Source organism: Yinghuangia seranimata (assembly GCF_029953285.1).
GTDB classification, from domain to species: Bacteria; Actinomycetota; Actinomycetes; order Streptomycetales; family Streptomycetaceae; genus Yinghuangia; species Yinghuangia seranimata.
In genome coordinates, this window is sequence record NZ_JASAOI010000019.1 from 1 (window position 1) to 230,686 (window position 230,686).

171 protein-coding genes, 1 tRNA gene and 5 pseudogenes (1 of these 177 cut by a window edge) are annotated in these 230,686 nt (G+C 71.9%); 83 read left to right on the plus strand and 94 right to left on the minus strand.

Features of this window, described 5'->3' with window-relative positions; translation table 11 throughout:
• Positions 1-82: 82 nt before the first annotated feature.
• From QI554_RS12990 to QI554_RS13000, 3 genes are all read right to left on the minus strand, one after another.
• The gene (locus tag QI554_RS12990) at positions 83-907 is read right to left on the minus strand and encodes a glutamate ABC transporter substrate-binding protein (protein ID WP_281469468.1); all 825 of its coding nucleotides are present in this window, start codon (positions 905-907) and stop codon (positions 83-85) included.
• A gap of 32 nt (positions 908-939) precedes the next feature.
• Positions 940-1,704: an amino acid ABC transporter ATP-binding protein gene (locus tag QI554_RS12995; protein WP_281469470.1), complete on the minus strand. Its 765-nt coding sequence runs from the start codon at positions 1,702-1,704 to the stop codon at positions 940-942.
• 70 nt (positions 1,705-1,774) lie between these two features.
• Positions 1,775-2,899, minus strand: coding sequence for a serine hydrolase domain-containing protein (locus QI554_RS13000; RefSeq protein ID WP_281469472.1), 1,125 nt, complete (start codon positions 2,897-2,899; stop codon positions 1,775-1,777).
• Positions 2,900-3,051: 152 nt separating this feature from the next.
• Between QI554_RS13000 and ddaH the strand changes: the two genes are divergently transcribed.
• Complete coding sequence (ddaH, locus tag QI554_RS13005; RefSeq protein WP_343230783.1) at positions 3,052-3,870, plus strand: dimethylargininase; 819 nt, start codon at positions 3,052-3,054, stop codon at positions 3,868-3,870.
• Positions 3,871-3,949: 79 nt separating this feature from the next.
• Here the strand turns inward: ddaH and QI554_RS13010 are convergent, their stop codons facing one another.
• The 6 genes from QI554_RS13010 to QI554_RS13035 all read right to left on the minus strand — a co-directional run bounded on the left by QI554_RS13010 (position 3,950) and on the right by QI554_RS13035 (position 8,514).
• A complete protein-coding gene (locus QI554_RS13010; RefSeq protein WP_281469476.1) occupies positions 3,950-5,083 on the minus strand; it encodes a zinc-binding alcohol dehydrogenase family protein in 1,134 nt (377 codons plus the stop codon).
• Positions 5,084-5,153: 70 nt separating this feature from the next.
• Positions 5,154-6,092, minus strand: a complete 939-nt coding sequence (locus tag QI554_RS13015; protein WP_281469478.1) for a ketoacyl-ACP synthase III — start codon at positions 6,090-6,092, stop codon at positions 5,154-5,156.
• Positions 6,089-6,337 carry a phosphopantetheine-binding protein gene (locus tag QI554_RS13020; RefSeq protein WP_281469480.1) on the minus strand — a complete coding sequence of 83 codons (249 nt, stop codon included), beginning with the start codon at positions 6,335-6,337 and terminating at the stop codon, positions 6,089-6,091. Before QI554_RS13020 ends, QI554_RS13015 begins: the two co-directional genes overlap by 4 nt.
• Positions 6,338-6,389: 52 nt before the next feature.
• Complete coding sequence (locus QI554_RS13025) at positions 6,390-6,617, minus strand: biotin/lipoyl-containing protein (protein WP_281469481.1); 228 nt, start codon at positions 6,615-6,617, stop codon at positions 6,390-6,392.
• Positions 6,618-6,628: 11 nt separating this feature from the next.
• Positions 6,629-7,612, minus strand: a complete 984-nt coding sequence (locus QI554_RS13030) for an alpha-ketoacid dehydrogenase subunit beta (protein ID WP_281469483.1) — start codon at positions 7,610-7,612, stop codon at positions 6,629-6,631.
• Entirely contained in the window at positions 7,609-8,514 is a 906-nt protein-coding gene (locus QI554_RS13035; protein WP_281469485.1) for a thiamine pyrophosphate-dependent dehydrogenase E1 component subunit alpha, read from the minus strand. The genes QI554_RS13030 and QI554_RS13035 overlap by 4 nt, the downstream gene beginning before the upstream one ends.
• 315 nt (positions 8,515-8,829) lie before the next feature.
• On the opposite strand from QI554_RS13035, the gene QI554_RS13040 reads away from it, so the two are divergent.
• The 12 genes from QI554_RS13040 to QI554_RS13095 all read left to right on the plus strand — a co-directional run bounded on the left by QI554_RS13040 (position 8,830) and on the right by QI554_RS13095 (position 37,145).
• A complete protein-coding gene (locus tag QI554_RS13040) occupies positions 8,830-9,045 on the plus strand; it encodes an MbtH family protein (RefSeq protein WP_281469487.1) in 216 nt (71 codons plus the stop codon).
• 30 nt (positions 9,046-9,075) lie between these two features.
• Entirely contained in the window at positions 9,076-10,647 is a 1,572-nt protein-coding gene (locus tag QI554_RS13045) for an amino acid adenylation domain-containing protein (protein ID WP_281469489.1), read from the plus strand.
• Entirely contained in the window at positions 10,644-10,865 is a 222-nt protein-coding gene (locus QI554_RS13050; RefSeq protein ID WP_281469492.1) for an acyl carrier protein, read from the plus strand. Before QI554_RS13045 ends, QI554_RS13050 begins: the two co-directional genes overlap by 4 nt.
• A gap of 10 nt (positions 10,866-10,875) precedes the next feature.
• On the plus strand, positions 10,876-12,063 hold the full coding sequence (locus tag QI554_RS13055; RefSeq protein ID WP_281469494.1) for an NAD(P)/FAD-dependent oxidoreductase: 1,188 nt from the start codon (positions 10,876-10,878) through the stop codon (positions 12,061-12,063).
• 43 nt (positions 12,064-12,106) lie between these two features.
• A complete protein-coding gene (locus tag QI554_RS13060) occupies positions 12,107-19,891 on the plus strand; it encodes a non-ribosomal peptide synthetase (RefSeq protein WP_281469496.1) in 7,785 nt (2,594 codons plus the stop codon).
• A complete protein-coding gene (locus QI554_RS13065; RefSeq protein WP_281469499.1) occupies positions 19,888-28,881 on the plus strand; it encodes a non-ribosomal peptide synthetase in 8,994 nt (2,997 codons plus the stop codon). Before QI554_RS13060 ends, QI554_RS13065 begins: the two co-directional genes overlap by 4 nt.
• Positions 28,882-28,886: 5 nt before the next feature.
• A complete protein-coding gene (locus QI554_RS13070; protein ID WP_281469501.1) occupies positions 28,887-32,699 on the plus strand; it encodes a non-ribosomal peptide synthetase in 3,813 nt (1,270 codons plus the stop codon).
• A 77-nt stretch (positions 32,700-32,776) separates the two neighbouring features.
• The gene (locus tag QI554_RS13075) at positions 32,777-33,496 is read left to right on the plus strand and encodes a thioesterase II family protein (protein WP_281469502.1); all 720 of its coding nucleotides are present in this window, start codon (positions 32,777-32,779) and stop codon (positions 33,494-33,496) included.
• Complete coding sequence (locus QI554_RS13080) at positions 33,493-34,506, plus strand: threonine ammonia-lyase (RefSeq protein WP_281469504.1); 1,014 nt, start codon at positions 33,493-33,495, stop codon at positions 34,504-34,506. Before QI554_RS13075 ends, QI554_RS13080 begins: the two co-directional genes overlap by 4 nt.
• 66 nt (positions 34,507-34,572) lie before the next feature.
• Entirely contained in the window at positions 34,573-35,346 is a 774-nt protein-coding gene (locus QI554_RS13085; RefSeq protein WP_281469506.1) for a thioesterase II family protein, read from the plus strand.
• A 36-nt stretch (positions 35,347-35,382) separates the two neighbouring features.
• Positions 35,383-36,381 carry an ATP-binding cassette domain-containing protein gene (locus QI554_RS13090; RefSeq protein ID WP_281469507.1) on the plus strand — a complete coding sequence of 333 codons (999 nt, stop codon included), beginning with the start codon at positions 35,383-35,385 and terminating at the stop codon, positions 36,379-36,381.
• Complete coding sequence (locus tag QI554_RS13095) at positions 36,378-37,145, plus strand: ABC transporter permease (protein WP_281469510.1); 768 nt, start codon at positions 36,378-36,380, stop codon at positions 37,143-37,145. Before QI554_RS13090 ends, QI554_RS13095 begins: the two co-directional genes overlap by 4 nt.
• Here QI554_RS13095 and QI554_RS13100 read toward each other — a convergent pair.
• On the minus strand, positions 37,129-40,281 hold the full coding sequence (locus QI554_RS13100) for an ATP-binding protein (RefSeq protein WP_281469512.1): 3,153 nt from the start codon (positions 40,279-40,281) through the stop codon (positions 37,129-37,131). The genes QI554_RS13095 and QI554_RS13100 overlap by 17 nt on opposite strands.
• Before the next feature lie 212 nt (positions 40,282-40,493).
• Here QI554_RS13100 and QI554_RS13105 point away from each other — a divergent pair, with 212 nt between their 5' ends.
• The 11 genes and pseudogenes from QI554_RS13105 (at position 40,494) to QI554_RS13155 (ending at position 66,182) form a co-directional block, all read left to right on the plus strand.
• Positions 40,494-40,781, plus strand: coding sequence for a phosphopantetheine-binding protein (locus QI554_RS13105; protein ID WP_281469514.1), 288 nt, complete (start codon positions 40,494-40,496; stop codon positions 40,779-40,781).
• On the plus strand, positions 40,778-42,028 hold the full coding sequence (locus QI554_RS13110) for a cytochrome P450 (protein ID WP_281469517.1): 1,251 nt from the start codon (positions 40,778-40,780) through the stop codon (positions 42,026-42,028). The genes QI554_RS13105 and QI554_RS13110 overlap by 4 nt, the downstream gene beginning before the upstream one ends.
• Positions 42,025-42,762, plus strand: a complete 738-nt coding sequence (locus tag QI554_RS13115; protein ID WP_281469519.1) for a thioesterase II family protein — start codon at positions 42,025-42,027, stop codon at positions 42,760-42,762. The genes QI554_RS13110 and QI554_RS13115 overlap by 4 nt, the downstream gene beginning before the upstream one ends.
• A gap of 47 nt (positions 42,763-42,809) precedes the next feature.
• Positions 42,810-45,851: a type I polyketide synthase gene (locus QI554_RS13120; RefSeq protein ID WP_281469521.1), complete on the plus strand. Its 3,042-nt coding sequence runs from the start codon at positions 42,810-42,812 to the stop codon at positions 45,849-45,851.
• A gap of 24 nt (positions 45,852-45,875) precedes the next feature.
• Positions 45,876-50,468, plus strand: a pseudogene (locus QI554_RS13125) (type I polyketide synthase); the annotation flags it as partial.
• A gap of 20 nt (positions 50,469-50,488) precedes the next feature.
• Complete coding sequence (locus QI554_RS13130) at positions 50,489-56,932, plus strand: type I polyketide synthase (protein ID WP_425527970.1); 6,444 nt, start codon at positions 50,489-50,491, stop codon at positions 56,930-56,932.
• Position 56,933: 1 nt separating this feature from the next.
• Complete coding sequence (locus tag QI554_RS13135; protein ID WP_281469525.1) at positions 56,934-60,056, plus strand: type I polyketide synthase; 3,123 nt, start codon at positions 56,934-56,936, stop codon at positions 60,054-60,056.
• Between the two features lie 11 nt (positions 60,057-60,067).
• Entirely contained in the window at positions 60,068-63,145 is a 3,078-nt protein-coding gene (locus QI554_RS13140) for a condensation domain-containing protein (protein ID WP_281469526.1), read from the plus strand.
• 50 nt (positions 63,146-63,195) lie between these two features.
• Complete coding sequence (locus QI554_RS13145) at positions 63,196-64,536, plus strand: lysine N(6)-hydroxylase/L-ornithine N(5)-oxygenase family protein (protein WP_281469528.1); 1,341 nt, start codon at positions 63,196-63,198, stop codon at positions 64,534-64,536.
• 62 nt (positions 64,537-64,598) lie between these two features.
• Positions 64,599-65,369, plus strand: coding sequence for a thioesterase II family protein (locus tag QI554_RS13150; protein ID WP_281469530.1), 771 nt, complete (start codon positions 64,599-64,601; stop codon positions 65,367-65,369).
• A gap of 132 nt (positions 65,370-65,501) precedes the next feature.
• Positions 65,502-66,182 carry a DUF4097 family beta strand repeat-containing protein gene (locus QI554_RS13155; RefSeq protein WP_281469533.1) on the plus strand — a complete coding sequence of 227 codons (681 nt, stop codon included), beginning with the start codon at positions 65,502-65,504 and terminating at the stop codon, positions 66,180-66,182.
• 11 nt (positions 66,183-66,193) lie between these two features.
• Here QI554_RS13155 and QI554_RS13160 read toward each other — a convergent pair whose 3' ends face one another.
• A complete protein-coding gene (locus QI554_RS13160) occupies positions 66,194-67,375 on the minus strand; it encodes an IS701 family transposase (RefSeq protein ID WP_281469535.1) in 1,182 nt (393 codons plus the stop codon).
• A gap of 582 nt (positions 67,376-67,957) precedes the next feature.
• Between QI554_RS13160 and QI554_RS13165 the strand changes: the two genes are divergently transcribed.
• Entirely contained in the window at positions 67,958-68,632 is a 675-nt protein-coding gene (locus QI554_RS13165; protein ID WP_281469537.1) for an LmbU family transcriptional regulator, read from the plus strand.
• A gap of 73 nt (positions 68,633-68,705) precedes the next feature.
• Here the strand turns inward: QI554_RS13165 and QI554_RS13170 are convergent, their stop codons facing one another.
• The gene (locus QI554_RS13170) at positions 68,706-69,350 is read right to left on the minus strand and encodes an FMN-binding negative transcriptional regulator (protein WP_281469540.1); all 645 of its coding nucleotides are present in this window, start codon (positions 69,348-69,350) and stop codon (positions 68,706-68,708) included.
• A gap of 311 nt (positions 69,351-69,661) precedes the next feature.
• Between QI554_RS13170 and QI554_RS13175 the strand changes: the two genes are divergently transcribed.
• Positions 69,662-71,170, plus strand: a complete 1,509-nt coding sequence (locus QI554_RS13175) for an FAD-dependent monooxygenase (RefSeq protein ID WP_281469541.1) — start codon at positions 69,662-69,664, stop codon at positions 71,168-71,170.
• Positions 71,171-71,256: 86 nt separating this feature from the next.
• A complete protein-coding gene (locus QI554_RS13180) occupies positions 71,257-73,053 on the plus strand; it encodes an ankyrin repeat domain-containing protein (protein WP_281469543.1) in 1,797 nt (598 codons plus the stop codon).
• A gap of 15 nt (positions 73,054-73,068) precedes the next feature.
• Here the strand turns inward: QI554_RS13180 and QI554_RS13185 are convergent, their stop codons facing one another.
• Entirely contained in the window at positions 73,069-73,554 is a 486-nt protein-coding gene (locus QI554_RS13185) for a winged helix-turn-helix transcriptional regulator (RefSeq protein WP_281469545.1), read from the minus strand.
• Between the two features lie 157 nt (positions 73,555-73,711).
• On the opposite strand from QI554_RS13185, the gene QI554_RS13190 reads away from it, so the two are divergent.
• Positions 73,712-74,857, plus strand: a complete 1,146-nt coding sequence (locus QI554_RS13190; RefSeq protein ID WP_281469547.1) for an acetyl-CoA C-acetyltransferase — start codon at positions 73,712-73,714, stop codon at positions 74,855-74,857.
• 79 nt (positions 74,858-74,936) lie between these two features.
• On the opposite strand, the gene QI554_RS13195 is transcribed toward QI554_RS13190, so the two are convergent.
• Entirely contained in the window at positions 74,937-75,320 is a 384-nt protein-coding gene (locus QI554_RS13195) for a nuclear transport factor 2 family protein (RefSeq protein ID WP_281469549.1), read from the minus strand.
• An 87-nt stretch (positions 75,321-75,407) separates the two neighbouring features.
• On the opposite strand from QI554_RS13195, the gene QI554_RS13200 reads away from it, so the two are divergent.
• Complete coding sequence (locus tag QI554_RS13200) at positions 75,408-76,187, plus strand: helix-turn-helix domain-containing protein (RefSeq protein WP_281469551.1); 780 nt, start codon at positions 75,408-75,410, stop codon at positions 76,185-76,187.
• Here QI554_RS13200 and QI554_RS13205 read toward each other — a convergent pair.
• Positions 76,184-76,564 carry a MerR family transcriptional regulator gene (locus tag QI554_RS13205; RefSeq protein ID WP_281469554.1) on the minus strand — a complete coding sequence of 127 codons (381 nt, stop codon included), beginning with the start codon at positions 76,562-76,564 and terminating at the stop codon, positions 76,184-76,186. The two genes, QI554_RS13200 and QI554_RS13205, sit on opposite strands and share 4 nt — an antisense overlap.
• A gap of 91 nt (positions 76,565-76,655) precedes the next feature.
• Here QI554_RS13205 and QI554_RS13210 point away from each other — a divergent pair, with 91 nt between their 5' ends.
• Complete coding sequence (locus QI554_RS13210; protein ID WP_281469556.1) at positions 76,656-77,396, plus strand: SDR family NAD(P)-dependent oxidoreductase; 741 nt, start codon at positions 76,656-76,658, stop codon at positions 77,394-77,396.
• A gap of 1,040 nt (positions 77,397-78,436) precedes the next feature.
• Here the strand turns inward: QI554_RS13210 and QI554_RS13215 are convergent.
• Entirely contained in the window at positions 78,437-79,069 is a 633-nt protein-coding gene (locus tag QI554_RS13215) for a TetR-type transcription factor C-terminal domain-containing protein (protein ID WP_281469558.1), read from the minus strand.
• 90 nt (positions 79,070-79,159) lie between these two features.
• Between QI554_RS13215 and QI554_RS13220 the strand changes: the two genes are divergently transcribed.
• Genes QI554_RS13220 through QI554_RS13230 form a run of 3 tightly spaced genes read left to right on the plus strand, consistent with a single transcriptional unit; the run spans position 79,160 to position 83,393 of the window.
• Entirely contained in the window at positions 79,160-80,602 is a 1,443-nt protein-coding gene (locus tag QI554_RS13220) for a purine-cytosine permease family protein (RefSeq protein ID WP_281469560.1), read from the plus strand.
• Positions 80,603-80,649: 47 nt separating this feature from the next.
• Positions 80,650-82,302, plus strand: a complete 1,653-nt coding sequence (locus QI554_RS13225; protein ID WP_281469562.1) for an amidohydrolase — start codon at positions 80,650-80,652, stop codon at positions 82,300-82,302.
• Entirely contained in the window at positions 82,299-83,393 is a 1,095-nt protein-coding gene (locus QI554_RS13230) for a C45 family autoproteolytic acyltransferase/hydrolase (protein ID WP_281469564.1), read from the plus strand. Before QI554_RS13225 ends, QI554_RS13230 begins: the two co-directional genes overlap by 4 nt.
• A gap of 9 nt (positions 83,394-83,402) precedes the next feature.
• Here the strand turns inward: QI554_RS13230 and QI554_RS13235 are convergent.
• Together QI554_RS13235 and QI554_RS13240 are read right to left on the minus strand one after the other, a co-directional pair.
• A pseudogene (locus tag QI554_RS13235) lies at positions 83,403-84,488 on the minus strand (SCO2583/SCO2584 N-terminal domain-containing protein); the annotation flags it as partial.
• 178 nt (positions 84,489-84,666) lie between these two features.
• Positions 84,667-85,065 (minus strand): SPDY domain-containing protein, encoded by a 399-nt coding sequence (locus tag QI554_RS13240; protein WP_281469568.1) that lies wholly within the window; start codon positions 85,063-85,065, stop codon positions 84,667-84,669.
• A gap of 971 nt (positions 85,066-86,036) precedes the next feature.
• On the opposite strand from QI554_RS13240, the gene QI554_RS13245 reads away from it, so the two are divergent.
• The gene (locus tag QI554_RS13245; RefSeq protein ID WP_425527965.1) at positions 86,037-87,227 is read left to right on the plus strand and encodes an IS110 family RNA-guided transposase; all 1,191 of its coding nucleotides are present in this window, start codon (positions 86,037-86,039) and stop codon (positions 87,225-87,227) included.
• Positions 87,228-87,304: 77 nt separating this feature from the next.
• Here the strand turns inward: QI554_RS13245 and QI554_RS13250 are convergent, their stop codons facing one another.
• Positions 87,305-87,742 carry a glutaredoxin domain-containing protein gene (locus QI554_RS13250; protein WP_281469572.1) on the minus strand — a complete coding sequence of 146 codons (438 nt, stop codon included), beginning with the start codon at positions 87,740-87,742 and terminating at the stop codon, positions 87,305-87,307.
• A 92-nt stretch (positions 87,743-87,834) separates the two neighbouring features.
• Between QI554_RS13250 and QI554_RS13255 the strand changes: the two are divergent.
• Positions 87,835-88,642: pseudogene (locus tag QI554_RS13255) on the plus strand (transposase).
• A 115-nt stretch (positions 88,643-88,757) separates the two neighbouring features.
• On the opposite strand, the gene QI554_RS13260 reads toward QI554_RS13255, so the two are convergent.
• From QI554_RS13260 to QI554_RS13270, 3 genes and pseudogenes are all read right to left on the minus strand, one after another.
• On the minus strand, positions 88,758-89,534 hold the full coding sequence (locus tag QI554_RS13260; RefSeq protein WP_281469574.1) for a hypothetical protein: 777 nt from the start codon (positions 89,532-89,534) through the stop codon (positions 88,758-88,760).
• 720 nt (positions 89,535-90,254) lie between these two features.
• Positions 90,255-90,797, minus strand: a complete 543-nt coding sequence (locus QI554_RS13265) for a YfbM family protein (protein WP_343230780.1) — start codon at positions 90,795-90,797, stop codon at positions 90,255-90,257.
• 17 nt (positions 90,798-90,814) lie between these two features.
• Positions 90,815-90,925 (minus strand): annotated as a pseudogene (locus QI554_RS13270) (IS21-like element helper ATPase IstB); the annotation flags it as partial.
• 157 nt (positions 90,926-91,082) lie between these two features.
• On the opposite strand from QI554_RS13270, the gene QI554_RS13275 reads away from it, so the two are divergent.
• Both QI554_RS13275 and QI554_RS13280 read left to right on the plus strand, forming a co-directional pair.
• Positions 91,083-91,433, plus strand: coding sequence for a hypothetical protein (locus QI554_RS13275; RefSeq protein WP_281469578.1), 351 nt, complete (start codon positions 91,083-91,085; stop codon positions 91,431-91,433).
• 331 nt (positions 91,434-91,764) lie between these two features.
• Positions 91,765-92,271: a response regulator transcription factor gene (locus QI554_RS13280; RefSeq protein ID WP_281469580.1), complete on the plus strand. Its 507-nt coding sequence runs from the start codon at positions 91,765-91,767 to the stop codon at positions 92,269-92,271.
• 272 nt (positions 92,272-92,543) lie between these two features.
• On the opposite strand, the gene QI554_RS13285 is transcribed toward QI554_RS13280, so the two are convergent.
• From QI554_RS13285 to QI554_RS13305, 5 genes are all read right to left on the minus strand, one after another.
• Positions 92,544-92,921: a hypothetical protein gene (locus tag QI554_RS13285; protein ID WP_281469582.1), complete on the minus strand. Its 378-nt coding sequence runs from the start codon at positions 92,919-92,921 to the stop codon at positions 92,544-92,546.
• A 391-nt stretch (positions 92,922-93,312) separates the two neighbouring features.
• Positions 93,313-95,151: a hypothetical protein gene (locus QI554_RS13290; RefSeq protein WP_281469584.1), complete on the minus strand. Its 1,839-nt coding sequence runs from the start codon at positions 95,149-95,151 to the stop codon at positions 93,313-93,315.
• A 93-nt stretch (positions 95,152-95,244) separates the two neighbouring features.
• Positions 95,245-96,309: an AAA family ATPase gene (locus QI554_RS13295; protein ID WP_425527971.1), complete on the minus strand. Its 1,065-nt coding sequence runs from the start codon at positions 96,307-96,309 to the stop codon at positions 95,245-95,247.
• A 296-nt stretch (positions 96,310-96,605) separates the two neighbouring features.
• Complete coding sequence (locus QI554_RS13300) at positions 96,606-97,043, minus strand: hypothetical protein (protein WP_281469603.1); 438 nt, start codon at positions 97,041-97,043, stop codon at positions 96,606-96,608.
• Between the two features lie 64 nt (positions 97,044-97,107).
• On the minus strand, positions 97,108-97,308 hold the full coding sequence (locus QI554_RS13305) for a hypothetical protein (RefSeq protein WP_281469605.1): 201 nt from the start codon (positions 97,306-97,308) through the stop codon (positions 97,108-97,110).
• Between the two features lie 1,118 nt (positions 97,309-98,426).
• Here QI554_RS13305 and QI554_RS13310 point away from each other — a divergent pair.
• Together QI554_RS13310 and QI554_RS13315 are read left to right on the plus strand one after the other, a co-directional pair.
• Positions 98,427-98,636, plus strand: a complete 210-nt coding sequence (locus QI554_RS13310) for a hypothetical protein (protein ID WP_281469607.1) — start codon at positions 98,427-98,429, stop codon at positions 98,634-98,636.
• A 23-nt stretch (positions 98,637-98,659) separates the two neighbouring features.
• Positions 98,660-98,884, plus strand: coding sequence for a hypothetical protein (locus QI554_RS13315; RefSeq protein ID WP_281469610.1), 225 nt, complete (start codon positions 98,660-98,662; stop codon positions 98,882-98,884).
• 7 nt (positions 98,885-98,891) lie between these two features.
• On the opposite strand, the gene QI554_RS43550 is transcribed toward QI554_RS13315, so the two are convergent.
• Entirely contained in the window at positions 98,892-99,224 is a 333-nt protein-coding gene (locus tag QI554_RS43550) for a hypothetical protein (RefSeq protein WP_425527972.1), read from the minus strand.
• Between the two features lie 53 nt (positions 99,225-99,277).
• On the opposite strand from QI554_RS43550, the gene QI554_RS13325 reads away from it, so the two are divergent.
• Together QI554_RS13325 and QI554_RS43555 are read left to right on the plus strand one after the other, a co-directional pair.
• The gene (locus QI554_RS13325) at positions 99,278-101,296 is read left to right on the plus strand and encodes a protein kinase domain-containing protein (RefSeq protein WP_281469612.1); all 2,019 of its coding nucleotides are present in this window, start codon (positions 99,278-99,280) and stop codon (positions 101,294-101,296) included.
• A 664-nt stretch (positions 101,297-101,960) separates the two neighbouring features.
• Positions 101,961-103,241, plus strand: a complete 1,281-nt coding sequence (locus QI554_RS43555) for a transposase (RefSeq protein WP_425527966.1) — start codon at positions 101,961-101,963, stop codon at positions 103,239-103,241.
• Positions 103,242-103,264: 23 nt separating this feature from the next.
• Here the strand turns inward: QI554_RS43555 and QI554_RS13340 are convergent, their stop codons facing one another.
• The 5 genes from QI554_RS13340 to QI554_RS13360 all read right to left on the minus strand — a co-directional run bounded on the left by QI554_RS13340 (position 103,265) and on the right by QI554_RS13360 (position 109,654).
• Complete coding sequence (locus QI554_RS13340) at positions 103,265-103,495, minus strand: DUF2283 domain-containing protein (protein WP_281469614.1); 231 nt, start codon at positions 103,493-103,495, stop codon at positions 103,265-103,267.
• Positions 103,496-104,146: 651 nt separating this feature from the next.
• Positions 104,147-104,890: an SDR family oxidoreductase gene (locus tag QI554_RS13345; protein WP_281469616.1), complete on the minus strand. Its 744-nt coding sequence runs from the start codon at positions 104,888-104,890 to the stop codon at positions 104,147-104,149.
• Positions 104,891-105,124: 234 nt separating this feature from the next.
• Positions 105,125-105,685: a hypothetical protein gene (locus QI554_RS13350; protein WP_281469618.1), complete on the minus strand. Its 561-nt coding sequence runs from the start codon at positions 105,683-105,685 to the stop codon at positions 105,125-105,127.
• A 274-nt stretch (positions 105,686-105,959) separates the two neighbouring features.
• A complete protein-coding gene (locus tag QI554_RS13355) occupies positions 105,960-109,193 on the minus strand; it encodes a BTAD domain-containing putative transcriptional regulator (RefSeq protein ID WP_281469621.1) in 3,234 nt (1,077 codons plus the stop codon).
• A complete protein-coding gene (locus tag QI554_RS13360; protein WP_281469623.1) occupies positions 109,190-109,654 on the minus strand; it encodes a pilus assembly protein TadG-related protein in 465 nt (154 codons plus the stop codon). The genes QI554_RS13355 and QI554_RS13360 overlap by 4 nt, the downstream gene beginning before the upstream one ends.
• Positions 109,655-109,881: 227 nt before the next feature.
• Here QI554_RS13360 and QI554_RS13365 point away from each other — a divergent pair, with 227 nt between their 5' ends.
• From QI554_RS13365 to QI554_RS13375, 3 genes are read left to right on the plus strand one after another with little or no spacing between them, the layout of a single operon-like run.
• Complete coding sequence (locus QI554_RS13365; protein WP_281469625.1) at positions 109,882-110,964, plus strand: tyrosine-type recombinase/integrase; 1,083 nt, start codon at positions 109,882-109,884, stop codon at positions 110,962-110,964.
• 4 nt (positions 110,965-110,968) lie between these two features.
• A complete protein-coding gene (locus QI554_RS13370) occupies positions 110,969-111,304 on the plus strand; it encodes a helix-turn-helix domain-containing protein (protein ID WP_281469627.1) in 336 nt (111 codons plus the stop codon).
• A 50-nt stretch (positions 111,305-111,354) separates the two neighbouring features.
• On the plus strand, positions 111,355-113,016 hold the full coding sequence (locus QI554_RS13375; RefSeq protein ID WP_281469629.1) for a hypothetical protein: 1,662 nt from the start codon (positions 111,355-111,357) through the stop codon (positions 113,014-113,016).
• Between the two features lie 31 nt (positions 113,017-113,047).
• Here the strand turns inward: QI554_RS13375 and QI554_RS13380 are convergent, their stop codons facing one another.
• Positions 113,048-113,497 carry a TadE/TadG family type IV pilus assembly protein gene (locus QI554_RS13380; protein WP_281469631.1) on the minus strand — a complete coding sequence of 150 codons (450 nt, stop codon included), beginning with the start codon at positions 113,495-113,497 and terminating at the stop codon, positions 113,048-113,050.
• Between the two features lie 120 nt (positions 113,498-113,617).
• Between QI554_RS13380 and QI554_RS13385 the strand changes: the two genes are divergently transcribed.
• On the plus strand, positions 113,618-114,148 hold the full coding sequence (locus QI554_RS13385) for a DUF4262 domain-containing protein (protein WP_281469633.1): 531 nt from the start codon (positions 113,618-113,620) through the stop codon (positions 114,146-114,148).
• 65 nt (positions 114,149-114,213) lie between these two features.
• On the opposite strand, the gene QI554_RS13390 is transcribed toward QI554_RS13385, so the two are convergent.
• The 9 genes from QI554_RS13390 to QI554_RS13430 all read right to left on the minus strand — a co-directional run bounded on the left by QI554_RS13390 (position 114,214) and on the right by QI554_RS13430 (position 120,965).
• Complete coding sequence (locus QI554_RS13390; RefSeq protein WP_281469635.1) at positions 114,214-114,600, minus strand: TadE/TadG family type IV pilus assembly protein; 387 nt, start codon at positions 114,598-114,600, stop codon at positions 114,214-114,216.
• Positions 114,601-114,647: 47 nt separating this feature from the next.
• Entirely contained in the window at positions 114,648-114,845 is a 198-nt protein-coding gene (locus QI554_RS13395; protein ID WP_281469637.1) for a hypothetical protein, read from the minus strand.
• Positions 114,846-114,880: 35 nt separating this feature from the next.
• Positions 114,881-115,786 (minus strand): type II secretion protein F, encoded by a 906-nt coding sequence (locus tag QI554_RS13400; protein ID WP_281469640.1) that lies wholly within the window; start codon positions 115,784-115,786, stop codon positions 114,881-114,883.
• Entirely contained in the window at positions 115,783-116,751 is a 969-nt protein-coding gene (locus QI554_RS13405; RefSeq protein ID WP_281469642.1) for a type II secretion system F family protein, read from the minus strand. Before QI554_RS13405 ends, QI554_RS13400 begins: the two co-directional genes overlap by 4 nt.
• Positions 116,748-118,076: a TadA family conjugal transfer-associated ATPase gene (locus tag QI554_RS13410; RefSeq protein ID WP_281469644.1), complete on the minus strand. Its 1,329-nt coding sequence runs from the start codon at positions 118,074-118,076 to the stop codon at positions 116,748-116,750. The genes QI554_RS13405 and QI554_RS13410 overlap by 4 nt, the downstream gene beginning before the upstream one ends.
• Positions 118,073-118,807 (minus strand): hypothetical protein, encoded by a 735-nt coding sequence (locus QI554_RS13415; protein WP_281469646.1) that lies wholly within the window; start codon positions 118,805-118,807, stop codon positions 118,073-118,075. Before QI554_RS13415 ends, QI554_RS13410 begins: the two co-directional genes overlap by 4 nt.
• 110 nt (positions 118,808-118,917) lie before the next feature.
• Complete coding sequence (locus QI554_RS13420; protein WP_281469648.1) at positions 118,918-119,490, minus strand: SAF domain-containing protein; 573 nt, start codon at positions 119,488-119,490, stop codon at positions 118,918-118,920.
• 225 nt (positions 119,491-119,715) lie between these two features.
• Positions 119,716-120,387, minus strand: a complete 672-nt coding sequence (locus QI554_RS13425; RefSeq protein ID WP_281469650.1) for an ATP/GTP-binding protein — start codon at positions 120,385-120,387, stop codon at positions 119,716-119,718.
• Positions 120,388-120,590: 203 nt separating this feature from the next.
• Positions 120,591-120,965 carry a hypothetical protein gene (locus QI554_RS13430; RefSeq protein WP_281469652.1) on the minus strand — a complete coding sequence of 125 codons (375 nt, stop codon included), beginning with the start codon at positions 120,963-120,965 and terminating at the stop codon, positions 120,591-120,593.
• A 620-nt stretch (positions 120,966-121,585) separates the two neighbouring features.
• Here QI554_RS13430 and QI554_RS13435 point away from each other — a divergent pair.
• Together QI554_RS13435 and QI554_RS43560 are read left to right on the plus strand one after the other, a co-directional pair.
• Positions 121,586-122,383, plus strand: a complete 798-nt coding sequence (locus QI554_RS13435; protein ID WP_281469654.1) for a helix-turn-helix transcriptional regulator — start codon at positions 121,586-121,588, stop codon at positions 122,381-122,383.
• A 122-nt stretch (positions 122,384-122,505) separates the two neighbouring features.
• Positions 122,506-122,988 carry a prepilin peptidase gene (locus QI554_RS43560; protein ID WP_425527967.1) on the plus strand — a complete coding sequence of 161 codons (483 nt, stop codon included), beginning with the start codon at positions 122,506-122,508 and terminating at the stop codon, positions 122,986-122,988.
• A gap of 66 nt (positions 122,989-123,054) precedes the next feature.
• On the opposite strand, the gene QI554_RS13440 is transcribed toward QI554_RS43560, so the two are convergent.
• The 7 genes from QI554_RS13440 to QI554_RS13470 form a co-directional block, all read right to left on the minus strand.
• Positions 123,055-124,098, minus strand: a complete 1,044-nt coding sequence (locus QI554_RS13440) for a serine hydrolase domain-containing protein (RefSeq protein WP_281469656.1) — start codon at positions 124,096-124,098, stop codon at positions 123,055-123,057.
• A 48-nt stretch (positions 124,099-124,146) separates the two neighbouring features.
• Entirely contained in the window at positions 124,147-125,265 is a 1,119-nt protein-coding gene (locus tag QI554_RS13445) for a glycosyltransferase family 4 protein (protein WP_281469658.1), read from the minus strand.
• Positions 125,262-125,810, minus strand: a complete 549-nt coding sequence (locus QI554_RS13450; RefSeq protein WP_281469660.1) for a dCTP deaminase — start codon at positions 125,808-125,810, stop codon at positions 125,262-125,264. The genes QI554_RS13445 and QI554_RS13450 overlap by 4 nt, the downstream gene beginning before the upstream one ends.
• On the minus strand, positions 125,807-126,349 hold the full coding sequence (gene dcd, locus QI554_RS13455) for a dCTP deaminase (RefSeq protein WP_281469662.1): 543 nt from the start codon (positions 126,347-126,349) through the stop codon (positions 125,807-125,809). Before dcd ends, QI554_RS13450 begins: the two co-directional genes overlap by 4 nt.
• Positions 126,346-127,569, minus strand: coding sequence for a metallophosphoesterase (locus QI554_RS13460; protein ID WP_281469664.1), 1,224 nt, complete (start codon positions 127,567-127,569; stop codon positions 126,346-126,348). Before QI554_RS13460 ends, dcd begins: the two co-directional genes overlap by 4 nt.
• Positions 127,566-128,897 (minus strand): UDP-N-acetylglucosamine 1-carboxyvinyltransferase, encoded by a 1,332-nt coding sequence (locus QI554_RS13465; RefSeq protein ID WP_281469666.1) that lies wholly within the window; start codon positions 128,895-128,897, stop codon positions 127,566-127,568. The genes QI554_RS13460 and QI554_RS13465 overlap by 4 nt, the downstream gene beginning before the upstream one ends.
• Positions 128,898-129,090: 193 nt before the next feature.
• On the minus strand, positions 129,091-129,546 hold the full coding sequence (locus tag QI554_RS13470) for an ATP-binding protein (RefSeq protein WP_281469669.1): 456 nt from the start codon (positions 129,544-129,546) through the stop codon (positions 129,091-129,093).
• Between the two features lie 168 nt (positions 129,547-129,714).
• Between QI554_RS13470 and QI554_RS13475 the strand changes: the two genes are divergently transcribed.
• Positions 129,715-130,569, plus strand: a complete 855-nt coding sequence (locus QI554_RS13475) for a helix-turn-helix domain-containing protein (RefSeq protein ID WP_281469671.1) — start codon at positions 129,715-129,717, stop codon at positions 130,567-130,569.
• 12 nt (positions 130,570-130,581) lie between these two features.
• Positions 130,582-130,788 (plus strand): DUF397 domain-containing protein, encoded by a 207-nt coding sequence (locus QI554_RS13480; protein WP_281469673.1) that lies wholly within the window; start codon positions 130,582-130,584, stop codon positions 130,786-130,788.
• A 281-nt stretch (positions 130,789-131,069) separates the two neighbouring features.
• Here the strand turns inward: QI554_RS13480 and QI554_RS13485 are convergent, their stop codons facing one another.
• From QI554_RS13485 to QI554_RS13500, 4 genes are all read right to left on the minus strand, one after another.
• Entirely contained in the window at positions 131,070-131,675 is a 606-nt protein-coding gene (locus QI554_RS13485; RefSeq protein WP_281469675.1) for a Scr1 family TA system antitoxin-like transcriptional regulator, read from the minus strand.
• Positions 131,676-131,963: 288 nt separating this feature from the next.
• The gene (locus QI554_RS13490; protein WP_281469677.1) at positions 131,964-132,818 is read right to left on the minus strand and encodes a helix-turn-helix domain-containing protein; all 855 of its coding nucleotides are present in this window, start codon (positions 132,816-132,818) and stop codon (positions 131,964-131,966) included.
• A gap of 19 nt (positions 132,819-132,837) precedes the next feature.
• Positions 132,838-133,341, minus strand: coding sequence for a DUF6879 family protein (locus tag QI554_RS13495; protein ID WP_343230784.1), 504 nt, complete (start codon positions 133,339-133,341; stop codon positions 132,838-132,840).
• Positions 133,325-133,597: a hypothetical protein gene (locus tag QI554_RS13500; protein ID WP_281469681.1), complete on the minus strand. Its 273-nt coding sequence runs from the start codon at positions 133,595-133,597 to the stop codon at positions 133,325-133,327. Before QI554_RS13500 ends, QI554_RS13495 begins: the two co-directional genes overlap by 17 nt.
• Positions 133,598-133,978: 381 nt before the next feature.
• Here QI554_RS13500 and QI554_RS13505 point away from each other — a divergent pair, with 381 nt between their 5' ends.
• The gene (locus QI554_RS13505; RefSeq protein WP_281469683.1) at positions 133,979-137,062 is read left to right on the plus strand and encodes a DEAD/DEAH box helicase; all 3,084 of its coding nucleotides are present in this window, start codon (positions 133,979-133,981) and stop codon (positions 137,060-137,062) included.
• Between the two features lie 86 nt (positions 137,063-137,148).
• Here the strand turns inward: QI554_RS13505 and QI554_RS13510 are convergent, their stop codons facing one another.
• The 6 genes and pseudogenes from QI554_RS13510 to QI554_RS13535 all read right to left on the minus strand — a co-directional run bounded on the left by QI554_RS13510 (position 137,149) and on the right by QI554_RS13535 (position 144,716).
• Positions 137,149-137,685: a hypothetical protein gene (locus QI554_RS13510; RefSeq protein WP_281469685.1), complete on the minus strand. Its 537-nt coding sequence runs from the start codon at positions 137,683-137,685 to the stop codon at positions 137,149-137,151.
• Between the two features lie 158 nt (positions 137,686-137,843).
• Positions 137,844-138,941: pseudogene (locus tag QI554_RS13515) on the minus strand (integrase core domain-containing protein).
• A 626-nt stretch (positions 138,942-139,567) separates the two neighbouring features.
• Entirely contained in the window at positions 139,568-140,359 is a 792-nt protein-coding gene (locus tag QI554_RS13520; protein ID WP_281469687.1) for a restriction endonuclease subunit S, read from the minus strand.
• Positions 140,349-141,791: a type I restriction-modification system subunit M gene (locus QI554_RS13525; RefSeq protein ID WP_281469689.1), complete on the minus strand. Its 1,443-nt coding sequence runs from the start codon at positions 141,789-141,791 to the stop codon at positions 140,349-140,351. Before QI554_RS13525 ends, QI554_RS13520 begins: the two co-directional genes overlap by 11 nt.
• Positions 141,788-144,241, minus strand: a complete 2,454-nt coding sequence (gene hsdR, locus QI554_RS13530) for an EcoAI/FtnUII family type I restriction enzme subunit R (RefSeq protein WP_281469690.1) — start codon at positions 144,239-144,241, stop codon at positions 141,788-141,790. The genes QI554_RS13525 and hsdR overlap by 4 nt, the downstream gene beginning before the upstream one ends.
• A gap of 115 nt (positions 144,242-144,356) precedes the next feature.
• Positions 144,357-144,716: an integrase core domain-containing protein gene (locus QI554_RS13535; RefSeq protein ID WP_281469692.1), complete on the minus strand. Its 360-nt coding sequence runs from the start codon at positions 144,714-144,716 to the stop codon at positions 144,357-144,359.
• A gap of 1,011 nt (positions 144,717-145,727) precedes the next feature.
• Between QI554_RS13535 and QI554_RS13540 the strand changes: the two genes are divergently transcribed.
• Positions 145,728-147,212, plus strand: a complete 1,485-nt coding sequence (locus tag QI554_RS13540) for a tyrosine-type recombinase/integrase (protein WP_281469694.1) — start codon at positions 145,728-145,730, stop codon at positions 147,210-147,212.
• Between the two features lie 100 nt (positions 147,213-147,312).
• Here the strand turns inward: QI554_RS13540 and QI554_RS13545 are convergent.
• From QI554_RS13545 to QI554_RS13600, 12 genes are all read right to left on the minus strand, one after another.
• A tRNA-Pro gene (locus QI554_RS13545) sits at positions 147,313-147,386 on the minus strand.
• 98 nt (positions 147,387-147,484) lie between these two features.
• Positions 147,485-149,407 (minus strand): ABC transporter ATP-binding protein, encoded by a 1,923-nt coding sequence (locus tag QI554_RS13550; protein ID WP_425527968.1) that lies wholly within the window; start codon positions 149,405-149,407, stop codon positions 147,485-147,487.
• Positions 149,404-151,137: an ABC transporter ATP-binding protein gene (locus QI554_RS13555; RefSeq protein WP_281469695.1), complete on the minus strand. Its 1,734-nt coding sequence runs from the start codon at positions 151,135-151,137 to the stop codon at positions 149,404-149,406. Before QI554_RS13555 ends, QI554_RS13550 begins: the two co-directional genes overlap by 4 nt.
• Positions 151,138-151,359: 222 nt before the next feature.
• Positions 151,360-152,460 carry an alcohol dehydrogenase catalytic domain-containing protein gene (locus QI554_RS13560; protein WP_281469697.1) on the minus strand — a complete coding sequence of 367 codons (1,101 nt, stop codon included), beginning with the start codon at positions 152,458-152,460 and terminating at the stop codon, positions 151,360-151,362.
• Positions 152,460-154,991 carry an acetate--CoA ligase family protein gene (locus tag QI554_RS13565; protein ID WP_281469895.1) on the minus strand — a complete coding sequence of 844 codons (2,532 nt, stop codon included), beginning with the start codon at positions 154,989-154,991 and terminating at the stop codon, positions 152,460-152,462. Before QI554_RS13565 ends, QI554_RS13560 begins: the two co-directional genes overlap by 1 nt.
• A 47-nt stretch (positions 154,992-155,038) precedes the next feature.
• On the minus strand, positions 155,039-155,617 hold the full coding sequence (locus QI554_RS13570) for a DUF7700 domain-containing protein (protein WP_281469699.1): 579 nt from the start codon (positions 155,615-155,617) through the stop codon (positions 155,039-155,041).
• A gap of 9 nt (positions 155,618-155,626) precedes the next feature.
• Complete coding sequence (locus QI554_RS13575; RefSeq protein ID WP_281469701.1) at positions 155,627-156,529, minus strand: amidohydrolase family protein; 903 nt, start codon at positions 156,527-156,529, stop codon at positions 155,627-155,629.
• A complete protein-coding gene (locus QI554_RS13580) occupies positions 156,516-157,898 on the minus strand; it encodes a phenylacetate--CoA ligase family protein (RefSeq protein ID WP_281469703.1) in 1,383 nt (460 codons plus the stop codon). The genes QI554_RS13575 and QI554_RS13580 overlap by 14 nt, the downstream gene beginning before the upstream one ends.
• A gap of 2 nt (positions 157,899-157,900) precedes the next feature.
• Positions 157,901-159,019, minus strand: a complete 1,119-nt coding sequence (locus tag QI554_RS13585) for an amidohydrolase family protein (RefSeq protein ID WP_281469705.1) — start codon at positions 159,017-159,019, stop codon at positions 157,901-157,903.
• Positions 159,016-160,194, minus strand: coding sequence for an amidohydrolase family protein (locus tag QI554_RS13590; RefSeq protein WP_281469707.1), 1,179 nt, complete (start codon positions 160,192-160,194; stop codon positions 159,016-159,018). The genes QI554_RS13585 and QI554_RS13590 overlap by 4 nt, the downstream gene beginning before the upstream one ends.
• Before the next feature lie 68 nt (positions 160,195-160,262).
• Positions 160,263-160,685 (minus strand): Zn-ribbon domain-containing OB-fold protein, encoded by a 423-nt coding sequence (locus tag QI554_RS13595; protein ID WP_281469709.1) that lies wholly within the window; start codon positions 160,683-160,685, stop codon positions 160,263-160,265.
• Positions 160,682-161,860 carry a thiolase C-terminal domain-containing protein gene (locus QI554_RS13600; RefSeq protein ID WP_281469711.1) on the minus strand — a complete coding sequence of 393 codons (1,179 nt, stop codon included), beginning with the start codon at positions 161,858-161,860 and terminating at the stop codon, positions 160,682-160,684. Before QI554_RS13600 ends, QI554_RS13595 begins: the two co-directional genes overlap by 4 nt.
• Positions 161,861-162,070: 210 nt before the next feature.
• On the opposite strand from QI554_RS13600, the gene QI554_RS13605 reads away from it, so the two are divergent.
• On the plus strand, positions 162,071-162,757 hold the full coding sequence (locus tag QI554_RS13605; RefSeq protein ID WP_281469713.1) for an NADPH-dependent FMN reductase: 687 nt from the start codon (positions 162,071-162,073) through the stop codon (positions 162,755-162,757).
• Between the two features lies 1 nt (position 162,758).
• Here the strand turns inward: QI554_RS13605 and QI554_RS13610 are convergent, their stop codons facing one another.
• Complete coding sequence (locus QI554_RS13610) at positions 162,759-164,231, minus strand: aldehyde dehydrogenase family protein (protein WP_281469715.1); 1,473 nt, start codon at positions 164,229-164,231, stop codon at positions 162,759-162,761.
• A gap of 169 nt (positions 164,232-164,400) precedes the next feature.
• Here QI554_RS13610 and QI554_RS13615 point away from each other — a divergent pair, with 169 nt between their 5' ends.
• From QI554_RS13615 to QI554_RS13625, 3 genes are read left to right on the plus strand one after another with little or no spacing between them, the layout of a single operon-like run.
• Positions 164,401-164,883, plus strand: coding sequence for a MarR family winged helix-turn-helix transcriptional regulator (locus tag QI554_RS13615; protein ID WP_281469717.1), 483 nt, complete (start codon positions 164,401-164,403; stop codon positions 164,881-164,883).
• Between the two features lie 56 nt (positions 164,884-164,939).
• A complete protein-coding gene (locus tag QI554_RS13620; RefSeq protein ID WP_281469719.1) occupies positions 164,940-166,139 on the plus strand; it encodes an acyl-CoA dehydrogenase family protein in 1,200 nt (399 codons plus the stop codon).
• A gap of 31 nt (positions 166,140-166,170) precedes the next feature.
• Complete coding sequence (locus tag QI554_RS13625; RefSeq protein WP_281469721.1) at positions 166,171-166,995, plus strand: crotonase/enoyl-CoA hydratase family protein; 825 nt, start codon at positions 166,171-166,173, stop codon at positions 166,993-166,995.
• Positions 166,996-167,094: 99 nt separating this feature from the next.
• On the opposite strand, the gene QI554_RS13630 is transcribed toward QI554_RS13625, so the two are convergent.
• The gene (locus QI554_RS13630; RefSeq protein WP_281469723.1) at positions 167,095-168,237 is read right to left on the minus strand and encodes a hypothetical protein; all 1,143 of its coding nucleotides are present in this window, start codon (positions 168,235-168,237) and stop codon (positions 167,095-167,097) included.
• 196 nt (positions 168,238-168,433) lie between these two features.
• Positions 168,434-168,928, minus strand: coding sequence for a hypothetical protein (locus tag QI554_RS13635; protein ID WP_281469725.1), 495 nt, complete (start codon positions 168,926-168,928; stop codon positions 168,434-168,436).
• Between the two features lie 465 nt (positions 168,929-169,393).
• On the opposite strand from QI554_RS13635, the gene QI554_RS13640 reads away from it, so the two are divergent.
• On the plus strand, positions 169,394-169,957 hold the full coding sequence (locus QI554_RS13640) for a hypothetical protein (protein ID WP_281469727.1): 564 nt from the start codon (positions 169,394-169,396) through the stop codon (positions 169,955-169,957).
• 1 nt (position 169,958) lies between these two features.
• Here the strand turns inward: QI554_RS13640 and QI554_RS13645 are convergent, their stop codons facing one another.
• From QI554_RS13645 to QI554_RS13665, 5 genes are all read right to left on the minus strand, one after another.
• On the minus strand, positions 169,959-170,393 hold the full coding sequence (locus QI554_RS13645) for a VOC family protein (RefSeq protein WP_281469729.1): 435 nt from the start codon (positions 170,391-170,393) through the stop codon (positions 169,959-169,961).
• A 43-nt stretch (positions 170,394-170,436) separates the two neighbouring features.
• Positions 170,437-171,195 (minus strand): class I SAM-dependent methyltransferase, encoded by a 759-nt coding sequence (locus QI554_RS13650; RefSeq protein WP_281469730.1) that lies wholly within the window; start codon positions 171,193-171,195, stop codon positions 170,437-170,439.
• Between the two features lie 19 nt (positions 171,196-171,214).
• Entirely contained in the window at positions 171,215-171,601 is a 387-nt protein-coding gene (locus tag QI554_RS13655) for a hypothetical protein (RefSeq protein ID WP_281469733.1), read from the minus strand.
• Between the two features lie 89 nt (positions 171,602-171,690).
• Complete coding sequence (locus QI554_RS13660) at positions 171,691-172,734, minus strand: FecCD family ABC transporter permease (protein ID WP_281469735.1); 1,044 nt, start codon at positions 172,732-172,734, stop codon at positions 171,691-171,693.
• 53 nt (positions 172,735-172,787) lie between these two features.
• Positions 172,788-173,810 (minus strand): FecCD family ABC transporter permease, encoded by a 1,023-nt coding sequence (locus QI554_RS13665; RefSeq protein WP_281469737.1) that lies wholly within the window; start codon positions 173,808-173,810, stop codon positions 172,788-172,790.
• A gap of 171 nt (positions 173,811-173,981) precedes the next feature.
• On the opposite strand from QI554_RS13665, the gene QI554_RS13670 reads away from it, so the two are divergent.
• The 9 genes from QI554_RS13670 (at position 173,982) to QI554_RS13710 (ending at position 190,487) form a co-directional block, all read left to right on the plus strand.
• A complete protein-coding gene (locus QI554_RS13670; RefSeq protein WP_281469739.1) occupies positions 173,982-175,010 on the plus strand; it encodes an ABC transporter substrate-binding protein in 1,029 nt (342 codons plus the stop codon).
• 152 nt (positions 175,011-175,162) lie between these two features.
• A complete protein-coding gene (locus tag QI554_RS13675; protein ID WP_281469741.1) occupies positions 175,163-176,377 on the plus strand; it encodes an ATP-grasp domain-containing protein in 1,215 nt (404 codons plus the stop codon).
• The gene (locus QI554_RS13680) at positions 176,374-178,158 is read left to right on the plus strand and encodes an IucA/IucC family protein (protein WP_281469743.1); all 1,785 of its coding nucleotides are present in this window, start codon (positions 176,374-176,376) and stop codon (positions 178,156-178,158) included. The genes QI554_RS13675 and QI554_RS13680 overlap by 4 nt, the downstream gene beginning before the upstream one ends.
• Positions 178,148-179,470 carry an MFS transporter gene (locus QI554_RS13685; protein WP_281469745.1) on the plus strand — a complete coding sequence of 441 codons (1,323 nt, stop codon included), beginning with the start codon at positions 178,148-178,150 and terminating at the stop codon, positions 179,468-179,470. The genes QI554_RS13680 and QI554_RS13685 overlap by 11 nt, the downstream gene beginning before the upstream one ends.
• A complete protein-coding gene (locus tag QI554_RS13690; RefSeq protein WP_281469747.1) occupies positions 179,430-181,265 on the plus strand; it encodes an IucA/IucC family protein in 1,836 nt (611 codons plus the stop codon). Before QI554_RS13685 ends, QI554_RS13690 begins: the two co-directional genes overlap by 41 nt.
• Positions 181,262-182,554, plus strand: coding sequence for a type III PLP-dependent enzyme (locus tag QI554_RS13695; protein WP_281469749.1), 1,293 nt, complete (start codon positions 181,262-181,264; stop codon positions 182,552-182,554). The genes QI554_RS13690 and QI554_RS13695 overlap by 4 nt, the downstream gene beginning before the upstream one ends.
• A gap of 48 nt (positions 182,555-182,602) precedes the next feature.
• On the plus strand, positions 182,603-184,114 hold the full coding sequence (locus tag QI554_RS13700; protein ID WP_281469751.1) for an SDR family NAD(P)-dependent oxidoreductase: 1,512 nt from the start codon (positions 182,603-182,605) through the stop codon (positions 184,112-184,114).
• A 253-nt stretch (positions 184,115-184,367) separates the two neighbouring features.
• On the plus strand, positions 184,368-188,462 hold the full coding sequence (locus QI554_RS13705; RefSeq protein ID WP_281469753.1) for an AAA domain-containing protein: 4,095 nt from the start codon (positions 184,368-184,370) through the stop codon (positions 188,460-188,462).
• Between the two features lie 90 nt (positions 188,463-188,552).
• Positions 188,553-190,487, plus strand: a complete 1,935-nt coding sequence (locus QI554_RS13710) for a flavin-containing monooxygenase (protein WP_281469754.1) — start codon at positions 188,553-188,555, stop codon at positions 190,485-190,487.
• Here QI554_RS13710 and QI554_RS13715 read toward each other — a convergent pair.
• From QI554_RS13715 to QI554_RS13725, 3 genes are read right to left on the minus strand one after another with little or no spacing between them, the layout of a single operon-like run.
• Entirely contained in the window at positions 190,477-193,461 is a 2,985-nt protein-coding gene (locus tag QI554_RS13715) for an NACHT domain-containing protein (RefSeq protein ID WP_281469756.1), read from the minus strand. The two genes, QI554_RS13710 and QI554_RS13715, sit on opposite strands and share 11 nt — an antisense overlap.
• A complete protein-coding gene (locus QI554_RS13720; RefSeq protein WP_281469757.1) occupies positions 193,451-193,789 on the minus strand; it encodes a trypco2 family protein in 339 nt (112 codons plus the stop codon). The genes QI554_RS13715 and QI554_RS13720 overlap by 11 nt, the downstream gene beginning before the upstream one ends.
• Positions 193,790-193,822: 33 nt before the next feature.
• A complete protein-coding gene (locus QI554_RS13725) occupies positions 193,823-194,347 on the minus strand; it encodes a GNAT family N-acetyltransferase (protein WP_281469759.1) in 525 nt (174 codons plus the stop codon).
• 47 nt (positions 194,348-194,394) lie between these two features.
• Here QI554_RS13725 and QI554_RS13730 point away from each other — a divergent pair, with 47 nt between their 5' ends.
• The 3 genes from QI554_RS13730 (at position 194,395) to QI554_RS13740 (ending at position 196,748) form a co-directional block, all read left to right on the plus strand.
• On the plus strand, positions 194,395-194,955 hold the full coding sequence (locus QI554_RS13730; protein WP_281469761.1) for a TetR/AcrR family transcriptional regulator: 561 nt from the start codon (positions 194,395-194,397) through the stop codon (positions 194,953-194,955).
• A 61-nt stretch (positions 194,956-195,016) separates the two neighbouring features.
• Positions 195,017-195,958 (plus strand): hypothetical protein, encoded by a 942-nt coding sequence (locus QI554_RS13735; protein WP_281469763.1) that lies wholly within the window; start codon positions 195,017-195,019, stop codon positions 195,956-195,958.
• A 76-nt stretch (positions 195,959-196,034) separates the two neighbouring features.
• A complete protein-coding gene (locus QI554_RS13740) occupies positions 196,035-196,748 on the plus strand; it encodes a VIT1/CCC1 transporter family protein (protein ID WP_281469765.1) in 714 nt (237 codons plus the stop codon).
• Positions 196,749-196,791: 43 nt separating this feature from the next.
• On the opposite strand, the gene QI554_RS13745 is transcribed toward QI554_RS13740, so the two are convergent.
• Both QI554_RS13745 and QI554_RS13750 read right to left on the minus strand, forming a co-directional pair.
• Entirely contained in the window at positions 196,792-197,547 is a 756-nt protein-coding gene (locus tag QI554_RS13745; RefSeq protein WP_281469896.1) for a bestrophin-like domain, read from the minus strand.
• Positions 197,547-198,260, minus strand: coding sequence for a hypothetical protein (locus tag QI554_RS13750; RefSeq protein ID WP_281469768.1), 714 nt, complete (start codon positions 198,258-198,260; stop codon positions 197,547-197,549). Before QI554_RS13750 ends, QI554_RS13745 begins: the two co-directional genes overlap by 1 nt.
• 269 nt (positions 198,261-198,529) lie before the next feature.
• Here QI554_RS13750 and QI554_RS13755 point away from each other — a divergent pair, with 269 nt between their 5' ends.
• The 6 genes from QI554_RS13755 (at position 198,530) to QI554_RS13780 (ending at position 206,298) form a co-directional block, all read left to right on the plus strand.
• Entirely contained in the window at positions 198,530-199,945 is a 1,416-nt protein-coding gene (locus QI554_RS13755) for a family 2B encapsulin nanocompartment shell protein (RefSeq protein WP_281469770.1), read from the plus strand.
• 114 nt (positions 199,946-200,059) lie between these two features.
• Positions 200,060-200,827, plus strand: coding sequence for a bestrophin-like domain (locus QI554_RS13760; protein ID WP_281469772.1), 768 nt, complete (start codon positions 200,060-200,062; stop codon positions 200,825-200,827).
• Between the two features lie 108 nt (positions 200,828-200,935).
• Positions 200,936-201,433: a carboxymuconolactone decarboxylase family protein gene (locus tag QI554_RS13765; protein ID WP_281469774.1), complete on the plus strand. Its 498-nt coding sequence runs from the start codon at positions 200,936-200,938 to the stop codon at positions 201,431-201,433.
• A 59-nt stretch (positions 201,434-201,492) separates the two neighbouring features.
• The gene (locus QI554_RS13770) at positions 201,493-202,203 is read left to right on the plus strand and encodes a TetR/AcrR family transcriptional regulator (RefSeq protein WP_281469776.1); all 711 of its coding nucleotides are present in this window, start codon (positions 201,493-201,495) and stop codon (positions 202,201-202,203) included.
• Between the two features lie 113 nt (positions 202,204-202,316).
• Positions 202,317-204,926, plus strand: a complete 2,610-nt coding sequence (locus QI554_RS13775) for a phosphatidylglycerol lysyltransferase domain-containing protein (protein WP_281469778.1) — start codon at positions 202,317-202,319, stop codon at positions 204,924-204,926.
• A 64-nt stretch (positions 204,927-204,990) separates the two neighbouring features.
• On the plus strand, positions 204,991-206,298 hold the full coding sequence (locus QI554_RS13780) for an alpha/beta hydrolase (protein ID WP_281469780.1): 1,308 nt from the start codon (positions 204,991-204,993) through the stop codon (positions 206,296-206,298).
• A 21-nt stretch (positions 206,299-206,319) separates the two neighbouring features.
• On the opposite strand, the gene QI554_RS13785 is transcribed toward QI554_RS13780, so the two are convergent.
• Positions 206,320-207,279 (minus strand): terpene synthase family protein, encoded by a 960-nt coding sequence (locus QI554_RS13785; protein ID WP_281469783.1) that lies wholly within the window; start codon positions 207,277-207,279, stop codon positions 206,320-206,322.
• A gap of 100 nt (positions 207,280-207,379) precedes the next feature.
• Positions 207,380-207,772, minus strand: a complete 393-nt coding sequence (locus tag QI554_RS13790; protein WP_281469785.1) for a DUF952 domain-containing protein — start codon at positions 207,770-207,772, stop codon at positions 207,380-207,382.
• 29 nt (positions 207,773-207,801) lie between these two features.
• Here QI554_RS13790 and QI554_RS13795 point away from each other — a divergent pair, with 29 nt between their 5' ends.
• Entirely contained in the window at positions 207,802-208,209 is a 408-nt protein-coding gene (locus tag QI554_RS13795) for a PPOX class F420-dependent oxidoreductase (protein ID WP_281469787.1), read from the plus strand.
• A gap of 135 nt (positions 208,210-208,344) precedes the next feature.
• Here QI554_RS13795 and QI554_RS13800 read toward each other — a convergent pair whose 3' ends face one another.
• The 4 genes from QI554_RS13800 to QI554_RS13815 all read right to left on the minus strand — a co-directional run bounded on the left by QI554_RS13800 (position 208,345) and on the right by QI554_RS13815 (position 212,577).
• Positions 208,345-209,433 carry a threonine aldolase family protein gene (locus QI554_RS13800; protein WP_281469789.1) on the minus strand — a complete coding sequence of 363 codons (1,089 nt, stop codon included), beginning with the start codon at positions 209,431-209,433 and terminating at the stop codon, positions 208,345-208,347.
• Positions 209,418-210,194 carry an SDR family NAD(P)-dependent oxidoreductase gene (locus QI554_RS13805; protein WP_281469791.1) on the minus strand — a complete coding sequence of 259 codons (777 nt, stop codon included), beginning with the start codon at positions 210,192-210,194 and terminating at the stop codon, positions 209,418-209,420. The genes QI554_RS13800 and QI554_RS13805 overlap by 16 nt, the downstream gene beginning before the upstream one ends.
• Positions 210,191-211,549 carry a DUF6421 family protein gene (locus QI554_RS13810; RefSeq protein WP_281469793.1) on the minus strand — a complete coding sequence of 453 codons (1,359 nt, stop codon included), beginning with the start codon at positions 211,547-211,549 and terminating at the stop codon, positions 210,191-210,193. The genes QI554_RS13805 and QI554_RS13810 overlap by 4 nt, the downstream gene beginning before the upstream one ends.
• Positions 211,550-211,782: 233 nt before the next feature.
• The gene (locus tag QI554_RS13815; RefSeq protein ID WP_281469796.1) at positions 211,783-212,577 is read right to left on the minus strand and encodes a polysaccharide deacetylase family protein; all 795 of its coding nucleotides are present in this window, start codon (positions 212,575-212,577) and stop codon (positions 211,783-211,785) included.
• 95 nt (positions 212,578-212,672) lie between these two features.
• On the opposite strand from QI554_RS13815, the gene QI554_RS13820 reads away from it, so the two are divergent.
• Positions 212,673-213,017: a transcriptional regulator gene (locus QI554_RS13820; RefSeq protein ID WP_281469798.1), complete on the plus strand. Its 345-nt coding sequence runs from the start codon at positions 212,673-212,675 to the stop codon at positions 213,015-213,017.
• Positions 213,014-213,685, plus strand: coding sequence for a nucleotidyl transferase AbiEii/AbiGii toxin family protein (locus QI554_RS13825; RefSeq protein ID WP_281469800.1), 672 nt, complete (start codon positions 213,014-213,016; stop codon positions 213,683-213,685). Before QI554_RS13820 ends, QI554_RS13825 begins: the two co-directional genes overlap by 4 nt.
• A 42-nt stretch (positions 213,686-213,727) precedes the next feature.
• Here the strand turns inward: QI554_RS13825 and QI554_RS13830 are convergent, their stop codons facing one another.
• The gene (locus QI554_RS13830; protein WP_281469802.1) at positions 213,728-214,618 is read right to left on the minus strand and encodes an SCO6745 family protein; all 891 of its coding nucleotides are present in this window, start codon (positions 214,616-214,618) and stop codon (positions 213,728-213,730) included.
• Between the two features lie 155 nt (positions 214,619-214,773).
• On the opposite strand from QI554_RS13830, the gene QI554_RS13835 reads away from it, so the two are divergent.
• Entirely contained in the window at positions 214,774-215,604 is an 831-nt protein-coding gene (locus QI554_RS13835; protein WP_281469803.1) for an NAD(P)H-binding protein, read from the plus strand.
• A gap of 13 nt (positions 215,605-215,617) precedes the next feature.
• On the opposite strand, the gene QI554_RS13840 is transcribed toward QI554_RS13835, so the two are convergent.
• Complete coding sequence (locus tag QI554_RS13840; RefSeq protein ID WP_281469805.1) at positions 215,618-216,760, minus strand: acyl-CoA dehydrogenase family protein; 1,143 nt, start codon at positions 216,758-216,760, stop codon at positions 215,618-215,620.
• 179 nt (positions 216,761-216,939) lie between these two features.
• Here QI554_RS13840 and QI554_RS13845 point away from each other — a divergent pair, with 179 nt between their 5' ends.
• From QI554_RS13845 to QI554_RS13855, 3 genes are all read left to right on the plus strand, one after another.
• Positions 216,940-217,608, plus strand: a complete 669-nt coding sequence (locus tag QI554_RS13845; protein WP_281469808.1) for a TetR/AcrR family transcriptional regulator — start codon at positions 216,940-216,942, stop codon at positions 217,606-217,608.
• Positions 217,609-217,724: 116 nt separating this feature from the next.
• Positions 217,725-219,017 carry a VWA domain-containing protein gene (locus QI554_RS13850; RefSeq protein WP_281469809.1) on the plus strand — a complete coding sequence of 431 codons (1,293 nt, stop codon included), beginning with the start codon at positions 217,725-217,727 and terminating at the stop codon, positions 219,015-219,017.
• Positions 219,017-219,856: a peptidase gene (locus QI554_RS13855; RefSeq protein ID WP_281469811.1), complete on the plus strand. Its 840-nt coding sequence runs from the start codon at positions 219,017-219,019 to the stop codon at positions 219,854-219,856. The genes QI554_RS13850 and QI554_RS13855 overlap by 1 nt, the downstream gene beginning before the upstream one ends.
• A 93-nt stretch (positions 219,857-219,949) precedes the next feature.
• On the opposite strand, the gene QI554_RS13860 is transcribed toward QI554_RS13855, so the two are convergent.
• Positions 219,950-220,837 (minus strand): LysR family transcriptional regulator, encoded by an 888-nt coding sequence (locus QI554_RS13860; protein ID WP_281469813.1) that lies wholly within the window; start codon positions 220,835-220,837, stop codon positions 219,950-219,952.
• Positions 220,838-221,477: 640 nt separating this feature from the next.
• Between QI554_RS13860 and QI554_RS13865 the strand changes: the two genes are divergently transcribed.
• Both QI554_RS13865 and QI554_RS13870 read left to right on the plus strand, forming a co-directional pair.
• Positions 221,478-228,818 carry a type I polyketide synthase gene (locus QI554_RS13865; protein ID WP_281469815.1) on the plus strand — a complete coding sequence of 2,447 codons (7,341 nt, stop codon included), beginning with the start codon at positions 221,478-221,480 and terminating at the stop codon, positions 228,816-228,818.
• A protein-coding gene (locus QI554_RS13870; protein ID WP_281469817.1) for a type I polyketide synthase crosses the window boundary here: on the plus strand, positions 228,815-230,686 show its start. 3,315 nt of this gene lie beyond the right edge of the window; 1,872 of the gene's 5,187 nt are visible here — the first part of the coding sequence; it begins with the start codon at positions 228,815-228,817; its stop codon lies off the right edge, out of view. Before QI554_RS13865 ends, QI554_RS13870 begins: the two co-directional genes overlap by 4 nt.

Consider the following 230,686-nt stretch of genomic DNA (forward strand, 5'->3'; position numbering starts at 1 on the left):
CCAACCGGGCCCCCCCGCCGCCGGGGCGGGGGAGGGGGCGGCGGCGCCCCCCCGGGGGGCGGCGCCCCACGGAGCCGCCGGGTCAGCTGACGATGACGCCGATCTGCGGCGCGGGCTCGGCGTGGTAGTTCGCCGGGCCGAAGTTCTTCTGGACGTACTTGTCCCAGGAGCCGTCCTTGACCATCTTCTCCAGGGCGGCGTTGATCTTCGGCGTGAGGTCGCTGCCCTTCGGGACGCCGATGCCGTAGTTCTCGTTGCTCATCTTGAAGCCGCCGAGCTTGAACCTGCCCTTGAACTCGGGCTGCGCGGCGTAGCCGGCGAGGATCGCGTCGTCGGTGGTCAGGGCGTCGACGGCCTTGTTCTCCAGGCCGGTCAGGCACTCCGAATAGCCGCCGTACTCCTGCAGCTGGGCGTCGGGCGCGATCTTCGTCTTGACGTTCTGCGCCGAGGTCGAGCCGGTGACCGAGCACAGCTTCTTGTTGTTCAGGTCCTGCGGCGTCCGGATGGAGTTGTCGTCCGAACGGATCAGCACGTCCTGGTGGGCCAGCAGGTAGGGGCCGGCGAAGTCGACCTTCTGCGCGCGTGCGGGGGTGATCGAGTACGAGGCGGCGATGAACGCGACGTCGCCGCGCTGCAGCATCGTCTCGCGGTCGGCGCTCTTGGCCTCCTTCCACACGATGTCGCCGGGCTTGTAGCCGAGCTCCTTGGCGATGTACGTGGCGACGTCGACGTCGAAGCCGGTGTACTTGCCGTCCGGGGTCTTCAGGCCGACGCCGGGCTGGTCGAACTTGATGCCGACGGCCACCTTCTTGCCGCCTCCGCTGTTGCTGTCGCTGCACCCGGCTGCCGCCAGGGACAGGGCCGCCAGGGCGGCCGCCGCCGCGGCCGTCGCCTTGCGAGGCCTCATCGCGCTCACCTCTTGGTGCTGGGCGGTCCCGGTCAGTGGTGCAGGATCTTCGACAGGAAGTCCCGGGCCCGCGCGGTGCCCGGGCTGCTGAAGAACCGGTCGGGCGTGGTCTCTTCCATGATCCGGCCGTCCGCCATGAACACCACCTTGTTGGCGGCCGAACGGGCGAAGCCCATCTCGTGGGTGACGACCACCATGGTCATGCCGTCCCGGGCGAGCTGCCGCATCACCTCGAGCACCTCGTTGATCATCTCGGGGTCGAGGGCGGAGGTCGGCTCGTCGAAGAGCATGACCTTCGGGTCCATGGCCAGCGCCCTGGCGATCGCGACGCGCTGCTGCTGGCCGCCGGAGAGCTGCGCCGGGTACTTGTCCGCCTGCGACGCCACGCCCACCCGGTCGAGCAGCTTGTGCGCCCGGTCCGCCGCCGCCTTCCGGTCCTTCTTGCGGACCTTGACCTGGCCGAGCGTGACGTTGTCCAGCACGGTCTTGTGCGCGAAGAGGTTGAAGGACTGGAACACCATGCCCACGTCGGCCCGCAGCGCGGCCAGCTCGCGGCCCTCGGCGGGCAGCGGCTTCCCGTCGATCACGATCTCGCCCGAGTCGATGGTCTCCAGGCGGTTGATCGCGCGGCACAGCGTGGACTTCCCGCCCCCGGACGGCCCGATGACCACGACGACCTCGCCCCGGGCGACGGTCAGGTCGATGTCCCGCAGGACGTGGAGGGTGCCGAAGTGCTTGTTGACCTTGCTCAGCACGACAAGGTCGTCCGGGGGCGGGGTGGAGGTGTCCTCGGTCATCGTCGCTCCGCTCGTCGGCTTCATCGTCCGTCGTCCGGCGGGAAGCCGCACGTCAGGCGGAGCATCGGGGTCAGGGCGAAGGCGGCGCGCAGAACTCGGCGTTCAGGAGCGGGAAGAGGGTCTCGGCGCCCCAGCTGCCGTTGTAGTTGAAGGCGAGCCGGTGTCGGCCGTCGTCGGTGGTGGCGGCCACGGTGATCGAGCCCTGCACGCCGCCGTCGTGGTACCAGAGCGCGGCGCCGCAGGGCATCGTGAAGTGCTCGATGCCGAGCCCGTAGGAGGCGCCCGGGAAGTCGGGGTTGGCGACGGTCGTCTTCATCTCCGCCAGCTGGCGCGGGGGCAGCAGCTGCCCGCGCATCAGGGCCCCGTAGAAGCGGTTCAGGTCCTCGGCGCTGGAGACGATGTCGCCGTTGCCCCAGCCCTGCGACGCGTTCATCTCGGTGACGTCGTCGATCCGGTCGGGCGCCGACGGGAACAGCTTGGCGTAGCCGCGGCCGCTCGGGTGCGGCAGGCGGACGCGGTCCTTGGGGGTGGACGTGGCCTTCAGCCCCAACGGCTTGAGGATCCGGTCGCGCACCTCGGCCTCGTACGACCGTCCGGAGACCTTCTCGACGACCATCGCGGCCAGCACGTCGTTGGTGTTGGAGAACGAGTGCCGGGCCCCGGGCGCGAACAGCGGCGCGTGCGAGAGGGCCACCTGCACGCGCGCCTCGGGCGTGAGGGTGTCGTAGCGGTGCTCGAGGAAGCCGTCGCCCGTCACGTACGTCTCGGCGTACCCCGGGTCGGCGAGGTAGTCGAACAGGCCGCTGGTGTGGTTCAGCAACTGCCGTACGGTGACCGCGCGGCCGTCGTTGCCGCTGCCCCGCACCACGCCGGGCAGGCGGCGCTCGACGGTGTCGTCGAGGCTGAGCCGCCGCTCCGCCTCCATCTGGAGCAGGACGGTGGCCACGAAGGTGTCGGTGAGGTTGCCGACCCGGAACCTGTCGTCCGTGCCGCGCGGCGCGCCCGTCCGCAGGTCGCCCACGCCCGAGGCCGCCTTCCAGACCCCGTCGGCGTCCCGCGCCTCGGCGGTGACGCCGGGGACCCCGGCCTGGACGGCCGCGTCCATCGCCTGCCGCGTCGCCTGGTGGCCGCCCGCCGCGCGGGCGGGACCCGTCAGGGCGGCGGCCGTTATCGCGGCCGCCGTGAAAACGACCACGCAGGCCCTGGACCTCTTTCTCGTTTTCAATTCCCGCTCCTGGGAGTTCGTCTGTCCCGTCGCCAGGACGGACCCGTCCGGATTTAATGGAGCCATTGTCCACAACAGCGCGGGGAAAGGGGATCCGAGTGCGGGAGAACAGCGGTACCGGAATCGGAGGGAAACGGAGTTCCCGGCCACGGCACTACCTCATGTGCGAGCCGACGTTCTTCGAGGTCACATATTCGATAAATCCGTGGATGGACCCCTCGCGCCCCACCTCCAACGCGCGCGGACTGTCCCAGTGGAAGACGCTGCACGACCTCCTGGTCGAACTGGGGCACACGGTCGACCTGGTCGAGCCCGTCGCCGGACTTCCGGACATGGTGTACTCGGCCAACGGCGCGACGGTCGTGGACGGCCGTGCGCTGGTCGCCCGCTTCCGCCATGAGCAGCGCGAAGGCGAGTCACCGGCGTACCTGGACTGGTTCCGGGTGCACGGCTGGGAGACGCGCCAGGCCGAGCGCGTCAACGAGGGCGAGGGCGACTTCCTGTACACCGGCGACGTCGTCCTGGCCGGCACGGGGTTCCGCAGCGCGCCGGAGGCGCACGACGAAATACGGGAGTTCTTCGGCGTGCCGGTGGTGGCCCTGACCCTCGTGGACCCCAGGTACTACCACCTCGACACGGCCCTTGCCGTGCTCGACGACAATGAGGTCATGTACCACCCCGAGGCGTTCTCGCCGGAAAGCCGGGAGGTACTCGCGGAACGATTCCCGGACGCGATTGTGGCGGATGCGGAAGACGCCGCGGTATTCGGCCTGAACGCGGTGTCCGACGGCCTCCACGTCATTGTTCCGGAACAGGCGAAGCGCCTGCCGGGGCAACTGCGGGAACGTGGATTCGTGCCCGTCGGGATCGATATGACGGAGCTGCTCAAGGGCGGCGGCGGCGCCAAGTGCTGCACCTTGGAGCTCCGCCCGGCGCGCTGACCGGAAGAGGGGACGGCCCCGGTGTCCGCACGGACACCGGAGCCGCCCCGTTTTCCCGCTTTCCCCGTGTGCGAGCCGGTCAGAGCGGGTTCACCCGGTACGTCGGGAAGTAGGAGCCGATGCGGCCGGCCGCGTAGTCGTCGGCCAGCTCGGGCACCTGGTCGAAGTCGTAGACCACGTCCGACCCCTTCGGCGCCATCCAGCCGTCGGCTTCCATGAAGTCCCGGATGCCCGGTGAGTCGGGCAGCCGCCATACGTGCGTGTTCACGTGGAGGTGCCGCGCGATGGACTCGGCCCCGCGCAGATGCGACAGGCGCATCCCCGCCTTCCATCCGCACGTGGTGACGACCCCTTCGCGGGCCAGGGCCGTCAGGGTGACGTCGTAGAGCGGCTCGCCGATGTTGTCGACGAAGAGCGCGACGCCGTGGCCGTCGCTGAGCTCGTCGACGAGGCCCAGGAACGCGCGCACCGACGTCCGGCGCCGCTGCTGCCGGTCCCGGTCGGCCCGCTCCCGCCGGCCGGGCAGCGACAGGTCGGGGTACCGGCGACGGTCCACCGGGGTGATGCCGTGCTCGCGCAGGAAGGCGACGCGCTCGTCCGAGCCCGCCGTCATCGCCACCCGGAAGCCGGCGCGCTTGGCCAGCATCAGCTCGGCGAACGCCACGCCGCCGCCCCAGCCGAACACCAGGTGGTCCGCCGGATCGCTGTCGGGCACCTGCGTCCGCCAGCACCCGTAGGCCTTCTGCCAGTTGTCCCAGGCGGTGAAGTACCGCCCGTACGCGGCCCACTGGGACAGCGAGTACGGCGTGCCGTCCGGGAGGGGCAGGAGCAGCCGGGCGTCCATCTTCGACCGCTCGGCCAGGAGACCGATGGTGCCGGGGCAGTCGTACGCGTAGGCGAGTTCGGCGTAACCGAAGCGGTCGAGCCTGCCGAACGGCATGAGCAGGCACAGGTCGCCTTCCCGGGCCCGGACACCGGGGCCGCCCCCGTTCACCGCGAGCACGCGGACCACCCCCAGGTTGCCGAGGACCACCGAGTCCTCGCCGCGGGAGCTGCATACGTCGATCGGCGAACGGGTCAGCGCGTGGTCCATGTTGGCCTCCCACGAGCCGAGGATCGGCTCGACCAGCGCCTCTCCGTCCTCGAGCGGGCCGAAGGCGAAGCGGTCCCGCAGCAGCGCGCCGCCGGGTCCGCCGGTGTGCCGGCCGGTCACCGCACCGGAGCGCAGGATCCAGGCTTCTGGTGCGTAGATGACAACCTCCGGTGATCGAGTACGTGCCGGGTCACGAGGCGGTGGAGGCCGGCACCCGGTAGTCCACCGAGACGCCGCCCCACGCCTCTCCGGCGCCGTAGGCCACCGCCCCGAGTCGTCCCGAGGCGGGAAGGAGACCGGCGTCCAACTCCTCGGCGAACGCCAGCGGGATCGTGGCGGACGACGTGTTCCCGGAGTGCTCGATCCGGTTCACGAAGGGCACGCCGAGATGACTGGTGAAGGCGCGGACCTGTTCCAGGATGCGGCCGTTCGCCTGGTGTCCGACCAGGACGGTCGGCGCGGGGCCGTGGTCGAAGAGGTACTGCGCCGATTCCGACATGCGCCGCACCGCGCGGTCGTAGACCTGCGCCCCGTCGAGGTGGATGCCGCCCGCGTCGGTCTCCCGCATCAGCGCCTCCTGGGCGCCGTCGCAGCCGGCGACGTGGCGGAAGCCCGCGAACTCCGCGCGCTCCTCGACCAGGACGGCCGCGGCGCCGTCTCCGAACAGGCAGGCCGTCTGCCGGTCCGTGCGGTCCACCATCCGGGACATGGCCTCCACCGAGCACACCAGGACGGACCGGGCCCGCCCCGCGTCACAGAGGGACAGCCCGGTGACCAGCCCGTAGACGAAGCCGCAGCACGCCGCGTTCATGTCGAAGGCGAGCACCGAAGGCCCCAGGCCCGCGAGGTGCGCCACCTTCTGCGCGATCCCCGGGACGCGCTGCCGCGACGACGTGCTGACGACGACGAGGGCGCCGATCGAGGCGGGGTCGGCCGACCGGGTCACGACCGGCGCGCAGGCCTCCGCCGCCACCTCCGCGAGCGGGGTCTCGTCGGGCAGCCAGGAGCGGGACGCGATGCCGCTGCGGCGCCGGATCCACGCGTCCGTGAGGCCGATCGCGGTGAAGTGCTCGTTGTCGACCCTCCGGCCCGGCTTCGCGGTGGCGATGTCGACGATGCCCGCGCTCATCCCTGGTTCGCCAGCTTCACGAAGTAGGCGCTGAAGTCGCTCAGGAAGGCGAAGCCTGCGGTGTCCGTCAGGTCGCCCCTGACCTGGAGTTCGCGCTCCAACTGCTGGTGCAGCTCGACCAGGTCGAGGGAGTCGAGGTCGAGGTCGGCGACGGGCCGGGTGAGGTCGTCGGAGGTCAACGCCGGGTCGCGTTCCCGCAGTTTGGCGAGCATGGTGTCCGCGATGCGGCGTTCGATGTCGCTCATGAGCCTTCTCCGTTCACGTGGCGGGACGGTGGGAACTGCGGGCGTGGGGCGATCAGTCGGTCGCCAGCCGGTACAGCACGTCGCCGGAGGCGAGGATCGTGCCGGCCGCCGCGGCGTGGGCGGTGAGCCGTCCGCCGCGCTCCGCCACGACCTCCACACTGGCCTTGTCGGTCTCGACGACCGCGACGACGTCCCCGCGCTCGACCCGGTCGCCGACGCCGGCGACCCACTCGACCAGCAGGGCCTCGGCGAGGCCGTGTCCGAACTCGGGAACACGCATGTCCTCCGCGCTCACTTCGTCATCACCAGAACCTCGTCCCTGATCTCGCGCACGCCGATCATGTAGTCCTTCTCGAAGTCCCCGGGGGGATACGCGCGGCGGTCGGGCGCCAGCCTGCGGACCGGGCCGCGGAGCGCGTCGTGGCCGTACTCGGCCACCGACGCGGCGATCTCGGCCCCGATGCCGACGTCCTTGGTCGCCTCGTGCACGACGAGCAGCCGTCCGGTGCGGCCCACGGACTCCAGGACCGTGTCCATGTCGAGCGGGGCCACCCAGCGCAGGTCCACCACCTCGACGTCGACGTCGGGGGCGAGGTCGTGCGCCGCCTCCAGCACCTCGTCGGTGATCGCGCCGTACGTGGCGACCGTCAGGTCGGTGCCGCGCCGCACCACCCGGGCCGCGGTCGGCGACCGCGCGGGCTCGGCGGAACGCGGAGGCGAACTCCGGCGCCAGTACAGGCGGATCGGCTCGTACACGACGACGGGCGAGCCGAGCGCCACCGCGTACCGCAGGATCTGGTCGGCGTCCTCGCCGGTGGAGGGACACGCCACCGAAATGCCCGGGACGCGGGCGAAGAGCGCCTCGTTGGAGTCGTTGTGGTGCTCGACGCCCCGGAACCCCCCGGCCGTCGGGATCCGCACCACCAGGCTCGGACTGATCCGCCCGTTCCACCGGCCGCCGACCCGCGCCGCCTGCGTCACCAGCTGGTTGACCGCGGGGTAGGTGAATCCGTCGAACTGGATCTCGCAGACCGGCACCAGCCCGCTCATCGCCATGCCGACCGCCTGGCCCACGATGGTGGACTCGGCCAGCAGGGCGTCGCGCACCCGGTCCGCGCCGAAGCGCTCCCGGAGTCCGCGGGTCACCCGGAACACGCCGCCCAGGCGCCCGATGTCCTCGCCGATCAGCACCAGCCTCGGATCCTGGTCGAGCAGGTCGGCGAGGGCCGTGTTGATCGACTCCGCCAGACAGGGGGAACGCACGGTGCCCGTCACGCGTACTCCTTCGTCAACCGTTCACGTATCTCCCGCACTTCGGTCTCGACGGCGGCGAACCACGCGGCGTCCACCAGGCCTTGGCCGCGCAGCCGGTCGGCATAGCCCGTCACCGGGTCCGCGGCCTTGGTCCGCGCGATGTCGTCGGAGCTGCGGTACACCTCCTGGGCGTCCGCCGTGGTGTGGCCGTTGATGCGCCCCACGCGGATCTCGACCAGAAACGGGGCCCGTTCGCCGCGGATGTGGGCCGCGGCCCGGGAGCAGGCGGCGAACACGGTCTCCGGGTCCCGGCCCGGGACCGCGGCGGACGCGATCCCGAAACCGCGGGCGCGCTCGGCCACCGACGTGCGCATCTGCTCCTCGGCCGGCTTCGAGATGGCCCAGCCGTTGTTCTGGACGACGAAGAGCACGGACGCCGACTCGACGGCGGCGAGGTTCATCGCCTCCGACATGTCGCCCTCGCTGGTGGCGCCGTCGCCGACGTACACGACGACGAAGTCCTCGAGCCCCTGCATCCGTCGCCCGATCGCATAGCCGACCGCGTGCAGCGTCTGTGCGGCGAGGACCATCGTGTACGGGAAGAACCGCACCCGGTGCGGGTCCCACCCGCAGAAGGTGCGGCCGGTCCACTGCGCGAGCAGTTCCTCCGGCGTCACACCGCGCAGGAGCGCGACCGCGTGCTCGCGGTAACTGGGAACGACGGTCGCGGCCGGCCCCGCGGCGAGCGCGGAGCCCACCTGGGCGGCCTCGTGCCCCTCGCAGGACGGCCACAGGTCGAGCACGCCCTGCTTCTGGAGCCGCCGGGCCTCCTCGTCGACGCCGCGCGCCACCAGCATGTGGCGGAGCAGCGTTCGGCGTGTGTCGTCGTCCGGCGCTGTTTCGTTCTCGGATAAAGACTTCACGGCCATTGACCACCAGTCGCAGGTTCGTCGAGGGGATTTCTTTCGTCGGACGAGGATTTCCGGCGCTTCTGAACCCGAATTCGAGCAGGCCCTTCCAGGGGCCGATGAGCGGTCATGGTGGCACAGAACCCGAGGAGGGGTACAGGTCCGGGCGGACGGCCCGGAGTGCGATCCGACCGCGCTTGTGGGGTTAGCGGCCGGGTCCTACGGTGTGGCGTCAGCATTACCGCGTCGGCGGATGCCGGGTGTCCTGTCGACAGGACGAAGCCGATTTCCCGTAGCGCGTCACCTCTTGACGAATTAAGGACGGTGCCCGTGAGCACGAATCCCTTCGACGACGAGGACGGCCGATTCCTCGTGGTGGTCAACGACGAGGAGCAGCACTCCCTGTGGCCGGTGTTCGCCGATGTGCCCGCCGGCTGGCGGGTGGTCTTCGGCGAGGCGTCCAGGGCCGAGTGCCTGGAGTACGTCGAGCGGAACTGGACCGACATGCGGCCGCGGAGTCTGCGGGAGGCGATGGCGGCGGACTGAACGCGACAGGGGAGTCACGGGAGCCAGTCGATGATCCTTCAGGGAAAGCGGGTCGCCTTACCCTCGGCGCCCGTCGTCCACAAGCGGTTCGAAGCCCACGCCGAAGCCACCCCCGACGCCGTCGCCGTGGTCTGCGCCGGGCGGCGGACGACGTACGCGGAACTGAACGCGCGGGCCAACCGGTTCGCCCACCACCTCATCGCGCGCGGGCACGGCCGAGGCGCCAAGGTCGGCGTCTGCCTCGACTACTCGACCGACATGGTCGTCGCGATCCTCGGCACGCTGAAGGCGGGCGCGGCCTACGTGCCGTTCGATCCGTCCTATCCGGCGGCCCGCCTGCGGCTGCTGCTCGGCCAGGTGCCCGGCCTCGCCCTGATCGTGGCGTCCCCCGCGACGGCCGGACTGGTCGCGTCCGCGGCCGTCGAGGTCGTCGACATCGAGGGGCTGTCCGACCACCTCGCGACCCTTCCGGCGACCGCACCCGACGTCCGGATCACCGGGGACGACGTCTGCTACGCGGTCTTCACCTCCGGGTCGACGGGCACGCCGAAGACGGCCGCGGTGCGGCACGAGGGCTGGTTCAACCTGCTGAACTGGCTGACGCTCGAGTACGGGCTGCACGCGGGGTCGCACAACCTGGTCGTCAGCGCGTTCGGCTTCGACCTGTCCCAACGCAGCCTGATGGCGCCGCTGTTCTGCGGCGCCACGCAGTACCTGATGGCCAGCCGGAACTTCGACGCCGCGATGGCGTACCGCATGCTCGACCAGCACGACATCCGCGTCGTGCACTGCGCTTCCAGCACGCTGTACCTGCTGGTGGACTGGGAGACCGCGCGCGGCGGAGACGCCCTCACCCGGCTCGACTACATGCTGTTCGGCGGCGAGCCGCTGCACGCCGAGCGGCTCACGGACTGGGCCCGGCGCGCCGGGAACACGTGCACCCTGCTGCACCAGTACGGCGTCGCCGAGTGCACGGACGTCGCCACGTCGTTCGACCTCGCCGGCTACCGGCCCGGCGTACACGACATCGCACCCGTCGGCACGCCGGCCTACAACACCGACATCCACGTCCTCGACGACCGGATGCGCCAAGTCGCGCCGGGGGAGTACGGCGAGATCTGCATCTCCGGGCCCAGCGTGGGCGCGGGCTACCTCAACGGCGCGGGCCCCGAATCCGACCGGTTCACCACGGTCGTGGCCGACGGCGAGCCGCTGCGGCTGTACCGCACGGGCGACCGCGGCCACGTGAACGAGGCCGGGGACCTCGTGATCGCCGGGCGGATGGACGCGCAGGTCAAGGTGCGGGGCATGCGCATCGACCCCGCCGACGTCGAACGCGCGCTCGGCAGACTGGCCGGAGTCCGGCAGGCCGCCGTGGTGGTCGACCGCACGGACGCCGGCGACGCCGAGCTGATCGCGTTCCTCGTCCCGGAGGACGGCGACCTCGACGACAACGACGTGCGCGCCCGCCTCCTCGAGGCGCTGCCGCGGAACATGGTCCCGACCAGGTTCCGCAACGTGCCGCGGATTCCGCTGAGCCCGCACGGGAAAGTGGACCGCGCCGCGTTGGCCGAGGAATTGCGGCAGGCGGGGATCTCATGATTACCGACCGGGTGCTCACCATCTGGCGCCGGGAACTTCAGCGCGACGACATCGCGGTCGACGACAACTTCTTCGCCGTCGGCGGCCAGTCCGTGATCATGGCGAAAATCCAGTGGGCCTTCATCGAGGAACTGGACGTCGAGATTCCGGTGGACCAGATGTTCCGCAATCCGACGGTGGCGTCGATTGCCGCGTACATCGAATCCCTGCACACATAAAGGAGGCGCCATGTACGACGTCATTGTCATCGGTGCCCGTTGTGCGGGTTCTCCGACGGCCATGTTGTTCGCGCGGCAGGGGTATCGCGTCCTGCTCCTGGAAAGGGCGCGGTTCCCGCAGGACACGTTGTCCTCGCACTACATCCACCAGCCGGGCGTGGCGCTGCTCGACCGGTGGGGCCTGCTCGGCCGGCTCCGCGACGCGGGCTGCCGGCCGATCGACCACCAGAGCTACGAGGCGCCCGGTGTCCGGCTGGACGGCTTCTCCCTGCCGGTCGACGGCCACCGGACCACGTACGCCCCGCGGCGGTTCGTGCTCGACCCGGTCCTCGCCGCGGGCGCCGTGGAGTCCGGTGTGGAGTTCCGGGAGTCCTGCGCGGTCACCGACCTCGTCTTCGAGGACGACAGGGTCGTCGGCGTGCGGTACACCACGCCCGGCGGCGCCGAGACGACGGACCGGGCGCGGCTCGTCGTCGGCGCGGACGGCATGCGCTCGCTGGTGGCGCGCAGGACCGGCGCGCCGAACGTCGTCGAGCATCCGCGGATGACGTCCACCTACTACAGCTACTGGGCCGGGGTTCCCTCGCACTTCGAGCTGTACGAGCGGCCGGGCCGGTGGATCGGGGTCATCCCCACCAACGACGACCTCACGCTGATCATGACCTACTTCCCGCAGAGCGAGTTCTCCGACGTCCGCGCCGCGGTGGAGCCCGCGTACCTCGAAGCCGTCCGCACGACCGCGCCCGAGCTGTACGAGCGGATGTCGGCGGGCCGCCGGGTGGAACGGCTCTACGGCACGGGCCACCAGGAGAACTACTTCCGCAAGGCCTTCGGGCCCGGCTGGGTGCTGATCGGCGACGCGGTGCACCACAAGGACTCCATCACCGCCCGCGGTATCACCGACGCCTTCATGCAGGCCGCGTCGCTCACCGGGCACATCGGCGAGCGGTTGCACGACGACACCGGGCTCGAGGCGGCGCTGGAGCGCTACGAGGCCGACCTGGACGACGAGTTCTCCGGTTTCTACCAGAGCGCGCTCAACGTGGCCGAACTCAAGCCCGGTGGGCGGGTGGAGATGCTGCGGAAGCTGGTCGGCCACCAGGACCTGGTCGACCGGTACTTCTCGACGGTGTCGGGCGCGTGCTCCATCGACGACTTCTACAACACCGAACTTCTGACGGTGCTCAACCAGAGCTGACCGGTGGCGTGCGCCCAGGTACTCCTGCCGATTTGGAGACACAATGATCCCGTTGTCGTTCGCCCAGCGCCGGCTGTGGTTCGTGGACCGGTTCGAAGGCCCGTCGCCGACCTACAACGGCGCCTTCGCCCTGCGGCTGACCGGCGAACTGAACGTCGCCGCAATGGAGTCGGCGCTTCGCGACGTCGTCGACAGGCACGAGGTCCTGCGCACGGTGATCGTCGAGGACGACAACGGCGTCCCCCATCAGCAGGTGCTGCCGTCCGACCGCGCGCCGCTCGGCCTGCCGGCCGTCGAGGTCGCGGAGGCGGACCGGGCGGCCGCAGTCGACGAGGTGGCGACCGCCGTCTTCGACCTGGCCGCCGACCCGCCGATCCGCGCCAGGCTGGTGCGCTGCGGGCCCCGCGACCACACCCTGGTGCTGGTGGCGCACCACATCGCCGTGGACGGGGAGTCGTTCGGCCCGCTGTTCGGCGACCTCACGACGGCCTACGCGGCCCGCCGGGAGGGCCGCGCCCCGATGTGGGAGCCGCTCCCGGTGCAGTACGCGGACTACACGCTGTGGCAGCGGGACGTGCTCGGCGACGAGTCCGACCCGCGGAGCCTGGCGTCCCGGCAACTGGACTACTGGCGCGAGGCGTTGGCCGACCTGGCGCAGCCACTGGCGCTGCCCACGGACCGCCCGCGCCCGAAGGCGGCGAGCCGCCGCGGCGACATGGTCACGTTCTCCGTCGACCCCGACCTGCTCCGGTCCGTGGAGAAGCTGGCCGGGCAGGCGGACGCCACGGTCTCCATGGTCATGCACTCCGCGCTCGCGGTCCTGCTGCAGCACCTCGGCTGCGGCGACGACGTGCCCGTCGGTGCCCCGATCGCGGGTCGTACCGACGAGGAACTCCGCGACCTCGTCGGGTTCTTCGTCAACACGTGGGTGCTGCGTGTCGACCTCTCGGGGCAGCCGACCTTCCTCGAGCTGCTGCGGCGGGTACGGGACCGGTCCCTCGCCGCGTACGACAACCAGGACATGCCGTTCGAGCGGCTGGTGGAGCTGCTGAACCCGGACCGGTCCACCGCCTACCACCCGTTCTTCCAGGTGATGCTCTCCTGGCAGCCGCCCGTTCCGGACCTGGCGCTCCCCGGCCTCGAGGTGCGCGCCGAGCGATTGGAGACCGGGACCGCCAAGTTCGACCTGTTCTTCGACATGCTGCCGAACGCCTCGGGCGGGGCCGAGTGCCGGCTGGAGTACGTCGCCGACCTCTTCGACGAGGACACGGCCCAGGACATCGCGGACCGGTTCGTCCGCGTCCTGGGCCGGCTCGTCGCCGACCCCGGGGGCCGGGTCGGCGGCCTCGACGTCCTCGACGCCGAGGAACGCGACCGGCTGCTCATCCGGTTCAACGACACCGCGGCGGACCTGACGGAACCGACCGTCCCCCGGCTGTTCGAACGCCAGGCGGCCGCGACGCCGGACGCCGCGGCGGTCGTGTGCGACGACCGCACGCTCACCTACCGCGAGCTCGACGACCGGGCGAACGCCGTCGCGTGGGAGCTGATCCGGCGCGGTGCGGGCCCCGAGGACCTGGTGGTGCTGGCGCTGCCGCGTACCGAGGACCTCGTCGTCGGCCTGCTCGGCATCCTCAAGTCCGGTGCCGCGTACCTGCCGATGGATCCGCGGTACCTGGGCGGACGCGCGGCCGTCGTGCTGTCCGAGGCGGCCCCGCGGTTCGCGGTCACCGACACCGCGACGTGGCGGGAACTGCCGGAGAACACCGTCCCGGTCGTCAACCTCGACCACCGCGGGCGGTGGGACACACCGCGGGGCACGCCCGACGACGCCGCCCGGCGCGCGCCCTTGGCGCCCGACAACCTCGCGTACGTGATGTACACGTCCGGGTCCACGGGCACCCCGAAGGGCGCGGCGATCACCCACCGCAACGTCGTCAACGGCGTACAGGAGCTCGTGCGCGTGCTGGACACGCCGCCGGGGTGGCGGATGCTGGCCGGCACCTCGGTGAACTTCGACGTCTCGGTCTTCGAACTGCTGTCCGCCCTCTCCACCGGCGGCACGGCCGAGGTGGTGCCGAACGCGCTGGCCCTCGGCGAGCGCGACGGCTGGGACGGGCACGTGGTCAGCGCGGTCCCCTCGGTGCTCCAGGAACTGGTCGGGCACTTGGCCGAGGCGCCCGACGTGCGCACCGTCGTCTTCGCGGGCGATGTCCTCCCGGCCCGGCTGGTGCGCCAGGTGCGTGCGGCCCTGCCCGCGGCGCGGATCGTGAACTCCTACGGGCAGAGCGAGAGTTTCTACGCCACCACGTTCTCCCTGGGGGCGGCCGAGGAGTGGGTGGACGGCGACGTGGCGCCGATCGGCACCCCGCTCGGGAACATGCGCGCCTATGTGTTGGGCCCGGGACTCGCCCCGGTGCCGCAGGGCGTGATCGGCGAGCTCTACGTCGTCGGGACCTGCCTGGGCCGCGGCTACCACGGCCGCCCGGGTATGACCGCCGAGCGCTACGTGGCGAACCCGTTCGGACCTGCGGGCGAACGCATGTACCGCACGGGCGACCTGGCCCGCTGGAACGCGAACGGGCGGCTGGAATGCCTCGGCCGGAGCGACGGCCAGGTGAAGGTGCGCGGCTTCCGCATCGAAACCGCCGAGGTCGAGGCGGCGTTGGCGGCGCACCCCGGGATCAGCGAGGCGGTGGTGGTCGGCCGGGAGGTCCCCTCGGGCGGTCGGCGCCTCGTCGCGTACGTGGTGCACACCGGCGAAGGAGCGGTCGGCGACGACGGCGCCGGCGGTATCGGCGACGTGGACGTGCAGTCCGGTGCCTCGGCCGCCGAACTGCGCAGGTTCGCCGCGGCCCGGCTGCCCGACTACATGGTGCCGTCGGCCTTCGTGGTCCTCGGCCGGATGCCGCTCGGGCCGACCGGCAAGCTGGACCGCGCGGCGCTGCCCGAACCGGAGTTCACGGGCGAGGCCTACCGGGAGCCGCGCACCGAGGCCGAGGCGGTCGTCGCCGCGGCGTACGCGGACGTGCTCGGTGTCGACCGGGTCGGCGTCGACGACGACTTCTTCGCGGTGGGCGGGGACAGTCTGCGGTCCATCCAGGTGGTGGCGCGGGCCCGCGCACGGGGCCTGAGCGTCACCACGCGGGAGATCTTCGAGTGCCGCACGGCGGCCCGGCTCGCCGAGGTCGCGTCCGCCCGCCGGGACCGGGTGCCCGCGCTGGTGGAGGACGAGGGCGGCGGCGTCGGGCCGATGCCGCTCCAGCCGGTGGCCCGGCAGGTGTTCGAACACGGCGGCGGAACGGACCGGTTCGCCATGGCGATGACGCTGGAGCTGCCGCACGGCGTCGACGAGGCCGGGCTCGCCGCGACGCTGGACGCCGTGCTCGACCGGCACGACCTCCTGCGCGCGCGGCTGGTGCGCGGCACCGAGCCCTCCCTCGTCGTGCGTCCGCCGGGCACCGTGCGGGCGGCGGAGCTGATCCGCCGCGTTCCGTGCGACGGCCGGTGGGACGAACAGGCCCTGCTGGACCTCGCGAAGACGGAGCTGGACGACGCGGCCGGACGCCTCGACCCAGAGGCCGGAACCATGGCGGCCTTCGTCTGGTTCGCGGCCGACTCGGGCGCGGGCCGGCTGCTCGTGGTGCTGCACCACCTGGTGGTCGACGGCGTCTCGTGGCGCATCCTGATGGCCGATCTCGCCGAGGCCTGGCGGAGCGTCCGGTCCGGCCGGACACCCGAACTGCCCGCGGTCGGGACGTCGGCGCGCCGCTGGGCGAACGCGCTCCGGACCGAGGCGCTCACCCCCGAACGGGAAGCGGAACTGGCGTACTGGCGGGACCTGCTCGCCGCGCCGGAACCCCTCCTGGGGGCACGGGCGTTCGACCCGGCGGTGGACGTGATGGCCACGGTCGACAGCGTGCGCGTGCAGCTGCCGGCCGATGTCACCGAGGCCGTGCTCACCACACTTCCCGCGGCCTTCCGGGGCACCGGCACGGACGTGCTGCTCGCCGCGCTCTCCGTCGCGCTGGACCGGTGGCACGGTGCGGACCGCCCGACCCTGGTCAGGCTGGAGGGCCACGGCCGCGAGGAGGACGTCGTCCCCGGCGCCGATCTCTCCCGCACCGTCGGGTGGTTCACCGGCATGTACCCGGCCCGGGTCGACGTGACCGGGGTCGACTTCGCCGACGTGGCGGCCGGCGGGCGCGGCGCGGGGAAAGCGGTCAAGCTGGTCAAGGAGCGGCTGCGCGCGGTCCCGGACAAGGGGCTGGGGTACGGCATGCTGCGCTACCTGAACCCCGGCACCGCCGCCCGGCTCGCCGACCGCCCCGTGCCGCAGATCGGCTTCAACTACCTCGGCCGGATCTCCGACGCCGACGTCCCCGAACACCTGCGCGCGGACGGATGGGGGCCGGCCTCGTCCTGGTCCGCCGAACTCGTTCCCGCGCCCGACCCTGACCTGCCCGCGCTGTCCGCGCTGGAGGTCAACGCGGTCGCCACGGAGACCGCCGAAGGCCCGTGCCTGCAGGCCGCCTTCATGTTCCCCACCGGGTTGCTCACCCGCGAGCGGACCGCCGAACTCGCGCGGCTGTGGGTCGAGGCGCTGCACGGCATGGCCGCGTACGCCGCACGCCCGGAGACCGGCGGGCTGACGCCCTCGGACGCGCCGCTCGTCCCGGTGCGGCAGGACGAGATCGAGGCGTGGGAGGCGCGCTACGGCCGGTTGGCCGAGGTGTGGCCGCAGGCCCCGGGGCAGTCCGGGATCCTGTTCCAGGCCGCCCTCGCCGACGGGTCCTTCGACGTCTACCACATGCAGTTCGTCCTGCACCTGTCCGGGCCCGTGGACCCGGCGCGGATGCGGTCGGCCGGCCAGGCGCTGCTCGACCGGTACCCGAACCTGCGCTCGGCGTTCCTCGCCGGAGCCGGCGGCGACCCGGTGCAGGTCGTGCCCGAGCGCGTCGCCCTGCCCTGGCGGCACCTCGACCTGACCGGTCGGGACGAGGCCGAACAGGACGCGGCACTGGACGCGTTCCTCGCCGAGGACCGGACCGACCAACTCGACCCCACCCGGCCGCCGCTGCTCCGCCTGGCCCTGCTCACCTGCGGTCCGCGGCGGGCGAAACTCGTCATCACCGCGCACCACGCCCTGTTCGACGGCTGGTCCTCGCCGGTGGTGATCACCGACCTGATCCGGCTGTACGCGGGGACCGACGAGCTGCCTCCGGTCCGGGGCTACGGCGACTACCTGGCCTGGCTGTCCACGCGGGACCGGGAGGCGTCGGCCGCCCGATGGGCCGCCGAGCTCGCCGGATTCGACCAGCCGACCCTGGTCGCCCCGAACACCCCCGTCCGGGACGAGCCGTCCGCCCTCGGCCGGGTCGAGGTACCGCTGACCATCGACCAGGGGCGCGAACTCGCCCGGCGCGCCGCGGAGCTCGGGGTCACGCTGAACACGCTTCTCCAGGGCGCGTGGGCGATCCTCCTGGCGAAGCTGACCGGGCAGCGGGACGTGGTGTTCGGAGCCGCCGTCAACGGCCGCCCGGCGGACGTGCCCGGTTCGGACGAGATGGTCGGCCTGTTCATCAACACCCTGCCGATCAGGGTGTTCTGCGGGCCGGAGGACCGCGCGGCCGACGTCGTCACCGCGTTGCAGAGGCGGCAGACCGCGCTGCTCGACCACAACCACTACGGACTGGCCGACATCCAGCGCGGCATCGGGCTGCCCGCCCTGTTCGACACGATCGTCGTGTTCCAGTCCTACCCGATCGACCGCGCGGGCATCGTCGACGCGAACACCTCGGCGGGCTTCACGATCGACGCCATCCGTCCGTTTGCGGGCTCGCACTACCCGCTCACCCTCAACGCCTCCGACCCCTACCTGCGGCTCTCCCTCGACTACCAGAACAACCTCTACGACCGCGAGGCGGCGCAGGTGGTCGCCGGCCGGCTCGTCAGGGTGCTGGAGCAACTCGCCGCCGACCCGGCCGTCCCGGTGGGCGCGGTCGACGTGTTGACGGCGGAGGAGCGCGACCGCTTCGTGCGCGAGGTCAACGACACGGCGCGTCCGGTGCCGGCGGACACCCTGCCGGACGCGTTCGAGGCCCAGGTGGAGCGCGACCCCGAGCGCGTCGCGGTGATCGGCGAGCGGGAGACCCTGACCTACCGGGAGTTCAACCGGCGTGCCAACCGGCTGGCGCACTGGCTGGTCGAACGGGGGGCGGGCCCCGAACGGCTCGTGGCGGTGCGGATTCCGCGCTCGGTGGACCTGATGGTGGCGCTGTACGCCGTGGTCAAGGCGGGTGCGGCGTACCTGCCGCTGGACACCGACCTGCCCGAGGACCGGGTGCGGCACGTGCTGGACGGCGCGCGGCCGCTGCTGGTGCTCGACGAGGCGCTGCCGGACGTCTCCGGGTACCCGGAGACCGACCCCGAGCGGGTGCTGTCGCCGGACAACGCCGCCTACGTCATCTACACCTCCGGGTCCACCGGCGGCCCGAAGGGCGTGCAGGTCTCGCACCGGTCGATCACGAACCGGTTGACGTGGGGGCTGGCGCACTTCGACGTCGGTCCCGAGGACCGGGTGCTGCTGAGCACGTCGGCGAGCTTCGACGTCTCGGTGCCGGAGCTGTTCGCCCCCCTGCGGGTCGGCGCGGCCGTGGTCGTCGCCCGCCCGGACGGGCGCCGGGACCCGGCGTACCTCGCCGACCTGGTCCGCCGGGAGCGGGTGACCGGCGCGGACTTCGTGCCCTCCCTGCTGGAGGCGTTCGTCGCCGAGCCCTCGGCCGGGGAGTGCACGAGCCTGCGGTGGATCGAGGTCGCGGGCGAGGCGTTCCCCGCCACGCTGGCGAACAGGTTCGTCGACCTGCTGCCGGGCTGCGGCGCGCACAACCTCTACGGGCCCACCGAGGCGGCGGTCGAGGTCACGGCATGGCAGCACGTGCCGGGCGCGGACCGGGTGCCGATCGGCACACCGATCTGGAACACCCAGGTGTACGTGCTGGACGCGGCGCTCCGTCCGGTGGCACCCGGCGTCGCCGGCGAGCTCTACCTCGCCGGTGCCGGGCTCGCCCGCGGCTACCTCGGACAGCCGGGCCTGACCGCGAACCGGTTCGTCGCCTGCCCGTACGGCGCCCCGGGGGCCCGGATGTACCGCACCGGCGACCTGGTGCGGTGGAACCGGGACGGCCAGGTCGAGTACCTCGGCCGCACCGACTTCCAGGTCAAGGTCCGCGGCTTCCGCATCGAGCTGGGCGAGGTCGAGTCGGTGCTCACCGCGCACCCGGACGTCGAGAACGCGGTGGTCGTGGTGCGCGAGGAACAGGCGGGCGACCAGCGGCTGGTCGCGTACGTCGTGCCGGCCAGGGGCCGGACGGAGGCGGCCGACCTGGACGCCGCGGCGCTGACGGCGCTGGTCCGGGAGCGGCTGCCGGAGTACATGGTCCCCTCGGCGGTCGTGCCGCTCGCCGCGTTCCCCACGACCTCGAGCGGCAAGCTCGACCGCGCCGCGCTCCCGGCACCCGACCACGCCGGACCCGGGTCCGGACGGAGGCCGCGCGACGCCAGGGAGGAAGTCCTCTGCCGGCTGTTCGCCGAGCTGCTCGGCGTGGAGGAGATCGACATCGACGCCGACTTCTTCGACCAGGGCGGGCATTCGCTGCTGGCCACCCGGCTGATCGGCCGCATCCGCAGCGAGCTCGACGTCGACGTGAAGGTCACGACGGTGTTCCGCAATCCGACCGTCGCCCAGCTCGCGGAGCAGATCGGGAAGTCGGCCGTGTCGAAACGTCCCCAGCTGCGTCAGATGACCGTACAGGAGAAGCGTCGATGATCCCGTTGTCCTTCGCCCAGCTCCGGATGTGGTTCCTCCACCGGCTGGAAGGTCCGTCCGCCACCTACAACGTCCCGTTCGTGCTGCGCCTGGAAGGGCGGCTGGACACGGCCGTCCTGGCCGCGGCGGTGACGGACGTCGCGACGCGGCACGAGAGCCTGCGCACCCTGGTCGTCGAGAACGCGGACGGCACGCCGGAGCAGCGGATCCTGCCTCCGGAGGAGGCCGACCACCCCTTCCGGGTGGTCGACGTGGCCACGGACGCGGTGGACGCCGCGGTGCACGAAGCCGCGCGCGAGGCGTTCCGCCTGGACGCGGAGCTTCCCCTGCGGACGACCGTGCTCCGGGTCGCCCCCCAGGAGCACGTCCTGGTGTTCGTGTTCCACCACATCGCCGCGGACGGCGCGTCGATGGGGCCGTTCCTGCGGGACCTGATGACGGCGTACGCGGCCCGCCACCAGGGACGGCCGCCGGCGTGGGCGCCGCTCGCGGTGCAGTACAAGGACTACACGCTCTGGCAGCGGCAGGTCCTGGGCGACGAGGCCGATCCGGAGAGCGTCGCCGCGGCGCAGGTCGCGTACTGGCAGGAGGAGTTGGCCGCGGTTCCGCAGCCGCTGCAGCTGCCCTTGGACAGGCCGCGGCCGACGGCGGCCAGCTTCCGCGGCGGTGAGGTCCCGTTCGAACTGGCACCCGAGCTGATGTCCCGGCTGCAGAAGCTGGCCGTGGACCGCGGCGCCACGGCGCCGATGGTGGCCCAGGCCGCGCTGGCGGTCCTGTTGTGCAAGCTGGGCGCCGGGGAGGACGTGACGATCGGCTGCCCGATGGAGGGCCGCGCCGACGAGCAGCTCGACGACCTGATCGGGTTCTTCGTCAACACCTGGGTGCTCCGCGCCGACCTGTCGGGGAACCCGACGTTCGGCGGTCTGCTGGAGCAGGTGCGGGACCGGGCGCTCGCCGCGTACGACAACCAGGACGTCCCGTTCGAACGGCTGGTGGAGCTGCTCAACCCGGACCGCTCCACCGCGTACCAGCCGTTGTTCCAGACGGCTCTGGGCTGGCAGTTCGTGTGGCCGGAGATCGAGATGCCGGAGCTGCGGGCCACCCTCGTCCCGGCGAGCACCGGCACCGCGAAGTTCGACCTCTTCTTCAACGTCGTCCCGAACGCGTCCGGTGGCGCCTACGGGGTGTTGGAGTACGCGACGGACCTGTTCGACCACGCCACCGCGGTCCAGGCCGTCGACCGGTTCGTGCGGGTGCTGGAGCAGGTGGTCGACGATCCGGAGACGCCGGTCGGCGCCGTCGAGGTGCTGTCGGCCCCCGAGCGGGACCGGTTGCTGCGGGAGGTCAACGACACGGCCGTGCCGGTGCCCGAGCGGACCGTCGACGCGCTCTTCGCCGAGCGGGCCGCCGCGACCCCCGACGCGGTGGCGGTGGTGTGCGGCGACGCGTCGTTCACCTACCGGGAGGTGGAGGAGCGCGCGAACCGGCTGGCCCGGGTGCTCGTCGAGCGCGGCGTCGGGCCGGAGTCGCTGGTGGCGGTGGCCGTGTCCCGCTCGGTGGAGTGGGTGGCGGCGATCCTGGCGGTACTGAAGGCGGGCGGCGCCTACCTGCCGGTCGATCCCGCCTATCCGGCGGACCGCGTCACGTTCATGGTGGCGGACTCCGGGGCGCTGCTGGTGGTCGGCGACGCGGCCTCGGCGACGCGACTGCCCGAGCTGTCGGCGCCCGTGATGCGCCTGGACGACCCGGACGTGGCCGCGGCGCTGGCCGCAGCCGACCCGGGCCCCGTGACCGACGCCGAGCGCCGCGGCCCGGTGGCGGTGGCGAACACGGCGTACGTGATCTACACCTCGGGTTCGACCGGGACCCCGAAGGGCGTGGCGGTCACCCACGCCGGCGTGGCCAGCATGGTCGCGTCGCAGGTGGAACGGCTCGCGGTGACGCCGGCCAGCCGGGTGCTGCAGTTCGCCTCACCGAGCTTCGACGCCTCGGTGTGGGAGACGTGCATGGCGCTGCTGACCGGCGCACGGCTGGTGCTGGCCGACACGGACGACCTGGCCCCGGGCGAACCGCTGGTCCGCACGATCGCCGCGCACGGGGTGACCCACGCGACGTTGCCGCCCGCGGTGCTGGCGGCGGTGCCGGCGGGGGCGTTGCCGAGTGTCGAGTCGCTGGTGGTCGCGGGTGAGGCGACCTCGCCCGAGCTGGTGGCGCTGTGGTCGGCCGGTCGGCGGATGATCAACGCGTACGGCCCGACGGAGACCACGGTGTGCGGCACCATGAGCACCGCTCTGCCGGGCGACGGCCGTACCCCGCCGATCGGGAAGCCGATCGCCAACGCCCAGGTGTACGTGCTGGACGCGGCGCTGCGCCCGGTCGCGCCCGGGGTCGCCGGCGAGCTGTACCTGGCCGGGGCCGGGCTGGCGCGCGGCTACCTCGGACGCCCTGACCTGACCGCGGGCCGGTTCGTCGCCTGCCCCTACGGCGCGCCGGGGACCCGGATGTACCGCACCGGGGACCTCGTGCGGTGGAACCAGGACGGCGAGCTCGAGTACCTCGGCCGCACCGACTTCCAGATCAAGATCCGGGGCTTCCGGATCGAACTGGGGGAGGTCGAGCACGCGCTGGCGAAGCACCCCGGCGTGGCGCAGGCGGCGGTCGTCGTGCGCGAGAACGGGCAGGGCGACAAACGGCTCGTGGGCTATGTGGTGCCCGAGCCGGACGCCGCGGTGGCCGACGCCGACGCCCAGGTGGACGACTGGCGCCACCTCTACGACGACAGCTACGCCGAGTCCGACGACGACGTGCTGGGCGAGGACTTCCGGGGCTGGAACTCCAGCTACACCGGTGAGCCGATCCCGCGTGAGCAGATGCTCGAGTGGCGGGACGAGGCGGTCGCCCAGGTCCTGCGGTTCGCGCCGCGGCGGGTGCTGGAGATCGGTGTGGGCTCCGGTCTGCTGCTGGCGAAGATCGTCGGGGAGGTCGAGGAGTACTGGGGCACCGACATCTCGGCGACGGTCGTCGACCGGGTCACGGCGCAGGCCGAACGCGCCGGCTACGGCGACCGGGTCCGGCTGAGCGCCCGACCGGCCGACGACGTGTCCGGGCTGCCGCACGGCCGGTTCGACACCGTCGTGCTCAACTCGGTGGCGCAGTACTTCCCGAACGTCGGGTACCTGGACCAGGTGCTGCGCCAGGTGATGGAACTCCTCGCGCCGGACGGCCGCGTCATCGTCGGCGACGTCCGCAACGCCGCGACGTGCCGCCTCATGCAGACCGCGGTGCAGCGCGCCGCGCACCCGCGCGCCTCGCACGACGAACTGCGGAGCCTGGTGACGCGCGAGTTGCTGGCCGAACGGGAACTGGTCGTCGCCCCGGAGTGGTTCGCCCGGTGGGCGGAAGGCGCGTCCGTCGCGGCCGACATCCGGTTGAAGCCGGGCCGGGCGCACAACGAGCTGACCCGGCACCGCTACGAGGTGGTCCTGCACAAGCGGCCCGCCGACGCACTCGACCTGGCCGGCATGGTGTCGGTGCCATGGGGCGGGCGGACGGCCGACCCGGCGGAGCTCGCCGACCTGGTCCGTCAGGCGGACCGGGTGGGCGGTCCGGTGCGGCTGACCGGGATACCGAACGCGCGCCTGGCCGGGGAAGCCGACATGACCGTCGCGGCGGGCCTGCTCGACGCGGCGTCCCCGGCCGGCGACCCGGTCGACCCGCAGGAACTGCTCCGGTGGATACGCGGGCAGGGCCGGGACGCGGTCGTCACGTGGTCCGGAGAGGACGCGCGGCGCTTCGACGCCGTGCTGCTGCCCGAGGGGCGGACCGGGGAAGGGAAGGTCTCGGGTTCGTTCGTCCCCGGCGGCGCGGGCGGGCGGGACCTGGCGAACACGCCCGCACTGGCCAGGTCGGTCGGCGTGCTGCTCGGCGAACTGCCCGGGTACCTGCGCGGGCGGCTCCCCGACTACATGGTGCCCACCGCGTTCGTGCCGCTCGCGGAGCTGCCGCTGACGTCGAACGGGAAACTGAACCACCGTGCGCTGCCGCCGCCGGACGACGCGCAGGCGTCGACCGGCCGGGCACCGGGCAACCGGCACGAAGAGGCCTTCAGCGCGCTGTTCGCCGAAGTGCTCGGCGTGGAACGGGTCGGCGTCGACCACGACTTCTTCGCCAGCGGCGGGGACAGCATCCGCTCCATCCAGATCGTCGCGCGCGCCCGGGCGCGCGGCATCACGGTCAGCACGCGGGAGATCTTCGAGCACCGCACGGTCGCCCGGCTCGCCGAACTGGTCGAAGGACGCCAGGAGGGGCGGACCACCCTCGCGGAACTGCCCGGCGGCGGCCTGGGCTGGACCCCGCTGCTGCCGACGGCGGAGCACGTGCTCGCGCTCGGCGGCGGCCTCGGCCGGCTCTCCATGTCCGGGATGGTGGTCCTGCCCGAAGGCATCGACCGCGCCGGGCTCGTGGCGACGCTGCAGGCCGTGCTGGACCGGCACGACGTGCTGCGCTCCCGGCTCGACCGGTCGCGACCGGGCCTGTGGATCGAACCGCCGGGCAGCGTGGCCGCCGACGCGCTCCTGAGGGAGGTCGCCGGGGACGACACCGGTGCGGGCACCGGTGCGGACACGGCCGCGGACCCGGTGCTCGCCGAACTGGACGCGGCGGCGGGCCGGTTGGACCCCGACGCCGGTGTGATGGCGCAGTTCGTGTGGTTCACGTCCGCGACGGGCGCGAGCCGCCTGCTGATCGTGCTGCACCACCTCGTCGTCGACGGGGTGTCGTGGCGGATCCTCCTTCCGGACCTGGTCGCGGCCTGGCAGCGGGTCCGCGACGGCCGTCCCGCGGAACCGGCGGAGACCGGCACCTCGGTGCGCCGGTGGGCGCACGCCCTGGCCGACGAGGCGGCGACCCCGGAGCGGGTGGCGGAACTGCCCGTGTGGCAGCGGATCCTGCACGGCGACGAGCCCGTCCTCGGCGCACGTCCGCTGGACCCGGCGCGCGACGTCGCCGCCACCGTGGACACGGTGCGGGTCGAGGTACCGGCGGACGTCACCAAGGCCGTGCTGGACACGGTGCCCGCACTCTTCCGGGGCGGTGCCGACGACGGGCTGCTGGCCGCGCTGGCGCTGGCGCTGGCCCGCTGGCGCGGGACGCGGGGCGTGGCCGACTCCTCGACGCTCGTCCGGTTGGAAGGGCACGGCAGGGAAGAGCAGGTGGTGCCCGGCGCGGACCTGTCGCGCACGATCGGGTGGTTCACCGCGATGTACCCGGTGCGCCTCGACCTGGCCGGCGTCGACGTGGCGGACGCGTTCGCCGGCGGCCCGGCCGCCGGCCGGGCGGTCAAGGCGGTCAAGGAGCAGGTGCGGGCCGTTCCGGACGACGGCATGGGCTACGGCCTGCTGCGCCGGCTCAACCCGGAGACCGCCGCGGTGCTGGCCGCCGCCCGCGAACCGCAGATCGGGTTCAACTACCTCGGCCGCACATCCGGCGCCGACGTCCCCGAGGAACTGCGCGGCCTGGGCTGGGCACCCGACACCACGCCCCGGGACCTGATCGCGGCGCCGGACGCGGACATGCCGGTGCTGTCGGCACTGGAGATCAACGCGGTGGCCAACCGCGCCGCCGACGGCGACCGGCTGACCGCCTACTTCGGCTTCCCGACCGGTGTGCTCTCCCGCGAGGACGTGACCGAGCTGGCCGGACTGTGGGTGGAGGCACTGACCGCCCTGGCCCGGCACGCTGCGGCGCCCGGGGCCGGCGGACTGACCCCCACGGACGCGCCCCTCGTCGACGTGGGCCAGGAGGAGATCGACGCCTGGGAGGCCCGGTTCGGCCGCTTGGCCGACGTGTGGCCGGTGACGCCGGCGCAGTCCGGGATCCTGTTCCATTCGATGCTGGCCGCCGGGTCCTCGTTCGACGCCTACCACGTGCAGCTGGCGTTCCAGTTGGCCGGCGACGTCGACCCCGAGCGGATGCGCCGGGCCGGGCAGGCGCTGTTGGCGAGGCACGCCAACCTCCGGGCCGCGTTCGTGAACCGGGCCGACGGCGACGTCGTCCAGGTGGTGCCCGCGGCAGGGGTGACCCTGCCGTGGCGGCACCTCGACCTGACCGGGCTCGGTGAAGCCGAACGGACCGCGGAACTCGAGCGGTTCCTCGCCGAGGACCGCGCCGCCCACTTCGACGCGGCCGTTCCCCCGCTGATGCGGCTGGCGCTCGTCGTCCTCGAACCCGGCCGTGCCGAACTCGTGATGACCGCCCACCACGCGCTCTACGACGGCTGGTCCACGCCCCTGCTGATGCGGGAGCTGCTGCTGCTCTACGCGTCCCACGGCGACGGCGCCGGACTGCCGGGCACCCGGAGCTACGGCGAGTTCCTCGCCTGGTACGCACGGCAGGACCAGGGCGAGGCGGCACGGGCGTGGGCGGCCGAGCTCGCCGGGGTCGACGAGCCGACCCTCCTCGTTCCGGGGGCCGCGGCCGACGACGGCCTCGACCAGGTCGCGTTCGCCCTTCCGCCCGACGTGTCCGGGGAACTCCACCGGCGCGCGACCGGGTTGGGCGTCACGGTCAACACCCTGGTCCAGGCCGCCTGGGGGCTGCTGCTCGGCCAGCTCACCGGCCGCCGGGACCTGGTGTTCGGCGCGACCGTCTCCGGGCGCCCTGCCGAGGTGGCCGGCGTCGAGTCGATGGTCGGGATGTTCATCAACACGCTGCCCGTACGCGTGGAGTACGCGCCCGGCGACACCCTCGCCGACGTCGTCACCCGGCTCCAGCACCGGCAGGCCGGCCTCCTGGAGCACCACCACCACAGCCTCACGCAGATCCAGCAGGCCACCGGCCTGAAGACGCTGTTCGACACGCTGGTCGTCTTCGAGTCCTACCCGGTCGACCGCGAGGGCATCGGCGAGGCCGCCGAGGCCGCGGACGGGATCGCCTTCACCGGGCTGCGCCCGTCCAACGGCACCCACTACCCGCTGGCCCTGATGGCGGCCGCCGAGCCCGATCTGGAGTTCCTCCTCCAGTACGCGCGCGGGGCCTTCGACCGCGACACGGTCGAGGCGTACGCGACCCGGTTCGTGCGCGTCCTGGAACAGCTCGCGGCGTCCCCCGACCTGAAGGTCGCGCGGCTCGACGTCCTGGAGCCGGCCGAACGCGACCGACTCCTGGTCGCGTTCAACGACACGGCCGTCCCGACCCCGGACGTCGCGATCACCGGCCTGGTCGAGGCGCAGGCGGCGCGGACCCCCGACGAGGTCGCCGTGGTCGCCGAGGGGGAGTCGCTCACCTACCGCGAACTGAACGCCCGGGCCGACCGCCTGGCGCGGGAACTGGCCGGCCGGGGCGTGGGCCCGGAGTCGCTGGTCGCGGTGTCGCTGCCGCGGTCCGCGGACCTGGTGGCCGCCCTGCTCGCGGTCCTGAAGGCCGGCGCCGCGTATCTGCCCGTCGACCCCAGGTACCCCGGACACCGGCTCGCCGCCGTCTTCGAGGAGGCGCGGCCGTGCCTCGTCCTCACGGACTCCGCGACCGTCGCGGTGCTGCCGGAGCACGACGCCCCGGACGTCCTCCTCGACGAGCTCGACCTGTCCCGAGCCGTGCCGCCCCTCGAACTCACGGTCCACCCCGGGCAGTTGGCGTACGTGATGTACACCTCCGGCTCCACGGGCAAGCCCAAGGGCGTCGCCATCACCCACGCGAACGTGGTCAACGGTGTGCTGCGGCTCGCCTCCGAGGTGGGCATGGAGCCGGGCAAGCGGCTCCTCGCGGGCGCGTCGGTCAACTTCGACGTCTCGGTGTTCGAGGTCTTCACGACCCTCGCCCGCGGCGGCGTCGTCGACGTCGTCCAGGACGTCCTGGCCCTGGCCGACCGGAAGGGCTGGAGCGGCGGCGTCATCTCCACGGTGCCGTCGGTCTTCGCCGAACTCGTCGACGGGATCGCCGGGCACACCAGCGTGGAGACGGTCGTCTTCGCCGGCGAGGCACTGCCCGCGTCGCTCGTCACGAAGACGCGGGACGCCTTCCCGGGGGTCCGGGTCGTCAACGCCTACGGGCAGAGCGAGTCGTTCTACGCCACCGCCTGCACCGTCGACGGCGACACGCGGGGCCGGACGCGCAGCGCGCCCGTCGGCACGCCGCTCGGCAACATGCGGGCCTACGTCCTCGGCCCCGGGCTGGCCCCGGTGCCGCCGGGCGCGGTCGGCGAGCTGTACGTCGGCGGGAACGTGGGCCGCGGCTACCACGCCCGCGGCGCACTGACCGCCGAACGCTTCGTCGCCGACCCGTTCGGTCCGTCGGGCGCGCGCATCTACCGCACCGGCGACCTGGCCCGTCTCGACGCCGAGGGCCGGCTGGAGTACATGGGCCGCGCGGACGCGCAGGTCAAGGTGCGCGGCTTCCGCATCGAGCCCGCCGAGGTCGAGGCCGCGCTCACCGCGCACCCCGGTGTCGCGCAGGCCGCCGTCGTCGCCCGCGACGGACGCGGAGGCACCGGCAAGCGGCTGGTCGCGTACGTCGTGCCCGTCGTCGCCGGCGACGACCGGTCGAACGGCGACGCCCCTCCGGCCCCCGGGGCGAAGGAGGTGCACGCCTTCGTGTCGGCGCGGCTCCCCGACTTCATGGTGCCCTCCGCGTTCGTGGTCCTCGAGCGGCTGCCGCTCGCCCCGAACGGCAAGCTGGACCGGGCCGCGCTGCCCGAGCCGGAGTACACCGGCGCCGTCTACCGGGCGCCCCGCACCGCCCGTGAGGAGACCCTGGCCGCGCTGTTCGCCGAGGTGCTGGGCCTGCCCCGGGTCGGCGTCGACGACGGCTTCTTCGAACTCGGCGGGCACTCCCTGCTCGCCACCCGGCTGATCAGCCGCGCCCGCGCCGAACTGGGGATCGAGATACCCATCCGCAAGGTCTTCGACCTGCCGACCGTGGCCGCGCTCGCCGCCTGGTCGGAGGAATCGGCCGCGCCCCGCCGCCCCGGCCTGCGCAAGATGTTCACAGAGGAGTAGAAGCGATGATTCCGGTGTCATTCGCGCAACGCCGCATGTGGGTTCTCCACCAGCTGGAAGGCGGCTCGGAGAACTGGAACATGCCGGCGGCCTTCCGCCTGACCGGGCCGCTGGACCGCACCGCCCTCGCCGAGGCGCTCCGCGACGTGGTCGACCGGCACGAGATCCTGCGCACCTTCTACGTGACGGACGACGACGGCGAGCTGTACCAGGAGATCCTTCCGACCGCGGAGGCCGCGCCGGAGGTGCCGGTCGTCGACGTGGCGCCCGAGGAGGTGGGCACCGCGATCGAGGAGGCGATCGCGTACCGGTTCGACCTGGCCGCCGAACTCCCGGTGCGGGTGAGTCTGTTCCGCTGCGCACCCGAGGAGCACGTCCTCGTCCTGGTCATCCACCACATCGCCTCGGACGGCAGCTCGGGCGCCCCGCTGGCACGGGACCTGGCCGCGGCGTACACCGCGCGCCGGGACGGCCGGGCCCCGCGGTGGGAGCCGCTTCCCGTGCAGTACAAGGACTACACGATGTGGCAGCGCGAGGTGCTCGGCGACGCCTCGGACCCGCGCAGTCTCGCCGCGACGCAGACCGCGTACTGGCGCGGGGAACTGACCGGGGTGCCGCAGCCGCTGAACCTGCCGTTGGACCGCCCGCGGCCCGTGGAGTCGAGCCGGCGCGGCGCCGTGGTCGACCTCATGGTCGAGCCGGAGGTCGGGACCGGGCTGCGGAAGCTGGCCGACGAGCGCGGGGCGACCATGTCGATGGTCCTGCACGCCGCGCTGGCGGTGCTGCTGCGCAAGCTCGGCGGCGGGGACGACGTGACGATCGGCAGCTCGATCGCCGGGCGCACCGACGAGGCGCTGGCCGATCTCATCGGGTTCTTCGTCAACACCCAGGTGCTGCGGGTGGACCTCTCCGGCGACCCGTCCTTCGGCGAGCTGCTCGCGCAGGTCCGGAACAAGGCGCTGGCGGCCTACGAGCACCAGGACGTCCCGTTCGACATGCTGGTCGAGGCGATCAACCCGGAGCGCTCGCCGGCGTACCAGCCGCTGTTCCAGGTGATGCTCGGCCTCCAGAACTACGAGCGGCCGCAGCTCGAACTCGCCGGGCTCACCCTGGAGGTCGAGCAGGCGCTCCCGACGACCGCCAAGGTCGACCTGTTCTTCAACGTGGTCGCGGACGACACGGGGGCCCTGCGGGGCAACATCCTGTACGCGACCGACCTGTTCGACCGGGAGACGGTCGAGGCCGTCGCGGCCAGGTTCGTGCGCGTCCTGGAGCAGGTGGTCGCCGACCCGGGCATGTGCGTCGGGGACGTCGACGTGCTGGGCGCGGCGGAGCGGCGGCGGCTCGTGGTGGAGGTGAACGACACCGCCGAGCCCACCCTGGAGGGCGGGCTGGTCGCGGCCGTGCACCGGCAGGCGGTGGCGACACCGGACGCGGTCGCCGTCATCGGCGAGGAAGAGACGCTCACCTACCGGGAGTTGGACGCGCGGTCGAGCAGGATGGCGCACTGGCTCGTGGACCGCGGCGTGCGGGCGGAGTCGCTGGTCGCCGTGTGCCTGCCCCGCACGGCGAACCTCGTGGTGGCGCTGCTCGCGGTCCTCAAGTCCGGCGGCGCGTACGTCCCGATCGACCCGGACCACCCGCGTTCCCGGATCGACTACATCCTGGAGCACGCGGATCCGGTGCTGGTGCTCGACGCCGACACGCTGGCCGGTGCGGACTGGTCGGGGTACCCCGACGCGGCGCCGGAAGCGGCCGTCCGGCCGGACAACGCCCAGTACGTGATCTACACGTCGGGGTCGACGGGCCGGCCGAAGGGGGTGGCGATCCCGCGCCGCGCCGTGGCGAACTACCTTGCCACGACGCAGCGGAGGTTCCCGCTGTCGCCTGCCGACCGGATGCTGTTCAGCACGACGGTGGCGTTCGACATGGCGAACACCGAGCTGTACCTCCCGTTCACCGTCGGCGCGGCCATGGTGGTGGCCGGGAAGGACACCGTCACCGATCCGTCGGCAGTGCTGGCCCTGATGCGCCGTCACCGGGTCACCGTGGTGCAGGCCACGCCGGCGTTCTGGCAGATGCTGCTGATGCACGACCCGGACGCCGCGCAGGGGCTGCGGATCATCATCGGCGCGGAAGCCGTGCCGGTACGGCTGGCGGAGACGTTGGCGGCCCAGGCCGCCGAGGTGTTCAACATGTACGGCCCCACCGAGACGACGACGTGGTGCACCGAGGCGCGCATCGAGCCGGGGGCGGGGGTGCCGATCGGACTGCCGGTCGGGAACACCCAGGTGTACGTGCTCGATTCGCGGCTGTGCCCGGTTCCGCGCGGGGTGCCGGGCGAGCTGTACATCGCCGGTGACGGGATGGCCCGCGGCTACCAGGGCCGGCCGGAGCTGACCGCGGAGCGGTTCGTGGCCTGCCCGTTCGGCCCCGCCGGCGCGCGGATGTACCGCACCGGGGACCTGGTGCGCTGGGACGCGAACGAGCTGCTGGACTACCTGGAGCGGACCGACTTCCAGGTGAAGATCCGGGGGTTCCGGATCGAGCTGGCCGAGATCGAGCACGTGCTGACCGGACATCCCGGTGTGGCCCAGGCGGCGGCCGTGGTGCGCGAGAACCGGGACGGCGACAAGCGCATCGTGGGCTTCGTGGTGCCCGAGCCCGGTGTCGCGGCGACCGACGCGGGCGTTCCGGCGCTGCTCGCCGAACTGCCCGGACACCTCCGCGAGCGGCTCCCCGACTACATGGTGCCCTCCGTGCTGGTCCCGCTCACGGAGGTCCCGCTGACCCCGAACGGGAAGCTCGACCGCGCCGCGCTGCCGTCCGAGGACACCGACGCCGCGGCCGGCCGGGAGCCGCGCAACGCCCACGAGGAGCGCATGTGCGCCCTCTTCGGCGAGTTGCTCGGCGTCGAGAAGGTCGGCATCGACGACGACTTCTTCGCGCTGGGCGGGCACTCGCTGCTGGCCACCAGGCTCAGCGTCCGTATCCGCGAGCGGTTCGGCGTCGAGATGCCCCTCCGGACCATCGTGAAGTACCCCACCGTGGCCGAGCTGGCGTCGTTGGCGCTCATCGGCGGCATCCCCGTGGACCACGCCGACCCGTTCGCCGTCGTGCTCCCGCTGAACAGCGACCCCGGCACGGGCGAGCCGCCCCTGTGGTTCTTCCACGGCGGCGGCGGGCTGGGCTGGGCGTTCTTCGGCTTCGCGCCGTACGTGCGGGACCGGGCCGCGTACGCCTTGCAGTCCCGCGGCTCCGACGGCGTGGACACGCTCGCCGCGTCCGTGGAGGAGATGGTCGAGGACTACATCACCGAAATGCTGAAGATCCAGCCGGAGGGGCCCTTCCACCTCGTCGGCTGGTCGTACGGCGGCACCCTCGTGCAGGCCGTCGCGGAAGCGCTCGACCGGCGCGGGCACGAGGTCGCCCTCACGGCCATCCTGGACTCCCAGCCCGGCGGGCACGGATTCACGGAGATACACGCCGGAAAGCGGTTGTCCGACTATCGGGCGGAACTCGAAGAATACTTCGGCCAGTACATCGTCACCGACAACCAGCAGCCTTTCGTGGACGCCATGTCGAAGGTGCTGGCCAACAACACGGACCTCATGATGCGTTTCGAATCGCCGGTCTACCGCGGCGACGTGCTGTTCTTCAGCGCGACGCTCCAGGACGACTCGTACGCGCGCCTGTGGCGGCCGTACGTGCTCGGTTCCATCGAGGTGCACGACGTACGCGCGACACACCACGAAATGAACATGCCCGCGCCCGTGGCCGAAATCATGGACGTCATCGTCCGCAGGCTGGCGGAATGACCGGGCGTCGCCGCCCGGAACCCGGGCAACGGACCGTCGAGACGGGATTGGGGTTGGTCGGGGTGGAGGAACCCCGCATGTCCGCGGAACACGGCGACCGGGCCACGCTGCTGTGCGTGCCGTTCGCCGGAGCGGGACCGTCGTTCTTCCACCCGTGGCGGGCGCTGTCCGCCGGCCGGTGGACCGTGGTCTCGGTCGAACTGCCCGGCAGGGAGCGGCGGATCCTGGAGACGCCGTACCGCAACGTCGTCGAGGCGGCCAAGAACGAGGCCGACGGAATCGCCGCCGACCTCGGGGCGGGAGCGCGGACGGTGCTGTTCGGGCACAGCCTCGGCGCGGTGCTCGCGTACGAGCTGGCGCACCTGCTGATGGCGCGCGACGTCCGCGTCGAGCGGCTGGTCGTCAGCGGTTCGCCGGGGCCGTGGACCCAGCGCGAGCGGCGCGCGACCGGGCTCCCGGACGACGAGTTCCTCGCCCGCGTCGAGGAGTTCGCGGGATTCCGGCACGAGGCCCTCGACCACCCGGAGATGCGCGAGCTGATCCTCCCCGTGCTGCAGGCCGACTGCGAGATGCACGAGAACTACGTCCCGAGCACCGACGAACCGCTGTCGGTGCCGATCTGCTCGCTGCGCGGCGCCTCCGACGGCCTGGTCACCGCGGACGAGGCCCGGCAGTGGAAGGACGCGACCACGGGCGGGTTCCGCTATGCGGAGTTCCCGGGCGACCACATGTACCTGGTCGACCTGGGCCGCGAGGTGCTGGACGTGATAGCGGCGCAGGGGGACGGGGACGCATGACGCCGACCGGCCCGAACGCCGTGGCCGTCGCCGACCAGCCGCCGCTCCTGAGCTGTGCCGGGGTGCACGACGCCCGGCACCGCATCGCCGGCCGCGTCGTGCAGACGCCCGTGATACGCAGCGACGACCTGGAGCGGATGGCCGGCGCCCGGCTGTGGCTGAAGGCGGAGAACCTCCAGCGCGGCGGCTCCTTCAAGATCCGCGGCGCGCTCCTCGCCGTCGACCGGCTGGTGGCGGCCGGCAGCCGCGGCGTGGTCGCGCAGTCCACCGGCAACCACGCCCTGGCCGTGGCGCTCGCCGCCGCCCAGCACCGGCTCCCCGCCGTGCTGGTGCTGCCCACCGACGCCGCCCCGACCAAGGTGCGGCGGATCCGGGAGACCGGCGCCGAGGTGCTCCAGGCCGGAACCACGTTGGCCGAGCGCGTCGCGGTGGTCGAGGAGGTGGGGGAGACCTGCGGCTACGACGCGGTCGACCCCTACCAGAACCCGGACGTGGTGGCCGGCCAGGGAACCGCCACCGCGGAGCTGCTGCACCAGGTGGACGCGGCCGACGGCCGACTGGACGCGGTGGTGCTGCCCGTCGGCGGCGGCAGCGCGGTGGCCGGCGCCGTCCTCGCCACCGCGGGCCAGGGCGTCGACGTCTACGCCGCGGAGCCCGGCGCCGTCCCGGCCCTCACCGCGGCGCTGCGCGCCGGAGGGCCGGTCACCGTGGACGCGAAGCCGACGATCGCCGACGGGTTGCGCCCCGACCGCATCGGCCGACTGCCCTACGACCTGGTCCACGACGCGGTCGCCGAGGTCTTCACGATCGACGAGGACGCCATCGCCGAGGCGCTGCGCCTGGCGCTCGTCCACGCCCGGCTGCTCGTCGAACCGGCCGCGGCCACCGCGCTCGCCGGCGCCCTGCGGCTCGCCGCCGCCGGCCGGGCCCGGGACATCGGCGTCCTCGTCTCCGGCGGCAACGTCGAGACGGGCCTCGTGGCGTCCGTGCTGGGCCGGCAGACCTCCTGAACCCCGCGCCGCAGGCCGACGACGGAGACACACGGAGAAATACGTAGACACACAGAAGGGCTGGGCATGACAGGACCGGCGACCTCCGAGGGCCAGTGGATCCACCGCTTCCATCCCTCGGACGAGAGCGAGTTCCGCATCGTCTGCTTCCCGCACGCGGGGGGTTCGGCGAGCTACTACTACGGGCTGTCGGAAACCCTCGCACCGGAACTGGACGTGCTCGCCGTCCAGTACCCGGGGCGGCAGGACCGCCGCGCCGAGGGCTGTGTCGAGGACTTCACCGAGCTCGCCGACCGCAGCTACGCGGCACTGCGCCGCGCCGAGGACGGCCGGCCCTGCGTCTTCTTCGGCCACAGCATGGGCTCGATCCTCGCCTTCGAGGTGGCCCGCCGCTACCAGGACGACACCGGCGCCCCGCCCGCCTGGCTGTTCGCGTCCGGGTACCCCGCACCGTCCCGGCTGCGCGGCGGCACGGTCCACCGCCGCGACGACGCCGGCGTCGTCGACGAACTGCGCGCCGTCGGGGGCACCGACCCCGTCTATCTGGAGAACAAGCACCTGGCGGCGGCCATCCTCTTCGCCGTCCGGGGCGACTACACGGCCATCGAGAACCACCCCAGGACCACCGGTGTCCGGCTCGACTGCCCGATCACCATGATGGTCGGCGACGACGACCCGCACACCACGGTCGCCGAGGCCGAGGCCTGGGGGGAGCACACCGCCGGCGCGTTCGCGCTGCACGTGTTCCGGGGCGGCCACTTCTACCTCGACACGCACCACCGGGAGGTCACCGGCATCATCTCCGGGACCGTACGCGAAGTGTCGGTGTCAGGGGTGTGACAGACCCGTGTCAGGGCCGCCGTCGACGGTGAGCGCATGAAGAGTTCGGCGATCGCGGTCACAGGACTGCGCAAGGCATACGGCGACAAGGTCGTGCTCGACGGCATCGACTTCGAGGTCGAGGCGGGGTCCGTCTACTCCATGCTCGGCCCGAACGGGGCCGGCAAGACCACGACGGTGAACATCCTGACCACGCTGCTCAAGGCCGACGCGGGGACGGCGTCGGTCGGCGGGCACGACGTGGCGGCCGCGACCAAGGCGGTGCGCTCCGTCATCGGTGTCACCGGCCAGTTCGCCGCCGTGGACGAACTCCTGTCGGGCCGGGAGAACCTCCAGCTGATGGCGGACCTCAAGCGGGTGCGCGACCGCGAGGTGGTCACCGGACTGCTGGAGCGCTTCGACCTGGGGGAGTCGGCGGACAAGCTCGTGTCCGCCTACTCCGGCGGCATGCGCCGGAAACTCGACCTGGCCATGACCCTGGTCGGCCGACCGCGGATCATCTTCCTGGACGAGCCGACGACCGGCCTCGACCCGCGCAGCCGGCGCACGATGTGGGCCATCGTCCGCGACCTGGTGGCCGAGGGCACGACCGTCTTCCTCACCACCCAGTACCTCGACGAGGCCGACCAACTCGCCGACCGGGTCGCGGTGCTCGACCACGGCCGCCTCGTCGCCGAGGGCACGCCGGAGGAGCTCAAGCGCCTGATCCCCGGCACCCACGTCCGGCTCCGGTTCGCCGAGCACTCCGCCCTGGAGACGGCGGCGCGCGTCCTGCCAGGCGCCGCGCGGGACGACCAGGAACTGACCCTGCGGGTGCCCGGCGACGGCACGTCGCGGTCCCTGCGCGCGCTCCTCGACCGGCTCGACGAGCACATGCTCGACGCCCAGGAGTTCTCCGTGCACACGCCCGACCTCGACGACGTCTTCCTCGCCCTCACCGGGCGCCCGACCGCCGACGGCACGGCCGGCACCGACACGACGGACAGCACCCGCAGCACGGGCACCGCGACGAGCACGGAGGCGATCGCACGATGAGCAGCATCTCCACACCGCTGGCCGACTCGGCGATCATGCTGCGCCGCAACCTGAAGCACAGCATGCGAAACCCGGTCACCGTGTTCAACTCGGTGCTGTTCCCCATCGTCATCATGGTCATGTTCGTGGCGGTGTTCGGCGGCGCCTTCGCCACCGGCGAGAGCAAGTACATCGACTACGCCACACCGGGCCTGCTCGTGATGGCCATCAGTTACGGCCTCGGCGCCACCGCGACGGCCGTCAACGACGACATGACCAAGGGCATCATCAACCGCTTCAAGACCATGGACGTCTCCCGCGGCGCGGTGCTGACCGGGCACGTCGTCGTCACCACGGTCCGCTGCATGGTCGCCTGCGCGGCCATCGTCGCGGTCGCGTTCGCGATGGGCTTCGACCCGGACGCGAGCGCCCTGGACTGGCTCGGCGCGATCGGCCTCCTGCTGCTGCTCAGCTTCGCGGCCGGATGGCTCACCGTCGCCCTGGGGCTGGCCGCGAAGAGCGTCGAGTCCGCCGGACTGGCCACCGTTCCGCTGATCATGCTGCCGTTCCTGAGCAGCGCGTTCGTCCCCGCCGACACGATGAAGGCCGGCGTGCGGCAGTTCGCCGAGTACCAGCCGTTCACGCCGATCATCGAGACGCTCCGCGGGCTGCTCACCGGCACGCACGCGTCGAACGGCGACGTGGCCGCGGCCTTCGCGTGGTGCGCCGCCTTCGCGGTCGTCGGCTACCTGTGGGCGGTGTCCACGTTCAAGAAGCGAGCGTGACCCCGACCAGCTCGGACCAGTCGGCCCGTGTGCCTTCCGCGGCCGCCTCGGCGAACCCCGCGTCGCCGAGGCGGCTCCGCGCGTCCCGCTCGATCCGGACGGCGTCCGGGTGCGAGAGGTCCGGCAGACCGCGGACGCCGTCGCTCGCGGCGAGCAGCCGCACGGCCAGCGCGGGCTCACCGCGGCGCAGCGCCTGGTCCGCGACCCCGACGAGCACCTGTGCGATCAGCGGCGCGTGGCCCGCGGCGGCCGCCGCCTCGCACGCCGCCGCACGGTGCGCCCGGGCCTCGCCGAGGTCGTCGGCGAGGTAGCCGAGCACGTCGTGCGCCGCCGCACGGACGTTCGGCTGCTCCGCCTCGTCGCCCAGCACCGCCGTCGCCGCGGCGAGCTGCCGGCGCGCCTCGTCGGCGTCGCCGCCCCACCGGGCGAGTTCCGCCTTGGTGAACGCCAGGACGGACAGCGCGCCCGGCCAGGTGACGCCGTCCGCGCGGCGCTGCGCCTCGGCGATGGCCGCCGCCGAGGCGTCCCTGTCGCCCAGCAGCCAGTGCAGTTGCGCCTGCCGCGACCGCATCCGGATCACGTCCTCGGTCGTGCCGACCTCGGTGACGACCGCGACCGCCTGCTCGAAGTACGCGGCGGCCCGGGCGAACTCGCCGCGCACCGCGATCCGGTCCGCGAGCTCGGTCAGCGCGAACGAGATCCCGAACCGCTCGCCGAGCGCCCGGAACTCGGCGAGGGCCGTCTCCAGGTACGCGTCCGCTTCCCGCCCTTCCTCGCCGAGCATGATGCGCATCTTGCCCGACTGCAGCCGCGCCAGCGCGCGCACCCAGGGGTCCTCGTCGTCGAGCAGCGGGTCGAACGCGGTCAGCATCGCGGCGGGGTCGCGCAGCATGCGCTCCAGCGCGCCGATGAAGCCCAGCGCCGGGTGGCGGCGTCCGCCGGACCGGGCGCGCTCGTTGAACCGGTGCGCCTCGTGGATCCACACCGCGGACTGGTGCTCGTCGCCCGGCCCGGAGTTCACGAACATCGAGACCAGGGCGTACACCGTGGCCCGGACGTCGTCGGGCACCTCCCCGGGCAACCTGGTGGCCGCGGTGACCAGTTCGAAGCCCTCGGTCCGGCGTCCGCCGAGCCACCAGTACCAGCCCGCGCCCGCCGCGAGGCGCATGGCCTCGGGCGCCTCACCCGCCTCGAGCGCGCCGCGCATCGCCGCACCGATGTTGCGGTGCTCGGTGTCGAGCACGGCCAGCCACTCCAGCTGCCCGGCGCGGCGCAGGTGCGGCTCCGCGGTTTCGGCGAGCTCGGTGAAGCACGCCAGGTGCGCCCGGCGGGCCAGGGCCACTTCGCCCGCCTCCGCGAGCCGGTGCCCGGCGTACTCCCGCACCGTGCCGCTCATGCGGTACCGCGGGGCGTCGGCGCCCTCGGCCACCAGCAGCGACTTCTCGGCCAGCGCGGTGAGCAGTTCGAGCACGTCCTCCCGGTCGACCCCGTCGCCCGCGCAGACCCGCTCGGCGGCCTCCAGACCCGCCCCGCCCGAGAACACCGCGAGCCGCCGCAGCACCCGGCGTTCGGCGTCGGTGAGCAGCTCCCAGCTCCAGTCGACCACCGCGCGCAGCGTCTTGTGCCGCGGCAGCGCGGTCCGGCTGCCGCCGGTCAGCAGCCGGAACCGGTCGTCGAGCCGATTGGCGAGCTGGTCGACGGACATCGTGCGCAGTCGGGCCGCGGCCAGTTCGATGGCCAGCGGCATGCCGTCCAGCGCCCGGCAGACGCGCGCCATCGTCGCCAACGTGCCGGCGTCGGACGCGAGATCGCGGCGCACCGCGGCGGCCCGGTCCCGCAGCAGCCGCACGGCGGGGGACGACTCGATCGCGGCCGCGGCCGCGTCCCACCCCGGCAGGGCGAGCGGTTCGGCCCCCCACAGCGCCTCGCCGGTGATGCCGAGCGGTTCGCGGCTGGTCGCCAGGATCCGCAGCCGCCGGCACTCCCCGAGCACCCGGTGCGCGAACACCGCGGCGGACTCGATCACGTGCTCGCAGTTGTCCAGGATCAGCAGGGCCTCGCGGTCGCGGAGCGCGGCGACGAGCCGGTCCGCCGGCTCCGCGTTCGGCCCCGCGCCGAGCAGGGCGTCGCGCAGCCCGAGCCCGGCGAGTGTCGCCTGCGCCACGTCGCCGTCGGCGCCGACCGCGGCCAGCTCCACCAGCCAGGCGCCGTCGGGGAAGTCGCCGAGCAGCGTGCGCGCGGTCTCCGTGGCCAGCCGCGTCTTGCCCGCGCCGCCCGGCCCGATGACGGTGGTGAGCCGGTGCTCGGAAAGGAGCCCGCGGACCGCGGCGACGTCGGCGTCCCGGCCGACGAAGCTGGTCAGCTCCGCGGTGAGGTTGGTCTTCCGGCCTTCCTCCGGCCGCCCCAGCTCACCGCGCAGCAGCGCGACGTGCAGCGCAGCCAGTTCCGGCGACGGGTCGGCGCCCAGCGTGTCGGCGAGCGCCTCCCTCGCGCGCTCGTACGCCAGCAGCGCCTCGCTGTCCCGGCCCGCCGCGACGAGGGCGCGCATCAGCGCCGCGACCAGGCGTTCCCGCAGCGGGTGCGCGGCCACCAGGTCGGTCAGCTCGGTGACCAGCTCCGCACCGCGCCCGAGGGCGGCCTCCGCGTCGACCCACTCCTCCGTCGCGGTCAGGCGCAGGCCCTCGAGCCGGACGACCACGGCGTCGTACGCCTCGCTGTCCTGCAGGCCGACGTCCTGCATCGCCGCACCGCGCCACAGCCCCAGGCCCTCGCGCAGCAGCCGCACCCGCCGGGACACGTCCTCGGCGCGGGCCTGGCCCATGATGACGAGGCGTTCGAACCGCACGGCGTCGACGGCGTCGGGGCCCACCGCCAGGCGGTAGCCGTCCGGCCGCCCCTCGACCACGCCGTCCGGCAGCAGCTTCCGGAGCCGGGAGACCAGGCGGTGCAGGGCGTTCGTCGCGTCGGCGGGCGGCTGCTCGCCCCAGATCCAGTCGACGAGCCACGCCTTCGGGACCGTGTTGCCGGCCCGAAGGGCGAGGGCGGCCAGCAGTCCGCGCAACCGCGCGCCCGGCACGTCGACCACGGCGCCGTCGGCCGTGCGAACCTCGAATGGACCCAGGACCCCGATCTGCACGCGCCGATTTTGGCACGGAACCCGCGCGGCGCGCCGCCGGCGTCCGGCGGGGCGGAAACCCGCGGCGCGCCGGGTGTCAAGAATTCCCGCGCCAATTCCTGTGCGGATTCCGGATTTCTGTCCCGTCGACAGGACGACGGCGTACGGTCGGCGGGCGTTCTGATTTCCCTTGCCCCGGCTTTCCCCGGCCAATTACGTTGGCGTCGCGAGGAATGCACGAGCCGATTTTCGGCGGCGGCGGAAGGAAATGGCTGGCAATGGCACTCGTGCAGGAGATCTCGGCGCTGTGGGCGGAATACCTCGACGGTCGTGAAGTCGGCGCGGACGACGACTTCTTCGAGCTCGGCGGGAATTCACTGATCGGGATCAAGATCATCGACCGGGTGTCCCACGACTACGGCGTCGAGCTGTCCGTGCGCGCCTTCTATCTGGCGCAGACCCCGGCGCGGGTCGCCGCGTTGATCGAGCAACTGATCGAGCAGGGGAGGGTACGCACGTGAGGCTGACGCCGGGGCCCGGGCACGACGTCGACCTCGACCGTGTCGACCTGTTCGAGCTGGACCTCTACACGTCGGGCGATCCGCACCCCGTCTGGGACGTGATGCGGGACAAGGCCCCGCTGCACCACCAGATCCTCCCGGACGGCCGGGAGTTCTGGTCGGTGACCCGGTACGACGACGTCTGCCGCGTGCTCGGCGACCACGAGGACTTCACGTCGGAGCGCGGCACCGTCGTCACCCACCTCGGGGAGGACGACGTCGCGGCGGGCACGCTGATGACGTCCACCGACCCGCCGCGGCACACCCAGGTCCGCAGGGCGATCGGCGCCCAGCTGACCGCGCGGGCGGTGGCGCCCTGGGCGGACCGGATCCGGCAGGCGGTCGTCCGCTTCCTCGAACCGGCGCTGGACGGCGGCACCTTCGACCTGGCCGAGCGGGCGCTGCTCCTCCCGGCGATCGTCACGGGTCCGATCCTGGGGATCCCGGAACGGGACTGGGACGACCTCGTGCAGCTGACCGCGATGGTGACCGCCCCTTCCGACCCGCACTTCCACCACGGCAGCGACGCCGCGACGCTGGCCATCGCCCACCACGAACTCGTCACGTACGTCACGGAGTGGGTCCGACGGCGGCGGGCGGCGGGAGGTGAGGACGGGAGTCTGCTCGACCACCTCATGAACGTCCGCGCGGGCGACGCGCCGCTGACCGACGAGGAGATCGCCCTCGACGGCTACAGCATCCTGCTCGGCGCCAACGTGACGACGCCGCACACCGTCTCGGGCACGGTGCATGCGCTCGTCGAGCGGCCCGAGCAGTTCGCGAAGGCGCAGGCCGACCTGTCGCTCGTCCCGAACCTCGTCGAGGAAGGGCTGCGTTGGACGTCCCCCGCGTGCAACTTCATGCGGTACGCGGTGCGCGACACCCGGATCGGCGGCGGCACGGTCCCGGCCCGCGGCGCCGTCGTCGCGTGGATCGGGTCGGCCAACAGGGACGCGTCCCGGTTCACCGACCCGCACGTCTTCGACATCACGCGTGCCAACGCCAAGCGGCAGGTCGCGTTCGGGTTCGGCCCGCACTTCTGCATCGGCGCCCCGCTGGCCCGGCTCACGCTCCAGGTCTTCTTCGAGGAACTGCTCTCGAGGTTCGGATCGATCGACCTCGCCGACGAACCGACGCACCTGCGCTCGTTCTTCATCGCCGGGATGACCCACCTCCCCATCGTCGCCCAGAAACGGCGGACGCCATGACATCCGGTTCCGCGATAGCACCGTCGCCGTGGTTCGTCCGGCCGCCGTCCACCGGCCACCCGGCCCGGGTGTTCTGCTTCCCCTACTCCGGCTCCGGGGCGTCGGCCTTCAGCGCCTGGCCGGCCGCGCTCGGCGACGTCGAGGTCTGCCCGCTGCAGTTCCCCGGCCGGGAGAACCGGTTGGGCGAACCGCACTACGGCACCTACGAGGCCCTCGCGGCCGGTCTGGTCGAGCCCCTGACACCGCTGCTCGACCGGCCGTTCGCGTTCTTCGGACACTGCGCGGGCGCGCTGCCCGCGTACGAGACCGTGCTCAGGCTCGCCGAACTCGGGCTGCCGGGACCGGACCGCCTCGTCGTGTCGGGCCAACCGGCGCCGCACGACGACGCGGACGACCGCATGCTCGCCATGACCGAGGACGAACTGCGCGACGAGCTGGCGTCGTTCGTCCGGGGCCGTGGGATCGAACCGCGGCCGGACATGATCGACATGGGCTTGGCCGTGTTGCTCGGCGACCAGGCGGCCGCGCGTGCGTACCGGCGGACGGAACCGGTCGCGGTGCGGTGCCGGATCGTCGTCCTGCACTGGCGCGACGACCCCGAGGTGAGCCTCGACCGGCTCCAGGGCTGGCGCCGGTACGCGGACGAGGTCGACTTCCACGTCGTCGACGGCGGACACCACGACTTCATGGACGCGCCGGACGGGCTCCGGACCCTGCTGTCGCGATGGCGGTGACACCTGTGGGCGGCACCGGCGCACCGAGGAAACCGGAAGGGGTTCGCATGAGTGGCCCGGCCCCCGCGATCGCCGTCATCGGAATGTCGTGCCGCTTCCCGGGAGTTCGCGACCCGGACGAGTTCTGGCGCCTGCTGTCCGAGGGGAGGTCGACCGTCGGGACGTTCCCGGAGCACCGGGCGGCCGGCACGCCGGCACCGGACGCCGACGTGTTGGGCTCGGGGTCGTTCTTCGACGCGGTCGACGGCTTCGACGCCGGGTTCTTCGGCACGGAACCGGCGGAGGCGGCCGCGATGGACCCCGTGCAGCGGCTGGGCCTCGAACTCGCCTGGGAGGCGGTGGAAGACGCCCGCATCCCGGCGACCGCGCTCGCGGGGCGCGCGATGGACGTCCTCGTCGGGGCCGCGTCCTCGGGCTACGACGTGCTGCGCAGGCGGACCGGCGGAGACCGGGACGACCACTACGCCGCACTCGGTTCGAGCGGCACGCTGGTCGCCAACCGCATCTCCGCGCTGCTCGACGTCCGCGGCATGAGCTTCTGCGCGGACTCCGGCCAGTCCTCGTCCCTCACGGCGGTGGCGCTGGCGTGCGACCGGATCCGGAGCGGGGCCGTCGACCTGGCGCTCGTCGGCGGGGTGCAGCTGATCGTCGACCCGGAGACGGGACTCGGCCTGGCGAACCTCGGCGCCCTGTCACCCGACGGCCGCTGCTTCACCTTCGACGAACGGGCGAACGGCTTCGTCCGGGGCGAGGGCGGCGGATTCGCCGTGCTGAAGCGGCTCGACCTCGCCGTCGCCGACGGCGACCGCGTCTACGCGGTGGTCCGGGGCTGGAGCGTCGGCAGCGGCGGGGCGTCGTCGCGGATGCCGGATCCCAGCCCCGGCGCGCAGGCGGCGACCGTGCTGTCCGCGCTCGACAGCGCGGCCGTCCCGTTCGACGACGTCGACTACGTCGAGGCGCACGGCACCGGGACCAGGCTCGGCGACCCGGCCGAACTGGCCGGTCTGCGTGAGGTGTTCCGTGCGTCCGGGCGGAGCCGGCCGCTGGCGGTCGGCTCGGTGAAGACGAACGTCGGGCACCTTGAGGCGGCCGCGGGCGTCGTCGGCTTCCTGAAGGCGGTGCTCTGCCTGGACCGCGGCCACCTGGTGCCGAGCCTGAACTTCCGCTCCCCGAACCCCGCCGTCGCGGACTTCGCGAAGGACTTCGACGTTCCCCGCACCGCGCGGCCCTGGCCGGACACGCCAGGCCGACCGCGGCGCGCCGGGGTCTCGTCGTTCGGGATGGGCGGCACGAACGCACACGTCGTCCTCGAAGAGGCTGCTCGGGAGGTGGCGGAAGCCCCCGCGGAGGAGGGTTCGCCCTCGAGGGTGCTGCCGTGGGTGCTGTCGGCACGCTCGGAGCCGGCCCTGCGGGAGCAGGCGGCGCGTCTGCGGGACCTGGTGGCCGCGGACCCGGCGCCGTCGGCCGTCGACGTGGGGTACTCCCTGGTGGCGACGCGGTCGTCGTTCGAACGCCGCGCGGTCGTGCTCGGCCGCGGCCGCGAGGCGTTGTCGGCCGGCCTGGAGGCGGTGGCGGCGGGCGGGGAGTCGGCGCGGGTGATCCGCGGCGTGGCCGAACACCAGGCGGGACCGGTGGTCTTCGTCTTCCCCGGCCAGGGCTCGCAGTGGGCCGGCATGGGGCGACGGCTGTACGCGGAGTCGGAGGTCTTCGCGCGCGGGATCGACGACTGCGCGAAGGCGCTGGCGCCGTGGCTGGACTGGTCGCTGGTGGACGTGCTCAGCGGCGCGGAGTCGGCGCCGTCGCTGGACCGCGTGGACGTCGTCCAGCCGGCGCTGTTCGCGGTCATGGTGTCGCTGGCGCGGGTCTGGCGCTCGCTGGGGGTGGTCCCCGACGCCGTGGTGGGCCACTCCCAGGGCGAGATCGCGGCGGCGTGCGTGTCGGGGGTGCTGTCGCTCGAGGACGCCGCACGGATCGTGGCCCTACGCGCCCGGGCGCTGACCGGACTGGCCGGCCAGGGCGGCGGGATGAGCGCCGTGTCGGCCTCTCCCGCGTGGGTTCGGGACCGGCTCGCACCGTGGTCCGGGCGGTTGTCGGTGGCGGCGGTCAACGGGCCGGCGTCCGTGGTGCTCTCCGGGGACGCCGAGGCGCTGGACGGGTTCGCCGCGGCGGCCGCCGCCGACGGCGTCCGGGTCAGGCGGGTCAAGGTGGACTACGCCTCACACTCCCACCACATCGAAGGCATCCGCGACCGCCTTCTCGCGGACACCGCGGGGATCGCGCCCGGCGGCTCCACCGCGGCGTTCCACTCCACGGTGACCGGCGGTCCGCTCGACCCGGCACGGCTCGGCGGCGCGTACTGGTACGACAACCTGCGCTCGATGGTGCGGTTCGGCGAGGTCGTCGAGCGCCTGATGCGCGACCACGGCGGCGTGTTCGTGGAAGTCAGCCCGCATCCCGTGCTCACCGTCGCCATGGAGGAGACCGCCGACGCGCTGGGTGCCTCGCCACCGGTGGTCGGCACGCTCACCAAGGACGACGGGAGCGCGGGCCAGGTGCTGGCGTCGCTGGCCGAACTCCACGTGCGCGGCGTGCCGGTGGACTGGGCGGCCGTCTTCGCCGCGGACCGGCCGCGCCGGATCGGCCTGCCGTCCTACGCGTTCGACCGGCGGCGCTACTGGCTGACGGCACCCGACGAGACCCCCGCCGCCGCGGGCGGCGGGTCGGCGGACCTCGGGACGGAGCCGGCGGTCCGCAGGCTGGTGTGCGCGGAGACGGCGGCGGTGTTGGGCGCCCGGGGCGTGGACCTGACGGGCGCGGACCTCGCGGCCAGGTCGGGGGAGACGTTCAAGGCCCTGGGCTTCGACTCGTCGATGGCCGTGCGGCTCCGCAACCGGCTCGCCGCCGCGGCCGGTGTGCGGCTCCCCGCGACCGTCGCGTTCACCTATCCGACGCCGCGGGAGCTCGGCCGGCACGTCTTCTCGCTCCTCGCGCCAGACGCGCCCGACCCCGCGGAGCCGGCGGACGGACCCGGCCCGGCGGACCCGAGCGACGACGAACTCTACGAACTGATCGACCGCGGATACGTGTAGGAGGCCCTGGTGGAGGACGTCGAGAAGCTCCGCTCCTACTTACGACGCGCCGTCGGCGACGCGCGGGCGCTGCGCGAGCGCGTGCGCGAGCTGGAGGAGGCGGCGCGCGAGCCCGTCGCGGTCGTCGGAGCGGGATGCCGCTTCCCGGGCGGGGCGACGTCCCCGGACGAGCTGTGGCGGCTGGTGTCCGACGGCGTGGACGCGATGGGCGGCTTCCCGTCGGACCGCGGGTGGGACGTCGACGGGTTGTACGACCCCGACCCCGAGGCACGCGGGAAGACGTATACGCGGACGGGCGGATTCCTGCCCGACCTCGCGGAGTTCGACGCGGGGTTCTTCGGCGTCAGCCCACGTGAGGCGCTCGCCATGGATCCGCAGCAGCGGCTCATGCTGGAGACGTCGTGGGAGGCCCTGGAACGGGCGGGCATCGATCCGGCGGGCCTCCGGGGTTCGGCGACCGGGGTGTTCACGGGCGTCTACGCGGTCGACTACGGCCCGCGGATGGGCGCCGGCGCGGCCGCCGAGGTCGAGGGCTTCGCCATCGCCGGGACGTACACCAGCGTGGTGTCCGGCCGGGTGGCCTACGTGCTGGGCCTCGAGGGCCCCGCGCTGTCCGTGGACACCGCGTGCTCGTCGTCGCTGGTCGCCGTCCATCAAGCCGTGCGGTCGCTGCGTTCCGGGGAGTGCTCCTTGGCGTTGGCCGGCGGCGTCTCGGCGCTGCCGACCCCCGGGCTGTTCGTGGAAGTCGCCCGGCAGCGCGGCCTGTCGGCCGACGGGCGGTGCAAGTCCTTCGCGGAGGCGGCCGACGGAACCGGCTGGGGCGAGGGCGCGGGCGTGCTGGTGCTGGAGCGGCTGTCGGACGCGCGGCGCAACGGCCGGCGGATCTGGGCGGTGATCCGGGGCTCGGCGGTCAACCAGGACGGCGCGTCCAACGGCCTCACCGCGCCGAGCGAACTGGCGCAGCGGCGGGTCGTCCGAGCGGCCGTGGCCGACGCCGGGCTGGCGCTCGGCGACGTGGACGCCGTCGAGGCGCACGGGACCGGCACGCGGCTGGGCGACCCGATCGAGGCGGAGGCCCTGCTGGCCACCTACGGCCGGGAACGGGACCCCGGCAGCCCGTTGTGGCTCGGCTCGCTCAAGTCGAACATCGGCCACACGCAGGCGGCCGCGGGAGTCGCCGGGACGATCAAGATGATCATGGCGATGCGCCACGGGGAGCTGCCGAGGACGCTGCACGTGGACCGCCCGACCTCGCACGTGGACTGGTCGGCGGGGGCGGTGGAACTGCTGACCGAGGCCCGCCGGTGGCCGAGCGCCCCGGGCCGGCCCCGGCGCGCGGGTGTGTCGTCGTTCGGGGTCAGCGGCACGAACGCGCACCTGATCCTGGAGGAGGCGCCCGAGGCGGAGGCCGCCGCCGGCGAGGTGCCCGAGGCGGACGGCCCGGTGCCGTGGGTGCTGTCGGCGCGCTCGCCGGAGGCGCTGCGCGGGCAGGCGGCGAAACTGCGCGCCGCCGTCGAGGCGGACCCGGACCTTCCGCTCGCGGGTGTGGGGCGCTCGTTGGTGGCGACGCGGTCGCTGTTCCCGCACCGCCGGGTGGTGATCGGTGCCGACCGGGGCGAACTGCTCGCCGGCCTGGACGCCGTCGCCGCCGGGGAAGAGCGTCCTCCCCGTGTCGTCGCCGGTGTCGCCGGGCCGGCCGGCAGGACCGTGTTCGTCTTCCCCGGCCAGGGCTCGCAGTGGGTCGGCATGGGGCGGCGGCTGTACGCGGAGTCGGAGGTGTTCGCCCGCGCGATCGACGAGTGCGCGACGGCGCTCGCGCCGTGGGTGGACTGGCCGTTGGTCGACACCGTGTGCGGCGGGCCGGAGGCGGCGGACCTCGAGCGGGTCGAGGTCGTCCAGCCGGTGCTGTTCGCCGTGATGGTGTCTCTGGCGCGGGTCTGGCGTGCGCTGGGGGTGGTACCGGACGCGGTGGTCGGCCACTCCCAGGGCGAGATCGCCGCGGCCTGCGCCGCGGGCGCCCTGACCCTGGAGGACGGCGCCAAGATCGTGGCCCTGCGGTCCCGCATGCTGGCCACGACCGCCCAGGACGGCGGGATGGCCGGGATCGTGCTGCCCGAACACCGGGTGCGGCGACTGCTGGAGCGGGTCGGCCCCGGCGTCGCGGTCGCGGCGGTCAACGGGCCCTATTCGACGACGGTGTCGGGTGAGGCGTCGGCCGTCAGGGAACTGGTCGCGCTCTGTGAGGCCGAGGGCGCCCGCGCGAAGTGGATCCCGGCCAGCGTTCCCGGGCACTCGCCGCTGATGGACCGGTTCGAGGAGCGGCTTCGGGACGAGCTGGGCCGGATCACCCCGCTGCCCACGACGGTGGCGTTCTACTCGACGGTGACCGGTGACGTGATCGACACCGCGGAGCTGGACGCCGCCTACTGGTTCCGCAACATGCGGGAGCCGGTCCGGTTCGACGCCGCCGTGAAGCGGCTGTTCGAGGACGACCACGGCGTGTTCGTCGAGGCGAGCCCGCATCCGCTCCTCACGGTCAACGTCCAGGCGATGCTCGACGCCGTGCCCGACGCCGTAGGCGTGGTCGCGGGCTCGCTCCGCCGTGGCGACGGCGGGCTCGCGCGCCTGTACCGCTCGGCGGCCGAGGCCTTCGTGGCGGGCGCCGCCGTGTCGTGGGAAGCGGCGTTCCCGGCCTGGGACGGACGGTGGCTCGAACTGCCCACGTACGCCTTCCAACGGGAGCGCTACTGGCTGGACACCCCCGTCGAGACGACCGCGCCGGACCTCTCGGACCGGGCGGCGTTGTTCCACGTGGACTGGGCCCCGCTCGCGGTGCCGTCCGGGGCGGCCGCGGGCCGGTACGCCGTGGTGGGCCCGCCCGGTGCGACGGCCGCGGTGCTGGGACGGGGCGGGGCGGTCTTCGCCGACCTCGACGAACTCGCCGCGTCCGGTGGGGAGACACCACGGGTCGTCGTCGCCTGCGTCGACCCGGCGGACGGGAGCCACGACGACGTGCCCGCCGCCGTCGAACGGAACCTCAGCCAGGTGCTGGGGTGGACCCGGCGCTGGCTCACCGACGACCGGTTCGCGAACGCGCGCCTGGTCGTCGTGACGCGCGGCGCGGTCCACGACGAACACGACGAAGCCGCGCCCGGGGGCGACCCCGCGGCCGCCGCGGTCTGGGGATTCGTCCGCACCGCGCAGACCGAGAACCCGGACCGGTTCGTCCTCGTGGACACGGACGACCACGTGGGCTCGTGGGCCTGTGTCCCCGCCGCGGCCGCGACCGGGGAACCCCAGCTCAGGATCCGCGCCGGCGTCATGGCGGTCCCGCGACTCGCGCCCGTCCACGGCGGATCCGCCGGCCGGGTGCCGGGCGCCCCCGGCCTCGGCTCGGGGACGGTCCTGATCACCGGCGGTGTCGGCGGCCTCGGCGCGATGCTGGCCCGGCACCTGGTCGAGCGCCACAAGGTGCGCCGGCTCGTGCTCGCCGGCAGACGGGGGCCCGCGGCACCGGCCGCGGCCGGGCTGCGCGACGAACTGGCCGCGGCGGGGGCGCACGTCGAGATCGTGGCGTGCGACGTCACCGACCGCGGGTCCGTCGCCGCGCTGATCGCCGCGGTACCGGACGACCACCCGCTGACCGCGGTGGTGCACTGCGCGGCGGTGCTCGACGACGGCGTCGTCGAGACGTTGACCGAGGACCGGGTGGCCGCGGTGCTGGCGCCGAAGGCGTACGGCGCCTGGCACCTGCACGAACTGACCAGGCATCTGGACCTGTCCGCGTTCGTGCTGTTCTCCTCGATCGCGGGCGTGCTCGGGACGGCGGGGCAGGCCAACTACGCGGCCGCCAACGCGTTCCTCGACGGTCTGGCGGAAGCCCGCCGGGCCGAGGGGCTGCCGGGAACCTCGTTGTGCTGGGGCTACTGGGCGCAACGCACGGAGGCCGGCGCGGACCTCGGCGACGCCGACATCGAGCGCCTGGGCCGGCAGGGCGTCCGGCCGATGTCGTCGCGCGAGGGGCTCGTGCTCTTCGACTCCGCGATCACCCGCGACGCACCGGTGCTGGTGCCCGCGCGGCTGAACCTCCCGGCACCGGGCGCGCCGCTCCTTCGCGGCCTCCTCACGAGGCCCGCGGCCCCGGTCGGCCAGGGGGACCGCGAACCCCCCGAGGCCGGACTCGCGCGGCGGGTGCGGTCGCTGCCCCGGGCGAACGCCGAAGCGGTGCTGCTCGACGTCGTCCGGGAGCGGACCGCGACGGTCCTCGGTCACGCCGACACCGGCCGGATCGGTCCGGCCGTGGCGTTCAAGGACCTGGGCATCGACTCGCTCATGGCGCTGGAGCTGCGGAACGCGCTCGCCGAGCTCACCGGTCTGAAGCTGCCCGCCACGCTCGCGTTCGACCATCCGAACCCGGGCGCCCTCGCCCGGTACCTGACCGCGGGCGTCCACCCGGACACCGGCGGGGAGTCTCCGGCCGACCTCCCGACCCCGGGGGCCGGCGGATCCGGCGTCCGGCGCGACGACCTCGACGACCTCGTCGACCGGATCGGCGCGGCGTCGGCCACGGAGCTGCTCTCGATGCTGGACAACGAGCTCGGCCAGGGGGACCGATGACAGACGAGACCAATACCGACGTGCTCGACTACCTCAAGCGGACGTCGGTCGAACTGCTCGAGACGCGCCGGCGCCTGAACGCGCTGACGGAGGCCGCCGCCGAGCCCGTCGCGATCGTGGGCGCCGCCTGCCGCTTCCCCGGCGGGGCGCGCTCCCCCGAGGAGCTGTGGGAGCTGGTGGCGCGGGGCGGGGACGCGCTGTCGGCCTTCCCCGAGGACCGCCACTGGGACCTCGACGCCCTGTACGACCCGGACCCGGACCGACCGGGCACCTGCAACACGCGCTACGGCGGATTCCTGCACGACGCGGGCGACTTCGACGCCGAGTTCTTCGAGATCAACCCGCGCGAGGCACTGGCCGCCGACCCGCAGCAGCGGCTGCTCCTCGAGACCTCGTGGGAGTCCCTGGAACGGGCCGGGGTCGACCCGCACAGCCTGCGCGGCAGCCGCACCGGAGTCTTCGCCGGCATCGCGTACTTCGGCTACGGGAACCACCACGTCACGCCCGAGGTCATCGCGGGCTACGGGCAGACGGGTTCGCTGCTGAGCGTGGCGTCCGGGCGCGTGGCGTACGCGCTGGGCCTGGAGGGTCCCGCGGTGTCGACGGACACCGCGTGCTCGTCGTCGCTGGTGGCCGTGCACCAGGCGGTGCAGTCGCTGCGGCAGGGCGAGTGCTCGATGGCGCTGGCCGGGGGCGTCACCGTCATGGCGACGACGCAGGTGTTCCGCGAGATGTCGCGGCAGCGCGGCCTGGCGCCGGACGGCCGCTGCAAGGCGTTCGCCGACGCGGCGGACGGCACGGGCTTCTCCGAGGGCGTCGGAGTCCTCGTGCTGGAACGGCTGTCGGACGCGCGGCGGCACGGGCGGCGGATCTGGGCGGTGATCCGGGGGTCGGCGCTCACCCAAGACGGCGCCTCCAACGGACTGACCGCGCCGAACGGGGCGGCGCAAGAGCGGGTGATCCGGGCCGCGTTGGCGAACTCCCGGGTGCAGGCGGCCGATGTGGACGTGGTGGAGGCCCACGGCACCGGCACCACGCTGGGCGACCCGATCGAGGCGCAGGCCGTGCTCGCCGCGTACGGGGCCGGGCGCGACACCGAACGGCCTTTGTGGCTGGGGTCGTTGAAGTCGAACATCGGCCACGCCCAGGCCGCGGCGGGGGTCGGCGGGATCATCAAGATGATCATGGCGATGCGCCACGGTGTGCTGCCCAGGACGCTGCACGTGGACCGCCCGGCGACCCACGTGGACTGGTCGGCCGGCGCGGTCGAGCTGCTGACCGAGGCCAGGGCGTGGCCGAGCGCGCCGGGACGTCCCCGGCGGGCGGGTGTGTCCGCGTTCGGGGCCAGCGGCACCAACGCGCACCTGATCCTCGAGGAGGCGCCCGAGGAGACGGCGGTGCCCGAGGCCGCCGACCGACCCGCGTGGAGTGCCGGACGGGCGGTGCCCTGGACCGTGTCGGCGCGGTCGGAGGCCGCGCTGCGGGCGCAGGCCGGGAAGCTCCACGACGCCCTGACCGCCGATCAGGGCCTGGACGCGGCCGGCGTCGGCTGGACGCTGGCGTCGGGCCGGGCGCGGCTCGAGCACCGCGCGGTGCTGCTCGGCGCGGACCGGGACGAACTGGTCGACGCCCTCCGGTCGTTGCGTGACGGCGTGGAGTCCGCCCGGGTCGTCCGGGGGGTCGCCGGGGACGCCGGCGGCGGCACCGTCTTCATGTTCCCGGGACAGGGCACGCAATGGGGCGGCACGGCACGGGAGTTGTACGACGCCTTCCCCGTCTTCGCACGCAGCCTCGACGAGGTCTGCGAGCACTTCGACGCGCGTCTCCCGTACGCCCTGAAGCCCCTCCTGCTCGCCGACGCGCCCCCGGAAAGCCACGCGGGGCGGACCGACATCGCGCAGCCGGCGTTGTTCGCGCTCCAGGTCAGCCGCTACCGGCTTCTGGCGGCTTTCTGCGGGCGGCCGGGCCAGCTGATCGGCCATTCCGTCGGCGAGATCGCCGCCGCCCACGTGTCCGGAGCCCTGGACCTGGACAGCGCGACCAGGCTCGTGGCCGCGCGCGGCCGGGTCATGCAGGCCGTCCGCGAGCGGGGCGGAATGCTGGCGGTACGCGCCTCGGAGGAGGCCGTGAGCGCCCTGCTCGGCCGCTACGAGCGCGTCGGTGTCGCCGCCGTCAACGGCCCCGGGTCGGTCGTGGTCTCCGGACTCCGCGACGAGGTCCACGCCCTCCGGGACCGGCTCGTCGCCGAGGGCGTCTCGGCGAAACTCCTCGACGTCGCCCACGCGTTCCACTCACCGCTCATGGACCCGGTCCTCGACGAGTTCGCCGAGTCGATCGGCGAACTGTCCGGCGAGGCCGTGAAGATCCCGGTCGTCTCCTCCCGCACCGGCCGCGAGGCCACCCGCGAGGAGCTGACGTCCGTCGAGCACTGGGTCCGGCACGTCCGCGAACCCGTCCGGTTCTTCGCCGCGGTGGAGCACACCCGGGCGGCCGGAGCGAACGTCTTCGTGGAGACCGGCCCCGGATCCACCCTCACGGGCATCGCCAAGGAGGCCTTCGCCGCCCAGGACGTCGACGACGCGGTCGTCCTCTCGGCGTCGCGGCGCGGCCGCGGCGCGGTGGAGGCACTGGTCGAGTCCCTGGCCCGACTGCACGTCGGCGGCGGATCCGTCGACTGGAGCCCCCTGTTCGGCACGCGCCGGCAGGTGGACCTGCCCACGTACGCGTTCCAACGGCAGCGCTACTGGCTGGACTTCGCCGCCGCGACCGGCGCGGCCGACGTCGCCTCCGCGGGGCTGTCGGCCGCCGGACACCCGCTGCTCGGCGCCGTGGTCGACCACCCCGGCACCGACGAGGTCGTGTTCACCGGCCGATGGTCCCGGCGGACCCACGCCTGGCTGGCCGACCACGCCGTGTTCGGCGCGGCCGTGGTCCCGGCGACCGCCTACCTGGACCTGGCGCTGTGGGCGGGAGACACCGTCGGATGCGCGGCGGTCGAGGAACTCTCCCTGGAAGTACCGCTGATCCTGCCCGACGCGGACGACGTGCAGGTGCGGATCGTCGCAGGCGCGGCCGACGGGACGGGACGCCGCGGCCTGGACGTGTACTCGCGCCCTGGCGGAGACGACCGTGCCGTGGGCGGCTGGACCCGGCACGCGACCGGAACTCTCGCGCCGGACACGGCACCCGCGGTCGGACAGGCCGACGAGGAGCGCTCCCTGGCCGTCTGGCCGCCGGCCGGGGCGGAGCCCCTCGACGTCGACGGCCTGTACGACACCTTCGCGGACGCGGGCTTCGACTACGGTCCGGCGTTCCGCGGGCTGCGCGAGGTCTGGCGGCGCGGGGACGACCTCTTCGCGACGGCCACGCTGCCGAAGGCCGAAACGGGCCTTTCCGAGGGCGAGTTCGCCCTGCACCCGGCACTGTTCGACGCCGCGCTGCACGCGGTCGTGGCCGGCGGGGTCCTCGACGTGAGCGGCGACCAGGGCTGGATGCCGTTCTCGTGGTCCCGGGTGGACCGGGTCGGGGAGTGCGGCCCGAGCGTGCGCGTCCGGATCTCCCCGTCCGGCGACGGCGCCGTGACCGTGACGGTCGCCGACGAGCAGGGCCGCCCGGTCGCCCACGTCGGCGCCCTGACGTTCCGTCCGGCGAGCCCCGGGCACCTGCGCTCCGGGTACCAGCGGTCGCTGTACGAGCTGCAATGGCGGCCGGTCACGCGGGAACAGGCAACCGGCCACGCATCGTGGGCTGTTCTGGGAGCCGAGGACGGCCTGGCCGCGCGACTCGCCGAGACCGCCGCCGCCGACGTCGTGGTCCACACGTCCCTCGACGACGTCCTCGCGGGGGAGACACCCCGACACCTCGTGATCTGCCTGGACGACGGCGGCGCGACCGACACCGACCTGAGCGCCGCGGTGGGCCGCGCGGACGCGCATGTGCTGGGCCTGGTCCAGCGGTTCCTCGACGCGGAACCGCTCGCCGGGTCCACGCTCACCGTGCTCACCCGCCTGGCCCTCGACACCGGCGGCGGCGAGCGCGTCGAGAGTCTCCCCGGCGCCTCCGTGTGGGGGCTGATGCGCTCGGCGCAGACCGAACACCCCGGCAGGTTCCGGCTGGTGGACGTCGACGACCACCACGCGTCGTGGGAGCGCGTTCGGGACGCACTCGCCCTCGGCGAGGACCAACTCGCCGTACGCGGTGGCGCGTTCCTCGTCCCCCGCATGGCACCGGCCGCGCCCGCCGACCACCGGATCGCGCCTCCGGCGCCCGGCCCGCACCGGCTCGGCATCCCGAGCAGGGGAACGCTGGAGAACCTGACCTGGGTGCCCGGCCCTGAGGCGGAAGCGCCCCTGACGAGCGGTCAGGTGCGGATCGCCGTCCACGCCGCGGGCCTCAACTTCCGCGACGTCACGATCGCCCTCGGGCTGGTGGAACGCACCGGCATCGACGCCGAGATCGGCAGCGAGGGCGCCGGAACCGTGCTGGAGGTGGCGGACGACGTCACCGGCCTCGCCCCGGGCGACCGGGTGATGGGCGTCTTCCCCGGCGCTTTCGGGCGCGTGGCGGTCGCGGACCACCGGCTGCTCATGCCGATCCCCGGCGGGTGGAGCTACGCCGAGGCGGCGTCCGTGCCGGGCGCCTTCCTCACCGCCTACTACGCGCTGTTCCACGTGACGAAGCTCGAGAAGGGCCAGCGGATCCTCGTCCACGCCGCCGCGGGCGGCGTGGGCATGGCCGCCGTCCAACTGGCCCAGCACGTCGGCGCCGAGGTCTACGGAACCGCGAGCCCGGCCAAGTGGCCCGCCCTGCGCGCGCTCGGGCTGGCGGACGACCACCTGGCGTCGTCGCGGGACCTGGACTTCGCGGACGCGTTCCGGGCCGCCTCGGGCGGGCGCGGCGTGGACGTCGTCCTGAACTCCCTCGCGTACCGGTTCGTCGACGCCTCGCTGACGCTGCTCCCCGGCGGCGGGAGCTTCATCGAGATGGGGAAGACGGACGTCCGCGATCCGCGGCGGGTGGCGGCCGACCATCCCGGTGTCGACTACCGGGCGTTCGACCTGTGGGACGCGGGTCCGGACCTGGTGCACGCGATGTTCCGCGCCGTCATGGACCTGTTCGCCGACGGGCGTCTGCGGCTCAACCCGGTGGCCGTCCGCGACGTCCGCGACGCGCGCAAGGCGTTCCGGGAGATGAGCCAGGGCCGGCACATCGGGAAGATCGTCCTCGACCTGGGCGACGGACTCGGCGGCGGGACCGTGCTGGTCACCGGCGGAACCGGGGGAGTGGGGTCGCTGGTGGCGCGCCACCTCGTCGCCGAACACGGGGTGCGGAGCCTGGTGGTGGCGAGCCGTCGGGGCATGGCCGCGGACGGGGCCGCCGAACTCGTCGCCGACCTGGAGGCGGCGGGCGCGCTCGTCCGGGTCGCCGCGTGCGACGTCGCGGACCGCGCGGCCGTGGCCGAAGAGCTCGCGGACCTGCCCCCGGGGTACCCGCTGACGGCGGTCGTGCACGCGGCGGGCGCGCTGGCCGACGGCACCGTCGAGTCGCTGACCGCCGAGAGCCTCGACCACGCGCTGCACGCCAAGGTCGGCGGTGCGGCCGCCCTGCACGAGCTCACCAGGGACCGCCCCCTCTCGGCGTTCATCCTGTTCTCCGCGCTGGCGGGCACGCTCGGCACCGGCGGACAGGCGAACTACGCGGCGGCGAACGGGTTCCTGGACGGACTGGCGGCGCGGCGCAGGGCCGCGGGCGTGGCCGGCACGTCGCTGTGCTGGGGCTGGTGGGAGGAACGCAGCGGCATGACCGCGCACTTGGACGACGCCGACCTCGCGCGCGTCCGGAGGATGGGCATCGCGGCGATGCCGACCGCTGAGGCGCTGGCGCTGTTCGACGCGGCACGCGCGCTCGACAAGCCGGTGACGATCCCGGCCCGACTGGACGTCGGCGCCCTGCGGCGCAGGGCCCGGGACGAACTGCCCGCCGTCCTCCGCGACGTGGTCGGCGCCGGGCGCCCGGCCAGGACCAGGGCGGACACGACCGGCGACGCCGGACCCCTCGGCTTCGCCGCCCGGCTGGCCGGCCTGGACGACGGCGAGGCGGAGGCGGTCGTGCTCGACTGGGTCCGCGAGCAGGTCACCGTCGTGCTCGGACACCCGTCCGGCGTGGTCGTCGACGTCGACCAGGCCTTCACCCACCTCGGGTTCGACTCGCTGACCTCGGTCGAACTGTGCAACCGCCTGGCGTCCGGGACGGGGCTGCGCCTCCCGACCACGCTCGTCTTCAGCTACCCGACGCCGCGCGAGCTGGGCGGGCACCTGTTCGGCCTGCTGCGTCCCGCGCCCGGCGCGGAAGCGGCGGATCCGACCGACGCGGCGCCGGCCGACCCGGCCGACGCCGCCGGCGACCTGGCGGACCTGGACCTCGACGCACTGGTCGGCCTGGCGCTCGACGAGAGGGGCGTGTGACATGGGCGGCTCCGCGGACCGCGCGGCGGACGGCGCGGACCGGGTCGAACGGGCGCTCCGGACGCTGCTGGAGGAGCGCGACCGGCTCCGCAGGGAGAACGAGGCCCTGAAGGCCGGCCGCGGCGAGCCGGTCGCCGTGGTGGCCATGGCGTGCCGCTACCCGGGAGGCGTCTCCTCGCCGGAGGACCTGTGGGACCTGCTGCGCGGAGGCGTGGACGCCGTGGGCGCCTTCCCCACGGACCGCGGCTGGCGGGACGTCTACGACCCGGACCCCGACACCGTCGGCGCGGCCTATGTGCGCCACGGCGGGTTCCTGGCCGACGCGGCCGCGTTCGACGCGGAGTTCTTCGGCATCAGCCCTCGCGAGGCGCTGGCCGTCGACCCGCAGCAGCGCCTGCTGCTGGAGACCTCGTGGGAGGTGTTCGAGCGGGCGGGCATCGTCCCGGCCACGGTGCGCGGGACCGACGTCGGCGTGTTCACCGGGGTCAGCTCCACCGAGTACGGAATGCGCTTCCTCGAAGGAGACAAGAGCGGTCTGGAGGGCTACCTGCTGCACGGCAGCGCGCTCAGCGTCGCCTCCGGCCGCGTGGCGTACGAACTCGGCCTGACCGGGCCCGCGGTGAGCATCGACACGGCGTGCTCGTCGTCGCTGGTCGCACTTCACCTGGCAGTGCGGTCGCTGCGTTCCGGGGAGTGCTCGCTCGCGCTCGCGGGCGGGGTGTCGGTGATGTCGACGCCCGCGATCTTCGTCGAGTTCTCCCGGCAGCGCGGTCTGTCGGCCGACGGCCGGTGCAAGTCGTTTGCGGACACCGCCGACGGGACCGGCTGGGCCGAAGGCGTGGGCGTCCTGCTCCTGGAGCGGCTGTCCGACGCCCGCCGCAACGGCCATCCGGTGCTGGCCGTCGTCCGCGGCTCGGCGGTCAACCAGGACGGCGCCAGCAACGGGCTGACCGCGCCCAACGGCCGCGCGCAGGAGAAGGTGATCCTGCGGGCCCTGGCCGACGCGGGCGTCGAGGCCGCCACGGTGGACGTGGTCGAGGCCCACGGCACCGGCACCGTGCTGGGGGACCCCATCGAGGCGGGCGCCCTGCTGGCCACCTACGGGCGGGACCGGGAGCACGGCCGACCGCTGTGGCTCGGGTCGTTGAAGTCCAACATCGGCCACGCCCAGGCGGCCGCCGGGGTCGGCGGCGTGATCAAGACGGTCATGGCCGTGCGCCACGGGTTCCTGCCGAAGACCCTGCACGTGGACACGCCCTCCGGGCACGTGGACTGGTCCTCCGGCGCGGTCGAACTCCTGCGCGACGGGCGGGAGTGGACCCCGCCGGACGGCCCTCGGCGCGCCGGGGTGTCGTCGTTCGGCGTCAGCGGCACCAACGCCCACGTCGTCCTGGAGGCGGCACCACCCCGGGAACCGGCCGACGACCCGGATCCGGAGCCGCCCGCCGGCGGGCTGGTGCCCTGGGTGCTGTCGGGAAGGAACGCCGCGGCCGTGGAGCGGCAGGCACGCAAGCTGCGGGACTTCGCCGCCGCCGACCCGGAGTTGGACGTCGCCGACGCCGGATGGTCGTTGGTGGCGAGCCGCACGGGCTTCGACCACCGAGCCGTGGTGCTGGGCCGAGGACGCGACGAACTGCTCAGCGGCCTTGCGGCGTTGGGTGACGGGGCCGAGTCCGCCGCGGTGCTCCGCGGTGCCGCCGCCCGGGAACCCGGCGGCGTCGCCTTCATGTTCCCGGGCCAGGGGTCTCAATGGGCGGGTATGGGAAGGCAGTTGTACGACACCTTCCCCGTGTTCGCACGCAGCCTCGACGAATGCGCGGCCGCACTCGCCGAGTGGGTCGACTGGTCGCTGCTCGACGTGCTGCGCGGTGCCGAGGGCGCGCCGTCACTGGACCGGGTGGACGTGGTGCAGCCCGCGCTGTTCTCGGTGATGGTGTCGACGGCCGCTCTGTGGCGGTCCTGGGGCGTCGAACCGGCCGCCGTGGTGGGACACAGCCAGGGCGAGATCGCCGCCGCTCACGTGTGCGGCGCGCTGACGCTGCGCGACGCCGCCAAGATCGTGGCGCTCCGCAGCCAGGCCCTGATGGCGCTGATCGGCCACGGCGGGATGGCGTCGGTCGTGGAGTCCGCGGACCTCGTGGCGGCGCGCCTCGCGCCCTGGGGCGACCGGCTGAGCGTCGCCGTCGTCAACGGGCCCCGGTCCGTGGTGGTCTCCGGGGAACCGGCCGCACTCGACGAGTTCGTCGAGAAGACGAACGCCGAAGGCGTGCAGGCCCGGAGGATCGCGGTCGACTACGCCTCCCACTCGGCGCAGGTGACCAGGGTCCGCGACCAGGTGCTCGGAGCGCTGTCCGACGTGGCGCCCAGGTCGTCGACCATGCCCTTCTACTCGACGCTGTACGGCGGGAAGACGGACACCGAGGAACTGAACGGCGGCTACTGGTACCGCAATCTGCGCGAGCAGGTCCGCTTCGCGTCGTCCGTCGGGCGGCTGGTCGCCGACGGGTTCCGGGTGTTCGTCGAGATGAGCCCGCATCCGGTGCTGACCGTCCCGGTGCAGGAGATCGTCGAGGACGTGGACGGCGCCCTCGTCCTGGCGTCGGCGCGGAGGGACCGCGACGAGGTGGAGGCCGTGGTCGGCTCCCTGGCGCGCCTCCACGTCCACGGCGGCGCGGTGGACTGGGAGGCGCTGTTCGGGACCCGTCGGCCGGTGGACCTGCCGACGTACGCGTTCCAGCGGCAGCGGCACTGGCTGGACTCCTCGCCCGTGGCGGCGGGGGTGCCCTCGGCGGACCCGCCCGCGACCGACCCGCCCGACGCCGACGCCGTCCCCCTGCCGGACCTGCTCGCCACGCTCACCGGCGACGCGGCGGGGGCACTCGTACTGGACCGGGTCCTCACGACGGTCGCCGTCGTACTCGGCCACCCGTCCGGCGAAACCGTGGACCCCGACCAGGAGTTCAGGAGCATCGGGTTCGACTCGCTGCTGTCGGTGGAGCTGAGCAGACGGCTGGCCGCGACGACCGGGCTCCGGCTGAGGGCCAACACGGCGCTGCGGTACCCGACCCCGAGGCTGCTCGCCGGCCACCTCACGTCCTCGATGGCCGACCGCGGTCGGAACTGATCGCTGAGGAGATGATCGTTGTGCGTTCGTTCGACGCGTCAGCCGCGCAAAAGGGGATGTGGCTCGCGCAGAAGATGTCGCCCGAGACGCTGAACCACGCCCTGGTCGTCTGGGACGTGGACGGTGAGCTGGACGCGGTGGTCATGGAGTCCGCGTTCCGGCGGGTGCTGGACGAGGCGGAGGTGCTCCGCGTCACCTTCGTCGACGACGACGGTGAACCGCGGCAGGTGCCCCGGGAACTGGGGGACTGGCGGCCGTTCCTGCTGGACTGCTCCGCCGCCGCCGACCCCGAACAGGCGGCGCGCGAGGCGCTCGCAAACGTGGTGGGGCGGCCGTTCGACCTGGAGCGGGACCTGCTGCTCCGGCTCGGAGTGGTGCGGCTCGGGGTGGCCCGCTCCCTCGTCGTGATCGCGTACCACCACATGGTGTCGGACGGGTTCGGCGCGGGAGGCCTGCTGTCGCAACGCCTCGCCGAGGTGTACACGGCGCTCGCGCGGGGCTCGGAGGTCCCTCCGCTGCCGCATCCGTGGGACGCCGAACCGTTCGCGGCCGAGGCGGCGGCGTACCAGTCCTCCGAACAGTTCGCCGAGGACACGGAGTTCTGGCGCGACTACCTTGCGGACGCGCCCGGACCCGCGCAGGTCCCCCGCGTCGCCATGTCCGACGCGTCCCGCGCGGCGCTCGCCGAGCGGACGGACAGCGCCGACCGCTGGGCGGAACTGGCCGACTCCATCGGCATGGTGAGCCGGACGCTGACCGTTCCGTGCGCCGAGGCCGCCGTGTGGACCGACAAGGCGAAGTCCCTGGGCGTGTGGATGTCGTCGCTGCTGACGGCGGCCGCGGCGGTGTACTTCCGGCACCGCTGCGACCGCCCGGAGTTCCTGCTCTCGCTGGCCGTGGGCAACCGGGTCGGCGTGGCGGCGAGGACGCCCGGCCTGGCGGTGAACGTCGTTCCCGTGCGGATGCGGGTTCCGCTCGCCGCGACCTTCGCGGAGATCGCCGACGCGGTGGTCGACGAGACGTACGAGATCTTCGGCCACACCACGTGCCACTACTCCGACATCCAGCGCGCGAGCGGGACGGTGCTGAGCGGCCGCGGCGCCTTCGGCGTCGCCGTGAACGTCGTCGAGTTCGCCGAGCAGCTGCACTTCGCCGACAGCCCGGCACGCCACATCGGCGGGACCACCGGGGTGTTCGACGAACTGTCGGTCGCCGTCTACACCGACGGGAGCCCCGACAGCGACCTGCTCCTCCGGCTCGACGCCCCGGCGGGCCTGTACGACGCCGCGGAACTGCGGTTCATCGGAGCGGAGTTGATCGCGTACATCCGCGCCCTGGTCGCGGCCGGCGACCAGCGGCCGGTCGGTGCGCTGGACGTGCTGACCGGTGCCGAGCGGGACCGGGTGCTCACGGCGCCGGACGACACCGCCGTGCCGCCGCCGGGACCGACGGTCCCGGAGCTGTTCGCCCGCCAGGTGGAGCGTGCTCCCGACGCGGCGGCCCTGGTGTCGGGGGACACGGAGGTCTCGTACCGGGAGCTGGACGAGCGATCGGACCGCCTTGCCGAGGCGTTGCGGCGCCGGGGCGTCGGACCCGACACGGTCGTCGCGGTCACGACGCCGCGTTCGGTGGACCTGGCCACCGCCCTGCTGGCGGTGGCGAAGGCGGGCGGAGCCTCCGTGCTCTCCGCCGACCCGGGCGTTCCCGCGGTGGCGTTCGACGACCTCCTGGCGGATACCGGCGAGGGGGACGGGAACGAGGCGCGAGAGGCACCCCTGCCGGCGCGCGCGGACAACCTGCTCGCCGTGGCGCAGGCCTCCGGACCGGCCGGCGAGGCCGCGGTCCTCGCCGTGACGCACGCGAACACCGTGTGGTTCGCCACGGACCGCCACCGGAGCGGTGGCGGGCACGACGCCGTGCTGTGGCACTCGCCACCCACCGCCGAGGGCCTCGCCCTCGAACTGTGGGCGCCGCTGCTGAACGGCGGCCGGGTCGTCGTGGCCCCTCCGGGGGAGCTCGACGCCGACGCGCTCACCGCGTTGCGCGAGGCGCACCCGATCACGGCGGTGCGCCTTTCCGCGGGCCTGTTCTCGGCGATCGCGGCCGAACACCCCTCACACCTCGCGGGACTGCGCGAGGTGCGGACCGACGGCGTGTCCGCGGCGGCGGTACGCCGGGTCAGGGAGGCGTGCCCGGAGCTTGCGGTCGTCAACGGCGACGGGCCCGCGGACGGCACCGCCCGCTACGTGCTGGGGCCGGGGTTGGCGCCGGTGCCCGCGGGCGTGACCGGCGAGCTGTACGTGGCCGGGCCCGGCGTGGCACGCGGCTGGGCCGGGCGGCCGGGGCGGACCGCCGAGTGCTTCGTGCCCTGTCCGTTCGGTCCCGACGGCGGCGTCATGTACCGGACCGGCGAGCGGGCGCGGTGGGGTGCGAGCGGGCTCGAGCACGCAGGCCGCGCCGACGCCCGGGCGGACGTGCGCGGCGTCCTGGTCGAGACCGCCGAGGTCGAGGACGTGCTGTCCGAGCACCCCGGGCTGGCACAGGTGGCGGTGGCCACCGCCCCGGACGACTCCGGTCAGCGGCGGCTGACGGCCTACGTCGTCCCGGCCGGAGTGCTGGGCGCGGGCGGCGCGGTCCCGCCGAACGCCCCCGCCGTCGACGAGCTCCGCCGGTTCGCCGCGGGACGGCTGCCGGAGTCCATGGTGCCGTCGGCGTTCGTGGTGCTCGGACACCTCCCGGCCGGGGCCGACGGGCGGGTGGACCGGGCGGCCCTGCCGGCCCCGGAGTTCGGCGACGGCCGGTACCGGGCACCGCGCGACCACACCGAGAAGGTGCTGGCCGAGGCGTTCGCGGACGTGCTCGAGCTGGACCGGGTGGGCATCGACGAGGACTTCTTCGACCTCGGCGGCAACTCGCTGAAGGCCATCAGGCTGGTCGGCCTGATCCGGGCCGAGCTGAACCTCGAGGTGTCCATCCGCACGCTGTTCGCGGCGCGCACCATCACCGGCTTGACCGACATGTGGGCGGACCTCAACCGGTCGAGCCGGCCGGCCCTGCGCCGGAGGACCAAGGACGGCGAGGTCCTCTGAGCGTCGCACGGGTTCTGTCGGTTCCTTCGATGCCAGCGGGAGAGTTCTCAATGAATGATCGTGAACACGACATCTACGACGTGGTCGGCATCGGGTTCGGCCCGTCCAACCTGTCGCTCGCCATCGCCCTGGGCGAGTACCAGGCGCACGGCCGGGAGGACGGGATCAGCAGCCTGTTCCTCGAGCGCCAGTCCGCCTTCGGATGGCACCGCAACATGCTGCTGCCGTCGGCGACCATGCAGATCTCCTTCCTCAAGGACCTGGTCACCTTCCGCAACCCGACGTCGAGCTTCAGCTTCATCGCGTACCTGCACGCGTCCGGAAGGCTCCCGCAGTTCGTCAACAACCAGGACTTCTTCCCCACCCGCCAGGAGTTCCACCAGTACCTCGAGTGGGCGCAGAACCGGGTGGCCGACCGCGTCGCGTACGGCGCGGAGGTGACGTCGGTCGGGCTGCCGCCGGGCACGGACCCGGAGCGGGCGGACCGGCTGCGCCTCGAGGTGGCGGACGCCGCGGGCCGGCGCGTCGTCGAGGCCCGGAACGTCGTGGTCTCCACGGGCCTGGTCCCGAGCATGCCCGAAGGCATCGAGCGTGACGAACGGGTCTGGCACAGCTCCGAGTTCCTGGACAAGTTCGGCCGGATGGATCCCGCGGAGCTGCGCCGGGTGGCGGTGGTCGGGGCGGGCCAGAGCGCCGCGGAGATCGCCAGGTTCCTGTACGACGAGCTTCCGCACGCCCAGGTGTACGCGATCGTTCCGTCGTACGGCTACTCCATCGCGGACGACACCCCGTTCGCCAATCAGATCTTCGACCCGGCCGCCGTCGACGACTACTACTTCGGCACCGAGCAGACGCGCGAGGCGTTCTGGCGGTACCACCGCAACACGAACTACTCCGTCGTCGACGCGGACGTGATCCGGGACCTGTACCGCAGGACGTACGACGACGAGGTACGGGGGACCGCCCGCCTCCACATCCTCAACCTGACGAGGGTCGCCGCCGTGAAGCGCGCGGGCGCGGAGACCCGGGTCTCCCTGCATTCGGGCCCCGACGCCGAAGTGCGGGAACTCGAGTTCGACGCCCTCGTCTGCGCGACCGGCTACAGCTCGATGGAGCCCACCACCCTGCTCGGCGACCTCGACCGGCACTGCCTGCGCGACGAGGCGGGGCGGTACCGCGTGGAACGGGACTACCGCATCGTCACGGACCCCGAAATGCGGTGCGGCGTCTACCTCCAGGGCGGCACGGAGCACACCCACGGCCTGACCTCGTCCCTGTTGTCGAACATCGCGGTGCGCAGCGGCGAGATCGCCGACTCCGTCGCCGCCCGGTGGCTGGGCCGGAACGCCGAGTCCGCGCTCCTGGCCGAGGTCGGGGGCGACATCCACTGAACGTCTCCCACCGGTCGCGGGGACCGGTCGACGCCGCGGGTACGCGGAAAGGGGATCCTGCCATGAGGAGTCCGGCGGAAGCGCGGTGGATCCGCCGCATCCGGGACGACGACCGGTGCACGACGAAGCTCGTCTGCTTCGCCCACGCCGGCGGGTGGACGAGCGCGTTCCACTCGTGGGGCGCGGGCCTGCCCCGGGACCTCGGTGTGCTCGCCGTCCGCTATCCGGGGCGGGAGGACCGGCTCGGCGATCCGTTCGCGACCACGCTGGACTCCCTCGCGGACGACGTCGCCGACGCGCTGACCGGTCTGGCGCGCCACCGGCTGGTGCTGTTCGGCCACAGCATGGGGGCCTCGGTGGCGCACGAAGTGGCGTTGCGCCTGCGGGAACGGGGGTGGCCGCCGGCCGCCCTGTGCGTGTCCGGCAGGCGCCCCCCGCACGCGCTGGACGGTCTGCGGAAGCTCTGCGGCACGGACGACGAGATCGTCGCGGACGTCGTCCGCTACGACGCGAGCCGTGCCGTGGTCTTCGCGGACCCCGGCCTGCGGGAGATCGTGCTCCCCGCGGTCCGCGACGACTACCGCCTGGTGGACGAGTACGCCGGAGGCCCGCGACCGGCGCTCGACTGCCCGGTGTACGGCTACACCGGCGACGCCGACCCCGAGGCGACCCCGGAGCAGATGAGCCGCTGGGCGGACACGACGCACGGCGCCTTCCGGCTCCGTGTGCTGCCCGGCGGACACTTCTACCTCAGAGCCGGGGAGGCCGCGCTGCTGGCGGACCTGAGTGCCGAACTGGGCCACGGCGCGCCCGGTGTGAAGGCCGCCTCATGACGCGCGCGACACATTGCGTCCTCCCCTCCTGATCAGCCGCCGTCGCGCGCGATGTCCGGCGGCCATGGCACGCGTCGCCATGGCCGCTGTCCGCGTCCCGTCGGCGGCCGCAGACTCCGAAGGCGGCAACACTTGCCGACGTTCGACACACCCGCACCGGTCCGCGTGGTGCTCGACCTGGTGTTCGGCCAGGCCCGGATCGTCGCGGGCGACCGCGCCGAGACGACGGTGCGGGTGTATCCGCGGGACGGCGACGACCGGGACGACGTGCGGACCGCCGAGCGCCTGCGGGTCGAGTACGCCCGCGGCAGGCTGCTCGTGGTCGCCCCCGAGCCCGCCGGAAGCGGGGGCGCCGTGACCGTGGTGATCGGCGTGCCGACCGGATCGAGTCTCGAAGGCCGGGGCACGGCCGCGGACTTCCGAGCGGAAGGGCGGCTCGGCACGTGCCGGGTCCGCACCGGCCTGGGGCACATCCGGCTGGACCGCGCCTGCTGTCTGGAGCTGAGCTCCTCCCTCGGGGACATCCGGGTCGACCGCGCGGCCGGCAGCGTCGACGCGACGGCGGACAGCGGAGACATCGACATCGGCGAGGTGGTGCGCGGGACCGTCGTGGCCACCACCACGGTCGGCGGTATCCGGATCGGGGTCGCGGAGACCAGCCGCGCACACCTGTCCCTCGACTCCGCGGTGGGCACCGTCTACACGTCCCTCTCCCTCCTCGCGGCGCCGGCCGAAGCCGACGACGTCGTCCACGTCCAGGCCCGGACCGAGGTCGGCGACATCCTGGTCGAACGCTCCTGCCCCCGGGGGTGACCGGTGCGCCTCTACGCGGTGTTGCGGGACGGCACGGAGGCGGATCCGAGCAGGCGCCGGAAGGTGTAGGCGGCTGAGACGAGCGTCATGTGGTGGTACCAGCCGGGAAACGAGCGCCCTTCGTAGTCCAACAGCCCGAAGTCCCTTTCCAGGGAACCGATCACGGCCGACGTCCCGGTGTGCAGCGCGGCGGTGGACGCGACGTCCGTGAGCGTGTGGTGGGCGAGGCTGGTCAGCCACAGCGGGCGCGGGCCGCGCGTGGGCCCGGTTTCGGCGAAGAGCCGGTACAGCGGGCCGAGCGGGCGGCCGGTACAGCCGCCCGGGAGACGCACGAGCGAGGTCTGGAGGCCGGTGATGCGCCGCTGACCGTCGGGCAGCCGGATGACGGCCGTCTCAGGGCTCTGCGCGGAGACCAGCGCCTTCGCGCTCACCGGTGCCGCTACTCCCTCGCCGACCGGTGACACCACCAGGTGCGGCGGCACCGCGACGACGAAGTCGCGGCGGCGTTCGGCGAGTCCGTGCACGAGGTAGCCCACGTAGGGTTCGTCGCTCATGTCGACGAGGACGACGGAGGACGCGGAGTCCATACGGGCCGAGAGCCGGTCGACGAGCCGGAGCGCCTGGGCCCACAGCGGCCGGTACTGCTCGGTGTCCGGGATACGCGCGTCCCTGCGGCGTTCGGGGTCCTGCGCCCACGCCGTCGACAAGTGCAGGCACCAGTCGACGGGAACCTGCGTGGCACCCAGGCACAGTAACGAGCCCAGCCCCAGCTGGCAGTTGAGCGTACGGCCCGAGGAATGGTCGAAGTATCGGTGGACGCCCACCGAGCGGTCACCGCGCTTCGGCAGGACGGCTCGGCCGATGGACCACACGGGGTCGGGCCGGCGGGCCGCCGCCCAGCGGGTGAGCTCCTCCATGACCTCGTCGACGTCCCACGGGCTGACACTGACGAACTGGCGCAGCGACTGGACGACGGACGGGTCACGCGAGACCGCGGTGGCGAGTCGGCGCACCGACTTCTTGCCCGACGTGACGAGAAGTCCCTTCAGATATGCGTGCGCCCATTTGCGTTGGTCGATCCGGCGTAAGCTCTTGAAGATCGTGCTGCTGTAATGTTCCAGCGGTGATTCCCAATCGATGGCGTAAGTCGCGTCTCGTGAAGTTGACGACGTCTCCGATCGGATTGCACTCATGCCGCAATAACTCCCCCGAGATTACTGAGCGTTGTCCCGGCAGAGTCTAGGTCGCACACCTGTGTGGCGCCACTATCGGAGGCCGACGGACCGGTTCCGTTCGCCTGCGCGTCACATGATCTTGGCGGTGGGCCCGCTCGCCGGACGGTCGGCGGCGCGATCTCGCTCCCACGCTGGTGACGGAGCCGCTGATCGGTGCGGTGGCGCCGCGCCACGGTGGCCCGACCGGCCCCCGCGGGTCCCGGCGCACCCCCAGATCGCGCCAGTCGGCCGACCGGACCGCCGTGTCAGGGCGGCGTTCGAACTCCGCAAAGTAGTGCTCGATGGCGTCGCGATCCTTGTCATCGGATCGCCGTTCGGGATCTACTCGGAGCGCGGCAGTTGACCATCCCGACCTCGATGGGTAACCGGGCGAAACCCCGGTTTCATTCGCAGGTTGGACGAACTCGTCTGTGGACGGTGGTCACTGCCTTTGGCATGCGTTCGATAAATCGGGGTGAACGCTTCCGTATGCGATGGGGAGCCACCGCAAACCAGCTCGGTCTTTACGCGCTATACGCGCGTTGACACGGAGGTGTGACGATGCACCAGGTCGAGGACTGCCAGGAGCCCAAGGCGCTCTTATTCGGCAGGGGTACAGCGGCGTCGAGGACGCGCGGCTCCGGCGGGGTGGAGCCCCGGCGCGATCCCGTACTCACGACCAAGGTAGGACTGCACATACCCGTAGGACTCGCCTTCGAGGACTGGGAACGCGCGGGGCGCCAGCTGTCCGGGCTGCTCAACTCGTCGTCCTGGTGGCTCGGGGACTGGCTCATCTACGGCAAGGACCACTACGCCGACCGGTACGAGCGCGGTATCCGGGCGGCCGGCCTCCAGTACCAGACGCTGCGCAACTACGCCTGGGTCGCCCGGCGGTTCGCGCTGCACAGGCGACGGCCCACGCTCAGCTTCCAGCACCACGCCGAGCTGGCCTCGCTGCCGGTCGACGAGCAGGAGGCATGGCTCGACCGGGCCGAGCGGATGAAGTGGAACACCAAGCAACTGCGCAACGCCATACGGGCCGGGCGCGAGGGCGACCCGCAGCAGGCGGGCGCGGCGGCCGCGGCGGCGACACGCCGGCTCGCCGTACCCGACAACCGGCTCCAGTGGTGGCACAGGGCCGCCGCCCAGGCCGGCACCGAGCTGGGCGAGTGGGTGATGGCCACGCTCGACGCCGCGGCCAACGAGGTTCTGCAGGAAGCCGACGGCGAGTCGTGAAGGTCCTGGGGTCCGCACACCCCACGGGGTGCGGACCCCACGTCACGGCGAATCCGTCACGCGGTGAGGACCGTCACGACAGGCGGCTCATGAGCTCAGCCGTCTGCGCGTGCCGGGTGCAGCCGCGTCCGGCGAACGACCGCACCACCCGCTCGCGGACCTCGGGGCGCTGTTCCTGGCTGAGCTTGAACATTCCCTCGGCCTTGGACACCCGCATCCGGAAAGCGCCCACACCGGGCACGATCTTGCGGAAATAGTCGACGGATTCGGTCATGTCCCAGCTGTCGCCGAATTCCTTCTCGAAGGCCCGCACCGTCGCTTTGACGACCTCGAGGGTCTCCTCCGTCGACTCGATCTTCTCCACCACGCCGTGCACGTGCACGGACGTGAAGTCCCAGGTCGGGGCGGCCGGCGAAATGCCGTACACGGTGGGGGAGACATAGGCGTGCGGGCCGGTGAACGTCAGTACGACCGCGGTACCGGTCCGCAAAGCCGTCCAGTGCGGATTCGCGCGGTTCATGTGGCCCAGCAGCGGCATGCCGGCCAGGTCCGCGGCGGGCCGTCCGTCCCAGCCGGGGTCGGTGATGACCGGCAGGTGGGTGGCGAACGGCCCGTCGGCGGGAGCCCCGTTGCTGACCATCAGCGCCAGGGGGAACCCGCGCATCAGGTCGACCATCCAGGAAACGTCCGGCTCGCGATAGTCGCTGGGGACGAACATACAGCACCCACCTTTCGTGGTTGACGGGGATTCCATCGTGGCCCGCTGCGGTATTCGAACGGAAGCGCCGCAGCGCCGGATCCGGTGGAATCGAAAAGCGCCGGGGGGCCGTACCGAATCCGTGCCGTGGGGGGCTGGACTTATGAATTCCCGGACGGTTTCCGGGGATTCCCTCCCTCGTTCGGCGACTGTCCTGTCGGCGGGACAGTTTCGCCGTCGTACGTCCCCTCCTTGACCGGCCGATCCGCTTTCCGTGAACGTGGAACCGACGTGAGGACGGGCGGCGCGAAACGGGCTGAGGGGGAACCGACGTGGCACAGACCGGCCTGGACACCGATGTCGTGATCGCGGGCGCCGGGCCGACGGGCCTGATGCTCGCGTGCGAACTGCGGCTGGCGGGCGCCGGCGTCGCCGTCGTGGACCGGCTCCCGGGGCGGACGGGCGAGTCCCGCGCGGGCGGGATCCACTCCCGCACCCTCGAGGTCCTCGACCAGCGCGGGATCCTCGACCGCTTCCTCGCCGTCGGCGAACTGACGCCGGTGGGCCACTTCTCCGGGCTCTGGCTGGACTTCGACGGGGTCGAGTCCCGGCACCCGCTCCCGCTGATGATCCTGCAGTCGGCCATCGAACGGCTGTTGGAGGAGTGGGCCGCCGAACTCGGAGTGCGGGTGGGCTGGTCGTCCGAGGTGACCGGGATCCGCCAGGACGACGACGGCGTGACGGTCGAACTGGGCGCGGCGGAGGCGACCTTGCGCGCCCGCTACCTCGTGGGCTGCGACGGCGGCCGCAGCGCCGTGCGCAAACTGGCCGGCATCGGTTTCCCCGGCACTCCGGCGACCATGACCGCTCTCCTCGGCGACGTGGAACTCCCGGGGCTGCCAGAGGACTTCATCTTCATGCGGCGCTGCGAAGGCGGCCACTTCTCGGCGCTGGCCCTGGAGCCCGGCTGGCACCGGGTGATCACCTCCGAATACGGCCAGGTCGCGGACCGCGACGACGCCCCGACGTTCGAGCAGCTCCGGGCGGCGCTGATCAGGCTCGCCGGCACCGACTACGGCATGCACGGGCCCCGGTGGATCTCCCGCTTCGGCGACGCCGCCCGGCAGGCCGACCGGTACCGCGCGGGCCGGGTGCTGCTGGCCGGCGACGCGGCCCACATCCACTACCCGGCCGGCGGACAGGGGCTGAACACGGGCGTCCAGGACGCCGTCAACCTCGGCTGGAAGCTCGGCGCGGTGGTGCGCGGCCAGGCGCCGGAAAGCCTGTTGGACACGTACCACACCGAGCGCCACCCGGTCGGCGAGCGCGTGCTGCACAACACCCGCGCGCAGTCGGCCCTGGCCCGCCCCGGCGCCGAAACGGAGGCGCTGCGCGAGGTGTTCGGCTCGCTGATCGTCATCGACGACGTGAACGCGCACCTGCGCGGGATGATCACCGCCCTGGACATCCGCTACCCGGCCGACTCGGACCACCCGCTGGCCGGCCGCCGCGTCCCCGACGCCGACCTGAAGACCCCGGACGGCGCCACCCGCGTCTACGAACTCCTGCACGCCGCCCGCCCCGTCCTCCTCGACCTCCGCGGTACCGGCGCGCCGGCCGCGGTCGCCGCGGGCTGGGCCGACCGCGTCGACCTCGTCGAGGCCCGCAGCGACACCGACTCGTGGTCCGTCCCGGCGATCGGCGGGATCCAGGCCCCCGCGGCCCTCCTCATTCGCCCCGACGGCCACGTCGCCTGGGCCGCCGCCCCCACCGGCCGACTCGGCACCTCCGCCCTTCGCGCCGCCCTCACGACCTGGTTCGGCCCGCCCCGCCGCGGCTGAGCCCGCCGTGCGCGCGCTGCCCCGATCCGTCCTGCTCCACCCCGGGTGCGCATGGTCGGCGCCCTGTACTCGGCGACGCCCGAGGAATGTCGGAACGAGCTGCGACGCTCGCCGCCATGGGCTTCTTCGAAGGACTCACCACGCCGGACCCCGAGCCGGTGCCGGCGCCGCCGGAGGAATTCCGGCTGCCGCGCTACGCGCCGCCCGCCGCGGACGGCGGTGAAGAGCACCCGCCGGAGCAGTGGTTCGCCCCCGCCTGGGTCGAGCAGCTCGCGGAGGCGGGGCGCGGCGCCGAGGCGCGGATCATGGTCAACGGCTGGGAGGTCTACCGGCATTCGGCCACTCTGCGGCTGAACGTCTTCCTCCGCGTCACGAAGTCCGGCGGCGGTCTTCACCAGTTGTGGCAGCGCTCGTCCGGCGGCCTGCGCTGCGGGCTGCTGTTCGCGGACGGGCGGCGGATCACGACGCTCGACGGGCAGCCGTACCCGGGCGGCTCGGGCGGACGCCCGACGCTTTCCCTGCGTCCCGGCATGGGCGGCGGCCACCACTACGCCGTGAACCTGCACCTGTCGCGCCTGCCGCCGGAGGGCGACCTGGACCTCGTCGTCGAGTGGCCCGACCAGGGCGTGCCCGAGACACACACGGGCCTGGACGCGGCCGCCGTGCTCGCGGCGTCGCGGCGCGCCGTCGAGGTGTGGCCCGACCTCGCGCCGCCGCCCGCACGGCGTGGGTTGGGCAGGGGGCTGGGCCCCGTCGTGCCCGCGGACGTCGTCGTGTTCAGCAGCAGCGGCGGCGCGTCCGACCTCCTCGCGCCGCGGCCCGCGCCGCAGCCGTACAGCCCGCCCGCCCCGCCTCCGCCGGTTCACGAACAGGGCGACTGGGAGGGGCTGGGGCGCACCGCGTTCCAGGACCTCGCGCTGATCCGTGCGCGCATGGCGCACGGCGCGGACCCGGAGCACCGGTTCGGCGAGGAGGGGACCGTGCTGCACCTGGCCGCGGAATGCGGATCCGCCGAGGTGGTGGGCGAGTTGGCCCGGAACGTGGCCGACGTCGACGTCAGGAGCGGGTTCTACGGGGACACGCCGCTGTGGCGGGCGGTCTGCGCGGGCAACGCCGACAGCGTCGCCGCTCTGCTCGCCGCGGGCGCGGACGCGTGGACCCCGCTCGTCGCGGGCCGGTCCGCCGGTTCCCTCGCACTGCGCACCCCGATGGCACCGCTCGTCAAAGCGCTGCCCGGATACGTGCCGTTGACGGACGCCGAACGCGCCGAACAGGCCGACGCCGACGCCGACGCGCTCGTGTTCCGGGGCATCCACACCGAGGGCGTGTCCGTCGCGTTCGTGGCGGGCGTGAGCGAAGAGGACGTGGTCCGGCGGCTGGGCTCGGACCCCGAACGGTCGCCCGTCCTCGACCTCGACGTGGAGCCGGGGCCGTACGGCACCGGGCCCGGTGGGTTCGACCCCTACGAATACGAGACCTCCTTGCGGTTCCTCGGCGTCACCGGTGTCGAGGGCGGGTGCGTGGTCGTCCAGCCGATGGGCTACCGCGCGTCCACGCCCGCAGTTCTGGCGGCGCTGTCGCCGGGGGCCAGGGCGTACGGCCTGTACTTCAACCCGAAGGGCGGAACCTTCGGCCGCCTGTCTGTCGACGGGCGGGACGAACTGCAGGAGGAGATCGGCATGAGGCCGGGTGCGGACGCCCCCGAGCCGCAGTGGCTGTACCGGTTGTGGAGCTGGGGCCGGGGCGAAACAGCGTGGAGTGCACGAGAGTTGGCGTACTCCGCCGCCATGGCGGGGCTGCGGATCGCCGACGGCGCCGTGGTCTCCGGGCCGCCGCGGCGCTGGGTCGAGTTGCCGGAGGGCAGCGCGCTGCTGAAGTGGTGAGCGGCCGGCCGGGGCTCAGGTGTCCGTGGGGCCCTGGCGGGTCCAGCCCGGGGCCTGGACGTGGGCCTGGACGGTGTGGGGGGTGACCTCGTCGCCGCAGGTGCGGCACATCAAGGTGGCTTCGAGGTCGTGGTCGTGGTGGGTGTACGCGACGGGCGGGTCTGCGTCGAGCCAGGTGTCGCCCCAGCGGGCCAGGAGTTGGAGGACCGGCTTGAGGTCCTGGCCGGCCGGGGTCAGGTGGTACTCGAAGCGGGCCGGGCGGTCCTGGTAGGGGCGGCGTTCGATGATTCCGGCGGCCTCGAGGGAGCGCAGCCGGGTGGTGAGGATGTCGCGGGGCGCGCCGGTGTTGCGGGCGATCGCGTCGAAGCGGCGGTTGCCGAGGGCGATCTCGCGGACGGCGAGGAGCGCCCACTTCTCGCCGACGAGGGCCAGCGTCGCGGCGATCGAGCACGGTCGGCCGACGGTCGCGGGGCGGGGGAGGCGTGTCGCGGGGGAACCCATGCCCACAAGGTTGCCATTTCCAACCCACTGGCGCTACCGTCGGAAGCACAGTGAGTTGGAAAATCCAACCATTGATGTCGATTCCTTCGCAGCAACGCGACGGGCGCGCCGTGGACCGCGAGCGGCGCCGCACCGTCCGGCCGAAAGGCGGCTCACCATGACCGAGGCGTACATCGTCGACGCCATCCGCACCCCCGTCGGCAAGCGCAACGGCGGCCTCGCCGACGTCCACCCCGCCGACCTCGGCGCACACATCCTCGGCAGCCTCGTCGAGCGGACCGGGATCGACCCGGCCGCCGTCGACGACGTGATCTTCGGCTGCCTCGACGTCATCGGCCCGCAGGCCGGCAACATCGCCCGCACCGCGTGGCTCTCCGCGGGCCTGCCAGTGTCCGTGCCGGGCACCACCATCGACCGCCAGTGCGGCTCGTCGCAGCAGGCCGTGCACTTCGCCGCGCAGGGCGTGCTCAGCGGCACCGCGGACCTCGTGGTGGCCGGCGGCGTGCAGAACATGAGCATGGTCCCGATCTCCGAATCGCTGCGCGCCGGACGGCCGTTGGGCTTCGACAACCCGTACGACGGCGCGGTCGGCTGGAACCGGCGCTTCGGCGGCCAGGAGATCAGCCAGTTCCGGGCGGCCGAACTGATCGCCGAGAAGTGGGGCATCAGCCGCGCCGAGATGGAGGACTTCGCCGCCGCGTCGCACGAACGCGCGCTGCGGGCCCGCGCCGAGGGCAGGTTCGACCGCGAGATCGTGCCCTACCGCATCCGGCACGACGAGGGCCCGCGCCCCGTCGACCGGGACAAGATCCGCTCGCTGCCGACGCTGCGCCCGGACGGCCGCATCACTGCCGCCCTGGCCAGCCAGATATCGGACGGCGCCTCCGCGACGCTGATCGCCTCGGAGCGGGCGCTGCGCGAGCACGGCCTCACCCCGCGCGCCCGGATCCACCACATCAGCGTGCTCGCCGACGACCCGGTCTACATGCTCACCGGCCCGATCGCGGCGACCTCCCGCGCCCTGGAGCGCACCGGCCTGACCATGGACGACATCGACCTCGTCGAGATCAACGAGGCCTTCGCCTCGGTCGTCCTCGCCTGGCAGCGCGAGACCGGCGCCGACCTCGCCAAGGTCAACGTCAACGGCGGCGCCATCGCCCTCGGCCACCCGCTCGGCGCCAGCGGCACCAAGCTGCTGGCCACCCTGCTCAACGAACTCGAGCGCACCGGCGGCCGCTACGGCCTGCAGACGATGTGCGAGGGCGGCGGCATGGCCAACGTGACGATCATCGAACGCCTCTGAGCCGAGCCCGCCCGGCGCGTCCGCCCTGTCGGGAGCGGGCGCGACGCGCCGGGTGGGCGGGGCCGACCGGGCGGCGGGCTCAGCCGAGGTCCCACCAGGCCAGGTTCGCGGCGACCTGCGCCAGCGGCTCGATGACCTCCCACGCCTCCGCGATCCGCCCGTCGTCGAACCGCCAGATGTCGACCACCGCGATCCCCGGCCCGCCGCCGGGCAGCCTGCGCCGCGAGTACATGACGACGTGGTCGCCGTCGGCCAGCAGGTTCCGGACCTCGACCTCCATGCCGGCGATGTGGGGGAGGGCCGCGCGCACCTCGGCGAGCCACTCCGCTTTCGTGGACGACGTCGAGTCCGGCTTGTGGTGGACGAAGTTGTCGGTCAGCAACGGCGCGAGCTCGTCCACGCCGCCCGTCTCGACCAGGCCCGCAAGGGCCTTCTGCACGATGATCCTGTTGTCCTGGGTCATGCCACGAGCGTTCACGCCGAAGAGCCGGTTGTCGATGAACTCCCGTTTCATGGCGGCCCGCAGCGCGCCGAACTAGCATCGGCGACCATGCACACGGTCGGCGAACTGCTGCGCCAGTGGCGGCACCGCCGCCGCCTCAGCCAGCTCGACCTCGCGCTCGCCGCCGACGTCTCGGCCCGCCACGTCAGCCTGGTCGAGACCGGCCGGTCCAGGCCGAGCGCCGAGATGGTCCTCCGGCTCGCGGAGCGGCTCGACGTACCGCTGCGCGAGCGCAACCGGCTGCTGCTGGCTGCCGGGTTCGCCCCCCGGTACGCCGAACGGCCGCCGGGATGCGAGGCGTTGCTCGCCGCGTGGGACGCCGTCGAGCGGGTGCTGCGCGCACACGAGCCGTACCCGGCCCTCGTCCTCGACCGACGCTGGAACGTCGTGATGGGCAACCGCGCCCTCGACCGGTTCCTCGCCGACCTCCACCCCGACCTGCTCCGGCCGCCGGTCAACATGGTGCGGCTGGGCCTGGACCCGCGCGGAATGGCCCCGCACATCGTCAACCTCGCCGACGTGCGGGCGGTGCTCCGCACCCGGCTCGCCCGGCAGCTCGCCAAGGCCCCCGACGCCGAACTCGAGGCGCTGTACGACCGATGGCTGGCGCCCGGCGCCGAAGACCCCGACGAGGCATGCCATCCGCTCGCGGCCGAGGTCGTGACCCCGATGGTCTTCCGGTTCGGCGGCCGCGAGTTGCGGCTGTTCTCGACCACGACCACGTTCGGCACGCCGCTCGACATCACACTGGACGAGATCGCGATCGAGGCGTACTACCCGGCCGACGCCGAAACCGCCGCCTGGTTCTCGGAGTCCGGCGCCTCCTAGGCACGCGCACCCGTCGCCGCGTGCTCGGAGGCCAGCCCGATCACCTCGTCCAGCACGTCGCGTGAGCGCACCAGGTCGAGGATCATGCGGTCGACGCGGGCGCGTTCGGACATGAGCTGATCGACCAGCTCCGGCGAGGCGATCTCGTTCGGCCGCCCGTCCGTGTCGCGCATGCAGGGGAGCAGCACCGCGATCTTCCGGCTGTTCAGGCCCGCGGCGAAGAGGGTCTGGATGCGGACGACGCGGTCGACCGCCCACTCGGCGTAGTCGCGGTGGCCGCCCGGAGTGCGCTCCGCGCGCAGCAGGCCCTGGGCCTCGTAGTAGCGCAGCGACCGCTCGCTCACCCCGCTGCGCCGCGCCAGCTCGCCGATCCGCATTCCGCACCTCACATGACGACTTGAACCTGACACCGGTGTCAACTTCTACCCTGCCGGAGCGACGAACGCACAGTCCACGAAGGAGAGATCGATGAGCGACCTGACCGGCAAGACGGCACTGGTGACCGGCGGCAGCCGCGGGATCGGCGCCGCGATTGCGAAGCGACTGGCCGACGCGGGCGCGGCCGTGGCGATCACGTACGTCCAGGCGGAGGACCAGGCCCGGGCCGTCGCCAAGGAGATCGAGGCCGGCGGCGGCAAGGCCGTCGTCATCCAGGCCGACCTGACCCAGCCCGACGCCGCGACCGCCGCGGTCGAGCGGACCGTGCGCGAACTGGGCGGCATCGACATCCTGGTCAACAACGCGGGCTTCCTCACCTACGGCGCGCTGACCGACGTGTCCGTCGAAGAGCTCGACCGCGTCCTGGCCGTCGACATCCGCTCGGTGTTCCTGTCCGTCCAGGCGGCCGCCCGGCACATGCGCGACGGCGGCCGGATCATCAGCGTCGGCTCGTGCTTCAACGGGCGGGTCCCCGGCGCGAACTTCGTACTGCAGGCGACCGCGAAGTCCGCACTGGTGGGCCTGACCAAGGGCCTCGCGCGGGAGTTGGGGCCGCGCGGCATCACCGCCACGATCGTGGACCCGGGCCCGATCGACACCGACATGAACCCGGCCGACGGCGACAGCGCCGAGTTCCAGCGCTCGCTCACCGCTCTCGGCCGCTACGGCGAGGCCGAGGACATCGCCGCGGCCGTGGCCTACCTGGCCGGCCCCGGCGGCCGCTACATCACCGGCACCGCGCTCGCCGTGGACGGCGGCTACGCCACCTGACGGCTCCACCGACCGGTGAGCACGAGGGCGCGGCCACGGCGGCGAAGGGCCGCGAACACCGGCGCGGTGCGGTGCCCGCGGAAGGGGACGGCGCGCCCGCGGCGGTGGCTCCGCGCGTGTCGCGTTGACCGGTCGGTCGACTGACTGACAGACCGGCCGGTCGGCCCCGGCGTCGCGGCGTGGACTGCCGTGGCCCGCACCGGGGTCGGGCTGTTCGCCTGCGGCGTGGACTGCACCTGGCTGCACCGTCCCTGGCCTGCACCGCGATCGGTGGCCTCCCGCCCCTCCCGCTTTCGATTTTCGCGCGGCCGACCCGCGCGTCAAGCCGCAGCATGACCAACGCTGTTGAAGGCGGCCTGTCCCGGGGTGGAGGGGGCGGCTTGACCCGCGGGCCGTCCGCGCTGAACATCCTCGGCACCTGCGGGAGGGGCGGGAGGTGTGGCGCAGCTCTCCGCACTTCGCGTCGCCGGGTTGCGGTTCCAGCGTGGTGGGCGCCCGGCGCCGCCGGTCGGTGTCGGCCGGGTGCCGGGGCGGGTCGCGCCGCCGGGCTGCGGTCGCCGATCTCCCATCTCTTACTGACAGCGGTTTTCAAAAGAACCAGATGGCAACATGTGGCCATTTGGTTCTTTTGACGCAAAGCCAATAAGAGACTCGGCGCCTCAATGCCCCGATTTGATGCGATATGAGAACCCGGAAGTGTGGTCACCGGTCGTCAAAGGTGGTCGCCCGCCCACGCTGGGACCGCGACCCGGCGACGCGAAAGCACCCGATGCGCCTCCACACCGCCTCCCCCTCCCGATAGTTGCCGCGGTTTTAAGCGCGGCCGGGCGGCTGTCAAGGCGCCCCCTCGAACACCGGTCAGGCCACCTGTCCGTGCAAGATCCACCGCGCCTTGACGGCCGTTCGGCCGCGCGGACAATCCAAGCCGGGGGAGGTGGCCACCGTCGGCGGGCAGGCTCGGGACGGTGCAGGTAGGAGGCCGTGCCTGCCGCAACGGAGCCGCCCCGCCCCGCACCTGCCGGCGCGCCCCTTGTGCGGCCCTACGCGCGGGCCCGCAGCGTGCCCGGCGCCAGCCCGAGCGCGTGCTCGGCCACCGTCAGCGCCATGTCGTCGAGCGCCGGGTGGTCAAGATGCGTGTCGCCGTTGGCGTACGCGCCCATCCCGTCGACGGTGACCAGGACGCGCAGTGCCGCGCCGAGCGCGTCGTCGGTGGTGAACTCCCCGTCGCGGACGCCCTGTTCGATGAGCTCGGTGAGCGCGTCGCGGGTCGCGGTCTCCTGCGCGTCGACGGCCTCGCGCAGGCCGTCCTTGAAGCGGCTGAGGTGCCGTGCGTTCAGCCACAGCCGGCTCAGGTCGAGGCAGTCGGGTTCGCCGAGGCGCACGAGGAAGCGCGCGAGCCGCTCGGTGGGCGGCAGGCCGGCCTCGTCGGCCGGCAGCAGCGCGTCGCGCTCGCGGGCGGCGGCGTCGGTGAAGGCCTCGCTGACCAGGGTGTCGGCGGCGGGGAAGTAGTGGCCGATCAGGCCCGGCCGGACGCCGAGCTCGTCGGCGACGCGGCGCAGCGTGATCTTCTCCAGCCCCTCGGCGAGCGCGATCCGCGCGGCGGTGTGCAGGATCTCGGCGCGCCGCTCGTCGGGCTGCTTCCGGATCCGGGTCGCCTGGGGTCTTGACGTCATGCCGGACACCTTATTGGATGTGCGACCATTAGCTAATTGGCTATGCGACCAATAATCTCCGGTCGCCGCCGGCCACCCCGAGAGGTCCCCATGACTACGACCCGCCCCGTCCCGCCCGGGACGCCCCAGGACGCGTCCGCCGCCCCCGCCGCGGACCGCCCCGGGCAGCCGGAGACCCGCGGAATCGACCAGGTCCCCGCCGAGGAGCGCGGCGGACGCCCCCGCCAGCTCTTCGCCGTGTGGGCCGCCCCGAACGTCAGCTACCTGAGCTTCGTCGTCGGCGCCACGCTGATCCTCATGGGCCTCACGCTGCCGCAGGCCGTCGGCGTGATCCTGGCCGGCAACCTGCTGTGGATCGGCACCGGCGTGATCGCCGCCAGCGGCCCCGTCGCCGGCACCAGCGGGTCGGTCATCTCGCGTGCCATGTACGGCGTCGTCGGCAACAAGGTCGTCCTCGTCCTGACCGGGTGGCTGATCGCCGCCGCCTACCTCGCGCTCAACTGGTCGGCCGCCTCCGTCGCCGGCATCGGCCTGGCCGGCCGCTACGGCCTCCCCGACAACGCGCTGGTCGACGCGAGTGTGATCTGCGCCATCGCCGGCGGCACGATCTTCATCGCCATCTACGGCTACGCCCTGATCGTCCGCCTCTACACCGCGCTCAGCGTGCTGCTGACCGTGGTGTTCGTCGTGGTCACCGGCTACGTGCTCGCCGAGACCGACTGGTCGTACGCCCCGGCCGAGCCGCTGCACGGCGCCGCGCTCGCCGCCGCCCTGGGCACCGGCTTCACGATCATCGCGTCCACCCCGCTGTCGTACAGCAACAGCCCCGACCTGGCCCGCTACCTGCCGCGCGACAGCAACCCCTACGCCATCGCCGCGTGGACCGCGTTCGGCGCGTACCTGCCCAGCGTCGTCTTCACCGTCGTCGGCGCGCTCGCCGCCACCAGCCTCGACATGACCGACCCCGAGGCCGCGCTGCAGGGCGTCCTGCCCGGCTGGTTCATCCCCGTCTTCGTCGTCGCGGTCGTGGTCAACGCGATGACCAACAACGGCATGACCGCCTACAGCGCCAGCCTGTCGATCCAGTCCGTCGGCGTCCGCCTCGCGCGCATCCCCGCCGTGGTCATCATCGGCGCCCTCGGCACCGGCATGACGCTCTACGCGATCCTCGTCTTCGACTTCCTCACCAGCGTCAACACGATGCTCCAGCTCGTGGTCGTGGTCACCGGGCCGGCCATGGCCGTCGCGGTCGCCGACCTGCTGCTCCGCCGCAACCGCTACCTCGGCGCCGACCTGCTCCGACAGGAGCGCGGCGGCCCGTTCTGGTACCGCCACGGCGTCCACTGGCCGGGCATCGCCGCCCTGCTCGCCGGCGGCCTCGTCTCCGCGATGTGGGTCAACACCACCTTCTGGGTCGGGCCGATCGCCGCCGCGACCGGCGACGTCGACATGGCCATCCCCGCCGGGACGCTCACCGCCGCCGCGGTCTACTGGGCCGCCACCCGCGCGCTCGGCACCATCCCGCGCGGCTGACCCGCCACCCGCCCCACCGAACCCCGCACAGAGTGAAGGACCATCCCGTGCACGCCGACGTCATCGTGATCGCCGGCCGCGTCGTCGACCCGGCCGAACCGACCAGCGAGACCACCGCGACCGCCGAGACCGCCGACCCGACCGCGGCCGCGGTCGCCATCACCGGCGGGCGCATCACCGCCGTCGGGGACGCCGACACGGTCGCGGCACTGCGCGGCCCCGCGACCCGCGTCCACGCGTTCCCCGGCGCGGCGATCCTCCCCGGCCTCGTCGACGTCCACGCGCATCCCGTGTGGGGCTCGATCTCCCTCGGCGGCGGCGTCGACCTCGGCGGCGCCGCGACCCTCGACGAGGTGCTCGACCGCCTCGCCGACGCCGTCGCCGATCAGTCGTCCGAAGCCTGGATCACGGGGTACGACCTCGATGTGAACGTCTTCGACGGCGACCCGACCGGACTGCCCCTCGGCGGCCGATTCCCCGGCGTGCCGGTCTCCCTCATGACCAGCGACGCCCACGCCCTCGTGGTCAGCCCGCGCGTCGTCGAGCTGGTCGGCCTGACCGGCCGCGAGACGTTCACCGACGCCTCGTCCGTCGAGGTCGGCCCGGACGGCCGCCCCACCGGCTACGTCGTCGAGCTCCAGGCCATGGACCTGGTCTTCGAGCACTACCCGGAGGTGCCGCTGGAGACCGCCGCCGGCTACGTCCGCGACCAGCTCGGCCGCCTCGCCGCCGCCGGACTCACCGGCCTGCACGCCCTCGACTTCGGCGACCCCTCCGAAGCCGTCTACCGGCACCTGGAGGAGCACGGCGACCTGCCGCTGCGCATCCGCTGCTCGCCGCTCGTCCCCGCCGACTCCGCGCCCGACGTGTGGCGCGAGGTCGCCGACCTGCAGGGCCGCGGCGGCCGCCGCTGGCACGTCGAGGGCGCCAAGTTCATGCTCGACGGCACCGCCGACAACGGCACCGCCTGGTTCGAACACCCCGACAGCCACGGCGAGAACCGCGAACCGCTGTGGCGCGACGTCGACGCCTACCGCGCCGCGATGCGCTTCTTCGCCGAACGCGGCATCCCCACCGCCACGCACGCCATCGGTGACCAGGCCGTCCGGTTCGCGCTCGACGTCATCGCCGAGGTCGGCCCGGTCGACCGAGCCCCGCACCGCGTCGAGCACATCGAGTCGATACCCGACGACCTGCTCGGCCGGTTCGCCGAACTCGGCGTCGTGGCCAGCCTCCAGCCCGCGCACGCCACCCGGCACACCCGCCCCGACGCCACCGACAACTGGTCGCGGCGCATCGGACCCGAGCGCGTCGCGCGCGGCTGGCGCACCCGCGACCTCCTCGACCACGGCGCCGTCGTCGCCCTCGGCTCCGACTGGCCGATCGGGCCCGGCGACCCGCGCGTCGGCCTCGCCGACTGCCAGCTGCGCCGGCCCGTCGAGAACCCGGACGCCGCACCCGTGCAGCCCGGCCAGGCCGTCACGGCCCGCGAGGCGTACGCCGGCATGACCACGGCCGCCGCCTACACCGCCGGCGCGTCGGACGAACTCGGCCGCGTCGCCCCCGGCTACCTCGCGGACCTCACCGTGTTCGCCGCGGACCCCCTCGCCCTCGCCCCCGAGGCCCAGCCCGGCAACACCGTCCTCGCGACGGTCGTCGCCGGCGAGGTCCACCTCCACCCGACGGAAGGACGCCCGTGACTCCCGCCAACCCCGCACCCCGCCGGCACGTCGAGGCGGTTGCCGCCGACCCGTACCGGCGTGGCGTCGTCCGCGGCGAGCTCCTGCGTGACGCGCTCCCGGGCACAGTCGAGGTGTACGACCGGCTCTTCGCCCTCGGCGGCGTCACCCCCGCCCAGGTCCGCGACGACGCCGAACGCGCCCTCGACGCCGTCGACCGCTTCCGCCCGGACGCGCGCGCCGAGATCGAGGGCGTCGCCGCCGGCTCCGGCACCGAGCTGTGGCGCGTCGCCGCCCTGAACGCCCGCACCGAGGTCCTGGCCCGCAGCACCGTCGTCCCGCCGGGAGAATGCACCACGGTCGTACGCCGGTTCGCCGCCCCGGACGGCACAGCCGTGGGCACCCTCGGCGTCCAGACCTGGGACTGGCACGTCGAACTCGCCGACCACTGGCACACGTTGCGCACCCGCGGCGCGGGACACGCCTTCGTCGGGCTGACCGAGAACGGCATCCTCGGCAAGATCGGCGTCAACAGCGCGGGACTGGCCCTGCACTTCAACATCCTCGGGCACACCAAGGACGGCGTCGGCGGCATCCCCATGCACGTGCTCGCCGCGATCGTGCTCGGCGAGGCGGGCAGCGTCGCCGAGGCCGTCGAACTCGTCCGCACCGCGCCGGTCGCCTCGTCCGGCTCCTTCGCGCTGTTCGACCCGACGGACGCCGTGCTCCTCGACCTCAGCCCCGTCGGTGTGTACGAGATGCGGCCGCACGACGGCTGGCTGCTGCGCACCAACCACTTCCTGACCCCGGCGCCCGCCGCCCACGAGAAGACCTGGCTCTACCAGCCCGACTCCGGCGAGCGCCGCGACTTCGTCCAGGCCAGGCTGGCCGCGGCCGACCCGACGACCCCGGCCGACCTCGTCGACCTCCTCGTCACCGGCCCCGGCGAACCCCCGGTGACCTGCCTCGCCGACCCCGCCCAGCCGCTCGGCCAGCGCTGGCAGAGCCTCGCCACCGTCACCCTCGACCCGGCGACGCGCACGGCGGCCGTCCTCGACGGCACACCGGCCGACGCGGCGGACGGGGCGTGGCGCACCCTGACGGCGGGCTGAGCCGGCGGCTCAGATCACCGCGCCCTGCATGCACCCGGGCGCGGTCGGGAGCGCGTCGTCCAGGTCGTAGGGGTGCGAGTCGCCCTTGGCCTTCGACCCCTTGTGGTCGCCGTACTCGCCGAACAGCGGGTGCAGGTAGCCGTCGACAGGTCCGCAAGCGGCCGAGTACGCACGGGTGTTGATGGTCTCCAGCCGGATCGTCCCCGACGGCGCGCGCTTCGGCGAGGAGGCCTTGTACACGGCGGTGTCGAGCTCGCGGCGCACCATCGTGCGGTCCGGACGCCCGGCGCCGCCGTTCGGCGCCACCGCGTAGACGAACGCGTAGGAGGCGTGGATCCGCAGCGTGCCCGCCGAGTCGACGGTGTACGTCATCGAGCCGCGCACCTTGACCACGGGGCCGATCAGCCGGGTCTGCGCCGGGTCGAAGCGGGTGACCCAGTCGACCGGGTCGTCGTGCGGCCCGTGCGGCCTGGCCAGGTCCGCGCGCAGTCGCACGGCGAAGTCCGAGCCGGGGGCCAGCACGTCGAGGTACGACTGGGGGAAGCCGCCGTTCAGCGTCGCCCGGTCGAGGTTGCCGGCGACCAGGAGGTCCTTGGTCAGGCCGAGCGCGGCGCGGACCTCGTCGGCGGAGAAGCCGTTCGCGTCCGCGGCGGCCGGCGGCACGATGCCGTCCGCGCCGTTCGCCCAGCCCTCGGACTGCGAGCCCTTGAACGGCTGCGCGGGATCCACCGGCACATAGCTCACCGTGTCGTCCGAGCCGCGGAACCAGTCCTCGATCGCGCCGCGGTTGTACGCCGCGAGCAGCACCACCGAGGCGAGTACGAAGCACACCGCGACCGTCACGTCGGTGCGGTCCCGGCCCTGCGCCGGCGGCGCGGTGCGGCCGCGCCGCCACGGGCGCCAGGACCACCGCCGCCGCGGCGGGCGCGCGGCCCGGGTGGGCATCGTCCACCGGCCGCCGTCGTTGCCGGCGGCCTCGCGGAACCCGGTGTGCTCGGGTGGGTTCTCGCGCCAGCGCGCCGCCAGCATGCGGGCCCGCGCCGAGCCCTCCGTCGCGGTGGCGCCGCGTATGAACCCCTCGTCGAGCACCAGGCCGTCGAACGGGTCGTGGGGGGGGGGGGGGGGGGGGCCCCGGGGGGGGGCGGCGGGGGGGGGGGGGGGGGGGGGGGGGGGGGGGGGGGGCCCCCCCCGGGGGGGGGGGGGGCGGGGGGGGGGGCGGGGGGGGTGGGGGGGGGGGGGGGCCCCGGCCCGAGGCGTTCAGGGGGTGCCGCGGTCAGCGGCGGCTGTGGCGGGGCAGTTCGTCGGGGTGGCGCAGGACACCGGCGGGGGCGGTGACGGCAACGATGAACGCGATGATGGCCTCGGCTGGGGTGTGGTCGCCGAAGGTGGTCTTCCACATGGGACGGGTGTCGCCGGGGTCGGCGTAGGCGGTGATCTCCCACAGCGCGTCGGGGTCGTAGCCGTCGGGCCGTTCGGGCAGGAACCCGACGCGGACGCCCCGGGCGGGGTGCTCGACGATGACGTGCCCTGCGGTGCCGTCGATCACGGTCCACGCCTCCAGGGCGTCGAACACCGGGCGGGTGTCGATTCCACCGGCCAGCCACACCGGCACGGTGACCTCCGCGTCCGGGCCGACCGCCGGCTGCGGGACCTCGGCGGGAATTGCGTCCATAGCGGTGCTCCTCCTTTTCCCGGGCAGGGCTCCGCCCGGCGTCGAAATGAAAGGCTTTCCGCGCCCCGGCCCGGGTGCGAATTCCCCGGGCGGGTTCCCGGGATTTCCCGGGTGTGTTACGACGTTAACTCCGCCACCCGGTTTCCCCCTAGGGAAAATCGGGCTTGATAATGCTGGAATTTCAGGTATTCCACGACCGGATTCAAGGAATTCATGGCCGTGTGCGATGTCTTCGGTCGCTGCGTGTCCCGCTACCGCGTGTCGGCGCGCTGTGCGCCGTGCGGGCGCCGCCGTCGCGTGCGGGGAGGTGCCGCCCGCATGGCTGCGGCGCGTCTGTGCCAGGTGTGCGACGTACCCGCGTGGGTGCCCCAGGCCGTTCCCTCGCGTGACCTCGGTCGGTCGCGTCCCCTATGTACTACGGAGGATTCGGGGGCCCAAAACGACACGGCCGCGCGCAGGTCCACCGGCCGCAGGCCTGGTCCCGCGAGGCCGATCGCCTGCACGAGCCGCGGCACCGCCTGCGTGCACCTCCGGTACGGCGCGGTCAGGCGCTCGACCTGCTCGGCAACCGTGCGGCGCGCGCACCCGCTGTCGTGGCAGAAAAGCCGCCGCACCCGAAGCCACAGCACCACCCGGCGGCCGCCGATCGGCCGGTCCGCCAGCCGACGCTGGGACAGGCGGCACGGCTGGTACACGCGTAACTTGCCGACAACGATGTGGCGTGAGCCCCGTCAGCTTGTCCTACCTTCCAAGCGTGGCTTCGAGCCGATCATTCGTAGGATCGGCGGGCCCAGGGGTTCCGGGTATGGCTGTGAGCTTGTCGCCGCTGGATGGCTCAAAAGACTTGGCCGCCCGGAGCCCCGCGACGACTCGACCGCTAATTGGGAGAAGCGACTCGATCGCTGTGTAGGACAACGTCGGCGAGGTCGTCCGCGGGACTGTTGCGTGTCGGCGAGCTGGCGGAGGTGACCGTGCCCAAGCTCTGGGCCGGAGTGGACATCGGCAAGGAACACCACCACTGCGTGGTGGTCGACGCGCAAGGCGAACGGCTGCTGTCGCGCCGGGTCGCCAACGACGAGCCGGCTCTGCTGGAACTGATCGTCGACGTCCTGGCTCTCTCGGACGACGTGCTGTGGGCGGTGGACATCAACCACGGCGGCGCCGCCCTGCTGATCGGGTTGCTGCTCGGCCACGACCAGCCGATGGTCTATCTCACCGGCCTCGCGGTGCATCAGGCGTCCGCCGCCTACCGCGGCCAAGGCAAGACGGACGCCAAGGACGCATTCGTCATCGCCGACCAGGCCCGCATGCGCAAGGACCTCGGCGTGCTGCGGCCCGGCGACGCGATCGCCATCGACCTGCGGATCCTGGTCCGGCGCCGCACCGACCTGGTCAACGACCGCACCCGTCAGATCAACCGGCTCCGCGAGCAACTCCTGGAGATATTCCCGGCGTTGGAACGCGCCCTGGCCCTGACGAACAAGGGCCCGGTACTCCTGCTGACCGGCTGCCAGACGCCGGCCGCCATCCGCCGCAGCGGCGCGAAGCGCATCGAGACGTGGCTGAAGAACCGCAGAGTGAAGAACGCCGGCGCCGTCGCGCACGCCGCGGTCGAAGGCGCCAAGGCCCAGCACACGGTGCTGCCCGGCGAGCAGCTGGCCGCCGGGATGGTCGCCCGGCTCGCAAAGGGCGTGCTCGCTCTCGAAGACGAGATCGCGGAGCTCGACGCCCCCCATCGAGGCCCGGTTTCACGGCACCCGCACGCCGAGGTGATCCGCAGCCTGCCCGGCATGGGCGCCATGCTCGGCGCCACGTTCATCGCCGCCACCGGCGGCGACATGGACGCGTTCGGCACGCCCGACCGCCTCGCCGCCTTCGCGGGCCTGGCACCGGTGCCACGCGACTCCGGCCGGGTCAGCGGCAACATGCGCCGACCACGTCGTTATCACCGTGGACTGCTGCGCGCGTTCTATCTCTCCGCGATGGCCAGCCTGCGGACATGCCCAACCTCACGGGCCTACTACCAACGGAAGCGCGACGAAGGGAAAGGCCACAAGCAGGCCGTGCTCTCACTCGCACGACGCAGCGCCAACGTCCTGTGGGCAATGCTCCGCGACGGAACGGCCTACCGAACAGCCCCGCAACTCCCAGCAGCAGCTTGACAATCCTCATTGGGAAGTCTTTTAATCTCTGCCTGCTTGGGTCTGCGGGCGCCTCTTCAGTAGGGCGTGGTTTCTGATCACGCTGAAGGGGAGAGCTGTTCGCGCACCCAATCGGGATCGGGGTTCGTGCGTGGCTGGCCCGCCACGACGACGGTCGGCACGGTCTCGTTGCCGTCGTTGGCTGCTCTCACCGCTGCGGCTGCTGCCGGGTCTCGCCAGATGTCGACCCAGTGCAGCTGGCGGGCGCTGCGGCCCAGTCGGATGCGCAGTCGGATGCAGTACTTGCAGCCCGGCCGCCAGAAGACGACCGGCTGGCCGTCGACCGCGCTGCGGCGTTGCGCCTCCAGCGCGCCGATCGATCTCGGGAAGATCAGGGGCGAGTTCACACCGGCGAGCACCAGGAACGCCAGCAGGAGTGCCGCGGCTGTGCCGGGGCTCCCCTTGAAGATCAGCCCGGTCGCGACCGCTGAGCCGCTGAGCACAATCAGCATCGGCAGGATCCAGGCGCGCATCATGGTGACGCAGGCTATCGATGAGCCGAATCACTCCTCGAACCAGGCCCGTCACCTGGGTGTTCGCCGGACGCTGAGGCGGCCTTCATCTGATCATGTGCTCCGACCAAGGACACGCGACCACGACGAAGGCCGTGAAGGTGAGTTTGCTGCCTGATCATGCTCCGGGGGAAGCGTTCGCGAAAGCGTCACGCTTCCGGGAGGACCTATTCGACTGCCTGACCGTGCGCGGTGACGAACTGTTCGACCTCACGGACGCGTTGCGGTGCGCGGACGGTCCGGTGACGGCGCCGGTGGACCTGACACGGTGGCCGAGCACCGGCGCGAAGTATGACGCGTTGAAACACGGGAGCGTGGACGTGCGCCGGCTGAGGCAGGCGCTGGCCGGCCTGCCCATGCCGCAGGCCGCCGACAGCCGCCTGGTCCTCGCCGTCGACGTCAGCAACTGGCTCCGGCCCGGCGACTCCACCAGCGCGGATCGTTTGTTCTGCCACGTGTATGGCCGCAGCGGACGGTCCTCGGACCAGTTCGTTCCCGGCTGGCCGTACTCGTTCGTCGCCGCCCTGGAATCGGGCCGGACGTCTTGGTCCAGCTCCTGGACGCCGTCCGTCTCGGGCCGGACGACGACGTCGCCGAGGTCACCGCCGCCCAGGTCCGCCGGGTGTCACCGACTTGATCGAGATGGGCCGCTGGCACTTCGGCGACCGCGACATCCTCATCGTTCTCGACGCCGGATACGACGCCCCGCGCATGGCCCACCTCCTCGCCGGCCCCCCGGTCGAGGTGCTGGGATGGATGCGCTCCGACCGCGTCATGCGACGGCCGACGCCCTCACTCAAGGAGTACGCCCTGTCCTATCCCCGGGGCGGCGAACTCCCCATCATCGAGGGCACGCTGCCCTGAACGGCCACGTGGTTCGAAGAACCGTCGCCCCGCGACCCGCTATGACGTCGGGAAGACGACCAGGCGCCCCGAGGGCATCATCGAGCGCGACAGCCTCAGAGATTAAAAGGCAAGCTCAGAAGGGCGGATCGTCGGTGTAGCCGCCCCAACCTCTGGAGTTCTCGCGCTCTGCACGAAAACGGGCGTAGGACTCGCGGGCTTCGACGTCCTCGGGGTTCTCCAGGCCGTTGACGTCGTGGCCCCAGCTTCTGAGCGCGTCCAGGGCGCGATCGCGGGTGTAGCGGTCGGTGCTGGTGGCCAACAGGCGGCGGGTGCGCGCGGCGAGTTCGTCGCGGTGGCCGGTGAGGTCGGGGTGTTCCGCGAGCGGGATGGCGGCGAGGACGGCGGCGTCGCGAACGGCGGGGTCGTCCGCGTCGAGGAGTGGCCGGACCGCGTGGTAGAACCGTGGGCGCAGGTCCCGGAAGGCCCTCATTTCCGCATCGACGTCGAGGTAACGGCCTTCGAAGCGTCGATTGCAGCTGGCCAGCGTTTCATCGTCGGCGTCGAATGCGGTGCTGCTGAGCCACTCCAGAAGTACTGCGCGGGTGGGCGGGTGCAAGGCGTCTGCGTCTGCTGCAGCGTCGTCTTCGTCCGCCGCGGTGGCCGGATGGTCGAGGATCGCGGCGACGAACTGGGCGACAGGCACGGTGGCTTCGTAGATGGTGTTCTGGTGCCCGATCAGTGCTTCATCCGCAGCGGCCGCCCGGACCGCGGGGTCGGAGTCGAGGAGTTGCGCCAGCGCCGCGGGCAGGAGTTCGCCGGTCCCGTGCGGGGTCATCAAGGAAGCCCAGTCGGTGTTCTCCAGGATCACCTGGTGTTCGGGCAACGTTTCGGGCGGTGGGCTGCTGGTCACGGGCGGAGGCTAGCGCCTCCGGGGGACACGCCACTGCCAGCGTTCGGTCATCGTGCTTGGGCGAATTGCTTGGTTACGTGGGGTTGTCAGCGCCGTCGACCAAATGCACGGCCTCGGGAAGTAGATGGAGCTCGAAAGGTCCGTAGCACTCCGAGAGCTCCCGGCCGACTACCGCACCGCAGCGGCATGCCCGATTGGGCGGTCCGTCGCCGGGGGCTCCGCAGCAGCTCGGCGGCGCGTCCGGTGCAATGTGCCAGACCAGCCCGGGCGCGTCGTCCGGGTGCAGGACGAAGGTGTTCCGAGGCCCGGCTGACACCACCACCACGCCGTCCTCGTTGCTGGTGCACGGCCCTCCTGGGTACGCCGGGGGGGGCAAGAGTCCTGGTCATCCGCAGGAACGAAAGGGGTCCCGTGCGGCTCTGGATCGACGGCGTACGTTCCGCATGGCATCGTGGCCGGTGCCCGCCGCCGACCGTCCACCAGTACCCCTTCGAACTGATGCCTGGCTGGAACAATCGGCAGGAGATCGACGGGGACAGTCAGGGCCGCGCCACAGTTGGCGCACCGAAAGATCGTCATCGTGGCCGTGTCTCCGAAACGCTCTGCCTGCCGCAACGGGTTTTCACCCGCCGGGTTTTCCACGCACTCAACGTGCGAAACCACAGAAGGCGTGCCAGAACCCTCGTTTGGCTCCGGCTTCCGGTCTGGCCCGGCCCCGGCCTACTGGTCGACGGTGAAGATCGCTGCTCGGCCGTTGGCGGCGGCTGTCCGGTAGAAGTCCTTGAGGTCGGGCAGGAACGCGAGGGTGTAGGTGATGTCGTCCTCGTCGCCGGTGCCCTGGTAGTCGTCGAACGTCAGTGTTGAGAACCGCTCTCGCAGCCACGGCTCATCGAGCGTTGCGAGGGCGGCGGCGATTTCGCGGACCTGGTCCGGGTCGACGTAGGACACGATGTAGTCGTCTTCGTCGTGCAGCAGTCGCCCGCCGAGGATGGCGTGCGAGAGCGGGTAGTCGCCGTTGCCGAAGGCCAGGTCCCCGTCGGTGAGGCAGCGGTGCAGCGCGTCCCAGGACTTGTCCAGGGCGACGTAGTGGTCCCCGGTCCAGCTTTCCTCCTCGATCTCCTCGATCAGGGCCATCACCTCGCCGTCGTCCTCGGCCGCCAGCAGGCGCTCTGCATCTTTGGTGTCCAGTGCGAAGATCACCGCGCGGCATGCCATAGGGGTCCCCTGTTCTGCGAAGATCCGGTCGGCGGGATCCAAGCACATGCGTCCGACGGCACCAGCTATCGAGCGGTGTTCTGCTGCCGGGCTTTGGTCTGGGCGAGGCGGTAGGACTCGGTGCCGGTCTCGATGATGGTGCCGTTGAACGTGAGCCGGTCGACGATGGCCGCCGTTATCTCGACTCTGCCTGCTGATTTCGGTCTGTAACCAGCAGCTTCGTGTAGTGGACAGCTGTCTTCGACTAGCGCTCCGTGGAGGGCCCGGGCTCACGTGCTCAGCTCGGTTGCCTGGTCGTGGGCGGTGTCAGGCCGGGCTGTCATGATCTTGGACGTGGACGAGATGCTTGAGGTTCTGCGCCGGGAGTTCGACGCCGAAGAGGGCAGCTTCCTTCTCCGGCTGCGCGGCATGGAGTGGGATCGCGACGCGTTCACCCGGCTTGAGCGTGCGATGCGGGCGGCGTGCGAGCACTTCCAGGCGAACGGCAGCCTCGACCGGTGGGTGGCCGAGGGGTTCTATGCGGTGGCGACGTGGGTGCCCGTCTGGACCTCCCACCCAGGCTTCCCGCGGCCTCGTCCGGACGGCTACTACGAGGCGTGCATCGAGCGCATCGGCGACCTGGCCGATTGGTTCTTCCGGGGGTTCTCCAACTATGTCGAGGGGCATGTCTGGGCGGAGCTGTGAGAGTCGGCTCCGTGGTCAGGCAACGTCGGTGTTCCGTTCGACGGCGGCGATCCGGTTCGTGAGGCGGTAGCTGGGGCCCTTGAAGGAGATCACGTCACCCTGCAGCAAGCGGCGGGGTTGAGGATGGCCCCGCTCATCGCTCCTCGGTGTGGAGCCGGGCTGCGCGGAGCTGGCCGTGGGCGTGTGCGAGGGCGTCGCGGAGTTGTCGGTTTTCCTCGCGCAGCCGGCTGATTCGCTCGTGCGCGAGGGCGAGTCGCTGTCGCAGCAAGTCGTCGCTGGCCCGGGTGACGCTGTTCCGGACGGCATCCGCGTTCGCCTGAAGGCTTCGCAGTTGCCCGACATCGCATTGATCGACATCCACCTCCCCGACGGCGACGGCATCGCCCTAGGCGCGACCCTCAAACGCCGTTGGCCCGAGCTGCACGTCGTCGTGTTCACCATGCACGCCGACGACCAGTCCATCATCCGCAGCCTCGGCTCCGGGCTGGACGGCTACCTCCTCAAGGACTCCGACCCCGACGACGTCCTGGCCGCCATCCACTCCGCCGCCCGCGGCACCGTCGTCCTGGGCCCCGGCACCCAGGCCGCGGTCACCGCCGCCGCGTCCGCCGCGCCCCTGCCCACGCCGCTGACCGCCCTCAACTCCCGCGACCTGGAGATCCTCGAACTCCTGGCCGCAGGACTGCCCACCTCCCAAATCGCCACCCGCCCCTTCCTCGTCCCCAAGACCATCCGCAACCGCATCTCCGACATCCTGACGAAGCTCGGCGCCCCCACCCACGAAGAAGCCATCGCACTCGCCCGACACCACGGCTACCGTTTGCCCGACAGGCCGTGACAGCCCGCGACGAGCAACGGCCGCGGAACTGGCACCGCAGCATGCTCAGCGCAGGGCACTGCGGCTCCGTCGGCCTCCCCGATGCCGCGGTCCTCCGAGTTGGTCGCCGGGTCGGCGACGAGTGTCCTCGTCGCCGTACGCCCGCCCATTGGCGGGGAAGCGCCGGGGATGTGGCGAGCGCTGCTGCGGCCTACACCGAGCTGCCGGCCGACCGTGTGCACATAGAAGGCTCCGGCCGTCCCTCCCACCGGAATAGTCCAGAACGGGACGTCCTACCAGATGATCACACCTCCCCTGACCCCCTGCGCATGCGCGGCGGCGTCCTCGACGTTCCGCAGGCGCTCGGAGATCTGCCGAACATACTCCGCATGCGACTTGGCCGGGTCGGTGCTGGGTGCGACGAGTCCGAGGTTGCTTCGGATCAAGGCACATTCGTCCAGGAAGTCCGCCACCTGGTCTGGCATCACCGTGAGGTCACTGCCGGCCAGGACCGGGAAGAAGGTCGCCCCCAACGAACGCACGGCCTCGGACCCCCATACGGAAGTACGCCAGCGCTCGAAGCCCGCGAGAGGGGAACTGCCCTCCGGAACATCCAACAGGTTCCTCTTGCCGTCTTCACCAACGACAAACGTTTTCACCAACAAGCTCATGCCCTCAGTCGATCACGGGCGCCAATCACAGATCCACGGGGTTTCACGGCCGACAGCGCGCCGATCCCCGGCGACTCCGATCGCCCGATCGAGTGAAGTGCAGAGAAGATCCGCAACACGTCGTCGACGATCCCGACGGCGTTGTCGTGTGCAGCCGACGGAGGCTTATGACAGGGGGTCATGAGCTTTCTGGCGGAGTCGCTCGTAGGGGGTCTGACCGGTCAGGTGGCTGTGACGTTGTTGTGCGGGTTCTGGCAGCGATCACGGGTGAACCACAACCAAGACTCGTGAATCAAGCCACGGCAGTCCACCGGCACCTGAGCCGATACGCGCGGTCCGCGAGCCGCCCCGGCGGGCGGGCGTGGTGCCCGCCCGGCAGGTGCCGCAGGGTTCAGCGGGTTGCGGCGACTTGGGCGACGGCGGCTCTGGCGATCTCGCCTGCTGCGGCGGAGGGGTTGGGCAGGTGCAGCATCGGTGCGCCGGGGATCGGGCGGGGTGGGAACGGGCCGCCGAAGTGGAGGTGGAGGACCGCGCAACCGGCGGCGGTGAGGGCAGCGATACGGCGTGCGGCGGCGGCAGTCTCGTCCGTGCTGTACACGCCGTCGGAGGCAATCACCAGGAGTCGGCCGGCGCCGGGCCGCGTCAGGTCGAGGGCGGCGTCCAGGGCGTCGATCGCCTCGGCGAGGGCGTGGCCGCCGCCGGTGGCGTCGAAGCGTGTGGGGCGCTGGGGGGTGCGGCCGGGGCGGGTGACGGCGGTGAGGTGCCGGTCGTAGGCGATGGTCGCGGTGCGGGAGTCGGGGTCGGTCATCGCGGCGGCTTTCGCGATGATCCACGCGGCGGAGGAGACCGGCCCGGTGGCGCGGTTCATCGAGCCGGACACGTCGACGGCGATGCCGACGCGGAGCGGCGGGGTGGGGGTGGCGCGGCGCTGGGTGCTGCTCCAGGGCAGGGCGGTGGGCATGGCTCCTGCGGCGCGTTGGGCGTCGCGGGCCAGGGCGGCGCGCATGGTGAGGCGTCCGGGCGGGGTCGCCGAGGCGGTGCGCGTCTCGACGCGCTCGCGGTAGGCGGCAGCGCGCAGGCCGCGGGCGAGGCGTCCGGCGGCGGCCTTCTCCGCCGGGGTGGGGGTGCGGGTCCCGCGTACCGGTGAGCCCAGGACCCGGTGGGTGCCCGCCGGGTCGGCGGGGTCGACGGGGCCGGCGTTCGGTGCGAAGACCGCCTTGGCGAGGTCGCCTGCGTTCCGGGCCCGGCGGGCGTCGCGTCGGCGGGCGGCGGCGCGGGCCGCAGCGGCGGCGGCCTGGGCGGCGGCCTCGGCGTCCTCGCGGGCCCGGCGGGCTTGTTCGGTGGCGGCCACGCGTGCCGCCGTGTCGCCGATGGCGGCGGTGAGTCCGCCGGTGGGGGTGCCGTCCTCGGTGGCGGGCTCGGGTCCGGTCGGCGGCGTTCCGAGGGCCTGGCACCAGGCGCGGCCCAGGTCGAGCATGGTGTCGCCGTCGTGGTCGGCGACCTGGTGGGCGGCGGTCCAGATCCCGGCCAGCGTGTTCAGGAGGGGTTCGCCGAGGATCGCGGTCACGGTCTGCTCGACCGGTGCGGCCTCGCCGGGGTCGAGGATTCCGGCGTCGCGGCGGGCCAGGATCAGTCCGGCGGCGAACGCGGCGGACCAGGCGTTGTCGGGCGGCTTGGTGCCCAGGCCGTCCATGACCAGGTCGCGGACCACCGCGCGCAGGTAGGGCCGGTCGCCGGGACGGCGGGCCAGGTGCGCGCGTTCGGCGCGGGACTCCTCCAGCATGGCGGCGGCTTCCGCGGCGGCGGTGCCCTCGTGCTCGTCGGCAGGTGTCCACTTGCTGTGCGCGGAGTGCGCGGCCTCGTGGCAGAACGCGCCCCAGGCGGCCGGGTAGCGGTCCTCGTCGCCGAAGGAGGCCGGGCGCAACGTGCCGGGGTCGTGCGGGGCGAACACGCTGCGGGCGACCTCGACTTGGGCCAGGGTCGGGAAGAACGCGGCTGGGGCGCCCGAGCGGGTGGCGTGCTCGCAGGTGACGATGACGTCGTCGCGGTTGCCGATGGCGGGGAACCGGCCGGTCAACTCGGCGGAGATGCGCAGCCATTCGGCTTCGCGCGCCTCGCGGGAGGGGGCGGGCGCCGGGGTGGGGCCGCCGTCGTCCTCCCAGCGGGCGGCGGCGAGTTCGTCGGCGGAGGTGGCAGGCGGGCGGTGGTCGACGTGGCGGTGGGCGGGCATCGCGGATCGGTGTCCCTTCCGTGCGGGGTGAGCAGGCGGCGGTGCGGGACCGGCGGGGCCGGGCGGCGGCCGGGCCGCCCGGGGCCGGTGCGGTCAGATCTGCTTGCCGAGGGCCAGCGCGGCGATCTTGCGGCCGCAGGTCTTGGCGACGAGGTCGGCGACCTGGTCGCGGTCCTCGGGCGGGGCGATGCCGACGAGGTTCGCGAACGCGGCGTCGGGGCCGAGGATGTCGGCGATTTTCTGGAACGCGATCAGCTCGCGCAGCTGCGGTGCCCACCCCACCTCGCCGATCGCCACCAGGCGGGCCAGGTTCTTCGCCACCGTGACGGCCGTGCGGTCGATCCCGAGGCGGGTGCACAGGCCGTAGTCGGTCGCGACGTGGATCTGGGTGCTGAACCTGGAGGCGAGGGCCTCGGTCAGGACCGCGCCGTGCACGCCGGGGTTGTGGCCGGCGATCACGTAGAACCCGTCGGCGGCGGTGATCGTCTCGTCCTGGTGCGCCTTGACGGTGATCTGGCGGCGGCCGTCCATGGCCGGGTACATCGCGGCCAGGACCTTCGGGGAGATCAGCGTGGCGTCGTCGAGGAGGAGGGCGCGGCCCTCGGTCATCGCGGTCACGACCGGGCCGTAGGCGAACTGGTAGCCGCCGTCGGCCTTTTGGGTCCAGTCGCCGATCAGGTCGCCGACCGTGGTGTCCCCGTCCCCGGCAACCGTGATCAGGTCGGGGAACGCCGCCTCGGCCATCGACGTCTTGCCCGTGCCCGGCGGCCCGTACAGCAGTGCGGGCACCCGCGCCTCGCGCAGCTTCCGCAAGCCCTCGACGTCGCTGATCCCTGCGGCGAGGACGCGCGGGTAGTACAGGGCGCCGTTCGGGCGGCGGATCGGCCCACCCGGCTTCTCCGCCCGCGCGGGCGGGGGCGGAGGCGCGGGGGCGGGCGCCGCCGGACCGGGCGTCGGCGCCGTGGAGGCGGGCGGTGCGGCGGGCTTGGGGGTGCGCGGGGACACGACCGCGTTCGCGGCCGCGGCGGCGGTGTTGGCGTTCGCCCGGTACCGGCGCGGTGCCGTCCCGGCCAGGTCCGCCTCGCTGCGGGCGACGAGGGTGTCACACGCGTTGCCGATCGCCCCGCCGGAGTTGCCGAGGATCTTGGCCAACTCCATGACCGAGTACTCCTTGCCGGTGTCCCCGGCGAGGACCGCGGCAACCGCGGCGCGCAGCTCGCCGGGCCGGGCCTTGCCCGCAGGGGCAGGCGGCGCCGGGGCGGCCGGGGCGGGGGTCGGGGTGGTCATCACGCACCTCCACGAGGTCGTCTGGCTACGGGCGGGAAAGGCGAACCAACAGCAGCGGCAGGCAAGTTCGAGCAGCGCAATCAGAAGGCGGGGCGGCGGTGCAGGCCCGGGCCGGGTAGTCGGCGGGCAGGAGATCCGGCCCGGGCGGCACGTGCGGTGCGCGGGGGTCAGCTGGCGGGGGCGACGGCGAGGACGCGGGTGTAGGTGGTCAGGGCGGCGTTCAGGGTCTGGGTCAGTTCGCTGATCCGGGCCTGGTCAACCTCGATGCCCCGGGCCTCGGCGGCGACGGAGGACCAGGCGCCGCTGAGGCACAGGTGGGCGTCGGGGTCGCGCCCCGCGGCCGCCGCGCGGGCGGTGACGTGCGTGACGGCGCGCACGGCCTGGTCGTCGAAGAAGTCCAGTCGGCTCGCCGTGTCCGCGACCAGGCCCGCGAGCGGGGCCAGGACGTCGTCGCCGCGGTGCCGGACGGTGAGCGCGTACGGGGTGGTGACGCCGAGCCGCGCGCGGACCATGCGGGTGCCCAGCGGCTCCCGTTCCGTCGGCGCGGGCCCTGCGGCGGGCACGGGGGTGGGAACAGGCGGTTCGGGGTGCGGGACGCCGGTCATGGCCGGGCCTCCTTGCTTCCGGGAGTTGGTGGCATGCGGTGGTGGTGCGGTGAGCGAGGGGCGGCTACCGGGCGGCGGGGCGCTGGACCTCGTACCGGGACGGGGTCCACCGCGCGGGCAGCGCGCCGCCGCGGGAGATCCACTCGTCGAGCGCCAGGAACGCCTCGGCGAGCGTGTCGCCCCATTCCTCGGCCGCGCCGGGCACCTCGCCGGTGATCATCCGGGCGTACTCGAGCAGGTCCGACAGCACCTCGTCCGGGTCCATCACGGCCTCCTTTCCGGTACCGCCGACGCCGGTTCCGGCGCAGGCTCCGCCACGGGCGGAAATCACGGGAATTCATGTCCGGGCTCTTCCGGGGATTTCCCCGGGGCCCGCCGCCCGGTTTTCCCGGGCACATTTACAAGGTAGCTCTGGCACCGGAATTCACCTAGGGCAAATCGGACGATGAAATGCTGGAATTCCTCGAATTTCACGACCGCATTGCAGGACTCCTGGGAATTCCTCGACGCATTCAGTCGCCGGCCCGCCCGCACACGACACTTCCGCCGGACCGCCGTGCACCCTGTTCACACCTGGTCGGCCCGCCGCACGGCGGGCACGGCACGGCGGGCACGGCACGGCGGGCACGGCACGGCGGGCACGGCACGGCGGGCACGGCACGGCGGGCACGGCACGGCGGGCACGGCACGGCGGGCACGGCACGGCGGGCACGGCACGCCGCACCTCGGGAACCGCACCTCGCGGACCGGCCGGGGCCGGAAGGTGCGCCGTCAGGGGCCTGGGTGCAGGAGGCGCGGAACACGGGGAGCTGTGAGGAGGGGAACGTCAGGAGGAGGAAGGCAAGCAAGACGTCAGCAAGGAGGAGATAGAGAGTGGCAGATCACGCAAGACGGGAATCTGCGGAGGAGTAGAGGGGCCGAGAACACCAGGGTGTGCCGCCGATGGGCGGGCCGCCGAGTGTGGATCGAGGGGGCACGTACGGGACTCCTGTATACAGTCGTCTCCACTTCGCGCCCGCCGATCCGCGCCCTGGCCTGGGGAAACGTCAAGCCGAGGGTCGGCGGTTCACAGGGGGAGGACGGATCGGCGCACAGGATCGCGTACGGGATCGACGCCCTATCCGCCGAACCCCGACCTGACGTGTCGTCAGGTCGGATGGATGCCGGCCGTTCACTGCGAGAGGGGTGGTGGCGGGGCCTGTCCGCCGAGTTCGGGCACCAACTCGCGGGAGCGGCGAGGGTAGTGCGCGACACCGACGATGACCCCGGCACCCTCGGACGGACGGTCAGGCTGGCTCCGTTCACGGGAACGGCCTCTGGCCCAAGTTTTGTGGTCGCCACGTGCCGTCCTGACTGTCGGTAGCCGATGGCATGATCAGCCTCGTGGGGGTTCTCTTCGGCTACTACACCGCATCTGATGATCATGACGCCAGCCGGGCCATCGTTCGTGACGACGATAAGCCAAGTGGCACCGGATACGACGAACTGGTCGTGAAAGGCATCGATCCAGTCGTGGATCTGGTGCCCGTCGAGGTGCTCATCACCGGCCGGAGCGCAGAGGAAGTCAAGACCGACCCCGGCACGGACACCTGATTGCCATGGTCGGAGACGGGGACGTGGTCAGTGTGGCGCTCACCGATGTGTTCCGTGACCGACTGGCTGCCTTCGATCGGGAACTACTCAAAGATGTCGCCCAAAGCTGGGCTGCCTCGGGCGACTTCTATGAGACTCCCGATGCCGAAGACATTGAAGATATGGGTGACCTTCTGCACAACCTGGCCGAGCTCGCGAAGCGGGCAGTCGCCCGGGGACAGCGCCTGTACTGCTGGATGTGTCCGTAGGACCCGGTCAGTCGGCCAGGAGTACGCGCTTGCGCAGCAGATCGAACCCTGCGCAGCCAAACATCTGGCGTTTGAGCATCTTGATCCGGTTCATGCGGCCTTCGACAACGCCCGAACTCCAGGGCAGGGTGAACCCGGCGATGACCGCCGCGAGGTCGCGGTCGAGGCCGACCGACAAGCCGTTGTCCCACTGGCGGTCGAGGTGGTCTATGAACGGGTCGAGCTTGCTCGGTCGGCCTTGCCATTGGCGACGGAAGAGGCGCTCTGGGCTTGATTCGCTTTGACGGACACCCTGATGTTGCCCCGGTTTCACGGACTCGCTGCTGTTGTCGGACGGCACTGTGTTCGGCTGTGCTAAGAAGCAGACACAGTCGATCGGGGCGGGGGCGACGAGTGCGCGGGGAGTTGCTGGCGGGGCGGTTCGAGCTGGTCGAGCCGATCGGGCAGGGCGGCATGGGCCAGGTATGGGAGGCCGTGGACCGGCGTGAGCGGATCCGGGTGGCGGTCAAGCGGGTGCTCAACGCCCATGACCCGGGCGGGGACGCGTCTGCGAGGTTCCTGCGCGAGGCACACACGGCAAGCGCGTTGCGGCATCCCGGCGTGGTGCGGGTCCTGGACCACGGCCACGACAACGGCGTGCTGTACCTGGTCATGGAACTGGTGTCCGGGCGCGACCTGTCCGCCGTGGTCATGGACGGCCCGGCAGCCCCTGGCGACGCGGCCGGGTGGGCGGCGCAGGTCGCCGACGCACTCGCCGCCATCCACGACGCGGGCATCGTGCACCGCGACCTGAAGCCGTCCAACCTGCGGCTGACCCACTCCGGAACGGTCAAACTGCTGGACTTCGGCATCGCCCGGTTCAGCGCCGCAGGCGGGACCGTGACGGCGACCAGCCACCTCGTCGGCACCACCGCGTACCTCGCGCCCGAGCGCATCCACCCCGGTGTCCCCGGGGACGCCCGCAGCGACCTTTACTCCCTCGGCTGCGTTCTCTACGAACTCCTCACCGGGAAACCCCCGTTCGACGGCGACCAGTACGCCCAGATGTGGGCGCACGTCAACGACGCCCCCGTCGCGCCCGGCACCCATCAGCCGGGCATACCCGCCGGGCTCGACGCCCTGGTCGGCCGCCTCCTCGCGAAGGACCCCATCGACCGGCCCGCGAGCGCAGGTGAACTGCGCGACATGTTGGCCGAGTTCGCCGCGCCCGTGGCCACCACCGTGAACCCCCGGCGGATACCCCCGCCGCCTTCGGGTGCAGGCCTGTACGCGACGCGTTCCGCTCCGTCGCCCTGGGCGGACCGCCCGGGATCGCCGCCCGCGGGCGTGCCGCGGGCCGACCGCCGTGTGCCGGCCAGGCCTTCCATCCGCGCGGACCCGTGGGACAGCGTCCCGACGGTGCAGCCGCTGTGGCGCGCCGACATCCAGGCCAGCAGCCGCCCGGTCCCCGTCGGCCGGTTCGTCTACGTCACGAACCGCCGGAACCGCGCGACCCATGGAGCGTGCGTCGTCCAGGCCGCCACGGGGAAGGTGAAGTGGCGCAGCCCCGACGACCGCGTTCCCCGGGACGTGTGGCCGCGCATCCACCGCGGGCTGGTTCTCAACACCGCCTTCGGTATCGGCGGCTTCGCCGTGAGTCCGAAAAACGGCGCCATCGCGTGGACCAACCAATGGGTCTTGTCCTTCCTCGCGGTCGACGAGGACGAGAACGTCTACGCCGAAACCCTCGACAGGCGCCTCGAAACCCGACTCTTGCCCGACGACGAACCGCTGTCGACAGGACCCGCAACCGTCGGGCCCGACCCGAGGCTCCTGACGGCCTCACCTCTGGAGCTGTACTACACGGACGACGGCAAGTTCGTCGCTTGCGACCCCATCCTCGGGAACGAGTTGTGGACGCACTCGTCCGACGAAACGTGGGCGGGCCGACCGCTGTTCGTCAACAACAACACCGTTTGCGTCGCAGGGACCTGCTCGGTTGCGGCCTTCTCGCCCGACAACGGCGACATGCTGTGGATGCGGAAGGTCGGGAACGAGCAGGACAACCCCGGCTGGTGGCGGGAACCGCTCGCTCATACCGGCGGCCGCCTCCTGGTCGCCCGCGCCGAAGGCCTCTTCGCGTTCGAGGCCGCCTCGGGCAGGCCGGCCTGGGCGCTGCCCATCCCGGGCATCGAAGCCGAGGTCAGCGCCGCCTACGGCACCGCCTACCTCCAGCGCGGCGGCTACCTGTACGCGGTGGACGTCGCCACCGGAACCCCGGCCTGGAAGTACCCGGCAGGCGACAGCGTCGCCGGGACCGGCCCGCCCGTCGTGGATAAAAGCGTCGTCTACTGCGTGAACGGGGACGGCGTCCTGCACGCCCTGCCGATCCTCGACGCCCCGCGCAAGACCAGCCGGTGGCGGCGATCCTGAGTACCGGGAACTGCCGTTGGCAAGCGGATCGTCCGCAAAGAGACCAGGTCACAACAGCCCGACGCCCAATCGCGCGTTCCTGCAGAGAGGTCACCAGGCACATCTGCGTTTGGACCGCAAGCCCATCAGCGCCTTCATCACTGGTGGACACCGACCACTCGCGGATTCACGCGCCTTCGGAAGTGCCGTACCAGCGCCGTCGCTTCTCGTAGACATAGCCACGTGACGGAGGGTTGACGGCGCTATGGGGTGCGCAGGTGAAGGGTCTGTCGACGGTCATGCAATTCCCCAAAGGCTTCTTCGTCCTCGCACAGCTCCTGGCGAGACCGGGTAGCTGCGGTGACTGGGCCAAGGGCATGGGCCAGGCATCTACTGGCCGGTCGGGTCAGCAGCTGGGTCGCCGGTGCCGGCAGTGCAAGTATTTGTGCCTGGGCGGCCGTTGGCGGAGTCAGCGCCGGTGCCGTTGCCGCTCTGGAGGCCACGCCGGACAACGATGACGGTCCCGGTCGGCGCGGAACAGCCTCCCCGGACGGGGCTACGACGTCCGGGTGCGGGTCACGTGGCAGGCAAATCCCGGCCGTACGGGATCGACGGCGAGGAGGTCCGCAGACCAGGTCTTCGTCTCTTTGTAGTGGACCGTGACGAAGGGACGCACGGTGTCGGCGTGCTGCTCGCCGGCCGCAGCAGAGCGCGGATGCTGCGCATCGTGCATGCGGGTCTGTCGCGCACCAGCGTGCTGTTTCACCTGATGCGCGTGCCATTCCCGCCCGTCACGGCGCGCCGCGTGCTGGGGGTGGACGACTTCGCGTTGTACGGCGACGTGTACGGCACGCTGCTGGTCGACGCGGAGAACCGGCTGCCGGTGACGCTGTGGGAGGGCCGCGACGCCGCGACACTGGCCGCCTGGCTGCGGGAGCATCCCGGCCTGGAAGTCGTGTGTCGGGACGGCTCGCCGACCTATCGCCTGGGCGTCACCGTCGGCGCCCCGGACGTGGTGCAGGTCAGCGACCGTTTCCACCTTTGGCAGGGCCTGTCGAAGCGGGTGCAGCAGATTGCCGCCGCGCACCGCGGCTGCCGGGACGAGGCCGTCGTCGACACCGAGCCCGCAGCTCTGCCGTCCGCCGTGTGCGACGCCTTGGAGTCGGCGGACACGCCGGCCCGGCGGCACGCGAAGCGGCTCTTCGACGCGGTGCACGCACTCACCGACACCGGCCGCAGCTACAACTCCGCCGCCCGGGAACTCGGGTTGAACTGGCGCACCGTGCGCAAGTACGCAGCAGCCGCTACCTGGCAAGACGTGGTGCGTCGACGCCGGCCACGCAGCCCGACCGCCCTCTACCCCTACCTCGGCTACCTGCGGCAGCGCTGGAACGAAGGCGAACACAGCGCGAAGCTCTTGCACGAGGAGCTCACCGCCAAGGACTACACCGGGCACTACCAGCACGTGAAGATGGCCGTCGCCCCGATGCGTGAGGGGCTGTTCCTGGCCGAGCCGCACGAGCTCCCGCCGTCGCCGAGGTCGCTCGTTGGATCGCCACCAGCACGGACCGACGCGGCCTGGAGACCGATGAGCGGCTGCACCGCCTGCTCGCCCACTGCCCCGAACTCGACCGAGCGCACACGCTGGTCCGCCAGTTCGCGGCCATGCTCCAGGCCGGCGACGCGGCCGCACTGCCGGGCTGGCTCAGCGAACTCACTGCCTGCCAGCTTCCGGCCTTCGCCAGCCTGGCGAAGGCGCTCCGCGAAGACCAGGACGCGGTCGTCACGGGGATCATTAGCCCCTACAGCTCCGGGGTCAACGAGGGACGCATCACCGACGTCAAACTCCAACAGCGCATCATGGCAGGACGTGCTGGAGTCCCCCTCCTACGGCACCGGGTCATCCTCATCGCCCACCTACGACGCCGCCGCACGAGCTAAAGCCGTCCGACTTGCCCGGCTCTGAGACAGGCTTGCTGTTCACCCAGTTCAGGCGTCTCCGGCGTCGAGACGCTCCGCGGACTCCAGCAGATACCCGGACAACTTTGAGCTGGCCGCCAACACTTCGACGCCGATGAGACGCCCTTGCTCGTCGAAGTCGAGGTTGATCATGCCTCCGACCTCCACCGGATCGCAGGGATACATACGCGAGACCTTGATGCGATCCTGCGGATCGGAGAGGTACACGTACGCTGCGTTCACAGTCTTGTCGTAGGTCACTCTGACGTTCGCCACCGATCGGACGCCCCCTTGGTGTGGCTGGTTTCGGCACGGTATCTGTCGGCACGGGCCGCTCAGAACCCAACCGAACCACGACGATCTCCGTCTACGAAAATCTTGCCAGAGCCCTGAACGTCCCCAGCACGTACGGGCGAACGCAGCCAGTGGCCTGGCTGCTGCCCGGTGCCCGCCCTGGAGGCGCTTGGGAACTCCGAAGCGGGCCCGCGGGTGGTCCGCCTCGGCGGGCGCGAGCTGGTTCTCCCGCCAGCTTCCACTGGACCAACGGGGCGCTGCCGTCCGACATCCCCGATCGCCCGGTTGCCGTCACGTACCCGGCGGGCGCCGACGGTTTGCCGCAACCCGACGGCCCCGCCGGTCCGGAGGCGCTGATCAAGGTGATCGGGGACACAAGCGTCGAACTGCTGCATCTGCCGGCTGAGGAGCACACCACGACCGGACTCGCCCAGCAGCTCCGCGTCAGCACGGCCACAGTCTCGGCGCACACCGTGGCCCTTCGAGGCACCGGACTGATTTGCCACGTCGCGCGCCGGCAAGGCGGTCCTGCACCGGCGCGCGACGCTCGGCAGCCTGCTGCTCCGGCAAGACCGGCCGGGAGACCTGGATCTCGCGACTGATGCGTACGACCGCCGGTCAGACCGTCAGGCCGCCCGAGGCGCGCAGATTCTGACCTGTGACCCATTGCCCGTCGGGCCCGGCCAGGAACGCGACGACGTCGGCGATGTCCTCCGGGCGTCCCAGCCGTTGCAGCGGCGTCATGGACACCACATGCTCGACGGCCTGTTCGAGATGCTCCCCGGCTGCGGCGCGCATCATGTCCGTGTCGGTGGCGCCGGGGGTCACACTGTTGACCGTGATCCCCCGGGGGCCGAACTCGCGGGCGGCGACCGCGGTGATCGCCTCCAGCGCCGCTTTGCTGGCGAAGTAGAGGGCCAGACCCGGCACCGCGCCGGAAGACGAGATGTTGACGATCCGCCCACCCTCGCCGAGCCTCTCGGCAGCGGCTTGCATGACGAAGAACGGTCCCTTGGTGTTGACGGCCATCACCTCGTCGAAGTCGCCCTCCGAGGCGTCGCAGATGTTCCCCATCGGATTCATCGCCGCGTTGTTGACGACCACGTCCAAACCGTCCAGCCTGCGGTCGACCTCGCCGAAGAGGTGCTTCAGGTCCGCCATGCGCCCCTGGTCGGCGCGTACCGCGATCGCCCGCCCGCCGAAGGCCTCCACCTCGGCCACCACGTCCTCGGCGGCCGCTTGGTCCTGCTTGAAGCTGAACATCACCGTCGCGCCGTCACGAGCCAGACGCACCACGATCGCCCGCCCGATTCCCCGTGACCCGCCGGTCACCAACGCCGTCTTGTCCTCCAGCGCTCCCATGCCCACTCCATGCCGTCGACCGCTCCCCCGATGGGAGCGCCTCACGGCACGGTCGTAGCGACAATGCCGTTCTTGACATCCATGTCGACGATGCGTCGGCCGATTTTCGACACAACCAGCCCCGGCCGCCGAGAGCCGTAAGATCGACCGGACAGGCTCCTGCGCGGCCAAGATCAAAATGTTCAGCGCTAAGGGCCGGTACCGATGTTTCAAACGCCGCCTGCCGCCCCAGCCTCAGCCGGTGGCTGTCTGAGCGGGCGAAGCCGCACTGGTGGGCGGGGCTTGGCAGGGCAGGGTGACGGTGACGGCGACGCCCACGTCCGGATCGGCGTCCGTCTCGCCCATCAGGGAAATGGTATAGGGGTCGGGCTCGTGGGCGGCCGTGAAGTCCCCGGTGGCCGCCCCGAACTCGTTCGAGGTGATCTTGAAGCCCTCGCCCGCGAGTTTGTCCCGCAGCGCCCGGAGCACCTCGCGGCGCTGATCGACCGTGGCCTTCAACAGGATCCCCGCGCTGAGCTGGTACGCCTCACCCTCATCGGCTATACCCATCCCCCGCCCCGGGCACCTGTCGTATCTGGTGACGTTGATCCACAGATTCCGCTCAAGGCCCGTCAGCTCGTGCACGTGGTCCTGGACCCGCTCCGCCCGGGTCAGTGCCGCCTCCCGGGACTCGACACGTACGGGCTTGCTCGGAGTTCCCCGTCCTCCGCCCAGCGAGCACGAGCCGAGCACTAGGGCGGCCGTCACCATCAGCACGCCCGCCCCGGTCGGTATGGCCGTTGATCTCTTGAACAATTGCGGTGCTCCAGGGACGGGCGTTCGTTCTGCCGTCCGGATGCTAGGGCACCACCGGGAGACTCCGCACTCGATTAGACTCACCGCCGCCCCATCAGCCAGGGCCGGACTGCCGACCGGAGCCACGGTTGATGAACTGGGATGGGCACCATGATGCTTCGCCTACACGCACCCCGGGTCACCGGGAACGGACCGGCGACAGTTGGATACGCGAGCTCACCAGCGCCAAGGCCGTCAACGTACCTGGGGACGTTCGGCCGTACACGGCGGACATTCATGCAGTGCGCCGCCGCGCGGGTGGCCGACGCGGTGGGAGCATTCCACGGGTGGCCGGGTCGGGGCGGGCGTCGAGTTCGGCCAGACGTTCGGCCAGTCGGCGGTACGTGCGGTGGGCGGCGTCGTCGCGGACGAGTGAGGTCTGCAGGCGGATCAGCCGCTGGTAGAGCGGTTCGTTGTACGGGTCCAGTTCGATGGCGCGGTCCAGCCAGGCGATCGCACGGTCGGAGTGCCCTGCGGTATCTGTGAGTTCGGCAAGTCGGGCGGCGGCGTCCGCGGCGCGTCGGCGGTGGTGCTCGCGTAGCGGTTCGGCCCAGGGGTAGTCGGCGCCGTCAAGGAGGTCGCCGGTGTAGCCAGCGAGGGCCTCCTCCAGTGCGGTGGCGCGGGCGCCGTCGTCGGCGGCGTGCACGGCGCGGTCGAGTGCCGCGGTGAAGTCGTCGAGGTCGGTGCGGATCGCCTCGGGGTCGAGGCGGTGGCGGTCGCCTTCGCTGATGACGAACGCCGCGGTGGTGCGGGCGGTCGCGTCGCGGAGCAGGCGGCGGACGGCGCGCCGGAGGTTGGTGAGTTGGCGGGTGGTCTCGGTGGGGTCGGGATGCTCGAGTTCGAGGTGGTCGGCGAGCTGTGCGGTGCGGATACCTGCGGGGTGGGTGGCGAGCAGGGCGAGAAACTCCCGGGTGTTCGGGTGCAGGTGCGCGCCGACGGGTGCCGGGTGGTCGGCGACGTCGATGCGGAACGGACCAAGCAGGCGCACCGTGACCGACACGACCGAATCGGTCTCGGGCGGTAGATCGGCAGCGGGCACCTCGGCGAACGGAAGCGGGGAACCGACGGGCGGCGGGGGTTCTGGTGGCGTGGTGGGTGCGGGCACGTTCGCGTCCGAGCGTGGCGGCGCGCTCCCGGCGTACCGCCGGGGTGAGGTTCGAGGCGCGGCTGATCCCGGTTCACCTATGTCGACCGGCGGGGCGTGGCCGTCGGGTTCCTCCGCCGCCTGGTCGTCGGCCTCGGGGGCGTCCTCGTCGGGACCGGGGGGCACGATGGGCCCGGGTTGCGTGTCTGGCCGGGCGGGGTGACCGGCGGGGTTGCGGGGAAGCAGCGGGAATCGGCTTGCGGGCGGGGGCGAGGAGACGTTCGGAAGGGGTTCCTCGGGTGTGCGTTCCTGTCTGCGTTGCTGCCCGGCCGGGGGCCGGGGAAAGGGTGGGTAAGGGTCTGCGGGTGGCGGCTCGTCGTCGAACGGGTCGTCGAAGAGGTCGGCTTCGTCCGCCCACCCGGCGTCCTCGTCGGCCGGCAATCCTCCGTGCGCCGCAGTGAGTTCGTCGGCCAGGTCGCCGAGCGCGTCCTCGGTGAGGTGGAGGACGCGGGCGCCGTCGAGCAGGCCCGGGTCGGGGTGGGTGACGTCGAGGACGCGACCCTCGGGGCCGGTGGAGCATGCGACGGGCCAGTTTCCGAGCACCACGAGCAGGACGGCCGACCCGGCATCGTCCCCGCCAGCGGCGATGCCGACCAGCCGGGCATGGTGCTCGGGTCGGGCCCGGACGAGCGCCACCAGGCGCGTCACCACCGGGCTCTCGTCGTGCGGGTCGGCGTCGTGGGTGTGGCGGGCGGTGGCCAGCAGGTGCTGCTCGGCTGCGGCCATGCACGATGCGACGTCGGGGACTTGGTCGACCTGGGGCAACGTGGCGAGGGTGCGCGGGTCGCGGTCCGGGCCCAGTAGCTCGGCTGCGGTGCCGTCGTCGATCAGCAGCCTCACGGCGCCCGCGTCGGGGCGGGCACGTTCGTGGTCGTGGAGGACGGCCGCGGCGACAGCGCGAGCTGCAGCGGTCGCGCCTGGGCCTGTCAGGCCGACACCCGCCCCGGCCGCGACGGCGTCGAGCGAGATCTCGGTGTCCCCGCGGACGGCGAAGGCGACGTGGCCGGGCGGCAGCGGGGCGGCCAGACGTGGCCGCCGCCGCAGCGCGACGTTCCCGAACAGGCGCGTCGCGTCGGGGGGTTCGGTGGTGCTGGTGCGGTGTCGGTTCCGCTCGGCGGCGGTGAGCACCGGAGGCAGCGCCGGCCTTGCCCGAGCTTTGGCAGGACGGGTACGGCGGCGGTGGCGGCGCGCCCACAGCATCGCCGCGACGATCCCGACCGCCAGCGTCGCCCCGAGCAGGCCGACCGCCGGAACGTCGACCGCACCCCGGCCGGACGACGGGCCCGGATCGGCGCGCGGCGGGGCCGCGGCTGGGAGTGAAGGCACAGTGTTGGGCGGCGGTTGCGAGGAGGGCGTGCGGTCCGGCGTTCCGGGAGCGGACGGGGCCGGTGTAGCGGTGACGGGAGGCGGGGCCTGCGGGTCGGTGGTCGACGGCGGGCCGGACGGAAGCACCGGTTCACTGGGAGCGTCGGGCCCGATGGCCGCTGGCGCGGCATCCGCGGGCAGCCGAAGCATCCAGCCGGGGTAGATCAGGTCGGGGTCGGTGAGTCGGCCGCCGTCGGGTTGGGGCAGGTGGCGGGACAGCGTGTAGATCTGCGGCCAGCGGATCGGGTCGCCGAGGTGCGCGGCGGCGATGTCCCACAACGTGTCGCCCGGCTTCACCGTGTAAGTGGTGTACGCGGCCGGGTCGGGCCGTGAGGGCACGTGCGGCGCTTCGTCCGCGATGAAGGCAGCCAGAGCGAGCCGTGGTGCCGTCGCCGCGGGAGCGGCACTTGGATCCAGAGGTGCGACCACCGCCACCTGACGCGTTGCGGCTGAGTGCGAAGGGCCACCGGCGGTGGTGGCGTGGCCAGCCCGCACAAGGGCGACGAGGGCGATGATGAGCAGCCCTGCCATCCACGCCGCCGGCGCCCGCCACACCGAGACCTCATGTCGGTGGGCGCGGCGCGCCGAGGTGTCCCGCAGCAACAAGGGCAAGCGCCGCAGGTGCCACAGCAGTTCGACAAGCACGCTGAGTGCGAACCCTGCCCAGGCGACCCAGCCGACCACGACGAGCACGTCCAGGAGGACTTGATCGGTCGTCGGGGCGAGCAGCGCGTCGCGAATCTCGCGCAGCGACCGGCGGTGCTCCGGCCACGGATCCGGGTCGACGCGGTGCAGCAGGTAGGGCACCCCGACGAGCACCGAGCTCAGCACCCCGATAGCCCCGACGATGCGCGCGAACGCAACTAACGCGCGGGCGAGTCGGGCAACGGCTTCTCGTCCGCGCCGGGGACGGATGCGTACCGGTGAACGCGTGGTCGCCGCGGATGTGTGGCGTGTCATGGGGCTCCCCTGGGATCGGGAGTGTTCACGCCGGGCTCGGCCCGGGCGGTCGCCGTCGCGGACACCGTGATCTCGTGGACCCCGGCCAGATGCAGGAGTTGCGTGCGGGTGGTGACGGTGACCGTCACGGTCACCTCGTCCCCTGCGACGGCCACGGTTCCGGTGGCGCCTGCGGCAGCGAGTGCGGTCTCGGCGGCGGCTCGAGCGCGGGTCGCGTCCAGCAGGGGGCCGGTGTGGTCGCGGACCCAGGCGGGGCTGAGGGCTTGGGCTCCCGAGCGGGCGGCTTCCTGGGCCTCGTCCAGCGCGCGGGTCTTGGCCGCCAGCGCCGTCCCGCCGTCGAGCACCAGCCCGGCCACCAGCAGAAGACCGGCCATCAATGCGGCGACGAACGCGGTGATCTGCCCGCGCTCGTCCTGGCGCAGGCGCTGCGCCCACGTGGCCGCGCGGCGGCCCCGGTTCATATCTGGGGCCCTGCACCGGGCGGGCCTTCTGCAACGCGTCGACGGAGAAGTCATCGCACTGCCTGAAGTGTCGTGAGTTTGTTAGTCCCGAACAGCTCCTGGTCCGGTGTTGTTCCTGGTGGGCGGGGGTTCGCTCGCTTGCAGTCAGATTCCGAACTTCCGTCGGAATTCCTGACGGAAGCCCGGTATAGGTGATGCAACACCGCCGCGAATGAACCGAGGTGGAGATGACTCTCGGGGTTGTCCGGTCGATGCGCCCGGTCAGACGCGCACGGACCGCTCAGGAGCTCGAGGACTTCGAGCAGGAACTCGTCGACCAGTACGCGTTGGCAGCGGCGGGTGCTGGCTCGGCTGACGGCACCGTCGCCGCCGAACGCGCCACACTGATCGAGTTCGTCCGATTCCTCGGACGTCCGGTGTGGACGGCCGGGCCCGAGGACGCGGACCGGTTCCTGGTGCACCTGCGGCAGCATCGCCGACAGGCCCGGAATACTGTGCGCGGCAAGGCTGCGACCCTCGCCCGCTTCTACGCCTTCCTGATCGAGCGGTACCAGGGCGAGATTCACGCAGCGACCGACTTCGTCGTGCTCCAGCCCATCGACGAGTTCAACAGGCCGAGCCCGCCGACGCACGGCGCGGGCCCGGTCCCGCCCAGCGATCAGGAGGTCGAGACGCTGTTCTCCCAGTGGCGCGAAGCGCTCCCGGAGACGCGCAAGTACCTTCCTGCCGCTCGGGATTACCTCGCCGCGTCGCTGTGGCGACGTGCCGGCCTGAGGATCAACGAGAGCGCCATGCTGGACCTGCGCGACTGGCGCCCCGACCTCGGGAGTGCGGGCAAGCTTCACGTGCGGTTCGGCAAGGGCAACCGCGGCCGCGGTCCGAAGACCCGCTTGGTGCCGGCCATCAACGGGGTCGACCGGCTCATGGAATGGTGGCTCGCCGAAGTGCGCCACCAGTTCGGCGGCGACTGGTCCGACCCGGACGCGCCGCTGCTGCCCAGTGAGCGCCGGGACGCTTCCGGCCGCTGCGGCCGGATCGGCACCGACGCGCTGCGCTCGGGCTTCACCTCGGCGGTGACCATGTGGCTGCCGGACTGGGACGGGCGGCTGACCCCGCACGGCATGCGCCATTACTGCGCCTCCTCGCTGTACGGGCGCGGCGTGGACCTGAAGGCCATCCAGGACCTGCTCGGCCACGAGTGGCTGTCCACGACCACGCGCTACATCCATGTCCGGGACGATCACATCGAGCACGCCTGGGAGTCGGCGAACCGACGCGTCGCCGAACGCCTCGGCGGGGCAGGAAGGTGACCCGTTGCGCTGGAACCTGCGGATGGCCGCAGCCGAACGCGGCATCTGGAAGTCCGCCGAGATGCGCCGCCTGCTGGCGGCATCAGGCATGGAGATCAGCCAGGGCAAGATGTCGGCGCTGTGGACCGGCACCCCCACCACCGTCCGCCTCGACGACCTCGACGTGATCTGCCACGTGCTGCAATGCACCCCGACCGACCTGCTGATCCCGGAACCGGACAAGGTCGCCGCCCGCCGCCCGGCACAACCCGGCAGCGAAGCCACCGCAGACCGGACCGGCACCGACCACACGGTCGTCGCACCGAGGTTCGGGCGCAACCGCTCGGCGCCGCCGCTGTGAGCAAGCCCTGGAAACGCCTGTGCGTGGTCTGCGGCGCCCACCCAATCGCCATGCCCCGCGTGGACTACTGCTTCGGCTGCTGGCCCGGCGGACCGGTGGCGACGCCGCCGTGCCTGCGCTGCAGCTCGCGCAAGGACTACTACGCATCCGGCCTGTGCGAACGCTGCCACCCCTCCGCGGTCCCCAAGGTCGACTCCTGCCTCGACTGCCTGGCCTGGGGCGCGACACGGCACTGGTCGTGGCTGTGCCACGGCTGCCGCAGCTGGCGCCGCGAGAACCATGTCATCGATCCTTGCCCGAGTTGTCGACGCACCCTCACGCTCGGCCAACACGGCGTCTGCCGCCTGTGCCGACGTCAGGCACGGTCGAACCGCTCGCGCCGCGGCCGTCTCGACACCGCGGCCGCGAACCTCCACGGCCAACAGCTCTTCATCGCCGACCTGTTCGGCCCGCGACCCGCCACCGCAAGCCCACCACCGCCGGTCCCCACGCCACCCCCGGAACCGATTCCCACCGCCCCGACTCATCAGCAGCTGGCCTTGTTCACGGTCTCCCGGAACCTGCGTGCGCACGGCCGCCGGGGCCTGCCGCCTCCACCCCGGCCCGCCTTGGCCGCTGCCCTCGAAGCGCACCTGCGCGACCACGCCGAAACCCACGGCTGGCCGCCTCGGTCCGCCGACGAAGTCCGCCATGCGCTGCGGGTCCTCCTCGGTCTCCAGGACGAGCCCGGAGCGTTGATCAAGGCAACCGAGGTCACGCCGCTGACCGGCATCGGGCTGCCTGCCCGGCGCACCCTGGAAGTCCTCGCCTCCGCGGGCATGCTCGACGACGACCGCCCGTCCAACGTCGCCCGCTGGTTCGAGGCGAAGATCGCCCACCTGCCCGCCCCGATGGCCGACGAACTGCGCATCTGGTTCGAAGTCATGCACTGTGGCAGCACCACACCACCGCGCCGTCGGCCCCGCACCGACAACGCGATCTACCTCCACACCCGCTGGGCCCTGCCGCCCCTGGAGCAGTGGGCGCACGAGGGCCACACCTCCCTGCGGGAGATCGCCCGCGCGGACATCCACGCGGCACTGCCACCATCCGGCAACCCCAGGGCGACCCGCGGCCAGGCCCTCAAATCCATCTTCCGCGTGCTCGCCGGCAAGAAGGTCCTGTTCACCGACCCCACCAGCCGGATCCACACCGGCTACATCCCCTCCAGCCAGCCCCTCCCCGTCGAACTCGCCCTCGTGCGCGAGGGATTGGACTCTCCCGACCCCGCCCGCGCGGCCCTGGTCGCCCTGATGGCCTACCACGCACTGCGCTCGACTCAACTGAGAATGATCGCCCTCAGCGACGTCTACGACGGCCGGCTCCACATCGAAGACCGCGACATCCCCCTCGCCGAACCCGCACGCGCGCGCATCGCCGCCTACCTCGACCACCGCACACGCACCTGGCCGCGCACCGCCAACCCCTACCTCTTCGTCAACACCCGCAGTGCCCCCCGCACCACCCCCGTCGGACCCCGCTGGGTCCGCCTGATCATCGGCCCGCGCATCAGCCCGCAAGCCCTGCGCGAGGACCGCATCCTCGACGAAGCCCGAGCCACCGGCGGCGACGCCCGCCGCCTGTGCGACCTGTTCGGCCTGAGCATCAGCGCCGCCACCCGCTACACCGACAGCCTCGGCCACCCCCAACTCGAACACCTCGACGGCAACTGACCCCCCGCACCGGTTCCGCGAACTGAAGCACTCAGACACGGCCTTCACCACCGCCTACACGTGAGTTCGCTCCGTCGAACACGTCAGAATTCGCGAACTGAAGTGCAACGCCCCGATGCTGGTCGAGGACGCTGCTCGCCTGGCCTGTCAGGGTGCGGTGACCTGGCACGCCCAGCGCGCCCATCTCCGACAGGGAGACGGTGCACGACACCGTCACCCGCACGTGCGCACCCGGCGCGAACCCGGCGGTGTCCACGGCCACCGCCAGACTCGAGCACGACACCCCCGCGCCGTCCAGTGCCCGCCGTGCGGCATCGCGTGCGGCCTGATCGGCGGCGCTCGGGCTGCGGGTCAGCGACGCGGCGCGGGCTGCCTGGTGCGCAGCGTCGTCGACCAGCCCGCGCGCCGAGGCGAACCGCCCCACCGTCACCACGAACAGGAGCAGCAGAACCAACACCGGTGCCAAAAGGACGAGTTCCATTGCGGCTGAGCCGCGCTCGTCCCGCCACAACCCGGCTGCCTGCCCCCGTACGAGGCGCCGTCGCAGGGGGGCGGTCGGAGACTTGATGGCGGCAGGGGGCATCGCCGTACGCTGGCCGCTATGCCCATACCTGATATGGAATGTGTATGTGTGCTGTGTCGTCCCGCGGATGCCAGGGCTGCAGAGCCTCCGTGGCTCTCGGTACTCGGGGACCGGCTCGCCGCGGCGGTGCGCGACTACGGCTGGACCGTCGTCGCCGCGCAGGGCGGGGAACAGCAGCCTGCGTTCGCCCACACCGTGGGCATTCACCACACGCTGCGCAGACCGGAGTTGGCGTTGCTCGGGCTTCCGGTCGAGGTGATGCATCCGCTGCTGAACGACGTCGCGTCCGGGATCCGCGACGGCGCGCCGACGGCGGACGGTACTCGCGTCGAAGGGCTGCTCGCCGGAGGCCTCCCGCTCGCGCTGAAGCAGGTGGACGCCGGCTGGTACCCGGTGCTGTTCGGGTCGGTTCTTCACTTCCACCGCACCGCGGTTCCGGTACTCCAGGTGGTGTGGACCGACCCTGCCGGGTTGTTCCCTTGGGACGAGGGCTTCGCGCCGAAGTGGCTCGCCGAGCAGCCTCGCCTGTGGATCCCGCCAGGCCGATAGACGACTGAGGCAGACGCGCCCCTGCCAGCCGACGCGCCACCAGGTCCGAGGCGGCGTTCGCCGATTCACGGGCCACCGCCTCCCCTGGTCCATCGGTCGACCGGTCCTGCGGCTACCGCGCGGACGCGCAGGCTGGCGCCGGGGACGACGGCGATCACATCGCCGACCACCTCGACCCGCACCGCTTCGGCCGTGCGCGTCACGGTGACCTTCGGGTGCGTGAATACGTCGCCGCCGACGGCGGCGACAACCGCGCGGGCGCGCGCGTCCCCGTCGGCGGCGGTGCCGTTCTGCGCACGAGCGGCTGCCAGGGCGCGGGACGCGGCGGACTGAGCGATGTGGTGGGCGTGCTGCACGAGCGCGAACTGCACGATCGTGAGCAGGATCAGCATCACCACGGGGACCAGGACGACCAGCTGCACGGACACCGCGCCGCGCTGGTCCGCCCACACCGCGCGGAGTCTGCCCCGCGGTGGCGGTCGGCGGCCGGACATCACCGTCAGCCCAGGTTGATCGAGTTGGCCTTGTTGGTGACTTTGAGCGCGATGATGGCGATCACCGCGATGGCGAGCGCGACCAGCAGCGCGGTCACCAACACCGTCTCGGTGGAGTAGCCGCGCTCGTCACGCGCCAACTCGCGCAGCCGGGCGCCGAGTCGGCGCATCGTGGCGGTCAGGAGCTGGAGGTCGGGGACCATCCGGGCTGCCTCCTTCCAGGCAGAGGAACACAGGTTCACAGGGCGTCGAGCACGTGGGCGAGAGCCGGGTAGCCGAGGAACACGAGGAACCCGGCGAACAGCACGACGAGCGGCAGGGACATCCGCTCGGTGGCCTGGCCCGCCTCGCCGTGGGCGTCGGCGAGCTGGCGGGTGCGCAGCGCGGATGCCTTGGCCACGAGTGAGGTGCGGACCTTGGCGCCTTCGCTGCCCGCGAGCGAGACGGTGGCGGCGAGCTCACGCAGCTCGGACACGTCGGTCTCCTCGCCGAGCCGGCCCAGCGGCCCCCACGGCGCGACCCGCGTCAGTTCCGCGGTGGCCAGTGCACGACGCAGGGACTGGGCTGCCTGGCCTTCGAGGACGGAGGTGGCGTCGGCGAGGGCTTGGTCGACGCCGGCGCCGCCGGACAGGGCGATCACGGCCAGGTCGCAGAACGCGGAGAGGGTGTGCCGCATCTCCTCGCGCCGCCGCTTCGCCTCCGCGCGGACGTTCAGGTCGGGGACGAACGCGAACGCCGCTGCGGACACCAGCCCCGCGCCGACCGGCCAGACCAGTCCTGGAGTGCCGCCGGCGAGCACGGTCACCGTCGTCAGCAGCGCAGGCGGCAGGATGAGTCCGAAGAGCGCACTGGCGGCCTGCTCGGCGCGGTGGAGGTTCACGTCGCGGCCGACCACGCGCAGGTCGCGGCGCACCGCGGCGGTCGGCAGCCCGCATGCCGCGACGGCTGGGGCCAGGCGGCGCCCGACCCGCGCCGCCCACCCCGGCTCGCTCTGTTGGGCTGCCAGTGGTTCGGCCTCGGTGCGGGGCGCCAGTGCGGCGAGCGCCTCGACCAGCGGGGTGCGCGGCGGGAACAGGCCGAACACGGCTGCGAGCAGCCCCAGTCCGGTGCCGGCCCCCAGGACGGCGGCGAGTAGCGGGCTCATGCTCCTGCCCCCGGTCGGATGGTCGGTGCCGTGTCCGGGAGGGGGTGGCGCGTGCCGCGCAGGATGCGTGCCGGGAGCCGGTCGGAGGCCAGGCGCGCAAGCCACCAGAACGCAAGCGCGAACAGCGCGCCCACCATGGCGAGGACGAGTTGGCCGGTGGCGGAGCCGTATGGGGCGAGGTAGGCGCGGTCGAGCAGCAGGAGCCCGAACGCCATCACCAGGGTGACGACGACGACCATCCGGACCGAAGTGCGCACCCGAGCCCGCTCGGCACCTGCTTTCAACCGGACCGTCACCTGCTCGCGCGTGGCGTGCGCCAACGACCCCAACAAGTCAGCGAGTTGCCCGGCCTGTCGCTCGGCAGCGAGCAGCAGCGCGGCCACGACGAGATCGGCGAGCGGGTCGTCGACGTCGTCGGCGAACGCGCGCAGGGCGTCCGGGAGCCGCTCGCCGTGCTCCACGGCCGTGGCGAGGGCACGGACTTCGGTCTCCAGGGCCGGTGGCGCGATGGGGGCGGTCGCGCGGATCGCCTGCTGCAATCCCGCGGCGGCGGCCAGGGTGTCGCGGAGCATCTCCGCCCACACCGCCACCGCCTCGATCCGCTCGGTGCGCACGCGCGATGCACGATCCGGCCGCAGCAGGCCCGGCAGCGCCCAGCCTGCGAGGCCCGCCAGCAGCGCGGCGACCGGCCACCCCGTCAACACCCCGACCCCCGCCGCGCACACCGCGGTCGCCACCAGGCGACGGGCCGACACCATGCTGGCGCGGGCACGGAGTTGCTCGAGCCAGGCCTCGAAGCGATCCTCGCCGCAATCGAGGTCCTCGACGCTGTCGCCGGAACGCCGTGGCAGCAGGCCGGACGCGACCAGGACGAGCCCGGCGCCGCATCCGAGTCCCAGCAGCGCCGCCATCCACGGGCCCGCCACCACCTCCGGGACCGGCGGTGCACCGAGGGCTGCGGTCATGAGGGGCCGCCCCAGCGCGCGGCGTGCCACGCGTACGGGTCAAGGCCGGCCACGATCAGGTCCTCCATGGTCTCGGCGCGCGGCGCCGTCGCGGGAACCGCCCGCCGGTCGGGCCCGGGCCGGTAGACCTCGTTGGAGACCACCTGCGGGCCGTCGGCGTCCACGACCTCCCGGATCGAGGAGACCACCCGCCGCCCGTCGCGCGCCCACGCCAGGTGGATCACGAAGTGCACCGCGGAGGCGACCAGCAGACTGGTGGCCTCCAGCGACAGCCGCTCCGGTGACTGCGCCGCATACGCGGCCAACTTGGTGAACACGCCGCGCGATGTCGAGGAGTGCAGCGTGGACATCGACCCGTCGTTGCCCTGCGACATGGCGTTGCACATCGGCACCACCTCGGCCCCGCGGATCTCCCCGACGATCACCCGGTCCGGGCCCATCCGCAGACCCCACCGCACCAGCTCGGCCTGGTCGACCGCGCCGACGCCCTCCAGATTCGCCTCGCGCGCCTGCATCGCCACCACGTTCGGGTGCGCGGCCTCGTCGCGGTCCAGACCGAGTTCGAAGGTGTCCTCGATCGTCACCAGCCGCTCCTGCGGCGGGATCTGCGAGGCCAGGGCCCGCAGCACGGTCGTCTTCCCGACGTTCGTTCCGCCGGCTACGACCAGGTTCCTGCGGGCCCGCACCAGCGCGCCCAGGAACCCGGCGAGCGGCTCGTCGCACACCCCGAGCCCCACGAGATCCGTCAGCGCGGCGGAGGGGTACCGGTGGCGGCGGATCGACACGCACACCCGCCCGGTCACCGCCATCACCGCGAACAGGCGCGAGCCGTCCTCCAGCTGCACGTTCAGCCGCGGCACCGCACGGTCGAACCGGCGCTCCTCCTCCCCCGCCTTCGCCGCCACCGTCCGCACCAGCTCGGCCAGTTCCGCATCCGAACCGGCCACCGCCCCGACGCACTCCTCCCGGCCGTCGGCATAGCGCACGAAGACCCGGTCGCAGCCGTTCACATGGACGTTCTCCACCTCCGGATCGTCCAGCAGCGCCTGGAGGCCGCCGAGACCGAACAACCCGTCCACCACCGCACGCGAGACCTGCGCCTCGGTCGCCGCGTCCCACACACCGTGGCCGGCGGAGAGCCGACGTTGGCTTTCGTGTTGCCATGCTTCGGCCAGCAGGCGTGCGGCGGCGTTCTGCCGGTCGGCTCCGGTCATCGGCGGCAGCCCAGCCGACTCGAGTTCGGCGGCGTACGCCGACAGCCGCTCACCGACCTCACCGCGAAGCCGCGCGGTCAGTCCTCCGGCGTCGACACCGTTCCGGCTCACGGCACACCACCCGCACCGCGGGGTGCGACCGGGCCAGGCCGGACCTCGTCCGGCACGCCCCCACCAACGCTCCGGATCTGGCCCAACCGGCCCCGAGGGGCGCCGAGTTGCCCGGTGTCCTGGCGCCAGCACAGGTCCTCGGCCAAAGCGCGCGCAGCCTTCTGCAATCCCGAGCGACGCCACCCGCGCCGCCCCTCCACCAGCGCCTGCACACCGGAGGGATCCCACGGCCAGGCGTGCACCCGCCCGATACCGAACGCCGCCTCCACCTCCGCGGGTTCATACGGCGACGGCCCGACGACCACCAGGTCCACCACCGCCGCGCTCGCCTGCACCTGCTCGATCCGACCCGCGACATGCCCCATCGCATCCACTCCGCCCCGAGCCACCAACACCACGACATCCGCCACCGCCAGCACCGCCGAACCAGCCCGGTCGAGCCGACCCGCGTCCACGAGCACGACTGCGGCACTGTTGTCCTCCGTCAGCACGGCGAACCGCGTCCGCTCCAGCACCTCCACCGCCGCAGCCGCCTGTGGGCCGGCCGTCGGTCCCCGCACAGCCCGCACACCACAGGCCAGTTCCTCGGCGTACGCGGCCAGCTCGATCCCCGGGTCGCTGTCCGCTCCGTGCCGGACCGCAGCGGCCAAGCCCACCAGCCCCGAACCCGCGTCGCCGGACGCTTCGCCGCACCACGCCCGGAGCGAGCCGCCGGAGCCGTCCGCCTCCACCAGCAGCGACGCCTCCTCCCCTCGACGCGGCCACCCTGCCCCAAGGGCCAACGCGGTCGTCGTCGCCCCCGGCGCGCCCTTCACCGACCCGACCGCGACCACGAACGGACTCACCGCGGCACCCCCTCAGGTTGCGGTGCCAAGACGATCAGCCGCGGATCGGCCAGCACCGCGACCCCAGGCCCTTGCGACGCATCCACGAGCAACGTCACCACCACAGCGCCACCAGAGCCCTGCTCGGCGGCCCGCACCTCCACGACCAACCCGGACGTCCCCGAGCCCACCGGCGGCGGGTCCGTGCGACCCACGCCTTGCATCGGCCCCGATAGCACCGCCACGCGCTGGCCCGCGGCCAGCCCCGAAGGCGCGGAGCCGTCTTTCACGAGTACCGCCACCAACGACCGCCCTATCGGCGGGAACCCGGCTGCTTCACCGACCTGTCCCGGCGCCAGCAGAGCGCCGGGCACAAGCGGCACCACCGCCACCCGCCCCACGACTTGCGCCACCTGCGACGCCGGCACCACGCCCGGCACCCGGCCGCCACCCAGATCCACCTCGGACAGATCCGCCCGGCCGACCACCTGGCCCGCCTGCACCGGCCGCGCCACCGCCAGCACCACCACACGGTCGTCGGCGCCCCGCGCAGCAAGAACAAACACCGCCGCGCACACCACAGCCACCACCAACCCCGCCCACACACGCGCAGGCCGCACCCGGCGCCGACGGCCCGCCACCAACCCGGGCCCCCGCGGCGCCGAACCCAGCCGCGCCCCCGAGCCGTTGCGCGCCGCACGAACCCCGGAACCAGACACCGCTCGCCCCTTCTGGGAGATACCTAACAAGCGACCGACTAACGGAACAGGCTGCACCAAGCCGAGCCACGGCCGACAGCCAGGAGCGAGAGTTCGTCAGGGACTCGGGTTCACGATGACGGCCTGGACCTCACGCACCCGCAGATCCACCGCCGTCGTCGTCGACAACCCCTCGACCGTCCCGGACTGGCCACCGCCGACCCAGGTGACCCGCCACGACACCGTCACCGACACCGCGAACCGCTCACCCCGCTGCCCAGCCGACGAACGCGTATAGGTGTAACCGCAGTCCGGCGACGCAGCCGCCGCATCCGAACCCGGAACGTACGGCGTTCCAGGCCCGGCGCAGTTCACCGACTCCCCGGTCCCCATCGACCACACCACCGACACCGGAACCGCCGTCGCCGTCACCGAAACCCCCGGCACCGCAGCCGTCGCCGACACCGGACCCCACACCGACCGATCCACCCACAACCACGTCGGCACCCGCACCACCTGATCACCCGAAGGCGACGTCCCCACCACCGGCGACGGCAACCGCAACCGCGACACCGCCACCTGCGCCAGCTGCGCCGGCGACGGCTGAACAACCGCCGCGCCCTGGACTTGCGGCCCTACCGGTGCCTCAGCGGGAAACGGCACAGGGAACGCGGGCCCGTTCGGCGAATCCACGAACACCGGCCACGTGCCGTTCGCCCAGTACCGTTCTGCGAACGAAAGCTCCGACACCAATCCAGTTCCGCCTGCCGGTAGTTGCGTCGATCGCACGCTGGTCGTCGGCTTCGTAGGTACCGACCCTTGGCCTCCACCATGACCCGGGCTGGTGGCGGTGACAACGCACTCCGAGCCGCTGCACGTCAGGGACCCGGAGCCGGGTTCGGGAGGGTCACCATCAGCGAAAGTTGCGGTGCTCGTCACGGCCCAAATCAGTAGGGTGCTTCCAACGATGCGCGATGCACGACCACAGCGGTTCAGCATGTACCGGTCTCCTTTACATGCAAATCGGAGACTTTCCAATCGGCGCCAGCTCGGGTCACCGTGGCCTCGACTTGATGGCGCCCACCCGGGATGTCGTCCTTGAGAGAACCATCAGACTTGTACTTCAACGCTTGCGAGTCATCGAGGCAGTCGGTGACCTGGACCTCACCCGGGGATACCGCTGTGGATTGCGGAGCGATCCGCAAAGGACCCCTGGTCACGAATCCGTACTGGAGATCCACAACCAGCGAGTAGCGCAGTTTCCGAAGCGCCTCTCCTGAAGCGAACTTCGCCAGGACCGGGAGTTCGGGATCCGGGATCGAAGCAGCCTGCACCATGGCCGCCCACATCTGCTTGTACACGTTCAATGCGGCGTCCTCAGGTGTCGTCCGTGACGTGTCCGGCATGGACAACGAGGCCGATGGAGCACTTTCGGAGGGGTTTGTCGGCCTAGGGAGACCCGCTGTCCCAGGCGAAAGCAGCGAGGACGCCGGCGAGCTCGGCGACGGGGCCCGCCCTCGCGGCGAGGAACCGCCATCGCAGCCGACCACGGACACCAGCACGATCACGGCCAGCACTCCCACGGTTCTCGGTGCGGTGCGCGGCATCTGCCATCACCTGCCTTGAGCGGCGTGCGGCTCGGACGGCCCGTCACTTCGTGACAACGAACCGGTGGGGCCATAGTGGCCCCGTCACCGAATTTTGGTAATGGACAAGTCTGTTCATGAACCCCCCGTTCATGCATGCTGTGGGGTTCCTGCACTCATGTCTCCCATCGCCTCTCCCGTCCCTGGGGAGCGGCCTGAGCCCCGGGAGGCTGTTACTGCCCGGCGTTGCTCTTCGTGCGCGCCGTCACCGAGCGCCGGGCCTGCGACGCCGACGGCGCCTTGCGCACGACGTCGGTTTCCCTGGTTCCCGCCCGGGCCGCGCCGTGGACCGCACGTCCCTGCGCAGCAACGCCACGCGGCCCCGCTCCACGGGGGTGGAGATGAACACCCGATCCACGGCTGTCCGCAAAGACAGCCTCCGATGCCTGCTGAAGTCCTGCCGAGAGGCGATTTCGTACGAGGAGGTCGGCCTCGCCCGACCATTGTTCGGCCGCTGCCCGGGCCTGAGCCAGGAGGCCGCTGCCCGGCTGGCCGGGGTGTCCGCGCACTGGTGGTCCGACCTGGAGAACGGCCGCCTCCGCACGCCGCACCCTGCACTGCTGGACGCCGTGGCCACGGCGTTGCGCATGAGCGAACAGCAACGCGCCGACCTGTACTTCCTCGCCACTGGGCACCCGCCCACGGTGCCCGGCAGCCCGCCCGTCGCCGAGGACGGCGACATCGACCTGGTCCTGCGCACCGACCCGAACCCCGCCGTGGTCACCGACCACGTCGGCAACGTCCTGGCTGGCAACACCGCCGCGGCACACTGGTTCCCCGGCCTGACCGACGCCCCCGCCTGCGCCGAAGCCAACGTCGTGCTGTGGTTCTTCGGCGCCACCGCCGCCGAACGCGTCGCCAACCTAGGTGAAATCCGGGCCCTGTGGGTCGGCGACCTCAAGTCCACCGTGCTGCGCTACCCCGGCAATCACGCGGTGACCGCACTGGTGGAGCGGCTTGTCCAGCTGCCGGACGCCGCCCAGCTGTGGCAGACCGAGTACGCCACGACCCACCACACCGCCGTCCGGATCCTGGTCCGTCACCCCTCTTACGGGCCGTGTGAACTCACCTGCATCACCTCCGAATTCGTCACCGGCAAGCGTCTGCACGTCGGCTACCCGTCCATCGGACTCAAGTGAACGCCCCGCCCCCCGCAGAAGGCCCGAGGGCGGCGCCCGGATCCGGCGAGGCACCACGGCCGTGCGGCACCGCCCCGGCAACGGCGGCGGCGTACGCCGCCGGCCTCGCCCTGTGTGCTCTGGTGGCCGTCCGCCGAGGAACGGGCCCGTGGTCCTGGCCGCCGCTCGTCCTCGCCGCTGTCAGCCCCTACCTTGCCTACACGGACCTGCGGTGGCGACGGCTGCCCAACCGCGCACTCACCGCGGCGACCTCGCTGACCCTGGGCATGCTCGCCGCGGCGGGCCTTGGCACCGGCCCCGTGTGGCGAACCGAGCGCGCGCTCATCTGCGGCGCGATCGCGGTCACTGTGGCCGCGTCGGCGGCACTCGCTGGCGCGGGCCTCGGCGGCGGCGACGCCAAGCTGATCGGAGTGATTGGGCTCTGCCTCGGCGGCTGTGGCTGGACGTATCCAGTGGCGGCGCTATTCATCGGCTTCGCGGCTGCGGCCGTATGGGCGGTTGGCGTAGTTGTCGTCGCCCGCCCTACTCCGTCGCCGCGCACCGTTCCTCTCGGGCCGTTCCTTACTGCGGGAGCACTGCTCACTCTGTGTCTTCCGATGACGTAGCTGGTCTCCCGATGGCTGTCCGCAGCCTCCTTTGAGGACCTGACCCGATCAACTGCGCACGAACCATCATCCAAAGACGAGTTCACGGAAGGCGTTGCGGATGTCGGTCAGCGGCTGTCGATCACGGGAGTAGTAGAGCTTGTTGGTGAGCAGCGCCGCCCAGCGATCCTGCTTACGGTTGATCCACATGCCGGTGCCGGTGAACCCGTAGTGGACGTAGGTGTCGTCGGCGGGATCGGTTCCCGGCGCAGGAAGCCAGAAAAGTCCGCGTACCGGTTCGAGATCGCCGGTGTGAACCGCCAGCGATTCCGCGATCCACGCCGGGCCGAAGCCCGGGCAATGGCCGCTTGTTGCGGGATCGAGCATGTATTGCAGGAACGCCGCGAGGTCGTCGAGGTCTGAGAATGCGCCGGCGATGCCACATACGCCACCGAGCAGACGGGCCGAGAAGTCGTGTGCTGTGCCTTTGAGGTGAATCCCGGTCTTGTCGTCCAGTTCGGTCGGTGCGCAGCGGGCAGCAGTGTCGGCCGGCAGCGGGCCGAAGCGGGTGTTGGTCATGCCGAGCGGCTGCCAGACGCGGGTACGAGCGAGCTGGTCCAGCGGCATGCCGGAGAGGTATTCCGCGAGGTAGCCGAGGATCAGGGCCGCGCGGTCCGTGTACTCGACGGCCTCGCCGGGAGGCCGGTGCAGGGCTTCGTGAAGTACGCCTTGACGGATGGCGGCGGGGTGGGTGCCGTAGAGGTTCTTCAGGTTGGCGCGGAGCGGGACTCCGGCGGTGTGGGTGAGCAGGTGGCGTGCGGTGACGCCGCCGAGCGGGTGGCCTTCGACCTCGGGCCAGAAGGCGTCCAGGTCGTCGTCGAGAGGCAGCGCGCGGTCCTCCCACAGGACACCGATAGATGCCCAGACGGCAATGACCTTGGTGAGGCTGGCGACGTCGAACAGGGTGTCAGGGCGCATCGGGAGGTCGGGCTCGGCAGGGTCTAGGACACCGAGGGTGCCGCGGGCCTGCGTGCCAAGGGCGTCACCGACAGCCCAGACGGCCCCCGGATAGACGTTGTCTTGGAGCCCGCGCTGGAGCAGTTCCTCGATGCGGTCGGTGCTGAGGGTCATGGTCTCCCTGTTCGCCGGGTCGTCCCTGATGGTCAGCCTAGTGACGGTTCAGGCGTATTGCTGACCCAGCGTGTTCAGCGCGTCGGCCGTGGCACCGAGGGGGTATCGGGCAGCGTTGCGACGCCCGGATTCACGGAGTGCGTCAAGCAGGCCGGGACTGGTCTGAAGGCGTGCGAGGTCGCGGGCGAGGCCGGTGGCGTTGGCGAAATCGGTGGGCAGCCCGGTGCCTCGGAGGGTCTCGTTGAGGCCGGGGACGGGCTGGTAGAGGACCGGCAGCCCACAGGCTTGGGCTTCGAGGGCTACCAGGCCCATGGCTTCCAGGGTGGTGGAGGGCATCGCGAGGACATCGTGATCGGCGAACACCTGCCACAACTGCCGGCGCGGAAGCCAGCCGAGGTAATGTGGGCGTACTCGCGCATGGCGCAGTTGCGGGGCGAGGGCTCGGTATTCGGCAGGCGGCGCAGCGATGCTCACCTCGACGCCTTGAGCGAGGGCCAGGGCTCGCAGCAGTTGTTCTGCGCCCTTCTCTCCTGTGAGTCGACCGGCATACAGCATGCGTAGTCGGCCATGGAGGGTACGTGCTGGACGCGGCGGCGGATTCGTGATCAGGCCCTCGGGGATGCCCCACGGGATCTGCACGATGCGGGCGCGGGCAGTGGTCGGCGCTAACGGCAGCAACCGGTCGGCCATCGCGGCGGTGGGAACCACGATTTGGCGGGCTGCGTTGACGGTCTCGCGGAGCACTCGGGCTTGGGTGCGGTTGGCGGCGGCGACGAGCAGGTCGGTGCCGTGGACCAAGGCGATTCGGGGATGCCTGGGTAGTGCTCGGATCAGGGCCGGCGCTGCGCCGTAGGTCAGGTGCTGGAGGTGGACCATGCCGATGTCCGCGGTTTTGACAGCGGCGGCGAGCGCGGCGGAAAGCTTGGCGACGTAGGCGTGGTAGGCCGCGCCGTCGGTGCTCTTCCCGTCGACAGACAGCAACTGCAGGCCGGGCTTGAGCGTGCGTGGTGGGTTGGTCGGCGGCGTGAGCATAAAGGCATGTGCCTGGATTCGCGGGGTCGGGCCGGTGTACAGGTCGAGGAACAGTTCGACGCTGCCGCCGGGGCTGCCCGCGGGCAGGTCGAGGGCAGTGGCGACCGGGATCGATGCGTGGGGGCTGCTGCTCATCGGTGGGCTCCGTCGTCCCGTCGTTCCAGTTCTTCGTAGAGGCGTGAGGTGTCGATGCCGTTGGTGGCCGTGTACTTCAGACCGAGGAGCTGGTAGCTGGCCGCAGCGCCGAACGTCTGGAGAAAGACCAGCTTTCCGAAGGTCATGCCCGGGTGGATGCGAACAGGGCGAGCGGCACGGATCTCGAGCGTCCACTGGATCGCGTGGCCAGCGTGTCCAAGGGGTGCCGACACGTGCACCCAGATGCCCAGCGCGCCGAGAGTTCGGTCGCCGTTAAGGAATTGCGCGTACCGCTCAGACCCGGTGCGTTCCAGCGTGTGCCCGAGGTAGAGAACCCCTGGACGCAAGACGATCCCGTCGTCGCCGATGCGCTGTTCGATGAACTCGGTAGGGGCGGCAGCATCGAGGTCACCATGGCAGGAGCGCAGCAGTGGGCCGAGCCGCCAGTCGTAGGCGTTCGGCGACAGCCGTTCGGGGGTGTATGGGTCGATCGTGATCTCGCCAGAGGCGATGCCTGCCACGATGGCGCCTCGGGTGAGGATCACGATGCCACCGATCGGGCAGGACGCCGGTCGCGCCAGTAGGCAGAGGGTTGTGGCCCCGTTGCGGCCTGGTATTTGCCTTCGTACAAGGCGATGGGGCCGACGGCGACGAAGAACATGATCTGCCCGATCTTCATGCCCGCGTACACCCGCAACGGCCGGACCGGGGAGAGCATCAGGGTCCACTGCCCATGGAAGCCGATGTCGCCGATCGGCGCGGTGATCTCCACGAATAGCCCGAGCCTGCCGACCGAGGAACGGCCGAACAGCAAGGGCACGAAGGTATCGGAGCCGACCTCCTCGATGGTGTGGCCGAGGTACAGCTCACCGGGTTGGAGGACGAATCCGTCGACTGGGTCGATGTCGTGTGCACGCGTGGGGTTGGGACGGTGGGCATCAATGACGGGTCCGGTATAGGTGAGCAGGGTCGGGCCCAGTCGGACGTTGTAGCTGTTGGGATTCACCTGTTCGGGTTCGAACGGGACGATTCGCAGACGGCCGTCGTGCGCGGCGGCAGTGATCTCGGGGCCGGTGAGGATCATGACGGGTCTCCCGTCGGGGTTGGTGCGGTCAGGACGAGACGCAGCAGTTGGCCGAGGGACAGCCCGGCGTCGAGGGGGCGACCGCCGTACTCGTCCGCGATGGCCTCGGCGAGGTAGCCCGTGGTGACGACTTTGTTGCTGCCGTCGGGCACCGGCGCGGGCCAGGTGACCATTGGTCCCGCGCGTTTGGTGAGGCGGGCGAGCAAGTTGGCGCGCTGCCCGGGATCGGTGGGCCATCGTGCGTGCACGAGCCGGTTCCCGAAGGGTTCGAGCGTGAGGAGGTCACCAAGGCGCAGTACGTTCCCGAGCCGGGTGAGGCGGAGCGAAGTCTCGTTGAGGACGGCCGGGGCAGCGAACCGGTGGCCGATCTCGGCAGCCGCTGCCGCCGTCAGCACCGCGCGGTCTGGCGTCTGAGCCCGCCATACCGGGGCGAGCTGACCTAGTGGTGCAGCTAAGCGGCTGTGCAGGACGCCGAGTTGCCGACTGAAGCCGGCCAGCGGGGGCGGAACGACGACGGTGCGGGGAAACGGTGTCGGTGTCGCGGTCCAGCCGCCCGCGTGGGGCTCGGCGATCGCGCAGCCGGTCGCGAGTTCCGGTCCCTTGACCACGACGGTGCCGCCAACGCGGCTGGGCCCGTGCAAGGGACTGTGGCAGTGCCCGGCGAACACCACGTCGAGGAACCCACACCTGTCGGCCAACTGAAGGTCGTTGGCGAACCCGGAGTGGGACAGCACGACCCATGCATCGGCCCGCTCCTGATGCGCAGTGAACAGACGCATAAGCGCGCTGACGGGTTCGGCGACTTCGTGACCAGCGCGGTCGGCGCCCGAGATGGCATCGAACGCCTGGGGGCTGATGACCGCAGTCACAGCGGTCCTGACTCCGGCGATGGTGAAGAACCGCACTGGCGCGAACAGCAAGCGCCCAGAGCGGTCGACGGCGTTGGCGCACACCGTGAGGTTCCGGAGAATGGGCTCGAAGTGGTGTTTCCAGCCGTGATTGCCCGGCGCAACAACGTCGTAGAGCGTGTGCAGTATCTGCCGTTCGACTTCGCCGTGACCGAGCCGGTAGTAGCCGGATCCCTCGAAGAAGTCGCCGCAGTCAGCGATGAGCGCTTCGGACCGTGCGGCGTGAAGGTAAGCAAGCATCGGGGCAGCGTCGTCGAATGAGGAGTGCACGTCTGTTGTGGCGACGATCCGCGCTAAGCGTCGATTACTCACCGGTTCACCCCGACCTCGATCGGAGTGATGTCCGCGCCAAGTTGACGCAACTTGGCTGGCAAGTCGGGATGACCGCGGCGGAGTTGATCGAGGTTTGTCACCGTCGAGGCTCCGTGGGCGCTCAACGCGGCGATGAGTACGGCGCTACCAGTGCGGATGTCGGTCGCTGCCAGTCGGGCGCCAACCAACTTCTGCGGCCCGGTCAGGCGGCACCGCGTGGGAGACAGCTCCTCGATATCCGCACCGAGGCGCGCGAGTTGAGGCAGCAGGTTCCCATGGCGGCCGGGGTTGATGTCGTCGGCGAACAGGTGGGTACCACGCTGGCCGAGCGCCAGGGCGATCAGTGCCGGTTCGAAGTCCGCATCAAGTCCCCCCGGTTCCAAAGACGCGACCGCGCGCAGTGGTGCGCCGGTGGGGTGAGCGTCGGCAGCATGAACCAGCAGGCCCTCTGCCACGCACTGGGTAGGGATGCCGAGCCTGTTGAGCGCATCGGCTACCGGAGCAACGTCCGCGCCGCACACGCCCTCGATCCGGGCGCTGCCTCCCGTCGCGGCGACCGCACAGGCCAGCGTGGCGGCCTCGACCTTGTCACCTGCGACCGTCCAGGCCAGCCGGGGCGGCGCTTCGGCCGGGTGCGGGGTTAGCACGAGCTGTCCGGTATCGGTATCGATCTGCCATCCGGCGGCGCGAAGGGCAATGCACATGCCGACGAACTCCGGGGATTGGTTTGGGTTTCCCAGGATCAGACGGGTGTCTGAGACGATCGCTCGCAACACAGCCACCACGCTCGCCCCTCGCGACCGGAACGGCAGATCGATACGCACGGTGGTCGGCACATTCGGCGTGGCGGTCACCTGGTAGCCGTACTCGTCGATGGCTACGGCATCACCGAACGCGCTGTACACATCGAAATGCAGGTCCATACCGCGGTCACCGATGGCGCAGCCGCCGGGCCACGGCAAGCGAGCCTGCCCGAACGAAGCCAACAGTGCAGGGACCAGGTAGTACGAAGCGCGGATGGCGGCCGCCTGGGCAAAACTCGGATGCCCGGCGTCGGGGCGCGCTCCGGGCCGGACGACGATGGCTTGGGCGCGGTCGACGGGCCGGGTGATCTGGAAGCCGCCTACGGCCAGCATCGACAACAAGTGCTCGACATCGCCGATGGCGGGCACACGGTCCACCTGCACCGGGCGGCGCACCGCCGCCGCGGCCGCCAGGAGTGGCAACGCGGCGTTCTTCGACCCGTCGACCGAGACCGAACCGGAGAGCGGACGTCCAGGCCGCACTGCGATGGCGTGTACCCCTGCGATGACTGGGGCTGCGGTCATGACTGGCCTCCGAGGAGTCGGGTCCGCGCCGGCGGGCTGGAACGAGTTCGCAACACCTCGCGTTGCGAACGCATGGCCATTCGGCCGGTGTTGACGGTCTGCGCGTCTGGACCAGCCCTCGGCGTCGATGCGCCGAGGTGGCGGCTCGCCCAGCGGCGCCCGCCGAAGATCCCGGCCAAGAGACCGCAGGGCGTCAGCGGTTGAACCGTGCCCGCACGTGCTTTCGGTCGTCGGACACGAAGACATTCACGTGATCGCTCACCGCCGCGACTATCAGCAGGCCGCGCCCCTGAACCGCGTCGTCCGCAGGCGCCGGACGATCCAACTGCGGGGCCAGCGCGGGAGCCGGGTCCGACACGTCGAGGTCCAGCGCTCGGTCGGTCACCTCGACCAAGACACCGACATAGTCGGCGATCCGGGCGTGCCTGAGCGCGTTCGTGACGAGTTCGGACACCGCCAACTCCGGTCCGTCCGAGTCCACTCCGTGCATGCTGCAGATCGCGCGCACGGCGTATCGGGCGGCGGGAACGGCCTCAACCGTAGGGGCGAACTCGTGCCGGTAGCGGGTGTCGGTAGATGCGCGTGACATGAGCAGCACTCCCTCGGCTGCGGTCGATGCCGCCCCTCCAAGATCACTTTCAGTGATCATGTAGGCGCGATTGGTGACATCGCAAGCGAACACCCCGCTGGTTCCACCACGCAAGCGTGTCGGGCGGAAATTTCCGTCTGAGTGGAAGTTTCCGTGTTCTGGTTCCACTACCGAGAGTTGCCGCTAGGGTGGTCGGCACAAGCGGCGGAATCGGGGAAGGAGCCCGCCATGCGTCGCCGAACGCCAACGGTTCGCGCACGGCGCCTCGGCCTGGAACTACGCCAGATGCGCCGCGAGGCCGGACTCAAGCTGGAACCCGCAGCCGTACTCCTGGAACGCGCCCCGAGTTCGCTGAGCAGAATCGAGCGCGGACTCCAGATGGTGCGCGCACGGGACCTTCCCTACATCTTCGACCAGTACAAGATCGGTCAGGACGACCGGCGGCGCCATGAACTCGTAGCCCTCGCACGGGAGGCGAACAGACCAGGCTGGTGGCAGGAGTACGACGGCCTGATCAACGACCCGTACCGCGACTACATCAGCATGGAGAACGAGGCCCTCGAAATCGGCTCCTACTGCCCGCTGTTGATTCCGGGACTGCTCCAGACCGAGGACTACGCGCGAACCGTGATCGACGCCAGTCGCGAGTGGGAGACCGCCGCACAGGTCGAAGACGCCGTCAAGGTCAGGCTGGCGCGACAAGACGTTCTTACACGGGCCGAACGTCCTTTGCGCCTATGGACCGTCATCGACGAGGGTGTCTTTCGTCGCACGGTGGGCGACCCAGCGCTCATGCGGACGCAGCTCAAGAGCATCGTCGAGCTGGCGACCGCTCTCCCCACCCTCACCGTGCAGGTGATGCCCTACAGCGCCGGCGCGCACGCAGGGCTCGACGGCGGCTTCGCTATCCTCACGTTCGACGGGGCACCGGACGTCGTCACCGTGAACCACCTGACCTCCACGGTCTACCTGGAGGAGCCGCCCGCCGTGTCGCGCTACAACATCGCCTTCGACCACCTCAAGTCGGTCGCGCTATCACCCAGGCAATCCATCAAGACCATCACCGAGTTCACGAAGGAATAGGTGCACAGCAGCATGTTCAAGCACGACGTGGACACCAACTCCGCGGCCTGGGTCCGGAGCAGCTACAGCGACGGCGGGTCCAACTGCGTTGAGGCAGCGGCGATTGGTGACTACACCGGGGTGCGCGACAGCAAGCTCAGCGGACCCGTGCAGCTCCACGCAGCAGCGGCATGGCGGCACCTCCTCGATGACATCCAGGGCAAGGCCTTGAGAACGTAACCACGCCACGGCCACTGTCCGGGAACTAGCCGGACGCCCCTTGCTCCTTCATGGGTCGAACTCATCTGGCCCGGACCTGCTTCGCATGCCGCTGCTGCGCTTACGCGGAGCCGCGCACGCCTTGGGGTGTTGCAGCACCACGGCCATTGCCTGGCACCATCCAGCCGTGACCCGTCAACGTTCGCAATGCGGAGACCGAGATCCCGAGATCCGAAGCTGCCGACGGGCGATGGCCTCGGGGCGACGCTGGATCTGCGCTGCGGTGAAGGTACGCGTCGCCATCAGACACCGCCGAGTACCGCCGCGGCCTTGTCGATGAGCGCCAACGCCTCATTCCCACGGACCGCCATCGCCGAGTACGCCTCGAACTGCTGGCGGTAGGCCGATATCTTCTCGGGCTCATCGAACATCAGGTAGAAGGCGATCAGTTCGACGCTGACGCATGCGTCGTCGAACAGGTGAAAGCTCTCCGAGATCGTGCTCCGTCGGCCCGTGCCCTGCGGGATGATCCCTACGTCCACATTGGGCCGCTCCATGCCGGCCTTGAGCGCCTCGAACTGGTCCAGGAGGGTCTTCCGGTCGCAGATTGCCGCGTAGAGCCCGACCTCCTCCAAAAGGTAACTGAACGACTTGTCCGGAGCGTCGAGCAGCCGCGCCCTTTCCAGACGCGCCTGCACAGCTTCGGCCACGTCCCGGATGCCGTAGTCGCGTCGCTCGGTCTGGACGTTCGCGAGGATCGCCTCGATGTACGGGCCGGTCTGGAGCAGCCCAGGGATGATGTCGCTGTAGGCGCGCAGCTCACGCGTCCGCTCGAACCGCGGCAGTACCTCGCGCTGCGACGGCGCGAGCCCTTCCTTCTCCTCGTCGTACCACTCCTGGATGATCACGTACGTTCCCCTCCGATGCGTCAAGCACTGGTTGTTGCGGTCGACAGCGCGGACACCGGCAGTCCCGGAACGGCTCCGCCAGCGGGAACGCAGGGGTCGCCTTCCGGTCACGGGCCGCGCCAGGAGATGTAGAGCCGTCCGCGTGCACCGTGTACACCTGACACCGCAGCCCCTGGGACGACGGCCAGGTGATGCGCGGTGGGTGCACGCGGCTGGTGTCTGGCATGTGACCCACAGTGGCGGTTGCGGATCTCAGTGCTCCACAACCTTCTACGACCTTGCACGAATTCACCGCGCGAGGGCTTCGATGGCCTCCACGATGCGTGCACGGGCCTGCTCGCCGAATACGGCTTTGCGCAGGTAGGCGTCGAACATGGCTGCGTAGGAGCGCAATTCCGTCGGCGCGGTGACGGTGACCTCGGCACCGAGCAGTTCCACATGGGCGCTGCTGTCGTCGTAGATGGTGAACGTCTCGACGGTCCACGTACCCGAGCGGTCGGCGGTGAACGGGACGATGCCGACCGACAGGGAGGGCAGGCTCGCCGCTGCGATCAGGTATCCGAGCTGGGCCTCCATCGTGGCCGCGTCACCCATGCGGTTCCGCAGGACGCCTTCCTCGATGAGGAACACGCCGCGCCGTGGGCCCTCGCGGATGATCCGCGAACGCTCCACCCGAGCCGCCGCAGCCGCCTCGGCGTCGTTGGGCATGCCCCGAAACGTCGCGATCGCGGTCAGCAGTGCTGCGGCATAGTCGCGGGTCTGGAGGAACCCGGGGACCAGAGTGGACGAGTACTGCCTGAACAGCCGGGTGCGTTCGTACAACGGCACGTAGGACTGCTGGATGCTCCGCAGCCCGGCCCGCTCACGCTGCCTCCACTGCACGTACATCGACTCAGCGGCGAGCGCCTGCGCGATGAGGTCCTCTGCCTGCTCGGGGACGCCGCAGATCTCGCACCACAGCCGTATGTCCGCGGGGCTGGGCAGGGTGGTTCCGGTGATGATCCGGCTGGACTTGGACTCATGCCACCCTGCGGCCTGTGCCACATGGGCACCCTTGAGGCCGGCGTCCCGCATGATCTGGGCGAGCCGGGTGGCCAGTGCCACGCGGGCCTGCTGCGCACTGGTCGACGGGGAACGGGTCATCACGGAGGGGGCAGCGCAGTCAGATCACGAAGTCCTCGTGGGGGACGCCGCGTTTCCACGCCGCGTCAAACGAGTCGACGATCCGCGCGGCCAGCTCTTTGTTTTCGACGTCGTCGAACCTCAGAAATCGGTCGTCACCGTCGAAGATGTTCCAGCGCACCAGCGACCGGTCAAAGACCCACAGGTCGTTCACCGGCACCTGCACATCCGGCGCCGCGCCGCGGTCCAGCCATCGAACCTCTTCACCCGATCGGATCGTGGCGGGTGTACCCGCGTGTTCGTACCGGATGTAGTCAGAGGCGGGCAGGCTCACCACGCGCAGCCGGCGGACCTGGACGCCCCTCCCGGTTGCCGCCGCCACGGTGGAGCAGAAGTCGCTCCACCGCCCCGAGTGCGTCTCCGCGGTCAGGCGCCCTGCGCGCCAGTCCGCGAAGTACTCGTCGTCGACGTTGTAGAGGTCGCGCAGTTCGAGATGCACAGCCTCGAACTGGCAGCCCTCGAACAACTCATCCCACGTCCGCACGTTCGGCAAGCTCGCACGCCCTCCTGATCGCGTCCGCCATATGACGAGGCAGATGCACCACCGACTCACCCTCGGGAACCGGCCCCTGGGCCAGGCAGGCCGCCAACATGTCGGCCGGCGCGTCGAAGCCCTGGAAGACGAAGTTCCCCGTGTCCTTGTCGACCCAGATCGTCGGGCAGGTGCCGCCCTCGCTCTTGTCGTCGACAGCCACGAACTCTAGATCCATGCCGATCCCCCGATCGATCGTCGTGCGCAACCTTCTACAGCGTTCCCTCTCCCAGGGGAACGCCAGCCAATCCTCGGACCGGGGACGCTGCCTCCAGCACGGGTAGATCGACGCTTTCGCAACCACGCACACGATCCAGCGGTGGCCGACAGGCCGCTGTACCTGCTGCACAGCAGGTAGGGCAATCGCATCTACGCCACGCCTCGTGGATGCCCGGAGTCCGGCAGCCGCTTGGCTAGGCTTGATTTCGACGGCACATGGACAGCCCGCGCTCTGCGCGATCGGCCAGGGCTATTGCTGTGGGCAGGTGCGCAAGCGTTGCATGTGAACAGTGCCAATGTGTGGGCAAGGCCCGAAACGTTCGAAGGCAACCGAGTCGGACAGTTGCTGGTCCCACGCGGATCTCTAAGGGTGGAAGAAGGCCCGGAAGGCCAGCTGGCGGTGTCAGGCCAGTTTGGGTCTTGGCCAGCTATTCGCGCCGGGAACAGCACTGGCGACCAGCTCACGGCGCTCATCCCCACAGTCCGCACGGGTACAGGGCAGGTCACGTGGCTGGGTGACAAGGCGCTCCTGAGCCCGAACACGGTGCTGGACTCCTTCGTAGATGGGATCGGATTTCGCCCCCACACTGACGAACACAGTCTGCGACGTCCGCAGATCGGTGCGCTGCACTCCGTGCTGGGCTACTGGTCATCAGGGATCCCTGACCCCGGTGTGGTGGTCATGCCCACCGGCACCGGCAAGACCGAGACGATGCTGGCATTGCTGGTCGCCAGCCGGCCGGCAAAGCTCCTGGTGCTCGTGCCGAGCAGCGCACTGCGCGACCAGATCGCCAGGAAATTCGAGACACTCGGCGTCCTGCAGAAGTTCGAGATCGTCACGCCCGACGTTCTGAGACCGTGCGTGGGACGCCTTGAGCACGGGTTCAAGGACGTTGCCAGCGCGGCCGCGTTCGGGGCTGCCTGCAACGTAGTCGTGGCTACTCCTCATGCCCTCCACGCATGTGATCCGCTGGCGCGGGACGTCTTGCTTGAGTCTTTCTCCCATCTGATCGTCGACGAAGCGCACCACGCGCCAGCCGCCAGCTGGACCAGCGTGATTGAGGGCTTCACTGGACGGAGCGTCCTGCTCTTCACAGCTACCCCGTTTCGCGAAGACGGGCGGGCCTTGCCAGGGCGGACGATCTTCCGGTTTCCTCTGCGCGAAGCCCAAAGGGATGGCTACTTCACCACGATCGACTACCGCGCTGTACTCAACCTGGAGAGCACCGACGCGATATTGACGCAGCTCGCGGTAGAGCGGCTACGACGAGACCTTGCAGACGGTTACGACCACATCCTGATGGCCCGGGCCAAGAGCATCGCGCGTGCCGAGGAAATCGTCGAGCTCTACCGGAGAGAAGCTCCTGATCTCGGCCCGGCAGTCCTGCACGAACGCCTCCCAGCACGGCGCCGCAAGCAAGCACTGGCATCCCTCGATGACCGGTCCTGTCGCATTGTCGTCTGCGTCGACATGCTGGGCGAAGGGTTCGACCTCCCGGCTCTGAAAATCGCTGCCCTGCACGACGTGAAGAAGAGCCTCAGCCCCATGATCCAGTTCATTGGGCGGTTCACCCGATCGACAGGCGACTCCAAGATCGGTACGGCATCCGTGTTCGTCGGCCGAGACCCATCGGTAGCCCTGGCACCGCTGCGCGATCTCCTTCGCGAGGACGCCGACTGGAACCTCATCCTGCACGACGTCACCGAACGGGCCAGCAGCGCGGTCGAGGCGATCGGCGAGTTCGAAGCGTCTTTCGTCGGCGGCCCACCCGAAGTCTCCGTCGCCGTTCTGGAACCCAAGATGAGCGCCATCGCCCACCGGGCGCCCACACGAGAGTGGGACCCGGATCGCGCCCTGTCGGTCTATGGCGCGGACCGCGTCCTCGGCGCGAACATCGCCACCAATGCGAGCTCGTCGGTGGCGTGGTTCGTTCTTGAGCACAGAGACGGCGTGAGCTGGGGAGCCGCGCATGCGCTAGAGGAGACCACCTACGAACTCGTGATCATGTACTTCAATCGAAGCCAACGAGTCCTCTTCGTTCATGGCTCCCACAACAGCAGTCACTTCGCCGAACTAGCACAGGCAGTTCTCGGCGCCGAGAGCCAGCGTATTGAAGGACCAACGGCTCTCCGCGTCTTGGCCCGGTTGGATCGACTCATTCCGACCAACATCGGTCTTCTGGATGCCCGCAGTCACTTCAACCGCTTCTCCATGCACGTAGGAAGCGACGTCAATGAGGCGCTGAACACGGCAGACAAGCAGGGAAAGAGCCAGACCCACATCGCCACTTCCGGCTACGACGAGGGCGAGAAGGTCACGATCAGCGCGGCGGTTTCAGGCCGATTCTGGTCGATGAGGACGGCCCCCAACTTGAAGTCCTGGACCGACTGGTGCGATGCGCAGGGGGCGAAGCTCCTCGACGACAGCATCAGTCTGGATGACATCCTCGAAGGATTCGTCATCCCTCAGGATCTCACCGAACGGCCCCCCTACGTCCTGCTCGCCCTGGAGTGGCCGTGGGAGCTCTTCCTAGGCACTGGCTCTAGCCGTTCGATCTCCTACGCGGGGTCCGCCTACCCAGTAGCCGATGTCGACTTGGCCGTCGACGACTTCTCTTCCACCGGCCCGTTCCTCTTCTCCTTGGTCACGCCGGCTTGGCGCCTCCGGTATCGCGGAGACTTCACCGCAGCAGGTCTCGCCTACAGCCCTGTCGGTGACGACGCGGAAGTGGTCACGACTCGACAGCGCACCCCACTCGCTGACTGGTTCAGTCGACACAAGCCCAGCCTGTTCCTCGAAGGCGACCGCATGATCACCGCCCAGAGCCGGCTCCACGCTCCTCGCTACGATCAACTCCCTTATGATCGAGCCCTCTTGCGGGTCTTGACCTGGGCCGGAGTGGACCTTCAAAAGGAGTCGCAGGGTCCCGAACGCCGCGCCGACTCCATCCAGGCATTCATGTCGGCCTACCTGCAGACAGCACAGGAATTCAATGTGCTACTCGACGATGACCGCGCCGGCGAAGCCGCGGACCTCGTCGGAATCAAGCTCCACAATGGCGAGCTAAGCGTCACATTGGTCCACTGCAAGTACTCCTCGGACCCGAAGCCTGGCGCTCGACTGGCAGACCTGTACGAGCTCACCGGCCAAGCAATCCGAGGCGCCAAGTGGCGCCAGGGCGGCTTCGACGCTCTCCTGCACCACCTCGACCGACGAGCCCGCGACTACAAATCGCGCACCGGCAAGAGCCCCTACGAAGTCGGCGACATTGAAGAGCTCTACAGGATCCGGCAGCTCGCGCCGCAACTCAAGCCTCGATTTCACACCGTACTGGCCCAACCGGGCCTATCCGCTCAAGCCTGCACCGCCGAACACCTTCGAGTACTCGCCGGCGCCCAGTCGTACCTTCACACCGTCACCAGGGGTAGCTTCACCGTCTACTGCAGCGCCTAGCAAATCCGATCATGAACTCGTAGCTGTCTGCATTGCCCCGGGGCATACCCAGTCCGCGAGTACCACGGGCCCGCGGACACCCCGTGTCAGTCGCAAACCTGCCTCGCAAGGACGTCAGCGATCATCCTCGCGGCGAAGGTCTGGTCGTCGGTGATGCGGTTGACGTGCTCCGCGAGCAGGACGGTAGTGGCTTCCAAGGGATTCATCTCGTCCTGGGTCCAGTCGCCAAACTGCTCGCGCCACAGATTGGGGCTCAGACCGTTCGCTGCGGCGACGAGTAGGCCGGCCATCGTCGGGATGGTCTCGGAGCGGAAGCTCTTGGGCATCATCCGCATCGAGGCCACAAGGTTGGACACGACGACCTCGATCACGTCCTCGTCGTGGTCCTCGTAGGCGGCCCGCAGCCACTTCATGAACATGAAGATGAGCGTGCATGTGCCGTCCAGCACGGCTTCGGCTTCCGCGGCGTCCAGGGACGCGATGAACTGATCGACCAGCGCCTGCTGCTCGGGGTCGGCTTCAACACTGCCGTCGTAGATCTGCTTGAGCCGGGAGTCGATCATCAGGAGCGCGGCGCCGACGTCGCCGACGGGCGCATGCTGAGGGTCGCAAAGCGATGACACAGAGGCCCTCCTCTCGTGACCGCGGCATGGCACGCGGTATGCCCGCACCATAGAGCGCCGGGCAGGCTGAGGTCCGGCGAATCCCAACAAAGCGGGGTAGGCCCGGGGCCTGCTGCGTCAGCCAACCCTGCGGGTGCCGAAAACCCCATCCGCGCAGGTCAAGCTGCATGTCGGTATTCGTGGATGGTGCCGCCGAGTCGGTCGTGCCAGCGTATCCGCAGCCGTGCCAGCTGGTCGGGATTGGTGATCGGCTCGGGCAGTGCGCGTAGTGGCGCCGCCTGGTGGAGCGTCCGGTGCGGCCGGTGCTGGTTGTAGTGCTGTTCGAACTGGCGTAGTGCGTGGAGTAGGTGGCGCTGGTTCCAGATGAGTGTGCGCTCGAGGAGTTCGTGGCGCTAGGTGCGGACCCAGCGTTCCATGACGGCGTTCATGCGCGGGGTGCGGACCGCGGTGAGGACGGTGCGGATCCCGGTGTCGGCGAGGACCTGGTCGAACAGTGCCGGGAACTTGGCGTCCCGGTCGCGGATGAGGAACGCCGCTTTGGTGCCGGCGTCGTCGAGGTCCATGACGAGGTTCCGGACGGCCTGGGTGACCCACGCGGCGGTTGGGTGCGGTGTGCTGCCGAGGACGCGGATCCGGCGGGTGGCGTGCTCGATGACCGCGAACACGTACTGGCGCTGCCCGGTCAGCGTGACAGTCTCGAAGAAGTCGCAGGCCAGGATGGCGTCGGCCTGGGGGCGGAGGAAGCCGGCCCACGTGGTGGTGCCGCGTTCGGGTACGGGATCGATGCCCGCGGTCTTGAGAATCTCCCAGACGGTGGACGCGGCGACGCGGATGCCGAGCAGGGCGAGTTCGCCGTGGATGCGGGGGTAGCCCCAGGTCGGGTTCTCCCGGGCGAGCCGGAGTACGAGGACGCGGATGGAGTGGACGGTGCGCGGTCGTCCGGGGCGTTTGCGCTGAGAAGCCTTCGCGTGTCGGCGGCGGACCAGGTCGCGGTGCCAGCGCAGGACGGTGTCGGGGTGCACGGTCAGCCGCAGCCGACGGAGCACACCGCGCGGCAGCGGGTGCAGCAGGGCTGCGAGGAGGGCACGTTCGGGCGCGGTGAACCGCGGCCGCCGGTCACCCAGCTGTCGTTCGAGGACGGTGATCTGGTGGCGCAGGGCCAGGATCTCGACCTCCTTGGCACGGTCACTCAGGGGCAGCAGCCGCAACGCGGCGAACGCGTTCGTGACCGCGAGGTAGGCGAATCGAAGCAGCACGGATGATCATGGTGCCGCAGTACTGGTCACTGCCGTACGTCAGGATGCAGCACTGGCTGGGGTACCTCCCTGCGGCCTCCCACCTGCACGGATGGAGTTCTCGGCACGCACAGGCCCCCGCGACGGCGGCGAAGCAGCCTGTCGTCAGCGCGGTTGCGTGGTGACCTTTTACGTGAGGTTCGCGGGGCGACCATGGCGACCATGCGCCAACTCGGTCTGCTGCTCGGGGCGTTGCACAGGCTTTCGACTCCCGCCGATCTCGATATCGGCCCGCTTCAGCCCCGCACAGCTTCGTCGGCTGCTAAAGCGTAGAGGAGCTGGACCAGAACATCGGGCACGGCAACTGGGCAATCGGCACCGCGTTCTACACCGCGACCTGTGCTCCATCAATCAGGTCGATGGTGGTTACGAGTGGCTGGCGACAGCATCTCGTTCGAGTCCATGTCGTTGGAACTGGGCATCGTGGGAGGAAGGTTCACTTCGCCCATTCGTAGGCTCCTGACCGCTTCAAAGAAGTCGTGTCAGGCGCTCGCGTACTGAGCAAAACATCCATCGCCCTGGAATTTACGACCCAGGGCGACAGGCGCGCAACAAATATCTGCTTTCATCATCCCGGCGCTCGAACCTCACGCAATGAGAAGAGAAAGCTGATCCAGCAAAGCAAAGGCCTCATCCAGGCGCTCGGCGATACGCCCCTGCTCAGGCAGCGGTGCCAACGGAACGGCCAACGCTTTGACCTGCTTGCCATTGATTCCAATATTTCCCGCGGTTGTCGCCGCAACATCCTCAATCTGCCTTCGAACAAACTGGGAGTTGATTACATGTCGCAAATAGGCATGCGACACGATGATTGCCCGAAGGCAGATAAGCTTGTCTGGATGCAGAATCGAATCATTCACCTCGGCGGGAACCTGGGACACCCTGCCGACATAGCGCAAGTTGCCGTTGAAACGACAAGCCAGAAGGTCGCCGGGACGAACCAGGTAAGGACTAGCTTGCTCCTCGGGCAACTCGGCGAACTTGTGGTCAGAAAGGTTGACAACGCCGTCGCGCCGAGACGTTGCGGCACTGATCCGAAGCAGTGGGTAGCCCTCACCCACATCGTTCGGCTTAGCCGACGTTCCGTTCCGACAGTGAGCCAAGATGTCGCCGAGGGGGACCAGTCGCCACGAATCAGGCAAAGCGAAATTTCCGTCCGACTCTAGCGCACGCACCCCGCCCTTTAGCCCCCGAGCTTCCTTCTCCGAGGCGATTCGCGCAAGCAAGCGGTCGACGGACTCACTCTCCGGTTCCGACTCTACAAGGTGCCCTGTCAGAGCAAGCTCAACGACAGCATCTCGAATCCTCTCAATACCGCCGGGAATACGCGCCAACTCATCCAAGCTGTCGACCATGAGTCGGAGCTCATCAAGATCCATAGCTGTTCAATGCCTGATTCAGTAGGTGTCGGATGGCATCAATCGTCCGCGCCGCCTCGCGCTGTTTGTGGCGATAATCGGCAAGCAGCTCCGCAAGGCTTTCGTTCTTGCCCAGAGTGGCATTCGGGTTCTTTACGTCAAGATTAAAATTGCGTTCACGGATTTCGTCGACACTAACATGCCACGATCTCTCCGACTCGCTGCGCGCCCCCCACCATGCGCGTTCCGCGTCAAACTCCTCGGACTGCATGGGTTTGCCCTTGTTGTAGCTCTTTAGACCCTCGGGAAGAGGGTGTTCATAGAACCAAACTTCCTTCGTGGGCTCACCCTTGCTGAAGAAGAGTAGGTTAGTGGCAATGTTCGTATATGGAGCGAAGGCGCTGCTTGGCACGCGAACGACGGTATGTAGATTGCATTCCTCGAGCAATTGCTGCTTGATGCGAGTCTTAACACCCTCGCCGAACAGCGTTCCGTGGGGAAGGACGAGGCCTGCGCGCCCTCCCGGCTTGAGCAGCCGCATGATAAGGACAAGAAAGAGATCAGCCGTCTCGCGAGTACGAAATTTCTGTGGGAAGTTCTGCTCGACCCCTGGCTCCTCGACGCCACCGAAAGGCGGGTTGGTGACGATCACGTCTACGCGGTCGGCCGGACCATAGTCACGGAGCGGGCGGGTCAGGGTATTGGCGCGGCGAATGGCGGTCGGCGCGTCGATGCCATGCAGGATCATGTTGGTGAGGCAGAGCAGGTGCGGCAGCTGCTTCTTCTCGATGCCCCGCAACGAGGCCTGCAGGAGCGCTTCGTCGTCGGGCGTCTTCACCTGACTCCGCAGATGGTCGATGGTGTTGGCAAGGAAGCCGCCGGTGCCGCAGGCCGGGTCCAACACCACCTCCCCGAGCCGGGGATTCACCATCTCCACGATGAACTGCGTCAGCGCCCTCGGCGTGTAGTACTCACCGGCGTTGCCAGCGCTCTGGAGGTCCTTGAGCAGCTTCTCGTAGAGGTCGTTGAACTGGTGCCGGTCGGCCCGGACAGTGAAGTCGATCGAGTTGATCTTGTTGATCACCTGGCGCAGCAGCGTGCCGCTCTTCATGTAGTTGTACGAGTCCTCGAACGCCTCGCGCACGATCAGAGTCCGCGGGTTGCTGTCGCCACTCAGCTTGCGCAGCGCTGGGAAGAGGTCGTTGTTGACGAAGTCGTTGAGGTCATCACCGGTCAGGCCTTCTTCGTCGCCCGCCCAGGCCCGCCACTGGTACTGCGCTGGGATCGCAGGAGTGTAGCCGTCGGTCATCAGCTCCAGCTCCTGCTCGGTGTCGTCCAGGATCTTGAGGAAGATCATCCAGACGAGCTGGCTGAGCCGCTGCGCATCGCCGTCCACACCCTGGTCTTGCCGCATGACGTCTTGGATGGACTTGATGAGCGTGGACGAAATCACTGCGCCTCCTGGTACAACTGCTCCTCAAGGTCATGCACGGCCTTGAAATAGGTCTCGCGGGTTCCGAAGGCTCGTATGAGCTCCACGGGGCCGCCCATCGAACGGAAAGGCTCCACCCGCAACACCCCGATGTCCTCCAACGAACGCACGCCGGACTCGACGTATTTTTCGAGCAGTGCCTCCAACACGGCGCGCATCTGGCCCTGGTACTTGCCAAGGTAGCCGTTCGCGCGGACTGCTTCGGCCCGCTGCCGTCGCTCGATCGGCTGACGTTCATAGGCAATATGTAGGGCCATGTCGAATGGGTCAAGCGCTAGGCCTGACTGCTCCACCAGGTCCTCCAGCGGTATGCCGGCGTCCACCAGCTCGTCGAGTAGAGCCGTTCGCTGATCCCCAGCCGACCAGGCGCTCACGAAGGCCTCCGCGGTCGGGTACCGCTCCAGCAGGCGGCTGCGGACGAACTCCTTGAGGCTGGAGGTGAGGGGTTTACCGTCAGTCCCGAGCATCTGCACCTGTTCGCCGATGATCGTCACCGCCTGGCCGCTGACCACGATCCGCTTGCGACGGACGTTGCGCGCTCCGGGCCGTTCGACCCACTGCTCCGGGCCTTCGTTGTCCTCGCCTTCGCCCACGGTCTCGTCGACGTCGTCCAGCCCTTCGACGGCATCCTTCATGTCGCCGTCGGGCGGCAGCTCGTAGACCTTGACCGGGTCGCCGTCGAAGCCCTCGTCGGCAAACAGCTTGGTGACGTTCTTAAAGTCCATGATCACGAAGAACCACTTGTCGTAGTCCGTCCGTACCCGGGTACCGCGGCCGATCATCTGCTTGAAGTCGGTCATGCTCTCGACTCGGTTGTTGAGCACGATGAGCTTGCAGGTCTGGGCGTCCACGCCGGTCGCCAGCAGCTTGCTGGTGGTGGCGATCACGGGGTAGGGCATCTCAGGATCAATGAAGTTGTCGAGTTCCTGCTTGCCCTGCTGGTCGTCGCCGGTGATCTGCATGACGTAGCGCGAGTCCTTACGGACCTCATCGGCGTTGAGGTTGGCCAATATCCGGCGCATGCGGTTGGCGTGCGGGATGTCCTGGCAGAAGACGATCACCTTGCCGTAGCGATCCGTGCTCTTCAGGTACTCGGTGATCCGCTCGGCAACCCGCTTGTCGCGCTCCGGGAAGACGATCGAGTCATCGATGTCCTCGCCGGTGTAGTGCCGGTCGGGGATCAAGTTGCCTGCGTCGTCACGCTGCCCCTCCTCAGGGCGCCAGCCGAAGGTGTCGACGTCAAGCGCCGTGCGGATGACCTTGTACGGGGCCAGGAAGCCGTCGTCGATGCCCTGCTTCAGGGAGTAGGTGTAGAGCGGGTCGCCGAAGTAGTCGATGTTGCTGACTGTCTTCGTCTCCTTGGGCGTGGCCGTCATGCCGAGCTGGATGGCCGAGTCGAAGTGCTCCAGGATGCCGCGCCAGGCGCTGTCCTCCCGGGCGCTGCCCCGGTGGCACTCGTCGACGATGATCAGGTCGAAGAAGTCGGGGGAGAACTGCTTGTAGACGTTGTCGATCTCCTCGGTACCGGTCACCGCCTGGTATAGGGAGAGGTACAGCTCGAAGCTCTTGTCAACGACCTTGCTGCCCGCGCGGTCCGGGTCGTCGGCGGTCGCCACCTTGGAGATGGTGCCGCGCGAAGCACTGAGCTTGGCCATGCGCCCCTTGAACATGGCGAAGTCGTTCATCATGGTCTGGTCGATCAGGATGTTGCGGTCGGCCAGGAAAAGTACGCGGGCCTGGCCCTTGTCCTGGTTGATCGTCCGGAAGGACTCCATGAACCGCCAGATAATCTGCGCGGCGGTGTATGTCTTACCCGTCCCCGTGGCCATGACCAGCAACAGCCGACGCTGCCCCTTGGCGATCGCTTCGAGCGTCCGGTTGATCGCGATGCGTTGGTAGTAGCGCGGCCGGCGTCCCGACCCGTCGTCATGGAACTGACCTGCGATCACCGGCTCGTCAGCGTCCTCGATGCCCTTCCACTGCTTGTACAGCTGGTAGAGGGCTTCGGGAGAGGGGAACTGCTCCAGCGGGATCTCGACCTCGATCTCTGGCCGGATGCCGGTGCGGTCGTGCCACACGAACGAGTCACCATTGCTGGTGAAGACCGAGGGTACGTCGAGCTGCTCGGCGTACTCGATTGCTTGTTGCATCCCGTCGCCCGGCTCGTGGTTGTTGTCCTTGGCCTCGACCACGGCGATCGGGAGGTTGGGACGCCACTCAAGCAGATAGTCGACCTTCTTGGGCTTCTTGCGCACACCCTTCTTGCCGACCACCTGGATGCGTCCAGCTGAGAAGTAGTAGTACTCCTCGCGGAGCGACGTCAGGGGCCAGCCGGCGGCACTCAGGGCGGGCGTGATGTACCGGGTACGGATCTCCGTCTCGGTCAGCTGGGACTTGCCTGAATCGCTCACGGGGGAATTGTAAGGACCACCACTGACAGTCACGAGGTACACGACTCCCCCGAGTAGCGATTGACAAGCGGGCCGTCGGTTACCCTGTGGGTGCCGAAAACCTCATCCGCGCAGGTCAGGCCACATGTCGGTATTCGTGGATGGTGCCGCCGAGTCGGTCGTTCCGGCGTATCCGCAGCCGCGCCAGTTCGTCGGGATCGGTGATCGGCTCGGGCAGTGCGCGTAGCGGCGCAGCCTGCTGAAGTGTGCGGTGCGGCCGGTGCTGGTTGTAGTGCTGTTCGAACTGGCGTAGTGCGTGGAGCAGGTGGCGTTGGTTCCAGATCAGGGTGCGGTCGAGGAGTTCGTGGCGGCAGGTGCGGACCCAGCGCTCCATGACGGCGTTCATCCGGGGTGTGCGCACGGCGGTCAGGACGGTGCGGATGCCGGCGTCGGCGAGGATCTCATCGAAAAGCGCACCCACCTTAGGCGTGGACATGCGGGAACGCCTGCCGACGCGCATGGCCGGCGCGGCGTGCGCCCGTGCCAAGATTCGCCGCTGTCGAATCTTCAAGTTCAACTTGGCGTGCTCCTACCGCGTCCGCGAGGACACACCCGGGCTGGAGGTCCTCGCTGATCCGGCGGCCACCGCCACGCCGCGCAAACGCCCCACGACCCTGCCCCCGCTCCGACCGGCTCGCCGTACGCTGTAGGGGCCGACAATTCCGTCCGTGCAGGTCAAGCGGCATGTGAGTGATGGTGCAGCCGGGTCGGTGGTGTCTGCGGTTGTCCGTCCCCGGCATCGCGGCCGCGGCCGCGGCCGTCGACGATCACGACGCCCTGGCGGCTGAGATCCCGCAGCGCCTACCTCGCGCGCGAACGACACGGAAGCCGGCTCGTCGCTGGCGTCGGGAGCAAGTTGACCGCGACGCGCGGGTCGATCACTTGGCCTTGTACGCACCACACCCCCGCCCTACCACTGCCAGAGCGGGGGAATTCGCTCCAGTACGCCACCCTTTCGATTGATAGACGCGGGGTTGCGGAGGGCTAACCTGAAGTCACGAGAAATCGTAGGTGACTGTGGGAGCTGCGCCCGGACCGACATAGAGTCGGTTGCCCCCGGCCATACCGGAGATGACGGACAACTCGGGCCTGGGACTCGACCCTGAGGAGGGTCGAGTTCTTCGTTTTCCCGGCGCATGACGACGTATCGGAGTGTGGGTGGAACCCTCCGGCGTTTGCGGTGTGCGTGGCTCGGGTGTCGTTTTCGGTCCGCGAATCCTCCGTATAGGAGTGAACGGTCTCTCTGCCGCGGTCCGGTCATGTGTCCGTGGCGGCCCGACGCGTCGTTCCGGTCATCGTGTTCGGGCTCCGAACCGGGCGGCGTGGGCGACGACTTGACCGGGGTGCGGTGGAGAGCGTCCATCGACGTCGTCCGGCCCCGGAACCGCACACGCGACTGCCGTGCGGGGATGGGGCGACCCCGACACGCAGGGAGGAACCAGCCCCGATGGCCTGGTCCGAGAAACACGGACGCACCTGGCGGGTGCGCTACCCCGCCGGCGACGGCACCCTCGCCTCGGAGAGCGGCTTCGCCGACCGCGACGCCGCCGAGGAACGCGTCACCCAACTCAACGCCCACCCCACCGCTTCCGGTACCGCCGGTTCCAACACGGAACCCACGGCCGACCCCGTCCCGGCACCACCCGCACAGCCCCACACTACGCCCACAGCGGGGCGAGCCGACACGCCAGCCGAGCACGCCCCGGCCCCCGCGATCGGGGAACCCGCCGGTGAAGCGGCCCACAGCGGCACGGTGTTCGGTGACTGGGTCGCCGTGTGGCGGACCACGCTGGACGTCGGCGAGGAGACCCGCGGCATGTACGAGAGCCTGCTGCGCAACCACCTCCTGCCGCGGTGGGGTGAGCTCGAGCTCGCGGGCATCACCCGTTCCGCGGTCCGCGCGTGGAAGATCTCCCTCGATGTGCGATATGCCCCGGCGACGGTCGCGCATATCGGCAAGCTGTTGTCGATGATCCTCACGGACGCCGTCGACGAAGGACTCATTGGCGCCAACCCCGCCTCGGCGCGGCGCCGGGGGCGTCGGCCGCGGGTGCGAAGGGCCGGGCCAGTGTGGGCCGAACCGGGGGAGGTCCTCGCCATCGCCGAACGGATCCGGGAACTCGCCGGGTCCAATGCGTATGTGATGGTGCTGACCGCCGCGTACACCGGGATGCGATGGGGTGAGACCACCGGACTGCGGTGGACCGCCATCGACACGGCCCGCGAGGTTGTCACCGTCCAGCCCGAGGGGTCGCTGCACGAGATCGGCGGCCGGGTCTTCCTCGGCCCCCCGAAGACCGCGGAATCCGCACGCGAGATCCCCATCCCGCCATTCCTCGCCGCATTGTTGGCGGCCGAACGGCAGCACGCGGCACGCGGGTTGAAGACCACCCATCCGGACGGCACCGAACGCATCGTGGACGGGGCGGTGTTCACCAGCCCCGACGGCGGGTGGTGGCGCCGGTCCACGTTCTCGCGGCGGTACTGGCGGCCAGCCGTCAACGGCGACCCGCGCCGCGGGTGGGGGCCGGTCAAGCCCGGGCTGACGTTCCACGGGCTGCGGCACTCGCACAACACCTGGATGATCGACGAGGGATGCGACGACGTGGTGCGCGCGCGGCGCCTCGGGCACCACGTCCCCGACAAGATCCAGGACGTCTACGGCCACGTCGCCGACCGCGTCAACCGACGCCTCGTCAAAGCCCTCGAAAAGCGCTGGCGGAAAACCTGGTCCCGGGCACACCCCGGCGACCCTGTTCCCTGGGCAACCGCCGCGCCGGGCACCATTCCGAAGATGAAGAACAAGAAGAAGAAAGCACCGGTGAAAACCGCAGCCGGGGAAAACTGCGGAATCCCGGCCCGGACCGACGACCCCCGCGCGGAGTCGCCAAGGGGTCGGGAGAGGCGTCAGCGCAGGTCGAAGGCAGCTTGACATCGCGGTGGGAGCGGGGATCGCTCCCAAGCGGCTCCCACAACGCAGACAGGCCCATGATCACCAAAAGTGATCATGGGCCTGACCTGCATAAGCACCGTCGGGACGACAGGATTTGAACCTGCGACCCCTTGACCCCCAGTCAAGTGCGCTACCAAGCTGCGCCACGTCCCGGTACTGACTGCTCGGCTGGCCGAGCACGGAAACCATACCGCACTTGGGGGGTGGCTTCGCCACTTGGTTGTTGTGGGGGGCGAGGGGTCGGGGGTGGGTCAGTCGACCTCGGCGGGGGCTGCGGCGAACTGGGATTCGTAGAGGCGGGCGTAGGCGCCGGCGGCGGCGAGGAGGGTGGTGTGGGTGCCCTGCTCGACGATGGCGCCGTTCTCCATCACGAGGATGGTGTCCGCGTCGCGGATGGTGGAGAGGCGGTGGGCGATCACGAAGGCGGTGCGGCCGTCGCGGAGGCGGGCCATCGCGCGTTGGATGAGGACTTCGGTGCGGGTGTCGACGGAGCTGGTGGCCTCGTCGAGGACGAGGATGGTCGGCTCGGCGAGGAAGGCCCGGGCGATGGTGATCAGCTGCTTCTCGCCGGCGCTGATGCCGGTGCCCTCGTCGTCGACGACGGTGTCGTAGCCGTCGGGGAGGGTCCGGATGAAGCGGTCGGCGTGGGCGGCCTTGGCGGCGGCGCAGATCTCGTCGCGGGTGGCGCCGGTGGCGCCGTAGGCGATGTTGTCGGCGATGGTTCCGCCGAAGAGCCAGGTGTCCTGGAGGACCATGCCGACGGCGGAGCGGAGTTCCTCGCGGGACATGGCGGCGGTGTCGACGCCGTCGAGGGTGATGCGGCCGCCGGTGACCTCGTAGAACCGCATCAGGAGGTTGACCAGGGTGGTCTTGCCTGCGCCGGTGGGGCCGACGATGGCCACGGTCTCGCCCGGGGCGACGGTCAGGGAGAGGTCGGTGATGAGGGGCTTGTCGGGGGTGTAGGAGAAGGCGACGTTCTCGAAGGAGACGCGGCCGAGCAGGGAGGACGGGCGGGCCGGCGGGTTCGGGTCCGGGGCCTGTTCGGGGGCGTCGAGGAGCTCGAAGACGCGTTCGGCGGACGCGACGCCCGACTGGATCAGGTTGGACATGCTCGCGGCCTGCGTCAGCGGCTGGCTGAACTGCCGTGAGTACTGGACGAAGGCCTGGACGTCGCCGATGGAGAGGGTGCCGGAGGAGACCCGGAGACCGCCGATGACGGCGACCAGGACGTAGTTGAGGTTGCCGATGAACATCATCGCCGGCTGCATGAGCCCCGAGGCGAACTGCGCCTTGAAGGAGGCCGCGTACAGCCGGTCGTTCTCGGCGCGGAACGTCTCGGCGGACTCCGCCTGACGGCCGAACACCTTCACCAGCGCGTGCCCGGTGTACATCTCCTCGATGTGCGCGTTCAGCTTGCCGGTGCTGCGCCACTGGGCGATGAACTGCGGCTGCGCGGTCTTGCCGATGCGCGCCGCGACGATCACGGAGACCGGCACGGTGACGAGCGCCACGAGGGCGAGCAGCCACGAGATCCAGAACATCATCCCGAGGACGCCGACGATCGTGAGCAGCGAGAACAGCAGCTGGCTCATGGTCTGCTGCAGCGTCTGGCCGAGGTTGTCGATGTCGTTGGTGACGCGGCTGAGCACCTCGCCGCGCGGCTGCTTGTCGAAGTACGACAGGGGCAGCCGCCCGATCTTCTCCTCGACGTCCGTGCGGAGCCGCTTGACGGCGCGCTGCAGGACGGCGTTGGCGACGCGCGACTGGATGATGCTGAGCACGCCGGACAGCACGTAGACGGCGACCGCCCAGCCGAGGATGACGCCGACCTCGTCGAAGTCGACGCCGTTCGGCCCGAACGCGCCGCGGAAGATCTTGTCGGTGGCCTCGCCGAGGATTTTCGGACCCGTGACGGAGAGTGCCACCGCGAACACCGCGAGCACGAAGATCCCGTAGACGAGCGTCTTGTCCGGTTCGAGGAGCTTCAGCAAGCGGCGCGAGGACGCCTTGAAGTCGAGCGACTTCTCGGCGGGCTGCCCGCCCATGAACCGTCCCGGTCCGGCCATCGGCTGCGGCCCGCGGCGGGGCGCGGCCGGGGCGGCGGCGGGTTTCTCGGTGCTGACGGGAGCTCCGTCGGCGGGCGCGGGCGCGCCGTTGCGTTCGGCCGTGCTCATGCCGCCTCCTCCTCGGTGAGCTGCGACAGCACGATCTCCCGGTACGTCGGATTGCCGGCCATCAGTTCGGTGTGCGTGCCGTCCCCGACGACCTCGCCCTCGTCGAGGACGATGATCCGGTCGGCGTCGCGGATGGTGTTGACGCGCTGCGCGACGATGATCACCGTGGCGTCCTCGGTCTCGCGGCGCAGCGTCGCCCGCAGCCGGGCGTCGGTGGCGTAGTCGAGTGCGGAGAACGAGTCGTCGAAGAGGTAGACCTCGGGTCGGCGGACGAGCGCGCGGGCGATCGCGAGGCGCTGCCGCTGGCCGCCGGAGACGTTGGTGCCGCCCTGCGAGATGGGCGCGTCGAGCCCCTCGGGCATGGCCTCGACGAAGGACCGGGCCTGTGCGACGTCCAGCGCCTGCCACAGGTCCTCGTCGGTGGCCTCGGGGTTGCCGTACCGCAGGTTGCTCGCGATGGTGCCGGAGAAGAGGTACGGCTTCTGCGGCACGAGCGCGACGCTGCGGGCGAGCAGGGCGGGGTCCAGGTCGCGGACGTCGACCCCGTTGACCAGCACGCTTCCGTCGCTGACGTCGGACAGCCGCGGCAGGAGCGTCATCAGCGTGGTCTTGCCGCTGCCGGTGGACCCGATGACGGCGGTGGTCTGCCCGGGCCGCGCGGTGAAGGTGATGCCGCGCAGCACGGCCGCCTCGGCGCCGGGGTAGCGGAACTCGACGTCGCGCAGTTCGACGAAGCCGCGCCGGTCCACGGAGGTGACGGGCTGGAGCGGCGGCGCGAGGGTGCTCCCGGTGTCGAGCACCTCCTGGATGCGCTCGGCGCAGACCTCGGCGCGCGGCACCATCATGAACATGAAGGTCGCCATCATCACCGACATGAGGATCTGCATCAGGTAGCTGAGGAACGCGGTCAGCGAGCCGATCTGCATGGAGTGGTCGTCGATGCGGTGCGCGCCGAACCACATGACCGCCACGCTGGAGAGGCTGACCACGGTCATGACCAGCGGGAACATCAGCGCCATGATGCGGCCGACGCGCCACGACACGTCGGTCAGCTCGTCGTTGGCGACGGCGAAGCGCTCGCGCTCGTGGTCGTCCTTGACGAAGGCGCGGATGACGCGCAGGCCCGAGATCTGCTCGCGGAGGATGCGGTTGACGGTGTCGAGGTCGTCCTGGAGGCGCCGGAAGAGCGGGCGGAGCCGGGACACGATGACGCCGACGATGACGCCCAGCGTCGGGACGATGCCGATGAGCAGGTACGAGAGCTGGACGTCCTGGTTGAGCGCGAGGATGATCCCGCCGACGCACATGATCGGCGCGGACACCATCAGGGTGAACGTCATGAGCACCAGCATCTGGACCTGCTGGATGTCGTTGGTGGTGCGCGTGATCAGCGAGGGCGCGCCGAACTGGCCGACCTCACGGGCGGAGAACGACTGCACGCGGTCGAAGACGGACGCGCGGACGTCGCGTCCGAGCGCCATGGCGGTCCGCGCGCCGAAGTAGACGGCGCCGATCGAGCACGCGATCTGCAGGACGGAGACGCCGAGCATGACCCCGCCGGTACGCAGGATGTAGCCGTTGTCCTCCCTGACCACACCCTTGTCGATGATGTCGGCGTTGAGGGTGGGCAGATACAAGGTCGCCGAGGTCTGGATGAGCTGGAGGATCACCAGCAGCACGATGTCTCGGCGATAGGGCCTCAAGTGGGCCCGGATGAGTTTGATCAGCAACGCGGTCTCTCTCGCAGCTCCGGATCCGGGGCACGCCGAAGCGCACCCGGCGGGCGAACATACATGTAATCACCACGCAGCGGCCCCCGTCACCGCAATTTCGCGGCCTTCCGGGGGCGCGGGGAACGCCGCAGGTCAGGGCCTACGGGACCTCCGCAGGTGAGGGCCTACGGAGCCCCGGGTCAGGGCGTACGGCCCCCGGGCCAGGCCCCGCGGAGCCGCTCAGAACCGCACGACCGCGCGCGCCAGCCGCCCGGCCCGCAGGTCGTCGAAGGCGTCGTTGATGCCGTCCAGCGGCACCATCGCGGTGATCAGCCGGGCCAGGTCGAGGCGCCCGGCGGCGGCCAGCTCGATGAGCCGCGGCAGGTCGCGCGCGGGCAGTCCGCCGCCGCCGGCACAGCCCTTGAGGGTGCGGTTGAAGAAGAGGTGCTGCGGGAGCAGGCTGATCGGCTCGTTCGGCGGGCTGCCGACCATGACGGTGGTGCCGCCGTCGCGGGTGGCGGCGAAGGCGTCCGCGAGGACGCCGGGGTGGCCGGTGGCGTCGAACGCGTAGTCGACGCCGCCGTCGGTGATCGCGGCGACCCGTTCGGCCAGCGGCGCGGCGCCGTCGGCGAGGAGGACGTCGGTGGCGCCGAAGCCGGTCGCGAGCTCCAGTTTGCCCGGATTCACGTCCGCGACGACGATCCGCGCCGCCCCCGCGAGCACCGCCCCCTGGAGCACGTTGAGCCCCACCCCGCCCGCGCCCACGACCAGCACCGTCGCGCCCGGCTCGACCGCGGCCGTGTTGAGCACCGCGCCGACGCCGGTGATGACGCCGCACGCGAGCAGGCACGCGTGCTCCAGCGGCAGCGCGTCCGGCACGGGGACGAGCATCTCCTCGTTCACGACGGCGTACTCGGCGAACGAGCCGATGCCGATGAACGGGTACGCCGGCGCGCCGTCCACCCGCAACCGGGTCGTGCCGTCCCGCATGCGGCCCAGCCGGCTGCGCCGGATCGGGCTGCGGCACGCGGACTGCGCGCCGCGCCGGCACGGCTCGCAGCGCCCGCAGCTGCCCGTCATCGCGACGATGACGCGGTCGCCGGGCGCGGCCATCGTCACGCCGGGGCCCACCTCTTCGACGATGCCGGCGCTCTCGTGCCCGAGGATCGCCGGGAGTTCGCGGACGACGGGGCTCTTGCCGTCGATCGCCTTCAGGTCCGACCCGCAGATCCCGGACGCGACGACACGCACCATCACCTCGCCGGGCCCCGGTTCGGCGATCTCGACGTCGTCGCGGACGGCGAGCGGGGCGTGGAAATCGGACAGGACTGCGGCGCGCATCAGGGCTCCGGGTCGTCGAACGGACGGGTGTAGGGCGGCGGTTCACGATCGTGGCGGCGCACGGTTCCAAGCCTTCGGCTCGAACATCCGGTTGTCGCCCGCATATCGATATCAGCGATCGGTGTCGCGCGCGCGACGGCGTGCAGGCGCTGCACGGCGGCGATCGCGGTGGCGGCCTCGTCGAAGTCCCTGAACAGCGGTACGCCCGCGGCCCCGCACGCCGCCGCGACCCGCTCGGCGTCGTCAGGTGGGGCGCAGGCCAGGTTGCGCGCGACAAGGCCGATCCGGGCTCCGTTCGCGGGCAACGCACCCAGCGAGCCGAGGAGTTCGAGCAACGGGGCGACGCCCCCGTCGCCATAGCCGTAGAAGGACTGGACGTTGACGTGCAACAGCGCGTCCGCGTACGCGGTCTGCGCGAGTACGGGCTTGAGGACGCGGGCGAACGCGTCCGGCCCGGTCGCCGGCCCGAGCGGGATCTCGACCGGGTTGGCCAACGACGTCCCGGCCCCGAAGCCGCGGGCCCGCAACGGCGCCGCGGCCCGCTCGGGCAGCGGCCGCACGGCCAGCCCGGCGCGGTCGCACGCGTCGGCGGCGAGCACGGACGCGCCGCCGCCGGGCCCGACGACCAGGACCCCGCTGCGCGGTGCGGCGGCCGCGTCGAACGCCGCCTCCGGGTGGCGCTGGAACACGGCCAGCACCGCGAGGAAGTCCTCCAGCGTCCGCACGACGGTCAGCCCGGAAGCCGCGCTGAGGGCCTCCCACATGCGCTCGCCCCCGGCGAGCGCCCCTGTGTGCGAGGCGACCGCGCGGGCGCCTTGGCGGCTGAGCCCGCCGACCAGGGCGACGACGGGCTTGCCCGCGGCGGTCGCGCGCAGCACCGCACGTGCGAGGCGCTCGCCGTCGGCACCGACGCCCTCCAGGTACATGCCGATCACCCGGGTCGCGGGGTCGCCGGCGAAGTGCTCGACGAGCTCGCCCGCGCCGACGTCGACGGCGTTGCCGATGGTGACCAGGGCCGAGAAGCGCAGACCGCGCCGGGTGCCAGCACCGGCGATGTCGCCCGCCAGTCCGCCGCTTTGCGACACGACGCCGATGGTTCCGGGCTCGGTGGGAACCCCGAGCTGGAACGTCTGGCCGCCGGACGGGGCGTACACGCCCAGGCAGTTCGGCCCGAGCAGCCGGACTCCCGCGGCCCGGGCGGCGGCCAAGAGGTCCTGCTCCAAACGGTCTTCGCCGGCCTCGCCGAACCCCCCGCTGACGACGTGCACGAACCTCGCGTGCTGTCCGGCCCCGGCGACCAACTGCGGTGTGGCGGCGGCCGGTACGGCGACCAGCAGGTAGTCGGCGCCGCCGGGGATGTCCGCGACGGACGCGACGGCCGGCACGCCGTCGACCTCGCGCGCCGACCTGTGCACGGCGTACAGGCCCTCGGTCCGACCGAAGGCCCGGTAGGCGGCGAGGAAGCGGTTGCCGAACGTGGTCTTGCCCGTCGACGCCCCGGCGACCGCGACCGTGCGGGGCGCGAACAGCGGCCCGAAATCGGTCGGTTCGGCCTCCGCGTCGGACCGGGCCGACGGCCGCAGTACCAGGCGGGCGTCCACCGCCACCGCGCCGTCTTTCCCGACGATGACCGGATTGCACTCGAACTCGTCGAGCTCCAGGCCCGGGTACGCGGCGGCCACCGCCTCCGGCACCCGGTCCACCGCGGCCAACAACTCCGCGAGCGCGTCCAGATCGGCCGGATCGGTACCGCGTGCACCGCGCAGCGCGTCGAGCCCGGGCAACGCGGCGATCAGCGAAGCCGTCCCATCGGGTCCACCGAGCGGGTGCAGCCGAACGACCACCTGATCGAGCGTCTCCGCCAGCACCCCACCATGCCCGAGCAACACCGCCGGCCCGAACGGCCCACGCACCACCCCGACGATGAGCTCGGCCCCCGCCGCCTCCTGCTCCTCGACCAGCCAGCCCCCGGGCTCCAACCCGGCCGCCGCCACCCGCGCGGCCATCTCCCTGGCGGCGGTCACCAGCCCCCCGGCCCCCAGCCCGAGCCGCACCGCGCCGACGTCACTCTTGTGCACCAGCCCCGACCCGTAAGCCTTGAGCACCAACGGCCCCCGCAGCCCCCGAGCCGCCCCGACCAGCCCCCCGAGCCCGTCGTCGCCCCCGACAATCGGCACAACACTCCCCCGAGGCACCCGCACCCCGAGCCCGGCGAGGAGCCCTTTGACCTCGTGCTCAGGCACAACCACCCGACCCCTCGACGGACCGCCCGCCCCGACGAGAGCAACTGTCGCCGACGAGCCCGGCCCCGGGGACGTGGACCCGTTCGTACGCGAGGGAGGACGCCAGGTGGACGCCGCTGCGAGATCACCGCGAGCGGGCGACCCATCGCGCCGGTCGGACCCGTCTGCGGGCGCAGCTTCTGGAAGACCGCCGTCGCGGGCGTCACGCGCGGCGCCGAGTGCAGCCTTGCCGTCGAGCTCGGTGCGGTCGGCGTGACCGTCTACGTCGCCGGGCGCACCGCACCCCATATGTGGGGCCGCCGCCGTCGTCGCGGAATCTCTCTCGTCCTCGCCGCTCACCGTCGGGCCGCCCTGCGGTAGGCCGAGCGGGCTGCTACTGCCAGGGCCTGGGCTTCTGTCAGGGCCGGTTCCAGCACGGCTGCGTCGAGGTGGGGGACGAGGTGTTCGCCGCCGGCCTTCGTCAGCATGTGGGGGAGGCGGTCGCGGAGTCTGGTGAAGGCCCAGTCGAGCATGTCGCCGCCCGCGGTGACGTCGAAGGGGACGACGTTGTTGACGACGCTGCCTTCGGGGCCGGGGCGGTGGTTGTAGTGGTAGTGGGGCTCGGAGTCGAACAGGTCGAAACGCAGGTACTCGTGGCCGTCGTCCGCGCCGTATACGTGGACCGAGACGCCCTCGTCGAAGAAGCCGCCGGGAGGGGACTTCTCCTCCAGTTCGGCCAGGTGGGCCGCGTTGCCGGCGTAGGTCGTGCGCAGGGCGGCCGGGTCGACGTCGCGGTATTCGACGCCGATCCACAGCGCACCGGCGTCCAGGACGCGGGTGTTCTCGGGCACCGGCGGCTGCGGTGGGATGCCGTACACCGCGCCCACCGTGGGCCCCGTCTCGATGTGCCCGGTCCGGGGGAAGTCCGCTCTCATGCTGGTCTCCTAGGGTGTCCTGCCAAGCCGGGTGAACACCTCCCGGGCGGTTCCGCCGAGCAGCCGCGCGCGGGTGTCGTCGCGCAACTCGAGCGCCGCGATCTGGTCGAGGGCGGCGGCGTGGGCGACCGTGGGGAAGTTGGTGCCGAACAGCACCTTGCGCCGCCCGGGTCCGGCCAGGAACCGGTGGACCGACGGGTGCCAGTGCCGGGGCGGGTAGGCGCCGGTGCCGAGGTAGACGTTCGGGAACTTGAGCGCGAGCGCGACGGCCTCGTCGACCCACGGCCAACCGGTGTGCGACAGCACGAACCTGACGCCGGGAAAGTACAGCGCGGGGCGGTCGATGCCGATGGGGTGCCCGCATTCGCTGGCCATGAGCCCGCCGGACGTGCCGGCCTGCATGGCGATCGGCACGTCGAGGTCGGCGCACAGCGCGTACCACGGGTAGTAGTCGGCGTGGTCGAAGCGCCGGTCCCAGCTGTGCGTGTGGAGATACATGCCGACGACGGTCGGGTCGGTCTCCAGGCGCTCCCGGGCGGTCCGCACCCCGGCGAAGCCGCGCGCCGGGTCGACGACCAACAGGGCGCCGAAGCGCCCCGGGTGATGCTTGGTCAGCTCGTCGTACTCGTGCCACCGGAACGCGAAGTGGTCGTAGTCGCGCGGGTCCACCGCCGCGTGCGCCGACAGGTCGCCGGCCGGGACGAGGACGGTGTCGACGCCCAGCGCGTCCATCCGCGCGACCATGCCCTCGGGCGTGCAGAACGCCTCGTCGGGCCCGCGTCGGACGCGGACGTTGACGCCCGTGGCGGCGATCGCCTCGTCCCACAAGGCCTGCCGGTCGGGCAGGAAGGCGTTGCACAGGTAGTCGACCACCGGGCCGCGCTCACCGGCGGCACGCTCAACGCTCGTCACGGAACCTCTTGAGTTTGGGCGAGACGTCGACCCCGGTCCACGCGTCGAGCGTTCCCGGGGCCGCGATCTCGACGCGGATGCGGACGCCGAAGCGGTCCCGCAAGGTCTGCCCGACGGTAGCGGCGAGCCCGTCGGCCGCCGACCCGGCCCCCTCCGCGACGACGTGCACGACCAGCTCGTCCCGGTTGCCCTCCCGTATCGCGCGTACGAAGTAGTCGGGTGTCGTGCCGGGCACCGAGGTGGCGACCTCGCCGACCACCTCGGGCCACAGGTTGACGCCGCGCAGCTTGACCATGTTGTCGCCGCGCCCGGCGAAGGGCCCGATCTTGCGCAACCAGGAGCCGCACGCGCACTGGTGACGGGGCATCACGTAGGAGAGGTCCATGATGTTGTAGCGGAACTGCGCGCTGCCGGTCTTGTAGAGCTCGGTGACCACCAGCGCGCCGGTCTCGCCGTCCGGCAGCCGCTCCCCCGTCTCGGGGTCGACGGCCTGGACGACGAACGCGTCCTCGAAGACGTGCAGCCCGTCCCGCGCCTCGCACTCGACGGCGACGGTCTGCACCTCGTGGAAGCCGTACGTGGCGTAGCACGGCAGCCCGAAGGTCTCCTCCAGCAGCGCCGTGTCGCCGATGTTCGGAACGGCCTTCAGGGCGAGGTCGGTTCGCGGGTCGAGCCCCATCTCGCGCACGACCTCGGCGAGCCGCAGCACGTAGTCGCCGGTCGTCAGGATCGCCGTCGCCCCGTATTCCAGGGCGAGTTCGACCTGCCGCCGGCTGGAGGTGACGTTGCCGGTCGAGGCGGTGATCACGACGCAGTTGAGCCACTGGTACGCGGCCTCGTCGAAGGAGAACGCCCCGTTGTGCGTGCCGTACGACCACGAGTTGACGACGACGTCGCCCGGCCGCACGCCCTGCATGTACAGCTGCCGTGCCTCCAGGATCCCGCCGACGGCACGGTCCCACGCCGTGTAGAACGTGGGCCGTGACGCGCCGGTCGTCCCGCCGGACATGTACAGCCGCATCGGTTCGCGCGCCGCGTCGCCCGGCGGGACGCCCTGGTAGTCGCCGTACGGCGGGGCCGCCTCGATGCTGCGGCGGATGTCGTCGACGGTGTACGCCGGGGCCTTCCACAGGTCCTCCAGCGTCCGCAGGTCGCCGGGGGCGAATCCCGCGGCGTCCCAGCGGCGCCGGTGGAAGGGGATCCGGTAGGCCTGGTCGGCGCGGGCCCGCAGCCGGGCGAGCTGGACGCGCTCGATCTCGTCGGCGGACGCGAAGTAGGCGCCCTCGAAGTACTCCGGCGGCGGCGGGTAACGCCGCGCCGCCTCCTCGAAGTCGACCGCCTGGTGCGGCCGCCGGATCCCCTGGGACATCGTCAGACTCCGTACACCCGGGCCGCGTTGCCGGACAGGATGGCCTCGGCGTCGGCGGCGTCGAGGCCGCGGGTCAGCTCGTCGGCGATCTTGCGGGTGTTCGGCCACAGGCACACGCTGTGCGGGTAGTCGGTGGAGAACATCGCCGCCTCGGCAAGGTAGGGGTACGCCCCCGACCGCACCAGGTCGAAGCCGACGCGGTCGTCGAGGACCGTGACGAACACCTGCTCCCCGAGGCACCCGCTGGGCGGCCGCGTCACGCTGAGGGTGCCCATGGAGTGCTGGTTCTCGAACTGCTCGTCGGCGGTCTGCGCCCAGAACGGCAGCCACCCGAAGTTGACCTCGCCGACCACGAGGCGCAGCCCGGGGTGCCGTTCGAAGACGCCGCCGAGCGCCATGTAGGTCAGCTGCCGGGTGGAGCTGAAGAAGCGGTGCACGGTACCGGCCGCGCTGAAGTTGTTGTCCGCGATGTTGTCCCAGTCGCTCTCCTGCGGCTTGCCGCCGAAGGTGCGGTGGTACGTGAGCGGCACGCCGTTGGCCGCGGCCGCCGCCCACAGGTCGGTGTAGTACGGGTCGTGGTACGGCCGCACCGGATTGCCGGGCAGGAACGCGGCCTTGGCGCCGGCGGCCAGCACGCGGTCGAGCTCGGTGGTGGCCGCGGCGATCCCGTCGTCGACGGGGAGCATGGGCAGGCCGACGATGCGGGCGGGGTCGGCGGCCTGGAACTCGTCGAGGATCCAGTCGTTGTAGGCGGCCATGCAGGCCTGGGCGAGTCCGCGGTCCGCGGCCTGGTAGGTGAAGACCGCGTTGGCCGGGTAGACGACGGAGACGTCGACGCCGTCGAGGTCCATGTCGGCGACGTGCGCGGCGCCGTCGTAGTTGCCGGGCAGGATGTCCTCGAACCGCATTCCGGAGGCGACGTGTTCGTCCTTCGCGCGGCCGGCCATCGCCTCGACGCCGTAGGTGCGCTTGGGCGGCTTGCCGTCGAAGCTCCAGCCGTCGCCGCCGTCGGTGCCGCGCATGATCCGCGGGGTGCGGTCCCGGTACTGGGCCGGCACCCGGTCGAAGACGTGCGGGGGTTCGTTGACGTGGCAGTCGGCGGAGATGATGCGCGGGCTCATGCGTTCTCACTCGCTTCGGCGAAGGACGTGGGCAGGTAGGAGTCCGGGAACCGGTAGAACGCCACGGGGTTGTCCCACAGGATCCTGCGCTTGCTCGCGTCCGAGAGGACGTCGGCGCCCTGGCCGAGGAACTCCTCGGTGGTGTGCGGGAACTTGGAGTCAGGGTGCGGGAAGTCGCTCTCGAAGAGGATCCGTTCGTCGCCCATCCAGCGCACGACGTCGGAGACGAACGGGTCCTCGCACTCGGTGGAGATCCAGCCGTTGCGCCTGAAGTAGGCGGTGGCGTTCATGGTGAGCTCGGGGAACTCCCGTTCGCCGGCCATCTCCAGCTGTTCGTCGATGCGGTGCAGCCAGCTGGGCAGCCAGCCGCAGCCGGCCTCCAGGTAGGCGACGCGCAGGCGCGGGAACCGTTCGAAGACGCCGTGCACGATCATCGAGGTGATGACGCCCATCGTCTCGAAGGGGTGGACGACGGTGTGCCATTCGGTGAACGTCTTGTACCGGTCGTGGCCGAACGACTGGCCCTTGAGGCCCATGAACTCGTGGGTGCCGAAGGCGACGTCGAGGTCCTGGAGGAGATCCCACAGCGGGTCGTAGTAGCGGTCGCCGAGGGTGCGGCCGTCGAACAGGTTCGGCCGGGCCCAGAAGCACCGGGTGCCGAGGTGTTCGTACGCGTACGCGACCTCCTCGACCGCGCGGCCGATGTCGACGAGCGGCACGGGCCCGGACACGTGCACGCGCCGGCCCGAGGTCTCACGCATCTCCTGGCCCCAGCGGTTGTAGGCGCGGGCCATCGCGGCCTGCAGTTCGGGGTCGATACCGTCGAACCACATGTCGTACTCGGGCCCGTAGACCACCGCGACGTCGATGCCGTCGCGGGCGAGCGCGGCGGCCACGCGGTCGCCGGTGAAGCCGTTGAGCAGGAGGTCGTCGCCGTAGATGCGGCGCATGTCGTCGGTCGTCCAGTTGATGGCCTCCTGGAAGCGGCCGTAGACGATCGTGTCGTGCTGCGTCCAGCGCCCGTCGACGGTGACGGGGTTGTACGTGTCGAACCCGGGGAACGGCTGGCGCCTGCCGAACCGTTGCGCGTGCTTCTTGTCGAGGAACCGCGTCCACAGGTCGCGCGGGTAGATCACGTGGGCGTCCGCGTCGAAGACCTTGAATCCGTTGCGCATCGCGAGACCTGCCTTGCCTCGGGGTGGGAGCGCTGCTCCGGGGATCCTGCCGCCGGTAGATAATTAAATCAAGCGGATGACTGAATAATGCTCCAGCGGAGGAGCGCCGCGGGTGCTCCTTCGCCGGTCAGGGGCACGAACTCGGCGGTGACCGGTGCACCGATCGCCAGCCGCGGGTCGTCGGGCGGACCGGCGTACGCGCCGGGCAGCAACAGGTCGGGCTGCTCGGCCGCGCGCACGCTGAGCACCGCGTACGGCGCCGGCACGTCCGGCAGGAACGCGTGCCGCGTCACGATCCAGCTGACGATCTCGCCCGTGCCGGACGCCGGTTCCCAGCGCCACGCGAGCGACCCGCACCCGTTGCACAGCGCCCGGGCCGGCCAGCGCCACAGCAGGCACCGCGAACACCGCTGGAACGCCAGGACGCCCGTCGCGAGGAGAGCCCACCACTCGGCCGAGTCCCGGTCCACGACCGGGCGCACGGGGCTCATCCGTCCCTCCGCAGCACCAGCGCCGACGACGTGCCGCCGACGTAGCCGGGCTGACCGGTCGTCAGTGCGACCTCGGCGCCCGGCACTTGCCGCTCCCCCGCGGTACCGCGCAGTTGTGTGACGGCCTCGGCGACGTGGTTCAGGCCGTGCACGTAGCCCTCCGACAGGTGGCCGCCGTGGGTGTTGACGGGAAGGCGCCCGCCGAGCGAGGCGTGGCCGTCGGCGTAGAAGCCGCCGGTCTCGCCGCGGGGGACGAGGCCGTAGTCCTCGAGCTGAAGGGGTACCAGGAACGTGAAGGCGTCGTACAGTTCGGCGACGTCGACGGTCTCGGGTCCGATGCCGGCCGCCGCGTACAGGCGCGGCGCCAGGTCGGCCGCGGCGCTGACGGTCGGGTCGGCGCGGCCGTTCGAGAACAGCGTGTGTCCGCCGCCGGTCGCGGCGCCGGACACGAGCACCGGCGTCTGCCGGAGGTCGCGGGCCCGCTCGGCGCCGGTGACGACGAGCGCGACGGCGGCGTCGGTCTCCAGGCAGCAGTCGTACAGCCGCAGCGGGTCGGCGATCAGGCGTGAGGACAGGTACTCGTCCATCGTGAGCGGCTTGCGCATCATGGCGCGGTCGTTGAGCGCCGCGTGCGCGCGCTGGGCGATCGCGACCCGGCCGAGGTCCTCGGCGGTCGCGCCGCGCGCGTGCCGCCAGGCGCGGTCGAGCATGGCGAACTGCTGTGGCGGCGTGGCGTATCCGTACGGCAGCTGGTACTGGAACTCCGGCGCGTCGGGCGCCGCGCGGCCGGTGCCGCCCATCCGGAACTCGGAGCGCGCGTTGACGGCCCGCCAGCACACGACGGTGTCCGCTATGCCGGACGCAACGGCGAGCGCGGCCTGGGCGACGACCTGGTGGGACGTCCCGCCGCCGCCGAACATGTCGAGGTGGAAGCGCAGGTCCCGGATCCCGAGCACGTGCGCGACGAGCACCGCCGACGCGGAGTCGCCGACCCGGTGGCACGCGACGCCGTCGACGTCCGAGTGCTCGAGTCCGGCGTCGTCGAGCGCCGCCCGGACGGCGCGCAGGGCGAGCGCGAGGGTGCTGACGCCGGAGTTCTTCGTGTACTCCGTCCAGCCGACCCCGGCGACCGCCGTGCGGTCCCGCAGCACGGCGCCCCCGCCCGATTGCGCCACGGCTTCCCCCCTGGTGTGCGGCCGTTCCCCCCGACCAGGAGGGAAGCCAAGCGCACCGAGGCGGCACAATCAAGTCAAACGACTGTGTGAGATTCTGCCGTGCCCGGGCCTCTGGAGGCGGCGTTCCGGGTAAGGCCGGCATGACGCGGCCGGGGCACGGGTACGCGCGGGGACCACGTTCATCCACGCGTCCGTCCCCGGAGGTCCGCCATGCCCGAGCCCGTCCCCCCGGCGCCCCCGACCCGTGTGCCCGGCGGCCGGGGGCTCAGCCTCCTCGTCCTGTCCGCGTCGGCGCGCAGCGGGTCGTGGAACCTGAAGCTCGCGCGCCTGGCCGCCCGCGCGGTCGAGGCCAACGGGGCCACCGTGGACTTCGCCACCACCGCCGACTTCGAGGTGCCCGCCTACGACGGCGACGCCGAGCAGGCCGACGGCGTACCGCCCGGCGCCGTGCGCTTCAAGGAGCGCCTGGAGAACGCGCAGGCCTTCGTCATCGTGGCGCCGGAGTACAACGCCTCGATGCCGGGCGGGCTCAAGAACCTGATCGACTGGACGTCCCGGTTCCGACCCCAGCCGTTCAACGAGCGCCAGGCGCTGGTCATGTCGGCCTCGCCCTCGATGGCCGGCGGCAACCGCGGGCTGTGGGCGCTGCGGATCCCGCTCGAACACCTGGGCGCGCGCGTCTACCCGGACATGTTCTCGCTCGCCCAGGCGCACACCTCGTTCTCCGACGACGGCGAGCTCGCCGACCCGCTGCTGCGGGAGCGCTTCGCGACGACGGTGTCGAACTTCCTCGACCTCGTCGAGGCCGCGACGCACTACGCGTGCGCGAAGACGGCCTGGGTCGAGTACCTCGGCGAACGGTCCGACCCCAGCTACGACCGCGTGCAGGTCGGCTGAGTCACGGGCCCAGCTCGATCATCACCGACTTCTCGCGGGTGTTCTCCAGCACCGAGTCGTGCCCGTAGCCGCTGTCGCCGACGCCGGCGAACGGCAGCCCGCCGCCGAGCCGACGATAGGTGTTGACCCAGACGAAGCCGGCGCGCAGGGCCGCGCTCATGCGGTGCGCGCGGGCCAGGTCGCGGGTCCACACGCCGGCGGCGAGGCCGTACGAGGTGTCGTTGGCGATCCGTACGGCCTCGGCCTCGTCGGCGAACGGCATGACGGTCGCGACCGGCCCGAACACCTCGTCGCGGCAGATCCGCAGGCCGTTGTCGGCGACGCGGAACAGCGTGGGCTCGACGAAGTAGCCGCCGGCGAGCGGCGATCCGTCCGGGAACAGGGCCGCGCCGTGCCGTCCGCCGAAGACGGTCTCGGCGCCCTCGGCGCGGGCGGCGTCGACGTAACCGGTGACGCGCGCGTACTGCTCGGCGGACACGATCGGGCCCATGGTGGTCGTGGGGTCCAGGGCGTCGCCGAGGACGATGCCGGCGACGGCGGAGCGCATGCGGTCCAGGAACGCGTCGAGGACGGCGTCCTGGACGAGGATGCGGCTGCCCGCGTAGCAGATCTGCCCGGCGTTTCCGGTGAACACGGCCGTGGTGGTGACACCGACCGCGGCGGCGTCCAGGTCGGCGTCGGCGAACACGATGTTCGGTGACTTGCCGCCGAGTTCGAGGGCCAGCGGCTTGAGGTGGTCGGCGGACGCGCGGGTGACCACCTGCCCGGTCGCCGTCGACCCGGTGAGGCTGACCCGGTCGACGCCCGCGTGCCGGACGAGCGGGTCGCCGGTCTCCTCGCCGAGGCCCGCGACGACGTTGAGGACGCCGGGCGGCAGGACGTCGGCGAGCAGTTCGCCGAGGCGCAGCGACGACGCCGACGCCTGCTCGGCGGGTTTGACGATCGCGGTGTTGCCGGCGGCGAGCGCGGCGCCCGCCTTGGCCGTGAAGGTCGGCAGTGGGGCGTTCCACGGGATGACGCCCAGCACGACGCCGTAGGGCTCGCGCCGGGTGAGGCCGAGGGTGGTGGGGCCGACCTGGGTGCTCATGCCGCGTACCGCCGCGTCGCACTCGCCGGCAAAAGCGCCCCACATATAGGCGGTGCCGGGGAGGTCGCCGCCCTGGACGTCGCGGATGATGCGGCCGTTGTCGCGGGCCTCGATCTCGGCGAGTTCGGCCGCGTTCTCGGCGACGACGCGGGCGACGTCGCGCAGGTACGCGGCACGGCGGGCGGGCGGCAGGGCGGACCACGCGGGGAACGCGGCCCGAGCGGCGGCGACGGCCGCCTCGGCGTCGGCGGACCGCGACCGCGGGATCCGCGCCCAGGCGGTGCCGGTGGAGGGGGCGACGGAGTCGAGCGTGCCGCCGTCTGCCGCGGGGACGATCTTGCCGTCGATCAGGTTGCCGAACTCGCGCGGCGGTTGTGCGGTGGTCATCGCCGGAACCTCGCCGTTCTGGAGGAGTCTGCCGGTACCCGGTTCTAGTGGTCCGGGCGCCGGGCCGCAAGCAGGATTCAAACAGTCGATTGATTTATCGGGTCGGGCCGCGCGGCGGGCGCCCCCGATGCCCCTTGTCTCTTGGTTGCATGCATGCAAGCATCCGCGCATGCCGGAAGGGCCGTTCCCCGAGGACTCCGCGGAAGCCATGGTCAGCGCGTTCATCACGCTGGTCACCGACGTCGACCGCACGCCCGCCTACCGCGCCCGCCTGGAGCGGTCCACCGGGCTCGCGCTGCCGCGCTCGGCGATATCCATCATGTTCGTGCTGCACCGGCACGGCCCGCTCGGCGTCAAGGAGATCGCCGACCGGCTCGGCGTCGAGCAGTCCACCGCCAGCCGGCAGATCCGGCCGCTGGAGGAGCACGCCCTGGTACGCCGCGACGTCGACCCGCGCGACGGACGCGCCGTCCTGCTCGGCCTGACCGAGGCCGGCGAGGAGGCCCGCGAACGGGTCCGGCAGCTGTGGCTGCGCGACATCGCCACCGTGTGGCGCGACTGGGACCCGGAGGAACGCGAACGGCTCGGCGCGCTGCTGACCCGCTTCCGCGACTCGTACCAGAAGCTGCGCGCCGACCGCGGCGAGACCTGAGTCTTCCGTCCCCCGTCCCCCTTTCCCCGCCGAACCCACCGACGTACGGAGGTCGTATGCACATCGCCTACACCCCGGAGCAGGAGGCGCTGCGCCGCGAACTGCGCGCGTACTTCGCCGGCATCATGACTCCGGAGATCCGCGCGCAGGCGGCCGCCGAGGGCGAGGCGCTGGACCGCGACAGCGCGTACTGCAAGGTCATCCGCCGCATGGGGCAGGACGGTTGGCTGGGCGTCGGGTGGCCGAAGGAGTACGGCGGGCAGGACCGCACCAACATCGAGCAGCTGATCTTCCACGACGAGGCGATGGGCGCGGGCGCGAACATCCCGCTGCTGACCCTCAACAGCGTCGGTCCCGCGATCATGGAGTTCGGCAGCCCGGAGCAGAAGGCGTTCTTCCTGCCGAAGATCCTGGCGGGCGAACTGCACTTCTCCATCGGATACTCCGAGCCGGACGCGGGAACCGACCTCGCGGCGCTGCGCACCAGCGCGGTGCGCGACGGCGACTCGTGGCTCATCAACGGGCAGAAGATGTGGACGTCGCTGGCGAGCATCGCCGACTACGTCTGGCTCGCGGTGCGCACCGACCCCGAACAGCCGCGCCACAAGGGGCTGTCCGTGTTCTGCGTGCCGACCGACACGCCGGGGTTCTCGTGGTCGCCGGTGCCGACGCTCAGCGGGCAGGTCACCACCGCGACGGTGTACGACAACGTGCGCGTCCCGGCCTCGGCGCTGGTCGGCGAGCCGGGCGACGGCTGGAAGCTGATCACCGGTCAGCTGAACCACGAGCGGGTCGCGCTGTGCTCGGCGTACGGGCTCCAGCTGCTGGTGAACCAGACGCACCGCTGGGCCTCGTCCGTTGAACTCCCGGACGGCACCAGGCTGATCGACCGCTCGCTGGTGCAGCTCAACCTCGGCCGACTCCACGCCCGGACCGAGTACCTCAAGCTGCTGAACTGGAAGGCCGCGTGGGGCGCGGACCACGGGGCCCGCTTCGGGCCGGCGCAGGCGTCCACGACGAAGGTGTTCGGGACCGAGCTGTACGTCGAGGCGTACCGGATGCTCATGGAGATCCTGGGCGAGGTCGCCTACCTGCAGGGGCCCGCCGACGAGGACGACCTGGGCGGGCGGATCCGCGCCAAGGTCGAACAGATGTACCGCGTCTGCCTGATGCTCACCTTCGGCGGCGGAACGAACGAGATCCAGCGGGACATGATCGCGATGCTCGGCCTCGGCATGCCGCGCCCGCCGCGCTGAACACCCCTTCTTTTTCCGGAGAGTCGAAGCCATGACCGAAGAGAACGCCCCGACCGAACCCCCCGTCCTCGTCGAGCGCGACGGCCACGTCCTCGTCATCACGCTGAACCGGCCGCACGCGAAGAACGCGCTGACCGGCGAGATGATGGCGATCCTCGAGGAGACGTGGGACGTCGTCAACGAGGACCCCGAGATCCGGGCGGTCATCCTGACGGGCGCGGGCGGCGCGTTCTGCGCGGGCGCGGACCTGAAGAACATGAGCAAGAGCTCGCCGGGCGACGCCTTCAAGGGCGACGGCGACGGGACGAAGCTCGTGCTCGACATGTCCGTGATGAAGTGGATCCTCAAGGGCTTCACGCTCAAGAAGCCGCTCATCGCCGCGGTCGAGGGTCCGGCCATCGCCGGCGGCACCGAGATCCTCCAGTCGACCGACATCCGCGTCGCGGGCGAGTCGGCGCGGTTCGGGGTGTCCGAGGTCAAGTGGGGGCTGTTCCCGCTGGGCGGTTCGGCGGTGCGGCTGCGGCGTCAGATCCCCTACACGGTGGCGGCGGACATCCTCCTGACCGGGCGTCACCTGTACGCGCCGGAGGCCAAGGAGATCGGCCTGATCTCGCACATCGTCCCCGACGGGACGGCGCTGGAGAAGGCGAAGGAGATCGCGAACACCATCGCGGCCAACGGCCCGATCGCGGTCCAGGCCGTGCTGCGGGTGCTCCGCGAGACCGACGAGCTGCCGGAGGACGAGGCGTTCAAGATCGAGTCCGAGATCGGTATGCGCGTCTTCCTGAGCGAGGACGCCAAGATCGGGCCGCGTGCCTTCGCGGAGCGGAAGACACCGGAGTTCAAGGGGCGCTGATCCGCCGCGGCACCGCCGAATCACGGCGTTGGGCGAACGCCCGTGCCCGGACCGGGATCCCGGTCCGGGCACAGGTGCTTGCGCGGAGCTGTGTCGGCGTCAGTCCTCGGGGATGTACGCCGTGCACGTCGAGAACGCCTGGTTCTGGACGCAGGTGAACAGCTGGTTCCACTTGCTGTTGGTGTCGGCGACCGCCTTGGTGAGCGTGTCCTTGCAGGCGTCGTCGGACAGGCCCCAGAGGGCTCCGTCCGGCCAGCCGGCCTGCGCGGTGCGCGACTGGATCGCGTCGGTGCAGGCCTTGGGCGGGTCGTACTGCTTGATCTGATCGAGGAACTCGAGGTACTTCGGGTCCTGCGGCGCCGCGGCCAGGGTGTTCAGCACCTGCTGCGCGGCGGCCTTCTGCTGCGGCGTCGAGTTCGGGTCGGCGATGACCTGCAGCGCCTGGGTCTGCTGCTGGATGACCTGCTGGACCTTCTGCTTGTCCTCGGTCTTCTTCGGTGCCGTCTTCGGGTCGGCGAGCGCGACCAGGCCGGCGCTGAGGATCTTGACCTGCGTCTCGATCGCCTGCCGGACCTGCGGCGTGAGGTTCGGGTTCTTGATCGTCGTCACGATCCCGCTCAAGGACTGCGAGAGCTGCAGGTAGAAGGTCCGGTCCGCGGCGGCGACGTTCGGGTCCTGGCTCAACCGCAGCGCGGCGTTGGCCCCGTCGAGCGCCTGCTTCAGCAACGCCTTGTCCGCCGGCGGCGTCTTCGGGTCCTGAAGCGCCTTGAGGGTCGCGTTGATGCCCAGCACGATCGCCTGGTTGGCCTGGCGGACGGCTGGCGAGAGGTTGGGGTTCGCGGCCGCGTCGGTGGCCGCCTGCAGGGCGTCCCTGAGCTTCTGCTTGTCGGCCTCGGGGATGTCGAGCTTGTTGATCTGATCCTGCAGTTCCTGCTGCGTGCCCGCCGGGACCAGGTTCTGGGTCGGGCCGCCCGACGTCGTCGTGCCGCCGGAGGTGGTCGTACCCGGCTTCGTCGTGGTGGTGATCTTGCCCGAGGGCGCCCCGGTCTTGGGCGACTGCGGATTGAGTGATTTCGGGACCTGCGTCGTCCCGGGCGCCTGCGGCGAGTACGGATTCGGAGGCGCGGTCGTGTCGGCCGGTGCGGGCTCGGGTGGTGCCGCGGCGTCCTGCGTCGCCGCAGCCGCCACGGAAGGTACTGCGAGGACGGCCGCGAGGCAGGACGTGCCTACGATGCGGGTCATCCGTCGCCTGGCGAATGAAGGCATGGTGCTTCCCGGTGCGTGAGGACTTGTGGTGCGGCCGCCGCCGACAGGGCCGCTGCGGCGGCCCTACGGTGACCGGAGCCGACTGCTCGACGGTGCACGCGTACGGACACGATCTACTTTTCACGCTGCCCCGGCCGGGCGCAACCGGTGCGCCGACGGACGGCTGTGTGCGTCAGACCGCACCGGGATGGTAGGCGTGGACCGCGTTGGCGGCGAGTGTGGCGTGCAACCGGGTTGTGCGGGAGGTCAGTTCGGGTTGCGACCAGGAGATCAGCAGGTACTCGGCCTCGCGGCTGTCCTGGGCGCCCCGCCTGCGCAGCGGGGCCGGAACCCGGATCGCCGTGCCCGGCCGCAACAGCACTGTCAGACGGAGAGTGCGGCCCTGGCGAACGTACGAGATCGACGACAGTTCGCCCCAGGGCACGTCGAGCGTGCTCGCGCCCAGACGGAACCGCAGGCCGTGGGCATCGGCGCTCATCGAACTGCGCACGAGCAGGGGCAGGGACTTGACCAGGCTCGGCAGGAAGCCGAAGACGAACGCGCTGGCGGAGGTCATCGCGGCCACGGTGGGGTCCGGACTGAGGAGCACGCAGAGCGCGATGACCACAGCGGTCCAGATCGCCGGATTGCGTATTTTACGCCGGAAGACGGGCGGGCCGCCGTCCACGGTCGCGAACTCCTCGGCGGAGGGCCGCGGGCGGGGAGCGGGCGGCACCGCCTGAGCGCGGCCCCGACGGCGTGCGCGCTCGGCCTGTCCGCCGGTGCCTTCGTGAGGCAGCGGGCGAGCAAGGGCACCAACCCGGAAGGGAGCGCGTCCAGGCGTGGCTCGGCGTGCACGACGCGGAAGAGCAGAGCGTGCGAAGTCCCGCTCCCGAAGGGCGGTTGGCTCGGGGTGACCCCGCCGACGAGGTCGGCCCAGGTGGAGACGTGCACCCACGGCGTCACGTCGGTCCGGCGCGGAGTCGACCTCACGTCTACCCGAGACCTGACCGGTAACTCTCAAGGTGCCGACGGCACTCCACCCAGCGGCCGAGACCGACTGCGCCCGCCGAGTGATCCGCCGAGCACCCGCCGGCTGCGATCTTCGATGCGGAACGACCCACCGGGGTCGCCGGATCGAGGAGACACCCGCATGTCCCACGGCGCCATCGCCACCCCCGTCAACGGCGGACGACTCCGCACCGCGTGGAAGGCCGCGCACGAGCCCCTGCCCGGCGTCTCGCCGCGCACCCGACGCCTGGCGTACGCGGTTCCGCTGGTCGTACTCCCGTCCAGCGTCTGGCGGTTGCCGGCAGTCTTCGACAGCGGGATCAGCGCGGGCGAGCGGCTGTACATCCCGACGCTGTCCGTCGTCTCCGAGCTCCTCGCGTTCACGGCCGTCGGCCTGGTCGCCCGCTGGGGCGAGGTGTTCCCGACGTGGATCCCGGGCCTGCACGGCCGCCGTGTCCCGGTGCGGCTCGCGGTGGTTCCCGCGGCCCTGGCGGCGACCGTGCTGACGGCGATGTTCACGCTCGTCACCCCGATCACGACGGTCCTGGGCACGACCATCCGCGGCGACGACCTCCCGGCCGACGCCCCCGGCCAGGGCGCGAGCCTCGGCAGCCTGTGGTTCTACGCCTGCTACACCCCGTTGATGCTGTGGGGCCCGCTCCTGGCCGTCCTGACGGTCGCCTACTGGCGGCGTCGCCGGGCGTGAGTCAGTCGAGGCAGAACTCGTTGCCCTCGATGTCCTGCATGTTCTGGCACGACTCGTTGTACTCGTCGGCGATCAGGAGTTCGCCGCGGACCGCGCCGAGGGCGACCAGGCGGGTGCACTCGGCCTCGAGGGCGGCGAGGCGTTCCGCGCCGACGAGGCCGGTGCCGACCCGTACGTCCAGATGGACCCGGTTCTTGACGACCTTGCCCTCGGGGACGCGCTGGAAGTACAGGCGCGGGCCCTCACCCGCCGGGTCCATGCAGGCGAACCCCGCGCCCTGGCGCTCGGGCGGCAGCGAGCGGTCGTAGTCGCCCCAGGTGGCGAACCCCTGCGGCGGAGGCGGCACGACGTACCCCAATACCTCGCACCAGAAGCGGGCGACGCGCTCGGGGTCCGCGCAGTCGAAGGTGACCTGGACTTTCCTGATCGATGCCATCAGGCCACCGTAGCGCCTGGTGATCATCGGGGCGTCGGGGTTCCTAGCCGAGCGGTGGCACTTCGAGGACGAGGAACAGGAAACAGGGCCTGCTCGAAATGTCCTGGAAGCCTTCGGGGAACAGGTCGCGGGCGGCGGGGTCCGGCTGCGGCTCGGTGATCGCGGAGATGCGGAAGCCCGCGGCGGTGAAGGCCTCGGTCGTCGCGTGCAGCGACCTGCGCCAGAACCTCATCTGGACCGTCTGCCCGCCGAACGTCCAGGGGAAGCCGTAGGTGGTCGTCGCGAAGTAGTCCGGCCGAGGATCCCCGTGCATGTAGGCCACCAAGGGGTGGTCCACCGACACGATCAGGCGGCCGCCAGGCCGCAGCACGCGCCGCAGCTCGGCCAGCGGCGGCCCCCAGTCCTCCAGGTAGTGCAGCACCAGCGAGGCGACCACGACGTCGAACGCGCCGTCGTCGAACGGCAGTCGGTCGCGGAGGTCGACCTGGTGCAGGTCCGCGTCGTCGCCGAGCCGCCGCTTGGCGAGCGCGAGCATCCCGGCGCTGGCGTCGACACCGGTGACGACCGCGCCGCGGTCGATCAGCGCGGCGGACAGCGGACCCGAGCCGCAACCGGCGTCCAGGACCCGGCGGCCGGCCACGTCTCCGGCGAGGGCCAGCATCGCGGGGCGCTCGTAGTAGGCGTTGACGAGGCTGTTCTCGTTCTCCTCCGCGTACGCCTCCGCGAATCCGTCGTAGTCGTTGATCTGGGCGGGTTCGGCGAACTCCGCACTGTTCTCGGGCGCATCGCTTACACGGTTCATCGCGGCAGCCTAGCGGCGCTCAGGGACTGGGGACGGAACGCAAAAGCGAGTTCGCGACCACGGCCAGGACGATCGAGGCGATCAGCGCGGCACTCTTGGTCACGCGAAGGCGGGCCGACAGGACCCCGGCCAGCACCGACAGCAGCCCTGAGAGGACACCGCAGAGGAACGCCGTGGCCAGGATGTGGCCAGGGTGCGCGCCGCAGTATGCCTCGCGGCCGGAGTCGGACTGACAGTCGACGATGGCCATGTTCCCGAAGGCCCAGAACCCCAGCCAAGCGTTCACCGGGATCGCGATCAACTGGACGAGGACCGCCATGACGAGCCAGCCGACCCCGCCCCGTTCACGGTGGGGTTCGTTCCAAGGCTGCGCGCCGGGCCACGGCTGGTATGGATTCGTCTGCATGGGTCAAGCCTCGTACTCGACGGTAACAACGCGGCAGGGCTCCCGTACTCAGCTGGACCCGCACGGCTACCTAGCCCCCGCTGGGGGCATCAGCCGCCTCGGCCCGCCCGGTTCGTCCTCGCCAACAGCCACATCAGGTACGGCGCGCCGACGGCGCCGGTCACGACGCCCACGGGGATCTCCGTCGGGGAGAACAGGGTCCGGCCGATCAGGTCGGCCGCGAGCATCAGCACCGCGCCGGTCAACGCGCTTGCCAGCAGTGGGATTTCGGCCCGGCCGGTGAGGCGTCGGGCGATCTGGGGCGCGCCGAGCGCGATGAAGCCGACCAGGCCGGCGGAGGCCGCGGCCACGGCGGCGAGGCACGTCGCGATGCCGAGGAGGACGATCCGCACGGGGCCCACCCGCACACCGAGGCCTCGCGCGGTGTCCTCGTCGAACTGCAGGAGCTGGTAGGCCCGTCCGAGCAGGAGTACGGGCGGGACCAGCACCAACAGCGCCAGCCCGACCCACTTCACGTGGGTGTAGTCACGCCCGTTCAGGCTGCCCGTCAGCCACACCATCGCCCGCGACGCCTGGTCGATGTGGGCCTTCGCGAGCATCCAGCGCGTCAGCGCCACCAACGCGCCGTGCGCGGCGAGGCCGACGAGGACGAAGCGGTATCCGGTGACCGTGCCGCCCCGGTACGCGAACACGTAGATCAGCCCGGCCGTGAGCAGCGCTCCGAGCAGCGCGCCGAGGGGAACGGCCCCGTAGGTCGCCGCCCCGGCCGCCGTGACGCCCCCGAAGAGGATCGTCGAGACGGCACCCGCCCCCGCCCCGGCGGAGATGCCGATCAGGTCTGGGCTCGCCAGCGGGTTCCGCGTCACCGCCTGGAACAACGCCCCTGCGAGGGCGAACGCGACGCCGACCAGCACTGCCGTCAACGCGCGCGGCAGCCGCAGTTCACGGACGACGAGATGCGCGTCGTCCGGGCCCACGCCGAACAGGGCGCCGAGCACCTGGGATACGGAGAGGTTGGTGTACGTCCCGTAGCAGAGCGACGCGACCAGCAGGCCGAATCCGACCGCGACGAGGCCTGTGTTGGCGAGGACGACACGGGGGTGGACGCGGAAGCCGAACCGCCCGACGCGCACTTTCGGACGCCTTGCCGCCGACCTCACGGGCGGCTCCGGAACAGCGACAACCGTCACGCCGCACGCTCCCTCAGCCGGCCACGCTTCACCATCGCGATCAGGAAGGGCGCCCCGATGAACGCGGTCACGACGCCGACTTCGAGCTCGGCCGGGCGCGCGACCACGCGCCCGATGACGTCCGCTCCCAGCATGAGCGCCCCGCCCGCGAGCCCGCTGCAGGGGATCAGCCACCGCGCGTCGGGCCCGGTCAGCGACCGCACGATGTGCGGAATGACCAGGCCGACGAAGGTGATCGGCCCGGCTGCCGCAACAGCGGCCCCGGTGAGGAGGATGACGGCGAGCGCGCCGAGCGCCCGGGTCCGCCGCACCGGCGTCCCCAGGCTCTTGGCCAGGTCGTCGCCGAGGGCAAGGGCGTTGAGGCTGCCCGACAGCAGGAGGGCGATGGCCAGCCCGACGAGTACGAACGGCAGCAGCTGCCACGCCAGTTCGGGGTCCCGTCCGGCCAGCGAGCCGACCGCCCAACTGCGGTACTGGTCCAGCGTGCTGACGTCCAGCAGCACCAGCGCGTTCGTGAACGCGTCGAGCAGCGCGGTCACCGCCGCCCCGGCCAGCGCGAGCTTGGCCGGCGTCGCGCCCCCGGACCCCGCACCGCCGACGATGTAGGCCAGCAGCCCGGCCGCCGCGCCCATGGCGAACGCGGCCCACACGTACTGGTACGAGGCGGTCCACCCGAACATCCCGATGGCCGCCGCGACCCCGAACGCGCCGCCCGCGCCGACCCCGATGATCCCCGGGTCGCCGAGCGGGTTGCGGGTGATCTCCTGGGTGACCGCGCCGGCCACGCCGAGGGCGACGCCGACGAGCAGCCCGAGCATCGTGCGCGGCATGCGCAGCTCGCGGACGACGACCGCGTCGCCGTCGCGGCTGCCGGTCAGGGCGGCGAACACGTCCGACAGCGGGACGTTCTTGGCCCCGATCGCAAACGAGGCGAAAACGGCCACAATCAGGACAGCCGCGAGCGCGAGGACGACGAGTCCGTTGCGCGCGGCACGGCGGGGCGCGGGAGGGGCAGGCACGCCCTGAAAGGTAAGGCATACCTAAGTTACCGACAAACCCTCCCCCTTGCTGTCGGTTATGAGGGTTGGCTAACTTCTCTCCCGTCGCCGGGTTAGGCAAGCCTTACCTTCACCGGTGCGGGCCACCCGGCGCCCTCTGTCCCCCGCACCACCTTGCACCTTGGAGAACACATGCGTAGGGAACCCGGCCGACTGAACCGCCACCGGCGGGCGTTCGCCGCAGTGGCCGCGGCGGTCGCCCTGACCCTCGACGTGGCCGGCTGCGGCTCGGACGACGAGAAGTCGGACGCCGCGAAGCCCGCCGCGGCGTCGGCCCAGGCGTCCGGCGGCGGGTCGAACACGGCCGCGACGTTCCCGCGCACCGTCACCCACGACAAGGGCACCACCGAGATCAAGGCCAAGCCGAAGCGCGTCGTCGCGCTCGACAACAGCCTGGTCGAGGCGGTCGCGCTGCTCGACGAGCCGCTGGTCGGCGGCATCTCCGCGTACCGCGACCAGAAGGGCTTCCCGTCCTACCTCGGCCCCGCGGTCAAGGACACCAAGGAGGTCGGCCCGCTCGACAGCCCGAACCTCGAGCAGATCCTGGCGCTCAAGCCGGACCTGATCGTCTCCGCGACCGTGCGCCACGACCAGTTGTACGGCCAGCTCTCCAAGATCGCGCCGACCGTCTTCGTGAAGACCACCGGCCCGATCTGGAAGGACAACATCAAGCTGATCGCCCAGGCGCTCGGCGACGAGGACAAGGCCGCGGCGAAGCTGTCGGCCTACGAGGCCCGCGCCAAGAAGATCGGCACGGCCGTTAACGCGAAGGCGAACAACCCGACGGTGTCGGTGGTCCGCTTCGTCGACGGCCCGACCCGCATCTACCTGCCCAAGACGTTCAGCGGCATCGTGCTCGCGGACGCCGGCATCGCGCGTCCCGAGAACCAGCGCGACCCGGAGAAGTTCAACATCGAGATCAGCGAGGAGCAGATCGGCCTCGCGGACGCCGACTACGTCTTCGTCACCGCCTTCTCCGGCGGCGCGGACCGCAAGGCCAAGTTCCTCGCCAACCCGCTGTGGCAGCGCCTCAAGGCGGTCCAGGGCCGGCACGTCGTCGAGGTCGAGGACCCGATCTGGATGACGTCGGTGTCGCTCCAGGGCGCCGAGATGATCCTCGACGACCTGGCGAAGGCGTTCGCGGTCGACCCCGCGAAGTAGTTTGCGGCCGGTCCGCCGGAACCGTCCGGGGCGGGGCTGGCACCCCCTCTCCGCTCCGGACGCCCACGGACCGCCGGCTCGACCCACGCCGTCGCCCGCCAACGCCCACGGACGCCTCTCACCGACCGCCACCCGCGCCGCACGGAGAACCGATGCAGCTCCACCTGGTCGCCCTCAACCCCACCGACTCCGTCACCGAGGGGTTCCTCCCCGCCGCCGCCGAACTGGGCCTCGAGGTCACCGTGTTCACGGACCGACCCGAGGCGCACAAGGACGCGTACGCGGCCTCCGACGCCGCTCCCGCGCGCATCGTCGCGTGCGACGTACGCGACTTCCGTGCCCTGGTTGCTTCCATGTCCGGGTGGCCCGCCGTCCCCCGCCCCGACGCGGTGTTCAGCAACAGTGATCACCTCCAGACCCAGGCCGCCCTGGCCGCGGACTGGTTCGGCCTCCCCGGCAAGGACTGGCGCGCGACGCTGCGGGCCAAGAACAAGTCGCTGATGCGTCGTCACCTCGCCACCGAGGGCACCGGCGTCGTCTGGAGCGCGGAACTCGCCGCCGACCGCGACCCCGCCTCGCTCACCGCGCTGGACGTGCCGTACCCGTGCGTGGTCAAACCGCGCGAGGGCGTCGCCAGCGAGGACGTCTACCTCGTCGGGGACGAGGCCGAACTGCTCGCCCGCTGCCGCGAGATCCGTGCCCGGACGCCGGAGACGGCACTGGTCGTCGAGGAGTTCCTCGCCGGCGACCTGCGCACGCTGGAGACGCTGGGCGACGGCACCCGCCGCCACGTCCTCGGCGGCTTCCGCACCCGGCTGTCCGCGCCGCCGACCTTCATCGAGGAGAGCCTGGCGTTCGACCCCGAGCCGGACGCCGCCATCGCCGCGCAGGTGCTCCGCGACCTCGACACGCTCGGCGTCGGCTTCGGCGCGTGCCACACCGAGTACGTCGTCGACGGCGGCCGCGCACGGCTGATCGAGGTGAACTACCGCATCATCGGCGACCAGTGCGACCTGCTCCTCCAGGACCTGCTCGGCATACCGGTGTTCGAGCACGTGCTGTACACGCACCTCGGCGAGCCGCTGCCCGAGGCGCTCGGCGTCCGCGACGACCTGCGGGCGCGGATCGAGTACGTGTGCGCCGACCGGGCCGGGACGCTGGTGGCCGCGCCCGGCCCCGAGGACCTGGAGGTCGGCGGCGTGCGCATGACGTACCGCCCGCTCCGCGCGGTCGGCACCGACGCCCCGCTCACCGGCACCAACCGCGACTACCTCGGCGTGCTGCGCGCGGTCGGACCCGACCAGGCGTCCGCCGACCGCGCCGTCGCGGAGTTCCTGGCGGCCCGGAGCTGGGACATCCGGGCGTGAGGAACGCGTACAGGAAGCTCGCCGCCGAGTGCGCTCCCTCGACGGACCACGCCTCGGAGGAGTCCCCCGACGCGGTCGAACCCGCGCTCTGTCTCCGGGTGTTGGACGCCGCCCTTCGCGAGGACGTCCACGGTCTGCACAGCACGGGACGGCTGACCTCGCGTCAGGACGGCCGCTGGCTCACCGTCACCTCCGGCCCCCGCCGGGCGGACCTGCCGGTGCGCAAGGACGGCTTCCTGTGCGACCTGGCCGCACGAGCGCCGTACGTCCTCGAGGACGGCGTGCCGCTGACCGGACTCGGCGAACTGCTGGGCTTCCTCGGCGCCGGCTGCGACCCGTTGGACGCGCCCGGCTTCGCGGCCTTCGCCGCGGAGTGCCGTGCCGCGCTGGAGACGGAGCGGCTGCACGCGCGGAGCCGGGACGACGTGTACGCGCGGCTCGCCCGGCATGCCCGGACCACGGGCCTGGCCGGCAGCCTGGACTTCGACACCGTCGCGGCCTTCCGCGACCACCCGGCGTACCCCACGGGCCGCTGTCGCGTCGGCCTCACGTCGGCCGAACTTCGCAGCTACGCACCCGAGTTCCAACCCACTTTCGACCTGCGCTGGGCTGCCGTCCCCCGCGAGTCGCTCACGATGCGCGGGGCACTGCCCGACCGTTGGCCGTCGCCTTCCGCGGTCGGCCTCCCGGGTGCGTACGACAGCACGCATGTGACCCTGCCGGTGCACCCGTTGACCGACCCCGCGGCAATCGAGGCGGCGGTTCCCGGAACGCGCTACGCCCCCGACGCGCACCTGACGGTGGCCCCGACCCTGTCGATGCGCACCGTCGCCCTGCTCGACGACCCGACCCTCCACCTCAAGGTCCCGCTCGCCACCAGCACGCTGGGGCTGCGCAACCGCCGGACGATCACGCCCGGTTCGCTCGTGGACGGCGACGTCGGCGGCCGCCTCCTGCGAGAGGTGCTCGACGCCGAACCCAGGTTTCGCGACCGCGTGCTGGTCGCGGACGAGCACACCTACGCCCACGCCGGAGACGCCCTGCTCGGCGTCCTCGTCCGCCGCTATCCGGCGGGCCTCGACGACGCCCACGTGGTGAGCGTCGCGGCACTCGCGGCACCGGCGCCGACCCCCGCCGGAGCGGGCAGCGCGACCGTCGCCGACCTGCTCGCCGACGAGTACTACGGCGGCGACCCGGTCGCGCTCCACGACGCCTACCTGCGGCTGCTCCTCGACTGGCACACCACCCTGTGGCTGCGCTACGGCATCGTCCTCGAGGCCCACCAGCAGAACACCTCCCTGGTCCTCGACCGCGAGCCGGGCAGCGGTGCGACGCGCCTCCGGCTGCTGCTCAAGGACAACGACGGGCCTCGGCTGCTCGCGGCCCGGGTGCGCGAGCGGCTCCCGGACGCGGACCTCGCCTTCGACGACACGCGCATCCCGGTCGCGGACGGCCGTCCGCTCGCGGACATGTTCACGACGATCACCCTGCATCTGTGCGCCGCGGCACCTCTGTTGGCACTCGCCGACACCGGACGCGCCGACAGGACACAGCTCATGACGCTGCTGCGCACACGCCTCGCCGAAGCCGCCGAGCGGCACCCGGACTCCCCCGACCACCCGCTGCTCCACGAACGCGTGCTGAACGCTGAGCGCTTGCCCGTCAAGCTCATGGTCACCGCAGGCACGCTGCTGGAGAAGGCCCGGTCGGGCGCGCTCGACGTCAACAAGCACTACGCGTGGACGGGCCCGAACTACCTGGCCGGGCCCGATGGCGCCTGATCCGACCCGTCGGCCCGTCTACGCCGTCGCCGCCTGCCATTTCGTCGCCTCGTTCGCGGCGCTGGGCCTCCCGCCCTACCTGGTCGACATCCTGCCGACGCTGGGCGACGAGCACGCCCGCTGGGCGGGGGTCCTGTACGTCGTGCCGACCGTCTGCGGCGCGGTCGCCGCACCCGTGTGGGGCCGGCTCGGCGACCGGTTCGGCCGCAAGCGGCTGCTGCTCCGGGCCCAGCTGGGGCTGGCGTTCGCCTTCCTGCTGGCCGGACTCGCCCAGAGCCTCCCGGCGTTCACCGGTGCGCTCGTCCTGCAGGGCTTGCTCGGCGGCACGTTCGCCGCCTCGACCGGATACCTCGCCGGGGCGCTGCCACCGGGCCGGCTCGGCTGGGCGCTCACGCTGATGCAGGGCAGCGCCCGCGCCGCGCTGGTCGCCGCCCCGATCGCCGTGGGCGCGCTCGCGCCGTGGGTGCCGCCGCACCGTCAATACCTGCTCATGGCACTGCTGCCGCTCGCCGCGGCGGCGCTGCTGAGCGCACTGCCGGGGCCGGACGCCGAGGCCACCCCGGCCGATGCGGACAGCTCCCGACCTCAGGCCGCCGGCAAAGCCGACTCCCCCACCACCCCCGGGCCCGACGCCAGGTCCGATTCCCCGCCCCACACCGGAACAGAGACCGAACCCGCCCCCACACGCCCGTGCCCCCGCCTGCGCGTCCTGCTCGCCGTCGAGTTCACCTTCGTCTTCGCGACGATCATCACCTTCCCGTACCTCACCGCGCTCGTCACCGGCCGCCTGCCGGAACTCCCGGCCACGACCGCCGGTTTCGTCTTCGCGCTGCCGCACGTGTGCTATCTGCTGCTCGCCCGTCCCGTCCTGGACGCCGTGACACCCCATCCCGCGCTCGGCATCACCGCCGGGTTCGTCCTCGTCGCCGCGGGCTGCGCGCTGCACCTGCCGGACACCGGCTTCGCCGGACTCGTCGCCGCCCGGCTCGTGTTCGGCTGCGGCCTGACCGCGGGCCTGGTCGGTCTGTCCGCGCTGACCGCCGAGGTCGCGCGCGGACGGGCGCCCGGATCGCTGTTCGGCACCCTCGAGTTCGTCTCGAAGCTCGGCGCGGTCGCCGCCGGGCTGGCGGCCTCCGGCCTCGCCGCGTGGCTCGGCCTCGGGGCACCGCTCGCCGCCGGGGCGTTCCTGGGTCTCGCGGCCGTGCCGGCGCTCGTCCTCACCCTGCTACGCCCTCCGACTCCTGCCCTCGCCTCCTCGAAGGAGAACTCCCGTGAGCCTCGCGGCAGCCGCAAAGAACCCGCCCGCCCATGAGCCCGCTCCCGCTTCCGCCGCAAGCACCGGCAACAGCACCGGCACCGGCACCGGCACACCGACCGCGCCCGGCGCAGACGAGGTCACCTCGCACACACTGCTCAACTGTCTGCTGCGGGAGGTGTCCGGGCCCGAGCACCAAGCGACGGTCTCCAACGGGAAGCTGCTTATCCGGCTGCCCCGCGCGGGTGCGCTGCTCGGCGTCGACCTGCGCCGCACGTCGCTGACCGGCGCGCATCGCTTCCGCGGCGGTGTACGCCGACATAGCGAGGACGGGTGGGACCCGCTCGGATCCGATGCGCTCGCCGAACTGATCTCACGCGAGCTGGAGTTGCGCAGCGGCATCGGCAACGACGAGTTCGCAGGGCAGGTGCGGTCCAGCCGCGACACCATCGGCGCGCTGACCGCTCGTCGAGCCGGCACGACCGACCCGACCGACCCGACCGGCACACCGCACACCCACGTCATCCCGGGCACCCCGCTCGTGCCGGACGGCCCGATACCGCGCTACCTCGACTCCGAGCGGTCCCTGCTCTTCGGCCACCGCTTCCACCCCGCGCCGAAGGCGCACAGCGGCAGCCTGGCCGACCGGGTGCGCTTCGGCCCCGAGGGCGGCGGCACCGTCCAGGCCCACCTCCTCGCCGTACGCACCGACCTCGTCCGCGAGGAGGCCGTCGGGCCCGACGCCCTCGCACCCTTGGACGGCCTCCATCCCGTCCCCGACGGCTACCGGCTGCTGCCCGTACACCCCTGGCAGTCCGCCCTGTCGGCGTCGAACCCGGCCCTGCGCGCCGCTCTCGACGACGGCCGCGTGCTCGATCTCGGCGTCGGCGGCCCGCACTTCACCCCGACCTCCTCCGTGCGCACGCTCGCCGGGGACGGCTTCTTCGCCAAGTTCAGCGTCGACGTCCGCATCACCAACTGCGTTCGCAAGAACGCCGCTTACGAACTGTCCGGCGCCGTCGCGCTGACCCGGATCCTCGCCGGACCCGCGCGGGCGACCGCCGACCGGCACCCCGGGTTCGCACTGCTCCCCGAACCGGCATACCGCACCGTCGACTTGGGTGTCCCAACGCTGTTCGAGGGACTCGGCGTGATCGTGCGCGACGCAGCCGACCTGACGAAGGGCCCCGGAACGCCGCTGCTGGCCGCGGCCGTGGCCGACGAGTACGCGTCGTCCGGCGCGCACGTCTCGCGGCTGGTCCCCGACCCGACGCCGGAGCGGATCGCGGCCTGGTGGGAGGCGTACCTGCGGCACCTCGTCCCGCCCGTGCTGACGCTGTTCTTCGAGCACGGCGTGGTCCTCGAACCCCACCTCCAGAACGTCCTCGTGTGCGTCGACGACGACGGCACGCCGGTGCGCATGCTCTTCCGCGACCTGGAAGGCACCAAACTGCTGCCCGAGCGGCACAGCCGGGCGCTCGCGGACCTGCCCGGCTCCGTCGCCGCGCCGATCGCGTACGACGCCGAACGCGGCTGGAACCGCGTCGTGTACTGCCTGCTCGTCAACCACATCGGCGAGACCCTCGCCGCGCTCGCCGACCTGTGCCCGACGGCCGAGCCGCGGCTGTGGGCGCTGGTCCGGGCGGTGCTGCTCGACCACGCGCGCACGTACGGCAGCCCGCCCCCGCTGCGCGCGCTGCTGTCCGGCGTGCCGCTGCCCGCGAAGGCGAACCTGCTCACGCGGTGGCGCCTGGCGGCGGACCGGGAGGCGGGGTACGTGCCGCTGCCGAGTCCGCTGGGCGCGGCGTTCCTGCACGGCGCGGAGGGCGCGGAACCGTGGGCGGCCCGATGAACGCGACGCGTCCGACCCCCGAGGCCACCGGGTCGACGACAGCACGGCCGCTGCTCCCCGAGCCGGTGCGGGCCTTCGCCGAGACCCTGCCCGAGGCCGAACTCCCCGCGTACGTCCACGACCTCGCCGGCCTGGCCGAGCACGCGGCCGAGATCGCGAGCGCGCTGCCGCCCTGCGTCGAGTTCCACTACGCCGCGAAGGCCAACCCCGACGCCGCTGTGCTGCGCGCGCTCGCGCCGCACCTGCACGGCGTGGAGGTGGCGTCGGGCGGCGAGTACGCGCACGTCCGCGCCGCCGTTCCCGGCCTGCCGATCGCGTTCGGCGGGCCGGGCAAGACGCCGGACGAGCTCGCGGCGGCGGTCCGGGGCGGCGTCCGCCGGCTGCACGTCGAGAGCGTCCACGAACTGCGCCGGGTGGCCCTGCTCGCCCGCGCGGCCGGGCGGCCCGTCGACGTCCTGCTGCGCGCGAACCCGCCCGTCGACCTGCCGGGCGGCGCGCCCGCGCTGGCGATGGGCGGGCGGGCGACGCCGTTCGGGATGTCCGAGGCCGACCTGCGCCGCTGTGCGGCCGTCCTCGCCGGCGAACCGCTGCTGCGCGTGCACGGCCTCCACGCACACCTGGCCAGCGGGCTCGGCCCCGCCGACCTCGCGACGCTCGCGGGCCGACTGGTGGAGTGGGCCGTGCGGTGGTCCGGTGCCGTCGGGCTGCCGCTCAGCGAGCTCAACATCGGCGGCGGGATGGCCGTCGACTATTCCGATCCCGGCGCACGCTTCGACTGGCGGGCGTACGGCGCGGCGCTGGGGCGGCTCGACGCGACCGGCACGCACGGGGCCCCGCTCCGCCTCCGCGTCGAACCCGGCCGCGCGGTCACCGCGCACCACGGCTGGTACGTCACCGAGGTCCTCGACCTCAAGCACAGCCGCGGCCGCGCCTTCGCCGTCGTCCGCGGCGGCACCCACCACCTGCGGACCCCGGCGGCGCGCGGGCACAGCCAGCCGTTCGCCGTCCTGCCGCGGGACGGCTGGGACCTGCCGTGGCCGCGGCCCGGCGTCGCGGCCGAGCCCGTCACGCTGGTCGGCCAGCTGTGCACGCCCAAGGACGTGCTGGCGGCCGACGTCCCCGTGCCGCGGCTCCGTGTGGGCGACCGGATCGCGTTCGCGACGGCCGGGGCGTACGCCTGGAACATCTCGCACCGCGACTTCCTCATGCACCCGCCGCCGACGTTCCACCACCTGCCCGCGCCCGCGTCCCGGGAGCGGAGTTTGGCGGTCGCCGCGCCACCTACGTAGAGTTCAGCGGATACCCCCAAGCACCTCGTCACGGAAGCGGCACCAGAGATGACAGTCAGCGACGACGACACGGTCATCTCGGGATCCGCCGAGCCGGACGGCCGCGCGCCCGAGGGCACCGTCGACGGCTTCGGCCCCGGCATCGACCCCGAGCGCCTCAAGGTGTTCTTCAGCGTCCTGGACGAGCTGGAGACCATCCCGACCGAGCACCCGGACGCGATCAGCGTGCGCAACGCCACGTCGCACATCTGGAAGCGCCTCAAGGAGCGCCGCCGCGCCGACCGCCGGGCCGCCGTGGTCGCGAACGACAACGCGGTGACCGCCGCGACCGCGACCGGCTCGCCCGACCGCATCGACGACGAGACGCAGGGCATCCCGATCAGCACGTCCACCGTCGGCGAGCTGGCCGGGATACTCCAGCGGGCCCGCGGCTGCTACATCTGCAAGACGCGGTACGTCGAGGTCGACGCGTTCTACCACCAGCTGTGTCCGCGCTGCGCCCGGGAGAACCGCGCCCGCCGCGACGCCAGCACCGACCTGACCGGGCGTCGCGCGCTGCTCACCGGCGGCCGCGCCAAGATCGGCATGTACATCGCGCTGCGGCTGCTGCGCGACGGCGCCCACACCACCATCACGACGCGCTTCCCGAACGACGCCATCCGGCGCTTCAAGGCGATGCCGGACAGCGACCAGTGGATCGACCGGCTGCGCATCGTCGGCATCGACCTGCGCGACCCCGCGCAGGTCATCGCGCTCGCCGACTCCGTGGCCGCGGCCGGGCCGCTGGACATCCTGATCAACAACGCCGCGCAGACCGTACGCCGCACGCCGCAGTCCTACGCCGCGCTGATCGCCGCCGAGGACGGGCCGCTGCCGGCCGGCGAGCTGCCCGAGTCCCTGACGTTCGGCCACATCGCCGGCTCGGGGCACGTCGCCCTCCCCTCGGCGAAGCCGGCCGCCGACGAGCTCGACCCGCAGACCCTCACCGCGCTCGCCCTGACCAGTGGTTCGGCGACGCTCGCCCGCATCGAGGCGGGCAACGCGATCGACGCGGGCGGCCTGATCCCCGACCTGGACGCCTCGAACAGCTGGGTGCAGCGTGTCAACGAGGTCGACCCGCTGGAGCTCCTCGAGGTCCAACTCTGCAACGTCACCGCGCCGTTCATCCTGGTCAGCCGCCTCCGCCCGGCGATGGCGGCGGCCGCGGCGCGGCGCAAGTACGTCGTGAACGTGTCGGCGATGGAAGGCCAGTTCAGCCGCGCCTACAAGGGCGCCGGCCACCCGCACACCAACATGGCCAAGGCCGCCCTCAACATGCTCACCCGCACGAGCGCCGAGGAAATGCTCACCGACGGCATCCTGATGACCGCCGTCGACACCGGCTGGATCACCGACGAGCGCCCGCACCCGACGAAGATGCGCCTCCACGAAGAGGGCTTCCACGCGCCCCTCGACCTCGTCGACGGCGCCGCCCGCGTCTACGACCCGATCGTCCGCGGCGAGGCCGGCGAGGACCTGTACGGCTGCTTCCTGAAGGACTACGCCCCGTCCCCCTGGTGACGTCTGCGGGCGACGTCCGCGCGTCGATTACGCCAATCCCCGGAACGGCGGCCTCCCGGCTGGTTCACTGACCACTTGGCGGCCGCCGGACACGCTCGACGATCCGGTCGGTCACCGTCGGTGCGGGCCCGCCTGCGGTCCCGTATCGTGAGCTGTCCGGTTGGCTGCTGATGCGTCGTCAGACGAGCGGCGGTGCGACCCCTCCCGATCGCACAGCCGCCACGGCGGCGCATTTCGGAAACGGACCACCGCGATGAGCGCGCCCAGTCCCGACGGCGACGACCCCGCGCCGCACGCCGCGGGCAGCCGCGAACGCCTCGTCCACGACGCGTTACGCACGTGGACCGACCAACTCGTGGACCCCGGCGGCCGCAACCCCCTGCTGTTCTTCCGCGACCTGCGGGCGGGCACGCTCGACCTCGCGGACGCCGACCCCCGCGCCGTCGACGCGCTGCTCGCCGGCGAACCGCAGCGCATATCCCGGCTGTTCCCAGGGGACGAACGCGCCGACGCCGCCAAGCGTGCGCGCACCGTGCACGCCAAGACGCAGGAACTCGCCGAGGAACGCGGCATCCACACCGCCTACCTCGTCACCGCCATGGCGACGTGGGACGCACCGGACGCGCCGCGCCCGCCGGCCTCTCCGGTGCTGCTGTGGCCGGTCGAGTCCACCCGGCTCGGCGCGGGAGACGACGACTTCACCCTCCAGGTCGCGCCGGAGGCCGAGGCGAACCTGTCCCTGCTGCACGTCCTGAAGCGGGAGTTCGGGGTCGAGCTGGACGCGGAGGCGCTCGCCGAGGCGGCGGCGTCGCCCGCCGACCAGGACGCGGCCGTGCAGATGATGCGCGAAGCGACCGCGCGCGTACCGGGGTTCGCGGTGTCGTCGCGCCGCGTCGTCGGCAACTTCAGCTACGCCAAGCTGCCGATGGTGCAGGACCTCGAACGCGCGGGCGGTCTGCTGGCGTCCCACGACCTGGTCGCGGCGATCGCGGGCGACCGCACGGCCGCCGACCTGATCCGCCGCGACGTGCCCGACGTCGACGTCCGGGCACCCGATGCGGCGCCCCCGCGCGACGAGTTCCTCGTCCTCGACGCCGACTCCTCGCAGAGCTACGTGATCAACGCGGTCGTCGCCGGCCGGCACCTGGTGGTCGAAGGGCCGCCGGGCACCGGGAAGAGCCAGACGATCGCCAACCTCGTGGCGACGCTCGCCGCCCGCGGCCAGAAGGTGCTGTTCGTCGCGGAGAAGCGCGCCGCGATCGACGCCGTCGTCGGCCGGCTGCGGAACCGCGACCTGGCCGAACTGGTCCTCGACCTGCACAGCAGCGCCGCCGACCGCAAGCGGATCGTCCGCTCGCTCGGACAGGCGCTGCAGCGCGCCGGCAACACGCCGCTCGGGGAACACGAGCCGCTGCACCGCAGGCTGGCCGACCGCCGCGAGCGGCTGAACCGCCACGCCGCGCTGATGAACACGCCCGTCGCGCCCTGGGGCGTGACGCTCTTCGAGGCCCAGTCGGCGTGCCTGGCCACCGCGCCGGACGACCACACCCACAGCCGCCTGGGCCGCCACGAGCTCGGCGCGCTCCACGGGGAAGCCGTCGAGGACCTCCGCGACGAACTCCAGGAGTTCGCCACGCTCGGCGGCTTCGACCGGTCCGCGGAGGGACACCCGTGGCTGTCGGCCGTCGACACCGTCACCTCGCTCCACGCCGCCCGGCAGGCCGCGGAACTCGTGCGGGAGCTGCGCACCGAGGCACTGCCGGCGGCGCGGCGGCAGGCCGAGGAGATCGCGGGCACGACACCGTTCGCCCCTCCGGCGAACCCCGTCGAACTGCGATCCCTCGTCGACCTGTTCGCCCAGGCGGCAGACACACTGGCGTACTTCCGCCCCGACGTCTTCGCCGCCGACCTGCCCGCGCTGGCCGCCGCCACCGGCACCGGCCGGTGGCGCAAGGAGCACAACGCCTCCCAGGGCTGGGGCGAACGCCGCCGCCTGGCACGCGACGCCGGCCGGCTGACGCACACCGGGCGGCACGCCAAGCCCGAACTGCACGCCGCGCTGCTCCGGGCCGCCACGCTGCGTGAGGCCTGGGAAGACGCCGGAGGCGGGACGTCCACACCCGCGCCCCCGTCCGACCCCGGCGTCGTCGACCGGTCCGGGTGGGCCGTCGACGCGTTGGAGCACTGCCTGGGCGAGCTCGCGAAGCTGCTGCCCGGTAGCGCCCCGCTGCTCCTGACCTTCGATCAGCTCGGGTCCTGGGCGGACGAGTTGCACCGGGACACGGGGACCCTGCAGCGGCTTCCGCGGCTGTACGAGCTGCGCCGCGCCCTGACCGGATACGGACTCGCGCCATTGCTCAAGGAGTTGGCGGCCAAGCGGGCCGACGCCACGGCGGCGGTCGCGTCCTTCGACTTCACGTACCACTCCTCGATCCTCGACGCCGCGGCCTTCGAGACGCCCGAGTACGCCGCCTTCGAGGCCGGCGAACTCGACCTGCGCGCGGACGAGTACCGCACGGCCGACCGCGACCACATCGCCGCGGGACCGGACCGGGTGCAGCGCGCGGTCGCGGAGCACCTCTACGAGACCCTGAACGCCCGGCCCGAACAGGCCGCGCTCGTCAAGGCGCAGGCCAACCGCAAACGCGGCATCATGTCGATGCGCAACCTGGTACGGCAGGCCCCGGACGTCCTCACGGCGCTGCACCCGTGCTGGGCGATGAGTCCGCTGCTCGTCAGCGAAGTGCTGCCGCTGCGCCGCATGTTCGACGTCGTGATCTTCGACGAGGCCAGCCAGGTGGTGCCCGCCGAGGCGATGCCGTCGATCATGCGGGCCGACCGGGTCGTCGTCGCGGGCGACCGCAACCAGCTGCCGCCCACCGCGTTCTTCTCCCGGCTGGTCGACGACGAACCACCCGCCGACGGCAGGCGTGAGGACGACCAGGACGACGACGCCGGGATCGACCTCACCCGCGGGTTCGAGTCGATCCTCGACGTCATGTCGAGCATCGTGGCCGCCCGCCGGCTCACCTGGCACTACCGCAGCCGCGACGAACGGCTGATCGCGTTCTCGAACGCCCACATCTACGACGGGTCGCTGACCACCTTCCCCGGCACCCTGGTCGACGGCTCGCTGCGCCACGTCCTCGTGCCCGACGCGCCCGCGCTGCCCGGCCGACAGGCGAGCGGCACGCCCGAGGTCGAGGAGGTCGTCCGGCAGGTGCTCGCCCACGCGCGCACCAGGCCCGACGAGACGCTGGGCGTGATCACCATGGGCATCGAGCACGCGAACCGCGTCGACGCGGCGCTCAGGCGCGCACTGTCGGACCGGCCCGACCTCGACGGGTTCTTCTCCGAGGCGCGGGCGGAGCGGTTCTTCGTCAAGAACCTCGAACGCGTGCAGGGCGACGAACGCGACGCGATCATCCTGTCGATCGGCTACGGCAAAACGGCCGACGGCCGCATGCTCTACCGTTTCGGCCCGCTCAACAACGACGGCGGTGAGCGCCGCCTCAACGTCGCCGTGACGCGCGCCCGCCGGCGCATGACCACGGTCAGCGCGTTCAGCGCACACGACATGGATCCGGCGCGGCTCACCAGGCCGGGGCCGCGGCTGCTGCGGGGATACCTCGAGTTCGCCGCGTCCGGCGGACACGACCTGGGCGCGGTGGCGGCCGAGCGGCCGGCGCTGAACCCGTTCGAGATCGACGTGCGCGACCGGCTCACCGCGGCCGGGATCCCGCTGCAGCCGCAGTACGGCGTGTCCGGCTACTGGATCGACTTCGCGGCGAAGCACCCCACCCGGCCCGGGCTCATGGTGCTCGCCATCGAGGCGGACGGCGCGACGTACCACTCGTCGCCGACCGCGCGGGACCGCGACCGCCTGCGCCAGGAGCAGTTGGAGCGCCAGGGCTGGCGGTTCCACCGGATCTGGTCCACGGCGTGGTTCCGGAACCCCGAGGCCGAGGTCGCGCGGGCGCGGCGGGCGTACGACAAGGCGGTCGCGGCGGCGGACCTGGCGGAGAAGCGGGCCGCGGTGGCCGCGGCCGGCGCGCCGGTCGTCTCGCCGTCGCTGCCTCCTCCTCTGCCTCCGGAGTCCCGCCCCGCGTCCGCCACGATCCCGCCGCAGCGCACCGGCCGGTGCCCGCGGCCCGTCCCGGGTCAGGCGATCACCGCGTACCCGCGCCGCGACCTGGTCGACCTGGTGCGCTGGATCGAGAGCGACACGCTGCTGCGCACGGAGGACGAGGTCGTCCGGCAGGCGTCGGAGTTCCTGGGCTACCGGCGGCTCGGCGGACGCATACGCGACGTGCTGGGCGACGCGGTGCGGGAGGCCCGGCGCCGCTGACCCGCGCGAAGCTGTTGAAGCGGGAGGGCTCCGGTTCTAATGTGACCGCATCATTCGTCGTTCCGCCTGGAAGCTCGGAGCCGTCCGCACATGAGCCTTTCCAACCCGCACGCGGGCCTGCCCATCACCGATGACGACGCGGCGATCGCGGCCGCGCTCGAGGACGTCAGCGTTCCGGCGCTGCTGCTCTCGCTCGTCCACATGACAGGGGACCCGTCGTACATCCGCGGGGCGATCAAGCCACGCATGCTCGTCCTCAACGAGGTGCAGGGCTTCCTGCCCGAGGAGGAGAAGGCCGAGGCGCGGCGCCTTGCGCTGGAGGCGATCAAGGCCTACCGGGACGGCGGGTGCGTCCTGCCGCCTCCGCCGTCGCCCGAGCTCGTACGCGAGATGATGAGCTGGGTCGCGTGCGAGGACGTGCCCGAGGAGTACGTCCCGATGATCCTCGAGGAGATGGAGCTCGACGGCGTCGACGCCCGACGGGTCGAGGTACGCGCCGACGCCGCGGCACGCGAGGCCTTCCCCGTCGTGGTCATCGGCTGCGGGCAGTCCGGGCTGCTCGCCGGGATACGGCTCAAGGAGGCCGGCATCCCGTTCACCGTCATCGAGAAGAACCCCGGGGTGGGCGGCACCTGGTGGGAGAACTCCTATCCCGGCTGCCGGGTGGACGTCGGCAACCACTTCTACTGCTACTCGTTCGAGCCGAGTGACCACTGGAGCGAGTTCTTCGCGCAACAGCCTGAACTCCAGCGGTACTTCGACGGCGTGATGAACCGCCACGGCGTGACGCCCCACGTCCGGTTCGGGACCGAGGTCGTGTCGGCGGTGTGGCACGAGACGACGGCGACCTGGCACGTGACGGTCCGGGGCCCGGACGGGGCCGAGGAGACGTTGGTCGCGCGGGCGGTCATCTCCGCCGTCGGCCTGCTCAACCGCCCCAAGCTGCCGGACATCCCTGGCGTCGGCGACTTCGAGGGCCCGGCCTTCCACTCGGCCCAGTGGGACCACGGCGTCGACTACCGCGGCAAGCGCGTCGCGATGATCGGCGCGGGCGCGTCCGGCTTCCAGATAGCCCCGACGATCGCGCCGGACGTCGCGCACCTGACGGTGTTCCAGCGCACGGCGCAGTGGATGTTCCCGAACCCGAACTACCACGCGGCCGTCGGCCCCGGCGTGCGGTGGGCGATGCGGCACCTGCCGTTCTACGGACGCTGGTACCGGTTCCTGATCTTCTGGCCCGGCAGCGACGGCGCCCTGATGAGTGCGCGCATCGACCCGTCCTGGCCGCACCAGGACCGCTCGATCAGCGAACGGAACGACTTCACACGGCAGATCTTCACCGACTGGATCACCAGCCAGGTGGGCGACGACTCGGAACTGCTGGCGAAGGTGCTGCCCGACTATCCGGCGACGGGTAAGCGGACCCTTCAGGACAACGGGAGTTGGCTGCGGGCGCTCAAGCGCGACAACGTGGAGCTGGTGCGGGAGGGCATCGCCCGGATCGAGAAGGACGCCGTCGTCACGGTCTCGGGTGAGCGGCACGAGGTCGACGTCATCGTGTACGCGACGGGGTTCCAGGCCAACCGCTATTTCTTCCCGATGCACATCGTGGGACGGGACGGGGTCGTGCTGGCCGACCAGATGGGCGACGAGCCGACGGCTTATCTGGGCATCACCATGCCCAACTTCCCGAACTTCTTCTGCATGTACGGCCCGGGGACGAACCTGGCGCACGGCGGGAGTCTGATCTTCCACTCCGAATGCCAAATGCGGTACATCGGCGGGTGCGTCGACACGCTGATCCGGGACGGCGTGCGGTCGATGGAGCCGAAGCCGGAGGTCGCCGAGGCCTACCACGCGCGGCAGCAGGCGGAGATCAAGAACCTGGTGTGGTCGCACGAGACCATCACGCACTCATGGTTCAAGAACGAGAAGGGCGACATCCACCTGGTGAGTCCGTGGCGGCTGGTGGACTACTGGGAGTGGACGAAGCGCCCGGATCGCGAGGACTTCGTCATTCGATGAACTCGATGACGCCGGGAGCGAAGACCTCCTGGCCCGGGATCGACGGCGGGGCGTCTATGCGCAGGCGGACCAGATCAGGAAAGACCGCCGAGATCGGGGCCAGAGTCGTGGGGTGCATTCCCCTCAGTGTAAGACCGCTGATACCGGCCAACACGGGAGCGTCCGACCACAAGCGTTCGCACGAGGCACTCTGCTCACGCCCAAACCCAATCAGCGTCAGATGCGAAACGGCCTCGCCGACAAGCGGGGACAGGTCCAAGTCCGGAGGCGGCTCGGCGATCACGATCTGCGAAAGCACCCTTGCCCCGACGAAGGCGGCGAGCACATCCGCCCGGGGCCTGTCCAAGGCGACATTGCGCAGATGGCGCAGATCAAACCTGCCCGCGATCTCGTTCGCATCCGCCGCCCAGCTCACGGTCACACGCTCGTTCTGCTTTAGCCGACGCAGCTCGTCAAGGTGGGCGGGTACGAATGCCGCCACGGGGTGACCCACCCCGATCAGTTGCACGACGACCTGGTCCGCGAAGGGGCGGGGTTCGAACTGCGGCCATTGCGCGTTGACGGCCGTGCGCACTTTCAGATCAGGGTGCGTCGCATAGGTCGCCAGGATCGGCAGCGCCGTGTCACCGCCGATCCGCCCGGCAACCCGCACTTCACGCTCGGCGAGTTCCGGTGCCAGGGAGGGATGGGACGGCAGCTGGTTCAGCACCATCGGTCCGGCCGCGACCAGGCGCTCGATCGTGTCGTTGTCACGCGGGGGCAGGTGCTGGGCGCTTCGGTCGCTGACGAGTTGCATCGTCTCCGGGTCGACCTGCGCCGCGTCTCCGAGGCAGGCGAGCGCCAGCAGGTGCAGGCGTACGGCGTAGTCGTCCTCTTGGTCCCCGCGCCCAACCAGGCCGCGGAGGATGTCGCGGACCTCTTTGGGGCGCCCTTGCGCGACCGCCATGCGCACGACGTCCTCCCACAGGTCGTCGTGCGCGTGCTTCACCAGTTGGCCGATGTCCTCCTCGTCCAGCACCGCCTTCGCTCCCAGATAGTCCTGGAAGGTGCGGTGCACGAAGTCCACGGTGCCGACGCTCGGCTCGCGCAGCAGGCCGCTGCGGCCCAGCAGGTGGCGGAGCACCTTGTCGAGGAGTTCGGCATCCTCGCCCGCGCGCCGCAGCGATGGCAGCACCGCGAGCGATTCGCGGATCATCCGGCGCAGCGTCGCTTGGTCCGCCTCCGACCGGTCGTTGCGGATCAGCCAGTAGGCCAGCCGCTGGAGTATCGCGACCTGGTCGGAGTGGGTGAGTTCGACGCCCTCGGTGGCGCGGATGCCCTGCTGTTCGTCGCGCCGGACGAGGAGCATCTGGAGCGCGGCGTCGTACAGTGCACGTCGGCCATGCGGCAGGTGTGCCTGACGGTCACGGTTGAGGGCGCATACGAGGGCGCACATGAGGGGGTTGGTGACCAGCCGCCGGAGGTCGCTCATGGCCGTGATGCCGGCCATGAGCGTCGCCTCGAAGTCGCGCAGTTCCGCGGCCTCTTCGTCGTCTCGGCAGGTGTGGCGTGCGGCCTCGTGCCAGCGCTGGACGAAGACGCGGACGTCCTCCTTGCCCATGGGTGCGAGGGCCAGTTCCACGAACTCGGCACCGGCCAGCCATCCGTCGGGCAGCGCCGACGGCCGCGCGGTGAGTACACAGCGGGTCCCCGGAAAGGCCGCGAGCAGGTCGTCCAACCAGTCGCGGGTGCGGTCGCGGTAGGACTGGGGGACCTCGTCGAGGCCGTCGATCAGAAGCAGGCCGCGCCCGGCGGCGAGGACGTCGTCGATCCAGCCGGGCGGCATCGATCCCGCGCGCGGGTGCCCGGTCGCGTGCAGGAATTCGGCGGGCGTGGGGAGGGCCTCCGGATTGCGGCGGGCGAGGGTGCGCAGCGGGAGCACGAACGGGACGAAACCGTTCAAGGTGTCCAGCGGACCGGTGAATTCCTCGCGCGCGGCGGTGGTCGCGAGCCACTGCACGAGCGTGGTCTTGCCCGAGCCCGCGACGCCGCGGATGACGACCCGGCTGTGCGGTGCGAGAGCGTCTTCGACGCGCTGCGGCTGGTCGAATCCGCGCCTGCGCAGTTCCTCCATGAGCGCGCCCAGGAGGTCGGACGAACCTGAGCCGTACCGGCCGCCCGGGACCACGTCGAGGCTCAGGTAGGCGGTCTCCAGAGGCCACGTCCCGGTCTCGGCGCGACTCAGATCGATGCCGAAGACCGTGAGCCTGCCGTACCGCTGGACGATGCTCTCCGCGTACAGCTCCTCGAAGTCGAGGTGATCGGCGCCGGATTGGACGTCCTGGAGCCTGGGACCGCGTCCGGTGTACCGCTCGTACGCCTCCCGAAAGCCCTCGTCCGCGGCGATCACGTGCATCGGCGCGATACCGAAGCGCGCCTCGCCCCAGTTGTCGGGAACGCTCACGGCCAGGCCGACGAGCCGGCCGTGCACGAACACCGGTGCCCCGGACATGCCCCGCCAGGCCCGTTGCCTGCCCCGGCCCCAGCGTGGCGGCGCGTGCTTCCCGTCGAGGATGTACATACCGGCGACCATGTGCGATCCGGTCTTGAGGACGCCGACGAACTGCTCGGTGTCCGGTCGACGCCCGTGGCGGGCGACCAGCGGAAATCCGATGCACTCGGCAGTGGGCGGCTTCCGGATTCCACCCATGCGGCCGAACGGGACGGGGCGTTCGTCCCACGGCGCATCCGGCCCGACCAAGTCTTGGTCGGCGAGGAGCAGCGCCGCGTCGCTTGTGACCGTCGTATTGAGCCACACCGCCTGGCACGGCACTTCGCGGGTGCCGCCCGGGACCGCGACCCGCATCGGGCCGATGTCGTCGATCGCGTGCGCAGTGGTCAGCACCAGCCGTTTCGTCAGCAGGTACCCGCTTGCCTGGTATTGCGTGCCCAGTACCAGCGCGACCCGTTCCTTGACCGGGTGCTCACTTGCCACCGAAGAACTCCGAGGTGTCGGCCGGTTCGTCGGCGGCGATCAGGTAGCCGTCACCGGTCGTCAGATCCCGTGGTGTCAGGGTGAATTCGATCTGCTGGACGAAGCCTTCGGTCTTCGTCGTCCCCCGCTCGCCCGACACGACCCAGGCCTGGGCACCGCCCTTGCCGGTCTTCTCGCGGCGGATCTCGACCGTGAAGGACATCCGGATCGGGCCGACCTCGAAGCCCATGGCCTGGCCTGCTCCGCGTGCCGCTGCCGCGAGCAGGCCGTCGCGGACGGCCTGTACCGCGTCCGCGAGTTCGACGCTGTCGATGCCTTCGGTGTCCATGCCCGTCCCCCGATCCGTGGCCCCGGATCGAGGTTAGGCGAACGGCAGCTCCATCCGCTGCTCGATCGCGTCGATGCCCCACGTCCGGGTCGGCTCGGAGTGGGTGACGCGGAATCCGGCGGACTTGTACAGGTGGTGGGCGGCGTCGAGTCCGGCGATCGTCCACAGGTAGACGCCCGCGTATCCGCGGTCACGGGCCTCGGTCATCGCGCGTTCGAACAGCGCCCGTCCGATGCCGCGCCCACGCGCGTCGGGGTGCAGGATGACCCAGCGCAGCCGGCCCCAGCCGTCGGGTGCGTCGCCGCGGACCATTGCGACGGCGCCGACGACGCGTCCGTCGAGTTCGGCGACCCACATCTTGCCGGCGTCGTAGGTACCCTCCGAATGCCAGGTGAGGACGAGTTCGGCGATCTGCTGGGCGGCGAGGGCCTCCATCGTGCCGTCCATGCCGTACTCGTCGGTGTACAGCACGCCGTGGAGGGCGACGACCGCGCCCAGGTCTCCCGGGCGGGTCGCCTCACGGAGGGACGAGGGGGCGGGTCGGGGCGAGGTGTCCATAGCGGCTATCCTCCACTGAAACACTCGTTTCAGTGGAGGATAGCCCGATGCCGGAGCCGAGGGAAGACTCACCGCGGCGGCGCGAACTCCTCGCCGCCACGCTCGCGTACGCCGCCGAGAACAACCTGTCGGACCTGTCGCTCCGCCCGCTGTCCGCCGCGATCGGGTCGAGTCCGCGCGTGCTGCTCTACCTGTTCGGCTCCAAGGAGGGCCTCGTCCGCGAGGTGCTGGCCGCGGGGCGGGCCGAGCAGCTCGCGTTGATCGAGCGGGCCGCGCGGGAGGGCGACGGGCCGCGCGCCACGCTGGAGCTGCTGTGGGGCTGGTGCGCCGACCCCGGGCACCGCACGATGCTGCGGCTGTTCTACGAGGGGTACGTCCGTTCCGCGGGCGCGTCCGGCGAGGGCCCGTGGCGCGGGTTCGCGGCCGGTTCGGTCACCGAGTGGATGCCGGTGCTCGGACCGGTCCTGGAGGGCACCGGGGTCTCCGCGACGCTCGCGCTCGGGACGCTGCGCGGCCTCCTGCTGGACCTGCTGGCCGATGACAATTCACTCAGCCGGGTGAATCAGGCCTGGTCGGAATTCCTTGACGCGGTACTGCCCGAGGCCTGAAAAAGCCCAGCTCAGAGCGGTGTCGTGCGGCAGACCCCGGAGAGGGCATACGGTCTGCCGCATGTATGGGGACCAGGACCCGCGCAACAACCGGCAGCCGCCGCCTCCGCCGCCCTTCGCGCCGCCCGGCGCCCCGGGGCCCTACCAGCAGCCGTACGGCGGGCCGCCCTACGGCCCGCCCCCGCCCGGCCCGCCGCGCGGCCCGTGGATCGCCGTCGGGGTCGCCGCGGTGCTGGCCGTCGTGCTGATCGTGGTGCTGGTGACCACGTCCGGCGGGAAGGACGGCAAGCCGGTCGCGTTCAAGGACCCGGGCGGGGCGCCGTCGCTGCCGATGCCGACCTTCACGATGCCGTCGATCGGGATGCCGACCTTCCCGTCGTTCCCGGGCGGGTCCGGCCTGCCGCCCGGTCCGACGGGCCGCGGGACGGCGCCGGGCGGCGGCGCGCCGTCGGCCTCGCCCTCGGCCTCGCCGACGTCGAACGACTGGGACCGCGCGGCGGACGACCACCGGCCGTTCACCGCCAAGGAGTGGTTCCCGGACGACCTCGGCGACTTCAGCATCCAGAAGCGCCCGTACGTACAGCTCGCCCAGGACGAGCGGCCCTGCACCGCCGCCGAGGACGGTCTGCGCCGAATGTTCACCGACAACTGCGTCGGCGTCGTGCGCTCGCTGTGGACCGAGCCCACGCACACCTATGTGGGCGCCCTGTCGGTGGTCTCGCTGTCGACCAAGGCCGACGTGGTGTCGATCGGGAACCGCCTGTCCGCGGGGCAGTCCAACGGGGACTACGTCGCCTTCATCCCGCCGCCGCCCGGGTCCGGCGTGAAGTTCTCCAACCAGTCCCGCACCTGGGTCGGCACGTCGACCACCGGCCACTACATGATCGTGATCGAGATCGCGCGCAGCGACGGCCGCGACGCGGGCGACGCCGGCACGAAGCAGATGTGGGACGACCTCTACCTGGTCGCCGTCGACCACGTGAACGCCCAGATGTGGGGCTGACCGGCGCCGCGAAAAGGCGGTCCCGGCGGCGCGCGGCCGACTGGTGGGCCGCCGGGTTCCGTGTTCCAGTAAGACCGTGGTGGTCAAGGACCTGGTCCCCAACGGCGACGAGGGCCTCGCGTCGCGGTTGAACTGGCTGCGCGCCGCGGTGCTCGGCGCGAACGACGGTGTCGTGTCGACGGCCGGCATCGTGCTCGGCGTCGCGGGCGCCCAGGGGTCGCGGGCGGAGATCCTCACCGCGGGCCTGGCGGGGCTGATGGCGGGCGCGTTGTCGATGGCGGCGGGCGAGTACGTGTCGGTCAGCACGCAGCGGGACGCCGAGCGCGCCGCGCTGCGCCGGGAGGCCCGCGAGCTGGCCGACGACCCGGCGGCGGAGCTGACCGAGCTGACCGACGCGTACCGCGCCAAGGGCCTGTCCCCCGAACTGGCTCGGCAGGTCGCGGTGGAGCTGACCGCGCACGACGCGCTGGCCGCGCACGCGGAGACCGAGCTGCGGCTCGACCCGGAGGAGCTGACGAATCCGTGGCACGCCGCGTTCGCGAGCTTCGGCGCGTTCGCGGTGGGTGCGGTGCTGCCGCTGGCGGCGATCCTGCTGCCGCCGTCGTCGTGGCGCATCGGTGTGACGGTCGTGGCGGTGCTGCTGGCGCTGACGCTGTGCGGGTGGGCCAGCGCGCGGCTCGGCGGGTCCGAGCCGCGCGTGTCCGTGCTGCGCAACGTGGTCGGCGGCGGTCTGGCGATGGCCGTCACGTACGCGACCGGCACGCTGCTGCACGTGTCCGGCGGCGTCTGAGCGGCGGCCGTGGGGATGCCCGGCGACGCCGCTCCGCACGCCGTTACTTCAGCTGTGAGTACCGCTCCAGCGCGTCCCGGAACGCCGACGGCCCGACGTTCAGCGGCGCCGTGAACGGGTCGCGCAGCTGGAACACCAGCAGGATCCCGAAGCCGACGATGGCGCCCGCGAAGGCGAGCAGCGCCACGTTGCGCGGGTTGGCCGTCATGCCGACGAGGCACGGGTAGACGACCACGAGGATCCCGGCGGTGATCATGGCCGCCAGCAGCACGCGCGGCGAGACGGCGTCGAGGTCCGCCAGGCGGGCGTACCTCTTCACGTAGACGTCGTCGACGGCGGCCGAGGTGGCGTCGTACGCCGAGCCCCGCCGGTCCTCGGGCACCGCGCCCAACGCCGCCTGGACTCCGTCGAGTTGCCGCCACGCCGCGGAGGACGCGTGGTGGTGGGCGAGGTCGGGCCACTCGATGTCGACGACGGTGTGCGTGTACTGCGTGATGCGGGCGCGGATCTCCTCGCGGTCGGGCGGCGCGAGGTCGCCGGCGCGGGCGTACGCCTTGGCCAGCACGCGCGCCTCCTCGTGCGCGTGCGAGCGGGCCAGCGACTGCAACTGCCAGGCGCCGACGATGAGGAAGCCCGTGATCAGGATGAACGAGGACAGCACCACGCCGCCCGCGAAGGTGAGCGCCTGAGGGTTGAACGAGCCTTCCCGGCTCCGCTCGCTGCGCCCGAGCAGCATCGCCGCGGCGACCGCGACACCGGCGCCGAGCACGGCGCACAGGATCCACATCAGCATGATCATCACGAGGGCCTCCCGGGGCCGCCACGGCTGTTGGCACCGTGACCGACGGCGGCGAGTGCCGCGGGGACGATGGCGAGCACCAGGGCGCCGCCCAGCCAGGTGATCAGGTCCCAGCCGCCGGAGTCGTCGTCGGGCTCCTCGGCCTTGGCGGCCGTGGCGGGCATGCGCGGCACGGCCGGCATCGGAGGCGTCGGCGCGGGGCTGGTGGCGGGGGTCTCGGACGGCTCGGGCTCGACGAGCGGCGGCAGGTCGGGCGCCTGCGCGGCGGGCAGCGCGCGCGGCGGGGGCGTACGGCTGGGAACCGGCCTGTCCGGTACGGGGGTTGGGGGCGGCGGCGCGGGCGGGGCTGGTGGACTGCCGCCGATGTTCACGGTGTTGTCCTGGTTGACCGGCCCGCCGCCGGACGTGCTCTCCTGCTGGATGACGGTGACGCCAGGCGCGGGCATCACCTCCGCCGCGGGCCGCGCGCACGCGCACGGGCAGTGCCGGCCGAGCAGATCGGGGACGAAGAACAGGACGCGGGACAGCAGTTCGGTCATGCCGCAGGACGAGCCGGCGAGCACCGCGGCCCCCGGCACCGAAACCGCAGGCGTCGCGGCGGGGGCATGCACGGCAGCCGCCGGCGGAACGGCAAGGGCCAACGCGCAGGCCGCGAGCGGGACCGCGCCGATCCGGATGCGCGGCCGAGCGGGGCGTGCGTACTTCAGGAGCATGTGATCAGCGTGGGCACATCCCGCACACGCTGTGAGGGATTCGCGACAAGATAGCCCGTTCGGGTAATTCCCGCGGCAGATCCGGCCTTTCCGTCCTCGACAAATCTCCATGGATTTCGTGGAGTTCCTTCGCACATACGCGCGATGTTGTCGGTTTCCGCCGGTTCGAACCCCACACTTTCGTGTCATTGATCAGCACTTTTCCGGCACCCAGGATGGTTGGCGCAGGCCCGGATCAACGGGTCCCGGCATCAGGGGAGGCATGACCAATGACGGTCGAAGCGGGATTCGACATCGAGGCGGACGGCACCGATCCGCAGCAGAGCCTTGGCACCGCCGCGGCGCGGAATCTGGCGACGACGACCAAGTCCGCGCCTCAGATGCAGGGCATCAGCTCGCGCTGGCTGCTGCGGATGCTCCCGTGGGTCCAGGTCAACGGCGGTACGTACCGCGTCAACCGGCGCCTCACGTACTCCGTCGGCCGCGGCCGGGTCAGCTTCGCGCAGACCGCGGACCGGGTGCAGGTCGTGCCGCCCACGCTGTGCGAACTCCCGCTGCTGCGCGGCTTCTCCGACGAGGGCGTGCTCGCCGCGCTCGCGGAGCGGTTCACGCAGCGGGAGTTCGCGCAGGGCGAGCTGCTGACCGAGGTCGGACGGCCGGCCGACCAGGTGTACCTGGTGGCGCACGGCAAGATCAACAAACTGGGGGACGGCAAGTACGGTGACCAGACGGTGCTCGGCGTCCTCGCGGACGGCGACCACTTCGGCGACGAGGCGCTGGTCGAGGAGGACGCCGCCTGGGGGTACACGGCGATGGCCGCGACGTCCGGCACGCTCATGGTGATGCCGCGCCAGGCGTTCCAGGACCTGATCGACCGCTCCCCCGAACTGCTGGTGCAGGTCGCGCAGTTCCTGGCCAGCGCGCAGCAGTCGACGAACAACCACGGCGAGGCCGCGATCGAGATGGCGGCGGGCCACGAGGGCGAGATCGACCTGCCCGGCACGTTCGTGGACTACGAGCTGTCGCCGCGCGAGTACGAGCTGAGCGTCGCGCAGACCGTGCTGCGCGTGCACAGCAGGGTCGCGGACCTCTACAACCAGCCGATGAACCAGATCGAGCAGCAGCTCAAGCTCACCATCGAGGCGCTGCGCGAGCGGCAGGAGCACGAGCTGGTCAACAACCCGGAGTTCGGGCTGCTGCACAACGCGGACCACGAGCAGCGGATCCACACCCACCACGGTCCGCCGACCCCGGACGACCTGGACGAGCTGCTGGCCCGGCGCCGCGACACCTCGCTGCTCCTGGCGCATCCGCGCACCATCGCGGCGTTCGGCCGGGAGTGCAACCGGCTCGGCCTGTACCCCGAGACCGTGGAGCTGCAGGGCAGCCGGGTGCCGGCGTGGCGGGGCGTTCCGGTGCTGCCGTGCAACAAGATCCCGATCACGGACGGGCACACGTCCTCGATCCTGGCGATGCGCCTGGGCGAGCACAACCAGGGGGTGATCGGCCTGCAGCAGACGGGTCTGCCCGACGAGGTCGAGCCGAGCCTGTCGGTGCGGTTCATGGGGATCAACGAGAAGGCGGTGATCTCCTACCTGGTGAGCGCCTACTACTCGGCGGCGGTGCTCGTGCCGGACGCGCTCGGCGTCCTGGAGAACGTCGAGATCGCGCGGCCGCGCGACTGACCACGGCATGACCGGATGCGGCCCGGCCGTCGTGCCGGGCCGCGTCCCGCCGCGCCCTCGTCGGCGCGGCCGTCTTTCCGACCCCGTCCGAGACACGCACACCAAGGGGCCGTCATGAGCTGGTCGGATGTCTTCATCCTGGTCGGGGCGCTGCTCGGCGTCACCGCCTGCATCTACGTGGTGCAACGTTTCGTCCCCCACCCGCTGCGCGAACGGCACAACGACGTCGCGGGGTTCATCTTCGCCGCGGTCGGCGTGCTGTACGCCGTGCTGCTCGCCTTCGTCGTGATCGCGGTGTGGGAGAACCACGACGCGGCGCGCCAGAGCACCTTCAAGGAGGCGGACGAACTCGCGGGCCTGTACTGGGTGTCGCGCGAACTGCCGCTGCCGCTCGGCGCGGAGCTCGAGCACAGGACGCTCGAGTACGCGGAGACGGTCATGCACCAGGAGTGGCCGCTGATGGCCAAGCACAAGAGCTCGCCGGGCGCGACGCAGCTGGTGTACCAGATGCGCCAGGGGGTGATGTCGTTCACGCCCGGCAGCACGCGCGAACAGGTGCTCTACCAGAGCGCCGTGACGCACCTGGAGAACATGGCGTCGGCGCGCCGCTCGCGGCTCAACCAGGTCGACGAGGAGGTGCCGACACTGCTGTGGATCGCGCTCATCTCGGGCGCGGTCCTGACCGTGGGGTTCACCTTCCTGTTCGGCCTGTCCAACACGTTGTCGCACACGTTGATGGTGCTGATGCTGACCGGTCTGGTGGTGGTGTCGTTGATTGTGATCAAGGAGATGGACTTCCCGTTCACGGGCATCACGAAGGTCGAGCCGACCGCGTTCGAGGTGTTCCTGAACCGGCTCCCACCACCGAGGCTGGTGACCTGACGATCCGTCACCTAGCCTGCCCAGGCAGGAGCACAGCGCCGACCGGCACCCCGGGCCGACCGCCCGGGGTGCCGGAGCGGCACGGCGGAGAAGCTGAGAGGGGCGGGCATGGCGAGGATCGAGATCCCCGAGGACGAGGGCCTGGAGGTGTTCCGCGCGCTGGACCTGGCGCCGCACTTCAAGGAGCTGGTGGTGGCGTACGAGACGGCGGTGGCCAAGAGCCCGTTGGACCGCCGGCTGCACGAGCTGGTGCGGATGCGGATCGCCCAGATCAACGCGTGCACGGTGTGCCTCAACTGGCGCAACGCCGACTGGGGCGTCACCGAGGAGGACCTGGCGGCGGTCGGCGAGTACGCCGACAGCCCGCTGTTCTCGGCCGAGGAGAAGACCGCGCTGGAGTACGCGACGCGGTTCGCGACCGACTCGGCCGGCATCGAGGACGAGCTGCTCGAACGGCTGGTCGGCTTCCTCGGCCCGGAGGGCGTGGTGGACCTGACGCTGGTGCTCGGCAAGTACCTGGCGATGGGGCGGTTCATGCAGGTGCTGGGCCTCGACCAGGCGTGCAGTCTCACGTACGCCGACGGCGAGCTCGTGATGAGGAGCTGAACCGGCTCCGACGCCCACGGGGTGAACAACACCACACGGTTTAGTTTATGCTGGGGGCCATGTCCCCAGCAGCACGCGGCAGCACCCCGTCGGCCGGCGGCGGGCACGAGGCGGTCGACGAGTTCGGCATCCCGGTGCTCGCCGACCCGGGCAGCAGCTCGCAGCGCAAGCGCGACGCGATCATCCGCGCCGCGCTCGCGGTGTTCCTCGAGGAGGGCTACACCGCCGCGTCGGTCGACGCGATCGCGACGCGCGCGGGCGTCTCCAAGCCGACCATTTACAACCACTTCGGCAACAAGGAGCGACTCTTCCTCGCGGTCGTCGCGGGCACGCTGCCCGACGCGTTCGAGCCCCTCGTGGAGCCGGCCGTCGAACTGCGCGACACCGAGGACCTGCGCGGCGACTTCCTGCGCCTGGGCATGGTGATGACCACGGCGGTCACCAGCGACGAGGTGATGCGGCTGCGCCGCCTGGTGATCGGCGAGGTGGACCGCTTCCCGCAGCTGGGCCACCTGTGGCTGCGCATCGGGCCGGCGTGGTTCAACAAGGAGATGGTCGTCACCTTCGAACGCCTGGTCGAGCGCGGACTGTTGGCGATCGACGACGTCGACTTGGCGGCGCAGCAGCTCACCGCGCTGACCGTCGGCGTTCCGCAGCTGCTCCGCACCTTCCAGCCCGACCTGGAGCTGCCCGCGGACACCGTGGCGCGCTTCGTCACGTCCGGGATCGACGTGTTCCTCGCGGCGTACGCCGTCAACCGAACGGCGTAGCACGGGGCGTCCACGCATGCCGGGGGCCACCTCCTCACCTAGGCTCGACCTGCCCTATATGTCGCTTTTGCGGCATCTCGGCGGGGCGGACGCGGCTGAGGAGGCGGTACGTCGTGACGACGGAGCGCGCGGCGGACAAGGGCGGGGAGGCCGGGACCGGCCCGCCCGCCACGCCCGACGCCCCGGTGGCGCCCGTCGCGCCGTCCCGGCTGCGCCAGGTCGGCGAACGCGTCGGCCGTTTCCTGGGGCACGCGAGGCGGGCCCCGCTCACCCTCGTCACGATCGCGGTGATCTGGGGCGTCGCGATCGGCACCGGCAGCGTCGGCGGGGGCCCGGACCGCGCGCTGCGGGACCAAGTGGGCGCGGGGCCCGCGCCCCTGGCCGAGGGCCACTGGTGGTCGCCGCTGTCGTCGGCACTGTGGCACGCGCACCTCGGACCGCTGATCGGCGCGTCCTTACTGGTGCTGGCCGTCCTGGTCCCCGCGGAACGCATGTTCGGCCGGCGCAGGACCCTTGGGCTGCTGGTGGCCTGCCAGGTGCTCGGCTCGCTGCTCGGCTCGGCGGCCGTCGCGATCGGCTCCGCGCTCGGCGAGGACTGGCTGGAGGGCCTCTACAACGACCCGGGCGAGCTCGCGCTCGGCTGCGCCACGGGAGTCGCGGGCGTCGGCCTCGCGCTGACCGCGTACCTGTCGACCCTGTGGCGGCGCCGCTGGCGGCTGCTCGGCCTCGTCGCGCTCATCCTGTTCGCGTTGTACGGCGGCGGCACGCAGGACATCCTGCGGCTCTTCGGCGGCCTGGTCGGCCTGGTGGCCGGCGAGGCGCTCTGGCGGCGCGCGGGCGGCAGACGCCTGAAGACGCCGCCGTCGCACGCCGAGACGCGCGTCCTCGTCGCCCTGCTGGTCGCCTCGTCCGCGTTCGGGCCGGCCATCGCGCGGATCACCAAGCCGTTCGGGCCGCTGTCCCTGTACGCGGACCTGTTCGTCGGTGAGGGGCCCTCCCGGGAGGACATCGCCACCGCGTGCGAGGGCGTGAGCCCGACCAGCAGCGACTGCGTCGCGGTCCGCGTCGAGGACTTTGTGGCGAACAGCCCCTCGGTGGTGCTGCTCTACGTGGTGTCGATCCTGCTGGTGGTCGTCGCGGGCGGACTGCGCCGCGGGCGGCGCATGGCGTGGTGGTCGGCGGTGGTGCTGGAGATCGGCATCACGGTCGTCACCATCCGGTACACGCAGGTGACGCTCCACGTGATCGACGTCGACGCGTCGACCACGGACGACTCGCTGCGCGGCGTGGTGCTGCGCTACTCGGTCCTCGTCGCGGCCGTGCCGGTCGTGGTGCTGCTGATCCTCCTGGTCACCCGCCGGTACTTCGCGCTGCGGACCCCGAAGTGGACGGCGTGGAAGCTGCTGACGGTCGTGGTCGGGGCGTTCGTGGTGCTCGGCGCGATCTACATCGGGTCCGCCTACCAGGTCCGCGGCGAGTTCGCGCCGGTGCCGACGTTCGACCAGGTGGCGCAGGACTTCCCCAAGCGGCTCGTGCCGCCGATCTACCTGCTGCTGTTCGACGTCCCGCAGGGCGACTTCGTCCCCGAGGGGGGCACCGCGAAGCTGCTGTTCGAGTTGGCCGGGCCGGTGTTCTGGCTGGTCACGATCGGCGGACTGTGGTTCATGCTGTGGCGGGCCATCGAGCACGACAAGTCGGGCGCGGCGAACAAGGCGCGCGACATCCTGACCCGGTACGGCGGTTCGACGCTGTCGTACATGACGACGTGGCCGGGCAACACCTACTGGCTGGCCACCGACGGGAAGACCGCCGTCGCGTACCGGGTGATCTCGAACGTCGCGGTCACCACCGGCGACCCGTTCGGCAAGGCCGACGAACGCGCGGACGCGGTGGGCGGGTTCGCGGCCTTCTGCGACCGGCAGGGCTGGACCCCGTGCTTCTACAGCGTCACCGAGAACGGCCGTGAGGCCGGCGAGGCGCTCGGCTGGCGCAGCCTCCAGGTCGCCGAGGACACCGTGGTGCCGCTGCCCGACCTGGAGTTCAAGGGCAAGAAGTGGCAGGACGTGCGCACCGCCCTCAACAAGGCGGGCAAGGCCGGGCTGACCGCGCAGTGGTGGGTGTTCCCCGACGCGCCGCTCGGCGTCCAGAAGCAGGTCCGCGAGATCTCGGAGGAGTGGGTCGCCGACAAGGGGCTGCCCGAGATGGGCTTCACGCTCGGCGGCCTCGACGAACTCGACGACCCCCACGTGCGCTGCCTGGTCGCGGTGGACGGCGACGAGCGCGTGCACGGCGTCACCAGCTGGATGCCGAGCTACCGGGACGGCGAGCCGGTCGGCTGGACGCTCGACTTCATGCGCCGCGGCGACACCGACTTCAAGGGGATCATGGAGTTCCTGATCGCGTCGGCGGCGCTCGGCTTCAAGGAGGAGGGCGCCGAGTTCCTCAGCCTGTCCGGCGCGCCGCTGGCCCGCATCGACCGCGGTGGGCAGCCCGAAATGCTGCAGGGCGTACTGGACGTCGCGGGACGCGCGCTCGAACCGGTGTACGGGTTCCGGTCGTTGCTGGCGTTCAAGGCCAAGTTCCAGCCGCAGTACCAGCCGCTGTACATGACCTACCCGGACGCCACCGCGCTGCCCTCCATCGCCAACGCGATCGGCCGCGCGTACCTGCCGCACACCTCGCCCGCGCAGATGCTGCGGCTCAGCCGCCGGCTGGTGGGCTGATGGCGGCGATCGGACACGTTCAGCCCTGCGGCCCGCCCGTCGCCGGGCGACAGGAGAGGAGCGCATGAACCCGCTCGACTGGCGGCTGTACGACGGCCCGGTTCCGGTCCTCCTCCAGATCTTCGGCTGCGCCGCCATCGTGGCGCTGCTCGCCCGCCGCGACCGCCGCTGGTGGCTGGTCTGGGTCCCGGTCATCGCGCTCGTGGCGATCACCGTCGCCCTGTTCGTCGGCGTCATCGTCGACGACTGGTGGAAGCCGTTCCCCGACCCGCTCCCCCGCGACGTCCTCAAGTGGACCGCGGTCGCGGCCTTCGGCGTCGGGCTGGCCGCCGCCCGCATGAAGTCGCTCACCTGGCGCCTGCGCGGCGCCGCCGTCCTCGGGGCGCTGCTCGTCGTCGCCATCAGCGCGAGCCAGGTCAACGCCTTCTACCAGGAGTACCCCACGCTGCGCGCCGCGCTCGGCCCGTGGCTCGGCAGGTCCGACGACTTCGACAAGGCGCGCGGCGTCGACCGGCAGACCGTCGCCGCGCCGCCGGAGGGCTGGCTCAGCCAGGTCTGGCAGCCGCCACCGGGCATGCCCAAGAACGGCACGGTCTCCGAGGTCTCCATCCCGGGCACCGTCTCCAAATTCAAGGCCCAGAACGGATGGGTCTACCTGCCGCCCGCGTACCTGGCGACGCCCCGCGCGCAGGTACCCGTCCTGATCCTGCTCGCCGGGCAGCCGGGCGAGCCGCGCGACTGGATCGACGCCGGACAGGTCGTCGACATGATGGACGGCTATGCCGCCAAGCACGGCGGGCTCGCGCCGATCGTCGTCATGCCGGACGACCTCGGCGGGCCGTTCGACAACCCGCTGTGCCTCGACTCCAAGCTCGGCAACTCCGAGACCTACCTGACCCGCGACGTGCCCGCCTGGATCAACGCCAACCTCAAGGTCTCGCCCGCGCCGCGCGGCTGGGCCGTCGCGGGGCTGTCGCACGGCGGCACCTGCTCGCTCCAGATGGCGGTGCGCAAGCCCGACCTGTTCCACAGCTTCGTCGACATCTCGGGGCAGGACGAACCGTCGCTCGGCAGTCGGAAGGAGACCGTCGACAAGGCGTTCGGCGGCGACGCGGCCGCGTTCGCACGGGTCAACCCGCTCGACGTCCTCAAGGCCACCAGGTACCCGCAGGTGTCCGGGATCTTCGTGGTCGGCAGCGGCGACGACGAGTTCGGCCCGCAGCAGCGCAACGCGTTCGCCGGCGCCAAGGCGGCCGGAATGGACGTCCAGTACGAGGAGCTGCCCGGCGGGCACTCGTGGCAGGTCTGGCGGCCCGGCCTCGCGAACAACCTGGCGTGGCTGGCGCGGCAGACCGGGCTGGTCGGGCCCTGAGCCCCGGAGGCGCGGGCGCCGTCAGCCGAGCGGGACCGCGAGCGTCGTCCGCGCCTGCGCGGCGTGGTACCGGTGCAGCGCGCCGACCCAGTCGACCGCGGCCTGTGCCTGGCGCCGCGTCGCCGACGAGACGTCGGGCAGCGCCGAGACCGCCCGCACGCCGTGGTCCAACTGCGTCTTCCAGGCGCCGAACAGCACCATGCCGCTCTGGAACGCGGTCGGCACCGAATGCCCGTACTCGCGCATCAGCACCGGGATCAGCGTGAGCCGCGTGCCGGCCTCGACGGCCTGGCGGTAGCCGGTCAGGTCCTCGTCGACGGCCGTCAGCAGCCCCGCGAGCTCGGTGAGCGGCGCGATCCCCTCGGCGGGCGGGCCGCCGAGCGCGCCCAACGCGGGGTCGAGGCGGTGCAGCGCCGTGAACATGGGCACCGGCGTGCGGTCCACCCGGTTGTCCAGGAACTCCGGCAACGAGGGCGGCAGTTCGGCCGACATGAGGTCCCGGTCGCGGCGCGCCGCGGCGCAGTACCGCTCCAACGCGTCGGCCAGGTCGGGAAGCACGGCCGCTCCCCCGCCGGCCGTGATGCGCTCGTAGAGGTCCGTCAAGGCGAAGTGCAGCGCGTCGGCCCCGGTGGTGTAGCCCTCCCGGAGGATGGTCACCAGCGACGCGGCGTACCCCAGGTCCCACCCGACGACCAGCGCGCGCTCGTTGAGCACTTCGAGCCACGTCGCGTACAACCCCGCGATCCGCAGCGCCCCGATCGGCGCGTCCCGCATCGCCTCGGCCACCGGCCCCACAGGCCGCCGCCGGTCCACGACGCCGCCCTCCGCCGCCGCGGACAACCCGGTCCGCTGGGCCCAGACCCGGGCCTCGATGGCCACGGTCTCCCCGTCCGGATGCGCGGGCAGCCGCGGGCAGCGCAGGTCGGCGTGCGCGACGGCCTCTGCGATGAGCATGTCGATGTCGCCCCGGGGCACGGTCACCACCACCTGGGCACGCGGCAACTGATCATGCGCATGCCCTGCCACACCGCCGGCGGGCCCAAACCCCTGACGGGGCAGGCCCCACCGAGTGGAGTAACGGTCAGTGCCCGTCGGCCTCGCGCAGCGCAGCGGCCACGGCCCGGGCGCAGGCTTCGCCCGGGTCCTCCGCGTCGGACGTGAGGAGTTCGTCGGACAGTTCGGCGGCCCAGGCGACGGCCGTCGTCGCGAGGTCGCCGTACAGGTGCGGGAACAGGTCGCCGCCCCGGGACGGCTCCCACTTCAACGCGTCCAGGTCGCCCGTCCCGACGGCGAGGAGGGTCAGGCCGGTCCGCCCGGCGAAGTGGCGGCGGGCGGTCTCCTCGAGCTGCGCCGCCGTCGAGAAGTGGATGAACCCGTCGCGCCGGTCGACCGCGGAGCCGGTGAACAGGCCGGTGGATTCGGCGGATTCCCACTCCCGGGTCGGGAGCAGCTTGTAGATCGGCGCAGGGTCCATGCGCCGAGCCTACGGCGTATGGTTCCGGCATGGCTTTGGACCCGGCGGAGGCCGAGCGCGTGTTGGCGCGGCTCGGCGAGGCGAAGTACCTGCTCCTGACCACCTACCGCAAAGACGGCAGTCCGGTCCCCACGCCCGTGTGGGTGGCGCGGGACGGCGACGCGCTGGTGGTGTGGACGGTGACGACCACCGCCAAGGTGCGGCGGCTGCGCAACGACCCGAGGGTCGAGCTGGCCGAGTGCACGTTCAAGGGCGCCCCGCTGGGCCCCGGCGTCGCCGGCACCGGACGGGTGCTGGACGACCCCGAGCGCACCGAGCGGGCGCGCAGCCTCATCAAGAAGAAGTACGGCCTGACGGGCTGGCTCACCGTGCAGGCGAGCGTGATCCGGCGCGGCCGCTCCGGCACGATCGGCCTGGAGCTCACACCGACGGGCTGAGCCCCTGGCCGACCGGAGGGCCGAGGGCGTAACGCCCTCGAACGCCTCATACATAAGGAATACATACGGAGTGAGGGCGAGGTGGGCGGGCCCCGTGCCCCCGCCCACCTACGCCCCCACGTCTCCCTCAGCGGGTCAGGCGAGTTCCTCGCGGACCGCCGCGGCGAAGGTGTCGATGTCCGCCTCGGTGGTGTCGAACGACGTCATCCAGCGGACCTCGCCGGTGCCCTCGTTCCACGTGTAGAAGCGGAAGCGCTTCTGGAGCCGCTCCGTCGCCTCGCGCGGCAGGATCGCGAAGACCGCGTTGGACTGCGCGGGGCGCGTCAGTTCGACGCCGGGGATGTCGGCGACGGCGGCGGACAGCCGCGCGGCCATCGCATTGGCGTGCGAGGCGTTGCGCAGCCACAGGTCGCCGGCGAGCAGCGCCTCGAACTGCACGGACATGAAGCGCATCTTCGAGCCGAGCTGCATCGACATCTTGCGCACGTACTCGACGCCGCGCACGACGTCCGGGTTGAGGACGACGACGGCCTCGCCGAACATCAGGCCGTTCTTCGTCCCGCCGAACGACATGATGTCGACGCCGACGTCCGTCGAGAGCGCCCGCATCGGGACGCCCAGCGAGGCCGCCGCGTTGGCCAGCCGCGAGCCGTCGAGGTGCACGAGCATGCCGTGGTCGTGGGCGTGCCGGCAGATCTCGGCGAGCTCGTCGGCGGTGTAGACGGTGCCCAGTTCGGTGCTCTCGGCGATCGACACGACGCGCGGCTGCGAGCGGTGCTGGTCGCCCCAACCCCAGGCCTGACGGTCGATCAGCTCAGGGGTGAGCTTGCCGGCCTCGGTCGGCACGGTGAGCAGCTTGAGGCCGCCCATCTTCTCCGGGGCGCCGCACTCGTCGACGTGGATGTGCGCGGTCTCGGCGCAGATCACCGCCTCCCAGCGCTCGGTGACCGCCTGCAGGGCGACGACGTTCGCGCCGGTGCCGTTGAACACCGGGAAGGCCTGGGCGCGCGGGCCGAAGTGCGCCTGGAAGACCTCCTGGAGGTGCTCGGTGTAGACGTCCTCGCCGTAGGAGACCTGGTGTCCGTTGTTCGCCAGGGCTATCGCGGCGAGCACCTCGGGGTGCACGCCCGCGTAGTTGTCGCTCGCGAAGCCGCGGACGTCCGGGTCGTGGCGGCGGGCCGCCGCGGTCGCGGAGGTCTCGGCGGGGGTCACTGCGTCAGGCACAGGCGGTGTCCGTTCACGTCGTCGGTCGGCATGCCCCACAGGGCGGTGATCTCTTCGGCCAGGTCGGCCACGTCGGTGTAGCCGGGGAACTTCGCTTCGGGGCGCTCCTCGCGCAGCGCAGGCCACACGAGGGCCTTGACCACGAGGATCGCGGCGGCGGGCCCGTCCTGCGGCGGGGTCTCCGCGTCGGCCTCGGCGGCCTCGGCGGCCTCCTTGCGGAGCTTGCGGAACGAGTCGGCCATCGCGAGCGTCCACGCCTCGGCGGCGGACTTCGCCGCGGCGTAGCCGGCGTTGCCCGCGGTGGGCTTGGCGGCGGCGGTCGCCGAGACGAGCACGAAGCGGCCGTGCGGCGACCGGGCGAGCGCGTCGTGGAACGCCAGCGACGTGCTCTGCACGGTGCGCACCAGCAGCTTGTGCAGGAAGTCCCAGTCCTCGGCGGTGTTGTCGGCGAACACCTTGCCGCCGCGCCAGCCGCCGACCAGGTGCACGAGGCCGTCGACGCGGCCGTGCCGCCGTTCGACGTCCTCGGCCCAGGCCCGGGTCGCGGCGGGGTCGGTCAGGTCGACGCGGGTGCCCGTGGCGCGGCCGCCCGGGGCGAGCGCGACGGAGGCGTCCAGGCGTGCCTGGTCGGCGTCGGCGGCCTCGACGAGCGCGCCGGCGGCGGCCAGCCGTGCGACGACCGCCTGCCCGGCCGGCCCGCCCGCGCCGGCGACGGCGATGACGGAGCCTTCGGGCAGCGGCCGGTGGTTCTCAGGGGTCATGCTGCGGAACCTCCCACGATCCCCTTGGTCGAGGCGATCACGTCGGCGAGCCTGCGGCGCAGGCCTTCGTAGAACATGCTGAGCGGGAACTCGTCGGGCAGCACCGCGTCGACCAGGCCCTTGGGCGGGCCGTCGAGCGGCAGGGCGTCGGGGCCCTTGGCCCAGGTGGAGCCGGGGTTCGCCGGGACGTACGAGGTCACCAGCGCGTACGCGGCCAGCCAGTGCGCGACCCGCGAGCGGTCCACGCCCTGCCGGTACAGCTCGTCGACCTCGTCGCCGAGGGCTATGACCGCGTCCGGGACCCGGGCCCAGTCGATCGTGAGGCGGCCGTCGTGCCACTCCAGGACGCCGGCCTTGTGCAGGTAGGCGAACAGCAGCTGGCCGCCGAGACCGTCGTAGTTGCGCACCCGGCCGCCGGTGACCGGGAAGCGGAACAGCCGGTCGGCGAGTACCGCGAACTGCACGCCGCGCGCCGCCGGGACGCCCTGCTTCTCCAGCTCGACGGCCTCGCGGAACGCGGTCAGGTCGCAGCGCAGCTCCTCGAGCGCGTACATCCAGTACGGCATCCGCTGCTTGATCATGAAGGGGTCGAACGGCAGGTGGCCGCGGCTGTGCGTGCGGTCGTGGATCAGGTCCCACAGCACGAACGCGTCCTGCGTCAGCTCCTGGCTGGCGAGCAGCTCGCGGGCGTGCTCCGGCAGGTCGAGGCCGAGGCTGTCGGCGGCGGCCTCGGTGACCTTGCGGAAGCGGGCGGCCTCGCGGTCGCAGAAGATGCCGCCCCACGTGAAGCGCGGGACCTCGCGGACGGCGACCGTCTCGGGGAAGAGCACCGCGGAGTCGGTGTCGTAGCCCTCGGTGAAGTCGGTGAAGGCGATGGGGACGAACATCGCGTTGTCGTAGCGCGTGGCCTCCAGCTCGGCGAGCCACTCCGGCCACACGACGCGGATCAGCACGGCCTCGACGTTGCGGCCGGGGTTGCCGTTCTGCGTGTACATGGGGAACACGACGAGGTGCTCGAGGCCGTCGCGGCGGGCCCGCTCGGGCCGGAACGCGAGCAGCGCGTCGAGGAAGTCGGGGACGCCGAAGCCGGCGTCCACCCAGCGGCCGAAGTCGCGCACGACCGCCTGGAGGTAGTCGGCGTCGTGCGGGAGGACGTCGGCCAGCTCGCCGACGGCGGCGGTGATCTCGGCGACGAGCTCGCGGGCCCGGTCGTGGTCGTGGGCGGTGGCGTCGATCGAGCCGTCGGCGGACTGCATCGGCCGGAGCTCGGCGACGGCCGCCTTGAGGCGCGGCCACGCGGGGTGCGCGGCCGTCGGCGCCGCGGTGGCGGCACGGACGGGGGTGCTGGTGGCCATGGCCCCTCACTTGTGTCGGGATCGCGTGGGTCTCACGGATCACGGGAGATTCTCGTTAAGACATCATAAATATGAAAATTCTTCGGCATCAAGTGATCCAAACGAGGATTCTTCCTGTGAGATGGCCCATCCGCGCGCGCACCTCCACCACCGCGCCGGGCTGGAGCGCGGTGCGGGTGTCCTGATGTGGACGTTCTGCGACTACCCGTTGACGCTTCGTTGACGCGGCGCGACTAGGCGAACAGCGCCGACGCCGTGACCGGTGTGAGGCCCTTGGCCCGCAGCCCGTCCAGCACGGCGGGCAGCGCGGCGATCGTGCCCTCGTGCCCGCAGTGCATGCTCACGACGTCGCCGGCCCGGACCCGGTCCAGCACGTTGCGGGTGACGGCGGCGGCCCCCGGGTCGGTGTGGTCGAGCGAGTCCAGGCTGTACGACAGGCAGGTCGGATAGCCCGCCTTGGCGGCCTGGGCCTTGATGACGGCGTTCGCGTACTGCGTCTGCGACGGCCGGAACCAGCGCCCCTGCGAGCCGGTCAGCGCCTTCAGCCGCTCGGCGCACTGGGCGATCTCGCGGTACGCCGTCGCCGCGTCCATCGCGGGCATGTCGAGGTGGTTCTCGCTGTGGTTCCCGAGCTCGTGCCCGCCGGCGAGCACCCGCCCGGCGAGCGTGGGGTACTGCGCGAGCCAGCCGCCGACCGCGAGCACCGTCACCTGCCCGTGCGCGCGCTCGACCAGCCCGAGCAGGCGTTCGACCTGGTCGGGGGTGCCCTGGCCGTGGAACGTGAGGGCCACCTCAGGGCGTGCGCCGCTCGCCTTTCCGACCTCGTCGGGCAGCGCGGGCGGGGCCGGCTTCGCGGCGGTCACCTCCGACGAGGGCGCGGGGGACGCGGGAGTCGGCGCGGCGGCCCCCGCCGGGTGCGACGGCGGCGTGGCCTTGGACGCGTCCTCTCCCCCGTCGCACCCGGCCACCACGATCCCCGCGGCGGCCGCGGCCGCCCCCTTGAGCAGACTCCGCCGATCGACACTCATGCCCGCACGCTATGCGCCCCCGAGTGCGCCCGTGCGCCGGACACACCCACTCTTGCGGGTGTAGCGGACGGTGGCGATTACTGAATACTGGACGCATGCCGGAGATGGACTACGCGACGCTGCTTCGCGAGGGATACGCGCAGCGGCTCCCCGACTCGCTTGACGACCTGTGCGGGCCGACGGACGGCGTCGTCGCGCTCCCCCAGCACATCGTGTGGTCGGGCCTCGACCGCTTCGACCTGGCGAACCCCCGGCTGCGGATGAGCTACTACCGGATCGTGCTGGCCGAGGGACAGGCCGCCGACCTGTGCCAGTACCTCGACAAGGCCACGCTGCTGGCACTCTGGCCGATCCTGCGCACCCTGATCCGACCGGCGATCGTCGACGTCTGGGAGCACGCCTTCGCCGACCTGGACACTCGGACCCGGACCGCTGCGTGAACCTGCCCGAATTACACCGCCGGCTCCTGCTGGACGTCCTCGAGATCGGTGTCGAGTTCCCGCTCGTCATCGCCGGCGGCTACGCCGTCAAAGCACACGGCCTCGTCGACCGCCCGAGCCGGGACCTGGACTTCGCCACCACGACGGCGACCGACACGCACGACATCGCGACACTGCTCCGCAAGGGCCTCGAGCAACGCGGCTGGTCGGTACGCGAGCTGCAGGTCGCGCCGCTGGCGGTGCGGTTCATGGTGACCGAGCCGGTGACCGGGCAGACGTGCGAAGTGGACATCCTCAAGGACGTCTTCACCCGACCGCCCGCGGCCACGGAACTCGGTCTCGCGTTGTCGCTCGACGACATCGTCGCGGCCAAGGTCCGCGCACTCGGCGGCCGAGGCGTGGCCCGCGACTTCATCGACGTCCACGCGGCGGCCGACGTCTGGTCGTTCACCGGTCTCGAGACGCTGGCGGAGCAGCACGTCTTCGGCGAGTACGACCTCGCGTCACTGCGCGCCCGGCTGGCCGGCGCCGAGTGGATCGACGACTCCGAGTTCGAGGCGTACGGGCTCGTCGAGGGCGACATCGCCGAGATCCGCGCCTGGGCCCAGCGCTGGGCCGACGACATCGACCGCCGCCTGATCCGCGACTCCGAGGAGTACACCGACTGAGTCGGGGGCGGCCCGCTTCGCAGGCCACCCCGGTGTCGTCGGTTACCAGGCCGGGGCCTTCACGTTGGCGATGCCGAGCGTGTTGGTGCCCGGGAGCAGGCCGGACAGCAGGGCTCCGGTCAGCGGCGGGACGTTCAGTTCGACGAGCCGGTCGACGGCCTTCTCGTCGAGGACCCGCCAGGGGCCGGAGGCCAGTTGGTCGGTCTGGCGTTCGATGCGGTCGCGCAGCTCGCGGCAGGCCTCGGTGGCCTCGCCCGCCTCGTCGAGGAGGCCGCGGGAGCGGAGGCGTTCGGTGGCCGCGGCCCAGTCCTCGTCGGACCATTCGCGGCTGGCGAAGGTCTCGGTCGGGGCCGCGCCGATGGCCGCGAAGGTGACCAGCGACTCGCAGCCGTCGAGCTCGTTGGTGAGCAGCGCGGCGAGGTGGCCGTCGCCGCGGTGTTCGCGGATCAGGGAGATGGCCTGCCACATGACCAGGTGGGACTCGTCCGGCCAGGGAAGGTCGGCGGTGGCGGCGGCGAGGGGGCGGCCGACGGTGTCGGCGGACTCGGCGACGCGGCGCAACAGGTCCGCGAGCTCCGCGAGTTCGGGGGTGCCGAGGTGGTCCGGCATGAGACGCCGGTACATCCGGTCGATGCCGTGCAGGCGGGCCTCGAGGACCTGGGCGGGTTCGGCGACGGTCCAGGCGTCCGCGATGTGCTTCGCGACCATGGCGGGGCTGAAGCTGTAGAACGCCGCGGTCACCCGGTTCGGGCCGGCCGCGCCGAGCGGGGCGGCACGGAAGGGGAAGTACCAGGGCCAGCGGGTCTCGGTGCCGTAGCCGAGGGCGCCGGCCTCCTCGAAGATCTCGGGCGCGTAGAAGAAGGGCGCGAACACCGGCTCCAGTTGGTGCCACATACGGCGGGCGGCCTGCCAGTAGTACACGTCGTCGGTCATGCGGGTGCTTCCTCACGGTCGCGGTGTGCAGGGACGGACCCGTGCAACGTACCCGCGGCACGCCCGTTCCGCGTCGGGGCGGTTATCCGCCGCGTTCGGTGGACAGGGTTGCCGGTGTACAGGCGATCATCACGGTTCCCTCGGGAGGGTGCGGCATGTTCCTGGTGACGGGTGCGACGGGCAACGTCGGTTCCGAAGTCGTCCGCATATTGGCGCGGTCGGACGAGCCGGTGCGCGCCGTGGCGCGCAAGCCCGACCGGTTGCCGCTGCCGCCCGGTGTGGAGCCCGTCGCCGCGGACCTGGACCACGCCGAGACGTTCGCGGACGCGCTGGTCGGCGTGCGGGCGATGTTCCTCATGCCCGGATACGCCGACCAGGCCGCCCTGTTGGCGCTGGCCCGCAAGGCGGGTGTGGAGCACGTCGTGCTGATGTCCGGCGGCTCGGCGGCGGGCGGGGACCGTTCGAACGCCGTCGCCCGGTACATGATCGACGCCGAACAGGCGGTGCGGGACTCGGGGTTGCGCTGGACGGTCGTGCGTCCGCGGGCGTTCTTCTCGAACGCGCTGCGCTGGCTGCCTCAGTTGGCGCAGGGCGACGAGGTCCGCGTGCCGTTCGGCCGGGTGCGGGTGGCGGCGCTGGACCCGCGGGACATCGCGGAGGTGGTGGCGCGCGTCATCGGCTCGCCCGCGCAGGCCGGGCGCGTGCACCTGGTGTCGGGGCCGCAGTCGCTGCTGCCGGCCGATCAGGTCGCGACGCTCGGCGAAGTGCTGGGCCGCGAACTGCGGTGCGTCGAGCTGTCGGACGACGAGGCGCGGGTGGAGATGTCCGCGTCGATGGCCGCCGAGTACGTCGACGCGTTCTTCCGCTTCTATGTGAACGGCGAGTTGGACGAGTCGCAGGTGATCGACACCGTGGAGACCATCACGGGTCGGCGTCCGCGTACGTTCCGGCGGTGGGCCGAGGACCACGCGGACGCCTTCCGCTGAGCGCCCGGAGCGCTCAGAGCCCGTACGTCTTGGCGATGATCTCGCGCTGGATCTCGCTGGTGCCGCCGTAGATCGTGGACACCACGGTCGCGCGGACGTGCCGCTCCATCTCGTACTCGGTGGCGTACCCGTACCCGCCCATCATCTGCATGCCCTCCAGCGCGATGCGCTTGGCGGTCTCGGTGACCTTGAGCTTGACCATCGAAGCCTCGCGCGGCAGCAGCCGGGCCGGGTCGCGGTCGACGCGTTCGGCGACGGAGTAGACGAGGAGTTCGCAGCACTCCAGTTCGGTGGCCAGGTCGGCGATGCGGTGGGCGAGGGCCTGGAAGCTGCCGATCGGCCGCCCGAACTGCTCGCGTTGGCGGACGTAGTCCAGGGTGTCGTCGAAGGCGCGGCGCGCGGTGCCGAGCATCATGGCGGCGAGGATGAGGCGTTCGGTGTTGAGCCCGCCCATGAGCTGGCGCCAGGCGTGGTCGACCTCGCCGACGACGGCGTCGGCGGGCAGTTCGACGTCGGTGAAGAACAGGTCGTTGACGTCGTTGCCGCCCATGGTGGAAATGCCGCGTACGTCGAGGCCCTCGGTAGCGGCGGGCACGTGGAACATGGTCAGGCCCTCGTGCTTGTCGCCATCGGTATTGGTGCGGGCGATCAGCAGGATCGACTCGGCGAAGTGCGCGTTGGAGCACCAGGTCTTCTGGCCGTTGATCCGCCAGCCGTGCGAGGTGCGTTCGGCGCGGCAGGTCAGCGCGCCGACGTCGGACCCGGCGCCGGGCTCGGACATTGAGATGGACAGCACGGCGCCTTCGCAGAAGCGTTTGACGGCGGAGGTGCGCTGGGCCTCGCTGCCGTAGCGCTGGTAGACGCCGGCGGTGATGCGCGCGGGTCCGTGGCCGCCGATCGGCGCCATGCCGTACGCGCTCTCCTCGAGGAAGAGGCAGGCGTCGACCATTCCGCCGCCGGCGCCGCCGAGTTCCTCGGGGAATCCGACGCCGAGCCAGCCGAGCCCGGCCATCTTCCCGTACAGCTCGCCGTTGTGGTGGCGGGTGCCGCCGTCGGTCAGTTCGAGGCGGCGCTCGCGGGTCCCGCACTCGCGGCGCACGAAGTCGCGCACCGCGTCGACGAAGGCCTGCTGCTCGCTGCTGATGGTGCGTGCCATGGTTCGCCCCCTGGTCGCCGAGTGGGTCAAAGATACATTTCACGTTGACTTGTGTCAGCGTCGAACCGACCATGAAAGTGACTCAGAATCCTTGTGGATCAAGGGAGTTCGTGGGCATGGCGGACGTCGGGACCGCGGGCCGGGCGCCCGCGCGGGGCAGTGCGTACCATCGGGGTTCGATGAACACGACGCGCACCGCCGTCCTCGCCCGGGCCCTGGCCGCCGACGACTCCGCCGACGCCGCGGACCCGACGACCGGGCGCATCCTCGACGCGGCGCGGGACCAGTTCTCCACGTTCGGGGTTCGGCGTTCCACGGTCGAGGACGTCGCGCGCCGCGCGCGGGTGGGCCGCGTGACGGTCTACCGGCGCTTCGACACCAAGAACGCGCTGGTGGAAGCGGTGCTGATCCGCGAGGCGCGGCGCTTCCTCGCGGTGTTCGACGCCGAGGTCGCCGCGCTGCCCACGATGGAGGAGCGCATCGTCGCGGGATTCGTGGTGGCGCTGCGGGACGCCCGTACGTCGCTGATCGGCCGACTGCTCGAACTGGAGCCGGAGACCGCGCTGCCGTTCCTGACCACGCGCGGCGGGCCGATCCTGGGGGTGCTGCGCGACTACCTGGCGGCGTCGTTCGTCCGGGCGCCGGACGCCACCGCGCTGCGCGGGCCCGGCGACCCGGCGGAGTTCCACACCGAGGACGGCGCGCGGGTGGCGGAGATATTCGTGCGTCTGACGGTCTCGTTCCTGCTGACCCCGCAGAGCATCGTGCCGCTCGACGACGAGCCGCGGGCCCGCGAGTTCGCCCGCCGCTTCCTGGCGCCGATGGTGACGGGGCCGCCCGCCCAGTGACGCGCCCTGACGCGTCCGCACGGCCGTTGCCCGGACGGGGAATTTCTCCGGCGGCCATTGGGTTGGTCATCCGCCGCCCAGCGGCAGGGTCCTGATGATCCGTAGGATCCTCCCCCGTGACGACATCCATGAAACGACGCATCGCGGCGGGCCTGGGCGCCCTGCTCGTGGTCGCGGCGCTCGGCGGGGCGACGCCCGCCATAGCCGACCCCAACAACGGGGACGCCGCGCCGCCGCCCAAGGTGGACCTGGTCCTCGACCTCAGCGGGTCGATGAACCAGAACGACGCGGGCGGCCAGACGCGCATCGACGCCGCGAAGAAGGCCTTCAACGAGATCCTGGACGCGCTGCCGACGGAGGCCCTGGTCGGCCTCCGCGTGCTCGGCCAGGGCAACCCGGGCAACAACAAGGCGGCGGGCTGCCAGGAGACGCAGCAGCTCACGCCGGTCGGAAAGCCGGACAAGGGCGCGATGAAGACCGCCGTCGCGGCGCAGCGCCCGACCACCGGCTGGACCCCGATCGGCCTGACGCTGCGCAAGGCCGCCGAGGACCTGGGCACCGAAAAGACGTCCCGCCGCATCATCCTCATCACCGACGGCGAGGACTCCTGTTCGCCGCCCGACCCGTGCGTGGTCGCGCGCGAACTGGCCGCGCAGGGCCTGAACCTGACGATCGACACGCTGGGCCTGGTGCCGGACGAGAACACCCGCCGCCAGCTGACCTGCATCGCCTCCGCGACCGGCGGCACGTACACCTCGGCCAACAACGCGCAGGAACTGTCCCAGCGTGTCCAGCAGTTGGTGCAGCGCGCGGTGACCACCGCCGAAGAGGTCACCACGCCGACCAACGTGCACGGCAGCCCGAACGGGTGCGCAGACGCGCCGCTGCTCGGCCCGGGCGTCTACAACGACCGCGAGGAGTTCGAGCAGCACCTCTGGTACAAGGTCCCGCAGCTGCCGGGCCAGGAGCTGCGCGCCTCGGCGACGGTCGGGATAGACCGCGCGGTGTTCCGCGACTACGACGTGACCATCACGGCGGTCACCGACGACGGCCGCGACCTGGCGCGTTACACGGACGCCGGGGCGGGGCGGATGGACGGCCAGTCGGCCGGCCTGCGTTACTCGCTGCCGAAGAAGGGCCACGGCAAGCCGTCCGCCTCGGACGCCAAGGTCACCTGCCTGATGGTGAGCACGGCGTTCAACGGCGGTCCTGGCGTGGCGAAGACGCCCGGCATGCCGGTCGAGCTGCTGGTGGACCTGGTCGCCGCGTCGGACGCGCAGGCCTCGGACACGCACGGGCTCGGGCGCGGCTGGATCTTCCTGGGTGTGCTCGCGGGCGTCGGGCTCGTGAGCGGTGTGCTGTTCGGCTGGATCGTCCGCTTCTTCGCGGGCATGCGGAGGGCTGTGTGATGCGTAGCTGGACTCGTACGGTGCGCCGCGCGGCGGTTCTCGCCGCGGCGGTCGCACTCACCGCGACACCCGCGATGGCGGCGTCGTCGTCGCCCTCCCCTTCCCCGTCCGGCGGTTCGGGTGGCCTGTCGGGCTCCGGTTCCGGGGCCGCGCCGGGCACGTCGTTCCTGACGGCGGGCAAGATGGAGTCGGACGCGTCGACCACCGCGACCGCCTCGACCGGCGAGTACATGTACTGGTCGTTCCCCGCGCTCGCCGGCGAGGACGTGTCCGCCAAGGTCACGCTCACGCTGCCGGGCGGCCGCACCGCCGCGTCGACGTGGCGCGTGGACGTGTTCGACGGCATACGCCGGCACCAGCCGTGCGCCACCGGGCACCCGCAGAAGACCGCGCAGCAGAACGAGACCGACGTGACGCTGGACTGCGGTCCGCGCACCATCCGCCCGTGGTCGGAGGCGTGGTCGGCCGACCCGCTGCCGGGCCTGTACTACGTGCGGGTCGCGGCGACGGACATCGCGGAGAAGGACGTCGGCCTCAAGCTCAACGTCAAGCTGGAGCTGTCCGCCAAGGGCGGCGGCGACATCGGCCCCGACGCGGGGCAGGACGACGCGCTCAAGGCTCCGCTGATGCCCATCACCAAGGGCGGCACGGTGCTGCAGCCCGGCCAGGCCGCCGAGACCCGCAAGGTGAAGCTCGACGGTTTCGACAGCGGCGACGACGCCTGGCTGTCGGGGTCGACGGGCCGCTGGGTGTGGACGACGGCGGGCGGCATCGTCGCGATGCTGCTCGGCGTCGGCGGCTACATGTTCGCCCGGCACCCGCGCCGCTGGTTCCGCTAGCCGCTCGGGTGAACCGCCCCCGTCCATGACGGGGCGTCAGTACCGCGTCCAGGGCGCGGAGTCGGTCTCCGGCTCCGCGCCCTCGGCGTTTTGTCAGGCGTCGCCGGTCTCGCGCAGCCCTCCGCGCTGCGCGAACTCCACGAACGCTCGGGCCTGCCGGCTCGTGACGTCCGCCGTATGCACCAGCGCCACGGCGCGCAGCATCGGCGGGTCGAACGAGCGGATGACCGCCGAGTCGCCGAACACGCCGTGGGCGATCTCGCGGTACCAGAGCATGGATCCCTCGCCGTTGAGCACCGAGGCGATCCAGTGCACCCGGTCGTCGGTCTCGACGGCCGCGATCGGACGCACCCACAGCGTCGCGAACATCGCCTCCATCTCCGAGCGCCGCCCGCTGCCGCGCGTGGGCATCGCCATGCGCAGGCCGTTGAGCTGCGACCACGGCACCGGGTCCGGCAGGTCCTCGGACGTCGGCGACACCAGGACGACCTCGTGCTCGGCGAGCCGGTGCGAGCGCAGGTCCTCGGGCACCGGGGCGTCGACGAGGCCGAGCGCGGTCAGGCCGCTGCGTACCGACTCGAAGACGTCCTCGCGGCTGAGGCAGCGCACGACGTCGACGCAGACGCCCGCGTGCTCGGCCTCGAACGCCGGCGCGATGCGGCCGGTCAGGTCGACCGCGAGGGTGTGCGTGGTGGCGATGCTCAGGCCGTTGACGCGGGCGGACTCGGCGGCGCGGCCGACGTCCTCGATCGCGCCGACGGTGTCGAGCACGGTGCGCGCCAGCCGGACGACGCGCTTGCCCTCCGCGGTGAGGCCGACGCTGCGACCTTCGCGGACCAGCAGGTCGCCGCCGAGCTCGTGTTCGAGCGCCTTGAGCGCGCGCGACAGTGCGGACTGGGCGACATAGAGGGCTTCCGCCGCCGCCGTCATGGTGCCGTGGTCGGCGACCGCGATGAGGTAGCGCAACTGCTGAAGAGTCACGCTCGCAGATTAACGCGAAGCTCCCTCCAGGTAATCGGTTTCGCAAAATTCACCGCAGATTTCCGTGCGGTACGCTCGGCATCGGCGGGCCGCCCCGGGCGCCGCCGGGTAAACCGGCGGCCTGAAATGGCCAAGCTTTTTGGGCAACGAACCATGCCTGGAATGCATAGATCGCGGGGCCGCGGCGGCGGTCGGGGCGGTTCCGCGCGGCGTCGGGCTTACCACCGGTAAGGTGTTCACATACGCTGGCGTATGGCGGGCGGCGCGTTTCCCCTGGTCAGAACGTGTTCTACCAAGAACGCGCAGGTGGAGCCCTACACGGGGGTCAAGGGCATGCGAACCCCCTCGATCCGCGGCCCTGTCGACCGGCGCCGGGTGCGGTCCCGGTCCCGCACCCCGCACCCGCCCTTGACAGCCCCCGACGGCGCCCGCACGATACATGTCGCCGAACCGGTGAATTGAATTCCGCATCACGGGAGCGCGCCACGGATAACTTTCGGCGCCACCCGGGCAATTGCTTTTGCTGTGCTCAGGATGCTTTATTCGACACTGCACTCACTCCGTCGCGCCGCCGCCGTCCCCAGCGTTTTCCGCGAATGCCGGCGGGGGTTGCCGCGCACGCCCGGGAAGGAGCCGCACCATGGCCTCGCAGACCGTCCGCCGCGACCCGCCCGCCGTCCGCCCCCTGCCCCGCGACCTCGTGCTCGCGGTCGGTCCGTTCGAGGAGCCGAACGCTCCGCTCGCCGTCGCCGCCCACCGCGCCGGCGCGCTCGGGGTCGTGGACCTGGGCCGCGACCGGGCGGCCGCGCTGGCCGCCCTCGCGGAGGTCGCGCGCCGCCCGGACCGGTCGTTCGGCGTGCGCGTGCCGGCCGGCTGCCCGATGAGCGCCGGCGACCTCCCGGACTCCGCCGACATCGTGGTACTGGCCGCCGGATCGCCCTGGCGGATCGACGAAGTCCCGGCGGGAAGACGCGTGTTGGTCGAGGTGACCACACCCGCCGAGGCGCACGCGGCACAGGCGGACGGGGCACACGGGCTGATCGCCGTCGGCCACGAGTCGGGCGGCCGGGTCGGCGACCTGACCACGTTCGTCCTGCTCCAACACCTGCTCGCGGACCAGGGACTGCGGCTGCCGGTCTGGGCGAAGGGCGGCATCGGCCCGCACACCGCCGCGGCCGCCGTGGCGGGCGGCGCGGCCGGGGTCGTCCTCGACACCCAGCTCGCGCTCCTCGCGGAGTCCGCACCATGCCTGCCGGACCCGGTGGCCGCGGCACTGCGGTCGATGGACGGCGGGGAGACCGCCGTCCTGGAGGGACACCGGGTGTACTCCCGGCCGGATCTGCCGCTTCGTCGGCTTGCGGACGAGGCGGCGGCGTTCGGCGGCGTCGGATCGGCGTTCGGGGCGCGCGGCCTCGACCGGCAGTTGCTCCCCGTGGGACAGGACGGAGCGCTGGCCCGACGTTTCGCCGAGCGGTACGGCACGACCGGACGGACCGTGCGGGCCGTCCGGTCGGCCGTCACCGACGCACTGGTCGCCGCTGTGGCGGCCACCCCGCTGGCGCCCCGGGCGGACGGCGAACTGCCGGTCGTGCAGGGCCCGATGACCCGGGTCAGCGACCGTGCGGCGTTCGCCGACGAGGTGTCCGCAGCGGGCGGGCTGCCGTTCCTGGCGCTCGCGCTGATGGACGGCGCCGCGACCCGGGCGCTCCTCGAGGAGACCGCGGCCCGGCTCGCGGGCCGGCGCTGGGGCGTGGGGCTGCTCGGCTTCGCGCCGCCCGAACTGCGCGACGAACAGCTGGCCGCGGTCGCCGCGGTGCGCCCGCCGTACGCGCTGATCGCGGGCGGACGCCCGGACCAGGCCGCGCCGTTGGAGGCCGCCGGGACCCGCACCTACCTGCACGTGCCGTCGCCAGGGCTGCTGGAGCAGTTCCTGCGCGCCGGCGCGCGGCGCTTCGTCTTCGAGGGCCTGGAGTGCGGAGGGCACGTGGGCCCGCGTGCGAGCTTCCCGCTCTGGGAGGCGCAGCTGGACCTGCTGGCCGCCCACGCCCGGCGGCACGGCGGCGCCGACCTGGACGTGCTGTTCGCGGGCGGCGTGCACGACGCCCGGTCCGCCGCGATGGTCGCCGCGGCCGCCGCGCCGCTGGCCGAACTCGGTGCGCGGGTAGGCGTGTTGATGGGCACCGCGTACCTGTTCACCGACGAGGCGGTGGCCGCGAGCGCCATCCTCCCCGGCTTCCAGCGCACCGCGCTGGCCTGTACGTCCACCGAACTGCTGCAGACCGCCCCGGGACACGCGACGCGCTGCGCGGGGACGCCGTTCGTGGCGGCCTTCGCCGAGGCCCGCGCCGGCCTGGAGGCGCAGGGGGTGCCGGCCCGCGAGATGTGGGCGCACCTGGAGGAACTCAACCTGGGGCGGCTGCGGATCGCCAGCAAGGGCGTGGTGCGCGACGGCGCCGAGCTGCGGTCCGTCGACGAACCGGACCAGCTGCGCGAGGGCATGTTCATGCTCGGCCAGGTCGCCGCCCTGCACGACGCCCCGACCACGGTCGCCGCGCTGCACGCGGACGTGACCGAGGGCGCCACCGCGTTCCTCGCCGCGCGCGCCGCCGAACTCGGGCTCACCGAAGCCGAGTCGGCGACCGTCGCGGAACCGGTCGACGTCGCGATCGTCGGCATGGCCTGCGTGCTGCCGGGCGCCGCCGACCTGGACGCGTTCTGGCGGAACGTGCTGACCGGCGTCGACGCGGTGACCGAGGTGCCGCGCGAACGCTGGGACCACGACACCTACTTCGACCCGGCGGCCACCCGCGACCCGAACGGCAAGACACCGTCCAAGTGGGGCGGCTTCGTGCCGCCGATCCCGTTCGACGCACCCGCGTTCGGGATCCCGCCCGCGTCGCTCGCCTCCATCGAGCCCGCGCAGCTGCTCGCGCTGCACGTCGCCGCGCGCGCCCTGGACGACGCCGGCTACGGGAGCGGCCGGGAGTTCGACCGCGCGCGCACGTCGGTCATCTTCGGCGCGGAGGCGGGCACCGACCTCGCCGGCGCGTACGGCTTCCGGTCGCTGTACCCCGCCTACTTCGGGGCGCTGCCCGCCGAGCTGGACGCGCGGCTGCCCAAGCCGACCGAGGACTCCTTCCCCGGCGTCCTCGCGAACGTGATCGCCGGCCGCATCGCCAACCGGCTCGACCTCGGCGGCGTCAACTACACGGTGGACGCGGCGTGCGCGGCCTCGCTCGCCGCGCTCGACCTGGCCTGCAAGGAGCTCGTGCAGGGCGGCAGCGACGTCGTGCTGTGCGGCGGTGTGGACACCCACAACGGCGTCAACGACTACCTGATGTTCTCGTCGGTGCACGCGCTTTCGCCGTCCGGGCGGTGCGCGACCTTCGACTCCGCCGCCGACGGCATCGCGCTCGGCGAGGGCGCCGCGTGCCTGGTGCTCAAGCGGCTCACGGACGCCGAGCGCGACGGCGACCGGGTCTACGCCGTGGTCAAAGCGGTCGGCGGCTCCAGCGACGGCCGGTCGCTCGGGCTGACCGCGCCGCGCCCCGAGGGGCAGCGGCGCGCGCTGGAGCGGGCGTACGCGCGGGCCGGCGTGTCCCCGGCCGAGATCGGCCTCGTCGAGGCGCACGGCACCGGCACGGTCGTCGGCGACCGCGCCGAACTGGAGACGCTGACCGAGGTGTTCACCGCGCACGGCGCCGCGCCGGGCGGGTGCGCGCTCGGCTCGGTGAAGTCGCAGATCGGGCACACCAAGTGCGCCGCGGGCCTGGCCGGGCTGATCAAGGCGACGCTGGCGCTGCACCACGGCGTGCGCCCGCCCACGCTGCACGTGCGCGAGCCCAACGCGGGCTGGGACCCGGAGCGCAGCCCGTTCTTCTTCGACGGGCAGGCCCGCCCGTGGGCCGAGCACGACCCGGCCCGGCGCCGCGCCGGGGTGAGCGCGTTCGGGTTCGGCGGCACGAACTTCCACGCCGTGCTCGCCGGCCACACGCCCGGCGAACACGAGTGCCGCACCGACGTGTTCGGCAGCGCGGCGCTCACCGCGTGGCCGGTCGAGCTGTTCTGCTTCGCCGGGGCCACGCACGCCGACGCGGTCGCCGCCGTCGACCGGCTCGCCGCGCTGCTGGACGACGGCACGCCGCGCACGCTGCGCGGGCTTGCGGCCCTCGCCGCCGACGAGGCCTCCGCCGCGACGGCGGCCGGGGCGCCCGTGCAGGTCGCCCTGGTCGCCGCCGACCCCGACGACCTGCGGGTCAAGCTGGCCAGGGCCCGGGACGGCGCCGACGACCCGGCCGGCGAGGTGTTCCTGCGCCGGGCCGGCCACGAGCCGGGCACGGTCGCGTTCCTCTACCCGGGGCAGGGCAGCCAGCGGCCCGGCATGCTCGCCGACGTGTTCGTCGCGTTCCCCGGGCTGCGCGACGTGTTCGGCCAGGCGCCGCCCGGCTGCGTCGACGCGATGTTCCCGCCCGCGGCGTTCACCGCCGAGGCCCGGGAGGCCGCGCACCGGCGCATCACCGACACCCGCACCGCGCAGCCCGCGCTCGGCGTCGCCGAGGTGGCGCTCACGCGCCTGCTGGACCGGCTCGGTGTCCGCCCCGATCTGGCCGCCGGGCACAGTTACGGCGAGCTCGCGGCGCTGTGGGCCGCCGGCGCCTACGACAGCGCGGACCTGCTGCGGCTCAGCGCCGCCCGTGCCGAGGCCATCCTCGGCGCGGCGGGCGACGACCCCGGCGCGATGGCCGCGGTGGCCGCGCCGCTGGAGCGGATCGCGCCGGTGCTGTCGCTGCTGAACCTCAACCAGAACCTGGCGCACGGCGTCACAGGGCAGCAGGTGGGCGTCGTCCCGGCGAACCTCAACACGCCGACCCAGACCGTGGTCTCGGGTCCGACGGCCGCGATGGAGGCGGCCGTCGAGGCCCTGGAGGCCGAAGGGCTGCAGGTCAGGCGGCTGCCGGTGGCGTGCGCCTTCCACAGCCCGGTCGTCGCGGCCGCGTCGGTGCGGCTGGCGAACGTGCTGGCCGACATCCCGGTGGCGGCACCGCGGTTCCCGGTCTGGTCGAACGGCGCGGCGGCCACCTATCCCGCCGACCCCGACGGCGTGCGCCGGCTGCTCGCCCGCCAGGTCGCCGAACCGGTGCGGTTCGTCGAGCAGATCGAGGCGATGTACGCCGCCGGGGCGCGTACGTTCGTCGAGGTCGGCCCGGGGCGCGCCCTGACCGGCATGGTCAGGGCGATCCTCGGGGACCGCCCCCACACCGCCGTCGCGTGCGACGTGCCCGGCGAGCCCGGGCTGCGTCGGCTCCTCGCGGCGCTGGCCGAACTCGCCGTGTGCGGGCTGCCGGTCGCGGTGCGGGAGCTCACCCGGGGCCGTGCGCGAGACGCCGACACGCGCCCGGCCCCGCTCCCGGCGTGGCAGGTGGACGGCCACCTGGTGCGCACCGCCGACGGCGCCCCCGTCGCGGGCGGGCTGCGGCCCGCGGAGCCGGTCCGGCCCCAGGCGGTCCTGCCGGCCGCCGGGGCCGCGACCGGGGTGAACGGGTCGCCGACCGGTCTCGCGGCGGCCGAGGATCCGCGGCAGCGGGCCGTCCTGGAGTACCTGGCGGCGGCACGCGAGTCGGTGGCGGCGCAGCGGGACGTGCTGCTCGGATTCCTGGGCGCGAGCCCGCAGCCGTGGACGCCCGCGGCGCCGACGGGTGCTGCTCTTGCCCAGCCGGTGGCGGGTCCTGTGGCGGCGACGCCGGTGCCCTCGTCCGTACCGACACCTGCGCCTGCGCCCGCGCCTGTCGCGGTGCTGGACACGGCACGGGCGCTGGACGCCGTGCTGGAGGTCATCGGCGCGCGGACCGGCTATCCGCGCGACATGCTCGACACGGGCCTGGACCTGGAGGCCGACCTGTCGGTCGACTCCATCAAGCGCACCGAGATCATCGGCGAACTCGCCGTCCGCCTCGACATGCTCGACGAAGCCCTGGTCGAACGCCTCGCCCGCGTGAAGACCATCACGGCGATCGTGGAGGGACTCGTCGAGCACGCAGCGTCGCGTCCCGGCGCCGACGCGGGAGGCCAGGCTCCCGCGCCGGCCGTCCAGCCCGCCGCCGCGCTGCTGGACGCCGGTCGCGCCCTCGACACCGTGCTCGAGGTCATCAGCGCCCGCACCGGCTACCCCCGGGAGATGCTCGACACCGGCCTGGACCTGGAGGCCGACCTGTCGGTCGACTCCATCAAACGCACCGAGATCATCGGCGAACTCGCCGTCCGCCTCGACATGCTCGACGAAGCCCTCGTCGAACGCCTCGCGCAGGTGAAGACGATCGACGCGATCGTCGACGGGCTGCTGGCACACGCGGGCGCGGCGCAGGGCGCGCCGGAGCCGGCCGCGGCGGTCGCCTCCGCGGCGGCGCCGTTCGGCGGAGCTCCGGTGCGGTCCGGTGCCGACGCCGAAGCCGCCGACATCGGCCGCCCCGTGCGGCACACCGTCGACCTGGTCGAGTTCCCGGCGGCCGCACCCGATCCGACGGACGCCGAACGCGCCGTCGGGGGCCGCTCGGTGGTCCTGGTCGCGGACGCGCACGGCATCGCCCTCGCGCTGGCCGAGCTGCTGGAGCGGTTCGGCGCGAGCGTGCGCATCGTCGAACCGGGGCAGCCCCTGCCCGGGCCCGACGTGGACGCGGTCGTCCACCTCGGCGCCCTGCGTCCCGACGAGGTGCCGGTCATCCTGGACGACTTCACGCTGCTGCGGGACGCGCTCGAAGCCGGTGTCGGCCACCTGCTGACGGCCACCGGCAACGGCGGCGCGTTCGGCCGCGACACCGACCACGTTGAGCGGCGCGCCACCGACCGCTCCCCCGGCATCGGGCTGCCCGGCTTCGCCAGGACCGCCGCGCACGAGTACCCGGACACGGTCGTCCGCGTCGTCGACGTCGACCCGAAGGACGAACCCGCGGCCATCGCCACGCGGTTGCTGGCACTGCTCGGCGCGGGCCCGGACCCGCATGCGCCCGTCGCGGTCGGGCTCGGCGCGGGCGTGCACCGCACGCTGGTCGTCAACGAACGGCCGCTCGCCCCTGGTTCCGGCGGGTCCGCGGCCGTGCTGGGGCCGGACTCGGTGGTGCTGCTGACCGGCGGGGCACGCGGCATCACCGCGCGCGTCGCGGTGGGCCTGGCCAGGGCGTACGGCTGCCACATCGAACTGATCGGGCGCACCGCCGACACCGGCCCGGAAAGCCCCGCCACAGCGCACGCCGCCGACCGGGCCGCGGTGCGGGCCGCGCTCGTCGCGGGCGGGCTGCGGGCGCCGGCCGAGGTCGAGGCCGAGGCGTCGCGGCTGCTGGCCGCCCGCGAGGTGCGGGCGACCGTGGCGGCCTTGGCCGGACCCGCCGCGTCTGTGCGGGTGCACGCCGCGGACGTGCGCGATCCCGCGTCCGTGGGTGCCGTCGTCGCCGACGTGTACGCCCGGCACGGCCGGCTCGACGCGATCGTGCACGGCGCGGGCGTCCTCGACGACCGGCTGCTGAAGGACAAGACCGAGGAGGCCTTCGCCCGCGTCTTCACCACCAAGGTGGTCGGCGCACGGGCTCTCGCCGACGCGGTGCGCGCCCGGCCCGTCGCCGAACGGCCCCGGTTCCTGGCGCTGTTCGGCAGTGTCGCGGGTGTCTTCGGCAACCGCGGGCAGGCCGACTACGCCGCCGCCAACGACGCCCTGGACACCCTCGCGTACGCCTGGGGGCCGGCCGCCAACGGCGACGCGGTCGCCGACCGCGTCGTGTCGTTCGACTGGGGTCCGTGGGCGGCCGCCGGCGGCGGCATGGTCACGGCCGAACTCGAACGGCACTACCGGCGGCTCGGCATGCCGCTCATCGACCCCGACGCCGGCGTCGACGCGCTGCTCGCCGAACTCGACGCCCCGGACGGGCCCGCGCAGGTCGTGTACCTGTGCCCGCCGCGCACCGCCCAGGAGCCGACGGAGGAGGCCCGATGACCGGACGCGACCCCGGGCCCCGGCCCACCGACGCGGCGATCGTCGGCATCGGCGCGGTGTTCCCGTCCGCGCCGGACGGCCCCGCGTTCTGGACGAACATCGAGAAGGGCGTGGACGCGATCACCGACGTCCCGCCGCACCGCTGGGACCCGGACGTGTACTTCGCGCCCGACGCCGCCACCGGGCCGGTCCGCGCCGACCGGTTCTACTGCCGGCGCGGCGGATTCGTCGACGAGTACGCGACGTTCGACCCGACCCGCTTCGGGATCATGCCGGCCGCCGTCGACGGCGCCGAACCCGACCAGCTGCTCGCGCTGCGCACCACCGCCGAGGCGATCGCCGACGCGGGCGGCGAGGACCGGCTCCCCGACCGGTCGCGCATGGGCGTGGTGTTCGGCCGCGGCGGCTACATGGGCGTCGCGACCGCGCGGCTCGACCAGCGGGTCCGCACCGCGCACCAACTGGTCTCCGTGCTGCGGCAGATCGCCCCCGAGTTCGACGAGGGCCGGCTGACCGCGATCCGCGACGCGTTCCAGGCCGCGCTGGGACCGGAGCGCCCCGACGCGTCCATCGGCCTGGTGCCGAGTTTCACCGCGTCGCGGATCGCCAACCGGCTCGACCTGGGCGGGCCCGCGTACACCGTGGACGCGGCGTGCGCGACCGGGCTGCTGGCGATCGACCACGCGGTGGCGGAGCTGGCTTCGGGGCGCTGCGACGCGGTCATCGCGGGCTCCGTGCACCACTGCCACATCGCCACGCTGTGGAGCGTCTTCACCCAACTGCGGGCGCTGAGCCCGGCGATGCGGATCCGCCCCTTCGACCGGGCCGCCGACGGGACGCTGATCTCGGAGGGCACGGGGGCGGTCGTCCTCAAACGGCTCGCCGACGCGCAGCGGGACGGCGACCGGGTGTACGCCGTGGTGCGCGGGGTCGGCGTGTCCAGCGACGGCCGCGCGGCCAGCCTGATGAGCCCCCTCGCCGACGGCCAGATCCGCGCCCTCGACCGCGCGTGGCAGGCCGCCGGCCTGGACCCGCAGGCCTCGGACGCACTGGGCCTGCTGGAGGCCCACGGCACCGGCACCCCGGTCGGCGACGCGGTCGAACTCGACACCCTCGCAAGGTTCTTCGGCCACCGCGCCGAGCCGGACACGGTCATCGGCTCGGTCAAGTCGATGATCGGCCACACGATGCAGGCCAGCGGCATGGCCGGCCTGCTGAAGGCCGTCTACGCCGTCCACCACGCCGCCCTCCCCCCGACGCTGCACGTCGAGGACCCGCACGAGGCCCTGTCCCGCACCCGCATGAGGCTCCTCTCGGAATCCGAACCCTGGCCCACCACTCCGGGCACGGTCCGCCGCGCCGGAGTGAACGCCTTCGGCTTCGGCGGGGTGAACACCCACGTGATCGTGGAGGAACCCCCGACGGGACGTGCGGAGGCCCTACCGGTCCCGGCACCGGGAACGCGGATGCCCGACGAGCGGGCCCAGACGACGGATGGGCATGCGGTGGCGTCGAAGCCCGACGCGATCAGCACCGCAACCGCGCCGCCCGCCGAAGGCGTGGCGAGGGCGGCCCACGAGGGTGCAGGCGAACTCCCACCGGGCACTCTGAGCGCCCGCCCCCGCACCCTGCACGCCACGACTGCGGCCGACGCGCGCATGGCCACACAGGCGCACTCGGGCACCACCGCACGGCCCGACGAAAGCGTGGCAGACCAAGCCGACGCAGACAGGCGCACGACCGCGTCGGGGACTGACCACGTCGCGTCGGAGACGACGACCGCTGCCACCGCGCCGGCCGCCGAAGGCGTGGCGAGGGCGGCCCACGAGGGTGCAGGCGAAGTCCCGGCCCCCGGGGGCGCGCAGGGC

What these genes read in the sequence shown, in the direction of transcription:
- QI554_RS12990 (WP_281469468.1), bottom strand. Translation starts at nt 907, where the DNA reads ATGAGGCCTCGCAAGGCGACGGCCGCGGCGGCGGCCGCCCTGGCGGCC.
- QI554_RS12995 (WP_281469470.1), bottom strand. Translation starts at nt 1,704, where the DNA reads ATGACCGAGGACACCTCCACCCCGCCCCCGGACGACCTTGTCGTGCTG.
- QI554_RS13015 (WP_281469478.1), bottom strand. Translation starts at nt 6,092, where the DNA reads ATGAGCGCGGGCATCGTCGACATCGCCACCGCGAAGCCGGGCCGGAGG.
- QI554_RS13020 (WP_281469480.1), bottom strand. Translation starts at nt 6,337, where the DNA reads ATGAGCGACATCGAACGCCGCATCGCGGACACCATGCTCGCCAAACTG.
- QI554_RS13025 (WP_281469481.1), bottom strand. Translation starts at nt 6,617, where the DNA reads ATGCGTGTTCCCGAGTTCGGACACGGCCTCGCCGAGGCCCTGCTGGTC.
- QI554_RS13045 (WP_281469489.1), top strand. Translation starts at nt 9,076, where the DNA reads ATGATCCTTCAGGGAAAGCGGGTCGCCTTACCCTCGGCGCCCGTCGTC.
- QI554_RS13050 (WP_281469492.1), top strand. Translation starts at nt 10,644, where the DNA reads ATGATTACCGACCGGGTGCTCACCATCTGGCGCCGGGAACTTCAGCGC.
- QI554_RS13055 (WP_281469494.1), top strand. Translation starts at nt 10,876, where the DNA reads ATGTACGACGTCATTGTCATCGGTGCCCGTTGTGCGGGTTCTCCGACG.
- QI554_RS13060 (WP_281469496.1), top strand. Translation starts at nt 12,107, where the DNA reads ATGATCCCGTTGTCGTTCGCCCAGCGCCGGCTGTGGTTCGTGGACCGG.
- QI554_RS13065 (WP_281469499.1), top strand. Translation starts at nt 19,888, where the DNA reads ATGATCCCGTTGTCCTTCGCCCAGCTCCGGATGTGGTTCCTCCACCGG.
- QI554_RS13070 (WP_281469501.1), top strand. Translation starts at nt 28,887, where the DNA reads ATGATTCCGGTGTCATTCGCGCAACGCCGCATGTGGGTTCTCCACCAG.
- QI554_RS13075 (WP_281469502.1), top strand. Translation starts at nt 32,777, where the DNA reads ATGTCCGCGGAACACGGCGACCGGGCCACGCTGCTGTGCGTGCCGTTC.
- QI554_RS13080 (WP_281469504.1), top strand. Translation starts at nt 33,493, where the DNA reads ATGACGCCGACCGGCCCGAACGCCGTGGCCGTCGCCGACCAGCCGCCG.
- QI554_RS13085 (WP_281469506.1), top strand. Translation starts at nt 34,573, where the DNA reads ATGACAGGACCGGCGACCTCCGAGGGCCAGTGGATCCACCGCTTCCAT.
- QI554_RS13090 (WP_281469507.1), top strand. Translation starts at nt 35,383, where the DNA reads ATGAAGAGTTCGGCGATCGCGGTCACAGGACTGCGCAAGGCATACGGC.
- QI554_RS13095 (WP_281469510.1), top strand. Translation starts at nt 36,378, where the DNA reads ATGAGCAGCATCTCCACACCGCTGGCCGACTCGGCGATCATGCTGCGC.
- QI554_RS13105 (WP_281469514.1), top strand. Translation starts at nt 40,494, where the DNA reads ATGCACGAGCCGATTTTCGGCGGCGGCGGAAGGAAATGGCTGGCAATG.
- QI554_RS13115 (WP_281469519.1), top strand. Translation starts at nt 42,025, where the DNA reads ATGACATCCGGTTCCGCGATAGCACCGTCGCCGTGGTTCGTCCGGCCG.
- QI554_RS13120 (WP_281469521.1), top strand. Translation starts at nt 42,810, where the DNA reads ATGAGTGGCCCGGCCCCCGCGATCGCCGTCATCGGAATGTCGTGCCGC.
- QI554_RS13135 (WP_281469525.1), top strand. Translation starts at nt 56,934, where the DNA reads ATGGGCGGCTCCGCGGACCGCGCGGCGGACGGCGCGGACCGGGTCGAA.
- QI554_RS13140 (WP_281469526.1), top strand. Translation starts at nt 60,068, where the DNA reads ATGATCGTTGTGCGTTCGTTCGACGCGTCAGCCGCGCAAAAGGGGATG.
- QI554_RS13145 (WP_281469528.1), top strand. Translation starts at nt 63,196, where the DNA reads ATGAATGATCGTGAACACGACATCTACGACGTGGTCGGCATCGGGTTC.
- QI554_RS13150 (WP_281469530.1), top strand. Translation starts at nt 64,599, where the DNA reads ATGAGGAGTCCGGCGGAAGCGCGGTGGATCCGCCGCATCCGGGACGAC.
- QI554_RS13160 (WP_281469535.1), bottom strand. Translation starts at nt 67,375, where the DNA reads ATGAGTGCAATCCGATCGGAGACGTCGTCAACTTCACGAGACGCGACT.
- QI554_RS13165 (WP_281469537.1), top strand. Translation starts at nt 67,958, where the DNA reads ATGCACCAGGTCGAGGACTGCCAGGAGCCCAAGGCGCTCTTATTCGGC.
- QI554_RS13170 (WP_281469540.1), bottom strand. Translation starts at nt 69,350, where the DNA reads ATGTTCGTCCCCAGCGACTATCGCGAGCCGGACGTTTCCTGGATGGTC.
- QI554_RS13180 (WP_281469543.1), top strand. Translation starts at nt 71,257, where the DNA reads ATGTCGGAACGAGCTGCGACGCTCGCCGCCATGGGCTTCTTCGAAGGA.
- QI554_RS13185 (WP_281469545.1), bottom strand. Translation starts at nt 73,554, where the DNA reads ATGGGTTCCCCCGCGACACGCCTCCCCCGCCCCGCGACCGTCGGCCGA.
- QI554_RS13190 (WP_281469547.1), top strand. Translation starts at nt 73,712, where the DNA reads ATGACCGAGGCGTACATCGTCGACGCCATCCGCACCCCCGTCGGCAAG.
- QI554_RS13195 (WP_281469549.1), bottom strand. Translation starts at nt 75,320, where the DNA reads ATGACCCAGGACAACAGGATCATCGTGCAGAAGGCCCTTGCGGGCCTG.
- QI554_RS13200 (WP_281469551.1), top strand. Translation starts at nt 75,408, where the DNA reads ATGCACACGGTCGGCGAACTGCTGCGCCAGTGGCGGCACCGCCGCCGC.
- QI554_RS13205 (WP_281469554.1), bottom strand. Translation starts at nt 76,564, where the DNA reads ATGCGGATCGGCGAGCTGGCGCGGCGCAGCGGGGTGAGCGAGCGGTCG.
- QI554_RS13210 (WP_281469556.1), top strand. Translation starts at nt 76,656, where the DNA reads ATGAGCGACCTGACCGGCAAGACGGCACTGGTGACCGGCGGCAGCCGC.
- QI554_RS13215 (WP_281469558.1), bottom strand. Translation starts at nt 79,069, where the DNA reads ATGACGTCAAGACCCCAGGCGACCCGGATCCGGAAGCAGCCCGACGAG.
- QI554_RS13220 (WP_281469560.1), top strand. Translation starts at nt 79,160, where the DNA reads ATGACTACGACCCGCCCCGTCCCGCCCGGGACGCCCCAGGACGCGTCC.
- QI554_RS13240 (WP_281469568.1), bottom strand. Translation starts at nt 85,065, where the DNA reads ATGGACGCAATTCCCGCCGAGGTCCCGCAGCCGGCGGTCGGCCCGGAC.
- QI554_RS13250 (WP_281469572.1), bottom strand. Translation starts at nt 87,742, where the DNA reads ATGATGCGCGCCTGGATCCTGCCGATGCTGATTGTGCTCAGCGGCTCA.
- QI554_RS13265 (WP_343230780.1), bottom strand. Translation starts at nt 90,797, where the DNA reads ATGTGCTTGGATCCCGCCGACCGGATCTTCGCAGAACAGGGGACCCCT.
- QI554_RS13285 (WP_281469582.1), bottom strand. Translation starts at nt 92,921, where the DNA reads ATGAGCTTGTTGGTGAAAACGTTTGTCGTTGGTGAAGACGGCAAGAGG.
- QI554_RS13290 (WP_281469584.1), bottom strand. Translation starts at nt 95,151, where the DNA reads ATGCCCGCCCACCGCCACGTCGACCACCGCCCGCCTGCCACCTCCGCC.
- QI554_RS13295 (WP_425527971.1), bottom strand. Translation starts at nt 96,309, where the DNA reads ATGGAGTTGGCCAAGATCCTCGGCAACTCCGGCGGGGCGATCGGCAAC.
- QI554_RS13300 (WP_281469603.1), bottom strand. Translation starts at nt 97,043, where the DNA reads ATGACCGGCGTCCCGCACCCCGAACCGCCTGTTCCCACCCCCGTGCCC.
- QI554_RS13305 (WP_281469605.1), bottom strand. Translation starts at nt 97,308, where the DNA reads ATGGACCCGGACGAGGTGCTGTCGGACCTGCTCGAGTACGCCCGGATG.
- QI554_RS13345 (WP_281469616.1), bottom strand. Translation starts at nt 104,890, where the DNA reads ATGGGAGCGCTGGAGGACAAGACGGCGTTGGTGACCGGCGGGTCACGG.
- QI554_RS13355 (WP_281469621.1), bottom strand. Translation starts at nt 109,193, where the DNA reads ATGACACGCCACACATCCGCGGCGACCACGCGTTCACCGGTACGCATC.
- QI554_RS13360 (WP_281469623.1), bottom strand. Translation starts at nt 109,654, where the DNA reads ATGAACCGGGGCCGCCGCGCGGCCACGTGGGCGCAGCGCCTGCGCCAG.
- QI554_RS13365 (WP_281469625.1), top strand. Translation starts at nt 109,882, where the DNA reads ATGACTCTCGGGGTTGTCCGGTCGATGCGCCCGGTCAGACGCGCACGG.
- QI554_RS13375 (WP_281469629.1), top strand. Translation starts at nt 111,355, where the DNA reads ATGCCCCGCGTGGACTACTGCTTCGGCTGCTGGCCCGGCGGACCGGTG.
- QI554_RS13380 (WP_281469631.1), bottom strand. Translation starts at nt 113,497, where the DNA reads ATGGAACTCGTCCTTTTGGCACCGGTGTTGGTTCTGCTGCTCCTGTTC.
- QI554_RS13385 (WP_281469633.1), top strand. Translation starts at nt 113,618, where the DNA reads ATGCCCATACCTGATATGGAATGTGTATGTGTGCTGTGTCGTCCCGCG.
- QI554_RS13395 (WP_281469637.1), bottom strand. Translation starts at nt 114,845, where the DNA reads ATGGTCCCCGACCTCCAGCTCCTGACCGCCACGATGCGCCGACTCGGC.
- QI554_RS13400 (WP_281469640.1), bottom strand. Translation starts at nt 115,786, where the DNA reads ATGAGCCCGCTACTCGCCGCCGTCCTGGGGGCCGGCACCGGACTGGGG.
- QI554_RS13405 (WP_281469642.1), bottom strand. Translation starts at nt 116,751, where the DNA reads ATGACCGCAGCCCTCGGTGCACCGCCGGTCCCGGAGGTGGTGGCGGGC.
- QI554_RS13435 (WP_281469654.1), top strand. Translation starts at nt 121,586, where the DNA reads ATGAACACCCGATCCACGGCTGTCCGCAAAGACAGCCTCCGATGCCTG.
- QI554_RS13440 (WP_281469656.1), bottom strand. Translation starts at nt 124,098, where the DNA reads ATGACCCTCAGCACCGACCGCATCGAGGAACTGCTCCAGCGCGGGCTC.
- QI554_RS13445 (WP_281469658.1), bottom strand. Translation starts at nt 125,265, where the DNA reads ATGAGCAGCAGCCCCCACGCATCGATCCCGGTCGCCACTGCCCTCGAC.
- dcd (WP_281469662.1), bottom strand. Translation starts at nt 126,349, where the DNA reads ATGATCCTCACCGGCCCCGAGATCACTGCCGCCGCGCACGACGGCCGT.
- QI554_RS13465 (WP_281469666.1), bottom strand. Translation starts at nt 128,897, where the DNA reads ATGACCGCAGCCCCAGTCATCGCAGGGGTACACGCCATCGCAGTGCGG.
- QI554_RS13470 (WP_281469669.1), bottom strand. Translation starts at nt 129,546, where the DNA reads ATGATCACTGAAAGTGATCTTGGAGGGGCGGCATCGACCGCAGCCGAG.
- QI554_RS13475 (WP_281469671.1), top strand. Translation starts at nt 129,715, where the DNA reads ATGCGTCGCCGAACGCCAACGGTTCGCGCACGGCGCCTCGGCCTGGAA.
- QI554_RS13480 (WP_281469673.1), top strand. Translation starts at nt 130,582, where the DNA reads ATGTTCAAGCACGACGTGGACACCAACTCCGCGGCCTGGGTCCGGAGC.
- QI554_RS13490 (WP_281469677.1), bottom strand. Translation starts at nt 132,818, where the DNA reads ATGACCCGTTCCCCGTCGACCAGTGCGCAGCAGGCCCGCGTGGCACTG.
- QI554_RS13520 (WP_281469687.1), bottom strand. Translation starts at nt 140,359, where the DNA reads ATGGATCTTGATGAGCTCCGACTCATGGTCGACAGCTTGGATGAGTTG.
- QI554_RS13535 (WP_281469692.1), bottom strand. Translation starts at nt 144,716, where the DNA reads ATGTCCACGCCTAAGGTGGGTGCGCTTTTCGATGAGATCCTCGCCGAC.
- QI554_RS13540 (WP_281469694.1), top strand. Translation starts at nt 145,728, where the DNA reads ATGGCCTGGTCCGAGAAACACGGACGCACCTGGCGGGTGCGCTACCCC.
- QI554_RS13550 (WP_425527968.1), bottom strand. Translation starts at nt 149,407, where the DNA reads ATGAGCACGGCCGAACGCAACGGCGCGCCCGCGCCCGCCGACGGAGCT.
- QI554_RS13560 (WP_281469697.1), bottom strand. Translation starts at nt 152,460, where the DNA reads ATGCGCGCCGCAGTCCTGTCCGATTTCCACGCCCCGCTCGCCGTCCGC.
- QI554_RS13565 (WP_281469895.1), bottom strand. Translation starts at nt 154,991, where the DNA reads ATGGGGTGCGGTGCGCCCGGCGACGTAGACGGTCACGCCGACCGCACC.
- QI554_RS13570 (WP_281469699.1), bottom strand. Translation starts at nt 155,617, where the DNA reads ATGAGAGCGGACTTCCCCCGGACCGGGCACATCGAGACGGGGCCCACG.
- QI554_RS13580 (WP_281469703.1), bottom strand. Translation starts at nt 157,898, where the DNA reads ATGTCCCAGGGGATCCGGCGGCCGCACCAGGCGGTCGACTTCGAGGAG.
- QI554_RS13585 (WP_281469705.1), bottom strand. Translation starts at nt 159,019, where the DNA reads ATGAGCCCGCGCATCATCTCCGCCGACTGCCACGTCAACGAACCCCCG.
- QI554_RS13590 (WP_281469707.1), bottom strand. Translation starts at nt 160,194, where the DNA reads ATGCGCAACGGATTCAAGGTCTTCGACGCGGACGCCCACGTGATCTAC.
- QI554_RS13595 (WP_281469709.1), bottom strand. Translation starts at nt 160,685, where the DNA reads ATGAGCCCCGTGCGCCCGGTCGTGGACCGGGACTCGGCCGAGTGGTGG.
- QI554_RS13605 (WP_281469713.1), top strand. Translation starts at nt 162,071, where the DNA reads ATGCCCGAGCCCGTCCCCCCGGCGCCCCCGACCCGTGTGCCCGGCGGC.
- QI554_RS13610 (WP_281469715.1), bottom strand. Translation starts at nt 164,231, where the DNA reads ATGACCACCGCACAACCGCCGCGCGAGTTCGGCAACCTGATCGACGGC.
- QI554_RS13615 (WP_281469717.1), top strand. Translation starts at nt 164,401, where the DNA reads ATGCCGGAAGGGCCGTTCCCCGAGGACTCCGCGGAAGCCATGGTCAGC.
- QI554_RS13620 (WP_281469719.1), top strand. Translation starts at nt 164,940, where the DNA reads ATGCACATCGCCTACACCCCGGAGCAGGAGGCGCTGCGCCGCGAACTG.
- QI554_RS13625 (WP_281469721.1), top strand. Translation starts at nt 166,171, where the DNA reads ATGACCGAAGAGAACGCCCCGACCGAACCCCCCGTCCTCGTCGAGCGC.
- QI554_RS13630 (WP_281469723.1), bottom strand. Translation starts at nt 168,237, where the DNA reads ATGACCCGCATCGTAGGCACGTCCTGCCTCGCGGCCGTCCTCGCAGTA.
- QI554_RS13640 (WP_281469727.1), top strand. Translation starts at nt 169,394, where the DNA reads ATGTCCCACGGCGCCATCGCCACCCCCGTCAACGGCGGACGACTCCGC.
- QI554_RS13645 (WP_281469729.1), bottom strand. Translation starts at nt 170,393, where the DNA reads ATGGCATCGATCAGGAAAGTCCAGGTCACCTTCGACTGCGCGGACCCC.
- QI554_RS13650 (WP_281469730.1), bottom strand. Translation starts at nt 171,195, where the DNA reads ATGAACCGTGTAAGCGATGCGCCCGAGAACAGTGCGGAGTTCGCCGAA.
- QI554_RS13655 (WP_281469733.1), bottom strand. Translation starts at nt 171,601, where the DNA reads ATGCAGACGAATCCATACCAGCCGTGGCCCGGCGCGCAGCCTTGGAAC.
- QI554_RS13670 (WP_281469739.1), top strand. Translation starts at nt 173,982, where the DNA reads ATGCGTAGGGAACCCGGCCGACTGAACCGCCACCGGCGGGCGTTCGCC.
- QI554_RS13675 (WP_281469741.1), top strand. Translation starts at nt 175,163, where the DNA reads ATGCAGCTCCACCTGGTCGCCCTCAACCCCACCGACTCCGTCACCGAG.
- QI554_RS13685 (WP_281469745.1), top strand. Translation starts at nt 178,148, where the DNA reads ATGGCGCCTGATCCGACCCGTCGGCCCGTCTACGCCGTCGCCGCCTGC.
- QI554_RS13695 (WP_281469749.1), top strand. Translation starts at nt 181,262, where the DNA reads ATGAACGCGACGCGTCCGACCCCCGAGGCCACCGGGTCGACGACAGCA.
- QI554_RS13700 (WP_281469751.1), top strand. Translation starts at nt 182,603, where the DNA reads ATGACAGTCAGCGACGACGACACGGTCATCTCGGGATCCGCCGAGCCG.
- QI554_RS13705 (WP_281469753.1), top strand. Translation starts at nt 184,368, where the DNA reads ATGAGCGCGCCCAGTCCCGACGGCGACGACCCCGCGCCGCACGCCGCG.
- QI554_RS13710 (WP_281469754.1), top strand. Translation starts at nt 188,553, where the DNA reads ATGAGCCTTTCCAACCCGCACGCGGGCCTGCCCATCACCGATGACGAC.
- QI554_RS13720 (WP_281469757.1), bottom strand. Translation starts at nt 193,789, where the DNA reads ATGGACACCGAAGGCATCGACAGCGTCGAACTCGCGGACGCGGTACAG.
- QI554_RS13725 (WP_281469759.1), bottom strand. Translation starts at nt 194,347, where the DNA reads ATGGACACCTCGCCCCGACCCGCCCCCTCGTCCCTCCGTGAGGCGACC.
- QI554_RS13730 (WP_281469761.1), top strand. Translation starts at nt 194,395, where the DNA reads ATGCCGGAGCCGAGGGAAGACTCACCGCGGCGGCGCGAACTCCTCGCC.
- QI554_RS13735 (WP_281469763.1), top strand. Translation starts at nt 195,017, where the DNA reads ATGTATGGGGACCAGGACCCGCGCAACAACCGGCAGCCGCCGCCTCCG.
- QI554_RS13745 (WP_281469896.1), bottom strand. Translation starts at nt 197,547, where the DNA reads ATGATCATGCTGATGTGGATCCTGTGCGCCGTGCTCGGCGCCGGTGTC.
- QI554_RS13750 (WP_281469768.1), bottom strand. Translation starts at nt 198,260, where the DNA reads ATGCTCCTGAAGTACGCACGCCCCGCTCGGCCGCGCATCCGGATCGGC.
- QI554_RS13755 (WP_281469770.1), top strand. Translation starts at nt 198,530, where the DNA reads ATGACGGTCGAAGCGGGATTCGACATCGAGGCGGACGGCACCGATCCG.
- QI554_RS13760 (WP_281469772.1), top strand. Translation starts at nt 200,060, where the DNA reads ATGAGCTGGTCGGATGTCTTCATCCTGGTCGGGGCGCTGCTCGGCGTC.
- QI554_RS13765 (WP_281469774.1), top strand. Translation starts at nt 200,936, where the DNA reads ATGGCGAGGATCGAGATCCCCGAGGACGAGGGCCTGGAGGTGTTCCGC.
- QI554_RS13770 (WP_281469776.1), top strand. Translation starts at nt 201,493, where the DNA reads ATGTCCCCAGCAGCACGCGGCAGCACCCCGTCGGCCGGCGGCGGGCAC.
- QI554_RS13780 (WP_281469780.1), top strand. Translation starts at nt 204,991, where the DNA reads ATGAACCCGCTCGACTGGCGGCTGTACGACGGCCCGGTTCCGGTCCTC.
- QI554_RS13790 (WP_281469785.1), bottom strand. Translation starts at nt 207,772, where the DNA reads ATGGACCCTGCGCCGATCTACAAGCTGCTCCCGACCCGGGAGTGGGAA.
- QI554_RS13795 (WP_281469787.1), top strand. Translation starts at nt 207,802, where the DNA reads ATGGCTTTGGACCCGGCGGAGGCCGAGCGCGTGTTGGCGCGGCTCGGC.
- QI554_RS13805 (WP_281469791.1), bottom strand. Translation starts at nt 210,194, where the DNA reads ATGACCCCTGAGAACCACCGGCCGCTGCCCGAAGGCTCCGTCATCGCC.
- QI554_RS13810 (WP_281469793.1), bottom strand. Translation starts at nt 211,549, where the DNA reads ATGGCCACCAGCACCCCCGTCCGTGCCGCCACCGCGGCGCCGACGGCC.
- QI554_RS13815 (WP_281469796.1), bottom strand. Translation starts at nt 212,577, where the DNA reads ATGAGTGTCGATCGGCGGAGTCTGCTCAAGGGGGCGGCCGCGGCCGCC.
- QI554_RS13820 (WP_281469798.1), top strand. Translation starts at nt 212,673, where the DNA reads ATGCCGGAGATGGACTACGCGACGCTGCTTCGCGAGGGATACGCGCAG.
- QI554_RS13830 (WP_281469802.1), bottom strand. Translation starts at nt 214,618, where the DNA reads ATGACCGACGACGTGTACTACTGGCAGGCCGCCCGCCGTATGTGGCAC.
- QI554_RS13835 (WP_281469803.1), top strand. Translation starts at nt 214,774, where the DNA reads ATGTTCCTGGTGACGGGTGCGACGGGCAACGTCGGTTCCGAAGTCGTC.
- QI554_RS13840 (WP_281469805.1), bottom strand. Translation starts at nt 216,760, where the DNA reads ATGGCACGCACCATCAGCAGCGAGCAGCAGGCCTTCGTCGACGCGGTG.
- QI554_RS13845 (WP_281469808.1), top strand. Translation starts at nt 216,940, where the DNA reads ATGAACACGACGCGCACCGCCGTCCTCGCCCGGGCCCTGGCCGCCGAC.
- QI554_RS13855 (WP_281469811.1), top strand. Translation starts at nt 219,017, where the DNA reads ATGCGTAGCTGGACTCGTACGGTGCGCCGCGCGGCGGTTCTCGCCGCG.
- QI554_RS13865 (WP_281469815.1), top strand. Translation starts at nt 221,478, where the DNA reads ATGGCCTCGCAGACCGTCCGCCGCGACCCGCCCGCCGTCCGCCCCCTG.